Raw genomic sequence first — 221,746 nt, 5'->3', positions numbered from 1 at the left:
TCTGGCGCTTGGAATAACCCAGCAGGTCGCGAACCGCCGTGAGGCGGTCGTGCATCCCGGGCTGCATGGTGGCCTGTTCGCTCAATTCCCTCAACTCTACGGAACCACACGGCACTTCCGCGCAACGCACGGTACAACGTCTAAGCTTTTGAATCCATTAACAAATCAAAAAATCAAAAGCTCAGCGTCATCAATGACTTAGCTAGTTGCGGAACCTCAATAGGTTGTCCCTCTCCAGCCCCAGGCGACTGATGGGCGGTTTTAATCCTAAGGTGTAACTGCCCAGGGGGGCGTCTCCGGCCTTGAGGTGCTGACTTGAATGGGGTCCTATTCAACCCGCGCAGCCGGTGTACGGTCGAGTTCCAGCGCACGTTCAGGACAGGATCGCGCGCCCCGCGATGCAGGCAGTTCCTCCCCTTTCGCAACTTCAATGTCACCAGGCAGGATGTAGCCCTCGTCATCAAGCTTGAAGATGTCCGGCGCTTGCGCCGCGCATCGCGCGTGACCCTGGCATTTGGCCTTTTGGACGATGATGCGCATGGCGCTGCCTCCATTGTCTGTGCCCCGGCTCGGGGCGGGCCTAAGACCAGTCCAGGATCAAATTTTCGATCCCGAACACATGGCCGCCAGAGGTTATCGGTGCCGTACCCTGCTTGATCCTGAAAGCCGGGATGCGCGCCAGCCACTCCTCCAGGCCAATGACAATCTCCCGCCGGGCAAGGTGTGAGCCAAGGCAACGGTGGGGACCATAGCCAAACGCTGCGTGGCGGTTGTTCTCCCGCTCCAAATCGATCGTGTTGGGGCATTCGAATTCCGCCGGGTCACGATTGGCAATCATCGTGGCGCAGGAAACATAGTCCCCCTTCCGGATCGGCGCGCCTTCGAAGTCGATATCTTTCGTAGCCACGCGGATCAACTGAATGGGCGGATAGGCCCGCAGCAATTCTTCGGTTGCGAGCGGGATGCGGTCCGGTTCGCTCCGCAGCAATTGCTGATCTTTGAGGTTGCGCGCGAGGTACGCCAAGTCAAAGCCTATAGCTGCTGCGACCGTGTCGAGCCCAGCGACGAAGACAAGCACGCCGATGCCGCGGACTTGGGTGTCCGTCAGCCGGCGGCCCTCGACCTGTGCCTGCACGATAAAGGTCATGAAATCGTCAACCGCCTCCTGGCGGCGCATGGCTGCAAGTTCGTCGATGAATGCCACGATCGTCCGGGCAGCCACAGGTCGTTCCTTATCGTCGCCGTGGAGCAGATCTTTCCCCCAGCCGACGAATGTATCGAGTCGGTCATCGGGCAACCCCAGAAAGCGAAGAAAGGTGCTCACCGCGAAAGGAAAGGCAAAATCCTTCATCGCGTCGCAGCTTGTGCCCGATGCGACAATTCTATCGATCAGCATGATTACTTGCTCGCGGACAGCCGGCTCCAACACCCTCACCCGCTTTGGCGAAAGCAGCGGACTGAGCAGTGAGCGAAAGACGCCATGGGCCGGTGGATCGAGCTCAAGCGGGATCGTCGGCCAGTTTTCACCCAGTATGGAGGAGAAGATGCTGCGATGGCTGGAAAAAGTCTCTGCGTCCTGCAGCACCTTCCGCTGGTCCGCGGCACGGGTGATGACCCAGGTACCCCGGCCATCTTGCGTGTTGTAGCGGGAGTAAAAGATCGGAGGCCCGTCATGTACGCAAGCGACAGCTGCGTGTGGATCCCCGTTGAGTGTTGGTGGCATCCCTGGCGATGTAAACAGGCTGAAGTCCCTCACCATTTCGGGCGGGACATGATCTGGAACGGGGTTGGTCGCCATTTTGTTTTCTCTACATTGGCGTTCATGGCTCGATTGAGATTGCACCGCTGTTCATAAAGTCGATTTCCAGCATGGGCACGTCTCTTGTCGGGCGCCTTCTAGATTCTGTCGCCTGATACAGCCCACCTGCACCAGCGCGGATGAGATCGGTTGCGAAGTCGATCAGAAGGGGCATCTCCGCCGCGCTGCGGTCATGAAGCAAAGCCGCCGCTTATCCCCGTTAGGGTTGAGAGGCTGGTCAATCACCTCTGAGCACCGTGACGCACTGCTGATGCCCTGCTGATCAAATTGTCGAAGCAAGTCGCGTGCCGGATAGGCGTACCCATGGCGCTGCACCAATCAATGCCAGCCTGCACTGGGCCCGCCGCTGATGATCACCTGTCCATCATTCTTAGGACAACGTCCGACAACCGACATCCGTGGTCGGTTTTGTCGAGTCCGCGACATAGGGCTGTTCGGCTTGGCTGCTGCTGCACAGCCTTCCGGTCGACGAGCGAGGAGATCGCTCGCACGGCCCGGATTGAGCTACGACGCGATCCAGCGCAAGGATCGGGTGCGGTCCGACAATACCCGACGGCGCTTGCGCGCGATGATCGGAAATATCAACAAGGTCGAGCCGCGCTTCGGTTCGGCGCTGATGGCGTATGCGTTTTATCGCTCGCAGGCGCTGCAAGGATTTTCGGTCAGACGGCGATGCACTCGTGCGCAGCAGTCCGGCCGGCGACGAGCTTGACTGTATCGATGCGGTCAATTCCGGCGTGCACACCTAACCGTCCGTATGCGCTACGACCTCGCAGCCGCTGTCGCAACGTGGTGCCGAGTCCTATGGCGGCCGGTTCAATCCGAGGGCCTGTCAGCACTCTACACATCCCTGTAGGTCGGACCGGGAACACGTGGTAGACTCTCGGCCAGAAACCGCCAGTCGCTGCGCTCGCGTTCGCCTTCCTTGCGCGTGCCGAAGAACTGGATGATCATCTTGCCGTCGGCGCCATAGGCTTCAATGGACGTGACGTGACCGTCCCTCGTCGGCTTGCGCACGGCCCAGACCTCGCGGATGTGATGGGTCCTAAGATGCAGATGGAAGGTCTCGTCGAGCACATTGATCCGCGGCCCGATCTGCTTGACCGACTTGATCGGGCCGGAATGGATCTGGATGCAACCATGATTGCCGACAAAGCACATGATCGGCATCTCGTCTTCGGCCGCCTGTTGGAACAGGGCGCCAACGGCATCATTGTCGAGCAGCCAGGCGTAATCCTCGTCGGCCATACGCATCGCCTGGCAGCGGCTGAGCTTCAGTGCCTTCAACATATGGTAGAACTGATGCACGTCGCTCAGCCGGCTCCAGTGCTCGCGTAGGTCGTCGACCGTGGCGGCTTGGTCTGGACTCACTGCGTTATCGCGCGCCCCGCTCGCCTCGACCGATATGATCGGCTCCTGGTCGGAGGATGCGAGCTCTGCCGCCAGATTCTGATAGGCCTGCAGGTTCGAGGCGGGCCTGAGATGTACTTTGTGCATCGCCTCGCCGGTGGCATCAAAGAATTGCAGGCTGCGGCGGATCTCGGCTCCCTCGCGCTTCTCGACGGCGAAGCCATACGCCCACGCTTTCGGGAAGATGCGCAGGTCGATCTCGTCGCCGAGCACCATGGCATGCGGGTTGCCGGTGACCACTTTGTCGTAGACGCCGATCTTTTGGTGCACGGCACTTTGGTTGCGGGTGACCGCCATCACCTCGCCGACCGCTTCGAGGCCGGTCAGCAGATCATCGACGCGCGGCTCGATGCGCAGCGCGCCGTGACCACAATGCGCCGCGACCAATTCGGCTTCCGAAATGCCCAATCGAGCGGCGAGATCATGCTCCCGGATTTTCGGATTGTCTTCGCACGCCCGCCGGATTTCGTCCGGCGACGGTTTCTCGCGCTGGTCCATGTCTTACCCCTGCTTCCACCTACGTGTAAGGATCAGCTGCCCTGCCGGGGAATCTTCAGCCGATAAGGCGTGCCGTAATGCTCGACCCTGATCTGCTGCTGGCCCGTGAACAAAGTGTCGCTGGACAGCGTGCGCACGTCGTCGCACCCGCGCGAAAGCCGGGGGTGCTGTCGGAGCGGCGAGACCCGAGTGACTCGAGCAGGCACATGCCGATGGAATTTCATCGAGCCGGTCGGCGGCCACTGGGCGGTGGTGAGCGATTGTCGGTGCTGTCGCAATCGGCCAAGCGGGCATTCGGACGCCACGGGCGGCGCTGCTTTGCCAAACGAAGCGCATCTGACCCAGTCCTGACATGTTGCTCCCTTGCTTCGCCGCATCGATCGCGAGGGCACCCACGACACGATTGTGGATCGGCAGTCTATTGCCGCCTCGCCAGTGGAGCTTCAAAAACTGTGCCAATTGCGCCGAAGCAAGCTCAGAAGGAGTCTTCTGTAATGGTCATTGGTTTAATGTGAGTTCAGCCAACAACTCAGGCCCAACATCCCGCGTGGCGGACCCGACAAACCCGACAGTACGTGTCGGTTGGCCGACACCTTCGCAGCAATGGACTCACAAGAACCACCGCAGGGTCAGAGATGCCGCGCTGTGTTGAAATATTTTTTCGCTTTGGCACGGTGCATGCAACGTGGTGCGCAAGCAGGTCCCGGACTGAGGAGAATGGAGCCATGATTACGCTCACCGACAACGCTGTTGCCGCCATCAAGACTGCTCTTTCCCGCGCCAGCGAGCCGGCGGAAGGCTTTCGCATCATGGTCCAGGCCGGCGGCTGCGCCGGCTTCAAATACTTAATGGGCCTGGAGAGCGTGTCGCGCGAGGGCGACGCGATCACCGAGACAGATGGGATCAAGCTGTTCGTGGACGCGGGCTCCCAACCGCATGTCGCCGGCATGACCGTCGACTTCCTCACCGGGCTCGAATCTTCCGGCTTTGTCTTCGATAACCCCAACGCGCGCGAGAAGTGCGGCTGCGGCAAGTCCTTCAGTTGATCGCCCGAAGCGCCTGTGCGGGTCCATGAAGCGATTGCCGTTGACGGACTCATTTGCGGCAGAGGAGGCTTATATGGCCGGCACAACAGATGTCCCTGTCCTCAAGAACAAGGCAAGGTCGAAGCCGATCTTGGGACCGGCAATCGCTTCAGGTAGGATGCAAAGAACGTCGCCTCCCGAAACAGTTCGGTTCCTGGTGGCACCCAAGCTGCTGGCGGCCAAATCGCGCCGCTGCGCCAAATTCGGCTTATCGATAACGTTGTCGTGTTCGGGTGTCCTTACCTGCGGGCTGACGGCGGCCACTGCGGGCATGTCGACGCCGATCCGGTCTACGTCAAACTCTCGGGCGTCCGCGCCGGCTGCCAGTTCGGGCCCATCATCATCAACGGCATACGCCAGAGGCTCAATGAGGCGGTCGCGCGCTCGCGTCATTCCGGTCAACTGAGGATCGCACATGAAACCTGTCTACCTCGACAACAACGCAACCACACGGGTCGATCCTGAGGTCGTGCAAGCGATGTTGCCGTTCTTTAGGGATCAATTCGGCAACCCTTCGTCGGCGCATGCTCTCGGCGCCTCAGTCAGTGCGGCGGTGAGAAAGGCGCGGAGGCAGTTGCAAGCTCTGATCGGCGCGGAGTTCGACGATGAGATCACCTTCACCTCGGGTGGGACAGAAAGCGACAATGCAGCGCTTCTTTCGGCGCTCGAGGCGGCGCCCAACCGAACCGAGATCGTGACGTCCGCGGTCGAGCATCCCGCCGTGCTGACGCTCTGCGCGCATCTTGAGAAGACCCGCCGCGTCAAGGTGCACAGGATCCCGGTGGATTGCCGTGGCCGGCTCGACCTCGACGCCTATATGGCCGCCCTCACCCCACAGGTGGCAATCGTCTCGATAATGTGGGCGAACAATGAGACTGGTGTGATCTTCCCCGTGGCCAGGCTTGCCGAGTTGGCCAAGGAAGTGGGCGCCCTTTTCCATACCGATGCTGTGCAGGCGGTCGGCAAGCTTCCGATGGACCTGAAGTCGACCGCAATCGACATGCTGTCGCTCTCCGGCCACAAGCTGCACGGGCCGAAAGGGATCGGCGCGCTTTTCGTAAAACGTGGCGTCAATTTCCACTCGCTGATCAAGGGGGGCCACCAAGAACACAACCGGCGTGCTGGCACCGAGAATACGCCCGGCATAGTCGGGCTCGGCATGGCGGCCGAACTCGCCTTGAAATTCATGGACGACGAGACCACACGGGTAAAGTCGCTCCGCGACCGTTTAGAGGACGGGATTCTCCAGCGCATCCCAAGCACCTGTGTCACTGGAGATCCCCTGGAACGGTTGCCCAACACCGCAAACATCTCCTTCGAACATGTCGAAAGTGATGGAATTCCACTCCTCCTCAGCCGCGTGGGCATCGCGTGTTCCTCCGGCTCTGCCTGCACCTCCGGCTCTCTGGAACCGAGCCATGTCCTGAGCGCGATGAAAACGCCACACGCGGCAGTCCGCTTCTCCTTGGCGCGGGACAACGGCGAAGCGGATGTCGACCGGGTGCTCGAGGTCATGCCGGCAATCGTGGAGAAGCTGCGTGGCTTTCCCAGTTCTGGGCCGGGTAAGCGAAGCTCCGAAGACGTTCAATCCGGTCTATGCCTGAGCGGCAGCAGAACAGGCTACCGTTCATGACCCGTCATGTCTTTCTCAACGATACGACCTTGCGCGATGGCGAGCAGGCGCCCGGCGTCGCCTTTACCACGACGGAAAAGCTGGAGATCGCCGAGTCTCTTGCGGCGGCCGGCGTCACAGAGATCGAGATCGGCACGCCGGTCATGGGCGCCGACGAGATCGAAACAATTCGCGCCGTGGTCGCGCGGTGTCTCCCGGTTCGGCTCATGGCCTGGTGCCGGATGACGTCGCTGGATCTCGATGCAGCGATCGAGAGCGGCGTCCACGCCATCAATCTATCGCTGCCTGCGTCGGACATCCAACTTGCCGCCAAGCTCGGCCTCGATAAGGCGGGAGCGCTCCAGGTCATCGAACGTATGGTCAGGCGCGCAGCCGCCGCCGGCTTCTTCGTCGCGGTGGGCTGCGAGGACGCCTCGCGGGCCAATCGGGATCATCTCGCCCGCGTCATCGAGACGGCTGCACGCGCCGGCGCAAGCCGCGTCAGGCTAGCCGACACAGTCGGCGTTCTCGACCCGTTTTCGACCTTCGAACTTGTCGCCCAGCTCGTGCCGCAGTCTCCAATCGAGCTTGAATTTCATGCGCACAACGATCTCGGACTTGCTGCCGCCAACACGCTGGCCGCGATCCGCGCAGGCGCGCGCCATGCGTCCGTCACCGTCCTGGGGCTCGGTGAGCGTGCGGGCAATGCCGCGCTGGAAGAGGTGGCCGCCGCGATGGCGGTCTTCGACGGCGCGGATACCGGCATCGAGCTGACCGCATTGCCCGACCTCGCCGCCCAGGTGGCTTGGGCTGCCCGCCGGCAGACCGCGGCCATTAAGCCGGTCGTCGGCGCCGATGTTTTCACCCACGAATCCGGCATTCACGTCGCAGGGCTGCTGAAGGACTCGCGTACTTATCAGGGGCTCGATCCGGCTCTCGTGGGCCGCTGCCGGCGTATCGTCATCGGCAAGCATTCCGGCGCCACTGCGATTGCCCATGTGCTGAGCGAAAGCGGTCGCGATCTCGACCCGGATCTGGCAGCCGCGATGGTGGCCCGCGTCCGGCGCGAGGCGGCCGAGACCAAATCGACCGTCACTGCAACTCAACTGGTCGAGCTCTACGATGGAATGTGCAGCGAGGCATCCCTCGCGGAGCTGTGCGGGTCCAGGTCAGCCGTGCGCGAGCGCACCGACACCACAGTTTTCCGACCAGGGAGAATGCAATGAATTGTTCCGCTGACAGCCGCCCCATCAATGTCACCGACATCCTCGCACGACTGAAGCGCCTGTCGGCTGCGGAGGAGTTCTTCGCAGTCCTTGGCGTCTCCTATGATCCGAAGGTGCTGAATGTCTCGCGGCTCCATATCATGAAGCGCGTGGGCCAATACCTTGCCGAAGAAGATTTCTCCGGTCTGCCCGACCAGGTGATTGCCGCGCGGGTGCGCGCGACGCTCGAACGCGCTTACGAGGACTTCGCGATTTCTTCGCCGCTCACGCATCGGGTCTTCAAGGTGCTCAAAGACCACGATCCGAACAAACCTGCCACGCCGGGCCGCACCTTTGTCCCGTTCGACTCCGTACTGAAGCGGTTCGGACAGGAATGACCGCGACACGGGTTGCGACGCGACAATGTCGAGAAGCCGACAAATCCGGTCATCACCACGGCGCCCTCAGAAGCAACCAAGCTAAGTTCTAGGAATAGGGGGCAGCGCAAAACAGTTGGCACGAATGATGCGCACCAAAGAGATAACCGCCAAGCCCCCATCCGGACAGGAGCCTAGAGAAACCGCCAATGCACATCGTAATCTGCATCAAGCAGGTGCCGGACTCGGCACAGATAAGGGTCCATCCGGTGACGAACACGATCATGCGCCAGGGTGTTCCGACCATCATCAACCCTTACGACCTGTTCGCCCTCGAAGAAGCCCTCAGACTGCGCGACGCCTATGGTGGCGAAGTCACCGTGCTCACTATGGGTCCGCCCATGGCAGAGGACGCGCTGCGCAAGGCGCTCGGTTACGGCGCCGACCGAGCGGTGCTCTTGACCGACCGCTATTTTGCCGGCTCCGACACGCTGGCGACCTCGTTCGCCCTTTCCCAGGCAATCGCGAAGGTTGGCGAGACGTTCGGCACGCCAGACCTCGTCTTCACCGGCAAGCAGACGATCGATGGCGACACCGCCCAGGTCGGGCCCGGCATCGCCAAGCGCCTCGGACTCCTGCAACTGACCTATGTCGCGAAGATCGCCTCTATTGACCTTGCTGCACGCGAGATCAGGGTCGAGCGCCGCTCCGAAGGCGGCACACAGATGCTGAAGAGCAGGCTCCCTTGCCTCATCACCATGCTGGAAGGCACAAACGAGATCCGCCGGGGCTCGATCCAGGACGCCCTGTGCGCCGCGCGCAGCCAGGTCTTGAAATGGAGTGCGGCCGACGCCGGCATTGAGGATCTCACCAAATGCGGCCTGCGCGGTTCACCGACGGTGGTCAAGCGCGTTTTCGCGCCTCCTGCGCGAGCGGAAAAGGCGACAAAAATCGACACCGCCGAGATGGCCTTGCGCGATGTCGCTGACGAACTCATCACGGCAATCTTCACCCGCCAGCCGGCATTGGAACATGAGCTCGCCTTCAACGGCGGCGCGTGAGAGGGCAAGGAGCAGACGATGTCGACCGCGAACCGAGAAACCCCTCGCCCTGCCGCCGGCCGTGCCGGCATAAAGAAGGAGCTGCCCGCGCATTTCAAGGACTACCGGCACATTTGGGTTTTCATCGAGCTCGAACGCGGCCAGGTCCATCCCGTATCATTCGAACTGCTCGGCGAAGGCCGCAAGTTAGCAGACAAGCTTCAGGTCCAGCTTGCAGGCGTCGTGCTTGGACCGCCGGGAGAGGCCATCGGGAACGCCGTTGCCGAAGCGTTCGCTTATGGCGCCGACCTTGTCTACATCGTCGAGGCGCCGTTGCTCGCCGACTATCGGAACGAGCCATTCACCAAGGCGATGACGGATCTGGTCAATACCCACAAACCCGAGATCCTTCTTCTCGGTGCCACCACACTCGGCAGGGATCTTGCCGGCTCCGTGGCGACGACCTTGCAGACAGGGCTCACGGCCGACTGCACCGAACTTGATGTGGATACCGACGGTTCGCTCGCCGCCACCCGTCCGACTTTCGGCGGTTCCTTGCTGTGCACGATCTATACGCTCAATTTCCGCCCCCAGATGGCGACAGTGCGACCGAGGGTCATGCCCATGCCGCCGCGGGCGGATAAACCGGTCGGGCGTGTCATCCGGCACAAGCTCTCGGTAGCCGAGGACGAGATCGTTACCAAAGTCCTGGGCTTCCTGCCGGATAGTCAGTCGGCAAAGGCAAATCTTGCCTATGCCGACGTCGTGGTTGCGGGAGGCCTCGGTCTAGGCGCGGCGGAGAACCTGCAGCTTGTGAAGAATCTCGCGCGGGCAATCGGCGCCGAGCATGGCTGTTCGCGCCCGTTGGTCCAGAAGAGCTGGATGCCGGCTGATCGGCAGATCGGCCAAACTGGCAAGACCATCCGGCCGAAGCTTTACATAGCGGCCGGGATTTCCGGCGCCATCCAGCACCGGGTTGGCGTAGAGGGGGCGGATCTCATCGTGGCCATCAACACCGACCCGAACGCGCCGATTTTCGATTTCGCTCACCTCGGGATCGTCACCGACGCGATCCGCTTCCTGCCCGCACTGACGGAAGCCTTCACCCGGCGGCTGTCGCCCCACAGTCGCGATAAGCTTGCGAGCTAAGGATGGACATGATTGAGGAACAATTCGACGCCATTGTTATTGGGGCCGGCATGTCCGGAAACGCAGCTGCTTACACCATGGCCAGCCACGGCCTGAAGGTGCTGCAGTTGGAGCGGGGTGAATATCCGGGGTCCAAGAATGTCCAGGGTGCCATCATGTACGCGAACATGCTGGAGAAGATCATCCCGGATTTCCGGGACGATGCGCCTCTCGAGCGGCATTTGGTTGAACAGCGGCTTTGGGTGATGGACGACACATCCCATACCGGGATTCACTATCGGTCGGACGACTTCAATGAGGCGAAGCCCAACCGCTACACGATCATCCGTGCCCAGTTCGACAAATGGTTTTCGCGTAAGGTGCGCGAGGCCGGCGCGACGGTTCTGTGCGAGACGACCGTGACGGAACTCATCCGTGACGCCAAGGACAGGGTGATCGGCGTCCGCACAGACCGGGCCGGCGGAGCCATTTACGCGGACGTGGTCGTCCTCGCAGAAGGTGTCTGCGGACTCCTTGGCACGCGGGCCGGCCTGCGCGAGATGCCGAAGCCGCAAACCGTGGCGCTCGCCGTGAAGGAAATGCATTTCCTGCCCGAAGAGGTCATTGAGCAGCGGTTCGGCCTCAAAGGCGATGAAGGCTGCGTGATCGAGGCGGTGGGCACGAGCTCCCGCAGCATGGCCGGGCTCGGCTTCCTCTACACCAACAAAGAGTCGATCTCACTGGGCATTGGCTGCCTCGTCTCCGATTTCGCCGCGATGGCCGAGAGCCCTTACGTCCTCCTCGACGCCTTAAAAAGCCATCCTTCGATCCGGCCGCTGATCGCCGGCTCGGAAGTGAAAGAATATTCCGCGCATCTCATTCCCGAAGGCGGCTACAAGGCTATTCCGCAGCTCTTTGGCGACGGTTGGGTCGTGGTCGGCGATGCCGCGCAACTGAACAACGCCATTCACCGCGAGGGTTCGAACCTCGCCATGACCTCCGGCCGCATCGCGGCTGAGGCAATCATCGAGGTCAAGAGCCGCAACGGTCCTATGACCAAACGGAATCTCGCCCTTTACAAAGCCATGCTGGACAAGTCCTTCGTGGTCAAGGACCTAAGGAAATACAAAGACATGCCGGCCTTGCTCCACACCAATTCCTGCAATTACTTCACGACTTATCCGCGGTTGATGTCGCAAGCCGCGCAGAATTTCATGCGTGTCGACGGCACGCCGAAGATCGAGAAGGAAAAGGCGACCACGGCGGCCTTCATCAAGGCGCGCTCGCGCTGGGGGCTGGTCAGCGACGCGGTCCGCCTTGCATTGGCGTGGCGCTGAGGGGAGACGAAATGACGATCGCAGTGACGAAGTCACGTGTCGAGGACAAGCTTTACCAGAACCGCTACTTGGTGGATTCCGGCCGTCCGCATATCAAAGTGCTACCGCACGAGAGGCCAAGCGCGAACTTGCTCGCGCTGACCCACGTCTGCCCGGCGAAATGTTATGAGTTGAACGACAAAGGTCAAGTGGAGATCACCGCCGACGGCTGCATGGAGTGCGGCACCTGCCGGATTTTGTGCGAGACCAGTGGCGAGATCGAGTGGAACTATCCACGCGGCGGCTTCGGAGTCCTCTTCAAATTCGGATGACCGAGGCACGCACCATATCAACAGGGTCAATCTTACACCTGAGGTCGGGACCAAGGCCAAGTCTATCTTTGCTGGAATCGCCTCGCAACGAAGAGAAGCTCGTGAATACTGTGCTTTCACAATTCAGACTCAGACACGAAAGGAGGAGCACTCTGGACGACAACCGCTGAGGTGTTTCCATGGCTCACGTACCGCAAGATCGGGTCGACGAGGTAGCACCTCGGGATACCCGCCCTGAACCGCCCATCAAAAGCATGCCCCAAGCAGATATCGCGCTCAGGGGACTCTACGAGATATCGAAGGTGCTGACCGCCCCCAGCGAGCTGGAGATTACGCTCGCCAATGTCGTGAACATCCTGCCTTCGTTTCTGCAGATGCGTCACGGAGCAATCGTCGTCCTGGACGCTGAAGGAGAGCCGGAGATTGCCGCAACTGCCGGCAATACCCACGCACCTCAATCAGGCACTCGCCGCGTCATACCACAGGCCATAACAGATCAAATCGTCGCTACGGGGACGCCGCTCTTCATACCGGACGTCCGCAAGTCCCAACTATTTCAGGCTGACCTTCAAACATCTTCGAGCAGCGGCACCATCCCAATTGCCTTTATCGGTATCCCGCTAAAGGCTGATCATAAAATCCTTGGGACATTGTCGATCGACCGCGCCGGAGACGGCGCCACCGACTTTCGCGACGACGAGGACACATACTTCCTGACGATGGTCGCCAACCTTGTCGGCCGGACGATCCGTCTCCATCGCATCCTGAGTACAGATCGTCAGCGGTCTGTCCATGAGCAATGGAGACCGGAGAAATCGCCCAACGAGGGGAGGACCTACGACCCTGCCCGGCATGCGGATGTCAAAATCGACGGGATCATCGGGGAAAGCCCCGCACTCAAGCAGGTGCTCGAAACCGTCTCGGTCGTAGCAGGGACCAATTCCACCGTGCTACTGCGGGGTGAAAGCGGCACCGGCAAGGAATTCTTTGCGCAAGCCATCCATAAGCTCTCACGTCGGAGGAAGAAGTCTTTCGTCAAATTGAACTGCGCCGCACTGTCTGAAAGCGTTCTGGAGTCAGAGCTGTTTGGGCATGAAAAGGGCGCTTTCACGGGTGCTATCTCCCAGCGCGCCGGTCGTTTTGAATTGGCAAATGAGGGAACGCTGCTACTTGATGAAATCGGCGAGATTTCGCCGGCCTTTCAAGCCAAGCTGTTGCGTGTCTTGCAGGAAGGCGAGTTGGAGCGAGTCGGCGGCACCAAAACGCTACAGGTCGACGTGCGCCTCATATGCGCCACCAACAAGGACCTCGAGACGGCCGTCATAAAAGGGGAGTTCAGGGCCGACCTTTATTACCGCATCAATGTGGTGCCAATTATCCTGCCTCCGCTCAGAGAGCGACCCGGCGATATTCCACGCCTTGCGAACGCCTTCCTCAATCGATTCAACAAGGAGAACGATCGCGCACTCGCCTTCGCGCCGTCGGCGCTTGACCTGATCTCGCAATGCTACTTCCCTGGTAACGTCCGCGAGCTGGAGAACTGCGTCCAAAGGACGGCGACACTTGCGCGTTCAAGGACGATCACGCCATCCGATTTCGCCTGTAAGAAGAGCCAGTGCCTTTCCTGGCTCCTCTGGAAGCGAGCCGACCGCTCGAATGGCGGCAATACCATCGACGATCTCGCACGGGTCAACGCAGTGCCGGTCGGATTGCGGCTGCCGGCCAGTCGCATCGGTGCCTCCGCAGGCAACGTATCTCCCCTTGCGGCCGGCGATCCGAACGATCCCGCTTGTCCCTCGCGTCTGACGGAACGCGACCGGCTGATCGACGCGATGGACAAGGCCGGTTGGGTTCAGGCCAGGGCGGCTCGTATCCTCGGCCTCACGCCGCGGCAAATCGGCTACGCGCTGCGCCGGTATGGTATCGAGGTGAAGAAATTCTAGACGTCGTGATGACGTCAAACGTAAGCCCGGAGTAGTCTCCCTCACACTCTGCGCGCCCAAGGCTGGTAACCTTCGCGCCCGATTTGCTTGTCCACTGTCGGAAGCCCGACAAAGGTGTGTCGGAGCAATCCGACGGAATCCGACACGAAAGCCAATTCGTGAACCAAAACCGCTCTTTGACATGGCATAGCTCTTGCGGTTCGAACTGCGACATTACCCAGCAACGGAGCCGTTCGATGTCCGCACCGGCAATTTCGCTTGAGAGCCTCAGCACGACATTCGATCACCAGTTGCTTGCCACCGTGAAAGCCGGTGGCTGCGCGTCTTCGTCCTGCGGCTCGTCGATAAAGCCGGACGACACGGATCCGGCTGTCTGGGAGAAGATCAAGGATCACCCCTGCTTTTCAGAAGAGGCGCATCACTATTTCGCGCGCATGCACGTCGCGGTCGCGCCCGGCTGCAATATCCAGTGCAACTACTGCAATCGCAAATATAACTGCGCCAACGAAAGCCGGCCTGGGGTGGTCTCCGAAAAGCTGACGCCCGACCAGGCGCTACGCAAGGTGATCGCGGTCGCCAACGGGGTGCCGCAGCTTTCCGTGCTCGGCATCGCCGGACCTGGCGATGCCTGTTACGACTGGAAGAAGACGAAGGCAACGTTCGAACGAGTCGCCAGGGAAATCCCAGACATCAAATTTTGCATCTCCACGAATGGGCTCGCGCTGCCGGACCATGTCGATGAGCTTGCCGACATGAATGTCGATCACGTGACGATCACCATCAACATGGTCGACCCTGAGGTCGGTGCAAAGATCTATCCTTGGATCTTTTACGACCATCGCCGCTACGTCGGCATCGAAGCCGCCCGGATCCTGCACGAGCGGCAGATGTTGGGTCTGGAGATGCTGACCGCGCGCGGCATCCTCACCAAAATCAATTCAGTGATGATCCCCGGCGTGAACGATGAGCATCTGATCAAGGTGAATAGATGGGTCAAGGAGCGAGGCGCGTTCCTGCACAACCTCATGCCGCTGATTTCGGACCCGGCGCACGGCACGCACTACGGACTGAGCGGGCAACGCGGCCCAAACGCAATGGAGATGAAGGCTCTTCAGGATCGTGTCGAAGGCGGCGCCCAGTTGATGCGCCACTGCCGGCAGTGCCGGGCAGATGCCGTCGGCCTGCTCGGAGAGGATCGTGGCCAGGAATTCACAGTCGACCGGATTCCCGGCGAGGTCACCTACGATGCCAGCAATCGCAAGGCCTATCGGGAGCTGGTCGCGGAGGAGCGCCGTGATCACGTGGCGGCTAGGAGAGAAGCGATCGGATTGGTCAAGGCAGCGAGCCCCGGCAAGTCCCTTCTCTTCGCGGTGGCGACCAAGGGCGGCGGCCGCGTCAATGAACATTTCGGCCATTCGAAGGAATTCCAGGTTTATCAAGCCTCGCCGAGAGGGATCAGTTTTGTCGGGCATCGGAAGGTGGAGCAGTATTGCCTCGGCGGCTGGGGCGGAGAAGCCGCCCTCGATGGCGTCATCGCAGCGCTTGAAGGCATAGATATCGTGCTGTGCGCCAAGATCGGAAACTGCCCGCAGGATCAGCTCGCCGACGCTGGAATCCAAGCCACCGACGCATATGCCCACGACTACATCGAGACCGCAATCAGCGCGATTTACGCGGCCGCGTCTGGGACCCCCGCACTCGCGGCGACGGCCTGAGCGCGTCTCATCCATTCGGACCAGGAGTTAAAATGGCTTTCAAGATCATCGCATCCCAATGCACCCAATGCGGCGCCTGCGAATTCGAGTGTCCCTCCGGCGCGATCAAATTCAAAGGCGAGAGCTATGTGATCGAGCCGCAAAAGTGCACCGAATGCGAGGGAGTCTTCGATGCGCAGCAATGTGCCTCGGTATGCCCGGTGCCGAAGACCTGCGTTCCTGCGTGACGGACATTGGGCCGCCGACATGGTCGGGGATGCCTTCGCAGGACGCCTAGAACGCCTTTGTTCACAATCTGCAGCCTCAAGAGAAATCAGGGAACGGACATGTCGCTCGGACGCGAAGAGGAGGTCGAAATCCGCAGGCCTCCACGATTCATGCCGGGAGAGCGGGTACGTGCCACTCGCCACATAAAGAATGACGGCACCTATCCTGGCAGGGAGATCGGCGAAAATCTCGTGCGGAAGGGCGACGAGGGGTATGTGCGCGACATTGGCACCTTTCTCCAGCAGTTCTTCATCTATGCGGTCGAATGGATCGACCGTGGCACAGTCGTCGGCATGCGAGCGCGTGAACTGATGAGCCTCGACAAAGCCGAGGTGCCCTGCAGTGCTGATAGCAATACCAATGAAGGGACGGCCAGATGAAAGTCATGATCCGCAGGACCGATGCTGGCTTGTCGGCGTATGTCCCGAAGAAGGACCTCGAAGAGCCGATCATCAAGCTCGAGAAGGAAGAGTTGTGGGGCGGAACTGTGACGCTCAGGAACGGGTGGCGGCTCCTCCTACCCGATCTTCCACGGGATACGCGTCTGCCGATCACCGTCGAGGCAAAGAAGGTTTCCGAAGAGGACTGATGCTGCCCCTTGATAGGTGCGTCGCGAGGAACGAGCATGAACACGATCCTGACATCGGGCCACCTGGTCATCGTACGGGACAGTTTTGCCGAAAAGCTGCTTGACCTGGCGAAGGAAGCGCTCGCCGCCGATCAGGTGATCCCCTATCTCGGTCCGGGTCTTCTTGGGTTCAACTGTGCGGAACCGCCTGTGCCACATACGCCGGAGGTCGTTGCCGCGGCACTCAATGCACGGGCGCCAGCCCCTTCCAGGATCCGCACCAATATGTGGTCGGTTGCGCAGTTCATCGAACAGCGCCGGCATCGCCGGACGCTTCAAGCTTGGATGACCGACATATTCGCAGCGCCGGTGGCGCCGACCCTCCTCCACGCCTGGCTCGCAAGGCTGCCGCTCTCCCTCATCATCGACAGCTGGTACGACGGCGCGATGCGCACGGCTCTCGTAGAGACCGGCCGAACGGACGTTGTTGAGATACAAGGCGTCACGCGGGCGAACGAAATCGGTAACATTTGGACGAAAACCTACGATTTGTCCGGGAGGGAACTCGACCCCCGATCGGGGGCAAAGACGGTTCTCTATACACCTCACGGGAGTATTAGGCCGGCGCAAAACTTTCTCGTCGCAGATTCCGACTATGTCGAAGTCCTGACCGAAATCGATATCCAGACACCGATCCCAGACGTGGTGAAGGAACGGCGCATCACCCGTGGATTTTTTTTCGTTGGCTGCCGCTTCAACGATCAGATGCTGCGCACCTACGCCAGGCAGATCATGAAGCGCTCCCGAGGTCCACATTGCGCGGTAATGGACGCGGAAACGCTGACCAGAAACGAAGCGCGTTTCCTTGCGGCAAGCGGAATCACGGTGATCGACATGCCAGTAAGTGAAACCGCGGCTCGGCTTATAGGAACGGGCACTGCTGCAGGTGGTGGACAGGATTAACAATGGCGGGCCCCTTTGATGATTGGTCCTTCGGCTTGCCTCGAAGGCGCAAAATGCAGTCGGGAATACACCCGTGAGCAGTGATGCTATCGGCAGCGCAACGAACGCTCTGAATTCGTTGACCCATGTGGAAGCGGCGCGCTGGGGCCGGGATTTGAGTACGCTGTTGCGCATCACGCGTATGAATTTGCGGCACCCCTGGCAGGTCGCCTTCGCTATGGGCTCGACGGTCCTGGCGGCAATCCTCCAGTTGCTCATTCCCCAGCTTCTCGGCCGGGCCGTCGACCTGACCCAGACAGCCATCGGGGGCGGTGTCGCGGGGACCGCGGCAGGACAAGCGCTCTGGACCCCTGCTCTCCTGCTGCTCGCCGTCAGCGCGCTACGCGGCCTTTTCACGATGGCGCAGAACTATTTTGCCGAAGCCGTCGGGCATCATGTCGCGTACGAACTGCGGCTCGCCTACTACGACAAGATCCAGCGTCTCAGCTTTTCCTTTCACGACCGGGTCCATTCAGGCGATCTGATCACCATCGGAATGCTCGATCTCCAAGGCGTGCGGATGTATTTTTCCACCGCGCTCGTTCGCGTGCTCCTGCTCACCATGCTGATCGGGATCGGCGCCTACATGATGATCTCGACCGATCCCATGCTCGGCCTGGTCGCGCTGAGCTTCGTGCCTTTTGTCGCCTGGCGCTCATCGGCCACACAGCTTAGGCTGCGCGCCACCTGGCTCGACCTGCATGAGCGGCTTTCAGTACTAAGCCGCGTGATGGAGGAAAATCTCGCAGGCATCCGCGTGGTCCGCGCTTTTGCGGCTCAAGCCTACGAGATGCTGAAGTTCGACGGCGCTTCCAAGAACGCGCTCGACCTCGCCCACGACCGCGTTGACATCTACGTGCCCAGCACGTCGGCGATGACCTTGTCCTTCTTTTTCGCAATGGGATTGGTGCTCTGGATTGGTGGCAGCAAGCTCGTCGCTGGCGAGATCAGCGTCGGAACGGTGGCGACCTTCCTGACCTTCATGACAATCCTGCAAATGCCAGTCCGCCAGATCGGCCTCATGGTCAATGCCTTTGCCCGCGCTTCTAGCTGCGGTTCGCGGCTTTTCGGTCTGCTCGACCAGGAGATCACAATCAGGGATGCTCTCGAGGCCAGACCGCTCGAGATAAGCGACGGCACTCTGCGCTTCCACAATGTCTCGTTTGCGTACCCCAGCGCCGAAAACCGCGCCATTCTGAAGAACGTCAGCTTTGAGGCCCGTAGAGGCGAGACGATCGCGATCGTCGGTCCGCCGGGTTCGGGCAAATCGACGATAGCTCATCTGGTCCCCCGCTTTTATGACGTGACCGGTGGCGCCATCACGCTGGACGGCCAGGACATACGCAATGTCACCCTCGCGACGCTTCGCAAGGCGGTCGCCGTCGTACAGCAGGATGCATTCCTATTCACCACTACGATCGAGAACAACATCGCTTATGGCGATCCCTGGGCGAAGAGACAGCGAATCGAACGCGCTGGCGAATTCGCCCAGCTCCACAACTACATCCTCGGGCTCCCAGCGGGCTACGAGACGGTCGTGGGCGAACGCGGCGTCTCTCTCTCTGGCGGCCAGCGCCAGCGTCTCACGATTGCTCGCACCATGATGCTGCGCCCCTCCGTCGTCGTTTTCGACGACTCAACGGCCGCGATCGATGCCGGCACCGAGCAGCGCATCCGCGCGGCGATGGGGCGCTTCGCCAAGGATCGGGTGACGATCATCATCGCGCACCGGCTGAGTGCGCTTGTGCATGCCGATCAGATCCTTTTTGTCGATAACGGCGAAATCGTAGAACGCGGCACGCATCAAGAGCTTTTGGCGAAGCGGGGACGCTACAGGGCCCTTTACGTTCTCCAGACGCGCCCGGGTGATGACAATATGACCCAGTATGGGGGCGCCCGCTGATGGCGCAGGGCCGCGCCGGCGAAGTCGAAGCCGAACGTGACGACGGTAGACGCCCTCCGCGCGCGGTTGTCGGCTCGCACCGCATCGAGGAGGAGATGTTCGGCCGGGCTTTCGACAAGAGCATCCTCCGGCGCATCTGGGCTTTCGTCCGTCCCTATCGGGCCAGGGTAGTCATCACGATTGCAGCAATGCTGATCTTCACCGGGACGCAGCTTCTCATCCCGTTGATCATCCGCTACGCGCTCGACCAGGGCATGAACCCGGCAAGGACCGATCGCTCAGCCCAGCTCGCGGCCGTCGGCGCGTTCGTTTTGGCGATTTTGGTCAATTTCGCTGCCGGCTACATGCAGGAAACCGTGGTTGGGAAAGTGGCCGAAACTGTCCTGTTCGACATCCGCCGCGCCATGTTTGGCCATCTGCAGAAGGTTTCGCTCTCCTTCATGGACAAGACCGAGGTCGGACGCCTCATGTCGCGCCTGCAAGGCGACGTCAACTCCATACAGGAATTCCTCGAAACCTCGGTATATTCCGTAGGCGATGTTGCGCTTCTCTTCGGCATCGTTTTCGTAATGCTGTGGCTCGACTTCCGCCTCGGCCTCCTGACGCTCTCGGTTCTGCCGGTCCTGGTGATCGTCCGCATTGTCTGGCTGCCGCGTGCCCGCGACGCCTTCATGGCCGCACACGAGACTAATTCCGTCGTCAACGGCGCGCTGGCCGAAGCCATTCACGGCGTGCGCACCGTCCAGTCAATGGACCGCCAGCAGGTGAATTTCATCCTTTTTGACGACAAGGCCCATGCCAACCTCAGGACCCACCTGATCGCTGCCAAATATGCACTGGTCATGGTGCCTATCGTCGATGGCCTCACCGGCCTCGCCATGGCCGCCGTTATTGTGGTCGGCGGCTCGATGGTCATGAATGGCCGCATAGATGTGGGCGTATTGGTTGCCTACCTATTTTACATCCAGCGCTTCTTTGACCCGATCCGCTCACTCACCCTGCAATATTCGGTCATGCAGCGCGCCATGGCCTCAGGCAAGCGCCTGACCGATGTGCTCGACGTCAAGATCGATGTTCAGGACAAACCCAATGCCGAGGTGCTTTCGCCCGAAATGGACGGCTCGGTCGAGTTCAGGGACGTCACCTTCGGCTACAATCCGAACCGTTCGGTGCTGAAAAATGTCTCCTTCCGGGTCAATCCCGGCGAGACGGTCGCACTGGTCGGGCCGAGCGGTTCTGGCAAATCGAGCGCGATGGCCCTGGTCCACCGCTTCTATGATGTTCAGCAGGGCCAAGTGCTGGTCGGCGGACATGATGTGCGCGATCTCACCCAGGAATCGCTCGGCCGCCAGGTCGCCATGGTGCTGCAGGAGCCGTTCCTGTTCACCGGGACGGTCTTCGAGAACATTCGATACCACAAGACGGAAGCCACGCGCGACAAGGTGATCGAGGCCGCCAAGGCGGTCGGCGCCCACGACTTCATAATGAGCCTCGCCGACGGGTATGAGACCCAACTTGGCGAACGCGGCGACAACTTATCTCTCGGCCAGCGCCAGCTTATCAGTTTCGCCCGCGCGCTCGTCGCCGACGCCAAGATCCTCGTGCTCGACGAAGCTACCGCCAACATCGACAGCTACACGGAAATGCAGATTCAGAAGGCTCTGATAAAGCTGCTTGAAGGGCGCACTGGCCTCGTCATCGCCCACCGTCTTGCCACGATCCGGGGTGCCGACCGCATCATCGTGCTTCAGAATGGCCAAGTTATTGCGACTGGCAACCACGATCAGCTAATGGCCATGGGGGGCCTGTATTCCAAACTCTACAATCTCAACTACGCCTCCTTTGACGATATTCCAGAACACGATACGACCGTACAAGCCGGCTCCCAGACCTGACGTCTTGGCGGCCTTGTGGTACTGACATTGACTTCGGGCGTGCCGGCGGACACTCAGGCCGCCGCAGACGAGGAAGCAGGCAGCATTCATGCAAAGCACTCGCGCGGATCGTGAAGACCGGCTGCGAACGATTTCCTCCAGCGTCGTTATCCGACCGCGGTGCACGCCGCGACATCGGGCGAACTCGCTCCAGGTGGTGTCGCTCGGCGTAGCAAAGCCGCTCGCGAGCGCGCCCTCAACTGCGCCGTAGCGAGTGACGGCTTTGCTACCGCCGAGCCGCTGATGAAGCTGGATGCGGGAGCCGCCACCGGCGCCGCCCCGGTCGAGAAGAACCTCTTGCGGCGGGCTATGGGCAACGGCTAGCGCGAGCGCGACGAGAAGATGCGTGCCGGCATCGTGACGCGCTCGGCCATCATCTCCTTAGGATCGTGCAGTCTCACACCGTGCCCAGATGCCGGCCAACGCACAAACCTGGTAATCTGTGCCGCCGGCTCGTCGTCAGTTTGGCCTCCCTCACGATTTCCCAATCCCCACCACGTGCACGCTCGAGCAATGTGAGGGAGCGCTGTTACAACGATTTACCTTCGGATCAGACCGCGAATTTCATGGTCAGCCAAGTCGAGCCATGATTTCGGATTGAATGGTCGTCGCGGTGTATAGGGAAGCATCTAGCGGCAGATTCCCAAATGCCAGTTGACAAAGAAGGTAGTTAGCACCTGCCTCTTCCAACTGACTGAGCAGAGCTTCTCGCACAGACGCTGCTGATCCTACCACGCACAATTCACTCTCGACTGCCGCATCGAAGGTCAGCGGCAGGTTGGGTGGAGTGGGGATAGCGTTAAGCTCGTAAAGGAATTGGAAGCTCTTGAGCCATCGTTCGTAAGCAGGTGCCGCGAGCGAATAGGCATGTGTGTCACAACGCCCAACCACGACCATGCGGAGCAATCCAATAAATGGCGCTCGATCGCCCGCGCCAGTGTTGTCCTCTTGATAGGCGCGGAACGCATCAGTAGTTTTGCGAACAGAAGAGGAAGGTCCTACACACGCGATATTTGCTCCATTCGCAGCGGCCCAGGCTGCGGACTCGGGTCGATTGGCGGCGACCCATGTCGGCGGATGTGGACGCTGATGAGGTCTTAGCGTCAAAGGAACGTCATTGAGCTCAAAATGGCGGCCTTGATAGCACAGCGTGCCAACCTTCATGGCATTAACAAGTATTTCAACAAGAATTTCGCTGGCTTCCGCATAGCGGCCCAGCACCGCGTCCGCACCAATCCCGAAGTAACCCAATTCGATCGGGAGAGCACCGCGCCCTATGCCCAGTTCGAGCCTGCCACCGCTCAACTGGTCCAGCATACAGATCTCTTCGAACGCACGCAGCGGATGATAAAGCGCAAGCAGCATCACCAAGGGTCCGAGACGCAGGCGCCGGGTGCGCTGGGCGACGCTCGATAAGAACAGATTCGGCGATGGACCTCTCCCATGGGGGGTACAGTGGTGCTCTGCGAGATGATAGGCATAGAACCCTAGCTGATCGCACGCCTCTGCTAATATCAGGCGATCTTCGTACTGCCGGGCGATATCGAGGCCGTCCTCGTCCAGATGATCGAAGATGCCGAAGGCTAGGTTTGAAGGAAAGACGTTTGTCACTCGATATTGTCCCCGATTTTAAAGAAAAATGTTGTCGTGCTTGGGTGACCAAGCAAGCCTAAAGATAGCAATGTGTGATATCGGATTAGCGTCAGCGTACCGAACGAGCAGAGCCTGACGCTCCCCTGCCCGTGGTGCTTGGTATGTTTAAGCTTCCAACTATATCGCGAGCGGCAGCAAGAAATGCATCCAATTGCTCTTTTGTGCCGATGCTGACGCGGATGCAATGTTCCAAACCATTGTCCGGAAAGTAGGCAACGAGTATCTTTTGCCTTTCCAAGGCTGCTTGCCACCATGAGCCGTCCTGTCCCGCTGGCACACGGGCTAGCAAGAAATTTGCGTGGGAGGGCGTTACGGAAAATCCAAGTTGCGACAGTGCGGCTGTCACTCGCTGTCGTTCATGTCTGATGTGCTTGTGGTTCTCTGCGTAGGCGCCGCGATGCGCAAGCACGCTGATACCAACCGCATGCCCGATCACGTTCATGTTGAAGACGTTCTGGATGTTGCGCAGCCTGCCAATAATCTCAGGGTGACCGAAACCGAAACCGACGCGAATGCCGGCGGCGGCATAGCTCTTCGAAAATGTTCTCAAGATCAGAAGGTTCGAATAACGGTTGATGAGGCGCAGCCCGTGATCGGGTGCAAAGTCGACGTAGGCCTCATCAAGGACGACCAGGCGATCCGATTGTGCCACGAGGCGTTCGATATTGCTTATCGAGAGGAATGTTCCGGTCGGATTGTTTGGATTGGCCACCAGAATGAACTTGGCGTCTTTTGCCGGACCGGAAAGCAATTGCTCCATTGGCAGCGAATGAGTTTGACATCCGATCTCGAGAAACTCAGCACCATGCAACATGGCAAGTTTGCGGTTGAACGAAAACCCTGGCGATATCATCGCCACCTTGTCGCCAGGGGCGAGGAAAGCTCTGTAGATGAGTCCGAGCAGTTCAGACGACCCGTTGCCTGCGATGACCTGATCCGTGGATACGCCATAGGTATTGGACGCTGCTTCCCTCAAGCTGATGTTATCGTCGTCCGGATACAGATACTGGCGATTGAGGGCCGCCACTGCACTTTGCATTATGATTGGCGGCAACGGAAACGGGTTCTCATTCGTATTCAGCTTGACAAAACTTCTGTCCGGCGCTGGTCCGTTGGACGGCAGAGCATCTAACTGTCGCGTACCTTGCGGAAGAGACGAAAGCACAGCTTGCAGTTTTGCATCGGACATATTTTATCTCCGTTTCAGTCGCACAGGGCATCCGTATGAGCTCGCAACGAGAGCAACATGGCGGACGGATTGACGATGGCAGCGTCGCCTTTCACAAGATGGTCGCAACGCCGGCTGCCACGGGATTTCGGCCAGGCTGTCCTCGGTCGGATCGACTTGACGCGGACGCGGATCTGCATCCCTGCGCGGGCCAAGCCGCTAAGCGGTCTCAGCTAATCCGCCTGAGTCATGCTTTCACAGACGCTTGACCTCGATGCCGTATTTCCTCAGCACGTAGCCAATCTGGCGCGGGGTCAGTCCAAGCAGGCGCGCCGCCTTTGCCTGCACCCAACCACATCTTTCCATGGCAGCAATGACGCGCTCGGCGTCGGTGGTCCTCGCGCCCAATGAGTGGGTTGCTCCGGCAGGCGGGACTGTGGTGGCGGCCGAACGAGCGGCCGCATCCGGCGGCGTGGCCGGATTCACTGCCTCTGGGAGGATTGGCGCTGGTTGCAGCGCGGCCTTGCCCGATCTGCTCTTCCGCAGCGCCTCGGCAAAGCATTGGTCGTGGGAGCACGCAAAGTCGTTTCTCCCGATTGATCGTCCCTCCGCCAGGATCGCTGTCCGGTGCACGCAATTTTCAAGCTCGCGAATGTTGCCGGGAAATTCACATTTCATCAGTACTTCAATCGCACGCGGATCGAAGGTCAGCGTACGGCCGTTCTCATCGTTGAAATTCTTGAGAAACTCAGCTGCGAGGAGCGGAATATCGCTGCGCCTTTGGCGTAACGCCGGCACCAGCAAGGGAACCACGTTGATGCGATAATATAGGTCGGCGCGGAACTCATTCCTTGCAACCGCCTCTTCAAGGTTCCTGTTCGTGGCGGCAATCACGCGAACGTCGACCTTGATGGTCTGGTTGCTGCCGACGCGCTCAAACTCCTGCTCCTGCAGCACGCGCAGTAGCTTTGCCTGGAAGGAGGCCGAGATCTCGCCGATCTCATCCAGAAACAACGTCCCCTTGTCGGCGAGCTCAAAGCGACCCTTGCGGGAATTGAACGCGCTTGTGAAGGCACCCTTCTCATGACCGAACAATTCGGATTCCAGGACTGTCTCTGGCAGCGCTGCACAATTGAGTTTGATGAAGGGCCGCTTGGCGCGCGGCGACAACTCGTGAATTGCCTTGGCGACCAGCTCCTTCCCGGTACCGGATTCGCCTCGCAACAGAACCGTGGTCTTTGCCTTAGCTACCACTGCGATCTTCTCGAGCAGCGCGCTTAGCGCCGGACTATCGCCAATCATCCCCTTGACGTGAACCTTCTTGCGCTGCGGTGCAGGGTGCTTGACATCAGAGAATTGCGTTTGCAGCCGATCTTCCACCTCTGTCGGTCGTTCGCGGTCGCCCGCGGAGAAGCGGTGCAACTTGACTGTCTGTCCCACCATGTTGGCGATCATGGTGAGCAGCCGGACATCATAATCGAGCCGATACGTTGACCTGCTGTCCAAGGCGCGGTCGATAGTCAGCGTGCCTACGGCGTTCCCATCAACACGAATGGGAACGCCGATGAAGGACACGGTGTCGGAGGCCCCAAGCACCTCTATGTCAGCGGCAGTGAAGGCCGAATGCACCGCTATGTTCTCGGCGACGAGCGGCGTGTCCGTCGTCACAATCAGATCGATTGCCTTGCGCGGCAGGCGCATCCGGGAGCGCTCATCGCTGTTCTCGTCGCAGCCGGTGACTACGGTGATGTCCAGTACGCCCTCAGCGTCGAAGAGAGCGATGATGCCGTGCCGCATCTGCACAAACGAGGGCAGGAGATCGACGACCTTGGCCAACGTGACTTCGAGCCGGGCGGGGTCGGTGAGTACTTTCGATATTTCGAAGATGCCGGTAAGCGCGTGCTCGTGCGATGGCACAAAAGGGACCGCGGTGTTCATCTCGGACTTTGGGTAAGCCCTTTTCGCATCCGGAAGCGAAATGCGGCACTCGCTGGCATTTTGTTCTGATTTGGGAATGTTGTGGTGCATATGATCCTCGATCTCGCGCCATGAAATGCATGCCGGCGGCATGTGCGCCCGCGACGTCGCGGGCAAGCGCGAAAATGCTCTGACGTGAACTCGTGCCACCGCCGTGTGGTCGAGTGCAAAGCGGGTCGACCCCTGACGCATCGCTTGGCTCTCCCTCCACGAAGCTTGGCCACGTTCTCGGCTTGCACGGGGGCAACCACACGTTGATTTTCAAAAGACTGGAGCGAAGCGGGATAGTCAATCGAGCTTTCTTTCATTCGTGAAAGAAAATCTCGCGGCCTATGATAGAATTCATCAGTTCTAATTTTTGTCGGCGATGTTGAACGACAGAAATACGGCGCCGGCGATGCGGTGCCCGAGCGGCTGACCGCGCCGAGTTGCCGGGCCGTGCCAGTCACCAGCGCCTGCGAACCAGGGGCGGGAGCGATAATCACTGCCGACGACACTGGTCGGTCGCGGCAACCGCCATTTCCTCGATATTGATGACGCAGATAAGGCGGCGGCGTCGCGTGTGAAGGCGCGAAGGTGGCGGTCGAGCGCGGCTTTCTCGGCGGTGCTCGGAACTTCTGAACCGCATCGTCGCGGTCAGCACCAGCGGCGTCAATCCCTACGTCTCGACGTCGCTTTCAAGCTGTCGCTGCAGCGGCAGCGCGGCAAAGAACACGGCAATTCTCCGCTCTGGTGCCAGCGATGCGGCCCTTCCCAAAGTCGGCAAACCGAGGAGCCCACCACGATGTGCAGCAAAACCGCAAGCCAGAGAGATCGACCGGCAATCTGCCGGAGAACATCAAGCGCGTGCTGGACGGCGGCCTTGTCATTCCCGTCTTGTGCCACCGCATTCATCCCATCATTGGCGAGCCCAACGTCAGTTCAGGTCATGCGGATCCATTTGGCATGGGTATTGCGGCGGCGTTGGTGCAGCGTTCGACCGGAGCGCCGCGATAGGGAGAAGCCCGGGAGAAGTCACGCCACCTCGATCCGGTCAGGGAGAGAGAAACAGTGTCAGCTGCACAAGTCCGCGGCGCGAGTCCCGCGCCCCGCAAACCCTTCTATGCCAAGCTTTACGCGCAGGTGCTTGCCGCCATCGCCCTCGGCGTCGCAATTGGCTATTTCTATCCGGGAACCGGCGAGAGCCTGAAGCCGCTGGGTGATGCCTTCATCAAGCTGGTCAAGATGATCATCGCGCCTGTCATCTTCCTGACAATTGCGACCGGCATTGCCGGCATGAACGATCTTCACAAGGTCGGCCGGGTCGCCGGCAAGGCAATGGTCTATTTCCTCACCTTCTCGACGCTCGCGCTGATCGTCGGCCTGATCGTCGCCAATGTCGTCCAGCCTGGCGCCGGCCTCAACATCGATCCGGCCTCGCTCGATGTCCAGGCCGTGAATACCTATGCCGCAAAGGCCCACGAGCAGTCGGTCACCGGCTTCCTGATGAACATCATCCCGCCAACGATAGTCGGCGCCTTCGCGGAAGGCGACATCCTGCAGGTGCTGTTCTTCTCGGTTCTGTTCGGCATGGCGCTCGCGATGGCCGGAGAGACGGGCAAGCCTGTCGTTTCCTTGCTTCAGGCGCTCATCGCGCCTGTCTTCAAGCTCGTCGGCATTCTGATGAAAGCCGCGCCGATCGGCGCTTTCGGCGCAATGGCCTTCACCATCGGCAGATATGGCATCGGTTCGGTCGTCAACCTCGCGATGCTGGTCGCGACGTTCTATTTCACCGCCTTCCTGTTCGTGTTCGGGGTTCTCGGCGCGGTCTGCCGCTACAACGGCTTTTCGATCTGTTCTCTCATTCGCTACATCAAGGAAGAGCTGCTGCTTGTCCTCGCAACGTCCTCCTCGGAGGCCGCGCTCCCCTCGCTCATGCAGAAGATGGAGAAGGCGGGCGCCAGGCGTTCGGTTGTGGGTCTCGTCATCCCGGCCGGATATTCGTTCAATCTGGACGGCACGAATATCTATATGACCCTGGCGGCCCTCTTCATCGCGCAGGCGACGAACACGGATCTGTCAATCGGCGATCAGGTGCTGCTGCTGCTCGTTGCGATGCTTTCCTCCAAGGGCGCTGCAGGTGTAACAGGTGCGGGCTTCATCACCCTGGCTGCTACGCTCGCCGTAGTTCCGAGTGTTCCCGTTGCTGGGATGGCACTGATACTCGGCATCGACCGCTTCATGTCCGAATGCCGGGCGCTGACGAATTGCGTCGGCAACGCAGTGGCATCCCTCGTCGTTGCCCGCTGGGAAGGAGAATTGGACCGAGCGCAGATGAAAGCCGCCTTCTGCGGTCATCAGCTTGCCGAGGCATCAAACCGGCTATCCTCCGCCGAGTAAGGGCGACGCACCGCGACCGGTTTCGCCAAGCTGGTCACATGACCTGAACGATCGACTCGCAGGCTCTAAACGGCGCCTCACGGACCATGTATCAGAAGCGCTAAATGTGTGAGTGCAAACCGTCGCCGCCCTAAGCGAATGAACCTTCCGTTATACCCGGCCGGTCTACGTCTGGAGTAGTCCAATACGCTGTCGATCATTCAGTATGCGGGCGTCTTCACTTTGCCCACCCGAAACCATTGTCGAATCGCGCTAGGTGACAGAGAGCCAGCCTGCGTCAAAAACCAATCAGAATAGGACCCATGACCAAGCGCCCCACAATTGCCGATCTCGCCCGCGAAGCCCGAGTCAGCGTAGCAACGGTCGATCGGGTTCTGAACGCCCGCCATCCGGTGCGCGAGGAGACCGCGCGGCGGGTCCACGACGCCGCCCACGCGATCGGCTATCATGCTGCCGGGCTCATCAAGCAGCGCTTGCGGCGAGACCTACCGTGCTACCGTCTGGGCTTCATCTTGAGAAAACCGGCCCAGCATTTCTACCAAGACTTTGCGCGCGAGGTCGAAGCGTCGGTCAATTTGGCCCAGTCCTTCCACGGCATTCCGCTCATCCAATTCGCCCCGTCACATATGCCGAGCGACCTAATCGCACCGCTCAAGGATTTGGGCGCACGCTGCCATGCGATCGCGATGGTGGCACCGGACCACCCAAAAATTACAGCAGCGGTTGAGGACCTCAAGGCCAAAGGCATTCCGGTTTTCTCACTGCTTTCCGACTTCGCCGCCGGCGTGCGACAGGGCTATATCGGCCTCAACAACCGCAAGGTGGGGCGCACGGCCGCTTGGATGGTGTCCAAGGTCGCAAAACGGCCCGGCAAGGTGGCGGTGTTTGTCGGTAGCCATCGTTTCCAGGGGCACGAGCTCCGTGACGTCGGCTTTCGCTCCTATTGCCGTGAGAACGCGCCGACGTTCGAGGTGCTCGATCCGCTTGTGAACCTGGAGAAACGGCAGGTCACCTACGAGGCAACGCTTGATCTCATGCAGCGGGAACCCGAGCTCGTCGGCTTCTATGTCGCCGGGGGCGGCATGGAGGGCGCCATCTCCGCGGTCCGGGAAGAGGGTAAAAGTCGCGATCTCGTCGCGATCGTGAATGAAATCACGCCGGAATCTCGGGCGGCACTCGCTGATAACATCATCACGATGGCGGTCGCCACGCCAATGCGCCGGCTTTCCCAGGAGCTGATAACGCTGATGACGCGGGCTATCGAGACCGGCACTGCTGAAACACCAGGACAGACATTTCTGCCGTTCGACATTCATCTGCCGGAAAATATATGAAACTGATGGCTTCTATCGTAAGCGGGGAAGTTTCCTTTCATAAATGAGAGAAAGTTGATTGATGATCCCATCCACGCGGGGTAGCCGCACCCCACAGGCCTCAGCCGCGGCCCAGGATGAAGCCATTGGGTGAACGGATCGGCCGCGCGTTCAGGCGGAAGCGCGAGGTAGATTGCCTACATCCGCAGCGTCAATCGCGACCGGCTTCATTGCCAACATCTCGACGTTGTCGGTGCAGGGCGGTGTCGTCAAGGATGCCTCACGCCAGTAGCCGAGCGAGGCCGGCACAGTCCGTTGGGATTGACCTCGTCGACCGGCATCTCCTCGCCTGGCCGCGCGTGAAAAGCCGCGGCAAGGCCGGCAAAGTTGGCATTTGAGTGGGGCTAGACATCTTCTGGGACTTCGCACGCGAAATCGGAGGCGGCAGTCAACTCAGCACCAACCCGGGCATGTGTTCTGCTCGTTCCTGGCCCTCGTACTCAGCAAGGAACTGCGCCGCTCTGCCGAGCCAAAGGCCGCCCGAATGGCAACCGCTCCTACGCGATCGCGACCGCCTCCAGGAAGCCCGAGACGCTCAATAGCTTTCAAGCAAAGGCGCCAGGCGAGATGCCTCCTGCAACATCATTTCCCGCATCCACAGGCTTGCCGGATCAGTATTGTGAAGCGCGGGCCATTGGACGGCCTCCGTGAATGCGGGATGAGGAAGTGGCGGCGGAAGTCCGACAATCCGCAGGGGTGTTGTTTTTGCGAAATGCTGCGCCAGCCGTAAGGGCATGGTCCCGATGCGGTTGGTGCCTGATATGACGGGCGCGATCAGGCTAAAGCCCTGTACGACGACCTCGATACGTCTCTCGAAACCGTGCTCGAGCAAATACCACTCCTCCATGGTGGGCTGCCGGGTGTGCCTGAATTTGAGCACGACATGCCCCATCGACAAGTATCGGTCGAATGTAAGTGGCTCTGATAGCTGCTTGTTCGTGCCGCAGCCTACGCATACGAGCATATCTTCGAACAGGGCTGCGCGAGGATGTTTCGACATGAACACTTCCGGCATAATCAGAAAATCAACGTCGCCGCGCCGGAGAAGCTCCTCGGGGTCGTCGCAAATAGGCAGACATTCGAAGCGGACGGCGGGAGCTTCCCGCGCAGTACGCTCTACGATCCTCTTAAAAAGCACGAGCGTGAGGTAATCGGAAAGCATGATTCGGAAGAGACGATCCGATTGGGCTGGGTTAAAGGCGTCGGAGGAAATAATCGATAGCTGGATGTGCAGCAATGCGTCCCGGACTGCTGGGGCAAGCCCCTCCGCGCGCGGTGTCAAAATGAGCTCGCGGCCGTTCATCGTAAATAGCTCATTGCTGAAGTAGGCGCGTAACCGAGCGACGGCGGCGCTCATGGCCGGCTGGCTCAGATTAATACTGTTGGCCGCGGCAGTGACTTTACGCTCCCTGATCAGAGCGTCCAGCACAACGAGGAGATTCAGATCCAGCCCCTTAAACCGCATATCCTGATCTATCCAGCGTGTGGATGGGCATCATCTAAACAATCAATTTTACGAATTTACGAACCATGCATTAGAGGAACGTAAATGACCGACGTCAAGCTCAAATCGACGGCGCCGCCACACGGGCGGGAACATCGAGAGAGCTCATTGGCGAGCCCCACCGGCTGGCTCACCGTCGCTAACGACAACGGTTGAGTGCAGCCAACAACGCCGCCGCTTTGGCCGGGTAATGCGGCCCGCAAGAAACCATTTTGAAGAGAGGTCCTGAATGCGCCCTCAGGTGCAGTGGAAATTGTGCTGGGAAAACGAGTTGCAGCTCTCGGACCACGTCGAGCTCGCCCAGTTCTTTCGTAATACCTACGGGCCGACTGGGGCGTCCAACGCAGAACCGTTCGAAGGTAGTCGAAGCTGGGCCGGAGCCAGGCCTGAACTCCGCGCAATCGCCTATGATTCGAGCGGTGTAGCGGCTCACATGGGCATACTGCGCCGTTTCATCAAGGTTGACGCGGTCGATCTGTTGGTGGCTGAGCTGGGCCTGTACGGGGTACGTCCGGATCTTGAGGGTCTCGGAATCGCCCATTCAATCCATGTCATGCTTCCAATACTGCAGGAGCTTGGCGTTCCATTCGCTTTCGGAACCGTCCGGGACGCGCTGCGGAATCATGTTGAGAGGTTCGCGCGGCGATACAGCCCTTTGGCCGTTTTGTCGGGAATTCGCGTGCGCTCCACCCGACCAGAGGCGCGCCTCGACCTGCCGCCCACACGTATCGATGACGCACTCACCATTGTTCTGCCAGTTGGACGGCCGATCAGCGAATGGCCCACGGGCACGATGATCGATCGGAACGGACCAGAGCTATGAGCCGTCCCGATTGCTTGTACGAAGTGCGCCGTGAGTGCTCTGACGGCACCGGCCGTCGCAGCGTTTATCTGACGTTTGACGACGGTCCCAATCCACTTTTCACACCGGAGATTCTCGATGTGTTGGCAGAGCAGCGGGTGCCGGCGACTTTCTTCGTCATCGGCGCCTACGCCTTAGAGCACCCGGATCTAATCCAACGAATGTTTGCAGAAGGGCACGAGCTAGGCAACCACACGATGACTCATCCGGATCTGTACAAATGCGGCTTCGGCGAAGTGCAACGTGAGATTTTTGAAGCGAACGGCGCCATCATGAGGGCGTGCCCTCAGGCCTCGGTGCGCTATATTCGCGCGCCCTACGGCGCCTGGAGCGAAGAAATCTTCACAGCGTCACAGATCGCCGGGCTGACGGCCCTCCATTGGTCCGTCGACCCTCGAGATTGGTCTCGCCCTGGGGTCGACGCGATTATCGATACCGTGCTCGCCTCTGTCCGGCCGGGCGCAATCGTACTCTTGCACGACGGATGCCCTCCCGGCGAGTTGAGCCAGGGCGCTCACGCCGGTCTGCGCGACCAGACGGTCACGGCGCTGTCCCGTCTGATTCCAGCACTTCATGAGCGCGGATTTGTAATCCGCTCACTTCCTCAACATCACTGAACAAACGAGATCCCATGACTCTTCTTGGTACAACCAGCACTGTGGCCATTTCGCTTTATGCACTGCTCTCGACTGCTTATAAGAGCATGCAGGGGATTTATGCTCTGCCGACAATCGACTCATCGGCGTTGGAGGATCTCGTCGGCTCCGATCAACTGCCCAGCGTGGATGTCATCGTCCCCTGCTTCAACGAGGATCCGCGCACGCTTTCAGAGTGCCTGGCGTCCATTGCAGACCAAGAATACGCCGGAAGACTTCGGGTCTATGTGGTTGATGACGGTTCTGGAAATCGCGAAGCCGTAGGAACTGTCCACGAAACCTACGCGCGCGACCCTAGGTTCGACATCATTTTGCTTCCCGAGAATGTTGGAAAGCGCAAGGCGCAGATCGCCGCGATACGCCGCTCATCCGGGGATTTGGTGCTTAACGTTGATTCAGACACGATACTCGCGTCCGACGTCATCACCAAGCTTGTACCGAAGATGCGAGATCCAGCGGTCGGCGCAGTCATGGGTCAGTTGATTGCCAGTAACCGGAGCGAGAGCTGGCTGACAAGGCTGATAGACATGGAGTACTGGCTGGCTTGCAACGAGGAGCGCGCGGCACAGGCTCGCTTCGGTGCCGTTATGTGCTGTTGCGGCCCATGTGCCATGTACCGCCGGTCTGCGCTCCTTTTGTTACTGGACCAGTACGAGTCGCAATTTTTTCGGGGCAAGCCAAGCGACTTCGGGGAGGATCGCCATCTCACTATCCTCATGCTGAAAGCAGGCTTTCGAACCGAGTACGTTCCGGGCGCCATCGCGGCCACAGTCGTTCCGAACAGACTCGGACCGTATCTGCGCCAACAACTCCGTTGGGCACGAAGCACATTCCGGGACACGCTGCTTGGGCTGCGCTTGCTGCCCGGCCTCAATAGCTATCTCACGTTGGACGTGGTCGGACAGAATCTCGGGCCGCTACTCCTCGCCCTATCGGTACTAACGGGCCTCGCACATTTCGCACTGACAGGCACTGTGCCTTGGTGGACAGGACTGATGATTGTGTCCATGACCATGCTCCGATGCAGCGTGGTAGCATTTCGTGCTCGACAGTTTCGATTTCTGGGCTTTTCCCTGCACACGTTCATCAACATCTTTCTCCTACTTCCCTTGAAGGCCTACGCGCTGTGTACATTGAGCAATAGCGATTGGCTGTCGCGAAGCTCTGCTGTCGCTACATCGAACACTGGGGGAAAACAGGCCCCCACCCAAACTCCGATCACTGGATCAAGCAGGGCAGAATTCTCACCGCATGCGGCTCCGCTTCGCAGGCTCAATCTTGCGCGGATTCTTCGGGATTAGCGCTGTCGAGCAACATCTGCGGCGACGAGTGATCGCTAATTACCTAGGTAGACGAGAGGTGGACGAGTTTGACCCAGAACATGAATCATCAGTTGCTCGATCGGGAATTGGCCGCAGACGATCCGTGGCGCCTCGACGGCAATCCGTTCGAGCGGGAGCGCCACACGGAAATGCTCCAGCTGGCGCTTGCCCAAGGCTCCATTACAAATGCCCTCGAAGTCGGGTGCGCTGCCGGCGCATTCACGGAAAAACTAGCCCCCTACTGCCAAGGGCTCACCGTCATCGATGTCGTGGCGCAAGCGATTGCTCGAGCACGTCAACGGATAAAGGAGCCGTCGCGCATCAACTGGATAGTCTCCGATGTTCAACAGTTTTCGACCGACGAGTTGTTTGACCTGATCGTTGTGGCGGAGGTCCTATACTACCTCGAAGACATAGCCGAGATGCGCGCGGCCGTCAAAAACCTGGTGCGGGTGCTTGCGCCAGGCGGGCATCTGATCTTCGGATCGGCAAGGGATGCTAATTGCCGTCGCTGGGGTCACGCCGCTGGTGCTGAGCCGGTCATCGCCATGCTGAACGAAACGTTGATCGAGGTAGAGCGTCTTGAGTGTCGGGGCGAGTCGGTCAACGAAGACTGCTTGCTCGTCCGTTTCCGGAACCCGCTTTCCGCTTCCTGATGAATCGAATCTATCGCCGTTAACGTGGAGACACTATGCGCATCTGTGGTACCAAGCTGACCCATGATGGGGCGATCGCCCTTGTCGAGGATGGACGGCTCGTCTTCTGCGTTGAGCAGGAAAAGCGGCACAACAATCCGCGTTATCAAACCATCGATAATCTCGACGTAATTGTCGCCGCTTTGGCGGAACAGGGGCTAAATCCTTGTGATGTCGATCAGTTCGTTATCGACGGCTGGGATGGCGAAGACGAGTCACAGTTTCAGGTCCGGCAGGCAACCAAGCAACCGCCAGTCTTGGCGTCCCTCTCGGTAAAATGAACCCATGTCCATGGTAGCGATCGATCTTACTGACGTAAGCAAAACTTATGACAAGCTCGTTGTCGACAGACTGTCGTTCCGCGTTGCGGCGGGGGAATGCTTCGGGCTCTTGGGACCGAACGGTGCGGGCAAAAGCACGATTGCGCGTATGGTCCTCGGCATGACATCGCCTGATGCGGGGAAGATTACTGTGCTCGGCGCTCCAGTGCCGGCGCGCGCGCGTTTGGCACGTATGCGCATCGGCGTGGTCCCGCAGTTCGACAATCTTGATACCGCGTTCACTGTACGCGAGAACCTGTTGGTGTTCGGGCGCTACTTCCGGATGAGCAGACGCCAGATCGAAGCGGTCATACCGTCGCTGCTTGAGTTCGCCCGCCTCGAGAACAAAGCGGATGCGCGCGTCGCCGAACTGTCCGGCGGCATGAAGCGGCGCCTGACGCTCGCGCGTGCGCTGATCAATGACCCGCACTTGCTGGTGATGGACGAGCCGACCACCGGCCTCGATCCGCAGGCCCGCCACCTGATCTGGGAACGGCTGCGATCGCTGCTGGCGCGGGGCAAGACTATTCTTTTGACTACCCATTTCATGGAAGAGGCCGAGCGGCTGTGCGATCGGCTGTGCGTTATGGAGGAGGGGCGCAAGATCGCCGAAGGCCGCCCGTCCGCACTCATTGACGAGCAGATCGGCTGTGACGTGGTCGAGGTCTACGGCGGTAATCCGCATGAACTGGGTGCGCTGATCCGGCCGTACGCACACCGCATCGAGGTGAGCGGTGAGACGCTTTTTTGCTATGCACCCGATCCGGAGCAGGTGCTGGTGCAGCTACGCGGGCGCGCGGGTCTGCGCCTTCTGCAGCGTCCCCCCAATCTCGAGGATGTGTTCTTGCGGCTAACCGGGCGCGAGATGGAGGACTGAACAATGGGCGAACGTTATGCGGCGGCCATGCCCGCCAATGCGTGGAATTGGGTCGCGGTTTGGCGCCGCAACTATCTTGGATGGAAGAAAATCGGGCTTGCATCGGTTCTCGGCAACCTCGCCGATCCGATGATCTATCTGTTCGGTCTCGGCTTTGGCATCGGAACAATGATAGGTCCTGTTGAGGGCACTTCGTACATTGCGTTTCTCGCGGCTGGCATGGTTGCCACAAGCGCGATGGCATCGGCGACTGCTGAAACGGTTTACGGGAGTTTCGGCCGCATGGACAACCAGCGCACCTGGGAAGGAATGCTATGCACTCAGCTGACGCTCGGCGATATCTTACTCGGCGAATTGGCGTGGGCAGCCACCAAGGCCCTGATGGCGGGCACAGCAATCACTATTGTTGCCACCACGCTCGGCTACACATCGTGGCCATCCATCCTCTGCTTGCTGCCAGTCATCGCTCTCAGTGGCCTCGCCTTCGCGAGTCTAGCGATGGTCGTCACGGCGCTTGCGCCCAGTTATGAATATTTCATATTTTATAATACGCTTGTTATAACACCCATGCTGTTCCTTTGCGGCGCGATGTTTCCGGTCAACCAATTGCCCGGCGCTTTTCAGGACGTCGCCTCCTTGTTGCCGCTCGCACATGCAATTGACCTCATTCGTCCGGCGATGCTTGGCCGTCCGGCCGGCAGCATGGGCCTGCATATCGGCGCGCTTTGCATATACACGGTTTTGCCGTTCTTCCTATCGGTTGCTCTATTTCGTCGTCGGCTGATGCGTTGACGCTACTCACCATTCGTAAAATTGATTCTTTGGGCGATACCCATCCACGCGTCGGATAGGTCAATACATGCGTTTTAAGGGACTCGATCTAAATCTCCTGGTTGTGCTGGACGCTTTGATCAGGGAGCGTAAAGTCACCGCCGCGGCCCGCAGTATTAACCTGAGTCAGCCGGCCATGAGCGCCGCCGTCGGTCGGTTACGCGCCTATTTCAGCGATGAGCTATTTACGATGAACGGCCGCGAACTCATTTTGACACCGCGCGCGGAGGGGCTCGCCACAGCAGTCCGGGAGGCATTGCTGCACATCCAGCTGTCGATTATTTCCTGGGACGCCTTTAACCCGGCCCGATCGGATCGTCGCTTCCGCATCATCCTTTCCGATTACCTCACGCTCGTATTTTTTAAGAAGATCGTAAAGCGTGCTGCGCGGGAAGCTCCCGCCGTCCGCTTCGAATGTCTGCTTATTTCCGACGACCCCGAGGAGCTTCTCCGGCGCGGCGACGTTGATTTTCTGATTATGCCGGAAGTATTCATGTCGAAACATCCTCGCGCAGCCCTGTTCGAAGATATGCTCGTATGCGTAGGCTGCGGCACGAACAAGCAGCTGTCAGAGCCACTTACATTCGACCGATACTTGTCGATGGGGCAGGTTGTGCTTAAATTCGGGGACACCCGGCAGCCCTCCATCGAGGAATGGTATTTGCTCGAGAACGGTTTCGAGAGACGTATCGAGGTCGTCGTACAGGGCTTTAGCATGATCCCGCCCCTTCTATCAGGCACCAACCGCATTGGGACAATGCCCTTACGGCTGGCGCAGCATTTCGCAAAATTAACACCCCTGCGGATTGTCGAACTTCCGCCGCCACTTCCTGCCGCATTCACGGAGGCCGTCCAATGGCCTGCGCTTCACAATAATGATCCGGCAAGCCTATGGATGCGGGAAATGATGTTGCAGGAGGCATCTCGTATGATTACCCCGCCTAAGAGCACCGGACGTCTCAGTTGTCGGCCGACGACCCCTCGGTTATGAGAGGAGGCATGGATGGCGATTGGGATTGGGCGATTCCTGCATTGTCGAGAACGATGCAGGGAGAGCAGATCCTTCAGCTTGAAGAGGTGGCAGCGATGCTGCCGCTGCATGAGCTTGGCTGGGGAACCGACGGGCGAACGAATTCGGGTGCGCTCGCAACACGGTGCCTCGGTATCTAAGCGAGGGCGGGACTGTTCCGTTTCGCAAGCCTGTGCGGCCGACCGCGTTTGACGGACTGGACGATTGGCTGCGGGAGCGCTTCTTCCCCCATGGCTCGGGCTGGATGACGATCTCGACCCGCTCCAGATGCGCCGGGAACGCCTTGCGCGGTCGCGCAGCACGTCGCGGCTCGCCTGTCGGTCTTGCGGCCTCGAGCTCGGACTCAATCGCGCCGAGCCCGGTCTGATTTCGAAGGCGAAGGCCTGCTGGGCACGTTCGAGCTTCTCGGAGCTGCGACCGAAGCGGCGCGCTCCAGCTGCTTGACGATCCCATGAAGGTCGGCGATCCTCTCCTGGGCACGCTCGTTGAGTGTCGCCATCCGGACGATCTCGGCCTTGAGTGTTTCGCTCCGGAGTTGTTGCAGTTCGGCCTTCTCCGCCGCCATGGCGACGAACATCGCCTTGAGCGGATCGATTTCGTGGGGACGGGCCGAGCGCTTCTCGTCACTGACGCCGACAGGAGCTTATTTTGCACGGCCTGAGGCCCGCCTTTTGCGCCTGAGTTACTTCGCCACGGCCTATCCGGCCGACGTCGGACGCCGTCTCCGTTCGGCTCAAACGCGCCAGTCCATGCCTTCGACGAGCGCCATCAGTTCGGCGCGGCAAGCCGGATCACGCCGTTCTCCACCCGCGGCCAGCGGAACTTGTCCTCGTCCAGCGCTTACGGTGCGGGTATGCCGGCGTCGAGCAAACAGAGAGAAGTTTGGGGCCGAACTAGGACGGCCCCGTTACGAAGTGTTGTCCTGGTGGTTTGAGTGTCGAATCTTCAGATCGATTGCTTGGGCGACCAGCGTCCCCGCCGCTAACGAGCCCGCAACTGCTCAGCAGAACGGCGAAGTGAACGTGAGTGCATCCATTTCGTAAATGCGTGTCTATCCAAGCAATCGATTTTTCTAATTATCCGATCAGGAATATGAACGCGTCAGGCAGGGTGCATCATTAGGAGTATTTTCGATGGCAAAGATTATCGAGGGTGGCCCGGGTTCCGAAACACTCCTCGGCACCGAGCTTGAAGATTGGATGGAGGGTTTCCAGGGCAATGACTGGATTGACGGTCGTGCCGGCAACGACGAGATCTCGGCTGGCCAGGGCAGTGACCGAGCCATTGGCGGCGAGGGTAACGACCGCATCTTCGGCGGAGATGGCTGGGACGATCTCTCCGGCGACAACGGCCGCTTCAACGCGCGCATCTCCGGTGAGGACAATGACAGGCTCAGCGGCGGTCCCGGCCAGGATGTCCTCTACGTGGGTGACGGCCAGGATACGTTGACCGGGGGCACCGACAATGACACGTTCGTGTTCCAGTTCCACAATCCGGTGCCTGGGGTTGTCGGGTCGGAGTCGGACATTACCACTATCACCGATTTCAACCCGGCGGAGGACAAGTTCGCCTTCGATGCGGTGGGCCTCTACAACGACGGTTTTGGCGCGAACTTCGTCAACAACGCCAGCATACAGTCCGGCTACCCGGTGAGCAGCTTCTACAGTGGTGCGGCCTCGGGTGCGAACGGCGAACACGTCGTGGTGATCACTGGCGAATCTTTCAACTCTGCTTCTGAAGCCGCGAGTGCGATCTCCGGCGAGCACGCCGGCGACATCATTGTCTACCAAAGCAGCTACAGCGACAGAGTCGCAACTCTGGCCTATGTCACCGCCGAGAACAACGGGCATGAGTTCGCCCACCTGGGCGGTGTGGTCACCGTGGCCGACCTAGGCCTGACCGGGTCGGACTTCACCTTCGTTTGATCCAGAAAACCCATACGGAACAGCGCCCCGCCCCCCTGGGCGGGCGCTTTCCGTCTCCGCTACTTGCGATGGGCCGGGGCGCCCGGGAGCAGTCGCAGCGTGTACAGCTTGACGAAGCCCTGCACGTCGCGCTGGTCGTACACCGAAATCTCCCTGAACGCGTGGAGGCGGAAGCCTGTTCGGGCCCTTGCGGCCGGCCACGATGACGTTGCCCTTCCAAACCTTCAGCCGGACGGTGTTGTTGTTGACCCGCTCCATTAGATGCCAAACCAAACATATCCGGCGGGAGCACTGATCCTGAATCAGCGAGTCGGTTGCCGCTCGGGGAGCAATATAGGGACTGGGTCGCCAGATCCTCACGGAGACCTACGTGAGTAACCATTCCTTGAAGGATTCAGCTTTGAGACCTTTCCCTCTGACTTCAGCTATTTGGGGAATTCTGTTGATCAGCGGCGTGGTCAACGTGCTTGCGCTGATCTCGCCGCTGTTCATGCTTCAGGTCTACGACCGCGTTCTGGCAAGTGGCAGCGTATCGACGCTAGTGGGGCTCGTCGTGCTTGCTGCAGGGCTTTATGCGTTCCAATGCCTGCTCGACGTTTTGCGCGCCCGCGTGCTGCTGCGGATTGGCGAGCGTTTCGATGAACAGTTTTCCGGACGCGTTCACGATGCGATCGTTCGCCTTCCGCTTTTAACGCGCATGCCGGGCGACGGCTTGCAGCCGCTTCGCGACCTCGACAATATTCGCGGATTCTTAGGTGGAAACGGTCCGACAGCGTTCTTCGATCTGCCATGGATGCTGCTTTATCTTGCCATTTGCTTCCTCCTTCATTTCTGGATCGGCATGACGGCACTTATCGGGGCGATCGGTCTCACATCTCTGACACTTCTTACCAACACTCTCTCGCAACGGCCGATACGCGAGACCATTGCCCACGACATGGTGCGCAATGGCCTACTGCAAGCAGCGCGTTGCAATGCCGAGGTCGTGCAAGCTCTCGGTCTCGGAAAGCGGATCGCTGCCCGATGGCACAAGGCCAATGCCGAGTATCTGGCCGCCAACCGGAAAGCTGGGGACGTGGCAGGTGGGCTGGGTGGCATTGCAAAGTCGTTGCGCGTGCTGCTGCAATCGGCCATTCTTGCCGTCGGCGCGTACCTTGTCATCAGGCAGGAGGCTACGGCCGGGGTCATGATTGCCAGTTCGATCATGATGGGGCGCGCGCTGGCTCCGGTCGATCTGGCCATTTCAAGCTGGAAACCCTTCCTCATGGCGCGCCAGGGTTGGGCGCGGCTGGAGGACCTCCTGGGAAAGGTTCCTGAAACCGCTCCTGTTATGCCAATGCCTGCACCTGAACGCGAACTCCGCCTCGAAGGCGTGACAATCGTTCCGCCCGGCGAAAGGAAGCCGACCGTGACCGGCCTTGCGTTTGCCGTTCAGGCGGGAAGCGCACTCGGGATCATCGGTGCATCGGGTTCGGGCAAGTCGACACTCTCGCGCGCCATCGTCGGCGCATGGACGCCGGTCGCCGGAAAGGTTCGCATCGACAGCGCAAGCCTCGATCAATGGGACCGGGAAGCGCTAGGCCGTCATATCGGCTATTTGCCGCAAGGTGTTGAACTGTTCGACGGCACCATTGCCGAAAACATCGCTCGTTTTGAAGATAATCCTGACCCTGAGGCTATTGTCACCGCGGCGAAAGCAGCGGGCACGCACGAACTGATCCTCCGATTTGAGCACGGCTACGAAACTCCGATTGGTGAGGCCGGATCGGCACTTTCCGCCGGGCAGCGCCAGCGTATCGGTCTTGCCCGTGCTCTTTATCGAGACCCTTTCCTTGTTGTGCTGGATGAACCCAATGCCAATCTCGATGCGGAAGGCGAGGCTGCGGTCGTCAAGGCGATCGCCTCCGTGCGCGGGCGCAAGGGCATTGCGGTTGTCGTCGCCCATCGGCCGAGCGCCATCCGCGCCGTGGATTTTGTGTTGGTCATGGAAGGTGGACGGCAGCGAGCATTCGGTGCGCGTGATGAAGCGCTTTCCAAAGTCTTGAAGAGGGCAGCGATGGCACCAGGCGCTGGCGTCAAGGCCATCGAGTCTACACAGGATAACGTGGGAGAGCGCGCTGACATGGAGGATCCCGGTGGCCGGCATTCATCAGAATAATGACGTTTCCAGCTCCATTCGCCGGCACCTGGTGGCGGGCCTTCTGGCGAGCGTGATCTTTGTTGGAGGAGCCGGAGCCTGGGCGGCCTTCACGAATCTCTCCGGTGCGGTTGTCGCGTCCGGACACTTTGTCGTCGATTCCTATGTGAAGAAGGTGCAGCACCCGACCGGCGGGGTGGTGGGAGAAATCCTGGTGAGCGAAGGTGATAAAGTAAAAGCCGGCGACATCCTCATGCGGCTCGACGCCACCCAGACGCGCGCCACTCTCGCTGTAGTCACCAAGCGGCTCGATGAGCTGGCCGCCAACCTGGCACGACTCGAAGCTGAGCGTGACGATCTGGCGGAGATCGCCTTCCCGGACTGGCTGCTCGCCCGCAGAGATGTTCCGGACGTAGCTTCGGCAGTACATGGCGAGACGCGGCTGTTCGAATTCCGCAGACAATCCCGCGACGGAAGGCAGGCGCAGCTAGCGGAACGCATCACTCAATATGAGCACGAGATCGAGGGGCTCAAGGCGCAGGAAATCGCTTCTGAGAAAAGCACCGAGATTCTCCAAAAGGAAATTGCTGCCCTGAGTGGGCTGCGCGACCAAGGCATTGTCTCGGACCAACGCTTGAACAGCCTGAAGACGCAGGTTGCCACTTTCGGCGGCGAACGCGGTGAGAAGATTGCACATCAGGCACAGACGGCAGCCCGCATAGCCGAAACGCGCCTCCAGATCCTGCAGATCGATCCGGATTTCAAGATGGAAGTCGGCCAGGAGCTCAGAGAGGTTCAGGCGCAGGTTGGGGAGTATGTTGAGCGCAAGGTGGCGGCTGAACAGGAACTGCGACGGATCGATATTGTCGCGCCGCAGTCAGGCGCCATTCAACAACTCGCAGTTCATACGGTCGGAGGAGTGATCACGCCCGCCGATCCGATTATGCTAATCGTGCCGGAAGGCGACGATCTTGCGCTTGAAGCACGAATCACCCCGAAGGACATCGACCAAATCCAGCTTGGTCACAAGGCCGTGCTGCGGATGTCAGCCTTCAATCTGAGGACCACGCCGGTATTGAACGGATATGTCAGCCGGATCGCAGCCGATCTGGCGACGGACGAAAAAAACGGCGTTTCGTATTACCTGGTGCGTCTGTCGGTTCCGCATGCGGAACTGACGAAGCTCAAGGACCTGACGCTCGTGCCCGGCATGCCGGCCGAAGCGATGATCCAGACGGGCGAGCGTACGGCGCTTTCTTATTTTGTGAAGCCGCTGTCGGACCAAATCAGTCGCGCATTCCATGAGGAATGAAAGTAATCCACAGAAATATTTTGTTTGTATTCTTGTTGGTTGTTACGCATGCATGAGAGTCATAACCGTTTGAAAACACAGCCATGCTTTCCTCAGTTGGATTCCGCCTCTGACTCAGATTCGTGGTTCCGCGGTCATTTTGCCCTTCCAAGTCGCCGACCATTCAGTTCTTGGCCTCGAGCGCATTAAGATACCCATCATCGTACACAAAGGCTGGAAAAGAGTCCGGTGTCTTGAGCGATCCTAGGTCTGGAGACCTAGGGTGAGCCTGCAAGCACAGGGCCAGGAAATGATTGAGCGTCTGCGATATTCGGACAGGTGCATAGAAAGACAGGCAGGCGCCAAAGACGCGCTTTCAACGCACTAAACCGATGCTGCGCACCCCGAGCGTCTTGCCGCCCTCGCTCCCGCCGGTAGGAATCAATCGCGAGCAGGCTGCGACGTTCATCGGCGTAAGCTCAACGACCTTTGATGAAATGGTCCAGGACGGCCGGATGCCGCAGCCACGAATGCCGAGCAAGGGGCGCATTGTTTGGGACGTCGAGGAACTTGTATTGGCGTTTCGAAAGCTCCCTCACCGCCAAATCGGAGGAGCACCAAAGCTTGACGAAGATTCGCCGCCACTAGACAATCCTTGGGATCGAAAACCACGAACATGACGGATGAGCCCGTGAAGGTCGATCTTAAGGGCGTAGTGAAGGACACTGATCGCCACGGCAATGATCGGTACTATTTTCGCGCACCGGGTCGGAAGAAGGTCCGGCTCCGTGAACCGACCGGCAGCGACGAGTTCCTCGAGGAACTGCGGTGCGCTCGCGCCGAGGTCACTTATGTTCGGCCCGGCACTCTTCCCGAGATTTGCCGGCGCCTCCCCAAGCCTTCCGAGCCAGCGAAGAAAGGCACGTTGCTGTGGCTTTGCCAGGAGTATTACCGTCGGGGCGGCACGGAAATCACCCAAGACACTATGGCGCGCCGACGAGCAATTCTGGAGCGCGTATGCGAATTACCTCACCCGCTCGAAGGTGACCCGGATCCTCAGTATCCCACCAAGGGATCTCTGCCATTCGCCGGTATGAAACGGTCTCATGTTAAGGAGATCAGGGACACCAGGCTCGACGCCCTTGGCGCGGCAAACAATATCGTAAAAGCCATCAGCGCGATGTTTGAGTGGGCAAAGGACACAGAGATTCCGGGCGTCGACTCCAATCCCGCCCGCGGCATCAGACGGCTAAAGAGCGGCGACGGCTGGCACCCATGGGACGTGTCGGAGATCGTTCAATATGAGAAGCGGCATCCGCTGGGTACCGCAGCCAGACGTGCGCTCTCGATCTTCATGTTTACTGGCCTGCGGTTGTCCGACGTCGCGATCTTCGGTCGACAGCACATCACGCTCGTCTACAACGAGGAGACCGAGCAGTGGGAGAAGTGGATCAGAATTAAGCCTGGGAAGACCAGTCGTAACAAGGATGCGGTGTTGGTGGAGCTCCCGCTTCTGCCCGAACTAGAGGCGGAACTTGAGCACACGCCCTCCGACCAGATGACCTTCCTGGTCAATGAGTATGGTCGCCCGTTCTCGGAGAACGGTCTGGGCAACAAGATGCGCCAGTGGTGTGATCAAGCTGAGCTGCCGCACTGCAGTGCTCATGGAATTCGCAAGGCCGGCGCGACGATCGCCGCTGAGAACGGCGCGACGCACGAGCAGCTGAAGGCGATATATGGGTGGACTACGTACCAGCAGCCCGACCACTACATCAAGAAAGCGCGTCGCCGGAAGGTAGCGAGAGCGGCGAAATACCTGCTGGTTATCGATCGAAAAGAGAACAAAATTGTCCCACTTTCTGAGGGGGTTGAAAGAGGTGGGACAAAAATCGCCAAAAAATCCAATTAAGTCAACGGCCACAAAAGCCAATGGTGGGCCCGGAGGGACTCGAACCCCCAACCAAGCGGTTATGAGCCGCCGGCTCTAACCATTGAGCTACAGGCCCCACGGCGCTGGATTAGTGTTTTTCCCTGAACCGCACAAGGCTTTCCAACGGCTTTCCGAGCAGGCGTTCCAAGGGGCTGGCAGAGATCGCCCAAATCAGCCCATATTGATAACCTATTGCACGTCGCCCATTGGACGCGGCCTACTCGGCGGCCTTGGGATCCCAGATCGAGGAGATTTTATGACCAGACGTATTTTGCCCCTGGCGATCGCCGCCGCAGTCGCATTTCCGGCGATCGCGGCCGCCGCCGATTCACCACCGCCGCCGCGTATCGTCGTCACCGGTGAAGGCGAGGCGGCGATAGCACCCGATCTGGCTCTGCTGACGCTCAGCGTCATGCGCGAAGCCAAGACGGCACGTGCAGCGCTCGATGCCAATAACGACGCCATGGCCGCGGTGATCGCTGCAATGAAATCATCCGGCATCAAGGAGCGCGACCTGCAGACCGCGGGCATCCAGATCAACCCGCGCTATAACTACACCAACAAGCCCGACGGCAGCCAGGAGGCCGAGCTTGTCGCCTATCAGGTGACCAACACGCTGTCGGTGCGCATCCGCGACATCGACAAGACCGGCGACATTCTCGACAAGGCGGTGTCGCTCGGCGTCAACCAGGGCGGCGGCATCTCCTTCTCCAACGACGATCCGGCGGCAGCCGTCACCGAGGCACGCAAGAAGGCGGTCGCCAATGCCATGGCCAAGGCCAAGACGCTGGCCGAAGCAGCCGGCGCCGGCATCGGCCGGGTCCTGGAAATCACCGACCAGAATTTCGCACCACCGCCGATGCCGATCAACGCCAAGGCATTCGATGCCGCTGGCGCGTCGGTCCCGGTGCAAGCCGGCGAGAATTCCTATACCGCACAGGTGACGGTGACTTTCGAATTGAAATGATCATCGCTTGCAGCGTGAAAACCCCGGAGGATCGATCCTCCGGGGTTTTTGAGCCGCGCTTTCCGTCCTGGCGGAAAGGGCTCCGCTACGCTACCGGCTGCAAGTCAACCGGCCGCAGGCCCGAAGACCTTAGCGATAGATAATCGGACAGCCGCGCTCGTTGGCGAATACGATCACGACACGGTCGCCATACTGGCGGCCGGCGACCTTGACCGTGCGGCGGTTGATGTCGATGATGCGGGCGCGGTGCAGGCCCATGCGTTCGGCCTTGTCGATGGCACGCTCCGGCGAACAGGACCGGCGCCAGCCGCCATGACGGCGGTGTTCGCGATAGTAATAACCATCATCTTCGTCGCCGGTATAGACGCCGACGCGCGGATCCTGGTTGTTGCCGAAGCCGAGATAGATGCTGTCTGCATGAGCGGGGATGGCAGCAAGCGTGCCAAGGCCGACAAGAGCCGAAAGAGCAACCGTCTTGATGGTATTGAACATTGTCTTCTCTCCTTGTTGAGGGTTTCAACTCGTTTTCGTCGAACCGATGGGAGGAGAATGCACCCGTCTGTCTGAATTTTTTGCGAACCGGCCGTTCATCTCCAGTTCATGAGGCAGAACCGGAATAGTCTCTCGCTTCTGAAGGCGGTGCTATAGACGGCGGTGCTACATAGGGTGGATAGCATGGTGGATGGACAACGTCCATTTTGCCGTCGGTTCCGGATTCTCGATTTTGCGATAAAATCCTATGGCTCCTTTGCGAGAATATGGTCGAAATAGTCGTCCGGCTCGGCAAGGTCGGTCTCGCTGGCGCTGACTCGGCCGCGCATCGAGATGCCCGCCTCGTGCACGGTCTCGTCGCTTCCAGACACCAGCCTGTGCCACCAATAGAGATCGCGGCCCTCGGCGACCAGCCGGTAAGCGCAAGTCTTGGGCAGCCAGCTGATGGTGCGCACATTCTGCGGCGTCAGCCCGACACAATCCGGAACACGCGCCAGCCGGTTGGCATAGTCGGAACAGCGGCAGCTTCCAGCGTCGAACAGCCGGCAGCCGACGCTGGTCCAGTAGATTTCTCCGGTGTCCTCGTCTTCGAGTTTGGACAGGCAGCATTTGCCGCAGCCGTCGCAGAGTGATTCCCACTCGGCCGGGGTCATCGCCTCGAGCGTCTTGGTCTTCCAGAACGGCTTGTCCATTGTCGGCATGTGGCCCTCGGACGCCTCAAGGTCAAGCACGGCAACCCTTGCGCCTCGTCCGAACGATACGCCAGGAACATACGAATGACACGAAGTCGCCTTCAAAACGCCGGTCAATCGCCCTGTACCACCGCTAAGACCTACAAACAGGAACCAAACATGATTGCTGAAAGTTTGGGCACGGATGGGACGCCACAAGGAGTGTTTATGATGAAACGCCAACCACGGATTCTGGCAGGCACGGCGCTTGGCCTGTTGATGGCGTCCGCGCCGTTAGGCGCGTTCCCGCTGCAAGGCAATGCTGCATTCGGCCCCGCCCGGAACAGCGCAATGTTTATCCCGGCGCAGTCGAATTGTGCCGAGGGCGAATCGGCCGAAGCTTGCGCTCAAGGCGGAAAGTCGGAGCCGGAACAGAAGCCCGGCAAGAGGCGCGACCGGCAAAAACAATCCGAAGCGGCGCCCGCCGAACAATCGGGCGAGCCCGAGCAGAAGCCGCGCAGGAACAAGCGCGAGCAGCAAAAACAGAGTGAATCCGCGCCTGCCGAACAGCTCGCGCCTTCCGGCGAAGAGCAGCAAGGAAATCAACGAAGGAAGAAGAGGCAGCAGCAGATCGAAGCCGCTCCGGCTGACCAGCAGGCCGCACCTGCGAACGACGATCAGCAGCAACTCAAACCGCGCAGGAAGAAGCGCGACCAGCAGCAGATCGAAGCCGCTCCGGCTGACCAGCAGGCCGCGCCTGCGAACGACGATCAGCAGCAACTCAAACCGCGCAGGAAGAAGCGCGACCAGCAGCAGGAAGCTGCACCTGCTGAACAACCCGCCAGGCAGGTTGCGCCCGCGAACGACGATCAGCAGCAGCTCAAGCCGCGGGGAAAGAAGCGCGACCAGCAACAGCAGGAGGCCGCGCCTGCCGAACAGCCGGCCGAGCAGGCTGCACCCGCGAACGACAACAACGAGCAAGTCAATCCGCGCAAGAGGAAGAACAAGCAAGACCAGCAGATCGAGGCGGCACCGGCCGAACAGGCGCCGCGCAAGAAGGAACGCCCCGCCGGTGAGCCTCTCCCACAGGCCGAGCCACTTCCAACCGAGAAGCAAGCGGCTCCTGCTCAAGGCGAACAGCCCGAGAACCAGGCGAAAAAGCGTGGCAAGAAGCCCGTTGTGGAAGAGCCGGTGACCGGCGAACAGCAGCCCGCAACCGGTGAGCAGCCCACGACGACGGGCGAACAGGCAGCACCCGCCGAGGGTGGGCTCCCTGCTCAGGGCGAAGCCGCCGCCAACCCGAACGAGGCGCCCATACTGGACAGCCAGAAGGATGTCTTGCGCAAGCGCAAGGCCGGCAAGGAGCGCGGCCAAAATGCCGGTAAGCAGCAGGGCAACCAGCCAGCCCAGCAGGGCGAGAACCAGGTGGAAGCCCCGAAGCCTGCTCCGATCGAGGAGGGACCGCCACCTACCGACGACAAGGCAGCCCAGCAGGAGATCAAGCCTGAAAAGATCGTTCCGGTGACCGAGGAAAAAGGCAAGCGCGTCGAGCGTGCGCCCGACATCGAGGATGTTCGCCGCCGTCCGCGCCCGCAGGGCGCCAACGTCGTCAGGGAATTCGGCGACCGCGTCATCCTGCAGTTCAACAACCAGACCTTCGTGGAAAGCAGCGATGCCCCGCGCATGCACCGCGGCGCCAGGAATGTCTATTATGAGGACCTGTCGGGCGATCGCACCCGGGAAATCGTCGAGCGTGACAATGGTGTCCGGATCGTCACTATCCGCAACCGCTACGGCGACGTCATCCAGCGTTCACGCATCGCGCCTGACGGGCGCGAATATGTGCTGAGCTATGTCGACGAGCGCTACTATGACGATGATGCAGACTGGCGCGACCCGGGCGACGACCTGCCGCCGATGCGCCTTGCCATTCCGCAAGAGGAGTACATTCTGGATTCCGAAGAGGTCGAGGATCCGGACGACTATTACACCTTCCTCGAACGGCCGCCGGTGGAGAGGGTCCAGCGCCTCTATTCGGTCGACGAGGTCAAGCGCTCGGCCCGCGTGCGTGACATCGCCCGCCGGATCGACCTCGATACGCTCAACTTCGAGTTCGGTTCGGCTTCGATTTCCGACACCGAGGTCCAGAAGCTGGAGGGTGTTGCCAACGCCATGGAGAAGCTGCTGAAGAAAAACCCGGCCGAGACCTTCCTGATCGAAGGCCATACCGATGCAGTCGGCACGCCGGAAGCGAACCTCGCTCTGTCCGACCGCCGCGCCGAGGCGGTCGCCGAAGCCTTGACCAACGCCTTTGGCATCCCGCCGGAGAACCTGACGACGCAGGGTTATGGCGAGGAGTATCTCAAGGTAAACACGTCGGGACCCAATCGCGAGAACCGGCGCGTCGCCATCCGCCGGATTACCCCCCTAGTGGCGCCGGTGGCCAGCGCCCAATAAACCGCAATGTGAACCGCGCGATTTGATCAACCATTGAGTCGCGCGGTCATCAATCTTGAAACGCGCGGCTACCAATCCCAAATTCTGGACAGGGCGTTCCCTGCCCTGTCCCGACTCCAGCGGGACACGCGAGCCCCGCCGGTCCCCTCCCGGCGGGGTTTCGTTTTTTTAGGACCTTGCAAACCGCCGCAGCCTGCCCGAAATACGGCGCTCCGCAAAGAAGCCCGGAACCGTCACATGAAGCGCATCGAACTTGCCATCGAATCGATCATTCTCGCCTCGCGCTGGCTGCTGGTCGCCTTCTATCTCGGACTGGGCGCGGCACTTGCCATCTATGCCGTGTCCTTCGGCAAGAAGCTGTTCGAGTTCGTTCCCGTCGCCTTCACGCTCGATGACACCGACACCATCCTGAAAATGCTCGGCCTCATCGATGCCGCGCTGGTCGCCTCACTGGTGGTGATGGTGATCATCTCGGGCTACGAAAACTTCGTCAGCCGCTTCGATGAAAATGACGGCAAGGTGCATTGGCTGGGCACGATCGATGTCGGCTCGCTGAAGGTCAAGGTCGCCTCGACAATCGTAGCGATCTCCTCGATCCACCTCTTGCAGGTGTTCCTGAACTCGGTCTCCTACACGACCGACCAGCTGATGTGGCTGACCATCATTCATCTGGCCTTCGTCGCCTCGGCATTCATGCTTGCTTATATCGACCGGCTGATGGGCCTGGGCAAAGCCAAGAAAGCCGGGGAGTGAGCACGCGTCTGTGCCGGTCTTTTGAGGGATACTTCTGTAGGTAGATGCTTCCGTCAGTAGATAGCTTTGATTTTGGTATCAGTCCGGCCGAACACCTCGTCCGGCACAAAAAAGTCGCCGGCGAGCGGGCCTGTCGCGCCCGGCGCATAGGCCGAGAAATCGCTGACGCCCTCGGCGCGCAGCACTTCTTCGTCGATGTAGAAATTGCCGGTCGCCTCACGCGACGGCCTGACCAGGATGGCGTATGCCGCATCGGCCATGATGTCGGGCGAACGGCTCATCGCTGCCACCGTCGCTCCGCCCAGCAGGTTGCGCACCGCCGCCGTGTCGATGGTAGAGATCGGCCATAGCGAATTGACCGCGATGCCGTCCCTGGCGAACTCGGCGCTCATGCCCAGCGTGCACATCGACATGCCGAACTTCGCCATCGTATAGGCGACATGGTTCTTGAACCATTTGGCCTTCATGTCGAGCGGCGGTGCCAGGTTCAAAATGTGAGGATTTTCCGCCAACCTTAAGTATGGAATGCACATTTTGGAGACGAGAAAAGTGCCGCGCGTATTGATCTGGTGCATCAGGTCGTAACGTTTCATGTCGGTCTCCAGCGTGCCGGTGAGTTGGATGGCGCTGGCGTTGTTGATACAAATATCGATGCCGCCGAACCTCTCCACGGTTTTGGCGACGGCTTCGGCGACCTGCGCTTCCTCACGGATGTCGCACAGCGCTGGCAGCCCCTTGCCGCCGGCCCGCTCGATCTCTCGCGCCGCCGTGTAGATCGTCCCCGGCAGCTTCGGATGCGGCTCGGCGGTCTTGGCCGCGATCGTCACGTTGGCGCCGTCGCGCGCCGCGCGCAACGCAATCGCCAGCCCGATGCCGCGCGACCCGCCGGAGATAAATAGTGTCTTTCCCTTGAGCGACATCGTTGCGTCTCCTTGCAACATGAAAGACACGATCCTTGCGCGGCTGAGAACCGCCGCGCAAGGCCCAAGCCACCGCATGCGGGTTACGCTGCGTAGGCCTTGAGACAATTCGAGCTAGACCAGCACTAAGCCCTGCCGCATGGCGATGGCGATCGCATCGGTGCGGTTGGCGGCACCGAGCTTGGTCAGGATAGCCGCGACGTGGAACTTCGCCGTGTGCACGGAGATGTCCAGCCGTCGCGCGATAACCTTGTTGGGCGCGCCCTCGGCCAGCAGCGCCAGCACCTCGCTTTCGCGCGGCGAAAGTGTTGGCCGGGCGATGTGCCCATCAGTCGGTTCCTCATCGAACCGGTCGCTGTCATGGAAGGTAAAATCGTGCCGATCGGATAGAGCATGGCTGTCGCGCGAAATCCGGTAGCCCGCCGCCGCCAGCCGCGCGGCGGCGGCGATCAGCAGCTCGTCCGCTTGCACCGGCAGCACGGCAAACACTGTATCGGCCGGCCGTTCACGGGCCGCTCGCGATAATAGCAGCACGCGAGGCATAGCCGCGTCGAAGAGACCGCCTTGTACTCCATGGTCATCGACGATGGCGACATCCGCCGCCCCGCGCCCGTCGACGTCGCCCGCCAGAACCGGCCGCAGATCATCGGTCGCGGCGAGAGCCGCGGACAGACTTCGTGCGCGCTCGGCGTCAGCGAGCGCGATCAGCACCGTCAGCCGTCTGCCAGCGACCTCACCGCTTACCATCTATCCCTCAGCTCAGTGGCTTTTCACCGATGGTCAGGGAAACCTCACGATTCTCGCCGCCGCGCACCACGCCGAGTGTCACCAAGGCACCGGCACTGTCTGGCCCGAGCTTGTGGATCAGCTCGCGCGGGCCATGCACCGCCTCTGCGTTCCACGACACGATAATGTCGCCGAGGCTGAGACCGGCTGCTTTCGCCGGGCCGTTATCGTCCAGGCTCATCACCATGGCGCCCTGCGTATCACCATTGCGGACCGGATGCAGGCCGGCGCCAAGATAGCCGCGCGCCACATGACCCTTCTCGCGCAGCGTCGTGACTGCCCGTTCGATCGTTTCGTAAGGCATGACCAGTGCCCGCCGGCGTGGCCCGAACAGCAGCATGCCGATCAGTCCGCCCTTGGCGTCGAGCACAGGGCCGCCCTCGAAACGGCCGCCGGCATTGACGGCAAGGTTGATGCGCCGGTCGATCGTGCCGCCCCGCATCGAGCGCCAGGCCGGACCGACCTCGCCGACCGTGCCGAAGGTGGCGAGTGACGTACCGTCACTATTGCCCGCGATGATTGCCAGATTGCCCGGCCGCACCGCCTCCGCCTTTACCAGTGACGGGGCGCTCGGCGCGCCGGCCGGTTTCAAAACGGCCGTGCCGGTGGACGGGTCGCGGCCGACCAGTTCGGCCTTGACGGCTTGGCCCGAAGAAAACGTCAGCTCGATCTCCTCGCCGGCCTCGACCGCCTCCTCGGCAGTGACGAAATAGCCGTCCCGCCAGTGGAAAGCAGTTGACGTCCGGTGGTGCGTCGCGAAGCTGGCCGTCGCGGGTGCCGCAGCTGCCGCGATGTCGGCAATGGCGTCGGATAACGTGCTCAGATTGAAATCGCTCATGATTTGTCTCCTGGGTTCTTCGTGACCCAGATATCGCCCGGCAGGGTGTTGGCGGATACTCGCCTGACGGCTAGTTGAGCATTTGACTGGCCATCTGGTCAGGTCGCGGCCGGTCCGGCCGCTCCGCACATATAGGCATTGTTCATCTTGTTCCAAACGGAGTTCTCAGGTGGCCCTGCCTGCTCAGCAATTGCAATATGACGATGCCCTTCTCGATGCTTATTCGGCGACGGTCGCCGATGCCGTCGACCGCATCGGGCCCGCCGTCTGCCGCATCGAACGCATCGGTGGCCCGGGCGGCCATGGCTCCGGCTTCGTCATCGCGCCGGACGGGCTGGTCGTCACCAACTTCCACGTCGTCGGCGATGCGCGCAGCGTGCGCGTATCTATGCCGGACGGCGCCTCCAGGGAAGGCCGCGTGCTCGGCCGCGATCCCGACACTGACATTGCGCTGGTGCGCGCCGACGGTGACTTTGCCGACGTTGCGCCGCTTGGCGATTCCAAGCGTTTGAGGCGCGGCCAGATTGCAATTGCCATCGGCAACCCGCTCGGCTTCGAATGGACCGTCACCACTGGCGTCGTCTCGGCACTCGGCCGTTCGATGCGTGCCTCCACCGGCCGGCTGATCGACGACGTCATCCAGACCGACGCCGCGCTCAATCCCGGCAATTCCGGCGGACCACTGGTGTCGTCGGCCGGCGAGGTGATCGGCGTTAACACCGCGATGATCCATGGTGCGCAAGGCATCGCCTTCGCGGTTGCCTCCAACACGGCCAATTTCGTCATCTCGGAAATCATCCGCTTCGGCCGCGTGCGCCGTGCCTTCATTGGCGTTTCAGCCGACACCACCAACCTGCCGCGCCGCGCAGCTCTTTTGTCGCAAGTATCGAGCCGCACGGCGGTGCGCCTGCGCACCGTCGAAAAGAACAGCCCGGCGGACAAGGCCGGCCTCAGGGAAGGCGACATCATTGCCGCCATCGACGGCCGCCCGGTCACCGGTGTCGACGATCTGGTGCGCATGCTCGACGCCGAGCGCATCGGCCACGAGACGCTGTGCACGGTGGTGCGCCGCTCCGGCATTACTCAGGTCACGGTAATGCCAGTGGCGCGAAGCTGAGTGCTCGACCTTGATCCCGAACCGAAGGTCAGCGCAGCAAAGTGGGAACCGGTTTTTCGGACAACATCATGGTCAAACAAGATAGAGCCCATCCCGAACCTATCGGGATGGGCAGGCTCTATCGCGGCGCATAGATCCGGCCAAGCAGCGAAACCAGCAGCGCGGCCAGTTCGCCGGTCGGATCGAGATCCGGATCGAAAATGGTCATATCCATTCCGGTGCAGCGCGGATCCGCCACCAGCGCCGTGAGAATGTCGACGAGATCGTCAGGATCGATGCCGGGGCTGCCCGGTGAATCCACTGCCGGCATTACTGTCTGATCGAGCGCATCGACGTCAAAATGCACCCAGTGGGGCCAGCCGGTTCGCGCCAACGTGCTCCAGGTCTTGTCCAGGACCTTCGCCGCGCCAAGCTCGCGCACGGCAAAGACGTCGATCAACGTCATCGCGGTCGAATGGATGTCCGGCCAGGCGAAGTTGGCGTTGCGGTTCTCGCGTTCGCCGATCTGTATCACCTGTTCGTCCGCGACAAGCGGTCTTGCGATGCCGGGCCAGTCGGTCAGCAACGGCTCACCACGTCCGGTTGCGAGCGCAAGGTCCATGCCGGCGGCCGAGCCGAGTGAGGCGTTGACGTCGTAATTGCCCGGATGGCGGAAATCGCTGTGGCCATCAACATGGACCAGCGCAACCGGACCAGATCGCCGTGCTGCGGCCAGCGCGCCAAGCAGGACAGCGCAGTCGCCGCCCACGACCAGCGGGAACTCGCCTCGTCCCAGCGCGCCGGCAACGATTTCGGCGAGTGCGAGATTGAAGCTGCGTATGGCGTTGCCGTTGCGCAGCCGGGTGCCCGGCTGTGGCTCGGTGCTATAGGCGGGCCGATCAAGATCAACCACTTTGGCGGGCGAAAGCATCTCGACCAAGCCGGCTTCGGTAAGCGCCTGCGGCGCGCGCCAGGTCCCCGGAATATGCCCCGGCCGGAGCGGGCGGAGGCCAAGGTTGGAGGGTGCGCGGACAAGGCAGATTTCACGCATGGAGAAGGCCCAGGGTTGATTAACCCCTAAGCATAAACCGCAAAGGCGTGACCGGCCACGCGGCTAAAGCCCTCACCTCGCGTCTGCGGACAGTTCCTGCCAGCGGCCGCTGTCTCGCTCAGCCCGCCGCGCCATCGGCATATTGCGCTAGGAATTCCGGGCTCGGCGGGATCGGCTTGATGACGTCGATCAGCACGCCGTTGGGATCCCTGGTGATAAAGTGGCGCTGGCCGAAGGGTTCGTCGCACAGCGTTCGCAGGATCGGTAGCCCGGCGGCGGTGATCCGCTCATAGACGGCATCCGGATCCCTGACCTCGAAGTTGATCAGCAGGCCAGACGTGCGGCCCCGCCCTTCCTCCGGGATCGTCTCATGATCGCCCTGGACGATGCCGAGGTTGACGCGGCGGTCTTCGGCTGAGCGCAGATGCACGTACCAGTCGGCCTCAAACAGCGGCTTGAAGCCGAAATGCGCAACATAGAAGGCTGCCGTGCCGGCAACGTCGCTCGTCATCAGCACCGGATAATAGCTCGTCGTCCTCATCTTTCCTTCTCCCGGCGAATAACATACAGTCTGCATCTAAATTGAACTAACATACAGGCTGCATGTATGCAACAGGGATCCGCTCGCCGCTCCAACCGCGATCGCACCGAGGCGACACGCGCCGAGCTCATCGCCGCGGCGCGAAAACTGTTCACCGAAAAATCGTATGCCGAGACCAGCACACCCGAGATCGTCGCCGCTGCCGGGGTCACGCGCGGCGCGCTCTATCATCACTTTACCGACAAGCAGGCGCTGTTTGCCGCTGTGGTCGAACAGGAGGCGCAAGCCGTCTCGGAAGAGATCGAACGGGCGTCGCCGCCTTCGCTATTTGCCCGCGATGCACTGATTGCCGGCTCGGATGCCTATCTGGCTGCCATGCGTGCCCCCGGCCGAACTCGACTCTTGCTGCTTGATGGCCCGGCCGTGCTCGGCCGCGCCGCCATGGATGCGATCGACAATCGCCATGGCAACCGTTCGCTGCGCGAGGGCCTTATCGCCGCGATGCGGTCGCACTCCATGAAGAGATTGCCTGTGGAAGCACTGACCGCTTTGCTCGCCGCTGCCTTCGACCGCGCAGCGCTCGCCATTGAAGCTGGAGCCTCGATCGAGGACTATCGCGCCGTTCTCATGGCGCTGATCGACGGCCTGTCTCCGGCTCCTTCGCAGGCATCTCACCCGGCTCGAACTCGTTGAAACAGCCGAGCTGGCGCTTGAACTGGTCGATCAGCCAGGCGGCCGCCGGTTTCGGGCTGCGATCGGCGCGATGCATGGCATAGAGCGGCGAGCGGACTTCGCTGTAAGGCTCGAGATCGAGTTCGACGAGCCGGCCGTTCGCCAGATCATCGGCAATCAGCCATCGCGGCAGCCCGCCCCAGCCCAGCCCCTCGCGCATCAGCACGTGCTTGGTGCGCACATCCGTCAGCCGCCACGTGCGGTAGGCGAAGACGCCATAGTCACGCCCGCGCGTACGCTCGGATTGGTCCGAGACGACCACTTGGATGTGTTCGCGGACATCCTCTAGCGCCACTGGTCTCGGCAGCAGCGCCAGCGGGTGTTCAGGCGCTGCAGCTGGCACCAGGGAGATGAAGCCGATGCGAAGCAGATTCACGTCCGTCTCACCCAGAAGCCCCCCGATGCCGAGATCGGCCTGTCCGCCGACAACATGATCGAGGATCAGGCCAAGCGAGCCGATATGCAGACGCAGCGTCACTGCCGGGAACTGCGCCTCGAATGCCTTTAGCACCCGAACCAGCACCGGCGACGGTAGTGTCACGTCGACCGACAGCGTAACTTCAGCCTCCAATCCCTGCCGGTATCCGTCGACACGCGAGCGGATGCGTTGCAGCACGCCGACCATGCGTCGCGCATCTTCCAGCGTCGCCTTGCCGACATCGGTCAGTTGCGGTTCACGCGTGCCCTCGCGCTCGAACAGCTTCAGCCCGAGCTGCGCTTCGAGGTTGGCGATAGCGTAGCTGATCACCGATTGCGCGCGATTCAATTTGCGCCCGGCGGCCGAGAAGCTGCCGGTCTCGGCCACCGCAACCAGTATCTGCAGTTGGTCAAGCGTCGGGTTCGGTTGCATCGTTCAATCCACAATTTAGATGGATCATATACAAAATATACCAGTTTTTCAAATGGGTCTGCGCACACATATTTGCCGGGAGATTTTAAGTCCAACCCCGGAGACCCATCATGTCGATCCTTCTTGTCACATCCAGCCCACGCGGCGCCGCCTCGCACTCGACCCGCATCGCCACCGAACTCGCCGAGAAGCTGCTTGCCGCCAATCCCTCGGCCAGGCTTGTCGCCCGCGACCTCGTAGCCAACCCGCTGCCGCATATCGACCCCGACTATTCGACCGGCATATATATGCCGGTCGAAGCACGCAGCCAGCGCCAGGCTGAGGTCGTCGGCGTTTCCGACACGGTGCTGGACGAGCTGTTTGCGGCCGACACCGTCATTCTCGCCACCGGCTTCATCAACTTCAACATCTCCTCGACGCTGAAGTCCTGGGTCGATCACATTGCCCGTTCCGGCAAGAGCTTTGCCTATGGCGAGAACGGCCCCAAGGGCCTCGTCACCGGCAAGAAGGTCTATATCGTGCTGGCTTCGGGCGGCATCTATTCCGAAGGTGCGGCCGTGCAGTTCGATCACGCCATTCCCTACCTGCGCAGCGTACTCGGCTTTCTCGGCATGAACGATGTCGAGGTCATCCGCATCGAAGGAGTCGGGATGGGCGCCGATGCGGTGGCAGCAGCGCTGGCCAAGGCCTCGGCCAAGGTCGACGCCATTGTGGCCGCGACCGGTAATGCCGAGCGCGTCGCCACCGCGGCGTAAAGCGTCAGCATCGTCTGAATTGTACAAGAGCAGGCGCCCGGCGCCTGCCCTTGTTGTCGTTGGCGACAACCTATTGTGGTGGGCCACACAACTGCCATTGGTTATTCGTCAGCCGTGGCAAGAAGGGGCTCATCCAGCCGGCGCTGAAGGTCCGCGGCCCGGAATATTTGCGCATCATCTATGGTCCCGAATATGACGCGCCCAACAATCTCGTGCGCCTCCGAGAACGCGGCCTGGCCGGCAAGCGCAGCCTTGGCGCTCAGAGAGTTCGCGCTTGGCCACGAAGCGCTAACGCGATTTGTCGCCAAGCAGCCGCTACGGGTTCACGAGTGTGTCTTCGCCGTGCTGGCGTTGGAAAGCGGGCCAATCGACCCAAGGCTGTCGTAGCCGATCTACCCGAAGATCTTTTCGCCTTGCTCGTCGACCAGTTGGATGCCCTTTTTGATCGAGATGTCGACAGCGTCGTCAAGCCCGGCAAAGCGGTCGGCGCGGATGAATTTGTGCTCCTTCATCACGCCGTCGATCTCCTTCGAAACCACGCCGCAGGTCTGGTACTGGCCCTCCGCCTTGTAGGGCGTGGCGCTGATCAAAAAGCCCTTGTGCTCGATCTGCTTTGCCGGCGCCGCTGTCTTTGGCTCGGCGGCTTCGTTGCCTCCGCCGAAAAGACGCTTCAGAAAAGACATGGGGGTATCCTCCAACGGCAATCATCCTGCACCACATAGCGCGGTGCAGGATGATTTTCAGTACCGGTCCTTGGCCGAGCGGGCAAGGGCCGCAACTGGCTTGGCACTCAGAGGTCAGTCGCGCGACAACGCTTCCAAGGCCTCTGCGGCAGCTTCCAATATGCTGATTGCCTCGGCCTGCTTTGCTTCAGGCGCATCGACGATTTCGCCGAGCGCGGCGCGCAGCCGGTGGCGCACGGCGCGAAACTTGTCGCGCTTTTCCGAGCGGCCGCGGCCGCGCCGGCCACCGTCGCCGTCATCGTTCCAGCCGAACCAGTCGCGCGCCTTTGCCATCTTGCGGCCGAAGCGCTCGAGATGTTCGAGCACGTGGTCGATCATCTCGCGATTTTCGTTGAGGTGCGCCTGCCCAGCCTCGGTGATTGAAAACACCTTCTTGTTGCCGTCCGCCGCAGAAACGGCGTAGCCGGCCTCTTCCAGGAAGGTCAGCGTCGGGTAGACCACGCCGGGGCTCGGGCTGTAGAAGCCGCTGGTGCGCTCCTCCAGCGCCTTGATGATGTCGTAGCCGTGCCGCGGCGCCTCGGCCAGAAGCGACAGCGTGATCAGCTTGAGGTCGCCGTCGGCCAGCATGCGCCCGGCGCGGAACATGTCGCCCGGCCCGCCGCGTCCGCCTCTCGTGCCATGCCCGAACGGGCCGAAGCCGCCGCCGCGTCCGCCGAACTTGCCGGCCATATGCATGAAAACGCGCTCGGCGTGTTCGCCAAAACGATCACCCCCGAAATGACTGTCTTTGTGCATTGTTTGCTCCTTGAGTTATGTCTTAAGATATATCTCAACTACGTATTCACAGCGGCGGAGTCAAGATATATCTTACGATGTATCTGAAGATAAGCGCCAGCAGGATTGGTTTTCGCCGGCAAGGGCGGTTAGGAAGCGCGCGAGGGGCCGAAGGCCACTCCCCAGGCGTCTAACGTGAAGCAACGCATCCACCCCCGTTCCGGGCAGTTACGCCGAAGACCGGCGAATGGATGCAAAGGTGACGAACCGGATGCTTCGGCGAAATCCCAGACGAATGTGAAAACCTCGCGCAGAAAGCTGCCTCCGACGCTGCTGCTGGTGCTGCCTGCGGTGCGCCGCATCGTCGGCTGGCTTCGCGACCCCGCGGCTTGATAGCGGGGCATGCGAAACGCTCGGTGCGGGAGGAATGGATACCTGTTACCAGCGGCCTTTGCGCCGGTTCCAGGCATAGAGCAGATCGGCGAAACGATCATAGGCATAGCGCGTCAACGGCAGTGCGGCGGGATTGCCGAACAGCGTCGCCAACCAGCCCTCGCCCGGCGTTATCAGCCACACCGCAACTGCAACATCGGCGCCGACCAGCAATTTGCCACCGGCGTCGGTCGCATGCAGCCGACGCCGGATATCCTCCAGCCCTATGCCGTAGCGGGCCAACGCCGTCGGTTCGGTATTGATGTCGCGAAATTCGATCCGACCGGCCTTGACCGCCTCGATCAGCCGCCGTTTCTGCCGGCTGATGCCGGCATCACAGACCGGACAGCGCGTATTATACCAGACGGTCAGCAGAGGCTTGCTCATGTTTCGAAACGGCACCAGAGGGGCGCGCACCGACTATCCGGCAAACGCCATTGCGCCGCAACGCAACACGACAGCCGCGAAATGGCCGGCTAGGCCTGGAGCGCAACTTACCCGAGCGAGGTGATGATCTCGCGATAGGCATCCTCCGGGAAAGCCTTGAGTGTCCGCGTCCTGACGTTTCCGGCCGTCGCCAGCATCAGCGAGAAACGAGCCAGGACGGCATCGTCGGGCGCTTCGAGCACGGCCACCATGTCGCAATCCCCCATGGTGAGATAAAATGCCTTGAAGGACCCGCCCATGTCGCCCAGCAGCTTCTTGGCGGCATCGAGCCGCTTCGGCGATTCGCGCACGTTTTTGGCGCCTTGCTCCGTCCAGTTGATCAGCACGATGTAAGTTGTCATGGCACACCTCCCTCCGGTGCCACGGAGCGCGGCGTCCAACCGCCGGGGCGGGCATCCGGGTTTGTCGCCCAGAGAATGCGTCCGTCGCGGAATTATCCTCTCGTAGTGCACGACCCGCAAGAGCGGCGCGTTCAATCGTGATCGCCTGTGCCCAAACGGAAAAGGGCGCCACCGGCGCCCTTGAAACTGCTTCTCCGTCACCCGGCCTCAGCTGTCGAGGAAGCTCCGCAGCTTGCGCGACCGGCTCGGGTGTTTGAGCTTGCGCAGCGCCTTGGCTTCGATCTGGCGGATGCGCTCGCGGGTGACCGAGAATTGCTGGCCGACCTCTTCAAGCGTGTGGTCGGTGTTCATGCCGATGCCGAAGCGCATTCTGAGCACGCGCTCTTCGCGCGGCGTCAGCGAGGCCAATACACGCGTCGTCGTCTCGCGCAAATTGGCCTGGATCGCCGCGTCAATCGGCAGGATCGCCATCTTGTCCTCGATGAAGTCGCCGAGATGCGAATCCTCCTCGTCGCCGACCGGCGTTTCGAGCGAGATCGGCTCCTTGGCGATCTTCAGCACCTTGCGCACTTTTTCCAGCGGCATGGCGAGCTTTTCCGCCAACTCTTCCGGCGTCGGCTCACGGCCGATCTCATGCAGCATCTGGCGCGAGGTGCGCACGATTTTGTTGATCGTTTCGATCATGTGCACCGGAATGCGGATGGTGCGCGCCTGGTCGGCGATAGAACGGGTGATCGCCTGCCGGATCCACCACGTCGCGTAGGTCGAGAACTTGTAGCCGCGGCGGTATTCGAATTTGTCGACCGCCTTCATCAGGCCGATATTGCCCTCCTGGATCAGATCGAGGAACTGCAGGCCGCGATTGGTGTATTTCTTGGCGATGGAAATGACGAGGCGCAGATTGGCCTCGACCATTTCCTTCTTGGCGATCGCGGCTTCGCGCTCGCCCTTCTGCACCTGGTTGACGATCTTGCGGAATTCCTGGATCGAAATCGCCGTCTCGGTGGCGAGGTTCTGGATCTCGGCGCGCAGGTCGCGGATGGCGTCCTTCTCGTTCTTGGTGAATTCCTTCCAGCCGCGTGAAGTCAAATTGCCGATCGAGCGAGTCCAGTTGGGATCGAGCTCCGAGCCCTGATATTCTTTGAGGAATTCCTCGCGGCGCACACCATAGCTTTCGGCCAGCCTGAGCAGCTTGCCTTCGTTCTGCACCAAGCGCTTGTTGATGTCGTAGAGCTGCTCGACCAGCGCCTCGATGCGCGCCGTGTTCAAGGACAGCGACTTCACCGCCTTGATCAGTTGGTCCTTCAATTCCTTCAGCCGGCGGTCCTGACTGGGCGACAGCGTGCCGGCGGCAGCCAGCCGGTTCTCGACCTGCTGGTCCTGCAGCTTGCGCAGTTTCTTGTAGGTGTCGGCAATGACGTCGAGCGTCTCCATCACCTGCGGGCGCAGTTCGGCTTCCATCGCCGCAAGCGACAGGCTCGCCTCGTCATCGTCTTCCTCGTCATCGTCCACCAGGCCACGGGTGTCGCCGCCGACGTTGGTGATGTCGTCCTCGTCCTCGCGCGAACGGCGCGACTTTTCCTCGGTCTTGGCTTCCTCGATACGCTCGACAACCGGCGCCTGCTTGGCCTCCGGCCCGGCATAGGTCGCCTCGAGGTCGATGATCTCGCGCAGCAGGATCTTCGATTCGTTGAGCTCGTCACGCCAGATGATGATGGCCTGGAAGGTCAGCGGGCTTTCGCACAGGCCCGCGATCATCGTCTCGCGGCCGGCCTCGATGCGCTTGGCGATCGCGATTTCGCCCTCGCGCGACAGAAGCTCGACTGAGCCCATCTCGCGCAGATACATGCGGACCGGATCGTCGGTGCGGTCGGTCGGCTCTTTCTTGGTCGTGGTGGCGGCGACGGCGGTGCCGGTCTGCTCGGCGAGTTCGTTCGCGTCTTCCTCGGCGTCAGCGGCAGTATCGGCGGCTTCGGGCTCCTCGCCCTGCTCGTCGTCCTCGACCACGTTGATGCCCATGTCGGAAAGCATGGCCATCGTGTCCTCGATCTGCTCGGAGGTCACTTCCTCCGAGGGCAGCACCGAATTCAGCTCGTCCATGGTGACATAGCCGCGCTTCTTGGCGGCCTTGATCATCTTCTTGACAGCATCGTCGGAAAGGTCGAGCAGAGGGCCATCGGTCGCGGCCTCGCGTTCGGTCTCGACTTCTTCCTTTTCCTTTGTCGCCATAGTCTTTATTTTCTCCAAGCGGCTGAGTATCAAAGCCGCGTAAGCTGCCGGTCCGGTCAAAATGGATGCGCTCTTTCCAGAACGCGCTTTACCGGGCCAGTAACTGCATCTCTCGTTAAGTCCAGATTAACCCTGATATCTGTGGCAAGCAGACTGCCTGTCCAGTGATCAGTACCTTACATCGCTGCATTCCCGTCGATGCCGGGGCGGGTTAACGTTTCGAATCGACCTGATTCCGCCATTCTGCCGGAAGGTCAAGCGCCTCTCGCATGATTCGCATGAAAAAAGCGAATCAATTACCCGACTTAGAGCACCGCACGCTTGATTCCAACGCGCAAGCACGTCCTTACATTTCAGTCTTCTGGAGGCTTCGATCTAAACGCGCCCAGCTCTGCCCGACGATACGCCAAACCCTTCGATCAGCGCTTCCGTTGCCTGCACATCACGAAATTGCGCCTGGATTTCGACCAGGTGCCGGTAATTTTCGTCCGTGGGATCGCTGGCGAGCGCTGCTTCCGCCTGCTTCAGCTCCTTATGTAAGGTGCGCGCGCTGCGCTGCAAGTGGAGAGCTTGGCTGAACGCATCACGAGCATCGTCGAGTGCTGCCGTTTCCAGCGCCGGCCATTGCCGCGCACGTTTGATCAGCGCCACCGCGCGCTGCCAGATCTCACCACAGCCGGCCCGCTCGATCGTCGCGATTACAGCCTCGCGGTTGTTGGCCATATCGTGCGCCATGGCGTCGAGGATGGCCGCGTGCAGCCGCTTCAGATCGGAATTGGCGAGATCGAGGAACTCGACATGGGCGAAATTCTCGTCGATCAGCACGGGATGGTTGACGAGGGCCGTAATGATCGTCGCCTCGCGCACCGACATGCCCTCGCCGCCGCGTTTGACCAGCGCCGAGCGGCCGAGGCTTTCGGTGATCGCGGTGCGCCCACCGGCACCGCCGCCACGTGCAAACTGTCCGCCGGGTGCTGAGACCCTGCCCGGGAAGCGCTCACCGGGCCGTCCGTCCTGACGTCCCCGGCGTCCGCGCTGGGCACCGAAGAAGCTCTGCACGCGCTCGCGCATTTCCTGTTGGTAGTGATAGCGAAGGCTCTCGTCGCGGATGCGGCTGGTCAGTTCGCGCAGCGTCTTTTCGAGCTCCGCCCGCCGTTCCGGCGTATCGAAGATGCCGCCGGCGGTCTCGCGCATCCACAAGAGGTCGGCCAGCGGCCGCGCCTCGGAAAGCACGGCGCGGAACGCATCCGGTCCGTCACCCTTGACCAGATCGTCGGGATCCTTGCCCTCCGGCAGCAGGGCGAAGCGCACGGAGCGGCCCGCCTGGACCGCCGGCAGCGCCATGTCGGCGGCGCGCCATGCTGCCTTCAGCCCGGCCTGGTCGCCGTCGAAGCACAGCACCGGCTCGCCGGCCATGCGCCACAGAAGTTCGAGCTGGTTTTCAGTCAATGCGGTGCCGAGCGGCGCCACCACGTTCTCGAAGCCGGCCTGCGCCAGCGCGATCACATCCATGTAGCCCTCTACGGCAATGACCGTGCCGCCCTTGGCCAGCGCTCCCTTTCCGAGCGCTTGGCGCGCACGGGCGAAATTGTAGAGCACGTTGCCCTTGTGGAAGAGCTCCGTATCGGGCGAGTTCATGTATTTGGCCAGCGCATCCGGCGCCAGTGCCCGCCCGCCGAAGGCGATGATCTTGCCCCTGGAATCCGGGATCGGGAACATGATGCGGTCGCGAAACCAATCATAGGAAACCGGCACGTCGTCGCCATGTCGCACCAGCCCGCACGCCTCGATGTCGGCCTTGGGGACACCCTTGGCGGCAAGGTGCTCCTTCAGCGCGTTGCGGCTGTCGGGGGCATAGCCGAGGCGGAAAGACTGCTGCGTCGCCGGTGTCAGCCCCCGGTCGCGCAGGTAGGCGCGGGCCTTTGCCCCTTCCGGTCCCTGCAGCCGTTCCTGGAAGAACACCGTCGCCATCTCCATGACATCGGTCAGGCTGGCGCGTTCCTTTTCGCGCCGTTCCTCATCGGCATCGCGAACCGGCATCGGCACGCCGGCCATGTCGGCGATCTTCTCGACGGCCTCGGGAAAGCTTATCCCATCGAGTTCGGTCAAAAACTTGAAATGGTCGCCCGAAACCGAGCAGCCGAAACAGTGATAACGGCCCTTCTTGTCCTCGCAATGGAAGGACGGGCTCTTCTCGCCATGGAACGGACAGCACGCCCAATAATCGCCACGCGGCGCGTTGGTCTTCTTCCTGTCCCACGCGACGCGCTGGCCGATCACCGAAGAAATCGGTACGCGGTCGCGTATCTCGTCGAGGAAAGCAGGCGGAAAGCGCATGGGGACAGCTCGTTTGGCCTTCATATAATCACACGGGCGAAGCCCGACGACTCGTAATGGCGACCATACCCGGTTTTCACAGGTCAAAAAGAGAAGGCGGCCCGCGGACCGCCTTCTTGATCTAAACCGGCGCAGCGCCGGTCAGCCGTTCCGCGCTCACTGCGCGGCGATGGCACCGACGATCAGGCCGGAGAGAACGCTGACCAGCAGATAGTCGTTACCGACCCGGATCCATTCCTGACCGGGACCCGGACGGCGCAGGCCATAGTGGCGATAGTGGCGGATCGGCTGGTGACGCTTCCAGCTCGAATATCTCTGGCCGTTGCGCCGATGGCTGCGTCTCACGACGATCTTCTTCTTCACTATGACGCGCTTGGTCACGTCGACATGCTTGTTCACATGCCTGCCGGGCTTCTGCCAGTCGACCTGGTTGTAGTTCGACTGCGGCGCGTTTGGTGTGTTCAGTGGTGCAGCCTGGCCCTGCAAGGCGGTTGCAGCCAGCATCGAGAAGGCAATGGCGGAAAGAACGATACGTTTCATGGCGGGTAGTCCTTGGTTGTCGATGCCTCCGGAATAGAGCCGGAAGGATGAACCGAGACTGAATGCATAGATTACGTTTTCGTAATGATTTCTTATATTTAGCACAACTAATTCAGCGATACCTTTAAAGCGACCGCCCGAGAATGGACGCATGACCCTCCGCAACCTCGCAGGCTATGCAACCATTTTCTCAGCCATCCATTTCCGACACGCCCCGTCGCGTGCCAACACGCGTCCGAACCGGGCAAAATTTATTATTCGGCTAAAATAAATCGGAGTAGTATCAACCTCTGCAATGTCCACGATTCGCGCCCGCGTTTGCCCCTTCGACTTCACCGCGCCCGCGTCGCCGGCGCCTGTGGCGTTGCGGGGCCTGGCATGAGTGGCTCCGTCGTTTTGCTGCACCTTGCCGGTGCGGTGGCACTGATGCTGTTTGCCACCCGTTTGGTGAAGACCGGCGTCGAGCGCGCCTATGGCGACGTGCTGCGCCACAAACTGCGCGCTACCATGCGCAATCCCTTCATGGCGGTTCTGGCCGGCTGCGGCCTGGCTGTCGCACTGCAAAGCTCGACCGCCGTCACCTTGCTGGTCGGCTCATTCGCCGGCTCCGGTATTGTCAGCGGCATGTCGGGCCAGCTTGCGGTGCGCGGTGCCGAGATCGGCTCGGCGCTGGTGGTCAAGCTGCTTACCTTTGATCTGTCGCTGCTGGTGCCGGTCTGCCTGGTCGCCGGCACCGTCATGTTCATGGCCACCGAGCGGCGCGACTGGCGCCAGTTCGGCCGCATCCTGGTCGGCATCGGCCTGCTGCTTTTGTCGCTGGAGATGATCGGCCAGGCGTCGGAGCCGCTGCGCCAGAGCACGCTGATGCCCCTCATCGTCAATTACTTCTCCGGCGATCCGGTCACCGCCTATCTTCTGGCAGCGTTGGTCACCTGGCTGTTCCATTCCTCGATTGCCGCGGTGCTGCTGATGGTGACGCTCGCCGGCCGCGGTTTCATCCCGCCCGAACTCGGCATCGTGCTGGTGCTCGGCGTCAATCTCGGCTCTTCGATCATCGCGCCGCTTCTAACCCGCAACGCAGAGCCCGGCGTTCGCATCGTGCCGATCGGGAATCTCCTGATGCGCGGCATGGGTTCGCTGATCATGCTGATCCTGTTCCTGACGTTCAAGCCGCCAGTCGCTTTCTTGGGCAGCACCGTGCCCGAGCAGATCGTCAATGCCCACATCGCCTTCAACATCTTGATCCTGATCGCCGGCGTGCCGCTGGCGCGCCTGGTCTATCGCGCCTCGGAAAAGATCGTGGCGCTGGGCACCAAGCCGCAGCCCGCCAACGCGCTCGACGTCGTTGAGCTTTCCGCGCTCAACGAAAGTGCGCTCGACGTGCCGAGCCAGGCATTAGCCAACGCCACCCGCGAGGTGGTGCGGGTCTGCGAAACGGTCGAGATCATGCTGAAACGGATCATCGAGCTCTATGAGAGCGCCGATGCCGACAAGATTGGCGCGCTGGCCGCACTCGACGACCGTGTCGACAGAAAGCACGCGGCAATCAAGCTCTATCTGGCCAGGGTCACCAAGAACCCGCTGAGCGAGGACGAGGCCCTGCGTTGCCAGGAGCTGATCGGCGCCTGCGTCAAGCTGGAGCAGGTCGGCGACATCATTGTGCGCAACATGCTGGTCCACGTGAAGAAGAAATTCGAGCGCGGGCTGGAGTTTACGCCGGAAGGATGGCGTGAGCTTTGCGCCTTCCATGCCTTGGTGCTTGCCAATGCCAGGCTTGCCTTCAACGTGCTGGTATCTCGCGATCCGGAGACCGCTCGCCAGTTGGTGCTGGAAAAGGACCGGCTGCGCGACCGCGAGAAGGAAACCAGCCAGAGCCATTTCGTGCGGCTGCGCGACGGCACCGCCAAGAGTGTCGAGACCAGTTCCATCCATCTCGACACCATTCGGGACCTCAAGCAGATCAACTCGCTGCTCGCCTCGATGGCCTATCCCGTGCTTGAGGAGCGCGGTCTGCTCACCGGTTCGCGGCTGAAGGCTGGATAGATTGCGTCCACAGGCCAGGTAGCTTAAGAACATCGCCTATGAAAATTGCTGTGGGCTAATGCGCAAAAATTATCTTTGCGCGTTTTCCCGTCTGTCGGCTAAAGGATCGTCCCATATCTACCGGGAGGAAAGTCGATGGACACCCATTCTCGCAGTTTCGCCAAGGCGCTTTCCTGGCGCGTCACCGGCACCATCGACACGATGATCATCTCGCTCGTCGTGACCGGAAGCATCAAGCTCGCCGCGGCCATCGGCCTGACCGAGGTCGTCACCAAGTCGCTGCTCTATTATCTTCACGAACGGGCGTGGCTGAAAATTCCTTACGGGAGGAAGGCAGCCGCCTAGCTCTTGCCTCCGCGGCGGGCGCCAGACCGGCGATCAAGAAAAGCTAAAGCGGCGTCGACAATTTCTGGATTGCCCGCTGCCCTCATCCGTGGTTTGAGGCCAGCTTGTCCGAGGATCTCCTTCGCGCCATGCTGCCCCTCGTTGCCCTGTTCATAGCTGCCTTCGCCTTCGGCACCACCGAATTCGTCATCGCCGGCGTGCTGCCGCAGGTGGCGGATGGCCTTGGCGTCGCGATTCCGACCGCCGGCTATCTCGTTTCCGGCTATGCCGGCGGCATTGCAGTCGGCGGCCCGCTGCTGGCGCTCGCCACCAAAAGGTTCTCCCGCAAGGCCCTGCTGCTTGGACTGACTGCAGCCTTCACCATCGGCCAGGCCGCCTGCGCGCTGGCGCCCGACTTCGCCTCGATGCTGCTGTTGCGGATAGCGGTGGCCGTGGCGCATGGCGCCTATTTCGGCGTTGCCATGGTGGTGGCCGTCGGCCTCGTGCGCGAAGATCAGCGCGGCATGGCGGTGGCGCTGATCCTGTCCGGCCTCACCGTATCGAACGTCATCGGCGTTCCGGCCGGCACGGCAATCGGCAACATCTGGGGATGGCGTGCGACATTCTGGGTGATGTGCGCGCTCGGTGTGGTGGCCTTCGCGGCAATCGGCGCCCTGCTGCCGCGCAAGACGGGATCGTCGAGCCCGTCAGTGAGCCTTGGAAGCGAGGTCCGCGTGCTCGCACGCCAGCAGGTCTGGACCTCGCTCATTATCATGCTGATGCTGATGATCGGCCAGTTCGGCCTGTTCACCTACATCACGCCTACGCTGCTTGAGGTCACAGGCCTCGACGAGAAATGGATACCATGGGTGCTCTTGCTCAACGGGGTCGGCGCAACGATCGGCGTCTTCGTCGGCGGGCGGCTCGCCGACTGGAAGCTGATGCCGTCGCTCATCGCCATGCTTTTCCTGCAGGCGGTGATGCTCGCCTTGATCCATGCCGTCAGTTCTTACCCACTGCCGATGGTGATAGCGATCTTCGTCTGGGGCGGCCTCAACTTCGCTATCGGCACGCCGATCCAGACCCGCATACTGACCTGGACCGCGGACGCCTCCAATCTTGCCTCGTCGCTCATTCCGTCGGGCTTCAATGTCGGCATCGCGCTCGCCGCATCGCTCGGCGCGGCCATGCTCAATGCCGGCTATGGCTATCGCAGCCTGCCGGTGGTTGGCGCGGTCGCCATGCTGATCGCGGTCGCGGTTGCGCTTGCCTCGCATGTCTGGGAATGGCGAAGCCGGGCTGCGCCGCCGCTGCCGGCTGCCGCCGAATAGGGCTACAGATCGATCCGGTAGCGCAGGCTTTCCGCGCCGCCATAGGCGGCGTCCTCGAAGAAACGCCCGACGAGCCGGCCGCCATTGGCCAGAGCGACCTTCTGCGAGGGCACATTGTGAGGCTTGCAGGTGATTTCGACGAAGGGCAGGCCAACAGCCCTCGCCTCCACCAGCATCAGCCGCAGCGCCTCGGTCGCATAGCCGCGTCCCCGTTTCCACGGCACCACCGCATAGCCGACGTGGCCGAGCACATGCGACGGCAGCGCCGCGGTGCCGTGCTGCCAGCGCAAGCCGATTGAGCCTGCGACTTCCCCGTCCCAGATCCAGCGCCGGAATCCGGGCAGCCGCGGCACCGTCGAACCGTCGGGCAAGGTGATCGGCGGTCCCTTGCCATCGGAATCGTCGAGATCGCCAAGGAAAGTCGCTGGATCCTTTTCGATAGCCGCAAGCTGCTCGCGCGTCGCGTCGAGCAGCCGCACGTTGTCCGGCGACCAGCCGCGCTCGAGAGCCGCCTTGTAGGACGGCAGGTGTTCAAGCGCCGGTTTGACGAGTTCGATCACGGGCGCGAGCTTTTGGCTGCCGGATTGCGGGCGCGACGGCAAGGGCCTTCGGCAGCTTACTGAAGCAGACTCTTGACGATGCCGCTCGCCTTGGAGAAATCCATCTGACCGGCGTATCTCTCCTTGAGCGCCGCCATCACCTTGCCCATGTCCTTGACGCCGCTGGCGCCGGTCTCGGCAATCGCGGAACGGACGGCGCTTTCCGTCTCAACCTGGCCCAGTTGCGTCGGCAGGAAGTCGCGGATGATGGCCATCTCGTCGCGCTCCTGCGCCGCAAGCTCCGGCCGCTTGCCGTCATCGAACGCCTTGGCCGATTCCTCGCGCTGCTTCACCATCTTGGCCAGGATCTGCAGGATCTCGTCGTCGCTGGCCGGCTCCTTGCCGGCGCCGCGATTGGCGATGTCGCGGTCGTGAATGGCCGCCTGGATCAGCCGCAATGTCGGCAGCCGGCGCTTGTCCTGCGCCTTCATCGCGCTCTTCAGGGATTCGGCGATTTTGCCTCGCATAGTGCTTTCTCCTTCGAATGCGGCGGACAATAGCCGTGCCGAAAGCCCAACGCAAATGCGACACTACCGGCAAATCCCTGATATTGTCCGACGAAATAAATCCGGGCTCGCACTTCCTGGCATCATTGACCGCCTTGGCGCCTTCCCCTATGTACTGGGCCTTGCATGAACTGAATTCTAGTGCACGTCGCCCAAAAGTGCGTAGCTGTTTTGGGGCAACGACATGCACAAGTGAAAACTTAGCGCGCCGAGGCTGTGAGATCGCCGCTTCGCGCTTTTTGTTGCGCCGACTGAGGGCGCACCTTTAGGAGTGCCGCCGTGGCAACGATGACCGCCGCATCGCCCCCCCCTTGGGCCACCGACAAGCCGACTGCTCTGCTGGTGCTGGCCGACGGCACCGTCATCGAGGGTCGCGGTCTGGGCGCCGCCGGCTCCGCCGTCGCCGAAGTCTGCTTCAACACTGCGCTGACCGGCTATCAGGAGATCCTCACCGACCCATCCTATGCCGGCCAGATCGTCACTTTCACCTTTCCGCATATCGGCAATATCGGCACAAACGACGAAGATATCGAGGACCTCAACCCGCTGGCCCGCGCCGGTGCCGTCGGCGCCGTGTTCAAGGCCGACGTCACCAACCCGTCGAATTATCGCGCCGGAACCGGTCTCGACCAGTGGCTGAAGAAGCGCGGCATCGTCGCACTTTCAGGCATCGACACGCGGGCGCTGACCGCGTTGATCCGCGAAAAGGGCATGCCAAATGCCGTCATCGCGCACGCGCCCGACGGTATCTTCGACGTCGATGATCTCAAGCGCCGCGCCGCCGCATGGTCGGGGCTTATCGGGCTTGATCTGGCCAAGGAAGTCACCTCCGGTCAATCCTCGGTCTGGCGCGAGACGCCCTGGGTCTGGAACGAGGGCTTTGGCGAACAGGCTGATCCGTCGATGCACGTCGTTGCCATCGACTACGGGGTCAAGCGCAACATATTGCGCCTGCTGGCCGGCCTCGGCGCCAAGGTCACCGTGGTGCCGGCAAAAACCGGCGCCGAGGAGATCCTGGCGATGCGGCCCGACGGCATTTTTCTATCCAACGGCCCTGGCGATCCGGAAGCAACCGGCGACTACGCCGTGCCGGTCATTCAGGATCTTTTGAAGACCGATATCCCACTCTTCGGCATCTGCCTCGGCCACCAGATGCTGGCGCTGGCGCTGGGCGGCAAGACTGCAAAAATGCATCAGGGCCACCACGGCGCAAATCATCCGGTCAAGGACCACACCACCGGCAAGGTCGAGATCGTCTCGATGAACCATGGCTTTGCCGTCGACGCCGACTCGTTGCCGAGCGGCGTCGAGGAAACCCATGTCTCGCTGTTCGACGGTTCGAATTGCGGCATTGCGCTCACCGGCAGACCGGTCTTCTCGGTCCAGCATCATCCCGAAGCCTCGCCCGGGCCGCAGGATTCGCACTATCTGTTTCGCCGCTTCGTCAACCTGATCCGCGAAAAGCGCGGCGAGCCGGCACTGGCCGAGCGTGTTTAGCGCATTGCGTAAAAACGGATTTGACTGACGGCGCCGGCCGGGCTCCCGGCGCCGATCAAGCCCCGTCCGTCACCGCTTCCTGCGCGTGCATGCGTTTGACTTCCTTCGGCGTCGGCTTGGCCACCCTGGTGACGAAGACGACGAGCGCCAGCGTGAGGAAAATCGCGCCGAGCAGATACGGGGCACCGCCGAAAGCTACGGGCGCGTTCGGCCCCGTGAACCAGGAAAAGATCGCCGTATAAAGCAGCGGTGTGATGATCGAGGTGATCGAGAAGATCGAGGTCATTGCGCCCTGGAGTTCGCCCTGGGCGGAAGGTGGCACCTTGGCGGCCGCAAGGCTTCTGAGCGGCGGGTCGGCCAACGCCTCGAGACACCCGACGACGATCACTGCATAGATCATCCAGCCTTGTGACGCGAAGGCGTAGCCGAAGGCGCTGAGTGCGGTAAATGCCAGACCGATTACCGCCGTCTTCCACTCGCCAAGCTTGGGGATCACGCGCGGCAGGACAGTCGCCATGACGATCGCCCCGCACAGGCCGAAAGCGCCGAGCGAGAAGCCGATCTGTTGTTCGCTCCAGCCATAGCGATAACTGGAGACGAACGACCAGACCGCAGGATACATCATGTGCCCCAGCGTCATCAGAAAGAAGACAAGTCCGATCCAGCCGATACCTTCGTAGTTGCGCATCTGGACGAGCGTGCCGACCGGGTTGGCGCGTTTCCACTCGAAGCGGCGACGGTGCTTGTTATCAAGTGTTTCCGGCAACAGAAACAGCGCGATCAGAAAGTTTGCGAAGGCAAGCCCGGCAGCGAAATAGAACGGCACACGCGGCCCGAACGTGCCGAGCAACCCGCCCAGAACCGGCCCGATGACGAAGCCGACACCGAAAGCAATGCCGAGCAGCCCAAAATTCTTCGCACGATTTTCGTCGGTCGAGATATCGGCGATGAATGCCGATGTCGTGGAATAACTGGCGCCGGAAATGCCGGCCAGCACGCGGCCGATGAACAGCATCGGATAGGACCAGGCGATTGCGCAGATCAGATTGTCGATAGCGAACGTCAGCACCGAGGCGAGCAGGATAGGCCGCCGCCCGAACCGGTCGCTCAACCCACCCATCACCGGTGCGAAAACGAACTGCATCGCCGCATAGACGAAGAACAGCCAGCCGCCCTCGATAGCCGCCTCGCTGATGCCGACGCCGGTCAATTCCCTGAGATAGGCCGGCAGCACCGGCATAATGATGCCGAAGCCGATGACGTCGAGCAGCAGGGTGGTGAAAACAAGCGCAAGGCCCCGCCTGGCGGTTTTTCGGTCTATCATGATGGTATCTCCTCGGGCCGCCCGAGCGAACGGGAACACACCTTATAGGCGAGCACATCGCTGGGAACAATGAGGGAACGGGCAGAGTGCTTTCATCCTGACATCCCCTGACTGCGGTCCAGTCTCTCGGATTACGAGAAAACCGTCGGCTCAGATCGGGTTGTTGAACGTGTCGCAGTCCGAAAGCTTGCCGTTCTGGAAACCTCGCGCCAGCCAGGTCTGCCGCTGCTGCGACGTGCCGTGGTTGAAGCTTTCCGGCACGACGTAGCCCTGCATCTTCTTCTGCAGCGTGTCGTCGCCGATCTGTTTGGCGGCGTTCAGTGCCTCCGCCATGTCGCCCTGTTCCAAGATGCCCTTCTGACCGGTGAAATGCGCCCAGATGCCGGCAAAGCAGTCGGCCTGCAGCTCGACCTGCACCGACATGTGGTTGGCGTCGGCTTCGCTCATATTCTGCCGCATCTGGTTGAATTTGGGCAGGATGCCGACGAGGTTCTGCACGTGGTGCCCGACCTCATGCGCGATCACATAGGCCTGTGCGAAATCGCCGGAGGCACCGAACTGCTGATCGAGCTGCTGGAAGAAGGTGGTGTCGAGATAGACCTTGCGATCATTGGGACAGTAGAATGGTCCGGCCGCCGATGAGGCAGAACCGCAAGCAGAGCCGATCCGGCCGCTGAACAGGACCAGCTTTGGATCCTGATAGGTCAGGCCCTCGGACTGGAAAATACCGGTCCAGGTATCCTCGGTCTCGGCCAGCACGGTCGACACGAACTGCTTCATTTCGTCGGACGCGGGCGCACCGGTGCCGCCGCCCTGGCCGCCGCTATTGTCGGTGATCTGGCCGCCGCCACCGGGCTGCAAGCCGCTGTCATCGAGGATCTGGCTCGGGTCGAAGCCGAAATACCACCCTGCCAGGAAAATCAACCCTACGATAATGATGCCCGACATGCCGCCGCCGCCGGCGCGACCGCCGATCGGGATGCGAAACTGCCCCGGCCCACCGCCAAACCCGCCGCTCTGGCCGCGCTCGTCCTCGACATTGTCACTCTGACGACGGCCCTTCCAGAGCATGGCAACCCCCATGACGCAATTTCTTCCGGCCGATCGGGCCGTGTCCCGGTTCGATCGGACACGACCACAATTATCTCAACGGTTACGCCAAGTCACAGTATTTTTCGTGCGAACAAGCAATGCTTGCTGACGCTTGTTTGCTCTGGCCGAAACATCGCAGGGTCTGTGGCGTTCGCCCTGCTCGTGGGAAGCGAGTCGCGCCACGTGCTTTTCAGCGGGCGGCGATTATTGCCTTGCGAAAGGCTTCGAGCGTCTCGGCGCTGACATGATGCTCGATGCCTTCGGCGTCGATGCGCGCCGTCTCGGCACTGACGCCGAGCGAGCGCAGGAAGGCCTCGACCGTCTGGTGGCGAATGCGGCTCTCTTCCGCAACCTTGCGGCCGGCCTCGGTCAGGAACACGCCGCGATAAGGCTTCCGGGAGACCAGCCCGTCGGCGCACAGCCGCGTCAGCATTTTCGCCACCGTCGGCTGAGCGACGCCGAGCCGTGCCGCGATATCGACCTGGCGCGCCTCGTTGCCATCCTCGATCAGGTCGGCGATGAGCTCGACATAATCCTCGACCAGCGCGCTGCGGCGCGCTTCACGCGTCTGCCTGAAGCCTTCCGAGTGGATTTCTGCATCAGGCAGCGGCTTTTCGCGAGGAACCGGTCTTTTCTTCAGCGCCAATACGCGCTCCTCCCGGCAGTTTGAATCGACATTGCAGTCATAACACGGAACCCTATTTGTTCTGGCCGTTTATTTCCATTCGGTGGCCGGCGCAACCGGCGGTCACTGCGGTCCGGCCGCACGGCCAAGCGGCTACACGAAAAAGCTCCGACAATGAAATATAGCATATTGCATAATGTTCAGCCGTGGCATAGATAAGGAGAGAACATCGATCGTTCCAGTGGAAAGCCATTTCATGTCGGAAGCCGAAGCCACCTCAGCCCCCCGGTCCATGTGGCGATTTGCCCGCCCGGAGGACGACGAGCAGCTCAGCCTGCGCGAAGTCAACGCAACGATCGCGGTGCCGCACTCGGGGATCTGGCTTCGCCGGCTGTTCGCCTTCATGGGGCCGGGCTACATGGTTTCGGTCGGCTATATGGATCCGGGCAATTGGGCGACCGACCTCGCCGGCGGAGCCCAATTCGGCTACACGCTGCTTTTCATCATCATGTTGTCGAACCTGATGGCGATCCTGCTGCAGGCGCTCGCCGCCCGGCTCGGCATCGCCACCGGCCGCGACCTTGCGCAGGCGTGCCGCGCCTATTATCCGCGACCGGTCAATTTCATGCTGTGGGTCGCTTGCGAACTGGCCATCATCGCCTGCGACCTGGCCGAGGTCATTGGCACGGCAATCGCCTTGCAACTGCTGTTCGGGATTCCGCTGATCGGCGGCGCCATTATCACCGCGCTCGATGCCTTCCTGCTGCTGCTGCTGATGAACAAGGGCTTCCGTTTCCTCGAGGCCTTCATCATAGCACTTTTGATTGTCATCTTCGGCTGCTTCGCCATTCAGATCTTTGCCGCCGCGCCGCCGGTCGGCTCCATCCTGCACGCCATGTTCGTACCGTCGTCCGAGATCGTCACCAATCCGGCGATGCTTTACATTGCCATCGGCATCATCGGCGCCACGGTGATGCCGCACAATCTCTATCTGCACTCCTCGATCGTGCAGACCCGCGCCTACGAGCGCACCGATCGCGGCAAGCGCGACGCCATCAAATGGGCGACGACCGACTCGACCATCGCGCTGATACTGGCGCTGTTCGTCAATGCTTCCATCCTGATCGTGTCGGCGGTGGCGTTCCACGGCACCGGTCATCACGACGTTGCCGAGATCGGCCAGGCCTTCGAGCTTCTGTCGCCGCTGCTTGGCCTCGGCATCGCTTCCATCCTGTTTGCGGTGGCGCTGCTTGCCTCCGGCCTGAACTCGACGGTCACCGCGACGCTGGCCGGCCAGATCGTGATGGAAGGCTTCTTGCGGCTGCGCATCCCGCAATGGGCGCGCCGCCTGCTGACGCGCGGCATCGCCATCATCCCGGTGGTGGTCGTCACCGCGCTCTATGGCGAGAAGGGCACCGGCCAGTTGCTGGTCTTCAGCCAGGTGATCCTGTCGATGCAGCTTCCCTTCGCGGTCGTCCCGCTGGTGCAGTTCGTCTCGGACAAGCGCAAAATGGGCAATTTCGCCATTTCCCGCGCCGTCGCCGTGCTGGCCTGGGTGGTTGCCGCCCTCATCCTGGTGCTCAACTTCAAGCTGCTCTACGATACGGTCGTCGGTTTAGGCTGAGCGTCTGCTCCAAACTGACCCAACAACGTCGGCAATCATCCGTCCTTCCAGCCCTGGAAATTTGCCGGCCGCTGTCGGACAAATGTCTGTCTGCCCGTCCTTGGCTCGAAGTCCGGCCATCACGGCACGGATCAGGGAAAGGGAGCTCCAATGAGGAAGATCATCGCCGCAACATTCGTCAGCCTCGACGGCGTCATGCAGGCGCCCGGCGGCCCGCAAGAGGACCCTGTCGGCGGCTTCAAATTCGGCGGCTGGACGTTCCACTACTGGGACGATGTGATGGGCGCCGCCATGGGCGAGACGTTTTCAAAACCGTTCGCGCTGCTTCTCGGCCGCAAGACCTACGACATCTTCGCCGCCCATTGGCCCTACCAGAAGAATGACCCGATCGCCGACAGCTTCAACGCCGTCACCAAATATGTGGCGACGCACAGGCCAGATACGCTGTCCTGGCAAAACAGCCAGCCGCTCGGCAGCGATGTCGTGGCGACGTTGCGCCGGATGAAGCAGGAGGACGGCCCCGACCTGCTCATTCAGGGATCGAGCGAGCTGATCCAGACCTTGCTCGCCAATGACCTGATCGACGAGATCAGCCTGCTGATTTTCCCGCTGGTGCTGGGCAAGGGCAAAAAACTGTTCGGCAGCGGCGCGATGCCTGCCGCCTTCAAGCTAACCCGTTCGCAGGCATCGACCACCGGCGTCCTCATGGCGAGCTATGAGCGCTCCGGCGAGATCAAGACCGGGTCCTTTGCCCCGGAACAGCCTTCCGAAGCCGAGATCGAGCGGCGCAAGAACTGGAAGTAGATGCCGCAGGGCGATCAAGGACGGCTGAACACTGGCCGTCCTTTTTGCTGTTTTAAGCCGCCTCTCGTCGCCGTGCCAATCCATCGCGGAGGTGGCCCGCGAATGCCAGTACGGCAGGCGCAACGCTGTGCTTCGGCAAATGCAGATTGATTGCAAAATTCGGCAATGACGGCAAATCCGGATCGTTGGCCAAAATATCGAGGTCCGCAGGTACGGTCGACGCCAACCAGGTGGTGACGGCCAAGTCCGAACGCACTGTCGCCGTCGTCGCGTCGATGCTGCCGTTTTCGAATACGGTGCGCCATGCCAGCCCGTGCTCGTTAAGCGCCTCCAGTACAACCGGACGGAACGCGCAGGTCTCGGCGACCATCGAAACCGGCAAGGGGCGTTTGCTGCGGGCGCCGCCGCCTTTGGCGCCGACCCAGACCAGCCGGTCGACAACAAGGCATTCGCCGGCCGACCGACCGACCGGCTCCTCGATCACCGCGAGCTCTATCGTGCCGGCCGCCAAGGCCGCAGCCAGCTCCGGCGACGAGGCGCAGACAAGCGAGATCTCGACCTGCGGATACGCCTCGGCATAGGCCTTGAGCACCGGTGCAAGCAAGGTGCCGACAAGGTCGTACGGCACGCCAAGCCGCACCTGACCGGCAACTGCATCGCCCGCCATCTCCGCCAGGATCTCGTCATTGAGCGAAAGCAGGCGCTTGCCCTTGCCGAACAGCCGCTCGCCGGAGCGGGTCAGCCGCAATCCGCTCCGATCGCGCTCGAACAGCCTGCAGCCGAGAACCTCTTCCAAACGCTTGACCTGCTGGCTGACGGCACCTTGCGTCAAATGCAGCGCGTTGGCGGCCGCCGTCATGCTGGCCCTGTCGGCAACGGTGACAAAGGTTCGGATCAGGGCGGTGTCGAGGTTGCGGAGCATCAAGCCATTATATTTGCTAATGCATGTCATAGCAAACATTGCATTTACTGATGAGCCAAACCGCCTACCGTGCAGGCTTCAAAGGAAGCAGCATGTTTGAAACCGTCCTTCCCCTCGTCCTGTTCGCGCTAGTCTCCACCTCAACGCCCGGCATGGCCACGACCTTGTCGACGGCGTCCGGCGCGCAGTTCGGGTTTCGCCGCTCTATCCCGCTGATGGCCGGAAGTGCGGCCGGCCTGGCCACAGTGGCTGCGGCAGGTGCTGCCGGGCTCGCTGGTCTGCTGGCCGCCGCTCCTTCGCTGCAACTGGCAATGAAAATGGCCGGTACCCTCTATCTGGTATGGCTTGCCCTCAAGATCGGCCGCAGCGGTCCGCCCAATCTGGACGTGGCCATGGCAAAGCCGAACAGCTTTTTGGGCGGCGCCGGCCTGCAATGGCTGAACCCAAAGGGCTGGGCCATGGGGCTGGGAGCGGCGGCATCTTTTGCCGCGCTCGCCAAAGGGCCGCTGCAGCTCGCCTTGCTGCTCGGCGCCGTCTTCGGCCTTGCAGCGGCTCTATCCTTGGCAGCATGGTGCGTGGCGGGCACGCTGCTCGCCCGGTTGCTGCGAACCGAGCGGCAGTGGCGCATGCTCAACGCCGTGCTTGGCCTGCTGCTGGCCGCCTCGATCATTCCGATGTGGCGGACAGCGTAAGGTTAGTCTTTAGCTATGTCAGGCAGCGTAACGCGCCGCCGGCTTGCCGGCCAGAAGACTGCCGAAAAAGCCTTGCCGAACGCCAAGAAAGGCATCCACCCCGGCAACGTCGGCAAGACCCGGTGCCGTGAACGCTTCACCTTTTGCCAGGCCAACCAGCGCTGCATCGACCAGATCGTCGGCCGTCATCACGATCTCTTGCGGCACATTGGCAATATCGCTTCCCGCAACTTCCCAGAATTCTGTCCGCGTGGCCCCCGGCAAGACCACCTGCACGGCGACCTTCGTGCCCGCGACTTCCCGCTGCAAGGCCTCGGTGAAGTTGACGACGTAGGCTTTGGTGCCGCTGTAGATGCCGCCGAACGAGGTATCGAAGGCAAGCACCGAGGCGATGTTGACGATGGCGCCGCGGTTGCGCGACAGCAGCCCCGGCAGCACCGCGCGCGTCAGCCGAGTCAGCGCCACGACATTGACCTTGATCATGCGCTCGGCGACATCGGCTTCAGCCGTTGCCACCACCTGCGCGCCGCCAAGGCCGGCATTGTTGACCAGCAGCGTCACGCTGTCGTCGGTTGATATCGCCTGCTCGACCCGTCGCAGATCGCCGTCGTCGGCCAAGTCGGCGCCGATGACGCTGACCTTTTTGCCATACGCGTAGCGGAGCCTCTCCGCCAATTCCTCCAACCGATCGGCGCGCCGCGCCACCAGCACCAGATCATAACCCTGGCCGGCGAGCCGGTCGGCATAGATCGCACCGATGCCGGACGAGGCGCCGGTGACGACCGCAGTACCTTTGTCCTGATTGCTCATTGTCTTGTTCCTTCTGGTTCGATTCCAAATGCCGGTGCCGCAGGGCAACACCCCTGCTTCGACTGGCACACGAATTAGTGGCATATGCCACCATTGGAACGTAGGCATATGCCACCATCTTGTCAATCCGGGGAGCAAGGACTATTTCTGGTTGGCATCGAGGGCCCTTCCGGTCCCTCATCGGAAATCCGCCAATGTCCCAAACCACCCTGCCCGGCCTGGCGCTTTGCAACAACGCCATGCTGCGCCGCGCGACGCGGAAACTGGGCCAGTTTTATGACGATGTGCTGGCCCCATCGGGTCTGAAGGCCACGCAGCAGGGCCTGCTCTACCAGATCCACATCGGCGACGAACCGACGATGGGTGCCATTGCCGCGGCCCTCGTCATGGACCTGTCGGCCCTCGGTCATACGCTGAAGCCGCTGATCAGGGACGGTTATATCGAGACCTTCGCCGACCCTGCCGACCGCCGCATCAGGCGCGTCAGGCTGACATCGCAGGGCCGGATCAAGCTCGAAGAAGCTCTGAAGCTGTGGCAAGTCGCTCAGCAGCGCTTCGAGGAGATGTTTGGAAAAAAACAGGCCGCAAGCCTGCGAGCGGCGCTGGACGAAATCGCCGCACTTGATTTCGACGTACCGCCGGCCGCGAGTTGAATTATCGGCAGCCGGCAGACAAGCTCCGCTAACAGCCCTATTCGGCCGGCATCGCCACCGGTCGCGCCGCCAGGTGGCCCGCCAGCACTACGCCCAGACCGATGATCGGGAATACCGCCGCGACCACGCCGAGGTCGGCCGGTGCGCCATAGCGCAGCACAGCGGCGCCGACCACGGCACCCAGTGCAACGCCGAGATAGAGTGCCGAAGCGTTCAGCGACAGCACGATGGGCGCGGCATCGGGCGCCAGCTTGATGATACGGCTGGCCTGCGCCGGCGGGAATGCCCAGCCGACGATGCCCCACGGCACCATCATGGCCATCAATGCCGGCCCGGCGATCTCGCGCGGCAGGAACATCGGGATCAGCGAAAACGTGACCAGCATGGCGGCACTCAGCGCCAGCGACCAGCAGACGGTGCGCGTCGCGCCGAAACGGTCGGCGGCCTGACCGCCGCCGATATTGCCGATGACCGCGCCAACGCCGAAAGCGAGCAGCATTCCGGGAAGCGCGATCGGGTTCAGTCCGCCGCCTTCGATCGCGAGCGGCGCGACAAAGGCAAAGACGGTGAAGGCGCCGATCAGAGCCAGGATGGTCGTCACCAGGATAGGCATGACGCCGGGGCGAAGTGCCGCTGCCAGCCGCATGCGGAGCGGCAGCCTTGTGCCGACGATGCCGCGCGGCAGCCGGTACCACAGGATCGCGCCGGCGAGCGCACCAAGGCCGGCAATGGCAAAGAAGGTGCCGCGCCAGCCGGCAACCGTCGCAACGAGCGCGCCGAGCGGTGCGCCGACCGCGACCGCAACCGTAGTGCCGCCGACGACCACGGCAATGGCGCGGGCGCGGTGATGATCGTCGACAAGCGCAACGGCCGTTCCCTGTGCGGTCGCTGCGAACAGGCCTGACGACAGCGCCATGACGATGCGCGCGATCAACAGCAATTCGAAGGAGGAGCTCAGCGCCGCGGCGACGTTGCCCAACGCGAAGAACACCAGCGTCCACAGGATGACGCGGCGACGGTCCCATTCGCCGGTCAGCGTTGCCAGGATCGGCGTGCCGATCGCATAGGCGAGCGCAAACGCGGTGATCAGCGTGCCGGCGAGCGGAACGGAGATGGCGGCATCCTTTGCAATATCGGGCAAAAGGCTGGAGATGACGAAACCTTCGGTCGAAATCGTGAACGATCCGAGCGCAAGCCAGATGAGGCGCTTATCCATGGCAATTTCCTTAGTTCAAAGGTTATTGAACAATTGGACATAACAGGGCATGATGTCAATAAAGCCGCTGCAAAATAGCCGAACCATCCTGACAGCCCGGTGTCAGGACGGGGCGACGGGACGAAACTATGTGTCCATTGGCCACGAGAGGAGATGCGTTGAAATCGGCTCCAAATGTGCTTAATTCCTGGGCATGACCTTGCCCCATCCCACCGCCGACCAGATCAGCCTGGCGAACGTGCTTGCTGTGCTCGGCGACCCGACGCGGTTGGCCATCGTGCGCTATCTCGCCAGCAAAGAGGGCGTGCCGCTGAATTGCAGCCGGTTCCTCGACTTCGCCTCGAAGACCAATCTGAGTTACCATTTGGCCAAGCTGCGTGAGGCCGGCGTCACCCGCACCGAGGCGGTTGGCACCAGCCGATTGATCACGCTGCGCCGTGACGATCTCGACCGCCGCTTTCCGGGCTTGCTCGACAGCGTTATTGCCGCGGCCGGCGACGACGCATCGTTACCGGCGGTCGGCGGCCACGAGATCGAAGTCCGCGCCTGACCGGCGCGAAGCTGGGTTCCGCTCTCGCCCGCGTCGCGAGACGAGCAAAGTAGCTTCACCTGCCCTCCAGCCATTCCAATTAACGGGGCCTGCCATGCGCATTGCCGTCCTCGCCGACATCCACGGCAATGTCCTGGCGCTCGACGCCGTGCTCGACGATCTGCGGCAGCGCGGCGGCGCCGACCTCATCGTCAATCTCGGCGATTGCGTTTCCGGCCCGCTGTGGCCGCGCGAGACCATGAAGCGGCTCGAGGCGCTCGACCTGCCGACGGTACGCGGCAATCACGACCGCCGCGTTGCCCGCGACACTGCCGACGAGACCATGTGGCCGTCCGACCGCTACGCGCAGGAACGGATGACGGCAGCCCAGCGCGAGGCGCTGTTCGCGCTGCCCGTCACGCTGGAGGTGGCGCCCGGCGTGATCGCCTTCCATGCCCGGCCCGACCACGACGAAAAATACCTGACTGACGCGATCGTCGAGGGCCGGCTGGTGCGCGCGCCGCTGGCCGCCATCGAGCGGCGCCTCGGCGCGGTCGATCCCGCCTGCCGCATCATGCTTTGCGGCCACAGCCACCGGAGCGAGCTGATCCGCATTCCCGGCGGTCCGGTCATTTTCAATCCGGGCAGCATCGGTTGCCCAGCCTATGACGATTCGACCCCGCCGGCGCATGTCTCCGAGCAAGGCTCGCCGCACGCCCGCTATGGCATCGTCGACTTGCACCGCGATCGTTTCGAATCCATCGCCGTCGACTATGACCATGAGGCGGCGGCGTGTCAGGCCGAGCAGGCGGGACGGCCCGAATGGGCTCACGCGCTGCGCACCGGATTTATGTCCGGCTGAACGCGGAACGCGTTCATGCCGCCGGGCTGAGCTTGCTCATCCCAGGCTGAGCTTGCTCATGCCAGGCTGAGCTTGGTCATGCCGGGCTGAACGGATGACCGCCTTCGAGCGGCAGAAGCCGCAATCTTCAGTTGTCGGACGCGGATCGCTTCGATCGCCTGGCAGGACGTCTGGCGCCGGCCGCCGAAGCCTTGGCCGCCGAAGCCTTGGGCGTCGAAGTCTTGGGCGTCGAACTCTTGGGCGGTGAAGCCTTTGGCCGTGACGTACTGGGCGTTAGATGCCTTGGGTTGAAAGTCTGTGCTGGAGCCGATTCGGAACCGGCCCGAATGTCGGCGTCGCGCACCTGCTGGCCAAAGTTCAGGCCGGTCAGCTGTTCGATCTCGGCCACCGTCGAAAGAAATTCCGATACCCTGGCAATTTCAAGCGGGTCGTCGAATGCTTCGGCACGCTCGCCGAACGCTTCGGGCATCACTTCCAAAACCGGCTTCTGGTCCGCCAGCAGCGCGATGGCGCGCAGGCCAGCTTGATCGGACCACAGCGCGATCTTCCAGAACTTCAGCGGAACATGGCTGTCGAAGCGGTAGGGAGGATCGTCCTCGCGGAACACTGGCCCGGCAAACACCGTGACCCGGCCTCGCGTCGTATAGGCGTTGCGCAGCACATAGGTTTCCACCGCGCGCCATCTCAGCTTCCCCTTGGAGCCGGGATGGTCAAGCGAGCTTCCCTGATTGAAGAAGCCGACTTGCGGCGCAGCATTGGTATAAAAGAACGTATCGCGTTCTGCCGCGACCGCCTCCTGATCGACGCCCCATGCGGGGTCGCCGCGAAGCGTAATATGGCCCTTCTGGAACATTCGAGCTATTCGTTCCTTGGATTTTGCGACGGGAAATCCGGGCACATTCTGGCTCGAATAGAATTCCTGGGTCATCTGCTCGCCAAGGTCGATGCGGCGATCGGGCCGGAAAGCATCGCTGGCTTCCGACCCAGAAATCGACTCCACCCCCAATTCGACAAGCGACGGGTTGTCGATGACCGTCTTGTCCTCACGATTGACCGCCTTGGTGCGGGATCCATCGATATTGCAGGCGGTGACGAAGGCAAGCCTGCGATCGGCGTTCATCAAGATCGAAAAATGATGGTAGCGCAATTCGTGTGGGTCCTCGCCGGGTTTGGCAAGAAGGTTCTTGGCCAACCGGAAGGGTGAATTGGCAACCGTCGGCATTGGCAGGACAAAGCCCGGTATGAAGCCGGGCTCATACCCTCCACGATCGTCGAAATCCTCTGTTTTCCAACCCGCGGCCTCGGCGATGGCCATGACCTTGGCGGGTTCGCTTGCTGGACCTTTGCCGTCGTTTCGTCTTGCATCGCCTCCGTCGCGGTCGATCAACGGCGCCCGGACATTTATCTCGACGGGAAAAGTCCACGTGACCGAGCCATCGGCATTATGTCTCGTCGCCGGCGGGCCGCGATCTGGTTCAGGCCGCTGCACCGGCTTGTCCGGCACGTCTCCGCGAATGTCGGCGTTCAGCCGAACTGTCTCATCCATCATGCGCGGCGTGCCGGACCAAATCGCCAGAGCTTCCGAAACCGCCGATGCCGATGAGCCCGGCAGCCTGGACTTTCTAGCGCCCAGATCGTCAACGATGGCGCTGATCCGTATGCCTTCGTTGATCTCGCGCGCAAGCGCATAGCCAGCTATGCCCGTCACCTCGTGGAACGGGCCGGCCCAATGGTGCAGGGCAATGGGCTCCCATTCGTTGTTGAAGACCGGTGAACCGGACGAACCCTGTCCGGTATCGGCAACATAGTGCAGCACTTGAACCGTTTCGTCGCGGGCCACCAGCCGGTTTTCACGCAGCACCAGTTCCTTGAAGCGGCCATCGGGATGCTGGACGATGTTGGCGATTTCGCCGAGCATATGCTTGTCGCGCGCGTCCGACAGCGAGATAAAACCAAACTCCCCCAGTTCCTTTGGGCCGGAACGCCGCTCGCCGACCCCGATCAGCGTATAGTCCAGGCCTTCTATGCTATCGGTCACGAAACAGGATTCAGGATCGAACAGGAACGTCGTCGGCGTGCGCACGGCATTTGCACCGTCCTGCTCATAATCGAACTGGACCTGGAAGCGCCGGGAATCCGCCGGCGACGAAATCACATGGTTGTTTGTGAGGAACAGCCTTGGCCCGACCAGAAAACCCGATCCTTGCGGATTGCCGTTTAGAAAGGCAACGCGGCCGACCGCATCGGCGGCACGGCGCCCACGCTCCAGAAATGCGACCCCGATGAAATCGAGCGTTGGGCCGAGAATTGCCTCCGGTCCTGGCTGTTTGGCGGCCACCTTTCTTTCCCCGGCAGATCTCATGTCGATTGCTGCCGATATCATCTCCGCCTCGGTGCGGCTGAGCGACGCCTTTACCTGCAACCTGTCGAGGCGCCTGGAGAGGGTCTGTTCGGCGGCCAGCGGATTGCCGTTGGCGATGTGACCAAGTGAAGCCTCAATTTCGGCGCGCGTTTTCTTGATACGCTGGCGAACTATGTTTTCCACTTGCGCGAATATTTCAAGGTCGACCATATTGCCCTCCTCAACCTTACTTGAGAGAGTGCATATTTACATGAAACGTGCAATATTTTGCCGGCTGTTAGTTCACGGAAGTGGCCTGGTCCGATTCATCGCGCGGCCCCTTTTCGGGCTTACACAGCGCCGTCTCGTCGCCTATAAAAACCGGCTGGCGTGCGATGGCGCTTTCGTGCCTGGCCGCGCCTTCGGCAATTGAACCTACCGCCCATGGCAGATGATTAGGCGCACAGTAACACTCCCGACGACGCTGCTTGCGATGGTTGCCGCTCCGCTGATGCTGGCGGAGCTGCCGGCCAACGGCCAGGAGCCGGAGCTCATCATCTCGATTGTGACGGGTCTCGCTCCCGATGACCTCCTGAACGTGCGCGCCACGGCATCGGCCATGGGCAAGATCGAGGCACGGCTGCCGAGTGGTTCGAGCGTGAAAAATCTCGGCTGCGGCGAGGTCAGCGGCTACAAGTGGTGCAAGGTCGAAGACATTGACGACCCGAAGCTGAGCGGATGGGCACCCGCACGCTACCTCGACCCTATCAATCCCCGGCAACTGACACCCCAGGCAGCGGCCGATACGGAGAGCCCTGCCTCTCAACCGCTGCCCGATCTGACAACGCGCCTTGGCGCAACTGCTCCCGAAACGTCGCTGAACACCGCTGACGCAATCGGCAGGGTGGCTATCGAGGACGCTTACCGCCTGGCCCTGGCCGCTGGCAATCCCTCGACTGGACAGGTTGATGGATCGGCGCCCGCGGCAGTAGATCCCGTCCAGAATTTCGGCGCGACCAACGCGGCGCCTCCGGCCGACGCACAGACCGTTGCACGGCTGCAGCCGCCGGGGACACCATTCCCGGGTGCCGGCAACGTCATTCCTTGCGCGCGCTATCTCGGCCAGCCGATGACCAGCTGCAAGGCAGGCGTCGCGCGCACCGGCGACAAAACCGACGTGACCGTGACCTGGCCCGATGGCGGCACGCGCATCATCAGCTTCCAGGCCGGCAAGCCGGCCGGTTCGAATGGGCCGGGCGAATTCCGCTTCACGCGCGAAGGCAGCCTCAACATGATCCGCGTCGGCGTTGCCGAGCGCTTCGAGATTACGGATCAGTTCGCGCTGGGGGATAGTGGTAAGGGGAATAAGGCAGTAGGGCAGTAGGGCAATATGTTTAAAGGATGTTTAAAGGCCGCTCGAACCTCTGCCCTACTGCCTCATTTTCGGGGTTACATCCGGCAAAACTCTTCCCTATAAGGCCCTCCTAGCCTGATACCAGAATCGCGAGCACAACCGGCCGGGTCTTCCCGTCCGGTTTTTCGTGCAAGCCGCCTGCCGAACGGACCTTCGATATGCCAAGACGCACCGACATCAAGTCGATCCTGATCATCGGGGCCGGCCCCATCGTCATCGGCCAGGCCTGCGAGTTCGACTATTCCGGCACCCAGGCCTGCAAGGCGCTGAAGGAAGAGGGTTTTCGCGTCATCCTGGTCAATTCCAACCCGGCCACCATCATGACCGACCCGGAGCTGGCCGATGCCACCTATATCGAGCCGATCACGCCGGAAGTGGTTGCCAAGATCATTGCCAAGGAGCGGCCCGACGCGCTGCTGCCGACCATGGGCGGCCAGACCGCCCTCAACACCGCTTTGTCGCTGCGCCGCATGGGCGTGCTCGACCGTTACAATGTCGAGATGATCGGCGCGGACGCCACGGCAATCGACAAGGCCGAGGACCGTGCACTGTTTCGCGAGGCGATGAGCAAGATCGGCCTGGAAACGCCGAAGTCGATGCTGGCCAACGCCACCGACGTCAAGAATGCCGACCGCAAGACGCACGAGGCCGAACGCGCCGCGCTGAAAGCCGAGAAGCCCGAGAACCTCGACGCCGCGCTCGATGCGTTGGAAACCCGCTGGAACCTAGGCGAGGGCGACCGCAAGCAGCGCTACATCAGCCATGCCATGGCGATTGCAGCACAAGCGCTCGACCATGTCGGCCTGCCCGCCATCATCCGCCCGTCCTTCACCATGGGCGGCACCGGCGGCGGCATTGCCTACAACCGGGCTGAATTCTTCGAGATCGTCCAGTCCGGTCTCGATGCCTCGCCGACCACCGAAGTGCTGATCGAGGAGAGCGTGCTCGGCTGGAAGGAATATGAGATGGAGGTCGTCCGCGACAGGGCGGACAATTGCATCATCGTCTGCTCGATCGAGAACATCGACCCGATGGGTGTGCACACCGGCGATTCGATCACCGTCGCCCCTGCCCTGACCTTGACCGACAAAGAATACCAGATGATGCGCAACGCCTCGATCGCGGTGCTGCGCGAAATCGGCGTCGAGACCGGCGGTTCCAATGTGCAGTTCGCCGTCAACCCGGCCGATGGCCGTCTGGTGGTCATTGAGATGAACCCGCGCGTCTCGCGTTCGTCTGCGCTGGCCTCCAAGGCGACCGGTTTTCCGATCGCCAAGATCGCCGCCAAGCTCGCCGTCGGCTACACGCTGGACGAGCTCGAGAACGACATCACCGGCGGGGCGACGCCGGCGTCGTTCGAGCCGAGCATCGATTATGTCGTCACCAAGATCCCGCGCTTTGCTTTCGAGAAATTCCCCGGCGCCGAGCCGGTGCTGACCACCTCGATGAAGTCGGTTGGCGAGGTCATGGCCATCGGCCGCAGCTTCCAGGAATCGCTGCAGAAGGCGCTGCGCGGGCTGGAAACCGGACTGACGGGTCTGGACGAGATCGAGATTCCGGGCATCGGCCACGGCAGCGCGCCCGCCAGCCATGTCGACGACCGCAACGCCATTCGCGCCGCCTTGGGCACGCCGACACCGGACCGGCTGCGCATGGTGGCGCAGGCAATCCGCATGGGCACCTCGCTGGAAGACGTGCACGCAATGTGCAAGATCGACCCGTGGTTCCTCGAACAGATCGCCGGCATCCTCGCCATGGAGGACCGCATCCGCGAGCACGGCATTCCTGATGACGCCGCCAATCTGCGCATGCTGAAGGCGATGGGTTTCTCCGATGCCCGCCTCGCCTCCCTGGTCAGGAAAGACGTCGAAGAAATCCAGAAGATTCGCGACAAGCTCGACGTTCATCCGGTCTACAAGCGGATCGACACCTGTGCCGCCGAGTTCGCCTCGCCCACCGCCTACATGTATTCGACCTATGAGGTGCCGTTCGCCGGCGTGCTCGCCAACGAGGCGCAGGTCTCGTCGCGCAAAAAGGTCGTCATTCTCGGCGGCGGCCCCAACCGCATCGGCCAGGGCATCGAGTTCGACTATTGCTGCTGCCATGCGGCGTTTGCGCTGCGCGACGCCGGCTTCGAGGCGATCATGATCAACTGCAACCCGGAGACCGTCTCGACCGACTACGACACCTCCGACCGGCTCTATTTCGAGCCGCTGACGCCGGAGGATGTGCTGGAGATCCTGCGCACCGAACAGGCCTCGGGCGAGCTGGTCGGCGTCATCGTCCAGTTCGGCGGCCAGACGCCGCTGAAGCTCGCCGATGCGCTGGAGAAGGCCGGCATCCCGATCCTCGGCACTTCGCCCGACATGATCGATCTGGCCGAGGACCGCGACCGCTTCCAGAAGCTCTTGCACAAGCTCGGCCTCAGCCAGCCGAAGAACGGCATCGCCTATTCGGTCGAGCAGGCCCGCCTCGTCGCCGGCGAGCTCGGCTTCCCGCTGGTGGTGCGCCCGTCCTATGTGCTGGGTGGCCGCGCCATGCAGATCATCCACGATGAGAGCATGCTGCAATCCTACCTGCTCGACACCGTGCCCGGCCTGGTGCCGGAGGACATCAAGCAGAAATACCCCAACGACAAGACCGGCCAGATCAACACGCTGCTCGGCAAGAACCCGCTTCTGTTCGATACCTATCTGTCGGGCGCCATCGAGGTCGACGTCGACTGCCTCTGCGACGGCAAGTCGACCTACGTCTCCGGCATATTGGAGCACATCGAGGAGGCCGGCATCCATTCCGGCGACAGTGCCTGCTCGCTGCCGGTGCACTCGCTGCCCTCGGAGCTTGTCGACGAGCTGGAGCGCCAAACGGCAGCACTTGCCCGCGCGCTCAATGTCGGCGGCCTGATGAACGTGCAGTACGCGATCAAGGACGGCACCGTCTATGTGCTCGAGGTCAACCCGCGCGCGTCGCGCACCGTGCCCTTCGTAGCCAAGACCATCGGGCGGCCTATCGCAAAGATTGCTGCCCGCATCATGGCCGGCGAAAGCCTGGAAGACGCCTTCGCCCATTACGGCGCCATGCCCGACCCCAGGAATCCCGGTCACATCGCCGTCAAGGAAGCCGTCTTCCCCTTCGCCCGCTTCCCCGGCGTCGACATATTGCTCGGTCCGGAAATGCGCTCAACCGGCGAGGTCATGGGCCTCGACCGCGATTTTGCCCTGGCCTTCGCCAAGAGCCAGCTGGGCGCGGGTGTCGACCTCCCCCGCGCGGGCACGCTGTTCGTCTCGGTGCGCGACGAGGACAAGAAGGGCATCTTGCCGGCGGTAAAGCGCCTCGCCGGCCAGGGCTTTAAAGTGCTGGCCACGTCAGGCACCGCCCGCTTCCTCGCCGAGAACGGCGTCGCCGCGGAGAAGATAAACAAGGTGCTGGAAGGCCGCCCGCATATCGAGGACGCCATCCGCAACCGCCAGGTGCAGATCGTCTTCAACACCACGGACGGCCAGAAGGCGGTATCGGACTCGAAGTCGCTGCGCAGAGCGACGCTGATGCAGAAAGTGCCGTATTACACGACGCTGTCGGGTGCGGCCGCGGTGGCGGAAGCAATTGCGGCGCTGCGGGCGGGGAGTTTGGAAGTGCGGCCGCTGCAGGAGTATTTTGCGTAGGCGAATCAATTTCGGTGGGAGGTCTGCTTTGAAAAGGAAGACAGTCGATACTCTTATTATCGATTTGGATAATACCATCTATGACTGGTTCGCCATCTGGCACGCGTCGTTTAATCCTATATACGAAGAGATAATTAAGGTAAGCGGCAAGAGCGTCGATGAAGTTCAAAAGTCAATTAGAGAGATACATCAGAAAAGACGAACTTCAGAATATACGTTCCTTATAGAAGAAGTCTCTGTCTTAGAGAATAAAAGAGAAGACGGTGACATTCGAGAGATTTTTGAAAATTCAACGCGCGCCTCCCATCAAGCCAGAGATAAGAAGCTGGCATTGTATCCAGGTGTATTTAGGAGCCTTTGGGAAATAAAAAATAGTGGAACAAAGATAATCGCATATACTGAATCTATGGCTTTCTATTCGGCTTACAGACTTAAGAGGGTTGGATTGGACGGTGTAATCGATGTGCTGTTTAGCCCTGAAGATCACGATATTCCCGCGGGAGTTTCAATCGAGAAACTTCGTAGCCTGCCAGACGATTTCTATGAATTGCAGGTAACTGAGGCGAGACACACGCCCATCGGTGAGTTGAAGCCAAACCCACGTGTTTTGCTCGATATCATTCGATCCGTTGGCTCACGGCCAGAAAGATGCGCTTACGTCGGCGACAGTATCTACAAAGACGTTGCGATGGCTAGAGACGCGATAATATTTGATATCCATGCAAAATACGGAGAAAGCCAGAGACTGCCTGAATACGATCTTTTGAGGAAAGTCTCGCACTGGACTCAGGAAGATGTCGAGAGAGAGCGCTCGATTGCGCAACAGGGTGCAGATTTCAAACCAACCGCAGTTTTGAATGAAAGTTTCTCTGAGGTTTTTTCGTATTGTGATTTCGTGCCCTTTGAAGTCTCTGAACCAACGGCCGAGGTATCTGACAATGACAAACTTAGCTTGGCGTTAGATGCGTGGAAAAAGACTGTAGACGTCCAGCAGCATTTTAATGACCTCGAAATGAGGGTTCGAAATTTTGCTATTACGGTTGTGGGCGCGCTTATCGCCTCAATGAGTTTTACTTATCAACTTGGCCTAACTAGCCAGATATGGGGAATCGATTTTCCTGCCGGGACAGTGCTGGTGGCTGCAGCTATTTGCGCCTGGGCCGGATTCTATTTCATGGATCGATATTGGTATCATGTACTTTTGAAAGGAGCCGTAGATCACGCCGCTCTAATAGAGCGACTTTATGGAGATCAAATGCCTTACATAAAGCTTGGTTCAACGGTCTCAGAGGTCAGCCAGAAGGTTACATTGTTTGGATTTAAGGTTAACTCGACAAAGCGCCTTCAGATATTCTACTATGGTGGGTTTATTATTTTGATCTTTATCCTGATCGCACTACTATTTGCGAAAGCTGACAAGAAAGATCTACAGACCCAACGGATCGAAATACAGAACCCATTGGCAATTGAGATTTTGCCCCCCACCAAAAATGGACCCTAGGGTGCCCAGCGCGACGGCGACCACCACGGTCAGAAGATTATCAGAAATCTCCGATCCGTTCGAAAAGAGCCCCCACGTCATCTGGCAGGCGGATGGCGACCAGGTCCTCGCTGATGCGCCACCTGCCTGATCGATCGCAAATCCGCTAATCTACGACGCTCGCCTCAATCAGAGAAAACCGATAAACCGTCCGGCGAACAGCACGGACGTCCACAGCACCAGCGAGAGCACAGCCAGGATGGTGACGGCCCCGCCGGCCGGCTCGTCACCGCCTTTTGCGCGGCGCATAAAGGCGAGGAAGTTGGCGCCGGCGAGCAGGATCAGCGTCATCTTGGTGAGGAAAATCGGCATCGCCGCATACTCCCTCGCCCTCACTGAAAACAGCAGCGACCCCGTGACAAGCGCACCGGCGAACGCGGCCAATGCGGTGCGGCGCAGCAGCGCCACGAACGGTGCCTGCGGCAGCGAGCGGAAGGCGCCCAGGATTCTGAGGTCCATCAGCCAGACGCTGGTCAGCAGCGCGCCGATCGACATGATGTGCAGCGCATTGACGATGGGGTAGGCGAAAAAAGAGGCCTTCAGTCCCCGCACCAAGGCGAGTTGCTCGATGCCGGCGAAAAACCCGTCCATTCAGGCCGGCGGCACGCGGTCGGGATAGACATCATAGGTCTTGCCGCCGACGATGATGCGGACTGCCTTCATGCGCTTTTCGCTCTCTTCGCGCGAGCGGTGGCCGATCGCGGTCACCTCGTCGCCGACCTTGGCAACCTCCTCGGTGAAGCCGGCGGCGATCGTGCGCGACGGCGGCGCCATCTCCACCCGCCAGGCCTCTCCCTCGGCATCGACGTCCAGCGTGGCGTGCGGATTGCCGATATAGATGGCTGTGATCTTGCCCCGGAGTTCAAAGAACCCGTCCTCGGTCCACGACCAGCCGTGATGGGCATAGGCTGCGGTGGCGGTGGCAAGGATCACCGCCGCCGCCAGCGTGACGCTCCGGTTGAAAGGTGACCGCATCGCTCGTCTCCTCGGTTCCGGCATTAGAGGGTAGGTCAGCGCGCCGCAGCGTCAAATCACATAAGGTCTGCGCCGCCCCTCATTGCCCTGCCGGGCATTTCTCCCCGTATGGTGACGGGGAGAAAGGTTGCCTTCGCCAAGGATTTCGCCAATCTCCAGAGTTGAAGAAAGGGAGCTGAGTTTGCCGCCAGCCCCCTTCTCCCGTCGCTCTACGAGGAGAAGATGCCGGCAGGCCGATGAGGGCGGCGCCGAGCTACGCTAGTGGCAGCAAGCCTCTCTGTACTGCAGCTGCTCCTGCCAGCTCCGCGCCCTGCCCTCCGGGGTAAAATCCATGAGGTTCCACAGGATCTCGCAGGTGCCTATGGCGCGCGGGTCCTGGCCGGGTTCGGGCGGCGCGAAGCCGAGCTCGGAGCTCCAGAAGTGGCGGATGCCGTCGCCGTCGCGGTGGAACACCGACAGCACGGGGAGCTGCGCGCCATCCTCGGCCTCGGCGTGATAGTCGCGCTTGAAGCTGTTGCCGGCCGACGAGACCAGCCGCATATTTTTCCAGCCGCGGTCGCGGCCGAGCGTCAACAGGTTTTCCAGCGCGGTCTTGGCCACGACAGCGAAATTGTAGCCGGCGGCCTCGAGGTGGCCAATGGCGCCGTCGAACTGGTCGAGCAGCGCCGTGCAGGACGGGCAAGGCTGGTCCGGTCTGGGCAGCTTCGCCGTGCCGCCGCTCGTCGCCACGTCGCGCGTCTCCTGCGGGTGGCGCGGAAACATCATCGAATAGACGATCAGCGTGTCCTTGCCCGGCGCAAACAGTTCCGAAAGCTTGATCCTGGCGGGCTTGCCGTCCGGCCCCAGCCCGTCGAAGACATAGTCCTGTGGCACCAGCCCGCCCGGCGGCAGCGCGCGCCGCGCGACGGCGACATCCTCCATGGCACGGCGCAGCTCGATTTCCTTCCGCAGCAGCTTTTCGCGGGCGGTGCGGTATTCCTGGGACTCGTTGGGAAAGGTGATCATCGTCATCTCCATCTGCCGTGCTTTTTGGCGGCACGCCGTTCGTGGCAACGCGCCTTGCCTCCCAAGGACGCATCGCGCGAAACGGTTCCGACATTTTTGCGCAGGCGCCGTGGCGACGAGAACCCGGGCTGCCGCCTTCAAAAAGGACGAACGGCGCTCCTCACCCCGCCCAATCCACCTCGATCATCCCCAGCCGCTGATAGAGCCTGACCGCGGCCGCGTTCTCGACGGTATTGGTCTTGAGATCAACATGCGCCGCACCCCTTGCCTGAAACACCGCAAACGCGTAGCGCATCAGCGCCTCGGCTATGCCCTTGCCGCGCGCCTCGGGATGAACGGCAAGATCCTTGACGAACCCCGTCGCCCAGCAGAGCGCCGCGCCCGCCAACCGCCCCTTGCCGTCGATGACCAGGAAACACAAAGCGGGATCGAATTCCGCGTCGCCCGAAATGCGTGGCCACCATTCGTCGAACGGCCCATCGGCGCCGTCGTGGAACACCGCGGTCAACAGTGCATGCAAAGCGAGCGCATCGGCGGCTTCGAAGCCGCGCATGAAAAAACCTTCCGGCCAGCGCGGCGCCAGAAGCGTGTCGTCGAGGATCTTGCGCAGTCTTATGTCGTTCGGCGCCGGTGGGCGCGGCTCAGGCATCGGGCTGCATGCGGCGGCGCACGCTGTCGCTGCCGAGGCCGGTTTCGCCCAGCATCCCCTTGCGCTTGGCGTCGTAATAATAGCCGCTCTGGTAGAGCCGGTCGGCGCGCTTGGGGTTGCCGCCTGAGACCAGCCAGGCGCCGCGCAGATATTTCACTGCATATTTCAGGTTGGTCTCGGCGTCGAACAGGCCGCTCGCCGGCCCGTCATAGCCCATGCCGCGCGCCGTCGCGTGCTTGATCTGCATCAGCCCCCAATGCCCGTGATTATAGGCTTTCGGGTTGAAAGTGCTCTCACGGTTGACAACATGGCGCACCAGATCGACCGGCACCTGGTAAAGCGCGGAATATTTCTCGATCAGCCGCTCGATCTCGCTGCGGGCGCCGGCGTTCGACTGGCCCTCTGCCGGGTCGATCGCGGCCAGAACGGCCGGGTTTTGCGGCACCGTGTAGGAAACCGGCTGGACGCCGGGCATGGCTGCAGTCTGTTCGGTGACCGGCATGGCGACAGCGGCCGTTGCGATGGCTGGCTGGGCATTGGTGGTCATGACGGCGGGAGCAGTTGCCGCCAGCGGTGTCGGCCCGGCAAAGGCGGCCGCCGGCGCGACCGTCAGTGCTGCTGTCTGGGCGAGGCCGGACGGTTCCGGCAGCACCGAAACAGTGTCGGGCAGCGCCAGCGTGAAGCCGGCATCGGTATTGGCAGAGTTTTCCGTGAAGGCGGGCGCCGGGGTCGCCGGCGAAGTCGAGGTGCAGCCACTGAGAGCGGCCACGGCCAACACCGCCGCTAGGACGGGAAAGAGGAATTTTGCTGGCAAGCGGCGCTCGGGTCCGGTTCGTCGGGTGTTAAGAAGTCCTTACACCAGCATCTTTCCCCGGGCAATCCGCGGTAGCCGGTGGTTTTCGGGTGGCGAGCCGGGCCGGGAAATGCGATATTGTTCTGGATTTGTACTTCGAAGGATTCCGGAAAGGAGCACGCCATGGACGCCTCTCATGCCACCGCCGGCCACGCGGTCTTCGAAACCGTGCTCGGCTACATGGGTATCGCCTGGAGCGAAGCCGGGCTGACCCGGCTATGCCTGCCGCAGCGCAACCGCGACGCGGTCGAGCGCCGGCTGCTGCGCCATGCCTCCGACGTCGAACAAGCCGTGAAGCCCGAGCCGCAATGGGTTGCCGAGCTGATCGCGTCGATCAAGGCCTATGCCGCTGGCGAGGATATCGATTTCTCCGGCGTGCCGGTCGATCTCAGCGGCGTCGACGAGTTCCGCCTGGCGATCTATGACGCGGCGCGAAAACTCGCCTTCGGCGAAACCACCACCTATGGCGAACTGGCCAAACGCGCCGGCCATGCCGGGCTGGCGCGTGAGACGGGCGCGGCGCTCGGCGCCAACCCGGTGCCTCTGGTCATTCCCTGTCACCGCATCCTTGCCGCCGGCGGCAAGATCGGCGGCTTTTCCGCCCCCGGCGGCTCGGCTACCAAGGAAAAGATGCTGGCAATGGAAGGCGTACGCGTCGGTCCGCCGCCGCCCGCGCAGGTGTCGTTCGGGTTTTAGGTGTGCTGATATTCAGGTGAGGCCGGCACCCCCGCGCACCATCTCGACCAGCCTAATCCGGAAGCAGGCGCCGGCGGAAGCGCCGGTCGATCTCCACCCGCTTGCATTTGTAGACGGTGCAGGAATTCGTATCGGCGCTCGGCACCGAGGCCCGCGCCCTGACCTCGCCGATGTCGCAGAATTGCTGGCTCCGCACATAGCGGTCGTAGAGCGCCAGGCCTGGCACGCGCGCCGATCTGTAGCGCAGGATGACCGCGCCCTCGCGCGCGATCGTCGCCTGCACCTTGTCGCAGCTCATGCGGGTAGGGTCATAGCGCGAGACCGCCTGCGCCTCGGCGGCCACTAGCGTCAGGCAAGCGGCAAGCAGAACGATTTTCATATCCCTCCCCCCAAAACCCGGTCGCGCCCGAAGCCGGCGCGATCCTCCCGCGTCAGGCGCGCAACGACGACGCTCTCACGCGATTGGGGCGGCCGTTGGGCAGCATTGCCGCCGAGCCATTTTCCGCCCCGTCTTGTTTTTTGCGCGAAGGCATACTATATCCGGTCCATTGATATTTCGGCCGATCGATCCGGGCCTCGCGATATTCGCGTTTGCTGACGTTCTATCTCCAAAATCTCGATACAAACCGGCTGGGTTTCGGTCCAGTCAAACTAAAGCAAACGTAAAGGACTATCGAAATGGCAACAGGTACGGTCAAGTGGTTTAATTCCACCAAGGGTTTCGGCTTCATTCAGCCTGACAGCGGCGGCGCGGACGTTTTCGTCCACATCTCCGCAGTCGAGCGTGCTGGACTGTCGACCTTGGTCGAAGGCCAGAAGATCAACTTCGAGATCGAGCAGGACCGCCGCACTGGCAAGTCGTCCGCTGGATCTCTGAGCAAGGCAGCCTGATTTTGCGAATGGCGTGCGCCGGGCGATAGCCCGGGGCGCGCGGCAAGTCACGGATGTACTGGCGGTCGCGCGAGAAGCGCGCCGGAGCGAAAGACCCCGACAAGCCGAAGCAGCAGATTGCTGCCGGCCCGGCCAAAACGCTCCCGATCAGGCTACCAAGCATGGGAAGGCGGGATTTTGTCCCGCCTTTTTGCTGTCTGGATTCCAGTGAACCGCCGCCGCCCTGGTCCTACGGGACCACTTTGTGGTTGTTTTTACCCCGGTCATTGTACCATCGACCCATGAGCAAGCTTGAACAGATGAGAAATCCGTCGCCGAACTAAGTCCCGAAGAGCTCAAGGCGTTTGCCGCATGGTTCGAGGCGCTGCAGGCCGACATGTGGGACCGTCAGTTCGAAGCCGACGCCAAGGGCGGCAGACTGGACAAGCTTGCCGAGCAGGCATTGGCTGATCATCGCGCCGGCCGGACCCGGCCTCTGTGAATCATTTTGCCACTCCCTCGTTTTGGGAGGCCTACCAAAACTGCCCTCGTTGAGCAAAGGCGTGCGAGCATTCACGCCACTGGCCGAAGGCCACAAGCCCAACGCCCGGAGCGAGCCGCGAAGCGGCGACAAGCGTGAGGACAGAACTAAGGCAACCACTCCAGCGGCACGTGCCCCGGATCGGCCTCGACCCTTTTCAGCCAGGCGGCCACCGCCGGATAGGCGTCGAGCTGAAACCCACCCGTCTCGGCCGTATGCGTATAGGCATAGAGCGCAATGTCGGCGACGCTGAGCGCATTGCCGGCGAAGAAGCTGCTCCCGGCCAGGTGCTTGTCCATGACGCCGAGCGCCTTGTTGCCGCGCTCCAGCGTCAGCGCCAGCCGCTCGGGCGTCGCGTCCTTGGCTCTTTCAGGGAAGGTCAGCAGCGCCCTGCGCACGGCGATGTAAGGCTCGTGGCTGTATTGCTCGAAGAACAGCCACTGATAGGCCAGCGCGCGTTCGTATCTGTCCGCCGGCAGAAACCGCGTGCCTTCGGCGAGGTAGAGCAGGATGGCGTTGGATTCGGCCAGCCGCCGGCCGTCGTCGAGTTCGAGCAGCGGCACCATGGCGTTCGGGTTCTTGGCGACATAGTCGGGCTTGCGCGTCTCGCCGGTATGCGAGCTGACCTCGACATTGGTGAAAGGGATGCCGAGCTTGGCCATCAACAGGCGCGGCTTGTAGCAATTGCCGCTGTCGATCATTCCATAGAGTATCATCGATGCTCCCCTTGCTCGCAACCACCCGTCTCAAGGCTTGATCCAGCCTCTATCGCGGCAGCGGCGGCTTCATCCAGTGATTTGTTTTGGCGTAACCATCAGCGCCGCTGATGCATTACAGGATATGTCGAGATTCAAGTCAGGCCGAGCCGAGAAGGGCGGGTTCCGAGAACCGGAGCGTACTTTTTGGGTACGTGAGCACCGGAAGCGCAGGACCCCCCGTTCGCAGGCCGGCATCACTTGAATATCGGCATATCCTAGCCGAACAAGGGGATGACGTTGCTGTCCCTGCCAAGCAGCCTGTCGATCGACAGCGGCTCCTCGTCGAAGAGCGTTCCGGCCAGCGCCGGCCGGGCAAGGTAAAAGCCCTGCAGCAGGTCGACGCCGCCATCCAGCGCGACGCGCAGATGCGTGGCGTTCTCGATGCCTTCGACCAGCACCTTGGCGCCGCGATCGTGCAGCGTCGAAACCAATGGCCGGAAAAACCGCTCGGCGGCGGCATGGCGGCAGAATTCGGCGAACCAGGTGCCGTCGATCTTGACGATGTCGGGCTGCACGAGGACGACCCTTTCTTCCGTCGAATGCCCGGTGCCAAAATCGTCGATGGCGATGCGAACGCCGTCGCGCCGCATCTCGCGAGCCAGGCTGACAAGCACCTTGTCGCCGGCAGCCTGCTCGGTGATCTCGCAGACCAGCATGCCGCGATGCAGGCCGAAATCCGCCAGATGCCTGGTCATCAGCCTGATTTCGGCCAGCGCCCGTGCGGGGTCATCGTTGATCAGCGGATTGTAGTTGAAGAACAGGTCGAGCCCGTCGACGCCGATGTTGCGGAAGTTGCGCAAATGCAGCACCCGGCACATGGTTTCGACAAACAGCCGATCCGCTGCCGGCACGCCTTCGAAGAAGATTTGCGGCGCCACCGGCCTGCCTGCACGATGCGGCTCGATCAGTCCCTCGACCGCGACGGCGGCGAGAAACCTGCCGCGCGGCGCGAAGACCGGCTGGTAGGCGCTCCTCAGCCGGAATGCGCCGTAGACGCCATATTCGATGCCGACCTCGTCGGCAAAGATCGCCTCGCCGATCTTGCGCCGCATGTCGGCCCGCCCGGTCACGATGTCACCCTGCGGCCAAAGGCCCGCATCGGCCGCCGCGATGGCGAAACGGCCGCAGAAACCTTCTCAGCATCGGTCGACACCGCGGCCGCCTGCCCGCTCTTGTCGAAGACGTGGAAGCTGGTCGGCGCAAGCTCGGGGCGCGCCAGCACATAGCCCTGCACCATCGAGGCGCCCGACTTTTCGGCAAGCTCGAGCTGCCAGCCCGTCTCGATGCCCTCGAATACCGTTCGGATGCCTTGCTCTTCGAAGCTTGTCACCATGGCGGTCAGCAAGGCGAAGCCGGCACCGGACTCCATCAGCGTCATGATCCAGTCGGCGTCGAACTTGACGATGTCTGGCCTGAGTTCCTTGATGCGATTGATGTCGGATTCGTCGGCGCCGTAATCGTCGACCGCAATGCGCAAACCATTACCCCTGAGCGCCTCGACGAAATTGTAGAGCGTTTCCTGCGACGCCGATTTCTGCTCGGTGACCTCGCAGACGACGCGGCGCGGATCGATGTCGGCCTCGTGCAGCACCAGCCGCATGTCGCGCAGCGCCTTGTCGGCGATGCCGCGATCGGTGAACACCGATGGATCGAAGTTGATGAAGATGGAGGCGTCTCGCGGCAGGCAGGCGCCGGCGTTCAGCAGGTGCAGCGTCCGTGTCAGCGCCTCGATATGCAGGCGATCGACCGCCGGACAGCTGTTGAAGAAACTCATTGGCGGCTGCGGCTCGCCTTCGCGGAACGGCCGGATCAGCCCCTCGAACGCGACGACGGACAGCTTGCCCTTGTTGAAGGCGAAGATCGGCTGGAACGCGCTTTGCAGCGTATAGACCCCCCAGACACCGCTGGCGGTGCCGTCATCATGGCGGATGATATGGGCAAGCTCGATGCTGCGCGTCACGGTTCCTCGCTATGCGAGACTGGCGGACCGGCTACGGTCCCTGCCGTTCAAGCTTTTACCGATCGTTGATGAATTTATTGTTGCCAGCATTGCGCGCTGGCTCATTCGACAATGCCTGCGCTGGGCTTGCGCTTGACCAGATGATGCGACATGAGAGGCGCCGCGGCGCCTTCGCCGCGCCGGTCCTCCTGGAGATATCTGTCATGGCCTTTCTTGCCGACGCCCTTTCCCGCGTAAAGCCTTCCGCGACCATCGCGGTGACGCAGAAGGCGCGCGAGCTGAAAAACGCCGGCCGCGACGTGATCGGGCTGGGCGCCGGCGAGCCGGACTTCGACACCCCCGACAACATCAAGAACGCCGCGATCGAGGCCATCCGCCGCGGCGAGACGAAATATCCGCCGGTCTCCGGCATCGTGCCGCTGCGCGAGGCGATCGCGAAAAAATTCAAGCGCGAGAACAATCTCGACTATCGACCGGAGCAGACCATCGTCGGCACCGGCGGCAAGCAGATCCTGTTCAACGCCTTCATGGCGACGCTGAATCCCGGCGACGAGGTGATCATCCCGCGGCCATATTGGGTGAGTTATCCCGAAATGGTGGCGATCTGCGGCGGCACCTCGACCTTTGCCGACACCTCGATCGACAACGGCTTCAAACTGACGGCGGCCGTGCTGGAAAAGGCGATCACGCCGCGCACCAAATGGCTGTTGATGAACTCGCCGTCAAACCCCTCGGGCGCCGCCTATACCGAAGCGGAGCTCAAGAGCCTGGCCGACGTACTGTTGAAGCATCCCCACGTCTGGGTGCTGACCGACGACATGTACGAGCACCTGACCTATGGCGACTTCGTCTTCAAGACCATCGCCGAGGTCGAGCCTAAGCTCTATGAGCGCACGCTGACCATGAACGGCGTGTCGAAAGCCTATGCCATGACCGGCTGGCGCATCGGCTATGCGGCAGGCCCGGTGCCGCTGATCAAGGCGATGGACATGATCCAGGGCCAGCAGACCTCCGGCGCCTGCACCATCGCCCAATGGGCGGCGGTCGAAGCGCTGAACGGGCCGCAGGATTTCATCCCGAGGAACAAGGCGATCTTCCAGGGCCGGCGCGATCTCGTCGTCTCGATGCTCAACCAGGCGCGCGGCATCACCTGCCCATCGCCGGAGGGTGCGTTCTACGTCTATCCCTCCTGTGCCCAGCTGATCGGCAAGACGACCAAGAGCGGCAAGGTGATCGACAGTGACGAAACCTTTTGCTCGGAACTGCTCGAGGCCGAGGGCGTGGCGGTTGTTTTCGGCTCGGCCTTTGGCCTCGGCCCGAACTTCCGCATCTCCTACGCCACGTCGGAGGCTCTGCTCGAAGAAGCCTGCACGCGCATCCAGCGCTTCACCGCCGCGCTGGTCTGAGACGTTTCAGCCGCCATACTGCTCGTCGCTGACCTTCTCCAGCCAGTCGGCATGCACGCCCTCCAGCGCCTCCTGCATGGCGATGTGCGTCATCGCCGATTTCGGCGCGGCGCCGTGCCAGTGCTTTTCGCCGGGCGCAAAGGAGACGACGTCGCCGGCCCTGATCTCCTGGATCGGCCCGCCCCAGCTTTGCGCGAGACCGGCACCGGACGTGACGTAGAGCGTCTGGCCGAGCGGATGCGTATGCCAGTGGGTCCGGGCGCCGGGCTCGAAACTGACCAGTGTGGCGCGTAGCCGCGCCGGTGCCTCCTTCTCGATGATCGGCGTCTGCAAAACCCGGCCAGTGAAGTATTTTTCCGGCGCAACAATCGTCGGCACGCTGCCACAGCCAATAATCTTCATCGTCGCAAATCCTCGATCCAATCCAGTGTCTTAGAGACTACCACTTTCGTCCGATGCCGGCTGCATCTCCTGCCGGCTGCGGGCAAAACGCGGCCAGAACAGGCCGGCACGTCCGCTATAGGCCTGGTAGGCACCGGCCAACCTTGTACGTGAAAATTTTCGCTCTTCGTCCAAGGCCGCGATCACATAGATCGCAACGATGCCGGCGACCGGCACGACCGCCCACACCGACCAGGTCGCGATACCCCATCCGATCCAGAAGATGATGTAGGATGTGTAGAACGGATGACGGACATGGCTATAAGGGCCTTCGGTCACCAGGCTGTCGGGATTGTCCGGATCAAACGCGAAACGCAGCCGCGCCTTGCGCGAAACCGAGATCGCCCACCAGAACAGCGCCGAGCTTGCCAGTTCGACGGCAAACCCGCCGATCTTCGCTGCAACCGGTTGCCGCTCGATCCACAGCAGCGCCAGAAAGAACAGCGCCGTGCCGACCACGACGGCCGAAATGATCATGGCGCCTTGAGACATGCTCGGCGACTGGAAATGCCCGCGCATCGACCAGGCATATTGGCCGAGCGTCGCGATGCTGCTGATCGAGAGGAGAAGGTCGAGCGTGGATTCCATCATCAGGCTCCGGGGGTTAGCTGTGGTGGATTCGGCCATCATAGCCGGCAGAAACCGAGAAATCATTTCTTAACCACCGTTCTAAACAACATGGTGACCTCAGCATGCGATGTTGACCTCGAGACAATTCGAAGGTCCAACCGGATATGGCCGTTTCCCACCGCACGATCCGCACGCCGCAAGCGGATTTGCGCCTCAGCCAGTCGTCGGGACCCGGCATCCCGGTTGTCCTGATCCACGGCTCGGGCAGTTCGCGCACCGTATTCGCCCGCCAGTTCGACAGCCCGTTGGCCGCCGCCCATCGGCTGATTGCTTTCGACCTGCCCGGCCATGGCGAATCGTCGGACGCCCGCGATCCGGCGACGGACTACACCATCGCCGGCCTTGCCCAATCGGCGGCTCAGCTCCTCGATGCCTTGGGCATCGGTCGCGCCGTTGTCTTCGGCTGGTCTCTTGGCGGGCACGTGGCAATCGAGCTCGCGAGTTTTCACCGCGCCGTCGGCGGGCTGATGCTGACCGGCGCGCCGCCGGTATCGAAGGGTCCTTTCGGCATGCTGCGCGGCTTCCATGCGCATTGGGACATGCTGCTGGCGTCCAAAAAGACGTATTCCGAACGCGATGCCGAGCGCTTCGAAACGCTCTGCTTCGGAGACACCGCCGACCCGTCCTTTCGCAAAACCATCCTGCGTACCGACGGCCGGCTGCGCGCCGCGGTGACGCGCGGCATGCTCACCGGCAAGGGCGCCGACCAGAGACAGGTGGTCGAGCAAGCCGCGTTTCCGGTCGCTATCGTCAATGGCGAGAACGATCCGTTCGTCCGGCTCGGTTATTTTGAAACGCTCGCCTACGGCTCGCTGTGGGAGCATTGCCACATCATTCCCGGTGCCGGGCATGCGCCTTTCTGGGAGCGTGCGGACCTGTTCAATCCGTTGCTCGCGCGCTTTGCCGAGACGGTGTCAGTGCAGCGCATTGAGGCAACGCCACTGGCGTCGCGCCGAACCGGCACCGGCTGAACCGGCCCCAACTTCAAATCCCTTCAACCTCAAATCCCTTGCCCTCCCGGCCTGCCCGTGGGACGATGCCCTTTGGGTAGGTGGCAAATTGAAAAAAGCCTCGCCCGCGACGGCCGACAGGCCGGCCGCCGCTCACAGGGAAACGCCTGAGTGGAGGTCAGCCATGGGTGCTCGCGCCGGAGGACGACGCACGGGACCGAAATGCATTGCCATAGTCGGTCCCTTTGCAAGCGGTAAGACGACACTTCTCGAAGCCATACTCGCCCGTACAGGCGCCATTCCCCGCCAGAATCCCGTTTCGTCCGGAAATACCGTTTCCGATCATTCGCCGGAAGCGCGCGCTCACGGCATGAGCGTCGAGGCGACCTTCGCCACAACCGATTTCATGGGCGAGCCGTTCACCTTCGTCGATTGTCCCGGCTCCATCGAATTCTCCTTCGAAGCCGAGCCGGTGCTGGCTGCCTGCGACGTCGCCGTGGTCGTCGCCGAGGCTGACGAGAAGAAGATCCCTGCCCTGCAGCTGATCATGCGCAAGCTCGACGATCTCGGCGTGCCGCGTATGCTGTTCCTGAACAAGGTCGACAAGGCGATATCAGGCGTGCGCGACACGCTGAAGATGCTGCAGCCGGCAAGCACGGTGCCATTGCTGCTGCGCCAGATCCCGCTGCGCAAAGACGGCGTCGTCATCGGCTCGATCGACCTCGCTCTGGAGCGTGCCTACATCTATCGCGAATATGCCGAGAGCGAGGTCGCCCAGATCCCGAGCGACGACAAGGCGCGCGAGCTCGAGGCGCGCTTTTCCATGCTGGAGACGCTCGCCGACCATGACGACCGCCTGATGGAGCAATTGCTGGACGAGATCGAACCGCCAAAGGACGCGATCTTCGATGACCTCGCCGCGGATCTGCGCGACGGCACGGTGACGCCGGTGCTGATCGGCACCGCCGAGAAGGGCAACGGTGTGCTGCGCCTGTTGAAGGCGATCCGTCACGACGCACCCGATATCGCGGCGACGCGCCAGCGTCTCGGCGCTCCCGACGGCAATGCCACCGTGGTCCAGGTGATGAAGACCATCCACACCGCGCATGGCGGCAAGCTGTCGGTCTCGCGCATCCTGTCCGGTCAGGTCGCCGACGCCGCCGAGCTGTTCCTTCCCAGCGGCGAGACGGCAAAGGTCTCCGGCATCTACAAGATGCTCGGCAAGGACCAGGTCAAGCTGACTCCGGCCAAGGCCGGCGACACGGTGGCGCTCGGCAAGCTGGACGCCGTCAGGACCGGCCAGACGCTGAGCTCGACCAAGGGCGGCATCAAGCCTCTGGTTACGCTGGCGCCGCCGCAACCGGTCTTCGCCTTCGCGCTGCGGCCGAAAGAGCGCAAGGACGAGGTCAAGATGTCGGCGGCCATCCAGCGCCTGGCCGAGGAAGATCCCTCGCTCAGTCTGCATCACAACCAGGATTCAGCCGAAACCGTACTGTCCGGTCATGGCGAGATGCATCTGCGCGTCGTGCGCGAGCGGCTGGAAGGCAAGAACCAGATCCCGGTCGAAGGCCATGTGCCGGCCGTGCCGTATCGGGAGACTATCCGAAAAGCGACGCAGCAGCGCGGCCGCCACAAGAAACAGTCGGGCGGCCACGGCCAGTTCGGCGACGTCGTGCTGGAGATCAAGCCGCTGCCGCGCGGGTCCGGTTTCCAGTTCACCGATACGATCACCGGCGGTGTCGTGCCGAAGACGTACATCCAGTCGGTCGAGACCGGCGTGCGCGATTACCTGAAATCCGGCCCGCTCGGCTTTCCGGTCGTCGATGTTGCCGTCAACCTTTCCGACGGCTCCTACCATGCGGTGGATTCCTCCGACATGGCCTTCCAGATGGCGGCGAAGCTGGCGATGAAGGAAGGCATGGCCGCCTGCTCGCCGGTGCTGCTCGAACCGGTGATGAAGGTCGAGATCGTCACGCCGTCGGATGCGACGTCGAAGATCATCGCGCTGATCCCGCAGCGGCGCGGCCAGATCCTCGGCTACGACGCGCGGCCCGACTGGCCGGGATGGGACGTGGTTGAGGCGACCATGCCGCAGGCCGAGATCGGCGACCTCATCATCGAGCTGCGCTCGGCCACGGCTGGTGTCGCCAGCTATCGGGCCGTCTTCGACCACATGGCCGAACTCACCGGGCGGTTGGCCGACGAAGCGCTGAACGCCAACGGCAAGGCCGCCTGAAACAGCTTGCGGCGGCCAGAGCACAAGGATGCACACAAGGAAACGGCGCCCGGATCATTCGGGCGCCGTTTCGTTGCGGACCGTCTTCGTGGGAGGCGAAACGGCAGGTCCGCCGCATGCTTGCCGCCGGTGTCTGGCGGCGGAGGATGGTTCGGACGCGGTAGCTGCCTGAGCCCGGGTCGTCCGAGTGATGCCCCCATCCCCCGGACGAGCCACACCGCGTCCTATGCTCTGCTTACCCGATTTGGCGTGCCAACGCATGTTACCCGAGGTTACATGTCACTGTTACGCGCCAGTTCCGGCCGATTTTCCGGCGAAGTGTTGGTTTCGGGCAACAAAAAAGCCGGATCAATGAAGACCCGGCTGAGTTTGATTGGAAGTGCCTGTTAAGGCTAACCTCCAGAGGGGAACACTCGAGAGCGCTAATGGGAGGAGAACGCGCTCAGGAGATGATCTATATATGTGCTCTTCATGCCCAAGAAACAAGCATCTATTTTGCAACACTCACATGCAAAAAGGCGCCGGCTGTGGTCTAATCCGTCCCGAAGCGCAATAGGACCAGTTGAATCGCTGAAATACAGCGTGCGGCAAGGCAAAAATCGATCCGCAGCCGCGAATCAGCAGCGATTCCTGCTCGGAAAGTCGAAAAACGCAGAATGACGTGGAATCGTGCAGCACGCGTTTGTTTTTTCGGCAGCCAGACCTTGCTGGTGCATGCCGCCCAAAAAGCCCGCCATCGAGCTTGACCTGAGGGTGTAGCGGTTTGGGTTACATGCCGGACAAGACCTGAAGCGCTTTGCAGGAGACCGTTCAAGGCCGCACCCGTAAGGAGAGCTATATGCGAGCCACTTCGGCGATCGCCGGCAGCGTCATCTTCCTTGCGGCAGCGCCCGGCGTGGTCGCCGGACTGCTGCCTTGGCTGCTGACCGATCGCTATCGCCTGCCCTGGTCGAGACTGCCCGGTTTCGTTCCTGTGGGCTGGCTGCTGATTGTCGCCGGCACAATCGTGCTGCTGCACGCCTTTGCCCGTTTTGCCCTGGAGGGCCTGGGTACGCCAGCCCCGGTCGCGCCGACCGAGAGGCTGGTCGTCGGCGGCATTTATCGCCATGTCCGCAACCCGATGTACGTCGCCGTGCTGTCGATCGTCCTCGGCCAGGCACTGCTGTTTTCGAGCGGGACGGTCGCCGCCTATCTAGTCATCGCCGCGGCCGCCATGATCTCCTTCGTGAAACTATACGAGGAACCGACGCTTGCCCGCCGCTACGGCGCCGAATACGAAGCCTACCGCCGGGCCGTACCAGGCTGGCTGCCCCGGCTGACGCCTTGGCGCGGCTAATTTCTGGACGCCGACAATTGGCGAAACCGGTGAGACAGCTCCTTCTCCCCGTCACCATACTGGGAGAAGTGCCCGGCAGGGCGATGAGGGGGCATCAGGACTGCCCATCGAAGGGCAAGTGCGACAAAGGCTGGCGCTGCCGCTTATCTGGCTGCCGCCATCTTCTCCACGTATAGTGACGGGAAGAAGGACGAATTCGCCGAAGCCTTCGCCATCGCCCGACGTTGCTCAGAAGTCGACGAGCGGCACTGGTAACTAAAACGACCAGCTGCGCGCCTTGGCGATGATGAAATCGCGGAAGACATGCAGCTTCGCCTGGTTCTTCATCGCGTCGGGATAGGCGAAATAGGTATCGAAGGACGGCACTTCGGTTTCGGGCAACAACTGCACCAGCCCGGAATCCTTGCTGACCACATAATCCGGCAGCATGGCGATGCCGGCGCCGCCCTGCACCGCCCGCTTGATCGACAGGATGTCGTTGATCTGCAGCGTCGGCACCCTTTGCCCGCCTTCGAAATCGCCGACCGTCTCCAGCCAGTTCAGTTCCGACAGATGCGCCGGCACCGGCACGCCGAAGGTGACGATGCGATGGGCCTTCAGCTCGGCGATCGAATTCGGCTTGCCGTATTTATTCACATAGGAGGGCGCCGCGTAGAGATGGAAATGCACGGTGAACAGGCGGCGCTGGATGAGGTCAGGCTGCTGCGGCTGGCGCAGCCTGATGGCGCAGTCGGCCTGGCGCATGGTGAGATCGAGCTCCTCATTGGCCAGGATGAGCTGCAGGCTGACCTCGGGATAGAGCTCGATGAATTCCTGCACGCGCTCGGTCAGCCAGCCGGCGCCGAGGCCGACCGTGGTCGTCACCCTGAGCACGCCGGAGGGCCGGTCCTTGGTTTCGGTCAATCGTGATTTGATGGTTTCGAGCTTCATCAGCACGTCGTGTGCCGTGCGGAACAGCATCTCGCCCTGCTCGGTCAGCACCAGGCCGCGGGCATGGCGATTGAACAGCGGCACGCCGACGTCATGCTCGAGCGCGCTGACCTGCCGCGAGATCGCCGATTGCGACAAATGCAGTGTTTCCGCGGCATGGGTGAACGACCCCGCTTCCGCTGCGGCGTGAAACACGCGTAGCTTGTCCCAATCCAACGCCATGATTTCCCCTCGTCCTGTTTTCTGGCGTCCGCCTGTTTTGGCGTCTGAATGAAAAATCAGGCTTTTGCGCGGCTTGTCTCAGCCGCTTGTTCAACAATCACTCCGCCGCTTCGCGGTGAACCTCGATCCCCGCCAGATATTTTTCCGCCTCGAGCGCGGCCATGCAGCCGAGACCGGCCGCCGTCACCGCCTGGCGGTAGATGTCGTCGGTCACGTCGCCGGCGGCAAACACACCCGGCATATCGGTGCGGGTCGAATCCGGCGCCGTCCACAGATAGCCGTTCGGCTTCTGCTTCAGCTTGCCGGCAAACAGCTCGACCGCCGGCGCGTGGCCGATCGCCACGAACACGCCGTCGACCACCAGATGCATCTCCTGCCCGGTCACCACGTTGCGCAGCTTCAGCCCTTCGACCGACGGCGGCAGCGGCGCCTTGCCGGGCCTGCCGGTGATCTCGTCGACCACCGTGTCCCAGATGATGCGGACATTGTCTTTCTGCAGCAGCCGCTCGCGCAGGATGCGCTCGGCGCGGAAATCGCTGCGCCTGTGGATAACGGTGACGCTCTTGGCCAGGTTGGAGAGATAGAGCGCTTCCTCCACAGCCGAATTGCCGCCGCCGATCACCGCGACATCCTTGCCGCGATAGAAGAAGCCGTCGCAGGTGGCGCAGGCGGAGACGCCAAAACCCATGAAGGTCTGTTCGCTCGGAATGCCCAGCCATTTCGCCTGCGCGCCGGTGGCGATGATCAGCGCGTCGGCGGTATAGATCGTGCCGGAATCGCCCTTGGCGCGGAACGGCCGCACGTTGAGGTCGACCTCGGTGATGATGTCGTTGACGATGTCGGTGCCGACATGCTCGGCCTGCCTGAGCATTTCGCTCATCAGCCATGGACCCTGGATCGGTTCCGCGAAGCCCGGATAGTTTTCGACGTCGGTGGTGATCATCAGTTGCCCGCCCTGCTGCAGGCCGGCGACCAGCATTGGCTTGAGCATGGCGCGGGCGGCATAGATTGCCGCCGTATAGCCGGCGGGGCCGGAGCCGATGATGAGAACAGGCGCGTGCTTGGTGATCATGAAAGCCTCTGCGGGGAGCAGCCATGGATTGTGGCATGAACTCTCGTCGATTGTTGCGGGTAATGTAAGTGTTGCCCGCGACGCCAGCAAGGCAAGTTGCCGTTCGTCCCCGGAAAGCTTCGGCGCCGGCGACGGCGACAAGCAACCGCAGCAAGATGCTGCGAAAATCCTCGATCCAGCGGATGGAATAGACAGCAAAGTCGTTTAACTACAAAGTCGCGAAAGATTCTTTCGCGTCACCACGGAAGCCGCCATGCCGATCAAGGCCGATCTCGAGGCCATCGACTGGAAGATCCTGCGCGAGCTTCAGCAGGACGGACGCATGACCAATGTCGAACTGTCGAGCCGGGTCGGCATTTCGGCGCCGCCGTGCCTGCGCCGCGTCCGGCGGCTGGAAGAGGCCGGCATCATCCGCGGCTACCGTGCCCTGCTCAACGCTCCGGCACTCGGCCTCGACGTCGTCGCCTTCTGCCTGATCGGCCTGCATCACCAGGCCGACGCCGAGCTCAAGACCTTCGCCGAGCGCACCCGCGGCTGGCCGATCGTGCGCGATGCCTGGATGGTGTCGGGCGAATCCGATTTCCTGCTGCATTGCGTGGCGAGCGATCTCGGCACCTTCCAGACCTTCGTCATCGAGGAACTGGCCTCGGCCCCCAATGTCGATACGGTGAGAACCGCGCTGACCATCCGCCGGGTCAAGGACGAAGGGCTGGTGGCGTTTTCGGCTTGAGACCAGGCAAAGCCCCGGAGAAACAAAACCCGGAAACAAAAAACCCGCCTCGGCGGGCGGATCGTCGGTGGGAATCATCACCGTAGTTGAATTAGTAGCATAGCTGCCGGCACAAAGCAAGAACAAAATGTGGCTATGCGTCAAATAATAATCGCTACAGACTGGCGCTGCCCTCACCCTTACCCTCCCCGTGAAGGACGGGACAGGGGTCGCCAGCGTTGCGGCTACCTCTCCCCGTTGACAGACGGCCTCTACCCGGCCTGGCGCAATCACCCTGCGTCGCAGAGGCGCATTTCGATCATTTCGCAGAGATGGTGGTAAAGGCACAAATGTCCCTGCTGGATGATCGGCGTCGAGGTCGAGGGTACGTTGAGCAGGATGTCGGAGAGCGGCTTCAGCTTGCCGCCGGTGTCGCCGGTCAGGCTGACCACCGTCATGCCCATCATGCGCGCTTGCTGGGCGGCGGCGAGGATGCTTGGCGAATTGCCGCTGGTCGAGATGGCGAGCAGCACGGCGCCTGCCGAACCATGCGCCTCGACCTGGCGCGCAAACACCGTGTCGAAGCCGTAATCATTGCCCCAGGCGGTCAGCACCGCCGCGTTGGCCGGCAGCGCGATGACGTTGTAGGCCTTGCGCTCCCTGAGGAAGCGGCCGACCAGCTCGCCGGCGATATGGATGGCGTCGCTGGCCGAGCCGCCATTGCCTGCTATCAGCAGCGCCTTGCCCTGCGAAAGCGCGGCGACGACGGCGCTGACCGCCCGCTCCATCTCGCTGGTCAGGTCGCGCTCGACCATCGCCGAAATCGCGGCCGCCGAGCGGGCCAGGTAATCGTTCAGTTCGGACATGAAACCCTCAGTTCCCGGCGCGTAGTTTGCCGATGGTGCCGGTCGTGCTCTTGCCGGCGACGAGATCGACCAGCACGACGCGCCCGCCGGCCTTCTGCACCACATCGGCGCCAACCACCTGATCGACCGTATAGTCGGCGCCCTTGACCAGAATGTCGGGGCTCAGCGCCTCGATCAGTGAAAGCGGCGTATCCTCCTCGAAGATGACGACGGCGTCGACCGAGGCAAGTGCTGCAAGCACGCAGGCCCGGTCATGCTGGTCGTTGACCGGGCGTCCCGGCCCTTTCAGCCGGCGCACCGAGGCATCGCTGTTGAGGCCGAGCACCAGCCGGTCGCACTGGCTGCGCGCCGCATGCAACAGGCTGACATGGCCGGCATGCAGGATATCGAAACAGCCATTGGTGAAGCCGACGCTCAAGCCCTCGTCCTTCCACGCAGCCGCCAGCCGCGCCGCGGCCGCGGCATCGAGGATCGCGTCCTTGTGGGCGACCGGACCATGCGAGCGAGACAGCGCACCGGTGAGTTCCTCGATCGTCAGCCGCGCGGTGCCGCGCTTGCCGACGACGACGCCGCCGGCGGCGTTGGCGATCGATCCGGCCATGACACGATCAGCCCCTGCTGCAAGAGCCAGCGCGAAGGTCGCGATTACCGTGTCGCCGGCGCCCGAAACGTCGAACACTTCGCGCGCCTGCGTGGCGATATGGCGGGCGTCGTCCGCACCGACGACGCTCATGCCCTTTTCGCTGCGCGTCGCGACGACGAAATCGAAACCGTGCGCCGAAATCAGCTGGCGCGCCGCCGCCTCGATCTCGTCATCGGCAAACACTGCGCGGCCGACCGCCTCGCCGAGTTCCTTGCGGTTGGGCGTGATTGCCGTCGCGCCGGCATAACGCGCATAATCGCTACCCTTCGGATCGACCAGCACCGGCTTGCCCGCTTCCCGGCAGATCGAGATCAGCTCGCCGGCGACGCCGCCGAGCAGCACGCCCTTGCCATAGTCGGACAGGATGACGATGTCGGCGCGCGCCAGTGCTTCGCGAAAATGCCCGACCAATGTCGCGCGCTCGGCATCGCCCAGCGGCTTGATTTCCTCTTCGTCGAAACGCAGCACCTGCTGGTTGAGCGCGCTGAAGCGGCTTTTGGACGACGTCATGCGATCGGCATCCTGCGCCAGCCCGCCGGTGTCGACGCCAAATTCGCCGAGCATGCGCATGAGGTTCTTGCCGGCCTCGTCAGCGCCGATCACCGAGACCGGTATGACGGAAGCGCCAAGCGAAACGATATTGGCGACGACATTGCCGGCGCCGCCCATCGCCAGCGTTTCGCCGCGCCCGTGCAGCACGGGGATCGGCGCTTCCGGCGAAATGCGCTCGATCACGCCGTTGACGAAACGGTCGAGGATGAAATCGCCGACCACCAGCACGGTGGCGCTGCCGAAGCGCGAAATGGCGCGGTGAAGAGGTTCGGGAGAAGGCAGCTTGATCATGTCAACGCGTGGGAGAGCCGATTTTCGGTGACGGGGAATTCGATTGGCAGGGCCGGCCGTTCATGGCGATGCCGATATACCGCAATTTCAGCCGACGCAACGGCAGGCCTTCGACCGATCGCGGCGGCGAGGCAATGCGTCAGCTTTTCTGCAACGCGACATGCACACCCAGTCCGACAAGCACCGCACCGCCGGCCCGCCGCATCAGGCGCTGCGCCCGGCTCGACTGCCGCAGCCTGGCGATCACTGCGCCGGCCAGCACCACGCAAACAATATCGGCCGACGAGAACATCAAATTGACGATCGTTCCAAGCACGACGAACTGCAGCCAGACCGGAAACGCCGCCGAGGCATCGATGAATTGCGGCAGGAACGCCATGAAGAAAATCGCCGTCTTGGGGTTGAGCACCTCGACGGCAACGCTCTCGAAAAAGGCGCGGCGGGCGGATTTCGGCTGAATTCCCGGCAAGACAACGTCGCTTTGCGCCTTGGCGCGAAACAGCGAAACACCGAGCCAGATCAGATACAGCGCACCGACCAGCTTGACCGCCATGTAAAGCACCGGCACGGCATGGAACAGCACCGACAGGCCGACAGCGGCGGCGAAGACATGAACGTAGCCGCCAAGATGGATGCCGAGCGCCGCCATCAGGCCGGACCAGCGGCCGCGCGCCATGGTTTGCGCAGCGGCATAGAGCATGGCGGGGCCGGGGATATAGGCGAAGATCGCCGTGGTGGCGAAAAAGGCGACAAGCAGTTCGGTTGACGGCATTACCTTGCTCCTGTCGCCATTGGCCGGCAGGCCGACTGAAACGTGACGTTTGCGGCGGCACTGTGGCGCTCATCCGGCCGCCTCGCCACCTGGTTTGTCGACAGCCCGGCCCGCCTCCCCTATAAGGGCCGGAATCGGCAAGCAACGGCAAGTCAGGGCGTACTAATATGATCATCGTCACGGGCGGCGCCGGCATGATCGGTTCCAACATCGTCGCTGCGCTCAACGCCGACGGTTTCAGCGACATCCTCGTCGTCGACGACCTCACCGACGGCCACAAGATCGCCAATCTCGCCGATCTCGAGATCGCCGACTATCTCGACAAGGACGACTTGTTGGCGCGGATGGAGGCCGGTGACCTCGGCCGCATCGAGGCGGTTTTCCACCAGGGTGCCTGCTCGACCACCACCGAATGGAACGGCAAGTTCATGATGGAGGTCAACTACACCTATTCGAAGCACCTGCTGCACGCCTGCCTGGCCTTGCGCGTACCCTTCCTCTATGCCTCGTCCGCTTCGGTCTATGGCGGCGGCGCCGAGTTTCGCGAGGAGCCGGAATGCGAGCGGCCGCTGAACGTCTATGCCTATTCGAAAAAGCTGTTCGACGACTATGTCCGCCGCACCGTTTTCGATACCGATCACTCGCCGGTCGCGGGCCTGCGTTATTTCAACGTCTACGGTCCGCGCGAGGCGCATAAGGGCGCCATGGCCTCTGTCGCCTTCCATTTGTTCAACCAGGTCGAACGCGGCGAAAACCCCAAGCTGTTCGGCGCCTATGGCGGTTTCGGGCCCGGCGAGCAGAGCCGCGACTTTATCCATGTAGGCGATGTCGCCGACGTCAATCTGTGGCTGTGGAAACGCGGTTCCAGCGGCATCTTCAACTGCGGCACCGGCAAGGCCCAGCCGTTTCGCGCCATTGCCGAAACGGTGATCGATACGCTCGGCAAGGGCCAGATCGAATTCATCGAGTTTCCCGACCACCTCAAGGGCAGCTACCAGAGCTTTACGCAAGCTGATATGTCCCGCTTGCGCGCAGCCGGTTACAATGGCCAGTTCCGCACAGTGGAAACCGGCGTCAGAGACTATGTCGAATGGCTGAAAGCCCAACGATCCTCGTGATCGGCCCACGCTGGGTGGGCGACATGGTGATGGCGCAGTGCCTGTTCCAGGCACTGTGGGAGCTTCATCCGAACGCCGCCATCGACGTGCTGGCACCGGCGTGGGCAGCACCGCTGGTCAAGCGCATGCCCGAAATCCGCCAGCAGATCGACCTGCCGCTGCCATCCGGCGCGTTCGAATTCCGCGTCCGAAGGCGCTTCGGCCGCCTGCTGCGCGGCCGCTACGACATGGCCTTTGTCCTACCGGGAAGCTGGAAGTCGGCGCTGATCCCGTTCTTTGCCGGCATTCCGCGCCGTGTCGGCCATCTCAAGGAAATGCGCTACGGGCTGCTGACCGACATCGTGCCGTTGCCCGATCGCCTGAAACGGCGCACCGCGCAGGCCTATTTCAGCCTTGCCCGCGGCGGCGCCTTCCAGGCGCCGAAGCTCGCTGTCGATCAAGCCAGCCAGGCGGCACTGCTCAGCCGTTTCGGGCTGACGGCGGGGAAATTCGTGGCGCTGATGCCCGGCGCAGAATTCGGCCCGGCCAAGCGCTGGCCGAGCGAACACTATGCCGGCCTTGCCCGCGAGATGATGGCCAAAGGGTTTGGCGTCGCGCTGTTCGGATCGAAGAACGACGCTGAGGTGACGGCTGAAATCGCGGCGCTGGCGCCGGGCGCCTCCGACCTTGCCGGCCAGACGCGGCTGGAGGATGCCATCGACCTGATCGCCGCGGCGAGGCTCGCCGTCTCCAACGACAGCGGGCTGATGCATGTCGCCGCCGCCGTCGGCACGCCGGTCGTCGCCGTCTACGGCTCGACCTCGCCCGACAACACGCCGCCGCTCGCCGAACGCCGCGAACTGGTCTGGCTCGGCCTGTCCTGTTCGCCCTGCCACAAAAAAATCTGCCCACTCGGTCATCTCAACTGCCTGAAGACGTTGGAGGTCGAACGCGTCGTGGCGGCGGCGGAGCGGCTGCTGGAAATGCCGGCCGCCGCATGAAGGTGCTGATCGTCAAGACGTCGTCGATGGGCGACGTCATCCACACCTTTCCGGCGGTCGAGGACGCGCGCCGCGCCCGCCCGGATATTTCCTTCGACTGGTGCGTGGAAGAGGCCTTTGCCGGCATCGTGGCGCTGCATCCAGCCATCCAAACCATCCACAGCGTGGCGATCCGGCGCTGGCGCGGGAAGCTGCTCGAGCCCGTCACATGGCGGGAAGTGGTCGGCCTGCGCAGCGCCTTGCGCGCGTCCCGCTACGACCTCGTCCTCGATGCACAAGGCTTGCTGAAATCGGCGCTGGTGGCGCGGCTGGCGGCAGCACCAATTGCCGGCTTCGACCGCTCGAGCGCACGCGAACCGTCGGCGACAATGTTCTACGACCGGCGATACTCGGTGCCGCGCGACCTGCACGCCATCGAACGGACGCGGCGGTTGTTCGGGCTGGCGCTAGGTTACCAGCCCGATCTCTCCAACCTCGATTCCGGCATAGTGCCGCCAGCCGACGGCTCGGCCTCGATCGCCGGCCAAACTGCCTTCCTGCTGCACGGCACCAGCCGCGAGGACAAGAAATGGCCGGTTGCGGACTGGATCGAAATCGCCAGGCTTCTCGTGGCACGAGAGATGACCCCGGTCACCACCTGGTCGAACGACCGGGAACAGGCGGTTGCCGAAGCGATCACCCGCGCCGTTTCGCAAACCGTGGTGGTTCCCAGGTCGCCGCTTGCCGAGATCGCCGCCGTCATCGGCGGCTCGGCGCTGGTCATCGGCGCCGACACCGGCCTGACCCATCTCGCCAGCGCCTTCGGCGTACCGACGGTGGCGGTATTCCTGGCGACGGAGCCCGGCCTGACCGGCCCGCGCGGCCCATTCTCATCGACGCTGCTGGCCAAGCCCGGCCGCAGCGTCACGCCGCCGGCGGTGATGGCGGAAGCTGAGAGATTGCTGGCGCTTAAATTACAAGGCGCTGCATAGGACCTTTTCAGAATTCGCTCTGGCGAGTCGAACAGCGTGGTTTTCGAGAACCGGAGCGGAGCGTACTTAAAGTACGTGAGCACCGGAAGCGCAGAAAACCGCGCTAGTCGGCCGCCAGAGTAGAATTATCAAAGGTCCTAAATGAACTGCACCTGGACGATCTCGTAGCCCCTGGCGCCGCCCGGTGCGTTGACCTCGATGGCATCGCCCACTTCCTTACCGATCAGGGCGCGGGCGATCGGCGAGGAGATCGAGATGCGGCCGGACTTCACGTCCGCTTCCTGGTCGCCGACGATCTGGTAGGTCTTTTTCTCCTCGGTATCCTCGTCGACCAGCACCACGGTGGCACCGAACTTGACCTTGTCGCCGCTGAGCTTGGTGACGTCGATCACCTCGGCCCGCGCGATCAGGTCCTCGAGTTCGTTGACCCGGCCCTCATTGAGGCTCTGTGCCTCTTTTGCCGCGTGATATTCGGCATTTTCGGAGAGGTCGCCATGCGAGCGCGCTTCGGAAATCGCCTCGATGATACGCGGCCGCTCCTGTTGCTGGCGCCAGCGCAGTTCTTCCTTCAATGACGCGAACCCCTCGCCTGTCATCGGGACCTTGTTCATAATGCCTGACCTTTCCTGCCGCCGCCCCCGTAATCGGGAGCGACCTTGTCGATGGTACAAAAAGAAAACGGTCCGGCAGCCTCGCTAACGGAACCGTCTCATCACAATCTTTGCAAGATATAGCAATCTTCGCGGGTTTTTCACGTCCAAAAAGTCGGATTTTGAAAAATCATCCACCGATTGCGCGGCTGACCTAACGTCAAGGAGCGCATCACGTGTACCGTGATGCCAAATTCCAGTTCGGAGCAGCATGCGAGCACAGCAAAAAACCGGCTGCGATCGCCGCAGCCGGTTTGAGCAGCGTCCGGAGGTCGGATCAGCTCCTCATGAAGTGATCGATCTGCTCCGACAGCATGCCGTATTCGCGCGATCCCTTGCCCGTGCGCTTCTCGATTTCGCGGAGCTGTTCCTGGGCGCCGGCAAGATCGCCGATCTGCAGGTGCGCCTCGCCGAGATATTCGCGTACCAGCGTGTAGTTCGGGTCGATGCGCAGCGCTTCTTCGTAATAGCCGAGGCCGACGGTGACGCGGCCGGAATGGCGGTGCGAATAGCCGAGATAGTTGAGGATGCGCGGGTCCTGCTTGTTGGCGGCGAGGCTGAGCACGGCGATCGCCTCGTCATAGCGTCCATCCATCGCCAGCGCGCGACCGGCATCATAGATGCTGTCGTCATCCAGCATACCTTGCTTCGGCGAGACACATTTCTTCTGCTTCTTGTCCCAGGCCTCCCCCTTCTTGCACTGGCTCTGGCCGCCGCCGCCATTGCCGCCGCCGCCTTCACCAGCCGAAAACGCCGGAGCCGCAATCAGCGGCAGGGCGGCAATGGCCATGGCGTAAATCAGCAATCGTCTGCGCATTACACTCTCCTTTGAACCTGACAATGCAACACTAACGCCGGGTCAAAGCCGTTTCGTCCCGGAAAATGTCATCCTATCTCAAAACCGCGATCTCTCCCAGCAAGGCCATCTTATTCCGGGAAGAGAGGGCATCATAAATCATGGTTCGCGATTAACGCCCACGCGCAAGAGAACGTGACGAGCGCTGCAAATCCGCTATCATCGGGCCGACCGAGCACGAAGCAGGGAGACGGCCGGTGCAGCAACGCGTTGAACGAGACTGGGAGCTTTCGATCGGTCCCGACACCGTGCGCCTGTTCATCCTGAAGGCGAAGGCGCTCAGCGCCGCCGTCAACGAAGACTATGCCGACGGCGCCGAGCACGAGGTAGAGCTCGACGGCAACGCGCACGACAACCACCATCATGACGGCCTTGCCGAGGAAAGCTCCGAAGATCTCACCGAGGAAGAACTGCGCGAGCTGATCGACGATCTCAATGTCGACGAAGCGGCCGAACTGATTGCGTTGGCCTGGGTTGGCCGCGGCGACTATGACGCGACGGAATGGACGGACGCGCTGACCGCCGCCCGCGAGCGCGCCAACAAGCGCACGGCAAAATATCTGCTCGGCATGCCGCTGCTGGCGGATTGGCTCGAGGAGGGGCTGGAAGCGATCGGCGCGTAACAGCGCGGTTACCGATTGTGATCGCCAGCCCCCTTCGCCCAAGGCAACTTCCCTGCATTCTGGCCGTTGCGATACAATGGCGGCGTTTGGCTTTTTCAGATTGGGCAGATTGCTGCTGGCCGTTGCGGCTACGCCGCTGGCGGGACCTGTTTCAGCCAAGGCGCCCGAGCTGCCGCAAACTGCGCCGGTACCGCAGTTCAACCGGGAAGCCACCTCGCCATCGCCAACCGAGATCCCGGTCCCCGAACCACGCCCCGCTCCGGAGGCTGAGCGGCCCAAAAACGGTCAGCCTCAAAACGATCAGCCCCAAAATGGCCAGTCCAGGACCGAGCAGCCGAAGCCGCCGGCGATCGCACCACAGCCGCCTGAAAAGCCGGCGCAGGCCGAGCCGCCGGCAAACCCATCGGTCGCGCCACCAAACCCGGCCGAGGCAGACAAAAAGGCGGAGCAAGAAATCCTTCCCGATCCTCGATCGGTCGCAATTGCCGAGAAAGAAATGCCGGCCGAGGAATTGGCCTGCCGCAGGCGGCTGAAATCGATGGGCGTCGATTTCGAGGAGCGCAAGCCCGAGCATGATACGGCGGTCGGTTGCTCGATCCCCTACCCGATCGTGCTGAGGACGCTCGGCAAATCCATCGCCATCGGCCCGGAGCCCGAGCTCAATTGCCAGATGGCTGAAGCGGCCGCACGCTTTGCTGCTTCGGTCATCCAGCCTGCTGCAAAGGCCGAGTTCGGCATGGATATCAAATCGATCGGCCAGGCCTCCGCCTTCGTCTGCCGGTCGCGCAATGGCGGCGGCAAATTGTCGGAGCACGCCTTCGGCAATGCGCTCGATATCGCCAGCTTCACGCTTTCGGACGGGAAGGAGATCGATGTCGGCCCGGCGCCGCCGGAAAAGGACGCGAAATTCCTGGACACAGTGCGCAAGGCAGCCTGCGGACCGTTCAAGACCGTGCTTGGCCCCGGCAGCGACGCCGATCATTCGCAGCATCTCCACTTCGACCTCGAACCGCGCCGCAATGGCGGCACGTTTTGCCAATAACGCCGGCCGCCGATAGCGGGCGCCGCAATTTTGCCGCAGGCGTGAACGGCGCCGCTGATTTTTCCTTTACTCTTCAGGTTTAGAGTCTGTGCCATCTGGGGACAGGAACCCTTCCGATGGCCGGGCTACTTCGCGCTGCGCTTGTCGCTGCGCGGCACACAGGACGCGCGCGCATGGCCGGCAGGCTTGCCGTCGTGCTTGCCATTGCGGCGGTCTCCGCCTGCAACACCGGCAGCGTGCTGTCGCTGCAGCCGGCCGTCGACGTCGGCAGCCAGACCGCTGCCGTTCCGCCCTATTCCGACCCACAATATTCCGGCCAGCAAGATTCCGGCCCAGAATATTCCGGCATGCAGCGCCTCGTCCCATCCAACCCCTATATGACGGCCGCCTATCCGCGCATGGAAAATCCGATGTCGCCGGCCGAACAGATGCCGGCCGCAGAGCTCGATTGCCGCAAGGAGCTGAAACGCCTCGGCGTCGTCTACACCGACGTCGCGCCGATCCATGAAGGCCAATGCGGCATCGATTATCCGGTCAGGGTCTCGGCCATCGGCAGCGTCGCGATGAAGCCGGCCGCGACGCTGACTTGCGACATGGCCGCCAGCTTTGCCGGCTGGACCAGGAATGAACTCGTCCCGTCGGCCCGCTGGCGCTATTTTTCAGGCGTCAAGACCATCCACCAGGGCTCGAGCTATTCCTGCCGCAGGATCGCCGGCGAAGGTGTTTTGTCGGAACACGGCAAGGGCAATGCGCTCGACGTGATGAGCATCGAGCTTAATAATGGCGACGACATCGACGTCCGCAAGCCCGGCCTGTTCGCCTTCCGCACGCGCGGTTTCCTCAACAATGTCCGGGCCGACGGCTGCCAGTATTTCACCACCGTGCTCGGCCCCGGCTACAACTACGACCACCGCAACCATTTCCATTTCGACATCAAGAACCGCAAGAACGGCTATCGCGCCTGTCGCTGATTGCAGCCCCTGCCCAAGACCTGCTGCGCCGATTAAGATGGTGCGCAGACGCTTGGGTGGTGCCTCTTGAGCCAACGAAGCCTTCGACGACGTGCAACGACCTGGCTGGTGGCATGCTGTGCCGCCTATCTTTCGCTCGCCTATTTCGCCGCGCCTGAGTTCTGGACGTTGCGGGACCGCAATTTTCGCAATCAGCAATTCGAGATGGTGACGCACACGCCGCAAGGCATTCCAGGCGATCCGATCAATGTCGGCCTGGTCGGCACCAAGAAGGAGCTTGTCCATGCCTTTGCCGTCGCCAGCTGGGATACGGCAGACGCGGTCACGCTGAAGACGGCGATCGAGATCGGCGAAAGCGTGCTGTTTAACCGCCCCTATCCCGACGCGCCGGTCAGCCGGCTTTTGTTCGAAGGACGCGCCCAGGACCTAGCCTTCGAAAAGCCGGTCGGCGACAGCGCCGACCGGCGCCACCACGTCCGCTTCTGGCAGACCGCTGCGACCGGAGACGACGGCCGGCCGCTTTGGCTTGGCTCGGCGAGCTTTGACCGCGGCGTCGGCCTCAGCCATGACACCGGCGCGATCACTCATCACATCGGCCCCGACATCGACGCCGAGCGCGATGGGCTGATGCACGACCTCTCCGCCGCCGGCATGCTGATCTCGACCAGCGAGATACCAGGCGTCGGCGCCACAAAGACCGGGCGCAACGGCGAAGGCGATCCCTATTTCACCGACGGCAAGGCCATCATCGGCGTCCTGCTGCAACTGCCGTAGGCGCGCAATCGGCCCGTCTGACAGCCATTTCGTCCCGACGGGCTCAGGGGACGGTGATCACGATCTTGCCGAACGGTCCCGTCTCCAGACGCTCGAATGCCTGCGGCACCTCGTCGAAGCCAAACACCCTGTCGATCACCGGCTTGATCGCGAGCGTCTCGATCGCCTGGTTCATTCGTTCGAAGGCGCGGCGGTGGCCGATCGATATGCCCTGCACGACGATCCGGTTGCGCAGGAACGGAATGATCGGGAAACTGAGCTCCATGCTGCCGAGAAGGCCGATGAGCGACAGCCTGCCGTCGGCGCCCAGCGCATTGAGCGAGCGCCGCGCATTGTCGCCGCCGACCATTTCCAGCACGTGCCTGACGCCGGCGCCGTCTGTCAGCTCGCGGGCGACCTCGTCCCATGCCGGATGGCTGCGATAATTGATCCCCTTCCAGGCGCCGAGCGCTTCTGCCCGCTCGAGCTTCTCGTCGCTGCTCGAGGCGACGATGGCGCGCAGGCCGAAAGCGGCGGCGAACTGCAGCGCAAACAGCGACACGCCGCCGGTGCCCTGGATGAGAACGGTCTCACCCGGGATAGGTTTGGCCGCCTCGACCAGCGCGAACCACGCCGTCAGCGCCGCGATCGGCAACGTCGACGCCTCGACATCGCTGAGCGACGGCGGCGCCGCCACGGCGGCATCCTCGTGAAAGAGCACATGCTCGGACAGCATGCCGGGCAGTGACGAACCAAGCGTATGCTTGTGCAGCACCGGCGGGGCGTTGCCGTCCGGCCAGTCGGCGATCACCTGGCCGAGCACCCGCTGCCCGATGCCGAAGCGGCTGACTTCGCTGCCGGTGGCGACCACTTCGCCAACCGCGTCCGATGTCGGCACGAACGGCAAGCTGAGGTCCGGTATCAGCACGCCATCGACGATCATCCTGTCCTTGTAATTCAGCGATACCGCTGTGACGCGTACCAGAAGATCATGCGGCCCGGGTCGGGGCAGCTTTCCCTCGGCCGGATTCAAACTGGACAGGCCGAAACCGGTCATCTGCCAGGATCTGTTTTCAGTGCTCATTTGGTTCGCGCTCCGTGGTTGATGGTGCGCGAGACATTTATGCCGTTTCACTATGGAGAAAAGTGCTTCCACGTGGCATGTTCCGCAACAGATTAAGGAGCAAAACTCTACAATAGGAGCGCTTCATTGGAATCGGCCAATTTGCAAGGCATCGTCGCATTCGTTCACGCGGTGGAGGCCGGCAGCTTCACCGGCGCCGGCGCGCGGCTGCATGTCACGAAATCGGCGGTCGGCAAGTCGATCGCGCAGCTGGAACAGCGATTGGGCGTTCGCCTGCTCAACCGCACCACCCGCAGCCTGAGCCCGACCAGTGAGGGCCTGAGCTACTACGAAGCCTGCGTCAGGGCACTGGCCGAGATCGAAGCCGCGCAGTCACTGCTGGCTTCGCGCAAGCAAGTGCCTTCCGGGCGGCTGCGTGTCGACCTGCCTTTGGCCTTCGGCCGGCGGTGCGTCGCCCCGGTTCTGTTCGACATTTCCAAAAAATTCCCGGATCTGACGATGGAAATCTCGTTCAACGACCGGCGCGTCGACCTGATCGAGGAAGGCATCGACCTGGCGGTGCGCATGGGCGACCTCGACGACAGCTTGTCGCTCGCCGCGCGCCGCATCTATGCCCAGCGTTCGGCCATCGTCGCCGCCCCCGCCTATCTCGACGCCCATGGCAGGCCGCACTCGATCGAGGACCTGGCCAGGCACAGCCTCATCGGCTACGGCCGCGACGGCACGGTCCATCCCTGGAGCGTCAGGCATGCCGACGGCCGTCTCGAAAAATTCGCGCCCAAGGCGCGGCTGGTGCTCGGCCACGGCGAACCGATGCTCGATGCGGTACTGGCCGGCTGTGGCATTGTCTATCTGCCGACATGGCTGACGGCCGGCAGCATCAGGCGCGGCGAGCTCGAAATGGTTCTGTCGGACTGTCTTGTCGAAAACACCGTGGTGCATGCCATCTGGCCGGTAACACGCAATCTCGCGCCAAAGGTGCGCGTCGTCGTCGACGCCCTGATCGAGCATTTTTCGGCGCCGCCCTGGGATGCGGCATGGGGTGCCGCCTGATTGCCCGGCTCGCTAAATTTAAAAAGCGCGACCGTCCTATTTTCGAAAACCGCGCGGCAATGCTATGGACCCGGCATGCTTTATGCTGAAATTGCCATCGTGGTCGTCCTCATCTGCGTGAACGGCCTTCTGTCGATGTCCGAACTCGCCATCGTCTCGTCGCGGCCGGCGCGCCTCAAGACGATGATCGACCGCAACGTCAAGGGCGCCGGCCGGGCTCTGGCGCTCGGCGCCAATCCGGGAAAATTCCTGTCCTCGGTGCAGATCGGCATCACGTTGGTCGGCGTCTTGTCCGGCGCCTTTTCCGGCGCCACGCTCGGCGAGCGGCTGGCCACCTCCCTGGCGTCGGCCGGCATCCGCGAAAACCTCGCCGATCCGCTCGGCGTCGGCATCGTCGTCGCCCTCATCACCTATGGCTCGCTGATCATCGGCGAACTGGTGCCCAAGCAGATCGCATTGCGCGACCCCGAACGGGTCGCCGTCAGGGTCGCCCCGGCAATGACCATCCTCGCCAGCGTCTCGGCGCCGCTGGTCTTCCTGCTCGATTTTTCCGGCCGCGCCCTCCTGTGGCTGCTTGGCCAGCGCGGCCAGAGCGAGGACAAGGTCACCGACGAGGAGATCAAGATGCTAGTCGCCGAGGCCGAACACCATGGCACCATCGAATCCGACGAACGGCGCATGATCGCCGGCGTCATGCGGCTCGGCGACCGTGCCGTGCGCGCGGTGATGACGCCGCGCACCGAGGTCGACTGGATCAATCTGCAAGCCGACGAGGCGGCCATCAGGAAGCTGTTGATGGAGACCCAGCATTCGCGCCTGCCGGCCGGCGACGGCGGCGTCGACGCCATGATCGGCGTCGTCCAGACCCGCGACGTGCTGGCCGCAATGCTCGGCGGCCGCGCCCTCGACCCGCGCCGGCACGTGCGGGTCGCGCCAATCGTGCATGACCAGGCCGACGCGCTGGACGTGCTTGCGACGCTGAAGGAATCCGACGTGCCGATGGCGCTGGTGCATGACGAATACGGCCATTTCGAAGGCATCGTCACCCCGGCCGACATTCTGGAAGCGATTACCGGCGTCTTCCGTTCCGATCTCGATGCCGGCGAAGAGGAAAACGCCGTCAAGCGCGAGGACGGCTCATGGCTGCTCGCCGGCTACATGCAGGCCGACGAGATGGCGGACATTCTCGGCATCGACCTGCCCGAGAACCGCGACTACGAAACCGTCGCCGGCTATGTGCTGTCGCATTTGCACCATCTGCCGGCGACCGGCGAATGCGTCGACGCGCAAGGCTGGCGCTTCGAGGTCGTCGACCTCGACGGCCGCCGCATCGACAAGCTCATCGCCACCCGCCTGCCCGGCGGCCACCGCGAGGTCGTGCGGTAAGAAGCGGCGCGGTCGGTCTGACCTATTGTGGACGTTGAACCGTATTTCGCGGCGACTGCCACCGACCGTAGGTCAGAGCCAGGCCCGGCAATTGCAGGACGTATGCCTATTTAGCGATCAATCGATCGCCTCGATGCCTTGCGCCTTCAGCCGTTCGATATGGTCCTTCATCTCTTTCAGCCGCTCGGGCGCGTGGCCCCTGCCACTCGGTGACCTCGCTCGTGATCCTGAGCGGCTGGCGGGAGCGATAGGACTGCGTCGGATTTGCCGGGAAATTTCTTGTCCGTAAGGTTGGGGTCGTCCGTGATCGGGCCGGTTGGTTCCACAATGTAGATCCTTTCGCGTCCGTCACCGGCGGCCAGTTCTGCACCCCAGATAGCCGCATCCAGAGTGCCGGTCAGATAGACCCAGGCTGCCTGCTTTCGTGCGCCGTAATTGGAGCTGTAACCGACTTCGATCAGGTCTCCCGGTTTAAGGTCGGCCCGGGTGCCGTGGTAGAATTGGCGCGGCTTGTCGGAGGCTGTCATCGGCTCGCTACTTATCCTCGCTGTCTCAGGCATCATGGTTTCGTGGCGCGCACTATTTCATGCACGTCATCGAATCAAGCGTCTGGCAGTGCGGTTATCGGACCTCCGCTCTCGGCAGTCCTGATATCTATGTCAGTCATCCCGCCCGATGCACGCTATCGGTCGGCCGCCGGCGTGGTTATTATAGACGCCCTGTACCGTCGCTATGGTGAACAAAATGGATCTGCAAGCCTTCAGGGATTCGATTGCCGAACCACAGCCGCCAGCCGGCTTGAGTCCTGCCCTGCAGGCGCTGTGGTGGGATGCAAAGGGCGATTGGGCTAAGGCGCACGAATGCGCGCAGCAGCGCGACGATACGGCCGGCATGCACGTACATGCCTATCTCCACCGCAAGGAAGGCGACCAGTCGAATGCGGAATATTGGTATCGCCGCAGCAATGCCGCGCCGTCGACCTCAACGCTTGACGAGGAATGGGAGGAGTTGGCGCGTACATTTTTGCAGCAAAGCTGACATGCTCGGTCACGGCAAAATAGCCGGTCCTGCAAGCACTCGCCGGGGTGTCAGCTGGCGCCCTGTGGCTTGTCCCTGCCGTTCCATTCCGCGTTGCGCGCCCGCGCCTCTTCGGCGATCAGCTTGAACTCCCGCATCTTCGCAGCCTCGATGGCGAATGCGCGGCTTGGCAGGACGCCGGGGTCCTCCTGACTGTTCTGAAACTGAAAACGGTCCTCCAGTTCGGCCCATGTTCGCTCGGGCGCCGTATCCTTGCTGGCAAGCAGCGCGACGACCAGCGCCAAAGTCTCGCGCTGGGCGTTCAGCCGCCCTTCGATCTCCTCAATCGGCAATTCGGACATGCGGGTCGCTTCCAGTTTCTCGCTCAACGGCAAAATCGCACCCTTGTTCCGACGCCGATGCACTGCTGACTTTATCAAGCTCGGACGGGCCCGACACCATTCACTTTCCGCTGGTGCCGAAACACAACAGAACACATCTCCATCTTGTGGGTTCGGTTAGCTGTCCCGCACCAGATCACAGGCCGTCATTTTCGAGAACGACCATAGGGTGTTACGAGCACTGGAACACTGGAGAAGCCCTGGTGCTGTTTGCAGCCGGCGTCTCGAGCGGACGCTGTGAAACCTTCTGATTTTTAAGCCGTTATCGCCGGATGCCCCAAGCTAAATTCAAGCTGAAATCGGTTGATGGCGCCCAATCGCGCGATGCCGAGAAGTCGCGCCAGACGACTGTTGATGTCGCGTCCGAGGTCGTCGGCAAGCCCGCGCCGCCGCCGGATGTCACCGAACCCGATCCTAAGCTGACACCTGAAGAGGCCGAGCGGGCGCGCAAGAGATATCTGCTTAAGCGCTTCTGGATCAGCGCCCGCGGTTACTGGAGCGGCAGTGGCGACAGGGTCGCCTGGCCGTTGACGATCGGGCTGTTGGTCCTGATCGTCGCCAATGTCGGCTTCCAGTATGGGATCAATGTCTGGAATCGCGCAATTTTCGACGCCATTGAGCAACGCAATGCCCACACCGTATATTGGCTGAGCGCCGTATTCCTGCCACTCGTGCTCGGAAGCGCCAGCCTTGTGGTGGCACAAGTCTTCTTTCGCATGAAGATACAGCGCCGCTGGCGTTCCTGGCTCACCACCGCGGTCATCGCGCGTTGGCTGGCAAGCGGCCGCTACTATCAGCTGAACCTCGTCGGCGGCGACCACAGCAACCCCGAAGCCCGCATCGCCGAGGATTTGCGGATTGCCACCGAATCGCCGGTCGATTTCATTGCCGGTGTCATCGTCGCATTTCTGTCGGCCTCGACCTTCATCGTGGTGCTGTGGACGATCGGCGGCGCCCTGACCCTGACGATTGCAGGTTCGACCGTCACCATTCCCGGCTTCCTGGTCATCACCGCAGTGCTCTATGCCGCGATCACGTCCACCTCGATGGCGGTCATCGGCCGCCATTTCGTCCACCTCTCCGGGGAAAAAAATCAGGCGGAAGCCGAGTTCCGCTACTCGCTAACGCGCGTGCGGGAAAACGGCGAGAGTATCGCATTGCTCGGCGGCGAGGAGGAGGAGCGCAGCGGCATGGACAAGACATTCGCCCATGTGCTCAGGCAATGGGCGCTCCTTGCAGGCCAGCACATGCGCACGGCATTGGTGTCCCAAGGGTCGAGCCTGTTTGCGCCTGTCGTGCCGGTCTTGCTTTGCGCTCCAAAGTTCCTCGAAGGCAGCATGACACTTGGGCAGGTCATGCAGGCTGCCTCGGCCTTTGCCATCGTGCAGGGCGCGTTCGGGTGGCTGGTCGACAACTATCCCCGTCTCGCCGATTGGAATGCCTCTGCACGGCGCATCGCCTCGCTGATGATGTCACTCGACGGGCTCGAGCGGGCGGAACAGAGCAACACGCTGGGGCGCATAAAGCGCGGCGAGACCGGCAGCGATGCGATGCTCAGCCTGAACAATCTCTCCGTGTCGCTCGACGACGGCACCGCCGTGGTCAAGGAAACCGAGGTCGTGATCGAACCAGGCGAACGGGTGCTTGTCGCCGGCGAATCCGGCTCGGGCAAGAGTACACTGGTGCGGGCCATCGCGGGTCTGTGGCCATGGGGTAGCGGCAGCGTCAACATCCGCGCCGACAGACGGTTGTTCATGTTGCCGCAACGGCCTTACATCCCCACCGGGACCCTTCGCCGCGCTGTCGCCTATCCAGGCGCCGCCGACAGCTGGACGCTGGATAAGATCAAGGCTGCGCTCGACAAGGTGGGACTCGACTACCTCAACGACAGGATTGAGGAGGACGCCCCATGGGACCAGACCTTGTCGGGTGGCGAAAAGCAGCGCCTCGCCTTCGCGCGTCTTCTGCTGCACCGCCCCGATATCATCGTGCTGGACGAGGCAACGTCGGCACTCGATGAGAAGAGCCAGGACAACATGATGCAGATGATCATTCGCGAATTGCCGAAGGTGACCATCATAAGCGTAGCGCATCGCGCCGAGTTGGAAGCTTTCCATAGCCGCAAGATCACATTGGAGCGGCACAAGGGCGGCGCAAAACTCGTCAGCGATATCGAACTCGTCCCGCGCAAGGACAGACGGAACTTGCTCATGCGCCTTCTGAGGCAACGGCGCGCCAACGGAAAGCCAGCGCGACCTTGAGCAAAGCGGCGCTGCCCTACGCAAAGAGTGAGGCCGCCGGTCGGACCAGGCGGATCTCCGGTTCGAGTCACTGCCCGCATCTGGTCCTGAAAGCACCAGCCGTGGTACCTTGGTTCCGGGCAGCTGCTGTCGGAACGTCGATGGCACGAGCGCATTTCCATGTCCGGTGCAACGCCGAGGCCAGCTGTGAAAAACCCGGGTTGATTTCAAAAGCCCAGATTGATTTCGAAAGCAAAGGGACCAGCAATGACAATCGCCAAGAACACGATCTGCCTTTGGTACGACAAGGACGCCGAGGCTGCGGCCCGTTTCTATTCCGAGACTTTTCCTGACAGCTCGGTGAAATCCGTCCACCGCGCTCCCAGCGACTACCCGTCCGGCAAGGCCGGCGACGTGCTGACGGTCGAGTTCACGGTCGCCGGCATCCCCTGTCTCGGCCTCAATGGCGGGCCCGCGTTCAAACACAACGAAGCCTTCTCCTTCCAGATCGCCACCGACGATCAGCAGGAGACCGACCGCTATTGGAACGCCATAGTCGGCAATGGCGGCCAGGAAAGTGCGTGCGGCTGGTGCAAGGACAAATGGGGCATCTCCTGGCAAATCACGCCGCGCGTGCTGACCGAAGCGATGGCCGCCGGCGGCGATGAAGCAAAGCGCGCATTCGAAGCGATGATGGAGATGAAAAAGATCGACGTTGCAGCGATCGAGGCGGCGCGGCGCGGCTGACAGTTCGGGGTCAGCCCGACGCGAAAAGATCAGGGCAGAGCGGCCGGAAATGCTGCCGGCCCACCTCCAGACAGGCGTGCGATGGTGTTGAACTGCGCTGAGTTTTACGACGCCGAACTGCGACGGCACAACGAGGTCTTCAGGGCTGCGGTCAAGGCGGGAACGCGCGATCGCGTGCTCGATATCGGATGCGGTTCGGGACAATCCTCTCGTGATGCCGCCCGTGTCGCGGTGGAAGGCAGCGTGCTCGGCGTGGACGTATCGGCGCGGATGCTCGAGATCGCCCGGAGCCGTAGCGCCGAAGAAGGATTGCGAAACGTCGCCTTCGAGCGCAGCGATGCGCAATTGCAGGTATTTCCGCCTGCCGGCTTCGATCTGTGCATCAGTCGCTTTGGTGTGATGTTCTTTGCCGATCCGGCGGCGGCGTTCGCCAATATCGGCCGGGCGATGCGACCGGGGGCGCGTCTTGTATGGATGGTATGGCAGGGCCCGGACCGCAACGAGTGGGCGACTGCCATTCAGCGGGCGATTGCGCCGGGGACCGCCATATCGGCGGGCGCCGCCACCCCATTTTCGCTTGGCGACCCCGCCATCACCGCGGAGATCTTGCGTGCATCCGGTTTTGTTTCGGTCGACTTCGCCGAAGTGCGTGAGCCGGTCTTCTACGGCCAGGACGTCGATGCGGCCTATGACGCTTTGCTTGGCCTGCAACTGGTCAAGGATCCGCTCGCCCGCGCGGATGTGGATGTCGACGCGGCGCTACGGCGGTTGCGCGATCTGCTCGACGCGCACTTGACCGCGGACGGTGTGCTTTTCGACTCGCGCGCCTGGATCATCACCGCAGTTCGGGCGAGCCGACAGTCACCGGGCGATTGACCCGTAGACGATCCTGTTCTCTCGGCCTTCCTGTCAGTCCATTTGCGGCGTGACTTCTGAAAGCAGCCAATCCCTGAAAGCCTTGACCTTGCGCTGACGGATCGCCTCCGGCGGGTAGACGAGATAGAAACTGGAAGGAGATTTCAGGGCGTGCCCGAAGGGGCGGACAAGCCGCCCGGCGGCAAGGTCCGCCGCAACCAGCATGGTCCGACCCAGCACCACCCCCTCGCCTTGTGCGGCCGACTCCATGGCAAAGGTGGCAGAGTCGAAGGTAATCCCGCTCTGCGGGTCCACGCCCTCGACCCCGGCGCTTGCTAGCCAGGTCGCCCAGTCGATCGGAAAGCTGTCACGGATCAGCGTGTGGTGTCTGAGGTCCTGAGGCGTGCGGAGCGGTTGCGCCCCCTCAAGAAGCTTTGGGCTGCACACTGGAAACACTTCCTCGCCGGTGAGGAACTCCGCCGTGAGCCCCGGATAGTTTCCGCTGCCATAACGGACGGCGAGGTCGATGCCGTCGCCGAGGAAGTTGGTCAGCTTCCCGCTCGTCGAAACCCGCACATCGATGTCGCCATGCGCACGGTGAAAGCGGTAGAGGCGTGGCACCAGCCATCTCCCCGCGAAGCCATCGGAGGTGCTGACGTTCAGTGTCGAGCTCGAATAGCGGGCCGTTGCCGCAGCAGTGGCGGCGGCCAACTGGTCGAGCACCTCGCGCACCGCCCGCGCATAGGGCTCGCCGACGGCGGTCAGGCTCACCGAACGCGTACCGCGCTCGAACAACTGCACACCGAGCTGATCCTCAAGGTTCTTGATCGCCCGGCTGATCGCACCGTGGGTGACATGAAGTTCCTCTGCCGCCTTGGAGAAACTCAACAGGCGCGCCGCCGCTTCGAAGCTCGGCAAGGTGGTGAGGGGAGGCAGCTTCCGGGGCATGGATCGATACCTATGTGTGAGCGATGCTCACACATTGTCGCCGATAAGTCGTTTGTCGTCCAGGCCGGAAGACGGCATGTTTGCTCGCGTATTCAGTCATTCACCGCCGCTGCAAAAGGCGACTTGATGTGACTGATACTCTCGCTGACGAAAGTCGCGGGGCAACTGCTGAAACCAAAACTGCCGCCACTCTGGGAGAGCACCATGACTGCCAAACGAGTTGAACCCATCGTCGACGTCCTGACCGGCATGGCCGGCCGCATCCTCGCATCGAGCAGCCGGCGCCGGACCGAGCGGCAGATTGCACGCTTCTCGACCCGCCGGCTCGAAGACCTCGGGTTTGCCCGCGACTGGGACGGCTCGGTCTATCGGCCGTCGGATCACCGCTAGCCCTGAACAGCGGACAGGCCCTTCGCCAAAGATCGCTGCCGCAAGGAATTAACGGAGAACGGACATGGCCACCATCCACCCATTCCTCTGGTTCAATACCGACGCCAAGGAGGCCCGCGATTTCTATCTCTCGGTCTTCAAGAACAGCAAAGCGCTCCAGACGCTCGAATACACCGACTGGGTGTCCGGAACCAACAAGACGGTCCCGCATGCCACCTTCGATTTCGAGCTCGAGGGTCTGCACCTTACAGCGCTCAATGCTGGGCCGCAGCCGCCTTTCAACGAGCGGCTCTCACTCTACATCGAGACCAGGGACCAGGCCGAGACCGACTACTACTATGAGGCGCTCACCGCCGGCGGCGGCAGGGAACAACCCTGCGGCTGGCTCACCGACAAGTTCGGCGTCTACTGGCAGGTCATCCCGGAAATCCTGCCGCGGCTCAGTGCCGACCCGGACCGCGAAAAGGCCAACCGCGTCCGGCAGGCGATGTATGGGATGCGCAAGATCATCATCGCCGACCTCGAAGCCGCCTACGACGGCAAAGCTTGACCCTCACCGAAATCGCAAACGAATGGAGACCTCCCATGACATCGCTCGTGGACAGGAAAGTCATCGTCATCGGCGGCAGCTCCGGCATCGGTCTCGGCGTCGCGGAAGCTGGTCTCAATTGCGAGCGAAGGTCGTGATCGTCAGCCGGTCGCCCGCGAAACTGCAGGCGGCCGGACGGACGCTCAATGCGGGGCACGTGACCAGCGTGGTTGCCGATATGACCGACGAAGCGGACGTCGCTCGCCTGTTCGAGGAGATCGGTCCCTTCGACCACCTGGTATCGACCGCCGGAACACTGCCGCCCGGCGATCCGATCGGCCGTACCGACATGGAGGCTGTGCGAGGCTTCGTCGATAACAAGCTGATTGGGGCCGTCATGCTCTCCAAGCACGCTGTGCGCACCCTGAAGGCCGGTGGCTCCATGACCTTCACCTCGGGCATCAACAAGGACAAGCCGCCAGTGCCGGGAGGCTCGGTCGTCTCAGCGATTGCCGGCTCATTCAGCTACTTCGCGCGCGCCCTGGCGCTCGAACTGGCCCCGACGCGCGTCAATGTCGTGTCTCCCGGATGGGTCGACACACCGATGTAGGACATTGTTGGAGAAGCCAAATCCAGCTTCTTTGCCGACATGGCTGCCCGGTTGCCGTCGAGAAAAATTCCGACCGCTGCGGACGTCGCCGCCGCCTATGTCTACCTCATGGAAAGCGAGTTCACGACCGGCGAGACAATCCGCATCGATGGCGGCCATAACCTGATCTAGCCGCCATTTGCACGCTGCCTGAATGGCTAGAGCCGGTATGACTGCTAGACCGGCGCACTCCTGCCGAAGGCGACGAACGCCGGCGGATCATGCCGGCGTAGCCCAATCGGGGTTTACATCGGCAGCCAGGTCCCTAGTTTTAGCGTTTCGCGCCGCGCACCCGAGTGTGTGGATGATCGAGGACGGGACCGTGAGCTCTGGCCGGCCCCTCGAAACTTTCAAAGGATGGCTATCATGACACAGGCCAAGAATGGCGACACCGTGCGCATCAATTACAACGGCCGCCTGGCTGACGGCACTCAGTTCGATTCTTCCGGCAACGAACCGCTGCAATTCACGTTGGGTGAAGGACAAGTGATCGCCGGTCTCGAAACCCATGTCGAGGGTATGGAGGTGGGCGCGAAAAGCACCGTCACCATTCCCGCCGACGCCGCCTATGGCCCCCACCGCCCCGAAGCGGTCATGACCGTCGACCGCGCCCGCGTACCAGACAACATCAACGTCGATCTCGGCACTCGATTGCAGGTCAGAACCTCAGAGGGGCGCCCGATGCCGGTAACAGTCGTCGGCGTGGACGACACCAGCGTCAAGCTCGACGGCAATCATCCTTTGGCGGGACGGGATCTGGTGTTCGACGTTGAACTGGTCGAGATCGTTCAGGCGGCGTAGGGCACGGCAAAGCGCGTAACGGCCATGATTTTCGGGTGACGCATTTCGACCGGCGGTTCCGGCGGTGCGTCGCCTGTCGGAGGCAAAGACCGCGGCGGCGGAAAATCGTGTAGCGTGCAGCCACCCATAGAGACATTCGGCATCTGGAATGTCCAATTCAGCGTCGCAGTCTCGAGGACCTGTGGACGACCTCGCTTGACAGCCGACTTCTCGTGACCGCAAAGTCTCGTGATGCGGGCGATTGGTTGGAATAGAATTGCGCGTGTCGGGGCAATCGTGCTGATGATCGGCACAAATGTTCCTGGGCCGGCGCGTTCCGACTCGCTCCTTCTCACAAGCCCGTCCCAGCCAGCCAATGTCGGCGATGCGATGCTGGCGGCTGCCAATTATCATGATTCCGGCGACTATGATCGCGACCTTGCCGCTGTGGCGAAGCAGGCAGGCGACTGGGTCGTCAAGCGCGCAATGGAGGTGCCTCGCCCCGCACTGGTGCTCGACATCGACGAGACGGCTTTGGCCAACTGGGAAGTGATCACACGTGACAATTTCGGCCGCCCGATCGGCGGCGCCTGCGACATCGCAATCGACGGTCCCTGTGGCTGGGCCGCCTGGGATCAGCTTGCGAAGGATCCGGCTATCGACCCTGTGCTGGAGGTTTTCCGGCAGGCGCGAACGGCGAAAGTCGCGGTGTTCTTCATCACCGGACGTCCGGAGGACCAGCGTCAGGCAACCGAACAGAACCTGCAGTCGGCCGGCTATGCCGGTTATGAGCACCTTTACATGGTCCAGCCCGGGGCCAAATACGGTTCCGCCGCAGATTTCAAGGCACCCATAAGGGCCGAAATCGAAAAGGCCGGCTACACGATAATTGCCAATGTCGGTGACCAGCCATCCGACCTGTTCGGTGGGTATGCCGAGAAGCTGTTCCTGCTGCCAAATCCATTCTACCGGGTTCGCTGACGGCCTGTACGGCACAAGCCCGGATCCTCGGCTCCTTGCCGACCACCTGCTAAGGTATCAAGACAACCTTGCCGGTCGCGCCGCGCTCCTCCAGCAGGCGATGTGCGTGGCTGGCCTGGTCGAGCGGGAAGCGGCCACCTTTGGTCACCACAAGCTGACCACCAGCGGCCAGATCGAAAAGTTCCAAAAGGCCGTCACGGAGCCCGTCCGTAGACAGCAACGGTAGCAGGGCAAAACCCCTCAGCGACTGGTTGCGGCCGATCATCGCCTCCATCTGCGGGGCGCCGAGCGCGTACCTGCCAAGTGCGGCAAACACCAGCTCTCCGCAAGGCGCAAGGGCCTCGAGCGCGGCCGCCGTCAGCGGGCCGCCGACGATGTCGTAGATGATGTCGACGCCAGCGCCACCTGTCGCTGCCCGGGCGTGCTCGGGCCAATCCGCGTTGCTGTAGTCGACGGCGGCATCGGCTCCCAGCGACAAAGCAAGATCGAGCTTGGCCTTGCTGCCGGCTGCCGCGATGACACGGCTCGCGCCGGCGCGCTTGGCAAGCTGGACGAGCAACGAACCGACGCCACCCGCGGCAGCGGCGACCAGCACCGATTTGCCGGCCGGCCGGCTTTGCCGCGATAGATGCAGCGCCGTCAGCCCTTGCACCATCAATGCCGTCGCGTCTTCGAACGAGAGCGCATCCGGCAGCGGCACGGCCAAGCTTGCGTCGATCGTCACATACTCGGCATAGCCGCCAAACGGCTGGCTTGAGGCGAACAACGGCGCAGCGACGCGCATGCCGAGCAAGGAAGCCTCCACCCCATGCCCAAGGGCCTCCACGATCCCGGCGGCCTCGACACCAGGGATCATCGGCAGCTGCGGCGTCACCGCATAGCGATCCGCGCGCATCAGCACTTCGAAGAAATTCACCCCGGCGGCCTGAACGCTGACCAGGACCTCGCCGGCTTGCGGCTCGGGCTTCGGCACCGCGACTATCTCGAGAACGTCGGGCCCGCCGAAACGGTTCAGTTGAATGGCTCTCATCGCAGGCACCGATCGCTGTTGGCATCGGCCGCTGTTTGCCACTATCTGCCTGGCTTCGACTACACACCGATTTGTCCGCTGCTGACCGGGAGGTGACCATGACCAAGCTGATCAAGAGGCTGCCGATGCTGCCGGCGGAGCGCGCGCTGAAAGTAATTTCGGGCCGCTGGAAGGCCGTCATCCTGTACCATCTCTTCGACAGGCCCCGGCGGCTGTCGGCGCTGCAGGCGCTGATGCCCGGCATTACCCAGAAAGTGCTGATCCAGCAGCTTCGCGAAATGGAAGAGCACGGCCTCGTCCGCCGCGAGATCTTTGCCGAGATCCCCTCGCGCGTCGAGTATTCGGCGACGCGGCTCGGCCTCAGCCTCGAGCCGATCCTGCTGGCACTTTGCCAGTGGGGCCAGCATCACGCCGACGAGCTGAATGAGATGGACCGCCTTGCCGATTGCATCATCAGGCCACGGCAAGCGCGGGACGCCCATGCGGTGTGAACAGAAAGGGCGGCGCATGCGCCGCCCCAATGCTTGGGAGAATTAATCCTTGGGAGGACTGTTCGAACCTGCTCAGGCCGCCTTGACTTCCTCGGCGACGGCATCGGCCTGACGCGCCGTCTTCAGCACCCTGGCCCACCATGCAATGTCGTTGACCAGCGCGGTTGCCGCCTGGTTCAGGTGCTCGAACTCGTCGAGCTTCTTGTCACCTTGCTTGACCGCAAGGAAATCAGCCCAGGAGATGTGTACCGCAGACTTCACCGGCGCCATCTGCAACTCGACCGCATGCAGCCTCAGCTGCTCGACGGCGCGCGCGCCACCGACGCTGCCATACCCGACGAAGCCGGCCGGCTTCTTGTTCCACTCGTTGGCGGCGTAGTCGATGGCGTTCTTCAGCACGGCCGTCGGGCCATGATTGTATTCGGCGGCGGTGAAGATGAAACCGTCGAATCCGGCGACCTTCTTTTGCCAGCGCTGCGCCACTTCGTTCTGCGACGGCGCCCAGGCGGAGGATGCGACCTCATCGAAGAACGGCAGCTGGAAATCGCGCAGGTCGACGACTTCGACGTCGATATCGGCATGCGACTTGGCGATCCTGGCAATCCATTGGGCCGGCACGTCGGCAAAGCGCGCGGCGCGGGTCGAACCAATGACGATGGCGATTTTGGGTTTTGACATAGAGGGGCTCTCCTTACAGCAATACTGGTATCGTTTAGATACCTGAGCTATATGAGTAACCGGCCGCTCAATGTGCAAGGAGGCACTTTTTTGTTACCAAGGCACCCGTACCGCACCGAGGACTGCCGCGCCGTCTCGGAAATCCTGCAGCGCGTCGGTGACAAATGGACTGTGCTCGTCGTTGGCAAACTCGGCAACGGGCCGCTGCGTTTCAACGAGCTGCGCAGCGCGGTCGGCGGCATTTCGCAAAAGATGCTGACCACCACCTTGCGCGGGCTCGAGCGCGACGGCTTCGTCACCCGCACCGTGTTCCCGACCATCCCGCCGCGGGTCGACTACGAATTGACTGACCTTGGCTACGAGCTGCTGGTGCCGGTCGATGCGCTCGGCGAATGGGCACGCAAGAACACCGAGCGCGTCAAGGCCGCGCGAGAAAAATTCGACGCCATGCACAGCTGAACCCTTGCGCTGTAAGGGTTTGAACCTGTCGGGGATGCTCCGGACGAGCCCTACTGCTGTAGTTGCATCTTGCTCTTCGGCAGCTTCTCGATCCGGTTCCATTTCGGGTTGGGACTGACCACCTTGCCGCCAATCGTGCAGGTCGTGGTCGTCTCCTTGCGGCAATTGCTCACCGTCGTGCCGCTGGTGTCGCATTTCGTCGCCGAGCAGATCTCGCACTTGGCCGCCTGCCCGTTGATGGTGCGGTTTTCCGATGTGCAGGTAGCGCCTGGATCGCCTTTCTTGACCTCGGCAAAAGCGCTTGCGGACGACAGGCAGAGCAAGGCTGCAAAGGCACCTGCCAGGGCAGCGTTCAGCATGTGTTGACGCATTGTCTTTCCTCCCAAGATCCCGCCGGTCGCGCTGCAGGCGCATGCGGGAACCCGTCGGTCAAAAACCACGCGGGACCACTGTCCGCATCCCCCGCGCGGGAGAGACTGCTGTTTAAATCCGTCTTCTGGAATCAGGCCGGGTCAGCCTTCGGCCGGAACCGCCTTCGGCTTGCCTTCGCCGTCCAGCGCCACCATAACGAAGTCGGCATGGGTGACCTTCTCCATCAGGTCGGAGAGATAGCGCTGCGCCCAGGCCTCGACCTTGAGCGTCATCGAGGTGCGGCCGACGCGTTCGACATGCGTATAGATGCACAGCGTGTCGCCGATCTTCATCGGTTTGGCGAAGGACATTTCCTTCACGGCCGCCGTCACCACGCGGCCCTTGGCACGCTCGGCGGCGCGGATGCCGCAGGCGAGATCCATCTGCGCCATCACCCAGCCGCCAAAAATGTCGCCTGCCGCATTGGCGTCCGAAGGCATAGCCAGCGTCCTGAGCGTAAGATCGCCGATCGGCCGCCCGTCCGCATAATGCACCATTGGCCAATCCTCTCGAACCGATCGCCCAGACCCCGTACCGTCGCGGCACGGACAGGTCAACGCCATTGAATGGTGTCGCGGCCTGCAGTTCGGGTATCGGTCGACGGTGTTGAAAGGATGCTGTGCGCAGCTAGACGAGCCCACCCAGTAGGATTGCATTCTATGGCCGAGGTGAGGAGGCTGGCGCGCCCGATGGCGTGACAGAACCAAGCCCTCGCCGATAGGCGTGCTTCACAAAGCGGGCCAGGGTGTCGGGACATAGGCGTAGGCGTTGCCGTCGCGGATGACATGACCGATGCCTGGAAAGGGCAGGTGCATACCCGCGACGAGCAGGCCATCCGCCGACACCATGTCGAGCACCTTCCTGCGTGTGGCGATTGCGGCCTCCTGGTCCACGTCGAAGGCGATTGCCCATTCCGGATGCGCAAATTGCAGCGCGGAGGCGTGGATGACGTCAGTCAGGAGCAGCAGGTTGGCATCGCCAGAGCCAATTCGAAGCGCGAGATGCCCCGGCGTGTGTCCAGGCGCAGGCAACGCCCTGATCCCGGGCGCGATCTCGACTTCGCCTTCGAGCTTCCGGACCTTGCCATGGTAAGGCACCAGCGATTTGCGCGCTATTTCGAAGTACGGCTTCATCTGGTCGGGCGCCTTGGACCGGATCCCGTCATCGTGCCAGAAAGCGAATTCCGGCGCGGCAACCACGACCTCTGCTGCCGGGAAAGCGGCCGTGCCGCCAATACCGACAAGGCCGTTGGCATGGTCGGGATGGAGGTGGGTGATGATTACCGTGTCGATTTCTTCCGGCCTGACGCCGGCGGCGGCGAGCGCCTCTGGTATATGTCCCAGTATGGGCCCCATCGCCAATGCCGTGCCGGTATCGATCAGCACCCGTCTGTCGCCTTTGGTGACAAGGTAAGCATTGACCGAGGTCGGAAGGAGTGTTTTTGGCAGGAATGCCTTTGCCAGCAGCGCTTCAGCGGCAGCGGTATCTGCGGAAGGGAAGAGTTCGAGGCCGAGATTGAGATAGCCGTCGCTCAGTGCTGTGATCTCAAGGTCGCCGAGCATGAACCTGTGGGCGCTCGCAAGCGAAGCCGGAGACGGGGCGGCGATAGCCGCAGCGTTGCTCCCAAAGAAGCTGATCGGGGGAAGTAGCAGGGCGCCGGCACTAAAGGTGCCGATGCCGAACGTTCGACGGTTGATATTCATCGTCTTGTCTTTCGAATTGCAGCTGAAAGCTGGGCGCAGGCTACGGGATCGCCGCCAGGGCGGATGCCGACCGCTCGGACCACTCCATGGAAGTGGAAGAGCGGGTCGGCGCGGTTCAACGGCGAACTCCTTGCGGCATCAATAATGCGCCTCATAAACAGCGGGAATAGCGATGGGATGCAGTTAACTGCTGCAGATTAGGCAGCAATCAATTTTCTGCGCCGAGCCGGAGAACGGCGGGGATGCTGAGCGAAATCCCCTTTTCGAACATCACCCGCATGGACTGCAAGCTATGATGCGCTAGCGCGCAGTGCAGGCTAGACTGGGCAAGATAGGTAGCGGATGACGGCTGACATGAAGCTTACCTTTCACCCACTAACGCCCGATCTGTGGCCCGCGCTCGAGGACCTGTTCGGTGACAGCGCCGTCTGCAGTCGTTGTTGGTGTATGTACGGGCGGATCGGTCGTTCTTATCGAAAGCGATCCGGTGAGGAAAACAAGGCAGCGTTCCGGCAAGCCGTCCAGCATGGTCCGCCTCCGGGTTTGCTTGCTTTCGACGGCGATGTGGCTGTCGGCTGGTGCCAGGTGACGCCGCGAGATGCCCTGCCCTGGCTCGATCGGCTATGGCAGCTCAAGCGTGTGGATGACAGGCCGGTCTGGTCCCTGTCCTGCCTCTACGTGCGAAGACAATACCGCCGGCGGGGCGTAACATCCCAGCTGATTGCACAGGCCCTGGAAGTCGCAAGGCGCGCAAACGCTCCTGCCCTCGAAGCCTATCCTTTCGACGCCGACGTATCGCCGAGCGCTTCCGGGAGCGGATATGCCTCCACCTTCGCGCGCGCCGGGTTCAGGGTCGTCGCCCGCAGGACACCGGCCCGCCCGATCATGCGCTATGATTTCAGGCAGATTGCCGATCATCGCCTGTGATGCTCGGTCGGCTTGCCTACAAAGCGTAGGCGAAGGCATGGCCAGCGTCCTGAGCGTCAGATCGCCGATCGTCCGCGCAGTGCACCCATGCGCGAAATCCCCACCAGATCGATCGTTGCGATCTCGTATCGTCATGTGGAGGATGCGTCAACGCGCCGGCGTCCGTTTTGGCTAAACCAGCAGCCCCTTCTCATCCAATTCGGCTATATCGGCAGGAAACAGTTTATCTTTGTTCTTTTCAATTACTGCCTGTAACTTATCAGATAACTCATCTAGATTTGAAAAAAACTGAACGTTCATATGAATATCGAAGTGTATCTTAGTGGGAGTTCCAGGCTTCATGACTCTGTTCTTGCTAGCAACATATACGACAGGCTTGGCTAAGGCTTCCGCGTAGCCGACCTCGAAATAGCATGACTGACGTTCATCCGTTAAGTCGGCTATCACAAACAAAGACGTTTTTATTTCGCGCTTTATCCTCGATACCAAATCGTCAAGGGCCTGCTCCCGATCTATCCGTATTGCAACTCCTCCAAACGCGGATATTACTTTTTCTACGACTTCGAATCGATCATCGAATTCCTTAAGAATGCGTTGCTGCTCTTGATCCCCGTGCTTAGCTCCTTGAATCGGAGTTACCATGAAGACGCGAGGTTTGTCAGTTGCGAGCAATTTCTGTGCTTGCTGCTGAAACCGACCAAACACATTCCTTTTTCCTTTTACAACATCGCTAAATGCCCCAGCCTTTTTGTCCCAAGCATCTTGTGTTTGGTAAACTCTCATCTCCAAAACCTGATAGCTCTGCGTCTTATTTCCCCATTTTGCAGTGACGACGCCGCTCGCAACAAATGGCATCACGATCTGGGATAACAATTGCTCCTCGGTCTTGTTCGGAAGCGTTTTTTGTCTACCCCCTGAAAGCATCGCTACCGCGTGATATCGCATCATTCCCCCGAAATTATTTTAAAGCCATTTTGTATATTTCTGTATGAACATCATTGAGCCAACCAGATGTAAATAGGCTAAACGCTGTTCCCGCCCTATTTGTGATATGCGAAGCGGCAGACGCCGGTCGCTTTTTTCACAGGCGATGCCGGAAGCTCCGGTGATGGCGGCGGTCCGCGGCGTCTAGGCTGGGCGAAATTCAGGGCCATCTTTATCCACCATGCAGACCTATGACTTCATCATTGTCGGTTCCGGCTCGGCCGGCTCGGTTCTGGCCGAAAGGCTGTCGGCTTCCGGGCGCTTCTCTGTGCTGGTGCTTGAGGCCGGCGGCAGCGACCGTCGCTTCTACGTGCAGATGCCGCTTGGCTACGGCAAGACCTTCTTCGACCCGGCAGTCAACTGGAACTACAAGGCCGAGCCGGACCCGGGTCTCGCCGGCAATGTCGACCACTGGCCGCGCGGCAAGCTGCTCGGCGGCTCGAGTTCGATCAACGCCATGGTCTGGATCAGGGGCGCGCGTGAGGATTTCGACGCTTGGGCAGCGGCCGGCAACCCGGGCTGGGGCTTCGACGACCTGCTTCCCGCCTTCAAGGCGCTGGAGGATAACCAGGCCGGCGCCGACCAATGGCGCGGCGTCGGCGGGCCGCTGCATGTCACCGACTGCTCGACCTCCGTCCATCCGCTCACCAAGCGCTATCTCGCCGCCGCCAATCAGGCCGGCCTGCCGCTCAACCCGGATTTCAACGGCGCCTCGCAGGAAGGTGTCGGCGTCTACCAGATCACCACCAGGAACGGCCGCCGCATGTCGGCGGCGCGCGCCTTCCTGCGCCCGGCGATGAAGCGCAAAAACGTCCGCGTCGAGATCAACGCGCTGGCGACCAAAATCCTTTTTGAGGGCAAGCGCGCCATCGGTGTCGAGTATCTCCAGAATGGCGCCACGAAAACCGCCGGCGCCGGGCGCGAGATCATCCTGTCGGGGGGTTCGGTCAATTCGCCCCAACTTCTCCAGCTCTCCGGCATCGGCCCGTCGGCGCTACTTGGCGCGCTCGGCATTCCTGTCGTTCACGCCAACGAGAATGTCGGGGCAAACCTGCAGGACCATGTCGGCGTCAACTACACCTTCAAGGGCAGGCAGCCGACGCTCAACCAGATCTTGCGTCCGTGGTGGGGCAAGCTGCTGGTCGGCATGCAATACGTATTTTTGCGCTCAGGCCCGCTGTCGCTGTCGATGAACAATGCCGGCGGCTTCTTCCGCACCGATCCGGCCACGGCACGGCCCAACATGCAGCTCTATTTCCAGGCGTTTTCGACGGTCATTCCGAAGAGCGGCGAACGGCCGATCCTGACGCCCGATCCGTGGCCCGGCTTTTCCATCGGGCTGTCCAACTGCCGTCCGTCGAGCCGCGGTGAAATCATGATCCGTTCCGCCAATCCGCGCGATTATCCCAAAATCGTCGCCAACGCGTTTTCGACCGAGGCGGATGTCGCTGAAATGCTGGCGGCGGTGAAATTCGTCCGGAAGATCGCCTCGATGCCGGCAATGGCCGAGATCATAGAGGAAGAGGTTTTGCCCGGTCCCTCGATCACCTCCGATGCGGATCTCATTCAGGATTTCAGGAAGCGATCGGGCACCGTCTATCATCCGGTCTCGACCTGCCGCATGGGGCCGGACGCGGCGCGCGCCGTCGTCGATCCGCGCCTCAAGGTACACGGCATCCAGGCGTTGCGCGTCATCGACGCCTCGATCTTTCCGGACAACATAACCGGCAACACCAGCGCCGCCGCGATCATGACCGGATGGAAGGGCGCCGAACTGGTTCTGGAGGATCAGAAATGAAAATCACCGACGTCAAGACCTGGGTGGTCGGCAATCCGCCGCCCGGCATCGGCGGCAAGTATTTCATCTTCGTCAAGCTCACCACCGATGGCGGCGTCGTCGGCTATGGCGAAGCTTACAACGCCACTTTTTCGGCCCATGTCACCGCAAAAATGGTCGAGGACATGGCAGAGCGCTATCTCGTCGGCCGCGATCCGCACGACGTCGAAAACTTCTTCCGCCGCGCCTATTCGTCAGGCTTCACCCAGCGCCCCGACGTGTCGGGCATGGGCTGTTTCTCGGCGCTCGAAATCGCCTGCTGGGACATCATCGGCAAGGAGGCCGGCAAGCCGGTCTACAAGCTGCTTGGTGGCCAGGTGCACGAAACGCTGCGTTCCTATACCTACCTCTACCCGCACAGCGGCAGCGTCCACTCCGAGGACGCACGCGGCAAGAACGTCTACAACGACCCCGATCTGGCCGCCGCCTGCGCGCTCGAATATGTCGAGCAGGGTTTTAACGCGGTCAAGCTCGACCCGGCCGGCCCCTACACCGCCTTCGACGGCCACCAGCCGCGCCTCGTCGACATCGACCTCTCCGCCCGGATGGTCAAGGCGATCCGCGAGGCGGTCGGCACGCGCGCCGATATCCTGTTCGGCACGCACGGCCAGTTCACAGCTTCGGGGGCGCTGCGCATGGCCCGCGCCATCGAGCCTTATGACCCGCTGTGGTTCGAGGAGCCGGTGCCGCCCGACATGCCCGAGGTGATGGCGCAGGTCGCCCGTGCGACCTCGATCCCGATAGCCACCGGCGAGCGGCTGACGACCAAGTTCGAATTCGCGCGTGTGATCGAGAACCGCGCGGCGACCATTCTGCAGCCGGACCTTGGCCGCTCCGGCGGCATTCTCGAAACCAAGAAGATCGCCGCCATGGCCGAAGCCTATCACATCCAGATCGCGCCGCACTGCTATTGCGGGCCGATCGTCGGCGCCGCCAACATCCAGCTCGCGGTGACGCTGCCCAACTTCCTCATTCTGGAATCGCTGAAGCAGTGGGGCGGATTTCACGAGAAGCTGCTCAAGAAGAAGATCGAATGGCAGGACGGCAATGTCATCCCGTCGAAGGAGCCCGGCCTCGGCGTCGAACTCGATGAAGCCGTTTGCGAAGCGCATCCCTGGACCGGCAAGGACCTGCATTTGCAGATGATGCAGACACCGCTGATGCCGTGAGCGCCAGCCTGATCCGCAACGGCTTTTGCCGTCGCCGTCTACGACCGCGGCCCGGCGCCTGGTTCCTCGGCACAGAGGATTTGACGGGTCGCTTGCGTTGACGGACCGCATGCCTTGGTGATTAGCGCAAACGCCCATCGCTTCGTCATCCTGGGGCGGAGCAAGGAGCGAAGCGACGCGGCGCAGACCCCGGGATCCATGCCGCGACTTCAGAGCGCTGCTGCGGTGCAAAATTCTGCTCCGCTGCACTCTTTGATCAAGGTTACGGCATGGATCCCAGGGTCTCCGCGACGGAGCTTCGCTCCTGCTTCGCCCTGGGATGACGAAGTTGGGAGGGATTCGGCCAATCTCCAAGGTTTGCGATTTACCACCGACAGGAACGACCGACGTTCGCTGCCGATGGGCCGCCACCTGCCAAAATCACTGTTTCAAGGAATTGGTCGACCATGATCGTCAGGCTTCTGGAAGATGCGGTCGGAACCGATCTTCGCGCGCCTGGTTTCCCGGCCAAGTTCGAGGCCTGACATCAGGCAATTGTCACGCGATTTCAGCACATTGGCCGGATCGCTGGAATCACCGCCGAAAGAACTTGAATCAACCCCTCAATGCCTTGATTCAATATCTCAGCGTCAAGGCGCCGGGCAGGATCTCGAAGGCCGCCGGTATGCGACCCGGCGATTCGCCGTCTATGTCGATCAGGGCGGCGTTCTTTTGCACATCGCCGAGCGGCTCGACAACCACTTTCTTGCCGCGCAGGATGGTGATCGCCGGATGGTTGCGGTGCCGCCCGCCATAGAGCAGGCGGATGTCCCAGATCAGCTTCAGCTTGCCGGCGGCGCGCAGAATGACGATGTCAAACTCGCCGTCGTTAACCTCGGCATCGGGCGCGATCATCATGCCGCCGCCGAAGAATTTGCCGTTGGCCACCGCCACCAGTGCCATGCGCGCCTCGACCGGGGCACCGTCGTCGATGGTGATCGCAACGTCCTGGAAGCGGTAGCGGAGGAACTCCCAGACCGTGCGCCAATAGAACAACGCCTTGGCCGAAACCTTGCCCTTGCGCTTGTCGGCGTTGACGGCACGGTCGGTGACGCCGGAGAGCCCGAGGCTGGCGATGTTGATGAAATGGCGGCTGGCCAGCGCGCCGTGGTCGTCGACATAGCTGATGCACCCGGCATCGACCTTGCGCCCTTTGGCCTCGGCAATCCGCTTCAGTGTCAGGTCGACATTGTTCGACAGGCCGAGCCCGCGCGCGAAGTCGATGCCGGCGCCGCACGGCAGCAGCCCAAGCTCGGCCGTCCGGCCGCTTTCTCGGAAAGCTTTCAGCAGCCCGTCGGCGACCTCGCTGGCGGTGCCGTCGCCGCCGGCCGCGATCACCAGCTCGAAGCCGATGGCGGCAAGGTCGAGCGCCAGCCGTTCGGCATCGCCCTCGGCCTGCGTTTCACGCAGCTCGAAATCGCCGAAATGTCTTTTCAGCGACGCCGCAACCTCGGGCCAATGCCGCTTGAGCCTGCCGCCGCCGGCGATCGGATTGAGAACCACCGCGACCTTCAAGCCCGCCTCCCCAAGGCCATCGAACACGCCTTCCAATCATTTGCCGGCATTGAAGCCCGCGCCGGCCCGCGGGGCAAGATCGAATGTCCGACAATGCGGTTTCGGCTTCGAGGCGGCAAAATCCCGACCGGCGGCGGCAGAGATCGGAAAGTCGCTGTTTTGGCAGGGTCAGTCCCCGATAATCCCGCTATCCACAGGCATGCGGCAGTTCCGCCAAACACTTATCCGACATACATTAAACCTATCTCAGGCGGCTACGGATCGCCACGCCGAAAGGCAAAGCGGAACGGCGGATTTCCTGAGGCCCGTACGGCCCTGAACGAGAACAGGCTTGCCTGTTGGAGGGATGGAAGCCGAGACCTACGGGGCCGCGGAAAGCGTGCGAACGCCGACGGCGGACCGATGCTGCCATGAAGGACGGCAAAAACCTTCGATGGCGCGCCGGGCAAAGCTCGCAAGAGTGGAGACCGGCGTGGTCCGGAACGGACGCTACCCTCGGGTGGCGACTGGCAGGACCGTCAAAATCAAGGCCGGCATGGCGCGACACCTTTCGGGAGTTGCTGCCGCGACCGTGTCCTGATCTGACAGGGAGGCGCTGGGAGAAATCCCGGCGCCGACTGTCCTTGTGGCCCCGCCGGACGATTTTGCCGGCGACGCTTCACCCTGCGCCAAAATCAGCTACTATCCATTTGCCGTGGGAGGCCGGTTAAAAGGGCTGACGGCAGGGGGACATTTCATGACGCTCATCCAGAAGCTTGCTGTTGCCTATGCTTTCCTGTTCTTCGGCGTTGTTGCCATCGGCTATGTGCCGGCCTTCAACGATGCCGGCGGCAATCTGTTCGGCCTGTTCTCGCTGCAATGGTATGATGATTTGCTGCACGCCTTCTCCGGCGTCTGGGCGCTGGCGGCCGCCTTCATCTCGCACCGTCAGGCGGTGTTCTATTTCAAGCTGTTCGGCTCGGTCTATCTGTTCGACGGCGTGCTCGGCCTGGTCACCGGTTCCGGTTGCCTCGATGGCGGCATTTTCATCAACGGCTTCCGCTCCTTGAACGACATCGAATTCCCGGCCCGCTTCTTCGCCAACCTGCCGCACATCGTCATCGGCGGCTTCGCCGTCTATGTCGGGTTCTGGCTGTCGAAACGTGTGTACGACCATTTCGCAACGGCCTGACCGGCCATGTTCCTGTTCCGCTGGCTGAAGCGCATCATCAAGGCGATCCTCTGGCTCGTCGTCATTGTCGTGTTGATCCCGATCGCCGGGCTGGCCTACGGCTTTCTCACGACGCCGTCGCTGGACACAACGCAATTGCCGGGCGTCGCTGAGGGTGCCCCGCCGAAGGCGCTGGCCGACAAGGTCCGTGCCGAGATCCCCGGCTACCAGCGGCCGGAGGAATCGACCTTTCTTACTTATCCGGAATGGGCCATCGTCTACGCTGCCCGCGAATATGCCGGCTTCGTCGACAAGAACCAGCCGAGCGGTTTTCCCTATCTCTCCTATATCGGCCGTTTCTGGCAGGACTATGCGACGGTCATCCGCGCCAGCTCCGCCTACAAGTTCAACCTCGACAACCACCAGATGCTGGTGATCATCGGCACCAGCCACACGATCGAGCACGCCATCCAGTGGGCCTATGAAAATACGGTCGGCCGCGTCACCGAAGCGACAGCCGGCAAGCGCACCGCCGTCGACATCTACCAGGCCAAGGTGGCGGCGGAGTATGCCGGTTTTCTCGACCAGGTGCCGTGGTACCAGTTTCCCTATGCCGAAAAGCGTGCCGGCCTGTTCGCCGTCCAGCCGGCAGCGGACGACAGCGCTGTCCGTACCAGCGAACGCAAGCTCGCCTTCGGCCTCGCCGACACCATCAAGCAAGGCTACGCCGATCTGATCAAGTCGGCGCTCGCCGCCACCACCGATCCGGCCTTGCTCGACATTCACGTCTGGGCCAAGGGTCCGGTCAGCGAGGTGACGCGCAACGAGCCCGACACCTTGCTGGAGCGCGATCTCGGCGCCGACGGCACGGTCTTCGTCACCAGGCGCTATCAGGTGTTCACCGACATGATTCCGCGCCTGATCGGCAAGGGCGTCTCCTTCGTCGAGATCGGCGGCAATGACGAGATCATGGTCACCATGCTTTCCAACGACGAAATCAAGGTTCCCGAAGGTGCACGCACCTTGTTCAGCTACCCGCTTCCGGCGGAACCTTCGACGCGACGCACCGGCCTGACCGTCGCCGTGCGCAAGCTGCACATCGTGCTGCCGGCGTTGATGACGGCGGGCGCCAGGCTCGAGCACGTCTACGATTACTGAGGCCTTTCGGCCACAGCCGGCCCCGGCAAGACGTTGCGTGATGCTCCGCCACGCTCATTCCACAATCGCGGCCAAATCCCGCCTTGTTCCGCAACGATTGATGACGCCGCAGCAATTTGTCCTGCGCACATGGGCCAGGCAACTCGGAGGGACAAGACCGTGATCAAGACCGCCCTTGTCGCCATGACCATCGTCGGCTGCGATTGCGACGCCAGGCTTTGCGAGTATATCGGCGAGACGCCCGCCAAATGGTCGACCATCGCCGAATGCGAAGCGGCGATGAAAAGCCAGATGCTGCACGAGCGCAATTTTGACTATCCGCTGGTCTCCGGCATCTGCCGGACACAGGACTCGTCTTCGTCATCGCAGCTCGCGGCGACCGCTTCGGAGCCCGAATTGACGACGGCCAGCACGGCCGCGACAAACCCGTTGCCACCGGAGCTGAGACATCGGCCCAGTGCTTCCGTCGGAACGCAGGCAACGGCGACGGAAACGAAAGCCGTCCGGCCGGTCGCCTACGAAGCGGCGGTCGATGGCGGCCGCGCCGTGCTCTACCGCACGAAGGCGGGTTACGCCGTTGTCAAGACCGATCTCGGCCGCGCCGCAGCGGCAACGATCGGCATCGCCAAGCGCTCGGCGAACTGGCTGGCGGCAAAACTGCCTGACGGTCTGTAACCGACGCTCAGGCCGTGCCGATCAATGCCTTGATGGCGCGATAAAAAGTCGACGAAAACAGCTCACCCGGATCGTATTGCCGCTTCTTCGCCAGGAAGGACGGCAGTTCCGGATAGGACGCAAGCAGCTCCTTGCCCGTGTAATGGAGCTGGTAGGGCAGGAAGAAACGCCCGCCATGCTTGATCGTCACATCGATCAGCGCCCTTGTCAGCGCCCGCATCCTGGCATTGCCGTCGGCGTCGGTCGTCTGATTGATGTAGAGCACCAGCGAATAGGCCGGCTCCGGCGCATAATTCAGCGCCACATCCTCCCTGTGGACGATGCGCACCGACGCGTTGAGCACCGGCAGGCTCTGGTTGCGCAGGATCTCGCGCGCTTCGGCGATAAACGGGTTATAGGCGGCGCGCGGGATGAAATACTCGTGCAGGATGTCGGTTTCATCGAGCAGATCGTTGAACAGATAGGGCACTGAATCGTGCATCGGATTGTTGCGGGTGACGAGGCAGGCCTCGCCTTCGGCCATTGCCGTCGTGCGCGCCACCGTGCAGCTCTCGAATTGCGGCTCCAGCGTCTTTTCGGTGAACCATTTCAGTTCCTGGAACAGGCTTCCCCATTTCGCCAGGTTGATGATCACCCGTTTGAGCCCGACTGAACCCGGTTCGCCGATTGCCGGCTGGTCGGCCGGCGGCTGGTTGGCCACCTTGTCATAGCGGTAGACGATCATATCCTCGAGGAAATTACCCGGCGCTGTCGACAGGTGCCCATAAAATAGACCGATCGCCCTGTTTGGCTCCAGCACCTCGGCGAAAAACCTTGGAAAGTCGTCCGATTTGATGATCTCGCGCGAGGTCCGGTAGACGGCGTTGTCGACAATGTCGAGCGTCGCCTCCAGCACCACGCCGAACAGGCCGTAGCCGCCGACGACGTGGCGGAACAGCTCGGTGTTTTCGGTCGGTGAACAGGTTGTCACCGAACCGTCCGCCAGCATCACCCGCATCGATTGGATCGAGCCGGCGACAGAGCCGACCTGGTGGTCCATGCCATGCGCGTTGACCGACAGCGAGCCGCCGACCGAAAAGATGTCGGTCGACTGCATCGCCTTCACCGCAAAGCGCGGGTGCAAAAGGTTCTGGATGTCGTGCCAGCGCGCGCCCGGCTGCAAGGTCATCGTCTTCGCAGCCGGGTCGACGCTGACCTTGTTGAATTTGCGCATGTCGAGGACCAGTGCGTTGTCGTCGAAAGCGTGTCCGCCCATTGAATGGCGCATCGCCGCGACCGAGACCTTCAGGCCATTGGTGCGGGCAAAGGCCAGCGCGCTCGCAATGTGGTCTTCCTCGCTGACTTCGACAACGCCGTAGACCGGCGTCATCGACAGGCCGCTGGCATCGTTGATGTCGCCGCCCTTGGTCAGCCATGGCAGCGACGGATCGTAGGCTGGCGGGCCCTCCGGCGGCTTCTGCGCCAGATCGATGCCGTCAATGTCGGCGATGCGCCCGGAATTCTTCTGCCCCGAAGGACCGCGCGCCAGCCGCGCCACGGTCGTTCCGCCCCAGACCATCGCGCCGCCGACCACCGTCGCACCAAGCAGCAGCCGCCGCGACAGGCGAAACCCCTTGCGTTCTTCGACCATGACACCCCTCGCTGCCTCAGGGATAGCGCGGGTTTCCGGCAAAAACCAGAGCCGGAGTGCGTAGCAGAACTAGCGGCAGTTGCGGCATCAGCATCAGGGAGCATTTTCTTATGGTTGCAATTGAGGTATTATTCGCGCTATGATTGAAAATCCGAACGGATCCATGATGATGCTGACCATTGTATGGGCGCCCATTCCATGAAGCTCGTGTCCCGCGCGATACTGTCCCTGATGCTAGAGCTTGCTCCGATATGCGCCGAGGCTCACGACTCCAGTCAGGGCGACGACAGCGTCGTCGCAGTCGCGCCTGACGATCCAGATATGGCGGCGGCGACTGCACAGGCACGTGCCACCCTGGATGCATTCCTGGCATTATCCCAGACACCGCCACCTGGAACGGACACATTCAAACTGAAGGTGATGATCAAGGACGGACATGTGACCGAACACTTCTGGGTCATCCCGTTCCAGCGGAACGAAACCGGATTCGTGGGGATATTGGCGAATGAGCCACATAGCGTCCACAACGTCGTGGCTGGCCAGTATGTAGAATTCAACCGAGACGATATTTCCGACTGGGGATATACCAAAAACGGTCACCAGGTTGGCAGTTTCACCGTCTGTGTGATGTTCAAGTCGATGCCGAAGGAAGAAGTCGACTACATGCGTAGCCAACGCGGCTTCGATTGCTGACCGCCCAGCCGGACTACCTCGCCTCCTCGTCCTTCGCCCCGATCTTGCGCACCAAAGCCGCCGTCGCCAGCATCGCGCCCATGTCGGCGATCATCGGCGCGACATGCTTGGTGTAGTCGAGGCGCGTGGAGCTATCCGGGAGCTCGAAGAAATTCCTTTCCTGCGGCAGCAGGAGGAAGCCGTCGCTGCCGTTGAGCGCGACGCGTGCCGGATCGTTCGGCCGGGTCTCGCCGAGCCATTGCAGCGCCTGCGCCAGCCGGCCCGTCACCAGCGGCCGCGCCGCCTCGATATTGTCGGTGCGGAACTTATAGGCGGCGTCGAGTTCGGGTACGCCGCTGGATAGTTCCTGCATCTTGCCGCCGAAGATGCCGCGGAGGAAGCCGACGACCTTGTTGGTCCGGCGCGCGGCCACCAATGTGCCGGGGAACGGCACGATCGTCTCGAAAGCGACGATCACGCCCTTGAACACTGCCGTCGTGCTCTTGCCCGTCCCTTCCCGTAGATCTGCTTCGTACAGCTCGAATGGAAACCCTTCGTAGCGGCCGGAGAAAACATCGTCGAAAGACTGTCGGTTGAACGAACCAACCGTCTCACGCGGCAGCCGGTCGAACGAATTCGGCTTGACGTTGTTCCGATACCGCATGTCCTCGATGAAACCGAAGATGATCGGCAACAGCGTGCTGCGAAACGACTGCTGCAATTTGCTCGCTGGCTTGATCGCCCGGAAATAGAGCAAGATCGCTGCCAGGAGTCCGCCGACATAGAGGAACACATGCGGGGTCGAGACCCACTGCTCGTTCGGGTCGGCAACCCCGTTGAAGAGCCAGGCCACAAACACCACGAACGCCAGCACCAGCCCGATGAACAGTGGGACCCGCCAGCGCGTCCGGCGATGGGCCGAAGCTCTTTCGGCCTCATAGGCCTCGATATTCTTCCTGAGGCCGGCGATCACCGCTTCGCTCGGCATGAAATCCGCAGTTTCCATCACCCACCGCCGCCACAAGCCTGCCCGCGCTGGGCATGATAGCCGGTTTGGTGGACCGCGTCAGCGCAGCCGTCAGCGCCCGGCACTGAAGATCGCATCGAGGCGGGCCAGAACCCTTTGCCTTGGATTTCCCTTCAACATTTCAACCGGCACCAGCCGCTCGTGATCGCCGGCGCGCAGCCGCATGAAGGCATGCAGCCGGTAGGCGGCAATGGCGCCGCGCGTGCCGGGATCGGCGCTGATGTCGACGACGAGAATGGCACCGATGCGGCCAGGCCAAGGCTGGCGCGCGAAGGCGGTGCCGAAGAAATCGCCGAGTCCATAGGCGACGAGCGTCTTGCCGATCCGCTCGATCGGCTGCACGACATGGGCATGATGTCCGACGACCAGGCCGACGCCGTGTTCGGCCAGAAGCCGCGCCAGTGCCCGCGTCTTCGCACGTGGAAAATGCCGGAATTCCCAATCCCAATGCGGCACCGCGCAGAGGAGGTCGACACCCGAAGCGGCATCGCGCGGCCATTGCGCCGGATTGCTTTCCATCGAGACACGGCCCGCGAACTGAGCCGCGTCGGCATTGCGCCACAAGGTAAAGGCGGCAAGGCCTATTGTCAGCGGTCCCACCGCAAACCGCTCGACTGGAGCCCCAGCGCCGAGTGTGCGGATGCCCAATTGCTCCAGCGCGGCGACCGTCTCGTCGAAGCCGGCGATGCCCTGGTCGAGCACGTGGTTGTTGGCCAGCGACAGCACCAGTTTCTCACGCGAAATGCCGGCGGCGGCCAGCGCCTCGGCAAGGAACCGCTCGCTCATCGCGTGATGCGTGCCAAACCTCGTACCCAAAACAGCGCTCGGCCGTTCCACCACCGGGCTTTCGCAATTGCCGACCACGAGATCGGCCGAGGCGAACAGCGCCGCGATCGCGGGGTCGCAGTCCGGCGCGCCGCGATTGGCCACCGCCGAGATATCGCCGACGAAAGCCAACCGCACCGTGCGCGCCGGCGGCGGGTCGAGCAGGGCTGCGTCCGCCGGAGCAAAGCCGCGCGCGTCGCCATTGAGCGAAGGCCGGAGGAAGCGTGGCAGCCAGGACAGTTTGTAGGAAAGCGGATAATTCGACACGCGACGGCCCAATGGTTTGCCTTGTGTAGACCGCCAGCCGGATTGATTGAAGCGCTGACTGTTATCGTTGATCCACAGGGCTACAGGCGCGCGAACCAAATGCGTGTATGATCCGCTGCGGAGCGATAAAAGGGGCGATCACGATGATGCGTTATTCCAGGCTGATGGCATGCGCCATCGTTCTTCTCCTGCCGCTGTCTTCGGCCGGCGCCGCAGTGCCGGGTGCCGCGGCACTGTTCGAGGCAAAAACCGTGACTGAGCGCGACAGCGCTCTTGCCACGCTGGAAGCCGCCGCGCCAGGCGATCCGGCAGCCGCCTACGCCGCCGGCGCCGGCGAATTCTTCACCGCGCTGGAGATCCTGGCCGGCGGCCTGCACCGCCACGGTTTCGAAAGCCCGCGATCGTTCACGCTGCCGCTGATGCGGCTGCCGGTGCCGGACAACCCTGATCCCGAGCCACTGACCTACGGACAATTCCGCGCCATTCTGGTCGCCTTCCGCGACCGGTTGGAGAAATCCGCAGCCACGCTGGGTTCGGTGCCCGCCGACGCGGACATCGGCATGGTCATCGACCTCGCCCGCCTCGGCATCGATCTCAACGAGGATGGCCAGATCGCGCCGGACGAAAGTGCGGCCGCGATCATGGCGTCTCTGTCACGCGGCGGCGGTGCACCAGACGCGGCCGCACCCGCCCTCACCTTCCGCTTCGACCGCGCCGACGGCTATTGGCTGCAGGGCTATGCCGAGTTCCTGATGGCGCAGGCCGACTTCTGGCTGGCGCATGATTTCAAAAACACCTTCGACGGCTCCTTCCACATGCTGTTCCCGCGCGCAAAACTGCCGCTGCAGGATACGCTCGTGCCGCTGGACGGTGGCATGAATGGCGGCATCCTGTCGTCCGAATGGCGCCTCGCCGACTTCATCTCCCTGGTGCATCTCATCAACTGGCAAGTGGTCGAGCCTGAGCGCCGGCAAGCGGCGCGCCGCCATCTGATGGAGATGATCCGACTGTCGCGCGAGGACTGGAAAGCCATCCGCGCCGAAACCGACAATGACCGCGAATGGCTGCCCGGGCCGCAGCAGAAAGGCGCCAGCCCGCTGACTGGTCTCGAAGTCGGCCAGCAGCAGGTACAGGCCTGGCTCGCCGCCCTGGCCATGGCCGAGGATCTGCTGGAGGGACGCAGCTTGCTGCCGCATTTCCGCATCGCCGACAAAGGCATCAACATGAAGCGCTTCTTTGATGAGCCAAAGCCCTTCGACCTGGTGCTGTCGATCACCGGGCCGGCCATCGCGCCCTATCTCGAACACGGCAAGATTCTCACCAGCGAGGAGTTCAACCAGATCCAGCGCCAGTTCGGCGGCGCCGGGTTTCTGACGTTCGCGCTTTGGTTTAACTAAGAAGGAACCCTGGAGGGTGCTCCTGACAGCCTGCTGTCAGCAGCCAAATTGCGCCTCGCACCACCCGCCACTCCGCTCTTTCCATTTTGGCCAATACCTCCCATATTCGGGCCATGGCCAGACTCTCCGACAAGAAAACGCCGCCGCCGGCGAATGACGAGCGCGCTTCGCCGCCCAAGCGGCGCAGTCCGCTGACCGATTTCCTCGATGCCTCGGAGCCTCTGTACAAGGGCGGCTTTGCCGAGGCGCCGCAGGCCGAGTTTACCGGCGCGCCGCTGACCGGCTCGATCGCCGACTGGGCCGAGCAGATCGAGCAGGAAGCCGAGAAGGAAGGGCGCGTTTCCGGCAAAGTCGGCGGCAAATCGCCGAAACCGGCGAAGAAAATCCCCGAGCGCTCCTCTTCCCCCGGCCGGACGGCACGCGGCACCTCGATGGGCGGCGCGGCTTCGGCGCGGGAGCGCACTGCGGCCGGTCTCAACCCTGTCGCCGGCCTCGACATTTCGCTGGAGGACGCCGAGACCATGGCCTCGGGCGGCGTCACCGCCACCGTGGCAGCGCTGTCGGCGCTGATCGAATCCGGCAATCCGCTGCACAAGGACGGCGTGCTGTGGACGCCGCATCGCCCTGCCCGGCCTGAGAAATCCGAAGGCGGCATCGCCATCAAGATGGTCTCGGATTTCGAGCCGGCCGGCGACCAGCCTACCGCGATCAAGGATCTCGTCGAGGGCGTCAACGGCAACGACCGCACCCAGGTGCTGCTCGGCGTCACCGGCTCGGGCAAGACCTTCACCATGGCCAAGGTGATCGAGGAGACGCAACGCCCTGCTCTGATCCTGGCGCCCAACAAGACGCTGGCCGCGCAGCTCTATTCCGAGTTCAAGAAATTCTTCCCGGAAAACGCCGTCGAGTATTTCGTCTCCTACTACGACTATTACCAGCCCGAGGCCTATGTCCCCCGGACCGACACCTACATCGAGAAGGAATCCTCGATCAACGAGCAGATCGACCGCATGCGCCATTCGGCAACGCGCTCGCTGCTCGAGCGCGACGACGTCATCATCGTCGCCTCGGTGTCCTGCATCTACGGTATCGGCTCGGTCGAGACCTATACGGCGATGACCTTCCAGATGCAGATCGGCGACCGGCTCGACCAGCGCGCGCTGCTCGCCGACCTCGTCGCCCAGCAATACAAGCGCCAGGACATCAACTTCGTCCGCGGCTCGTTCCGGGTGCGCGGCGATACGATCGAGATCTTCCCGGCCCACCTTGAGGACCGCGCCTGGCGCATCTCGCTTTTCGGCGACGATATCGAGGCGATCACCGAATTCGATCCGCTAACCGGGCAGAAAACCGGCGAACTGAAGAGCGTCAAGATCTACGCCAATTCGCACTACGTCACGCCGCGCCCGACCTTGAATCAAGCCATCAAGTCTATCAAGGAAGAACTTAAATATCGGCTGCAAGAGCTTGAAAAGGCTGGCCGCCTGCTTGAAGCGCAGCGGCTTGAGCAGCGCACCCGCTTCGACCTGGAGATGCTGGAGGCGACCGGTTCCTGCGCCGGCATCGAGAATTACTCGCGTTATCTGACCGGCCGCAAGCCGGGCGATCCGCCGCCGACCTTGTTCGAATACATTCCCGACAATGCGCTGGTCTTCATCGACGAAAGCCATGTCACCATACCGCAGATCGGCGGCATGTATCGCGGCGACTTTCGCCGTAAGGCGACGCTGGCCGAGTATGGTTTCCGCCTGCCGTCCTGCATGGACAACCGGCCGCTGCGCTTCGAGGAGTGGGACGCCATGCGGCCGCTTTCCGTCGCGGTTTCGGCGACGCCCGGCGCCTGGGAGATGGAGCAGTCCGGCGGCGTCTTCGCCGAGCAGGTCATCCGCCCGACCGGCCTGATCGACCCGCCGGTCGAGGTGCGCCCGGCCAAGACACAGGTCGACGACGTCGTCGGCGAAATCCGCGACACCACGAGGGCCGGCTACCGCACGCTGGTCACTGTGCTCACCAAGCGCATGGCCGAGGATTTGACCGAATATCTGCATGAGCAAGGCATTCGCGTCCGCTACATGCACTCCGACATCGACACGCTGGAGCGCATCGAGATCCTGCGTGACCTGCGCCTTGGCGCCTTCGACGTGCTGGTCGGCATCAACCTGTTGCGCGAGGGCCTCGACATTCCCGAATGCGGCTTCGTCGCTATTCTTGACGCCGACAAGGAAGGCTTCCTGCGCTCCGAGACATCGCTGATCCAGACCATCGGCCGCGCCGCCAGAAACGTCGACGGCAAGGTTATCCTCTATGCCGACCAGATCACCGGCTCGATGGAGCGGGCGATGGCCGAGACCAACCGCCGTCGCGAAAAGCAGATGGAGTGGAACGCGGCCAACGGCATCACCCCGGAATCGGTCAAGTCGCGCATCTCCGACATTCTCGATTCGGTCTACGAGAAGGATCATGTCCGCGCCGACATTTCGCAGTTCACCGACAGCGCCGGCGCCATGATGGGCAACAATCTGAAGGCGCATCTCGACGCCCTGGAAAAGCAGATGCGCGACGCCGCCGCCAACCTCGATTTCGAAAAAGCGGCCCGCATCCGCGACGAGATCAAGCGGCTGCGCGAGATGGAACTGTCCATCTCGGACGACCCGCTGGCCAAATATGCCGACATGGAAAGCCCGGTTTCGGGCCGCGAAAAGGGCAAGCACAACAAGGGCGTGGCCAAACATCGTACAGCAGAGGAACAGGAGCGTTTCCGGAAGCTCGACGAGGCACATGCCGCCGAAGTGGCGGCCAAGGCTGCCCGGCCCAACCTCTTCCGCAAGCCGGAGCTCGACGAAATGGGCGCCGACGGCGCCGTGCCGGTCAAGAAGCCGCTGTTCGCGAAACCTTCGCTGGACGATATGGGACCTGGGACCGACATGCCGACGCCGTCAGGCGCGGTCTCCCGTTCGCTGTTCAAGAAACAGTCGGCGCAGGAAGCGCACGGTTCGGATTTCGGTATACCGGGTGAACCGACCAAGCCGCTGTTCAGGAAGAACTCACTGGACGAGATGACGGTGCGGCGGACCGAGAAGCCGGTCGAGGGAAAAGCGCCGGCGAAACCACAGCCAATCTCCCCCCTCGTGGGGGAGATGCCAAGTGGTGGCAAAGAGGGCAGGGTAAAGGGGGGCGCGAAGGAACGCGACGTTTCAGCCAAACCCATCGTCCGCCAGCGCGCTGGCATCGGCTCCTACGAAGACCCCGCCGACGCCCGCCGTGAAAAGCGCCGGCCGGGCAAGACGGGTCGGCCGGGACGGTAGCGAGCTTCCCTTCCCCCCTTGTGAAGAAGGTGGATCGGCGCGCAGCGCCGAGACGGTTGAGGGTGCTGGACGGATCGCCGTCGGTGCCAAGCTGGAGCGCCCCTCATCCGACCGCTTCGCGGCCATCTTCTCCCACCAAGCAAGGGGAGAAGGGGGAGCCTAGCCACTTGCCATCGGCCCTACCCTTGGTGTAGCCAGTTTCTACAACTTGAACGTCTTGAAAGGAGGGCTGCGTGTTATTTTCTCACCATCGTCAGCGCGGCCCTGTCCCTGCCCTGCGAGCTTGCTTGCAGGGCTGACCAGAGACGGTCCGGGTTCTCCCGCTTCGATTTTCTTGGTCTGCCCTTCGTGGTGCTGCAACGCCGAGCCTGATGGCCAGCCTGCGCACCGTCAAAGTGCATCAACCGGAATCACTCCGGACAGACCAGAGAAATCGACATGGCCCTGATCAGCCTCAAGTCCCTCGGCGTCACTATGAGTGCGCCGCTCTTCTCCAATCTCGACCTCACCATCGGCACCGGCGATCGGCTCGGCATCGTCGCCGCCAATGGTCGCGGCAAATCCACTTTGTTGAGGTGCCTGACGGGCGAGTTCGAAGCCACCACAGGCGACATCACCCGCACGCGTGGCCTGCGCGTCGGCTATGTCGAGCAACTCATCCCTGCAGCGCTCGCCGGGCGCAGCTTTCATGAAGTGGTGGCCGACGTCTTGCCGGCCGAGCAGGCCGAAAGCGAACAATGGCGCGTCGATGTGGTCCTCGATTCACTCGATGTGCCGCAGCCGATGCGCGAGCGGCCGATGCGAGCCTTGAGCGGTGGTTGGCAAAGGCTGGCGCTGATCGCCCGCGTCTGGGTCACCGACCCCGACGTCCTGCTTCTCGACGAGCCGACCAACCATCTCGACCTCGGCAAGATCAGCCAGCTCGAAACCTGGTTGAACGCGCTGCCGCGCGAGGTGCCGGTGGTGATCGTCAGCCATGATAGGGCGTTCCTCGACGCCACGACCAACCGCACGCTGTTCCTGCGTCCCGAACAATCGCCGGTGTTTTCGCTGCCCTATTCGCGGGCGAGGCTTGCGCTGGACGAGGTCGACGCCTCGACCGACCGCAAGTTCCAGCGCGACATGAAAGTGGCGCAGCAGCTGCGCCGGCAAGCGGCCAAGCTCAACAATATCGGCATCAATTCCGGCAGCGACCTTTTGACGGTCAAGACCAAGCAGCTCAACCAGCGGGCAGAGCGCCTGGAAGAAGCGGCAGCGCCGGCGCACCGCGAAAGATCGGCGGGCACGATCAAGCTCGCCAATCGCGGCAGCCATGCCAAGGTGCTGATCACGCTCGACGATCTGGTGGTCGGAATGCCTGACGGCACGGTTCTGTTCGGCACCGGCAAGCGCCATATCTGCCAAGGCGACCGCATTGTCCTGCTCGGCCGTAACGGCGTCGGCAAATCACGGCTGATCGGCCTGATCCGGAATGCCATCGTCGAGCCGCAAACGGCGGCGCAAGGCGTGAAGGTGACGCCGTCGACCGTGCTCGGCTATAGCGACCAGACGCTGTCGGGCATCGGCGGCGACGACACGCCGCTGGCGATGCTCTCGCGCAGATTCGATGTCGGCGAGCAGCGCGCCCGCTCGTTGCTCGCGGGCGTCGGCGTTAGCATCGACATGCAGGAGCGCCGGATCGCCGTGCTGTCGGGCGGACAGAAGGCGCGGCTGATGATGCTGGCGCTCAGGCTCGCCAATCCCAATTTCTATTTGCTCGACGAGCCGACCAATCATCTCGATATCGATGGCCAGGAAGCGCTGGAAGCGGAATTGCTGGAACGTCAGGCGAGCTGCCTGCTTGCCTCGCACGACCGCTCCTTCATCCGCGCGGTTGGCAACCGCTTCTGGCTGATCGAGAAACGGCGGCTGACCGAGATCGATAGCCCGGAAGCTTTCTTCCAGGAGGTAGCCGAAGCGGGCGGTTAAAAAATTGCGGAAAAAAATCCGGCGCTCTGTCGGATGATGATCGCATGCCACGTCCTTGGGACGCCGACACGGTGATGCCGGCGCCAATCGAGGAGAAAGCATCATGTCTATTCTGTCATCCATAGGTCACGCCGTGACGCGTTACTCGGCGGCTCGCGCCCGTTATCGCAGCGAACGCGCCATCCTTTCATTGCCGATCGAGTTGCGCAAAGATATCGGCTGGCCGGAAATCGTCGTCGACGCGCAAAACAGCCCGCGGATTCGCATCGAAGGTTGAAAGGTGGCAGTTGGCCGTCGCGGCAGGCGCCATTTCGAATCCAAAAGCCATCGGCCGTGTAGGATCTTCGCCGTTCCGTTCGTCCTGTGGTTCGCAAAGGCCAACCAGACGCAAAGAGGAGCATGACATGAATGATCAGCCGCAGACCCAGTCCGCCGCCAAAGTGCTTGGCGGATTGACGCCCTACCTTCAGCTGGACGGCGCTTTCAAAGCCGCAGAATTTTACCAAAAGGCCTTCGGTGCCGAGCAGGTCTTTGCCTATCCGCCGGATGAACGGGGCCGCACCATGCATATCCATCTGCACATCAACGGTTCGACCCTGATGCTTTCCGACTTCTATCCCGAGCATGGAATGGCCGCTGTGAAGCCGCAGGGCTACACCATGCAGCTCCATCTCGGCAGCGACGACATCGACGCCTGGTGGAAGCGGGCCATTGAGGCGGGTTGCGAGGAAGTCGTGCCGTTGCAGGTGATGTTCTGGGGCGACCGCTGGGGCAATATGCGTGATCCGTTCGGCGTCGAATGGGCAATGAACGCACCGGTGAAAGCAGCTTAACATCCAACACAGGCTGTGTCTGAAATCACCTCTCCCCGCTCTAAAGGGAGAGGAAAACGATCACATGGAGGAAGTCAGATGTCCTATGTCGACGGTTTCGTACTGGCCGTGCCCAAGGCAAATCTCGATGCCTACAAGAAAATGGCGCAGACGGCCGGCGCCGTCTGGAAGGAGCATGGCGCGTTGGCCTATGTCGAATGCATTGGCGACGACGTACCCTATGGCGAGCTCACCTCGTTCCCGCGCGCCGTGCAGGCCAAGGAAGACGAGGTCGTCGTCTTCTCCTGGGTCGTCTATGAATCCAGGCAGCATTGTGATGCGGTGATGGCCAAGGTGATGGCCGATCCGCGCCTCAAGCCGGACTGGGAGACCATGCCGTTCGACGGAAAGCGCATGATCTTTGGCGGTTTTCAGCCCTTCATCGAGCTGTAGGCGCCCCTCGATCAAGTTTATTGAGCAGCGGCTTCAGCCGGTCGCCATAGCGCTTCCACAGATCGACCGAGCCCTGATACATCGGCTGGCGCACTTGCGCGGCCGACGCCGTGCGCACCGGCCGGTCGGTCTGGTGAAACGACAGCACGGCGTCGTCCCATGGGAGGCCGAGATGGGCGATCAGCGCCCGCGACTGGCCTTCCTGGTCGGCGACGAAATCCTCGTAGCGAACGTCGTGCACGACATCAGGCAGCACGGCGTGCCAGTGCGCCATGATATCGGTGTAGAGGTTGTGGAAATCGGCGAGCTCGTCGAGATCGTAGCCGTAGCGGTGGCTGTCGCCGCGGAAATGCACTTTGTAGATCGACAGGCAGGTCGCCGCCGCATCGCGCGCGCAATGGATGATCTTGGCCTTCGGCAGCATCATATGGATAAAGCCGACCAAGAGGAAATTGCCGGGCATCTTGTCGGTGACGTGCCGAAAACCTGGATAGCGGGCGTGCAGCATATCGAGATAGGCCTGGCCGGCCTCGGCATAGGCCTTGTCGGACATGTCGGCGATGCCCCAGGGAAAGCCGCCCTTCATGCCGAGCGGAAACTGCTTACCGACCGCCGTCTTCAATATGCTGAGCTCGCCGGCGCCATAGACCTGCGGATGGCTGGCGATGATCTGCTCGACCAGCGTGGTGCCGGATCGCGGCATGCCGACAACGAAGATCGGCGTGTCGTCGGCGATCCCGCCCGGCCTGTGTTTTTCAAAAAAGGTCTTGTCGAATACGGCCTTCATCGCCTCGAACTCGCCGCGCGTCTTGCCGGCATCGTAGTCGATGCCCTGGCGGCGGATCGCGTTGCCTTCGGCGAAATAGTCGAAAGCGCGGCCATAATCCCTGAGGTCGTCGTTGGCCTTGCCAAGGCCGAAGGAAAGCTGCATGCGCGCCAGGCTGCCTTGCGGCGCCTTGGCGTGCTCCGCCTCCATGCGGGCAAGCTCGGCGTCGCGCTCCTTCTGGCGCTTGACCTGCGTGAGCATCAGCCAGGCCCTGGCCATGCCGGGGTCCACCGCCAGCGCCTGCCTGAAAAGATCCGCAGCCTCGTCGAGATTGCCCTTTTCCATTAGCCCGACGCCCAGGCCGTGCAAAAGATCGGCATCCTTCGGCCGGATCGTCAGCGCCTCGCGAAAAACAGCCAGTGCTTCATCCAGCCGGCCCGCTTCCTGCAGCGTTTCGGCAAGCCCGACGCGGGCGCGGACATGGAACGGGTTGCGGCCGATCGTGCCGCGATAAATATCTTCGGCGCTTTCGAATTGGCCGAGCTGCTTCAGCGACGAGCCGAGATTGTCGCGCGCCGCCAACTGGTCCGGCCGAATCGCCACCACCTTGCGGAAGAGATCGGCGGCGGCCGCTACCCGGCCGAGGTCGCGCAGCACGGTGCCGAGATTGTTGAGGAAATCCGGATTGTTCGGCTGCAGACGCACCGATTGTTCGATCAGCGCCAGCCCCTCGGCGCTGCGCCCGGTCTGGTGCAGCAGAAGCCCGAGGAAATGCGCAGCAGCCGGGTGGTTGGCCTTTTGCGCCAGCACCTGACGGTAAAGCGCCTCGGCTTCCTGCAGGCGCCCCGCCTGGTGCAGCTGCAGCGCCCGCTGCACGTACTGGTCGAACCCCAGCGGCGGCTGTCCGCCTGTGCCGTAACGTGCGCCTGCCGGTTGTCTCGGATCTCTGTTGATGGGAAACCTGCCGTGTTGTCCGCCTGCCGCGATCTAGGCCATCGCTGCGGCACGTGCAAGAGCAGACGGCGGTCGCTACGAAGCAAACCTCCGAACCCGGGGAACTTACCGAAAGTCGGCCGGCGTCAGCACATACATGTTCTTGCGGCCGTGCGAGTAGGCTTCGCGCGCAATATCGTGGATCGACGAACGCTTGGCGTCGAAGGCACTGAGGAATTCGGCTTCGGCTCCGCTTGCAGCCGGGTTTACCGTCGAAAGTGCCGTAACCTCGATAAAGAACGGGACTTCGAACATGCCGTCATGCCCGACGAAACGAACGCGCTTGGCTGCAGCGTCGTAGGAGCGGCTGGGATTGGGAAAATTGAGTGTCATGGCTTGCGCGTCAAATCAGGCGGTTGCTTTCGGCAAGCTGGCGCGCCCGCCGCACCGTGCCGTCGGTGTCGGCAATCCTTCGCCTTGCCGCCTCGTCGCTTCTTATCGTGAGGCGCGGCGATATGACCTTTGTCGGCTTGACGACAGGATCGACTGCAACTGTCGTGACATTCGCTGTTCTTACGGAACTCATGACTCTATTCCCTTCATACCTAAATTAACACAAATGCCGGAGGAACTCTTCCGGAACTTCTTCAAACAATTTTTGAGATGCCCGGCACCGTATCATCGTTTCGCAAATAACCATAGAAAAGTAATTTTACGTTGGTAGCGGCAAAAAGCCGGAATCTTCTTGAATAAGCCGCATTTTCAGAATATTGGTATGGAACCGTTTTTGGGCCGTGCTTGGTCCCCTCGCGGCGTCAGGGGTTCTCGGCCCGCCAAAACTCATTCAAATCGCCGATACCCGATACCGCAATGCAGGCCCCGTTTTCAGGGCCAGGCCGGAAAGAAACTTCAAGGCACAAGAATGTCTGCCCGCACCACTCATTCCATCGCGCATTTCGCGGCACCTTTCGTGCTTGGCGGGCTAGATGGCGTGCAGCCGGCCGGCGACTATGACATCGACCACGACGAGGAACTGATCGACGGCATGTCGTGGCTTGCCTGGCGCCGCGTCGCCACTTTCATCCATCTGCCGTCAAGGACGGTGAAAAGCCCGACCAGCCAGCTTGTCGCCGTCGACCACGCCGAACTCGAAGCAGCGCTTCGGCACGATCAGGAGAACGTTACATGATCCGCTTCCAGCAGAGTGCGCGGCGCACGGATACGCCGTCGCATATCTTCACCGTCGGCCAGACCGTCCGCATGAAGAGCCGCATCGGCCTTGTCCAAAAGACCGCGGAGCTGTTCCAGATCAAGAGCCGGCTGCCGGTCAAGGACGGCTCGCCGCAATACCGCATCCGCAGCGAGCAGGAGACCTACGAGCGGGTCACGACGGAAGATAATCTCGAACCGGTCGACAACCCGGCCGGCTGAGCGATAGCACTCTCGACATTACCACCCACGCACGAGGGATCAGAAATGGCCAAGGGTCAACAGCGAAGCAACCGCGAGACACGCAAGCCCAAGAAGGACAAGGTGGCTGCAAAGCCGGCCTCGCCGTTCGGCTCGGCGGTCAAGCAGGCGGAGACCGGTACGAAACCCAAGTCCAAAGGCTAGGGTCGATCGCAGACAATCTGCTGGAGGCGTGCTTGAACTTCGTCATCGAGTTCTACCGCTCGCGCGACGCCGACGAAGCGACACTCGACCGGGTGTCGTTGGAGGCGCCGAACCTGCGCGCCGCCCTGCAAGGCGCCGCCACGCTGCTTCACACGCTGATGATGCCGCAGATCCCCGATCGCCTGCGCATCTCCAACGAGGACGGCGCCGAGCTCTACGTCGGCCCCGCCGATGGTGCCTATCCGGACGAACAGTGAGGCCGGTGCGCTAGCACGGCCCATCATCGACGACCCGATAATCAGCCGCGCGGGCCTCGCATTCATTGGGGAACGTGCGCAGTTCGCCATGGCGACGGGCACAGACCGGGCGGTATTCGCGGGTACAGAATGTCTGCTCCCCGCCGCCACCACCGCGACGGCACTCGCCTTCACGGATGATGCGGTATCCGGCGCGTTCGGCAAGGCAGGCGTTGGCGAAGGTCTGGCGGTCGCCGCCGCGCCTGGCGCAGACCGGGTCATATTGCCTGGTGCAGAATTGCGGTCCCGGCCGTGGCGGGCGCGGCCCCGGCCCCTCATCGACCACGACGGTGCAGGCCGCGAGAATTGCCGACAGGAACAGGATGGAAAAACCCTGCCGCGAGAAGATTGCCGCAAGAAACCGCATGAATGTTCCCTCCCTCGAAGCTCGTGCCTGCACAAATGGTGCCTGCGTCCGGCCGATCCTCGTCATTCCGCCGCCAAATGCAAACCCTGTTTGCAACGGGCGGCATGGCCAACCAAGGCGATATGCCGGCGCAAAGGCAAAACAGCACCGGCCCCGCTTGCTGGACCATGCCTGGGCTGCGTCTGGCCGATGACCGCGCGGAGAACCGGGACTATCGCTGCGATGCGTCGGGATGCGCCTGTTGGGCCGCCCGCGGCTCTATCTTGCAAGCATCACGTTTCCGTGCGATAAATTTTGTGTTCGGGCATTTGCGACCCGGAGAGCGGAACGTTTTGGACGACCTTTCCCCGATACTGTGAATCTCTGACAGCCCCGTTTTCGGCGGGGGGTTTTACCATGCGCCAGTGCATGACTGCCGAAGCAACCACCGGGACTTGCCCACGGCGCCAGGCGGCGGGCGGAACCACCAAGACTGACACGGGTGAAGGAGTTTCCCCAATGGCCCAGACCGGCACCGTTAAATTCTTCAACGCTACCAAAGGCTTCGGCTTTATCACGCCCGATGGCGGCGCCAAGGATGTGTTCGTCCACATCTCGGCGATTGAGGCTTCCGGGCTGCGCACGCTCGTCGACGGTCAGAAGGTCACCTTCGATGTCGAGCCCGACCGTATGGGCAAGGGTCCGAAAGCGGTCAATCTCCGCGCCGCCTGAACGGCGGCGTGCCGCGCGTCCTTTCGGGTGTGAGGATGCTGCAAGGCTTGGTGTGACGTGAATTTTATAAAGGCGCGGCGGTTTTCGTCGCGCCTTTTGTGTTCTGGGATGCTTGCCGGCACCCGCAAAACTTTCTCTTGCCGATGGCACTAAAATAAAGGACAAATTTCCGTCCGGGCATTTGCCGGCCCGAGACTGGACTTGTGGGATCAAAGGAGCTTCCCATGCCGCAGACCGGCACCGTCAAATTCTTCAATCACGCCAAGGGCTTCGGCTTCATCACGCCGGACGACGGGGCAAAGGATGTCTTCGTCCATATTTCGGCCGTGCAGGCGTCGGGTCTTCCCGGTCTTGAGGATGGGCAGAAAGTGACATTCGACACCGAGCCGGACAAGCGCGGCAAGGGTCCGAAAGCCGTCAACCTGTCGATCGGCTGAACCGGCCCTGGACAGAATGGACGCGGGCCGGTCTGGCCTGCGGTGTTTGCCGCACGCTTGAATCGCCCGGTTGGATGAACCCGCCTGGCCAAATTTCGTTCAGCCCCCGTTCAGCCACGGTCCCATATTAATCTTCGTTAAAGCCGGACCGCATCCCCCGAAAACGACCCGGGCCGGCACGAAGGAGACCGACATGAACCGAATTTTCAAGACTGCCATCCTGTCCGCCGCGGTCGTTGCGACCACGCTTGCGACCTTGCCCGCGGCCAGTGCCGATGAATGGCGCCATCACCGCCGGCACCACGGCAACGGCGACGCCGTTGCGGCAGGCGTGCTCGGCCTTGCGGCCGGTGCCCTGATCGGCGGTGCGCTCGCCAGCCCGCAGCCCCGCTATTACGACCCGGCCTATGATGATGAATACTACCGGCCTGCCCCGGTGCGCCGTTATTACGTGCAGCCGCGGGTGGCCTATGCCGAAAGCTATGCGGAGCCCTGGACCCGCGGCTGGTACGAATACTGCTCGGACCGCTACCGGAGCTTCAACGCGCGTACCGGCACGTTCACAGGCTATGACGGCGAACAGCATTTCTGCACCGCCAATTAACGGAGGCAGTTTCCTGCCGGAAAAAAGCGCGGTCGCACAGGCCGCGCTTTTTTGTTTCCGGCAAGCGGTTTCAGATCAGGAACGGATTGCTCCGCCGCTCCTCACCAAAACGGCCGCCGGGACCGTGGCCGCAGATGAAGCCGATGTCGTCGCCCAACGGCAAAAGCTTCTCCTTGATCGAGGCGATCAGCGCGGCGTGGTCGCCGCCCGGCAGGTCGGTGCGGCCGACCGAACCGCGGAACAGCACGTCGCCGACATGCGCGAACTTCGCCGCCCGGTTATAGTAGACGACGTGGCCGGGTGCGTGGCCCGGACAATGGAGCACCTCGAACACGTGTGAGCCGAACGAAACGGTCTCGCCTTCGGCAAGGAACCGGTCGGGGACACAGTTGCGCACGGGATCGGTGATGCCGTAGCGCTTCGCCTGGTTCTCGAGATTGGCGAGCAGCGGCCGGTCGGCGGCATGCGGGCCGATGATCTCGATACTGAGCGCCTCCTTCAGCTCCATGGCCCCGCCGGCATGGTCGATATGGCCATGCGTGATCCAGATCGCGCCGGCAGTGATCGCATTGTCCTCGAGCGCCGCCAGCACCTTGTCGATGTCGCCGCCCGGATCGACGACAACGCCTTGCCTGTCGTCTATGTCGAAGAGAATGGTGCAGTTCTGCTGGAACGGCGTGACCGGCACAATGCCGGCGTTGAGCTGACCCATATTCGTCCTTTCACGCTGTCGGAGCGCTGCGCGCCCCCCCTCGAACGCGTCAGGAAAGCCCTAACCTTTACCCTGATGTAGAGACACACGCGAACGGCGTCCACCGCTCCACAAACGGAAAACGGAATGGGCGGCCGAAGCCGCCCATTTGAAAACCTGAAACGTCAAAGCTTATTTCTTCATCGCGTTCATGACCGCACCGATGATGCCGGTCAGGATGGCGCCGCCGCCGGCACCGCCAACGATATTTGAAATGTTCAACGCGCTGCCTGCCCCTGCCGCCGTGGCCGCGGCTGTCGGGTCGACCGCGCCACCCAGCAGACTGTTGAGGATGGCCGCACCGCCGACGCCGCCAACAGCGCCGCCCAGGATTTTGGTAAGCTGCCCCATCGCCGCCGTCTTGATAGCCGCGCCAACCGCCTGACCACCGATGATACCCGTAATCACCTGAATAATGATCGGAAGAAGCGTGTTCATATCCATATTTCCAGTCCCTCCATGGCTGCCAGCCTCCCGGGCCGACCCCATCATGAGACGCCGAATTGTGTGAAAGTCAAATGCAGAAGCGCTTAAATAAAAAGGGCGGCCCGAAAACCGCCCTTACTAGTTAAAAAAGCTGTGACTTTCGTTATTCTGCAGCGATTGCGTGCTTCGGCTGAACGGCCGCAGAATAGTCATTCATCAGCGTCTTGGCGATTTCGCCGACCTCGAATCGGTATGGACCGATCTCCGAAACCGGCGTCACCTCGGCTGCCGTCCCGGTGAGGAAGCACTGCTGGAAGCCTTCAAGCTCTTCCGGCATGATGGCGCGCTCGATCACCTCCAAACCGCGGCCCTTGGCAAGGCCGATGACCGTGCGGCGGGTGATGCCGTCGAGGAAGCAATCGGGCTTGGGCGTATGGATCTTGCCGTCCTTGACGAAGAAGATGTTGGCGCCTGTCGCTTCCGCCACCTGGCCCCGCCAGTCGAGCATCATGGCGTCGGCATAGCCCTTGGCCTCGGCGGCATGCTTGGACATGGTGCAGATCATATAGAGGCCGGCCGCCTTCGATTTCGACGGTGCGGTGCGCGGGTCGGGGCGGCGCCATTCGGCCATGTCGAGGCGGATGCCCTTGAGCTTCTGCGCCGGGTCGAAATAGCTCGGCCACTGCCAGATGGCGATGGCGCAGTTGATCCGACTGTTCTGTGCGGAAACGCCCATCTGTTCGCTGCCGCGCCACGCGATCGGCCGGACATAGGCGTCCTGGAAACCTTGCTTCTTCAACAGCGTGCGGCAGGCGTCGTCGATCTCGGCGACCGAGTAGGGTATCTTGAAGCCAAGCAGGCGCGCCGATTCATGCAGGCGTTCGGTGTGGTCGGTCAGCTTGAAAATTTCGCCCCCATAAGCGCGCTCGCCCTCGAATACCGCGCTGGCGTAGTGCAGCCCGTGGGTCAAGACGTGGATCTTGGCGTCGGCCCATTTGACGAATTCGCCGTTCATCCAGATAAAGCCGTCCAGTTGGTCGAAGGGAACGGATGCCATGGTAACCTCCCGCGGGCGGCAGCCCGCACAGTGTCGTTGCGTGTTTCGCCTCGGCCGCTGCGGACGGCCATTGTCTCAAAGCGTAGGCGGATATTTAAGGTCTGGCAAACTCAGGAAGTTCCGGAAAAAACGGCTTCGCTTGCCTTTTCGTTCGCAATCCGCCGAAAAGCTTGCCAAAAATTACCATCGCGCGGAAAATACGTCAATAGTGCTGACATAATTTCTGCTTCACACGGAGAAAAGATGACGAGCCACGCAGCCGCAGAGCCGATCAGGACGGCGATCACCGACGAGGACGGCATCGATTTCGCCATCATCGAGTTGTTCTTCTTCGCCTATCGCGACTTTACCTCCGATCCGGACCAGATCCTGGCCGATTACGGTTTTGGCCGCGCCCATCATCGGGTGTTGCATTTCGTCAATCGCCGGCCCGGCCTGACGGTCGCCGAGCTCCTCGACGTGCTCAAGATCACCAAGCAGAGCCTGGCGCGCGTGCTCAAGCAACTGATTGACACCGACCATATCGTGCAATTGCAGGGCCCCCGCGACCGCCGCCAGCGCGAGCTTTATCCGACGGCCAAGGGCCGTGCGCTGGCGCTGGCGCTGGCGCGGCCACAGTCGCGCCGCATCCATGCTGCATTGGAAGATTCCGGAGCCACCGAACGCGCCGTTATCGAACGGTTCCTTGAAGCGATGGTCAATCCGGAACTAAGGGCGCAGATCGACATTGTGCCCGCAAAGATGTCAGGGAAAAGCCATGGAGACCATTGAGAGGGTTGATCATCCGACAGCACCGGAAGACGACGCGCCGCATCTGCTGGTGGTCGACGACGACACCCGAATCCGCAATCTTCTGAAACAGTATCTCACCGAAAACGGTTTTCGCGTCACCGTCGCCGGAAATTCCGGCGAGGCGCGGCGCAAGCTCGCCGGCCTCGACTTCGATCTGATCGTGCTCGACGTCATGATGCCGGGTGAAAGCGGCGTCGATCTCACCAAGGCGCTGCGGGCGGAGAAAAACGTACCGATCCTGATGCTCACCGCACTGTCCGAAACCGACAGCCGGATCACCGGGCTCGAGGCCGGCGCCGACGACTATCTGCCTAAACCGTTCGACCCGCGTGAGCTGATCCTGCGTATCAACAATATCCTGCGCCGCGGCGGCCCCGCGACGACGCCCAAGGTCGAACAGCTGGTCTTCGGTCCCTATACGTTCCAGATCGCCAGGCGTGAGCTGAAGCGCGGCGGAGAGGCGCTCAAGCTGACCGACCGCGAGCAGGAAATCCTGGCGATCTTCGCTGCCCGTGCCGGCGAGACGATACCGCGGCATGAGCTTGTCGGCGACGAATCCGAGGTCGGCGAGCGCACGATCGACGTCCAGATCAACCGGCTGCGCCGCAAGATCGAACGCGATCCGTCCAATCCGGTCTGGCTGCAGACCGTGCGTGGTATTGGGTATCGGCTCAGCGTGGAATAGAATGCCGCCGACAGCGGACCTTGCCGGGTCCCGGTGAGCGAAAAGACGAATGGCGACCACGCAACTCGAACGGCCGGGAGATGGCGGCTTCAGCGCCCGCGCGACGCGGGCGCTGAAGGCCGTGCCGCGTGCCTGGAACCGTTTCTGGCGCCTGGTGTCGCTTTACATGCCGAAGCGGCTCTATGCCCGCTCGCTGATCATCGTCATAGCGCCAATGATCATGCTGCAGTCGGTCGTCGCCTTTGTCTTCATGGAGCGCCATTGGCAGACCGTGACGCAACGCCTGTCACAGGCCACGGTGCGCGACATCGCCGCCATCATCGACCTGATAGAGACCTATCCGCATGACGCCGACTACGCGAACGTCATCCGCATCGCCCAGGATCGCATGCAGCTGAAGGTCGACCTCCTCCCCCCCGACCCGTTGCCGCCACCCGGGCCAAAGCCGTTCTTCTCGATCCTCGACGAGATCCTTTCGTCCGAGATCACCCGCCAGATCAACCGTCCGTTCTGGATCGATACGGTCGGCAATTCCAATATCGTCGAGGTCCGCGTCCAGCTTGAGAACAAGGTGCTGCGCGTCTTCGTGCGCCGCAGCCAGGCCTATGCGTCGAACACCCATATTTTCCTGATCTGGATGGTCGGCACCTCGCTGGTGCTGCTGATGATCGCCATTCCTTTCCTGCGCAACCAGATCCGGCCGATTCTGACGCTGGCCGAGGCAGCCGAGAGCTTTGGCAAAGGCCGGCCGATGCCGCGCGATTTTCGCCCGCGCGGCGCCGAGGAAGTCCGCCGCGCCGGCTTTGCCTTCATCCAGATGCGCGAACGCATCGAACGCCAGCTCGAGCAGCGCACCGCCATGCTGAGCGGCGTCAGCCACGATCTGAGGACCATCCTCACCCGCTTCAAGCTGCAATTGGCACTGGCCGGGACCAAGGCGGCCGACACCCAGGCACTCGACCAGGACATCGACGACATGCAGTCGATGCTGGAAGGTTACCTTGCCTTTGCACGCGGCGAAGCATCGGAAGATGCCGGCCGGTTCGACCTCGAAGCCTTCTTCGACAAGCTTCGCGAGGAAGCCGCGCTGCGCAAGCGCAAGCTGTCGACCGTACTTACCGGCGATCCGCACGTCCACGTGCGCCCCAATGCCTTTGCCCGGCTGCTCTCCAATGTCGTCGGCAATGCATTCCGCTATGCCAAGACGGTGGAGATCAACGCCAATCATGGACGCGGTTCGCTGCTCGTCACCATCGACGATGACGGTCCGGGCATTCCGCCCGAAAAGCGGGAGGATGTATTCAAGCCGTTCGTGCGGCTCGACGAGGCCCGCAACCTCGACGCCAGCGGCACCGGCCTTGGCCTCTCCATCGCACGCGACATTGCCCGCAGCCATGGCGGCGACATCGTCCTCGAACGCAGCCCGCTCGGCGGCTTGCGGGCGGTGATCAAGGTTCCGGCTTGACGGCAGCGAGACCCGGCCTTCATTCGCCCGTCATGAAACCATGGTGAAGAGCGCCAATGAAGCGCGCGATCCTGATTGATTCGGCCCTGCGGCCTCATTTCGACCCCGCGCCTGCCCGGGTGCGCCGGTGCGACACCAGAGCTGCGGCGTGGTCGCCGCTCAGGCATCGCGGCAAGGCAATCAAGCTTGCCGCCAAGGGACCGCCATGCGCATCCTGATGGTCACCGACGCCTGGCGCCCGCAAGTCAACGGTGTCGTCCACACGCTGGAGCGCCTCTCGGAGACCCTGAAATCCTTCGACGTCGAGACGGATTTCCTGACGCCCAACATCTTTCGCACCCTGCCTCTGCCGACCTATCCCGATATCAGGCTGGCGCTGACGACGCCGCACCGCGTGGCGCGGCTGATCGAGGCACGCAAGGTGGACCACGTTCATATCGTCACCGAAGGACCGCTCGGCATTATGGCCCGGCGCTACTGCCGCAACGCCGGCCGCCCGTTCACGACCAGCTATCACACGCGTTTTCCGGAATATCTGAGCGCACGCCTGCCGGTGCCTGAAGCATGGGCCTATCGCTGGCTGCGCGATTTCCATAATTCAGGACAGGGAACGCTGGTCGCCACCCAGTCGCTTGCCGACGATCTTGCGGCGCGCGGCTTCACCAAGCTCCGGCCGTGGACGCGCGGCGTCGACACCGATCATTTTCGGCCGGATAAAAGAAAGGACCTGGGATTTCCCGGACCGATCTTCCTCTGCGTCGGCCGCGTCGCGATCGAAAAGAACCTGCCGGCCTTTCTCGACCTCGACCTGCCGGGCAGCAAGGTGGTCGTAGGCGAAGGGCCGGAATTGGCGAAGCTGAAGGCCAGATATCCCGATGCCCATTTCCTCGGCCATCGCCCGAATGACGAACTGGCCGAGATCTACGCCTCGGCCGATGCCTTCGTCTTCCCCAGCCGCACCGACACATTCGGCAACGTCATCATCGAGGCGCTGGCCAGCGGCACGCCGGTCGCAGCCTATCCCGTCACCGGCCCGATCGACATCGTCGGTGACGGCATCGGCGGCGCGGTATCGGACGATCTGCGGCAAGCAGCGCTCGCCGCCCTTCACGTCGACCGCGCCGAGGCGCGGCAACGCGCGATGCGCTACAACTGGAAGGCCTGCGCGGAAATGTTCATGGAAACGGTTGAAGAGGCGCTGGGCACCACGCGTAAACTGGCTGCGTGAGCAACAGCGCAGCTAGAACAACCTGCCTCCGTCCGGCACCTTGCGCTCGATCGCGCCAAGCACGACGGCGCCCTCTTCATCGGGAAAGCCTAGCGTCAGCACTTCCGACATGAATGGCCCGATCTGGCGCGGCGGGAAATTGACTACAGCGAACACCTGCCGGCCGATCAGGGTTTCAGGCGTATAGTATTTTGTGATCTGGGCCGAGGATTTCTTCACCCCGATCTCGGGACCAAAATCGATTTTCAACTTGATCGCCGGCTTGCGCGCCTCGGGAAAAGGCTCGGCCTCTACGATCGTGCCGGCGCGGATGTCGATACGGTCGAAATCGGCAAAGCTGATCTCGGGTTTTCGCGTGTTGCTCTCACTCATCGACGGTCAGGCGTTTCCGTAGGTTTCGAACAGCACGCCGGCCAACGCATCCTTGGCCGAAGTCCCCGACCAGACGACGAACTGGAACGCCTGGAAATAGCATTCGCAGGCTTCCAGCGCCGACGACAGCAGCACCTCGACCTGCTGGCTTGACGGCTCGACCCCACCGGCCAGCAGCAGCGACTGGCGGAACATGATGGCGCCTTCCTGCTCCCAGAGATCGAAATGGCCAAACAGCATCTGCTCGTTGATCAGCGAAAGCAGCCGCATCACCTCGAGCGCGCGCGCCTCCGGGACTTTGATGTCAAAGGCGCAGGCCAGGTGCAGCGCCTCGTAGTCCTCCATCCAGGAGAATGAAACGTGGTAGTCGGTCCAGCTCCCGGCAACCGAAATCGAGATCTCGTCGTCGCCGGCCCGTTCGAAGGACCAGTCGTTATTGTGCGCCACCTGCTCGATAACATCCACCGGATGGATTTCGCGGGAGAATTCGAGTTCGAGAAGTTCCATGAAATGCTTCCTGTCGTTCTGGGAGCGCCACCACACGCTCCGCGGGAGAGGCACACTCGAACAATTCTGCCTAGAACTCGGACGGCCAGGACTTCGTCAACGCAAAGACCCCGGACCGGACCCCACCGCCCGGCGCACGACCCTGCTCCGAATCATGCAACAAATTCAGTCTATTGATCGGGAGTCGCGTGACCAGCCAAATTTTTCGCACTGCGTCATTCGCATGTGGAAAGGCGCTGTCACAAAGATTCACGCAGTCCCGGTAAGCGATTCACGACAAAGCGCTTTTTGCGATCCGGCTTTGTGGAAAAGTTTAACGATTTATTTCTGATTATTTTTTTGCACGCGGCTTTGCCGCAGCCGCAGGCGCTGCTTGACCGGTCAATTCGGCAAGCCTGGCCTCGAGCGCCTCGATGCGAGCGGCGAGGCGGATGTTTTCTTCCCTGGCCTTCGCCGCCATGTCGCGAGCGGCGTCGAATTCCTCGCGCTGCACCACGTCCATGGAGTTGAGTATGCGCTCGGCCTGGCCCCTGAAGGCGGTCTCCACCTCGCGCCGCACGCCTTGCGCGGCACCGGCTGCGTCGGTCATCAGCTTGGCGAATTCATCGAGAATGCGGTTCGGTCCGGTCGCCATGGCAAATCCTCGCTTGGTTGAATTGACGTAGTGGCGCACGATTCGGAATGCAAGCATATGCTTGCCTTGACCGCGCCAAAAGCCTGCCGCATGGTCCGCGCCCGAACCTGATTGGGAACCTGGAGACCCTGTTGAGCGAATATTTGCTGCCACTGGCCGCCCTGCCCTTTCCCAATATCGACCCGGTCATCATCCGGATCGGACCACTGGCGGTGCATTGGTACGGCGTCGGCTATATCGTCGGCATTCTGTTCGCCTGGTGGTATGCCAAGCGCCTCGTCACCAACCCAAAACTGTGGCCCGACGGCACCCTGCCGATGAAGCCCGTCGACCTCGACGACTTCATCGTCTGGGCAGCCATCGGTGTGGTGCTCGGCGGACGCACCGGCTACGTGCTGTTCTACGACCTGCCGCGCTACATTGCCAATCCGCTCGATATCGTCGCCGTCTGGCAGGGCGGCATGTCGTTTCATGGCGGCCTGCTCGGCGTCATTCTCGCCATGGCGCTGTTTTCCTGGTCTCGCGGCATCCGCACATGGTCGCTGTTCGACGTGGTTGCCGCCGGCGTGCCGGTAGGGCTTGGCCTCGTTCGCCTGGCAAACTTCATCAATTCCGAACTATGGGGCCGGCCGACCGACGTGCCATGGGCATTCGAATTCCCCAATGGCGGCCCATTTGCACGCCATCCGAGCCAGATCTATGAGGCGCTGCTCGAAGGCTTGGTGCTGTTCCTGGTCCTGCGCTTCCTCACCCATTCCAGACTCAAGCTGAAGACGCCGCGCTTCGTCGGCGGCGCCTTCATCGCCGGCTATGGCGCCTCGCGCATCTTCGTCGAATTCTTTCGCGAGCCCGACCAGCAGCTTGGCTACCTCCTTGGCACGAGTTGGCTGACCATGGGAATGGTGCTGTCACTGCCGATGGTGCTGGCCGGCATCTGGGCGATGGCTACAGCCAAGCCGGTGACAAAACCGCAGCCGGCATGACGCGGCTGAAGACCCGCATCGCCGAGCTGATCGGTGCGGTGGGACCGATCCCCATCAGCGAATACATGGCGCTCTGCCTGTTCGACCCGCAGCACGGCTATTATACGACACGCGAGCCGTTTGGCGCCGCCGGCGACTTCGTCACCGCGCCGGAGATCAGCCAGATGTTTGGCGAGCTGGTCACTGTCTGGCTCTACCAGGCATGGCTGGCGATCGGCCGGCCGACGCCGGTCGCCATCGCCGAAATCGGCCCCGGCCGCGGCACGCTGATGAGAGATATGCTGCGCACGCTTTCGCGGCTCGATCCGACGCTTACCGCCAGCGCATCGTTCGCCTTGATCGAGACCAGTCCGCGGTTGACCGAGGTCCAGAAACGGACGCTTGCCGGGACGTCGGCCACCATCGCCTGGCATGAGGCCGTCGAGACGCTGCCGCAGGGGCCGCTTCTGATTGTTGGTAACGAGCTGTTTGACGCGGTGCCCATCCGGCAGTTCGTCCGCGCTGGAGCCGGCTGGCGCGAACGGATGATCGGTCTCGACGATGCGAACCGGCTGCGCTTTTTCGTCGGCGCCGGCTCGCTCGACCCGATGCTGCTGCCGGAGGGTGCCGAGAATGCGCCGCAAGGTGCCATCGTCGAGGTGGCGCCAGCCCGCGCTGCCCTTATGGCGGCAATCGCCGGGCGACTTGCCGGATTTGGCGGCGCCGGCCTTTTTCTCGACTACGGTCACCTCCAGCCCGGGATCGGCGACACCTTGCAGGCCTTGCGCAAGCACGGTCATGAGGACGTGCTGGCCAATCCGGGGCAGGCCGATCTCACCGCCCATGTCGATTTCGCCGCCCTCGCGGCCACCGTTCGGGCACACGGCCTCGATGCCCACCTCTTCATGCAAGGTGAATTCCTGCTCAAGATGGGGCTTCTCGAACGGGCTGGCCGGCTTGGCGCCAATGCCGATGAGGCAGCTCGCGAAAAGATCGCGGCCGACGTCGAGCGCCTCGCCGGCCCCCAGGCCATGGGCGAACTCTTCAAGGTGCTTGCTGTCCTCCCCGCCGGCATTGCGGTTCCGCCGTTTCCAAGCACGGATTGACTTTTCGCTGCCGCCTCTCTCACTCTCCCGTCTCCGACTAGCGCCCGACATCAACTGCGCCGGCCTTCAACCGACCAGCCTTCAACTGCGCCCCTTCAACTCGCTTGACGAAATCGCTCATACGGACAACAAAGCCGCCATGCTGAATCAGACCAAACCGGATCCCGTTCGGTCGCCCTTGCTGGAAACGGCGCAAGGCATCCGCCACGGCTACTTCACGCGAGTCGGCGGCATTTCCAGCGGCATCTACCGGGGCCTCAACATCGGCACCGGCTCGAACGACGACCAGACGCTGGTGCGCGAAAATCGCCGCCGGGTCGCCGAATGGATGGGCGTGCCTGCAAACCATCTGCTGACCGCTCACCAGGTTCATTCGCCGGACGTCGTCATTGCCAGGGAGCCTTTTGCCGGCGAGCGGCCCAAGGCCGACGCCATTGTCACCGACCGGCCGGGCATTGCCGTCGGTGCCTCGACCGCCGACTGCGGACCGGTCCTCTTCGCCGACGCCGGGGCGCGCATTATCGGCGCCGCCCATGCCGGCTGGAAAGGCGCTTTTACCGGAGTGCTGGAAAACACCATCGCGGCAATGGAAAGCCTCGGCGCCCGGCGCGACCGCATCGTCGCAGTGCTCGGTCCTTCGATCGGCCCACGGAATTACGAAGTCGGACCGGAATTCGTCGCCCGTTTCGTCGACGCCGATGCCGGCAATGCTCGCTATTTCGCGCCCTCCGCAAATGCCGGACACGCGATGTTCGATCTCAACCGCTACACGGTCGACCGGCTGACCAAGGCTGGCGTCAACGCCGAAGGACTTGGCCGCTGCACCTATGCCGAGGAAGAGCTTTTCTACTCCTATCGGCGCAGCACGCATCGCAACGAGCCCGACTACGGGCGGCAGGTTTCGGCAATCGTTTTGGAGGCTGACTGATGGCGCTGCATTTCGAACGCTCGGAATTCGACGCGCGGCGCGATCGACTGATGATAGAGATCGCCGAAAAGAAGCTCGACGCCGTCCTGCTGTTCGCCCAGGAAAGCATGTATTGGCTAACCGGCTACGACACCTTCGGCTTCTGCTTTTTCCAGTGCCTGGTGGTCAAGGCCGACGGCTCGATGGTGCTGCTGACGCGTTCAGCCGACTTGCGCCAGGCGCGCCACACCTCGATCATCGACAACATCGTTTTGTGGACGGACCGCAACGGCGCCAATCCGGCGGTCGACCTGCGCAATCTGCTCAACGAACTCGACCTGCTCGGCGCCCGCATTGGCGTCGAATACGACACCCACGGCCTGACGGCCTACAATGGCCGGCGCCTCGACGAGCAGTTGCAGACCTTCGGGCAGATCGCGGATGCCTCCGGCATTGTCAGTCGGCTGCGGCTGTTCAAGAGCCCGGCAGAAATCGCCAAAGCGGAAAAAGCCGCAAATCTGGCCGACGACGCGCTGGACGCAGCACTGCCGCTGATCAAGCAGGGCGGGGATGAGGCGCTGATCCTCGCCGCCATGCAAGGTGCGATCTTTGCCGGCGGCGGCGATTATCCGGCCAACGAGTTTATCATCGGCTCCGGCGTCGACGCCCTGCTTTGCCGCTACAAGGCCGGTCGCCGCAAGCTCACCAAGAACGACCAGCTGACGCTCGAATGGGCCGGTGTCTTCCACCACTACCATGCGGCAATGATGCGCACGGTGTTGACTGGCAAGGTATCGAAACGCCACCAGGAATTGTTCGATGCCGCCCGCGCCGCGCTACTTGCAGTCGAGAAGGCGATGACGCCCGGTAATACGTTCGGCGACGTGTTCGACGCCCATGCCCGCACCCTCGAAGCCCACAATTTGACCAAGCACCGGCTCAATGCCTGCGGCTATTCGCTCGGCGCCCGCTTCACCCCGTCCTGGATGGACATGCCGATGTTCTATCAGGGTAATCCCGAACCGATTGCGCCGAACATGACGCTGTTCGCCCATATGATCATCATGGACTCCGAAACCGAAACCGCGATGACGCTTGGCCGCACCTATCTGACCACCGAATCCCAGCCGAAGCCGCTGTCCCGCCATGATCTCGACTTGATCGTGCAGTGAATCCATAATGGAAAGAGTGTGAGGGGCGTTCGTCGCCAAGGAGTTTTCAGACCAATGAGACGATCGCATGTGACGACCGTGTCATTGCTCGTGGCGCTGGCGCTGGCGGCCTGCACCAATGCGAAGGACGTTCTCGAACCGTCGGCCATTGCCCCGCAATCGACACAATCGCTCTCCGGAGCCGGAAGTGCCGCAACGCCCCCCGCAACTCCGGCTCGGCCTGCCGGCACCGCGCAAACTGCAGATACAGCGCAGCCTTCGGCTGCAGTAGCCGTGCCGCCCGCCAAAAGCGCGGCTGCCATTGCGCGGACCCGGCTGCAGGTGGCGCCGATCGTCGGCGCCTCGGTAGAAGCCGCGACACCGCTGACCGCCGAGCTTCAGACACGCGCCAGGCAGCGCGGCATCACCTTGGCCGGCAGCACCGACCAGACCCCAACGCATGTGCTCAAGGGCTATTTCTCGACCATGACGGAAGGCAAGGACACCACCGTCATCTACGTCTGGGACATCTATGACCCGGCCGGCAACCGGCTGCATCGCATCAACGGCCAGCAGAAGGCGCCCTCTGTCGGCGGCGGCGAAGGCTGGGCGGCGGTCGCCCCGGCGACCATGCAGGCAATTGCCGACCAGACAATCGACCAGTTCGCCACCTGGCTTGGCGGCGGCGCCGGCTGATCTGGAGCATGATTTCCGAAAAGTGAATCCGGTTTTCGGAAAAGACCATGCTCAGACTGAAAGATAGAGCTATCCCCGAATTCGGTCGGCATCGAAGTGGACCTATCGCCGCATCGTCAAGCCGTAAGCGTTTATTGAGATTAGCCGGCGGATTCCCATTCACGACGCTTGCAATACCGGCGCGGGCCGCTAAAAGCCCGACTAAGAGGCTGGAGTGCTATCGGAGTCTCTCAATCCTTCGCCAGGAACGGTGCATGAAGCTCTTCGCGGGCAATTCCAACAGGGTGCTGGCCGAATCAGTCGCCCGCTACCTCAACATTCCGCTGGGCAAGGCCAGCGTCAGGCGCTTCGCCGACCAGGAAATCTTCGTCGAGATCCAGGAGAATGTGCGCGGCGAGGACGTCTTCATCCTGCAGTCCACCTCGTTCCCGACCAACGATCATCTGATGGAACTGCTCATCATGATCGACGCCTTCATGCGCTCTTCGGCCAAGCGCATCACTGCGGTTATTCCTTATTTCGGCTATGCCAGGCAGGATCGCCGCGCCTCGGGCCGCACACCGATCTCGGCCAAACTGGTCGCCAACATGATCACGAGGGCGGGCGTCGACCGGGTGCTGACCCTGGATCTCCACGCCGGCCAGATTCAAGGCTTCTTCGACATCCCGACCGACAATCTGTTTTCCGTGCCGGTCATGGCCCGCGACGTAAAGGCGAAATACAAGCAGCTTGCCAATGTCATGGTGGTTTCGCCGGATGTCGGCGGCGTGGTCCGCGCCCGCGCCCTCGCCAAGCGCATCGATGCCCAGCTCGCCATCGTCGACAAGCGCCGCGAGCGCCCCGGCGAATCGGAAGTCATGAACGTCATCGGTGACGTGCGCGGCAAGGATTGCCTGTTGATCGACGACATCATCGATTCGGGCGGCACGCTGTGCAATGCAGCCGATGCGCTGCTTGCCGACGGCGCCACCAGTGTCACCGCCTACACTACCCATGGCGTTTTGTCCGGCGGCGCCATCGCCCGCATCGGCGCCTCGAAACTGCAGGAACTGGTCATCACCGATTCCATCCAGCCGACGCAGGCAGTGCTCGACGCCGCCAATATCCGCGTCATCTCTATCGCCGAATTGATGGGCGAGGCAATCTCACGCACGGCGACCGAGGAATCGGTGTCGAGCCTGTTCGATTAATGCATGTCCGCGCAAAACTGTGCAGCGGTTTTGCGATAACGACATGCATAAAAACAAGAATCCAAAGCGCGTCGCATGAGGCCGGTCGAACGCTACGCGCTTCAGGGCTGCGACTCAGGCCGAGCCGGACCGTTTATTCGCCGCACCTTCGCCAGCATCACGGGCGCCCCGCATGTAACCGCGTGGCGAGGCTCCCAGCATGCGCTTGAACATGGTGATGAACGCCGGCACGCTGTCATAGCCGAGATCGAGCGCCACCCTTGTGATCGGCTCGCCGTCGGCCAGCCGTGGCAGCGCCGCGAACAGACAGGCCTGCTGACGCCAGGTCGACAGCGACAATCCCGTCTGGCGGTGGAACGCGCGGGTGAAAGAGCGGCGGCTCATGCCAACGAGAGCGGCCCATTGGTCGATCGTCGCATGCGGTGACGGTGCCGAGACGAAGCGCCGGCACAGCGCTGCCAGTCTTGCGTCGGACGGGAACGGCAGTCCGAGCGGCCGTTCCGGCAGGTTCGGGATTTCGTGCAGCAGGAGCTTCATGATCAGCCCGCCCCGCCCCTCCAACTCGGCGCCCTGTGGCAGCTTTTCCGATTCCACGATCAGGCTGTGCATCAGATCGGTGATACCGACGACGCGCAACCCGTCCGGCAGGCCGGGAATGGCCTCCGGCATCACATAGACGGACCGCATGCTGACGTCGCCCAGCATCTCGACGGAATGTTCGGTGCCGGCGGGGATCCACATCGCGTGGTCGGGAGGCACCATCCAGCGCCCATGCCGCGTCGTTACCAGCACGACCCCGACCAGCGCGTGCAGCAACTGGCTGCGGCTGTGATGGTGCCGTGGCACATGGTAGCCGTCCGGATATTCGGTCGGCAGCGCCACTGCCGGCCCAACGGCCTGCTCCAGCCATTGCCAGCGACGCTCATGCAACAACCCGAGATCACCGTCGCCCGCTTTGAACATTTCCCTGCCATGCGGCATCAGCTATGGCCCACTTGCGAAACTATTGGACCAAACCACGAAAGAAGTCGCGTGACAAGCAACGTATAAGGCAGCCAGCCCATAAGACCGCGTGCGGAAGTGCCCGCCAAAAAAAACCACGGAGCATGCCTTGACAGATACCACAGCAACCGCCGAGGGCGAGCCGGCAGCGGCCGGCCACATCTCAGCTCAGGCGACGGCCTTCACCGTCATCCTGGCGGTGAGCTTCTGCCATTGCATCAACGACATCATGCAGTCGCTGCTGTCGGCGATCTATCCGCTGCTGAAGGACAATTACGGTCTCGATTTCTGGCAGATCGGCCTCCTGACTTTCACTTTCCAGGTGACGGCATCCTTGCTGCAGCCGGTGATCGGCATGATCACCGACAAGCGGCCGATGCCTTATTCGCTGCCCTACGGCATGGCCTCCTCGTTGATCGGACTGGTCGTGCTGGCCTACGCCGGACACTATTTCCTGCTCCTCATCGGCGCCTCGCTGATCGGTATCGGCTCGGCGATCTTCCATCCGGAATCCTCGCGCATCGCCCGCTTCGCCTCCGGCGGCCGGTTCGGTCTTGCGCAGTCGCTGTTCCAGGTCGGCGGCAATTTCGGCCAGGCTATGGGGCCGCTGCTGGCAGCCTTCATCGTCGTGCCCTTCGGCCAGACCAGCATCGCCTGGTTCGCCGGCGGCTCGCTGATCGGCATCATCGTGCTGTGGCAGGTCGGCGGCTGGTACAGCCGCCTGCGTGCCGCACAGGGCACCCGCAAGGCGGCAGGTTTCGTCTCGCCCTTCCCGCGCCGCAAGGTGATGGGAGCGCTGCTGGTGCTGACGCTGCTGGTACTGACCAAGAACGCCTATATTTCCAGCCTTGCCAGCTACTACACCTTCTATTCCATTCATAAGTTCGGTGTTTCGGTGCAGATGTCGCAAGTCATGCTGTTCCTGTTCCTCGGCGCCTCGGCCCTGGGCATCCTGCTCGGCGGCCCGTTTGGCGACCGCTACGGGCAGAAGGCGATGATCTGGTTCTCGATCGTCGGCGTGCTGCCCTTCACGCTGGCCCTGCCCTACGCCAATTTCGAGTGGACGATGGTTCTCACCGTGCTGATCGGCCTGATCCTGTCCTCGGCCTTCTCGAACATCGTCGTCTTCGCCCAGGAACTGGTGCCCGGCCGCGTCGGCATGATCGCCGGCATCTTCTTCGGCTTCGCCTTCGGCATGGGCGGCATCGCCGCCGCCGTGCTTGGCGTCGTCGCCGACATGAAAGGCATCGACTTCGTCTTCCAGGTCTGCTCGTATTTGCCGCTGCTCGGGCTACTGACGGTGTTCTTACCGAACATGCGGAAAGCCAGGAAAGTGGAGCATTGACCACGAGCAGGTGACACGTCGGGTTGAACCTCGGCTTTTAACCCTCCGCGGCCATTCATCTTGAATGGCTCAAATCTCGCGAGAGGAGAGAGCCGCCGACCGGATGAGATTCGTCTGCGGTCGGGATCACTGAATCGGGAGGTCGGAGGCGATCCTTACCAAACGACGCTCGATATCGTCGGCCACCAGGGCTGCTTCCTCGGCAATTGCCAATATTGTGCCCGACCGCCGGGTGATTGCAAAAGGCAGGCCGGCAAAATACACACCCGGGACGCTCGCAAACCCGTTCTCGTGCAGTGGTTGGCCGTGTGGATCGAGCACATCGGGAACGCGCACCCATCCGAAATCCCCAGTGAAACCGGTGCACCAGATCACCGTCGTGATCCCCCGCGCCGCGAGATCAATTGATCGGATCGGTGGATTGGGCAGACGCGCTTCAATCGTCTCCGCCGGGTCCGGCTCAGCCTCGGGGGCATCGATTCGGTTGCGCGCGATATAATCGTCGATCTGGCTTCGAACTCTGGCGGAGCCCTCGTCCGCATGGCGAACATGCGCTTCCGCCTCGTCGCTGAACGAGAGGCGGCCGTCGTCGACGCCCGTGAGCCGACCCAGTACGACGACGCCTTGCGCACTGAGGGACTGCAGGCTGATCGTATGGAGCGCTCCTTGCAGCGGCCTTCCTGGGATTGGGCCCTGTTCAAGTATTTCCTTGCGCGTCACGTCTAGCAGTCCGCTAAGAACCAGCCAGACACTGATGTGACGACCTCGATACGTTCGGGGCAGCCGGCCGACTCGGCTCGTTGCGAGAAACACAGTTCGCCCCGCTTGGGCCAAGTCCTCGGCGATTTGGCCTCCCGACTGGGCACTACCGACCACCAGCACCGCTCCACTGTCGAGACCGGATGCGTTGCGGTAGGCTGATGCGTCGATCTGCCGGACTTCGGGCGGCAACAAAGCGGAGAAGGACGGGCGCACCGGGCAGTTCTGGTTACTGCTGGCGATCACCACATTTCTCGCACACAGGGAACCGCGCGGAATGGTAAGCCGGTACAGGCCGTCGCTCGCAACAAGGTCGGTCACCGGCGTACCGGTTTCCACCGGGAGGGCATGACGGCGGGCATAGTCCTCCAACATCGCGACAAACTCGCCGCTTGTCATTGCGCCGTCGGGATCGGAGCCGACATAGCTATCCCCGGGCATGACCGTTTGGATGTTCGCGGTATTTATCCGAAATGAGTCCCAACGCTGGGTCCGCCAGGTCTCACCGATGCGATGTCGCTCCAGCACTCTGTGACGTAAGCCGCGCTGCATCAGCGCATGACTGACACCTAGCCCCGCCCAGCCGGCACCGATGACGACGGCATCAAGAATGTCCGTTGCGCTCGTCATTGCGTTCCCCTCTGACTGTCACCCCATTGTACTTCGTGAAATCAGTAAACGGTTCGCTTTCCAGTACGGCTTGCTCTCAGGCTTGACAAATCGAACATGACAACACTTGGCGTGGCGATGACTAAGATGTCGTGTCTCGTGTAAGTCGCGCCTGTGCGGAAGTTTGTCAACTGAACGTCCGCCAAGGGCGCAAAGCCGAAATTCAGTGAGATGCTGCCCATACCTGCCTTTTGCTTGCACCGCCGCTCGCCTTCCGCTATAGAGCCGCCACCCGCGTAGACACCCTTGGAGGCAACGCGGCGGAAGGCCGCCTCACCCGGCGGCTTTCGACGTTTACGGCCCAGCCACGCTGGCCGCGAACGCTCCAGAACAACGCGAAAGGAAATGCCATGAGCCACGATACTTACGAGCTCAAGGCCGAAGCGCGCGAACAGGTCGGTAAGGGGTCCGCCCGTGCAGTTCGCCGCAACGGTAAAGTGCCTGCAGTGATTTACGGCGACAAGCAGCCTCCCCTGGCGATTGCGCTGACCTATAAGGACATCTACTACAAGATCCATGGCGGCGGGTTTCTGACCACGGTCGCCACGATCGATGTCGACGGCAACAAGATCCAGGTTCTGCCCAAGGATTTTCAGCTCGACCCGGTCAAGGATTTCCCGGTCCACGTCGATTTCCTGCGCATCGGCAAGGATACCGAAGTCAATGTCGACGTGCCCGTGCACTTCATCAATGAAGACAAGTCGCCCGGCATCAAGCGCGGCGGCGTGCTCAACATCGTGCGCCACGAGGTCGAGTTCCACTGCCCTGCCAATGCGATCCCGGATTTCATCACCGTCGATCTCACCGGCACCGATATCGGCGATTCCATCCACATTTCGGCCGTCACCTTGCCGGCCGGCGTCAAGCCGGTGATCTTCGACCGCGACTTCACCATCGCGACCATTGCCGGCTCCTCGGCGATGAAGCCGGAGGCGGTAGAAGAGACGACTGAAGCGGCTGCGCCCGAAGCGGCTCCTGCCGCCGAAGAGAAGTAACTCCTTCCCGCCCGGAGGCGACGATGCTTGTCTTTGCAGGCCTCGGCAATCCGGGCGCGAAATACGCCAGCAACCGGCACAATGTCGGCTTCATGGCGGCGGACGCGATCGCCCGCCGCCATTCCTTTTCGCCCTGGTCGAAGAAATTCCAGGGTCTGATCGCCGAAGGCACGCTTGCCGGCGAAAAGGTGATCCTGATCAAGCCGCAGACCTTCATGAACCTGTCCGGCCAGTCGGTCGGCGAAGCCTTGCGCTTCTATAAGCTCGGCCCTTCGGCGCTGACTGTCTTTTATGACGAGATCGACCTTGCTGCCGGCAAGGTGCGCGTCAAGGTCGGTGGCGGTTCCGGCGGCCACAACGGCATCCGCTCGCTCGACCAGCACGTCGGCAAGGATTTTCGCCGTGTGCGCATCGGCGTCGGCCACCCCGGCGTCAAGGAAATGGTGCATGGCCATGTGCTCGGCGATTTCGCCAAGGCCGACCGCGAATGGCTGGACGTGCTGCTCGACGCAATCGCCGACGGTGCCGGATTGCTTGCCGAGGGCGACGACAATTCCTTCATGAACCGCGTGACGCTGGCCTTGCGCGACAAGCTCACGCCGACGGGCGACGACGACCGCCCGCCGCCCAAGGCGCCAAAGGCACAAAGCCACGTCCGCCAGGCGCGGCCGCAGCAGCCGGCGGCCAAGCTGCCCGAAACCGGCCCGATGGCGGCCATGCTGAAGAAGCTTTTTGGCGGCAAGGACTGAGCCATGGCGCCGTCAGCGCCGCGGGCATAAGTGCTCAGGGCTTGACGATCATCGGCGCTTTCGCCCATAGCCCTGATCAAATTCGATTTCCCGATAGGACCAGACAAAAATGGGTTTCAAATGCGGCATCGTTGGCTTGCCCAACGTCGGCAAGTCGACGCTCTTCAATGCGTTGACCAGGACGGCGGCGGCACAGGCCGCCAATTATCCGTTCTGCACCATCGAACCGAACACCGGCGAGGTGGCGGTGCCCGACCCGCGCCTGCAGAAGATCGCCGCGATCGGCAAGTCGAAGGAGATCATCCCGACCCGCATCTCGTTCGTCGACATTGCTGGCCTGGTGCGTGGCGCCTCGAAAGGCGAAGGGCTTGGCAACCAATTCCTCGCCAACATCCGTGAGGTCGACGCCATCGTCCATGTGCTGCGCTGCTTCGAGGATGACGACATTACCCATGTGGAGGGCCGCATCGATCCTGTCGCCGATGCCGAGACCGTCGAGACCGAATTGATGCTTGCCGACCTCGACAGCCTCGAGCGCCGCATCGTGCAGATCCGCAAGCGTGCCGCCGGCAAGGACAAGGAAGCAGCGACCGTACTTCCGATGATGGAAGCGGCGCTTGAGCTGCTGCAGGCCGGCAAGCCCGCCCGCATCCTGCTCAACGGCATCTCGGCTGAGGATCTGCGCATCCTGCAGGGGCTGAATCTCTTGACCTCACACCCGGTGCTTTACGTCTGCAACGTGGCGGAAGCCGACGCCGCCACCGGCAACACGCATACCAGGGCGGTCGAGAAGATGGCCGCCGCGCAAGGTGCCCGCACCGTTGTGATTTCAGCGGCGATCGAGGCCGAAGTCGCCCAGCTCTCGGACGAAGAGGAAATGGAATTCCTGGCAACGCTCGGCCTGGACGAACCCGGCCTGAACAAGGTGATCCGCGCCGGCTACGAGCTTTTGCAGCTCATCACCTATTTCACCGTCGGCCCCAAGGAGACGCGCGCCTGGACCGTGCACAAGGGTGCCAAGGCGCCGCAAGCGGCAGGCGTCATCCACACCGATTTCGAGCGCGGCTTCATCCGCGCCCAGACCATCGCCTATGACGACTTCGTCAGGCTGGGCGGCGAAGTGGCGGCCAAGGAGGCCGGCAAGGCGCGCGACGAAGGCAAGGAGTATGTCGTCCAGGACGGCGATATCATGCTGTTCAAGTTCAACACCTGACCCGGCGAGACCCGCCCGGCCTCCCCAATGGCTGTTGCTCGGCCACAACTTCATAACAGGCATCGCGGCGGCGTCTTGCCGCTGCTTGACGGCACGTCACGCCCGGTCTAAGGGGCCTCTGCGCTGGTCTCGAGCCTCACATGGCCATGTCAGTGCGATCTGAGTGACGCGCCCCTTCCGAACGAAACCCTCTTTAGCAACAGCAAGGGAGACCGGCGATGATCAAGGCCTTCGTCGTCGACAATGATCGCCTGCGCGTTGTCGACGATCTCCTGCAAAACAGCGATGCTGTCGTCTGGGTCGACCTTCTCAGTCCGACAAAGGAAGAAGAGACCACGATCGAGACCTGGCTCGGCATTGCCGTTCCGACCCGGGAAGAGATGGAGGAGATCGAGATCTCGAGCCGTCTCTACGTCGAGGACGGCGCCTACTTCATGACCGCCATTCTGCCGGCTCAGACCGAACTGGATGATCCCTTGATGTCGCCGGTCACCTTCGTGCTCGCCGGCAGCAGGCTGATCACCGTGCGTTACCACGAGCCGAAGGCGTTCAAGACCTTTCCGCTGCGCGCCGAGAAGGTGGCGACCGGCTGCACCAGCGGCGACACCATCCTGATTGGCCTGCTGGAGGCGATCGTCGACCGCCTCGCCGACATTCTGGAGCGCGCCGGCCGCGACGTCGAGGCGATCTCGCGCGACATCTTCGAGGCACGATCGACCAAGGTTTCCAAGCGCAACCGTGACTTCCAGGAACTGTTGAAAGGCATTGGCCGCAAGGAGGACCTCGCCTCCTCGGTCCGCGACAGCCTGATCTCGCTGCAGCGCCTTGCCGGCTTTCTCGCCCATGCCTCCACTCAGACCAAGATGAGCAAGGATACTCGCGCCCGCATCAAGACCTTGTCGCGCGACGTGCTGTCGCTTGCCGACCACGCCACCTTCCTGTCGCAGAAGATCAGCTTCCTGCTCGACGCGACGCTGGGCATGATCTCGATCGAGCAGAACGCCATCATCAAGATCTTCTCCGTCGCCGCTGTCATCTTCCTGCCGCCGACGCTTGTCGCTTCAATCTACGGCATGAATTTCGACATCATCCCTGAGCTCAAATGGCACTTTGGCTATCCCTTCGCCATCGGCATGATGGTGCTTTCGGCAATCCTGCCCTTCTGGTATTTCCGCCGTCGCGGCTGGCTATAGGGTCGTCAATGCGCGCTACGGCTTGGGCACAGCAGGCTGGCGCACCAGAAATTGCTTGACCAAATGCCGCCCTGCCTGCATCCGGGACCCGACGCGCAGCGATTGTACAATCCTGAACAGGATTTCCAGACCATGACCACAAAGACCTGGGCTTATGAGGATTTTGTCGAGGGCGCTTCGCTCGACCTCGGCACCAAGCTGGTAAGCGCCGCTGAAATCATAGAATTCGCCGACGAGTTCGATGCCCAGCCGATGCATCTCGACGAGGCCGCGGGCAAGGCCAGCATCCTCGGCGGGCTGGCGGCTTCGGGCTGGCACACCTGCGCCATGTTCATGCGCATGCTGTGCGATGCCTTCCTGCTCGACTCGACCTCCCAGGGCGCGCCAGGCGTCGACCAGGTCAAATGGAAACGGCCGGTCCTGGCCGGTGACCTGTTGAGCGGCAGCACCACCGTCCTTGCCAAGCGACTGTCCAGATCGAAGCCCCGCCTTGGCCTGGTGACCATGCGCAGCGAGTTGTTCAACCAGCGCGGCGAAGGTGTTTTCGAGCTCGAAAACACCGTCATGTTCCTCACCCGCGAGGGCAGTGCGTGAGCCTCGACGAATTCTTCTGCATCGGTATCACCGTCACGCTCGGTTCACATCGATTCGAACCGGAGGCGATCAAGGCGTTCGCCCGCAAATACGACCCGCAGATATTCCATATCGACGAAGAGGCGGCGAGGAACAGTATATTCGGCGGGCTCTGCGCCTCGGGCTGGCACACCGCCGCCACCTGGATGAAATTGAACCTCCAGGCTGGCATGGAGGCAGAGGTCGCCCGCTGGCCCGGCCCCGGGCCGGTGCCGGAATTCGGTCCCTCGCCCGGCTTCAAGAACCTCAAATGGCCCAAACCTGTCTATGCCGGGGAAACCGTGACTTTCAGCCGCACCGCGCTGGCCCATCGCCCCATCGCCTCGCGACCGGGCTGGCGGCTGCTGACGCTCCGCTCAGAGGCCTTCGATTCGACCGGCGACAAGGTCATCGAATTCGAAAGTGCCGTGCTGGTGAAGGTGGAGTGAGCGGAGTTCTTCCCCTCTCCCACAGGAAAGAAGGAAGAAACGCTCAATGCCCCTCAAACCCGATCAGCGTCCTCACCGGTACGCCGAGCGCCTCTAACCTCTCTCGGCCGCCAAGGTCCGGCAGGTCGATGACGAAGCAGGCGGCGAGGATATCGGCGCCGATCTGCCGCAATAGCTTGACGGCCGCCTCGGCCGTGCCGCCGGTGGCGATCAAATCGTCGACGAGGATTACCTTCTCGCCTGGAGAAACACCGTCTTTATGCATCTCCATCTCGTCCAGCCCGTATTCCAGGCTGTAGGCGACGCGCACCGTCTCGTAAGGCAGCTTGCCTTTTTTACGGATCGGCACGAAGCCGGCCGAGAGCTGGTGGGCGATGGCGCCGCCGAGGATGAAGCCGCGCGCCTCGATGCCGGCGATCTTGTCGATCTTCAGGCCGGCATAGGGATGCACCAGTTCGTCGATGGCGCGGCGGAAGGCCCGCGCATTGCCGAGCAGCGTGGTGATGTCGCGAAACAGGATGCCCGGCTTGGGATAATCCGGAATGGTGCGGATCGCGGCAAGCAGCGTCTCTTCGAGCGAGGATTTCATCGAGCGGCTCTCCGGGCTATTCAGATTCGGCTGAAGGCGTGAAAGGAATGGGCCAATCGTAACCCGGCGCCGCCAAGTCCGGCTACCGCCATGTGATGCCTGACGGAAAATTGTCCGGCAAAGGGCCTTGCTCAGCGTCGGCTGCGATCAATCGACATGCCTGCAACGAAAAGGGCGCCTTTCGACGCCCTCGCATTCTCGTATATCGCAGGGCTCAGTGCGCCACGCCGGCCCACACCTTGCGCTTGGTCAGGTAGACCAGCGCACCGAACAGCAGCAGGAAGACCAGCACGCGAAAGCCGGTCTTCTTGCGGTCCTCGAGGTGCGGCTCGGCCGCCCACATCAGGAAGGCCGACACGTCGCGCGAGTACTGGTCGACCGTCTGCGGCGCGCCGTCATCATAGGTAACCTGGCCGTCGGAGAGCGGCTTCGGCATCTTCAGCGACACGCCGGACAGGAAGTACGGATTGTAGTGCGTGCCTTCCGGTATGACCATGCCCGCCGGCGGCTGCTGGTCGTAGCCGGTCAGCAGTGAGTGGATGTAGTCGGGGCCGCCCTGCGCATATTGCGTAAAGATGTCGAACACGAAGCGCGGGAAGCCGCGCTCGACCCCGCGCGCCTTGGCCAGCAGCGACATGTCGGGCGGTGCTGCGCCGCCATTTGCCGCCGCTGCCGCTTCGACATTGGGGAATGGCGCCGGGAAATGGTCGGACGGCTTGCCGGGACGGTCGAACATGTCGCCGGCATCGTTCGGGCCGTCATGGATCGTATATTCGGCCGCCAGCGTCTTGATCTGCGCATCCGAATAGCCAAGGCCTTCCAGCGTACGGAACGCCACCAAATTCATCGAATGGCAGGCCGAGCAGACTTCCTTGTAGACCTTCAGTCCGCGCTGCAGCTGGGCCTTGTCGTAGGTGCCGAATGGCCCGGCGAAGCTCCAGTCCATTTCCTTCGGTTCGTGTATCGGGAAATGCGTCGGCGCCGCCTCATTGTGCGCCTCTTCCTGGGCGCTGGCTCCAGTGCTTGCGGCACCCATGCCCGCGGCCACAAGGCCAAGCAGCGCCAGCGAGGAGAGAATCTTTTTCATGCCAATTCCCCTTGAGATTCTCTGACGCGCTGTCATCGTCTCGAGCATGACCTTGTCCGAGTACCGGTTTCCACTTTTCGGGATCATGCTCAGCCCTTGGTTTCCGGCGCGGTCGTGGCACCGGCCGGATGTCCGCCGCCGCCCTTGTTCTTCTCGAGCACCGCCTCGGTAATCGAATTCGGCAGCCGCCGCGGCTTTTCGATCAGCCCGAGCACCGGCAGCGCTACCAGGAAGAAGGCGAAGTAGAACAGCGTCGCCATCTGCGCCATGAATACATAGCTGCCCTCGGCCGGCTGCGAGCCCAGCCAGCCGAGCAGGATGGCGTCTGCCACGAACAGCCAGAAGAACAGCTTGTACCAGGGCCGGTAGACTGCCGAGCGCACCTTCGAGGTGTCGAGCCACGGCACCAGGAACAGCATGACAATCGCGCCGAACATGCAGAGCACGCCCCCGAGCTTGGAGTTGATGGGCCCGATATTGAAGGTGATGGCGCGCAGGATCGCGTAGAACGGCAGGAAATACCATTCCGGCACGATGTGGGCCGGCGTCTTCAGCGGGTTGGCCACGGTGTAATTGTCGGGATGGCCGAGATAATTCGGCAGGTAGAACACGAAATAGGCGAAGACGAACAGGAACACGATCATGCCGAACCCGTCCTTTATGGTCGCGTAAGGCGTGAAGGCGAGCGTGTCGGTTTTCGATTTGACCTCGATGCCGGTCGGATTGTTCTGGCCGACGACGTGAAGCGCCCAGATGTGCAGCACGACGACGCCGGCAATCATGAACGGCAAAAGGTAGTGCAGCGCAAAGAAGCGGTTCAGCGTCGGATTGTCGACCGCGAAGCCACCGAGGAGAAGCTGCTGGATCCAGTCGCCGACCAGCGGAATGGCGGTGAAGAAGCCGGTGATGACGGTGGCGCCCCAGAAGCTCATCTGGCCCCAGGGCAGCACATAGCCCATGAACCCGGTCGCCATCATCAGCAGGTAGATGATGCAGCCGAGGATCCACAGCAGCTCACGCGGCGCCTTGTAGGAGCCGTAGTAGAGGCCACGGAAGATATGGATGTAGACGGCGACGAAGAAGAACGACGCGCCGTTGGAATGGAGATAGCGCAGCAGCCAGCCCGAATTCACGTCGCGCATGATCTTTTCGACCGAATCGAAGGCGAGCGTGCTGTCGGCCGCATAGTGCATGGCCAGCACGATACCGGTCAGGATCTGCGCCGCCAGCATAAGCGCAAGGATGCCGCCGAAGGTCCAAGCATAGTTCAGGTTGCGCGGCACCGGATAGGCGATGAAGCTGTCATAGACCAGCCGGGGCAGCGGCATGCGCGAATCGAACCAGCGTCCGATACCGGTCTTGGGCGTATAGGTCGAGTGTCCCTCGCTCATGGAAATATCCCCTGCCTCAGCCGATACGGATCTTGGTGTCGGAAACGAATTGGAACACCGGTACTGCCATGTTCTCCGGCGCCGGCCCCTTCCGGATGCGGCCGGCGGTATCGTATACGGAACCGTGGCATGGGCAGAACCAGCCGCCGAAATCGCCTTCCTGGCCGAGCGGGATGCAGCCGAGATGGGTACAGACCTGGACCATCACCATCCAGGCTTCCTTGCCCGGCGTGGTTCGATTGGCGTCGGTCGCCGGCGCATCGGCCGGCAGGTTGGCATTGCGGGCGATTGGATCCTTGAGCTCGGCGAGATTGACCGCCTCGGCGTCCTTCATCTCTTTTTCGGTGCGGTTGCGCACGACCACCGGCTTGCCGCGCCACTTCACGACGAGCGACATTCCTGGCGTCAACGACGAGACGTCGACCTCGACCGAGGCAAGCGCCAGCGTCGAGGCATCCGGACGCATCTGGTCGATGAACGGCCAAGCAACGGCGCCCGCGCCGACCACCGCGGCCATGCCGGTGGCGACGTAGAGAAAATCACGACGGTTGGGATCCTGGGTGTCGGTTGCGCTCACGGGTGCCTGATCCTTTCGCCTCTTCCGTGCCGGCGGCCGAGCTTGTTCCCCGCTCAATCGCGCCGGCCCGACAGCGCATGGCGAACAGGCTAGCGAATTCCTCCGGCATTTGGGACTTGGGTTTATGCGTGAAGCCTGTTTTTGTCCAGACGGGCGAAGGCACAAGGGCAGATTGTCGCGGGGGCGTAATTTGCCCAGCGGAACGATTGGAAAACAGCAGCAAAACCAAACGGCTGCGTTCACCTCGACAGCGGACGCTCGCCCGGTTTATCCTCGCCCCATGGCGCATGTCATCGACCGCGACAAATGGGCCAAAGCGCCCGACCAGTTGCCCGACCACTGGCAAGGCGAGTTGCAATGCGGGCCTTACGGCTCCAACAGTTGCCTGATCTTTAACTACCTGCCGGAGACCGGCGGCGGCCCGAGGCTGCACAGCCATCCCTATTGCGAGATTTTCATCATCCGAACCGGGACCGGTCTGTTCACCGTCGGCGACCGGCAGATCGAGGCCACAGCCGGCCAGATCCTGGTCGTACCGCCGAACACGCCGCACAAATTCACCAATCTCGGGCCAGGCCCGCTGGAAACCACCGACATACACGAGAACGGCAGCTTCATCACCGAGTGGCTGGAATAACACTTTCCAAACCAGTTCCGGTTCGGATCATGCGCTGGCGCCGAGCCTGGCCAGCACGGCCTTGGGAATGTTGTATTCCCGGATCACCGCGTCGTGCTTGCGCAGGCCGCAGAGTTCACGCTGTATGAAATACCCGTGCACCGCTTCGGCTGCATCCCTGAGCAGCCGGGCACGGTCGACACTGTCGCAATTCTCGCGCAGCCTCGTCAATGTTTCCTCGACGCGCCGGCCGGCGCGGCCGAGCGCGGCCGCCTTCTCGCCGAGGATTTCATGGCCAAGCAGGTCCAACGCGCTCTCCTGCGCGCCGGACCGTCCGAAATTCGATGGCATTCTCACCGCCATGGTCTACTCCGGTTTTTAGAAACTACTCCGCCGGCCGGGTCTCGGCCAGCGCGCTCTCCTCGTTGAACAGGAAGCCGCCGGACTGCCGCTTCCACAGCCTGGCATAGAGCCCGTCGAGCCCGACCAGCTCGTCATGCGTGCCTTGCTCGACGATGCGGCCCTCGTCGAGCACCACAAGCCGGTCGAGTGCCGCAATGGTCGACAGCCGATGCGCGATGGCGATGACCGTCTTGCCTTCCATCAGCCTTGCCAGATTTTCCTGGATCGCCGCCTCGATGTCGGAATCGAGCGCCGAGGTCGCTTCGTCGAGCACCAGGATCGGTGCATCCTTGAGGAAGACGCGGGCGATCGCCACGCGCTGGCGCTGGCCGCCGGAGAGCTTGACGCCGCGCTCGCCGACATAGGCCTCGTAGCCGATACGATCGCGATTGTCGCGCAGACCGAGGATGAACTCGTGCGCCTCGGCTTTCTTCGCTGCCGCGACCACCTCGGCGTCGGTCGCTTCCGGCATGCCGAGCTTGATGTTGTCGCGCAGCGAGCGGTGGAAAAGTGCCGTATCCTGGCTGACGACGCCGATATTGGCGCGCAGCGAATTCTGCGTGACCGTGGAGACGTCCTGCCCGTCAATGGTGATCTTGCCGCTCTCGAGGTCGTAGAGGCGCAGGATCAGATTGACCAAGGTCGTCTTGCCGGCGCCGGACGGGCCGACCAGGCCGACCTTTTCGCCCGGCCGCACGACGAGGTCGATGCCGTTGAGCACGCCGGACCCCTTGCCGTAGTGGAACTCGACATTGCTGACGTCGATGCGCCCGCCGCCGACGACAAGCTCTTTCGCGTCCGGCGCATCGGTCAGGCCGAGCGGCTGTGAGATCAGCGCCTTGGAGTTCTCCAGCACGCCGAGATTCCGCAACATGCCGTTGAGCTGCATCATCAGCCGGCCGAGCAGCATGTTCAGCCGCAGCACCAAAGACAGCGTGAAAGCCACGGCGCCGACTGTGATCGAACCCTCGACGCAGAGATAAACGGCGAAGCAGGCGATCGCCGTGATCATGATGCCCGACAGCATCGTCAGCGCCATGCGCACGCCTGTCAGCCGGCGGGTGAACGGGCGCAGCGCGTCGAGATAGATGTCGAAGCCGTTCCTGATGTAGTGGTCGTCGCCATCGGCCGAGAACAGTTTCAGCGTCTGCACGTTCGAATAGGAATCGACAAGGCGGCCGGTGATCATCGAGCCGGCTTCGGCGGTCGCTTCGGCATGTTTGCGGATTGCCGGCAAATAGCGCCTGGCCAGCAAGCCGAAGGCCGTAATCCAGATCACCACCAGCACCGCCAGCCGGAGATCGAGCCCGGCGACCAGCGCCAGCGTCGTCACCGTATAGACGACCATGAACCAGACGACCTCAATGAAGCTTTCCATCAGATCGCCGGTCGCCTGTCCCGCCTGCCAGACCTTGGTCGCGATACGCCCGGCAAAGTCGTTCTGGAAGAAGGCGTAGGATTGGCGCGAGACATGGCGATGCGCCTGCCAGCGCACCAGATTATAGAAACCCGGCGTGATCGTCTGCTCGTCGACCAGCGCCGACAGACCGACGACAATGGTGCGGATGACCAGCACCACCGCGATCATGAAGACAAGTTCCGGGCCGGCGGCAGTCCACAGCGCGTGCCAGCCGCGTTCGCCGGGAAGCTGGTCGAGGATGTCGACCAGCCGCCCGACGAAATAGAACAGTCCGGCTTCGACCAGCGGCGCGATGCCGCCGATCACCAGCATGGCGAAGAAGGCGATCTTCGCCTGCCCGACATAATGCCAGAGGAAACCCCTGACGCCGGCAGGTGGCCGAAGGTCCGCGGGCTCCCGGAATGGAAAAACCCAGTTCTCGAACCAGCGGTAGATGGCAGTCATCATTCGGCGGCTTCACCCTTGGCGATTGCATCGTTGGCGGCTGCATCGTTGGCAGAAGGGCCGTCGTCGAGCAGGAATCCGCCCGACTGACGTTGCCAGAGCTGGGCGTAGAGCCCGCCTTTGGCAACGAGTTCCTCATGCGAACCTTCCTCGATGACTCGGCCCTTGTCCATGACCACGAGCCGGTCCATGGCCGCGATCGTCGACAGCCGGTGCGCAATGGCGATGACGGTCTTGCCTTGCATCAGTTTGTAGAGATTCTCCTGGATGGCCGCCTCGGCCTCGGAATCGAGGGCGGAGGTCGCCTCGTCGAGAATGAGGATCGGCGCGTCCTTCAGCATGACACGGGCTATGGCGATGCGTTGCCGCTGGCCGCCGGACAATTTGACGCCGCGATCGCCGACATGCGCGTCGAAACCCTTGCGGCCGTTCGAATCCGACAAGCCGGCAATGAAATCCAGCGCCTCGGCGCGCCGCGCCGCCTCGATCAGCATCTCGTTGCTGGCGTCCGGCCTGCCATAGAGGATGTTCTCGCGTACCGAGCGATGCAGCAGCGAGGTGTCCTGCGTGACCATGCCGATCTGGGCCCGCAGCGAGTCCTGCGTCACTGCCGCAATGTCCTGGCCGTCGATCAGGACCTTGCCGCTTTCGAGGTCGTAGAAGCGCAACAGAAGATTGACCAGCGTCGACTTGCCGGCACCCGATCGACCGACGATGCCGACCTTCTCGCCCGGCTTCACCGTCAGCGACAAGCTTTCGATCACACCCTTCTGCTTGCCGTAGTGGAAGCGGATGTCCTCAAAACGGATCTCGCCCTTGGTCACGGCAATATCCTTGGCGCTAGGCCGGTCTTCGACGAGGCGCGGCAGCGAGATCGAGGCGATGCCGTCCTGCACCGTGCCGATATTCTCGAACAGCGTGGACATCTCCCACATGATCCATTGCGACATGCCCCAGAGCCGCAGCACGAGGCCGATGACCAGGGCGACAGCGCCGATCGTCACGGCTTGGCCGAGCCACAGCCATAGCGAGATCGAGGCGACCGAAAACAACAGCAGCGAATTCAGGACATAGAGCAGGCCGTAGAGTTGCGTCACCAACCGCATCGATCGGTAAACGGTGTCGAGAAAGCCGGCCATACCGTCCTTGGCGAAGGATGCTTCGCGCCGCGCATGCGAGAACAGCTTGACCGTCTGAATATTGGAGTAGCTGTCGACGACACGGCCAGTCATGGTCGAGCGCGCATTGGCCTGCTCCTCGCCGACCTTGCCCAGTCGCGGGATGAAATAGCGCAACAGCAGGACATAGCCGGCAAGCCAGACGGCAAGCGGCGCAGCCAGCCGCCAGTCTGCCGAGCCGACAATGAACAGCATGCCGAGAAAATAGACGACGATATAATTGAGCACATCGATGAGCTTGATCACGCACTCGCGCACGGCGAGCGCTGTCTGCATCAGCTTGGTCGCGATGCGCCCGGCAAACTCGTCCTGATAGAAGCTCATCGACTGCTTGAGCAGGTACCGATGCACCTGCCAGCGGATACGCATCGGATAATTACCCATCAGCGTCTGCTGGTTGAGCAGCGAATGGAACCAGACCGTTGCCGGCAGCGCGAAAACCACGATGAAGGCCATGCCGGCCAGCTTCAAGCCTTCGGTCTGCAGGAACGTCTCGCGATTCTGTCCGGACAGCCAGTCGACGATCCGGCCCATGAAGCCGAACATCCACACCTCGGCAAGGGCGATGGCCGTCACCAGTACCGCATCGAGAGCGATGTAGGGCCATGCGCCGCGCGTGTAATGCACGCAGAAGGCGATCAGTGTCCGCGGCGGCTCGACCGGCTCCTTGGCAGGGAACGGATCGAGCCTTTTTTCAAACCAGCTAAACATAGTGATGCTCACAATTTCCCGCTCACGCGGCACGCGAACGGACGAGGTGCCCAGACCGCAGGGCGTCAAGGACCGGCGATACGGTATCGTCCGCCTCGCCGGCCCTGCTTCGCGCTATATAGGTTGTCGCGGGCCTTTCGCCGACAGTCTCGGTTGACGATGCTGATGACGTTTTGACGATCCGGATTTTCGCGCCGGTTTTTGCACCAGGTCGGATCAGCCTGATGATCCGGCGCACCAGCGACGGCCGGCTATGGTCCGGAACGGCGCGCGAGAAATCGACGTCCGGCAGCATGCCGCGATGCGGACGCCGGCGGGTCTCGGCGTGAACCGCCGACGAGTGGGTCTCGCCGATCAAAAGCGCCCAGGTCGCGGTCTTGCGCTCGTGCAGGCTTCTTGAGCCGGGTATTTTACAGGGATCGAACATCGGTCCGTCCTCCAGTTGAAGATGCAGGTAGAAGGGTGAACCAACCCAGGCGGCGGGCATGCGCGGCGCGGCAAAGGTGGCGTCGGTCGAAGCGCGTTCAGGTGGGGCGTTCAGCCCCTTCCACAGCTTGAAAAACATCGCAGGATTCCTTCAAGGGCCGAAAAAGGTTTCGGCGGGAATCGGTGCGATGAAGTCTAGAAGGTCAGGAGAATCGTCGTACCGAAACCGCCGTCGGGCTGGTAAGCCCACGAGAGAGGTGGTGGATGTGCATGGCCATCATGAATTACCCCTCCATCGGTTCGGGTTGACAATGCTGGCCGTATAACCGACTTCGCAGAAAATGACGACCCGCCAGTCCAGGAATTTCCAAAACCGCGAGAGCTCTGTGGCTGATCTGCCACTTATTAGAAAGACGCGGAAATGAACGACCGTCTCCGCATCGCGCTCTACCAGCCTGATATCGCCGGCAACACCGGGACAATCCTGCGCTTCGCCGCTTGCCTCGGTCTCGGCGTCGACATCATCGAACCGGCAGGCTTCCCGCTCGGTGACCGGGCGCTGAAACGGGCCGGCATGGACTACCTCGAAATGGCGGCGCTCACCCGGCATGTCGACTGGCACGCCTTCGAGGACTGGCGCAAGCTTGCCAAGCGGCGGCTGGTGCTGCTGTCGACCAAAGCAGCTGCCGCCTACACGGATTTCGCCTTTGCCGGCGACGACATTCTCCTGTTCGGCCGCGAATCCGCAGGCGTGCCGGATGCCGTCCACGAGGCGGCGGATGCGCGCCTGACCATCCCGATGCAGCCCGGAGCGCGCAGCATCAACGTCGCGCTTTCCGTTGCGATGGTGGCGGGCGAGGCGATCCGGCAGCTTCGCTAGGACGTGTACGCGATCGCCGGCCGCAGCGACCAAGGCATCGTCCTCACGCAACACTGCGTCCTCTCCGGTCATTCTCATCCAGACGCCCATCGCCATCTCCTGCCGTTTGCATCTTCGAGGCTTCTTCGCTACAAGCTCAACTTAACTTGAGGTCAAGCGGAAAATCGGAGATGGCTGCGGCAACGGAATTGACGGTCGGCCAGGTGGCGACGCGCAGTGGCGTGGCGGTGTCGGCGCTGCATTTCTATGAAGCGCGCGGGCTGATCCGCAGCCACCGCACATCAGGCAACCAACGGCGTTACGGCCGCGACGTGCTGCGACGTGTGGCGATCATCAAGGTAGCGCAGGAGGTCGGCATTTCGCTGGCCGAGATCGGCACAGCCCTTCGATCGCTGCCCGAAGGACGAACGCCGACCCGCGAGGATTGGAACCTGCTTTCGACGGCTTGGCGCGACGAGCTCGACCAGAAGATTAGTCAGCTCAAGAAGCTGCGCGACGGGTTGACCGACTGTATCGGCTGCGGCTGCATGTCGATCGACAAATGTCCGCTGCGGAATAAGGGCGACCGGCTGAGCATCCGAGGGCCGGGCGCGAGACGCTTGCTGATCGAGCGTTAATCCGCCGCCGGCAGCCGCCTGATCGTGAATTCGATGACGTCGCCCGGCCGCTCGAACCAGCTCTCGATCTCGGTCCAATAGGCCTGCTTGGGAAAGCGCTCGAACCATTCCTTCGCCTTGAGACGAGCGTCGGAGCGCGGCAGCACGAAGGTCTCGCGCAGGAAGCCGTCGCGCGGCATGCGCGCGTTCTCGGCGCGTGAACGGTCGAGCCTCTTCTTCAGGCCATCCAGCGGCGGTCTTGCCGGGGTGCGCACGAAAGAACTCCATTCACACTTGACCCTTGCACCTAAGAGATTAGGGATCGCGGCCGGAAAAGACGAGTCATTTGTCGGGGTACGCCCCGCAACCGGAGACAGGATTTGCAACGACCCGAGATACCGGCGGGGCTGCCAGCCGACATCGAACAGAAGAAGACGAAGGCACGGCTGTGGTTCGAGACGTTGCGCGAGCGTATCTGCGCCAGCTTCGAGCAGATCGAGCAGGACCTGCGGGGGCCGCAGGCCAGCTGGTCGCCCGGTCGCTTCGAAAAGACGCCGTGGCAACGCGATGCCGGCAAGGGCGGCGGCGGCATCATGTCGATGATGCATGGCCGCGTCTTCGAGAAGGTCGGCGTCCACACCTCGACCGTTCATGGCGAGTTCTCCCCCGAATTCAGGAAGCAGATGCCGGGCGCCGAAGAGGACCCGTCCTTCTGGGCGAGCGGCATTTCGCTGATCGCCCATCCGTGGAACCCCAACGTGCCGGCCGTGCATATGAACACGCGCATGGTCGTCACCTCACGCCAGTGGTTCGGCGGCGGCGCCGACCTGACACCGGTGCTCGACCGCCGCCGCAGCCAGGACGACCCCGACACGGTCGCCTTCCACAGGGCTATGCAATTTGCCTGCGAGAAGAACGCGGCGATCGCCGACCACGTGAAATTCAAAGCCTGGTGCGACGAGTACTTCTATCTGCCGCACCGCAACGAGCCGCGCGGTACCGGCGGTATCTTCTTCGACTGGCTGCATTCGGATGAGGACAAAGGCGGCTGGGACGCCGATTTCAACTTCGTCCAGGACGTCGGGCGATCTTTTCTCGTCGTCTACGGGCATCTGGTGCGCGCCAACTTCAATGACAACTGGACCGATGGCGACCGTGACGAGCAGCTCATCCGCCGCGGCCGTTATGTCGAATTCAACTTGCTTCACGATCGCGGCACCATCTTTGGGCTGAAGACCGGCGGCAATGTCGCCTCGATCCTGTCCAGCCTGCCGCCAGAAGCGAAATGGCCGTAAAATCTCGGTGAGCACGACGTGAGCCGCAATCGGGTCCAAATCCCCGGAATTTGACAGCGAATGTGGCGCAAGGCGCGCCAAAAAATATCTTTTTCGTCTAATATACCATTGTAAAGATTGGGCTATTTGTCGCGTCGGGCCGGGAAACGCCGGCGGTTCTTTACTCCCGAGAGCCGCGACCCGACGTGACCGGACGGCCCATGATTGAATGGGGCACCTTTCCCAAGCAGTGCCCGCATTTTCCAGGAGAGCATGCCATGCGCAAGCTTATTATGACCGCAGCCGCCGCTGCCGTTCTCGCCTCTGGTACTGCCGCATTCGCTGCGGTCAAGCACACCACCGGCACGATCAAAAGCTTTGATGGAACGGCGATGAGCCTGGTTCTGGATAACGGAGCCACCTTTACGTTGCCCCAGACCTTCAAGGATCCTGGCCTGAAGGTCGGCGAAAAGGTCCGCGTCACGTGGGATATGAGCGGCAAGGATAAAATTGCCGAGGCAGTCAAGATCGTGAAGTGATGTCCTGCCCGCTGGAGCAAGACGAGGTCTTACTCCTAGGTAGCGTAAGAGGGCGGAGCAGCGATGCTCCGCCTTTTCGCAATCCGATCACCGCGTGTCGGCTTGGACGCACGGCACTCTAAGGCAACCAAAACCATTCGATCGTGTTATGCTAACCTGGCCAGCGTGTAGCCCGGATACCGGACGCGGTTTCCGGATCGCGCAATCAAAGGTGTGGAGCTTCCGTGTCAGTGCGCGGTGCTCCAAGGAGGAGATGAGGAGAAGCCGATGAAGGAATTCCATTGCGGGTCGCTCGTACCCGGCTGCGAGTGGCACACACGCGCGGAGGAGGAGGCTGAGGTCATGCGCCGTGCCGTCGAGCATCTGCGCGAGACGCATGGCGAGACGGTGATTCGCGAGACGATGATCGAGGCGATCCGCTCGCGCATCGAAAAGGTCCGCGACGCAGCGTGACGGTCAGGATTCGAGTGCCTCTGCGGCGCGCTTGAGCAGCGCGCCGCGATCGAGCGCAAAACCGGACTCGACCCATTCCTTTTCAAGGTTCTTCAACGTTGCACCAAGCTTTGGCCCCGGTGACGCGCCAAGTGTCGTCAGATCGGCGCCCTTGAGCGGAAAAACAGGGTTTTGCCATTTTTCGGCGAAGGCAAGCAGGCGCGAGAAGCCACCGGCTTCGAGTAGTGCGTCATTGTCTTCGACCGCGCGGGCTCGAGCGGAAGCAAGCAACAGCCGCAACCGATCGACAAAGCCTTGGCGGTCGCCAAAATAAAGCCTTTTCGCCAACTCTCCTTCGGTCGTTTTCGGATCGACGGCAGCCGTGATCGCCCAATTCCGCAGGCGGCTTGCCTCGCTCACGGAAAGCCTCAATCTCTCGGCAAGCGTTTTCATGCGCGCGGCATCCGGCGGCACGACGGCTTCCAGCCTGAGCAGCGGGTCCGGCGCCCAGGCCAGGTCCTTCTCGGCCTTGATCAGCCCGTGAATGGCATCGATGCCCCATTTCTCGCTTTCCGGCAAAACGGCGGTCAGAACGCCGGCTTGGCGCATCCACAGCAGCGCCCGCGACGGATCCGGCGCCGACAGCAATTTCTTCAATTCCCACCAGACGCGCTCGACCGAGAGCTGGTCGAGCCCCTGCTTCAGCCGGGCGCAAGCCTTTAACCCTTCGGCATCCGGCCTGCCGTCGCCATACCAGGCGAAGAAACGGAAGAAACGCAGGATGCGCAGATAATCCTCGCGGATACGCGCTTCCGGATCGCCGATGAAGCGCAGCCGCCGCGCCTCGATATCGGCGATACCGCCGACCAGATCGACGACCGTTCCATCGGCTTCGGCATAGAGTGCATTGATGGTGAAATCGCGCCGCTCAGCGTCGGCTTTCCAGTCGCGGCCGAACGACACTTTGGCGCGCCGGCCGTCCGTTTCGATATCGGCACGCAGCGTGGTGACCTCATAGGCCTTGCCCTGGGCGACCGCGGTGACGGTGCCATGCTCGATGCCGGTCGGCACCGTCTTGAAGCCCGCCGCCTCGGCACGCCGGATGGTTTCCTCGGGCACCGTCGTGGTGGCGATGTCGATGTCGGCGACCGGCTGGCCGATGAGCGCGTTGCGCACCGCACCGCCGGCGACACGCGCCTCCTCGCCGCCGTGGGTGAGCGCGGCGAGCAGGCGCTGCAAGTGGCTTTCGCCGAGCCAGCCGGCCTTGCCGGCAATCGACACAGGATTGCTCACGAATAGAGCCTTTCATAGAGCGTTCGGATGATGCCCGCAGTGACGCCCCAGATGCGCTGGCCGCCATAGGGCATCTCGTAAAAGAACCATTCGAGGTCGTTCCACATGCGACTGTCTCTGGTGTGGTTGGCGGGGTCCATCAGAAAACCCAGCGGCACCTCGAAGACAGCATCGACTTCGTCGGAATTCAGCGTCAGGCTGAAACCGGGCCGCACAATCCCGAGCACCGGGGCGATGCGATAGCCGCTGCCGGAAACGTAGTCCGGCAGACGGCCGATGATCTCGATGTAATCCCTATCGAGACCGATCTCCTCGAATGTCTCGCGCAACGCCGCCGCTTCCGGGCTCGCATCGGTTGGATCGACGGTGCCACCGGGGAAAGCAACCTGCCCCGAATGGTTGCGCAGCTTTTCCGCCCGCCTGGTCAAAAGGACCGTGGCTTCATGGCCATGATCGACCACCGGGATCAGAACGGCGGCGTCGCGCAGCGCGTTGGCCAGCTTCAGTCTGGGATGGCCCGGATTGAAGCGGTGGTCGCCAAAATCGTCGCCGGCATGCGCCAGCGGCTGCGCCGCGACGCGCTGGCGAAACTCGGCAGCGGAAAACGCCAACGGCGTCACCTGATCCATCATAGGCGGTCCATCATGCGCTCAGCCGTTTCAGTTTCTCAGCCGGCATGATTGGATAGACCTCGCCTTTGGAACGGACGGCAAACATCGTCTTGCCACCGATGTCGATCTCTTCGCCGTGCTCGACCAGCTCGTACATCACCGGCCGTGCCACCAGCGCCTCCAGCCGCCCGCGCACCAGCACATAGGGCTTCAGGCCACCTGTCTCGTCCTCATCGACGAAGCGCAGCGGGTGTCCCGCCCCAGCCTCGACCACGTCGCCGACATTGGTGCGAAAGGTGATGATTTGTCCGTCGCCCGCGCCAGACACGTCCATCTCGACGGCAATGAAGGGCGCGTCGGCGACGCGGATGCCAACCTTTTCCACCGGCGTCACCAGGTAGGTCCTGCCGTCCTCGTCCTTACGCAGCACCGAGGAAAAAAGCTGCACCAGCGGCATCCGGCCGATCGGCGTTCCCAGATAGAACCAGGTGCCGTCCTGCTTGATTTCCATGTCGAGATCGCCGCAAAACGCCGGATTCCAGCGTTCCACCGGCGCCGGCCCCTTGCCGGCGCGCGTCGCGCGCGAGACCAGCGCTTGCAGCCCGCGCGCCTCGGTCGCGGCCGTCAGGCTCTCTTCACGATTGTCTGCGGCTTCCGTCATGGTCACGAAATAGTCACTGTTGTTCCGCTTGTCAGCCTAAGTCTGTGATTTAAATTCAAAGACAGGCGCCCTGCGAGGCCGAATCGCGGCATTCTGCGGCACCCACTGTGCCAAGCGGTATTTCCAACCAGAAGGATCGATGCTGCATGAGCGTGATGATCAAGGAAAGCCCGATCAGCGAAAAGGACATGGTGGCGCAGGCCGAGAAAGCGCTGGCCGACATTTCGAGGGTTCGCAACGGCGTCGGCCGGGTCATCTTCGGCCAGGAAAGCGTCGTCGAGCGCACGCTCGTCGCATTGCTGGCCGGCGGCCATGCACTGCTGGTCGGCGTGCCCGGCCTAGCCAAGACCAAGCTGGTCGAAACGCTGGGCATCGTGCTCGGCCTCGATTCGCGCCGTATCCAGTTCACGCCCGACCTGATGCCGTCCGACATTCTCGGCTCAGAGGTGATGGAGCAGGATGAATTCGGCAAGCGTTCGTTCCGCTTCATTTCCGGGCCGATCTTCGCGCAACTGCTGATGGCCGACGAGATCAACCGCGCCTCGCCGCGTACCCAGTCGGCGCTGCTGCAGTCGATGCAGGAATACCACGTCACCATTGCCGGCGTGCGCCACGACTTGCCGTCACCGTTCCATGTTCTGGCGACGCAGAACCCGCTGGAGCAGGAAGGCACCTATCCGCTGCCCGAGGCACAGCTCGACCGCTTCCTGATGCAGGTCGACATCCTCTACCCCGAGATCGAGGCGGAGCGCCGCATCCTGCTGGAAACCACCGGTATCGAGGATGCCAAGGCTGAAAACGTGCTGCAGCCGGCGCGGCTGAAGGACATCCAGACGCTCATCCGCCGCATGCCGGTGCCGGAAAGCGTCGTCGAGGCGATCCTCAAGCTGGTGCGCTCTGCGCGTCCCGGCCAGGGCAACGCCGATACCGACAAGCACGTCGCCTGGGGCCCAGGCCCGCGCGCCAGTCAGGCGCTGACGCTGTGCACCCGCGCCCGCGCCCTCTATGACGGCCGGCTGGCGCCGTCGGTCGACGACGTCCGCGCACTGGCCGAGCCGGTGCTGCAGCACCGCATGGCGCTGACCTTCGCCGCCCGCGCCGAGGGCACCACGGTTCGCGACGTCGTGGCGAAGCTCGCGAAAGGGATTTGATGGCGCGCATCGGTGAAGCGCAGGCACCGGCAGCGACGCGCGATGCGCTCGCCAGAGGCCGGTTGCGGGCTTCGTTGGTGCCGGACCTGCTGGTCGAGGCGCGCCGCATCGTCAACACGGTAATTGCCGGCTGGCACGGCCGCCGCAAGCGCGGCATCGGCGAGAATTTCTGGCAGTTCCGGCCCTATGTCGAAGGCGATTCCTCGCGCATTGACTGGCGCCGTTCCGCCCGCGACGACCACACCTATGTCCGCGACCGTGAATGGGAGGCCGCCCACACGGTGTGGCTGTGGGCCGACCCCTCGCCTTCCATGCTCTACAAATCGACCGGAGCCGGCGTTTCCAAGGAATCGCGCGCCCTTGTGCTGACGCTGGCCATGGCCGAGCTTTTGTCGCGCAGCGGCGAGCGCATTGCCTGGCCCGGCCTGACCGACCCGTTCACCGCCCGCAATGGCGCCGAGCGCATCGCGGCGCAACTGATGCACGCCGGCGACCTGCCGGCAAAGCCCGACCTGTCCGGCATTCGCCGCTTCTGCGACATCGTCCTCGTCAGCGATTTCCTCGACCCGGTCGAGGACACCATGGCCTGGCTGGACGTGCTCGCCCGCCACGGCGTGCGCGCACATCTGATCGAGGTCGCCGATCCGGCCGAGGAAAGCTTCCCCTATGCCGGGCGCACCGAATTCACCGATCCTGAGACCGGCGACAAGCTGACCGCCGGCCGCGCCGAAATGCTGGGCGAGGAATATCGCCTGCTTTATGCCGCCCGCCGCCAGGAACTGGCCGCCTGGTGCGAACGGCTTGGCTGGAGCTTTACCGTCAACCATACCGATCGCCTTGCCTCCGAGGCGCTGGTGCGCATCCATATGGCGATGACCGCCGAGGGCAGCTTTGCCGGGAGGGCCCGCGCATGAGTTGGCTGCCGCTCTCCTTCGGGGCGCCGATGGTGCTGTGGGGCCTGCTGGCGCTGCCGGTGATCTGGTGGCTTCTGCGGCTGACCCCGCCCAGGCCGCAAACCGAGGTGTTTCCGCCGCTCAGGATTCTCGCCCGCGTGTTGAGGCGCGAAGAAACGCCGCAGCAGAGCCCTTGGTGGCTGACGCTGCTCAGGCTGCTGATGGCCGCGCTTGTCGTGGCGGCACTTGCCGAACCTGTCTTCAACCCGCGCGAAAAGCTGCCCGCCGAGGGCGCCGCCCTGGCGCTGGTGATCGACAATGACTGGGCAAGTGCCGCCGACTGGGGCAAGCGGGTCGCTACCGCCGAGCGGCTGATCGCCGATGCCAATTCGAATGGCGTGCCGGTGCTCATCGCTTTCACCGCCGAGAAGCCGAATGCCGAGATCGGTCCCTTCGATGCCGCTGCCGCGCTCGACCGGCTGCGCGCGGCAAAGCCGCGGCCGATCCCGACCGACCGCCCCGCCGTCTACGCCCGCGTCGCGTCAGCCCTGGAGTCGCTGCCGGGCGCCAGCGTCGCAGTGCTCGCCGATGGCTTGGCGGCGCAAGGCGACGAAACCGCCTTCAACACGTTGTTGTCAAAGAACGCGGCACGTATTGTCTGGGCCGTCTCCGACCGGCTGTCGCTGACTGGCCTGACCGGCGCCGACAACCAGGTCGACGGCTTCGCCTTGACCGCCATCCGCGCACCGGGCGACCCGGCACCTGCACAGGTGACGGCCGGCGCGTTCGACGACAAGGGCCGCCGCATTGCCGACGCGATGCTTACCTTTGCCCCGGGCGGAACCACCGCGACCGGCACGATGGCGGTGCCGTTCGAACTGCGCAACGACTTCGCCTATATCGCGCTCGATGGCGAGCGCCAGGCCGGTGCCGTCCGCGTGCTCGATGAGAGCTCAAAACGCCGCCGCGTCGGGTTGCTGTCGCAGTCCGAGGCCGATCAGGCGCAACCGCTGCTGTCGCCGCTCTACTACATCCGCCGCGCCCTGCAGCCCTTCGCCGATCTCGTCGAGCCGTCGAGCGTCGATCTCGCCGACGCCATTCCGCAACTGCTCGACCAGAAACCGGCGATGATCGTCATGGCGGATGTCGGCACCATTCCGGAACAGGCGCGGCAGAGGCTGGTCGACTGGGTCGACAAGGGCGGCACACTGGTGCGTTTTGCCGGTTCGCGGCTGGCCGCTGCCGGCAATGACGACGATCTGCTGCCGGTCCGGCTGCGCACCGGCGAGCGATCGCTTGGCGGCGCGCTGTCATGGACGGCGCCGCAGCCGGTCACCGAATTCCCGAAAACCGGTCCCTTCGCCGACCTCGCGCCGCCAACCGAGGTCACCGTTACCAGGCAGGTGCTGGCCGAGCCGACGCCCGACATTGTCGAGCGCACCTGGGCCACGCTTGCCGACGGTACGCCGCTGGTGACCGGGATGAAGAAGGACAAGGGCACCCTCGTACTGTTCCACGTCACCCCCGAGGCGACGTGGTCCAACCTCCCGATCTCCGGCAGCTTCGTCGAGATGCTGCGGCGCATCGTGCAATTGTCGCGCAACCAGGGCTCGGCAGTCGCCAATGCCGAGGCAGCCGCCACGTCGCTGGCACCCTATCGCATGATCGCCGCCGACGGCACGCTGGTGCCGCCGACGCCGGATGCCAGGCCCCTAGTGCCCGGCGCCGGCCCGCTGCCGGTGACGCTGGAAAACCCGCCCGGCCTCTACGGCTCGGAAACGGGAGTGTTCGCTCACAATCTGCTCGGTGGCGACAGCGCATTCACGCCGCTGGCCCGGCCTGAAATCACGGTGCCGGTCACCACCATCCAGTATGCCTTCGACGAGCAGCGCAACCTCAAAGGTCCGCTTGTCACGGCCGCCCTGGTGCTGATGGTGCTCGACACGCTTGCCGTATTCTGGATGGGCGGCCTGTTGTCGCGCCGGCCGCGCCGTGCCGGCGCTGCGGCGACGGCAGCCGTCCTGCTGATGGCGCTCGGCGCCTTGATTGGCCAAGCGGACGTCGCGCGTGCCGACGACGCCAAACCGGGAGATACGGAGGCGATCGGGGACATTTCAAAGACCCGGATCGCCTACGTGCTGACCGGCGAGCCGGGTGTCGATTCGATCAGCCGCGCCGGGCTCGAAGGGCTGACCCGCTTTCTTATCGAAAAAACCGCGCTCGAACCCGGAGCACCCGCCGGCGTCGACATCTCGAAGGACGAACTGTCCTTCTACCCGCTGATCTACTGGCCGATCGATCCCTCGGCCCCGATGCCGAGCGAGGCCGCCATCGCGCGCATCGACGCCTATATGCAGCAGGGCGGAACGGTCTTGTTCGACACCCGCGACCAGTTCGCCAATGGCATTGGTGCGGATTGGACCAGCCCGGCTACGGAGCGGCTGCGCGACATCCTCGGCAACCTCAACGTGCCACCGCTGGAACCGGTGCCGTCGGACCACGTGCTGACCAAATCCTTCTACATTCTTCCGGAGTTTCCTGGCCGTTTTGCCGGCAGCCCGCTTTGGGTCGAGGCATCGCTCGAAGCCAGCAACACCGAGAACCGCCCGGTGCGCACCGGCGACGGCGTTTCGCCAATCATGATCACCGCCAATGATTTCGCCGGCGCCTGGGCGGTCGACGAGAATGGCGACCCGCTATTGCCGACGGTGCCTTCGGATCCGATGCAGCGCATCTATGCGCTGCGCGCCGGCGTCAACATCATGATGTACATGCTGACCGGCAACTACAAATCCGATCAGGTGCACGTCCCGGTGCTGCTCGAACGGCTGGGACAGTAGACCATGAACTGGTCGCTCTCCTTCGAACCGCTCATCACCTGGCCGCTGCTCGCAGTGGTCCTGGTGCCGCTGCTGCTGCTGGCGCTGGCCGGCCTTTGGTTTCGCCAGCGCGGTGCGATTTTCCGCCTGGCAGCCCTGATTGCCCTGGCTGCGGCGCTGCTCAATCCGGTGTTCCTCGACGAAGAGCGCGAGCCGCTGAAAAGCATCGTCGCCGTCGTCGTCGACCGCAGCCAGAGCCAGGATATCGGCGACCGCACCAAGCAGACCGACGCGGCGTTAGCCGGGCTTCAGCAACGTCTCGGCCGCTTCAAGCAGTTCGACGTCCGTGTCGTCGAAGCCGGCAAGTCCGAAGCCGCCGACGAGCGCACCGAGACGCGGTTGTTTTCCTCGCTCGAAAATGCTTTCCGCGACGTGCCGCCATCGCGCATCGGCGGCGCCATCATGATCACCGATGGCGAGGTGCATGACGCACCGTCCGGCACACCCGACTTCAATGCCCCGCTGCATGCGCTGATTACCGGCAACGAGCATGAAAAGGACCGTCGCATTCGCTTCGAGAATGCGCCGCGCTTCGGCCTCGTCGGCAAGCCGCTCGACATGACCTATCGAGTCATCGCCACCAACAACGACACCGGCCCGGTCGATGTCCGCGTATCGGTCAATGGCGAGCAGGTATCGGTCGAGCACGCCAACATCGGCCAGGCGATGCCGCTGCAGGTGACTATTCCCAGCGCCGGGCGCAACATTGTCGAACTCGCCATCAACCACGAGCCGGGCGAACTCACCGACACCAACAACCGCGCCATCGCGCTGATCGACGGTATTCGCGAAAATCTGCGGGTACTGCTCGTTTCCGGTGAACCGCATGCGGGCGAGCGCACCTGGCGCAATTTGCTGAAATCCGACGCTTCGGTGGACCTCGTGCACTTCACCATCCTGCGCCCGCCGGAAAAGCAGGACGGCACGCCGATCAACGAATTGTCGCTGATCGCCTTCCCGACGCGCGAGCTGTTCGTCGAGAAGATCAAGGATTTCGACCTGATCATCTTCGACCGCTATCAGCACCGCGACGTACTGCCGATCCTCTATTACGACTATATCTCCGAATATGTCGAAAAGGGCGGCGCGCTGCTGATCGCGGCAGGCCCCGAATATGCCGGCGAAAGCTCGATCGCCCGCACGCCGCTGATGTCGGCGCTGCCGGCAATGCCGACCGGCGAGGTCATCGACAAGGCCTTCTATCCGCGCCTCACCGATACCGGCCAGCGTCATCCGGTAACGCGTGGGCTCGACGGCTCCGCGACCGAGCCGCCGCACTGGAGCCGCTGGTTCCGCACCATCGGGGTCGAGAACCCCGAGGGCGAGGTGGTGATGAAGGGCGCCGACAACCGGCCGCTGCTGCTGCTCGATCGCAAGGGCGAAGGCCGCGTCGGCATGCTTCTGTCCGACCAGGGCTGGCTGTGGGCGCGCGGCTTCGAGGGCGGTGGGCCCCACGTCCAGCTCTACCGGCGCATCGCCCACTGGCTGATGAAGGAGCCCGAACTCGAGGAAGAGCGGCTGACCGCCGACGGCCGCGGCATGGTGCTGGAAATCCGCCGCCAGACGATGAGCGACGACCCCGGCCCGGCGCAAGTCATCACGCCATCCGGCAAGGCACTGATCGTCAGGCTCGAGAAATCCGAACCAGGTGTCTTCCTCGGCAGCGTCGAGACCAGCGAAATCGGTCTCTACCAGGTCGGCAATGGCGACCTGACGGCATTGGCCCATGTCGGGCCGGTCAACGCCCCGGAATTCACCGATGTCGTCTCCACCGAGAACCGGCTGAAACCACCGGCTGAGGCAACCGGCGGCAGCGTTCGCCGGCTGGCTCCGGCCTCGCCACTTGGCAATCTCACCAGCACGGTCACGCTGCCATCAATCGTCCCGGTCCGTTCGTCCGGCGCGGCCTCCGGCAATGACTGGATCGGCCTGCGCACTACCGACGACAGCGTGCTCAAGGCCGTCTCGCGCGTGCCGCTGTTCGGTGGCTTCCTCGGACTCGGCCTGCTTCTTCTGGCGATGGGCTCTATGTGGTACCGCGAAGGGCGGTAGCGGCACCGTCCTTCCTTCTCCCCTTGTGGGAGAAGGTGGATTGGCGCGAAGCGCCAAGACGGATGAGGGGTGCCGGAAGAAATGAGGCGTCGGCGTTCCCTGGAACACCCCTCATCCGACCGAGCTTCGCTCGCCCACCTTCTCCCGCAAGGGGAGAAGGGAAAAGGAGCCCTACTCCTCCGGCTCCGTCGTGAACATCAGCGGGTAGCCCTTGGCCTTGCCGGCATCGGTCGCCCGCGCTGCCTTGGTCTCGGCGACATCCCTGGTGAAGACGGCGACGACGCAGACGCCGCGCCGGTGCGCAGTGATCATTATCCTATGCGCCTGGTCTTCGCTGAGCTTGAACTCGGCCTTCAGCACAGTCACGACGAACTCGCGCGGCGTGAAATCGTCATTGACCAGGATAACCTTGTAGAGCTTCGGCCGTTCGACTTTCGGCTTCGTGCTGGTACGGGGTTTTGTCGCGATTTCAGGCATTGGACCGGCAATTGAGTACGACGGCTTTGCGGTCATTTTGACATGGGCAAAAGCGGTCGTCCATTCAACCGCGCGCGAGCGGCTTCCCGGCGGACGCAGCTCAAAAATCCGTGCCTATGTGGGAACTGCCGTCTGGCGTTCAACGGGGGTGTGGGCCGGGACTGCCCCCTATTGTCTGCACGCTAAAAAAAGACGACCGCTCCAGGCAAATCGCAACTGGAGCGGTCTTCTCATAGGGTAGAAAGATGTCGCTTGATCAGGCCTTCGGAGCTGCCTTGACCGCGTGCTTCTTGTGCTTCTTGACGGTCTTCTTGGCAGCGACCTTCTTCACGGCCTTGGCCGGCGCAGCGGTCGTCGTTGTCGTCGCAGCCGGGGTGGTGGTCGCGGCATTGGCGCTGCTGGCGCCGAGAACCGGCATCGAGACGGCCAGCGCGATGGCGAGACCGAGGGCGGAGAGGAGAGACTTTTTCATGGCTTCACTTCCTTTTTGTGCAGATCGGATTGAGTGTCACTGAACGGGATCGATCGGTGTCACTCCAAGCAGCTTCAAGGCGTTCGCGAGCATCCGGATTCCCTGTGCCTGTTTCTTGTTGGCGCAGAACCGGTTTCCCTTTCTTTGAAGTGCTTTCGCCGCGGTGACCTGCGTTGCCGCGGCATGGGTTTCGAGGGCTTCGTCAAACTGGCGGTTCAGATCGATGCAACGCTCGCTGCGGGTGGTCGCCACCTTTGCATCGGCCGCCTTTGCATTGGCCACCTTTGCATCGGCCAGTTTTGCATCGGCTTGTTCAACCGCAGCCGTGACGAGCGAAATGGAAAGCAACGCACCCATCAGACTGATCGAGAACCTTTGCATTGGTCTATCCGTAATCCCGTAACGCGTGTCGCAGCCGATGACCTGACCGCCACGGCACCACTTATGACCTTGATTTTTTTCGGCAGTTTTTCCGGATTGTAGAATTTTGTTTCTGGATTGTTTCTGGGCAGCCCGGATCGGGCCGCCGATCTTCACTGGCCAACTTATGGCCTGAATTCTATCGTCTGGCTGACGGCCGAAGCACCGCTTGGGCGATCCACAAATGACAGGTTTCCTGTGAAATCCGACCCCCACATACTGATCGTCGACGACGACAAGGGCATTCGTGACCTGCTTCAGGAATTCTTCCAGAAGCGAGGGCTGCATACATCGGTCGCCGCCGACGGCACCGAGATGGAGACCGTCCTGCGCCGCGCCCAGGTCGACCTGATCGTCCTGGACGTCATGCTGCCCGGCAAGAGCGGGCTGGAGCTCTGCCGCGACTTGCGCGCCAATTATTCGACGCCGATCATCATGCTGACCGCGGTTACCGAGACAACCGACCGCGTGGTTGGGCTGGAGATGGGCGCGGACGACTACGTGCCGAAACCCTTCGATCCGCGCGAGCTGCTCGCACGCATTCGTGCCGTCTTGAGACGCAATGGCGCCGCCGAGCCGCGACGCGCCGCCTCGCGGCAGATCTACCATTTCGCCGGCTGGACGATGGACTGTTCGCGCCGCCGGCTAATGGCGCCCGGCGACGTCAGGATCGAGCTGACGATGGCCGAATTCAATCTCCTGCAGACCTTCGTCAAGAGCGCGCAGCGCGTACTGAGCCGCGAGCAGCTGATCGAGCTGTCCGGCGGCGACAGCGGCTACAGCTTCGACCGCAGCGTCGACATTCTGGTCAGCCGGCTGCGGCGCAAGATGGAGGACGACCCGAAAACGCCGAAGCTGATCCTGACCGTGCGCAGCGGCGGCTACCAGTTCCTGCCTGAGACGACCTCCGAATGAGACGCATCCTGCCGCAAACGCTGCCGGTCTGGGTGCTGCTCATCGTCATCGCCGGCCTGCTGATCAGCCAGATCGCGACCCTTTACATCGTTTCGCGCGACCGTGCGGCCGCCAATGACGTCGTCGATCTCTATCGGCTGAACGACCGCGCCTTCTCGCTGGTGCAGCTGATGCATGATGCCACCCCAGAACAGCGCAAGGCGACGGCCTCCGGGCTGTTCAATGCCACCTATGCGCTCACCGTCTCCGACACGCCCGCCGTCACCTCGTCGATAGCGGGCGACGACGAGCTGGCCGAACTGGAAGACATATTGGTCGGCCGGCTGTCGAAGTTCGGGATCACCGATGCACGGGTCCGCCGCGACCTGGCAACGCACGAAGCGGACGCTCCCGGTGGGACGGTCGCCGGTCCCGATATCGGCCAGGTCGAGCGCGACCTGCTGGTGCTGGCGGCCGATTTCGCCCAGAGCGACAAGCTGACGGCTTCGCTTCGCTTTGCCGACGGCCAGTGGCTGAACTTCACCGAACCGAACACGCCGGCCGGGCCGATACTGAGCTTCGATAGCCTGCCGCTCTATGCCTTAATCGCCGGGCTGGTGGTGGCTTCCTCGATCTGGTCGCTGCGCCGGCTGACGGCGCCCTACAGGATGATGGAGACCGCGGTGAAGCGGATCGGCGAGGACCTGAAGAGCCCGCCGATCGCCGAGAGCGGCAGCCGCGAGGTGCGTACCGCGGCAAAGGCGGTCAATGCCATGCAGGCGAGGCTGCGCGCCTACGTCGAGGACCGAGAGCATCTTGCGGCCGCACTGGCGCACGACCTGCGCACGCCGCTGACCAGGATGCGGCTGCGCCTCGAACTGCTGAGGAATTCGTCCGTGCGCGCCGCACTGGCGCACGACCTCGCCGACATCGAAGGCATTGCCAGCTCGGTCATCGACTTCGCCACTTTCGAGGTGACCGAGGAGAAGAGCGAGAGGATCGATTTCTGGTCGCTGGTAGAATCGATCGCCGACGGCTTCGACGAGGTCTCCTTCGAGAATGAAGACGGGCGCTCGCGCGGCCTGATCTGCATGGCGCGGCCGGTCGCGCTCCGGCGCTGCGTCACCAACCTCGTCCAGAACGCGGTGACCTATGGCAAGAGGGCGCATCTCAGCCTGCGTCAATCAGGCAAGACAATCACGCTGGCGATCCATGACGAAGGGCCGGGCATACCGCAAGCCGAGCTCGACGCCGTGTTCGGCTCGTTCGTGCGCCTGGAACAGTCGCGCAACCGTCAGACCGGCGGCCTCGGCCTCGGCCTGACCATCGCCCGCAACATCGCCCGCGGCGCCGGCGGCGAGGTCATCCTGTCCAATCACCCCGATGGCGGCCTGTTGACGGAACTGAGATTGCCGCTGGCGGTTTAGCTTGCGGTATCGGGCTAAGCCGGCGTTCCTTCGCGCGGCGTTTGGTCTCGGTTCTCACCAAGGAGAAAAATTATCTTCGCAGCACCGCGCTCAGCACATCCCTGACGCCGATGGCGCCGACGAAGCGCGACTGGTCGTCGAACAGCGCCACCGGTGCGGTCTGCGAGCGATGCATGGCCAGCATCACGGTCTTCAGCGAGGTGCCGGGATTGGCCCAGAACACCTGCGCCGTCTCCTCCGGCTGGGCTTCGACATCGGCGCAGGACACCCATACCGCCGGCTTGCCGTCGCGCTCGGCCGCCGCCACGAGCCCATGCTCGTCGATCTTGAAGCGCGTCGTCTTGCGCCGGTCGAGCCACACCCAGCCGTTCTCGCCATGTTCGAGGTCGCGGCGGTCGCGCATGACGTTCCACGCGGTCAACACCGAGAGCGGGTTCACATTGGCGATGAAGTCGCGGACATAGTCGTTGGCGGGCCGCAGCACGATGTCTTCCGGCGCACCGGTCTGCACGATGCGCCCGCCCTCCATGATGGTGATGTGGGTGCCGATCTTCAGCGCCTCCTCGAGGTCGTGGCTGACGAAGATGATGGTCTTCTTCAGCTCGGCCTGAAGCTGCAGCAGCTCGTCCTGCAGCTTGGTCCGGATCAGTGGGTCGAGTGCCGAGAACGGCTCGTCCATCAGCAGGATCGGCGCCTCGGTGGCAAAGGCGCGCGCCAGGCCGACGCGCTGCTGCATGCCGCCGGAAAGCTCATGCGCGTATTTCTTCGACCACTGGTCGAGATGAACCAGCTTCAGTTGCTTATTCACCCGCTCCTTGCGCTCGGCTTCAGGCACGCCGGCGAGCTCGAGGCCGAGGCCAACATTTTCCTCCACTGTGCGCCACGGCAGCAGGCCGAACTGCTGAAACACCATCGCCACCTGTTTCTGCCGCAACCGCCGAAGCGTCGCCTCGTCGCAGGTGACGACGTCGACCGTGCCGTCGCCGTCCTTGACCAGCACCTGGCCGCGCGAGACGACGTTCAGCCGGTTGACGGCCCTGAGCAGCGTCGATTTGCCGGAGCCGGAAAGCCCCATCAGCACCGAGATCTCGCCCTCGTTCACGGTGAGGCTGGCGCCGGCGCAGCCCAGTACGTTGCCGGTCTGTTCGAGGATCTCGGCGCGGGTGGCGCCGCTGTCGATCAGCGCCAGCGAGCCTGCCTGGTCGGCGCCGAAGACGATGTCGACATTTCTGAAATCGACGGCGACGGTCATTTCTTGCCTCCCACGCCGATGCGCGTCATTCGGTCGAGCACGATGGCAAGCACGACGATGGCCAGCCCTGCCTCAAGCCCTAGGTCGATCCGGCGCGAACCGAGCGCGCGGTTGATCTCCGTGCCGAGGCCGCCGGCGCCGATAAGGGCGGCGAACACCACCATCGACAGCGACAGCATAATCGACTGGGTCAGCCCCGCCATGATGGTCGGCAGCGCCGAAGGCAGCTCGACCTTCCACAGCAGCTGGCGTTTGGTGGCGCCGAACGCCTCGCCCGCCTCGACGATCGATTTCGGCACCGAGGTGACGCCGAGATGGGTGAGCCGAACCGAGGTCGGAATGACGAAGATGATGGTGACGATGAGGCCGGGCGCATTGCCGAGGCCGAACAGGGTCAGCACCGGGATCAGGTAGACGAAGGTCGGTAGCGTCTGCATCAGGTCGAGCACCGGCAGCATGACGCGATACACCTTCGGCTTGTGCGCGGCCCAGATGCCGAGCGGCACGCCGATGGCCATCGACACGGCGGCGGCGGCGACCACCAGCACCAGCGTCTCCACCGTCTGCTTCCACAGGTTCTGGTTGAGGATGAACAGCAATCCAATGAATACCGCCAAAGCCAGGCCTTTCGAGCGCTGCAGGAAATAGGCGAGCAGAGCGATCAGCGCGATCAGCAGAACCGGCGGCAGCAACAGCAGCCCGTCGACGATGCCGTCGAGCAGGAAGTTGAGGCTGTTGGAAAAAGCCCTGAAGATGGTGTCGAAATTGTCGGTGAGAAAGCCGAAAAACGCCTTCCCCCATGCCCCGATGGGAATCTTGTAACTGACCAGGAATTTGGAGATCGGATCCATCTAGCCCCTCTTCTGCCGGCGCCGTCCTTCGCCGCACGGTCATCTTGTCACAGGATATGAAAAAGGGCAGCCATTTCTACCGTGGCTGCCCCTTGTCTCGTCATGCCAGATGGTCGGGTCAGCTTCCGAGCGCCGTTTTCACCGCAGCCGCCGCATCGCCGCCGTCGAAGGTGGTGACGCCGGCGATCCAGGGGGTGATCGCGTCAGGGTGTTTCTTCAGCCAGTCGCTGGCGGCGGTATTGGCGTCGGCGCCCTTCAGGATCGCGTCCATCATCTCGCCTTCCATGTCCAGGTTGAACTTCAGATTGGCGATGAACTTGCCGGCGTTCGGGCATTCGCTCATGTAGCCCTTGCGTACATTGGTATGCACGGTGGCAGCACCAAAGCCGCTATCTCCCATCCCCTCGAGATAGGTGATCTTCATGGCGCCCATCACCGGATGCGGCGTCCAGCCGAGGAAGGCGATCCATTCATTGTTCTTCATCGACTGCTCGGCCTGGGTGAGCATGCCGGCCTCGGAAGACTCGACCAATTCGAAGCCTTCGAGATTGGTCTTCGGGTCCTTGATCATATCGAGGATGATGCGGTTGCCGTCATTGCCGGCCTCAATACCATAGATCTTGCCGTCGAACTTGTCCTTGAACTTGCCGAGGTCGGTCAGCGTCTTGACACCGGCATCGGCGACATAAGTCGGAACGACGATGCCATAGCCGGCACCGCTGAGATTTTCGCTGACGGTCTCGACCGAGCCTTCGGCGGTATAGTCCTTGATGTCGTTGGTCATCGACGGCATCCAGTTTCCAAGGAACACGTCGAGGTCTTTGTTCTTCAGCGACGCATAGGTCACCGGCACCGAAAGCTGGATCACCTGCGGCTCGTAACCGAGCGCCGTGAGCAGTACCGAGGCGACGCCGGTAGTCGCCTGGATGTCGGTCCAGCCGACATCGGACAGCCGCACCGTCTTGCAGCTTTCCGCATCACCGGCGAAGGCCCCAGTCGTGGATAGAAAAGCCGCCAGGCCGAGGCCGGCGACGAATGAACTCATGCGCGACATAGAAATTCTCCCATTTCAGTTCTCGGTGAAGCGAAGTGGCGGTTTTATCTCCACCTTTGTTCCGTCAGCCAAACACCATTCTGCTGCGGTTTCAAGCACTAAGGCAATCACGAACAACGGCGCAGACTGGCCGATCGGCGACACGCCCGCCGCTTTACGGATGGAAGTCGTCTTTTCCCGGTGGAATGTAGGCGCTCCCCCTCCCCGCTTTGTTGCAACTCGGCTTAAAAGGACGGCATGGCCAAGCTGTACTTCCATTATGCGACGATGAATGCCGGCAAGACGACGATGCTGTTGCAGGCCTCTTACAATTACCGCGAGCGCGGCATGACGACGATGCTGTTCATCGCCGGCCACTACCGCAAGGGCGATACCGGGCTGATCTCGTCGCGCATCGGCCTGGAGACGGAGGCCGAGATGTTCCGCGACGGCGACGATCTGTTTGCCCGGGTCGCCGAGCATCATGACCACGCCACGGTGCATTGCGTCTTCGTCGACGAGGCGCAGTTCCTCGAAGAGGATCAGGTCTGGCAACTCGCCCGCATCGCCGACCGGCTGAACATTCCGGTCATGTGCTATGGCCTGCGCACCGATTTCCAGGGCAAGCTGTTTTCCGGCTCGCGCGCCCTGCTGGCGATATCAGACGAGCTGCGCGAGGTGCGCACAATCTGCCGTTGCGGCCGCAAGGCGACGATGGTGGTACGCCTAGGGGCCGACGGCAAGGTGGCGAAACAGGGTGAACAGGTGGCGATCGGCAAGGACGTCTATGTCTCACTCTGCCGCCGCCATTGGGAAGAGGAAATGGGCCGCGCCATGCCCGACGATTTCATCGGCTTCATCAAAACCTGACCAGCGCGTTGCGTCCATCCGACCGCCCAGCCGACATTCGTTCGGCAATCGCGTCATCGTGCGGCGCTTGTTAAGGCCTGCTTCCTATTTTCAAAACCTCTCAGCCAGAGCCGTCGGGGAGTTCCCATGTTTCGAGCCATCTCATCTGCAACTGCTTCCCTCTTCGTCGGCGCTCTTGCCGCGCATGCCGACGGCGATGCCGCTCTCGGCAAGAAGGTCTTCAACAGATGCATGGCCTGTCACGAGGCAACGAGCGAACGCGACAAGGTCGGCCCGCATCTGCTGGGTGTCGTCGGCCGCACCGCCGGCACCGCGGACAGTTATCTCAGCCGCTACTCGCAGGGGATGAAGGACGCCGGCGCCGCCGGCCTGGTCTGGGACGAAATAAACCTTGCCGAATACCTGCGCGCGCCGCGGCAGAAGGTCCCCGGCAATAAAATGGCCTTCTCCGGCCTGACCAGCGACGAGGACATCGCCAATGTCATCGCCTACCTCAAGGCCGATCCCAAGCCCTGAGCGTGACCCCAGTTGCCTCGTTTCCTGGTGTCGCCCGTCTTCCGTCTTTCATTCGCCAAACCCGGCACATATAGTCACGGCGGTTTGCGACACGAAAACCGATGCCGAAGCGGGAGGCCCCAATGGCGACATTGCAGAATTTCGATGCCGAGATTGCCAAGACCAAGCAGGTCGTAGAGGACATGCGCACCAAGATCGAGCAGTCCGGTAGCGTGCTCGACACGCTCGCCACCGCCGACAAGAAGATCGGCGACGCCAATTTCGACATCGAGAATGCCCGCATCGAGGACGTGCTGAAGCAGCAGAAGGTGATGGAAGGCAATATCGCCGACCTGATCATCGGCCTGGAGGACGCCACCAACGTCTTCGGCGCCGAATTCGAGAGCATGAAGAACTACACCGGCTGGGAGAATTTCGTCGGCGTCTTCTCCAGCCAGCGCAAACAGCGCATGCGCACCGACCGCGTCCGCAACATGTCGCTGGCCGGCAATTTGCAGGAGCTGTTGGCGAAATCCGACACCATCGTCGGCATCCTCAAGGCGCAGAAGCAGGTTCTCGACACGCGCTACAAGACCTCCGAGGCCAGCCTGTCGCAGGTGATCGAGCGCCGCAAGACAACCATGTCCAATCTCGAGACCGTGCAGAAGCGCATCGAGGAACTCAACCCGATGCTGCTCGACATCGAGAACAAGATCGCCGCCTCGACCAGCCAGAAGGAGCGCACGCAGCTTGAAGGCGAACGCTCGAAACTGGCCACGGAATACAACGAAAAGCAGGCCAAGGAGCAGGAATTGCTGGCCGAGAGCCAGACGCTGGAGCGCTACACCTCGATGTTCCAGACCTTCGTCGATTCGCTCAACAATCAGATCGCGGCGCAATCGACGCTGATCAACAAGCTGACCATCGATACCGAGCAGCGCATCGTGCTGTACAAGGCCCTGGAAGATTCGCTGAAGACCGCCGCCCAGCAGGATGTCGCCCATAAGATCAACACGCTGGGCAGCCAGGTCGACAACACCGCCGAGGAGACCATGGCCGGCATTGGTGCCGCCTCGCAAAAGCACATCGGCGATCTGCTTGAAATGCACGAGAAGAACATGGTCGCCACCGCCGACATCCAGCGCCGCAAGAAGCTCGCCGACGACGCCTTCGCCCGCCGCTTCGACGATGTGATGAAGAAGCACAATTCGGCAAATTACGTGCAGTCGTAATTGCTGCACGTGCACTGCTCCCAAGGGCTGGCAGCATGACCCCCGAAAACGAAGCCGCGGCGCGCTATTTCTCGGCGATCGCGGCTGCACTTGGCGGCCTCGAAGTGTTCATGCGCGACGATCGCTCGCCGCTCTATCGGCACGGCATCGTCGCCAAGGTCGTCGCCGAATATATTGCGCGGCTCGAAAAGTCGTTCTCGTGCTGGCGCAACCGGCTGGGTTTCACCGAGACGTTCCGCATCTCGCGCGCCGAAAGCGGTTTTCCGGTTTTCCAGAACCTGCTCGAACTGGAAAACGACCGCCTCCAGGCCGACAGCCGTCTCGCCGTCATCCCTTCGGCCAGCGAGCTGCGCGAGGAAATGGCCGACTTCATTCTGCGCCACAAGGAATTTCCCGAAGCGTTGCAGAAGTCGATGGCCGAGC

The 221,746-nt window shown here is 62.2% G+C and carries 229 protein-coding genes, 1 tRNA gene and 4 pseudogenes (2 of these 234 only partly in view); 136 read left to right on the top strand and 98 right to left on the bottom strand.

Going from position 1 to position 221,746, the window contains the following annotated elements:
• The 3 genes from NKH17_RS14855 to NKH17_RS14845 all read right to left on the bottom strand — a co-directional run.
• Positions 1-85: the 5' portion of an N-6 DNA methylase gene (locus tag NKH17_RS14855; protein WP_352971250.1), read on the bottom strand. 2,915 nt of this gene lie to the left of the window's left edge; only the first 85 of its 3,000 coding nucleotides appear in the window; its start codon is at positions 83-85; its stop codon lies beyond the left edge, outside the window.
• A 242-nt stretch (positions 86-327) separates the two neighbouring features.
• On the bottom strand, positions 328-540 hold the full coding sequence (locus tag NKH17_RS14850) for a ferredoxin (RefSeq protein WP_352971247.1): 213 nt from the start codon (positions 538-540) through the stop codon (positions 328-330).
• A 40-nt stretch (positions 541-580) separates the two neighbouring features.
• Entirely contained in the window at positions 581-1,798 is a 1,218-nt protein-coding gene (locus NKH17_RS14845; protein WP_352971245.1) for a cytochrome P450, read from the bottom strand.
• A gap of 520 nt (positions 1,799-2,318) precedes the next feature.
• Here NKH17_RS14845 and NKH17_RS14840 point away from each other — a divergent pair.
• The gene (locus NKH17_RS14840; protein ID WP_352971243.1) at positions 2,319-2,531 is read left to right on the top strand and encodes a hypothetical protein; all 213 of its coding nucleotides are present in this window, start codon (positions 2,319-2,321) and stop codon (positions 2,529-2,531) included.
• A gap of 128 nt (positions 2,532-2,659) precedes the next feature.
• On the opposite strand, the gene NKH17_RS14835 is transcribed toward NKH17_RS14840, so the two are convergent.
• Both NKH17_RS14835 and hemP read right to left on the bottom strand, forming a co-directional pair.
• Complete coding sequence (locus tag NKH17_RS14835) at positions 2,660-3,727, bottom strand: hemin-degrading factor (protein ID WP_352971240.1); 1,068 nt, start codon at positions 3,725-3,727, stop codon at positions 2,660-2,662.
• Positions 3,728-3,759: 32 nt separating this feature from the next.
• Positions 3,760-3,864 (bottom strand): hemin uptake protein HemP, encoded by a 105-nt coding sequence (hemP, locus tag NKH17_RS14830; protein WP_352692227.1) that lies wholly within the window; start codon positions 3,862-3,864, stop codon positions 3,760-3,762.
• Between the two features lie 588 nt (positions 3,865-4,452).
• Between hemP and NKH17_RS14825 the strand changes: the two genes are divergently transcribed.
• On the top strand, positions 4,453-4,773 hold the full coding sequence (locus NKH17_RS14825; RefSeq protein ID WP_023678237.1) for a HesB/IscA family protein: 321 nt from the start codon (positions 4,453-4,455) through the stop codon (positions 4,771-4,773).
• 69 nt (positions 4,774-4,842) lie between these two features.
• Here NKH17_RS14825 and NKH17_RS14820 read toward each other — a convergent pair whose 3' ends face one another.
• Positions 4,843-5,229, bottom strand: coding sequence for a hypothetical protein (locus NKH17_RS14820; RefSeq protein ID WP_352971238.1), 387 nt, complete (start codon positions 5,227-5,229; stop codon positions 4,843-4,845).
• Here NKH17_RS14820 and nifS point away from each other — a divergent pair.
• The 15 genes from nifS (at position 5,228) to NKH17_RS14745 (ending at position 21,115) form a co-directional block, all read left to right on the top strand.
• Positions 5,228-6,445, top strand: coding sequence for a cysteine desulfurase NifS (gene nifS / locus NKH17_RS14815; protein WP_352687733.1), 1,218 nt, complete (start codon positions 5,228-5,230; stop codon positions 6,443-6,445). The two genes, NKH17_RS14820 and nifS, sit on opposite strands and share 2 nt — an antisense overlap.
• Positions 6,442-7,650 (top strand): homocitrate synthase, encoded by a 1,209-nt coding sequence (gene nifV / locus NKH17_RS14810; protein ID WP_352971235.1) that lies wholly within the window; start codon positions 6,442-6,444, stop codon positions 7,648-7,650. Before nifS ends, nifV begins: the two co-directional genes overlap by 4 nt.
• Positions 7,647-8,027, top strand: coding sequence for a nitrogenase stabilizing/protective protein NifW (gene nifW / locus NKH17_RS14805; RefSeq protein WP_352687734.1), 381 nt, complete (start codon positions 7,647-7,649; stop codon positions 8,025-8,027). Before nifV ends, nifW begins: the two co-directional genes overlap by 4 nt.
• Positions 8,028-8,215: 188 nt before the next feature.
• Positions 8,216-9,067 (top strand): electron transfer flavoprotein subunit beta/FixA family protein, encoded by an 852-nt coding sequence (locus NKH17_RS14800; RefSeq protein WP_352506801.1) that lies wholly within the window; start codon positions 8,216-8,218, stop codon positions 9,065-9,067.
• 18 nt (positions 9,068-9,085) lie between these two features.
• Positions 9,086-10,195 (top strand): electron transfer flavoprotein subunit alpha/FixB family protein, encoded by a 1,110-nt coding sequence (locus NKH17_RS14795; protein WP_352720363.1) that lies wholly within the window; start codon positions 9,086-9,088, stop codon positions 10,193-10,195.
• Between the two features lie 8 nt (positions 10,196-10,203).
• Positions 10,204-11,511, top strand: a complete 1,308-nt coding sequence (locus tag NKH17_RS14790) for an FAD-binding protein (RefSeq protein WP_352971232.1) — start codon at positions 10,204-10,206, stop codon at positions 11,509-11,511.
• 11 nt (positions 11,512-11,522) lie between these two features.
• Positions 11,523-11,822 (top strand): ferredoxin family protein, encoded by a 300-nt coding sequence (locus tag NKH17_RS14785; protein ID WP_352480510.1) that lies wholly within the window; start codon positions 11,523-11,525, stop codon positions 11,820-11,822.
• Between the two features lie 179 nt (positions 11,823-12,001).
• Positions 12,002-13,765, top strand: a complete 1,764-nt coding sequence (gene nifA, locus NKH17_RS14780; RefSeq protein ID WP_352971229.1) for a nif-specific transcriptional activator NifA — start codon at positions 12,002-12,004, stop codon at positions 13,763-13,765.
• A gap of 236 nt (positions 13,766-14,001) precedes the next feature.
• Positions 14,002-15,480, top strand: a complete 1,479-nt coding sequence (gene nifB, locus NKH17_RS14775) for a nitrogenase cofactor biosynthesis protein NifB (RefSeq protein ID WP_352971279.1) — start codon at positions 14,002-14,004, stop codon at positions 15,478-15,480.
• Positions 15,481-15,512: 32 nt separating this feature from the next.
• Positions 15,513-15,707, top strand: coding sequence for a 4Fe-4S dicluster domain-containing protein (locus NKH17_RS14770; protein ID WP_023678248.1), 195 nt, complete (start codon positions 15,513-15,515; stop codon positions 15,705-15,707).
• 99 nt (positions 15,708-15,806) lie between these two features.
• Positions 15,807-16,127 carry a nitrogen fixation protein NifZ gene (locus NKH17_RS14765; protein WP_352450751.1) on the top strand — a complete coding sequence of 107 codons (321 nt, stop codon included), beginning with the start codon at positions 15,807-15,809 and terminating at the stop codon, positions 16,125-16,127.
• The gene (gene nifT / locus NKH17_RS14760) at positions 16,124-16,336 is read left to right on the top strand and encodes a putative nitrogen fixation protein NifT (protein WP_352457024.1); all 213 of its coding nucleotides are present in this window, start codon (positions 16,124-16,126) and stop codon (positions 16,334-16,336) included. The genes NKH17_RS14765 and nifT overlap by 4 nt, the downstream gene beginning before the upstream one ends.
• A gap of 36 nt (positions 16,337-16,372) precedes the next feature.
• The gene (locus NKH17_RS14755; RefSeq protein ID WP_352971226.1) at positions 16,373-17,278 is read left to right on the top strand and encodes an SIR2 family NAD-dependent protein deacylase; all 906 of its coding nucleotides are present in this window, start codon (positions 16,373-16,375) and stop codon (positions 17,276-17,278) included.
• Positions 17,279-17,351: 73 nt separating this feature from the next.
• Positions 17,352-19,220, top strand: a complete 1,869-nt coding sequence (locus tag NKH17_RS14750; RefSeq protein WP_352971224.1) for an ABC transporter ATP-binding protein — start codon at positions 17,352-17,354, stop codon at positions 19,218-19,220.
• Positions 19,220-21,115, top strand: coding sequence for an ABC transporter ATP-binding protein (locus NKH17_RS14745; protein WP_352971221.1), 1,896 nt, complete (start codon positions 19,220-19,222; stop codon positions 21,113-21,115). Before NKH17_RS14750 ends, NKH17_RS14745 begins: the two co-directional genes overlap by 1 nt.
• 609 nt (positions 21,116-21,724) lie before the next feature.
• Here the strand turns inward: NKH17_RS14745 and NKH17_RS14740 are convergent.
• The 3 genes from NKH17_RS14740 to nifA (NKH17_RS14730) form a co-directional block, all read right to left on the bottom strand.
• The gene (locus tag NKH17_RS14740) at positions 21,725-22,765 is read right to left on the bottom strand and encodes an LLM class flavin-dependent oxidoreductase (protein ID WP_352971219.1); all 1,041 of its coding nucleotides are present in this window, start codon (positions 22,763-22,765) and stop codon (positions 21,725-21,727) included.
• A gap of 91 nt (positions 22,766-22,856) precedes the next feature.
• Positions 22,857-23,996, bottom strand: a complete 1,140-nt coding sequence (gene hisC / locus NKH17_RS14735; RefSeq protein WP_352542067.1) for a histidinol-phosphate transaminase — start codon at positions 23,994-23,996, stop codon at positions 22,857-22,859.
• A 234-nt stretch (positions 23,997-24,230) separates the two neighbouring features.
• The gene (nifA, locus tag NKH17_RS14730; protein WP_502898584.1) at positions 24,231-26,003 is read right to left on the bottom strand and encodes a nif-specific transcriptional activator NifA; all 1,773 of its coding nucleotides are present in this window, start codon (positions 26,001-26,003) and stop codon (positions 24,231-24,233) included.
• Between the two features lie 735 nt (positions 26,004-26,738).
• Between nifA (NKH17_RS14730) and NKH17_RS14725 the strand changes: the two genes are divergently transcribed.
• The 3 genes from NKH17_RS14725 (at position 26,739) to NKH17_RS14715 (ending at position 29,665) form a co-directional block, all read left to right on the top strand.
• Positions 26,739-26,948 carry a hypothetical protein gene (locus NKH17_RS14725; RefSeq protein ID WP_156937379.1) on the top strand — a complete coding sequence of 70 codons (210 nt, stop codon included), beginning with the start codon at positions 26,739-26,741 and terminating at the stop codon, positions 26,946-26,948.
• 54 nt (positions 26,949-27,002) lie between these two features.
• On the top strand, positions 27,003-28,331 hold the full coding sequence (locus NKH17_RS14720) for a dicarboxylate/amino acid:cation symporter (protein WP_352971216.1): 1,329 nt from the start codon (positions 27,003-27,005) through the stop codon (positions 28,329-28,331).
• 302 nt (positions 28,332-28,633) lie between these two features.
• Positions 28,634-29,665 (top strand): LacI family DNA-binding transcriptional regulator, encoded by a 1,032-nt coding sequence (locus tag NKH17_RS14715; protein ID WP_023678260.1) that lies wholly within the window; start codon positions 28,634-28,636, stop codon positions 29,663-29,665.
• Positions 29,666-30,239: 574 nt separating this feature from the next.
• Here the strand turns inward: NKH17_RS14715 and NKH17_RS14710 are convergent.
• Positions 30,240-31,169 carry a LysR family transcriptional regulator gene (locus tag NKH17_RS14710; RefSeq protein ID WP_352848119.1) on the bottom strand — a complete coding sequence of 310 codons (930 nt, stop codon included), beginning with the start codon at positions 31,167-31,169 and terminating at the stop codon, positions 30,240-30,242.
• Between the two features lie 268 nt (positions 31,170-31,437).
• Here NKH17_RS14710 and NKH17_RS14705 point away from each other — a divergent pair, with 268 nt between their 5' ends.
• From NKH17_RS14705 to NKH17_RS14665, 9 genes and pseudogenes are all read left to right on the top strand, one after another.
• Positions 31,438-32,031 (top strand): NodA family N-acyltransferase, encoded by a 594-nt coding sequence (locus NKH17_RS14705; protein WP_352457034.1) that lies wholly within the window; start codon positions 31,438-31,440, stop codon positions 32,029-32,031.
• Entirely contained in the window at positions 32,028-32,687 is a 660-nt protein-coding gene (nodB, locus tag NKH17_RS14700) for a chitooligosaccharide deacetylase NodB (RefSeq protein WP_352466666.1), read from the top strand. The genes NKH17_RS14705 and nodB overlap by 4 nt, the downstream gene beginning before the upstream one ends.
• 14 nt (positions 32,688-32,701) lie before the next feature.
• Positions 32,702-34,027 (top strand): chitooligosaccharide synthase NodC, encoded by a 1,326-nt coding sequence (nodC, locus tag NKH17_RS14695; protein WP_352971212.1) that lies wholly within the window; start codon positions 32,702-32,704, stop codon positions 34,025-34,027.
• 80 nt (positions 34,028-34,107) lie between these two features.
• On the top strand, positions 34,108-34,704 hold the full coding sequence (gene nodS, locus NKH17_RS14690) for a nodulation methyltransferase NodS (RefSeq protein WP_352466712.1): 597 nt from the start codon (positions 34,108-34,110) through the stop codon (positions 34,702-34,704).
• Positions 34,705-34,739: 35 nt separating this feature from the next.
• Positions 34,740-34,985 (top strand): annotated as a pseudogene (locus NKH17_RS14685) (carbamoyltransferase N-terminal domain-containing protein); the annotation flags it as partial.
• A 43-nt stretch (positions 34,986-35,028) separates the two neighbouring features.
• Complete coding sequence (gene nodI / locus NKH17_RS14680) at positions 35,029-35,940, top strand: nodulation factor ABC transporter ATP-binding protein NodI (RefSeq protein ID WP_352710397.1); 912 nt, start codon at positions 35,029-35,031, stop codon at positions 35,938-35,940.
• Between the two features lie 3 nt (positions 35,941-35,943).
• Positions 35,944-36,732, top strand: coding sequence for an ABC transporter permease (locus NKH17_RS14675; protein WP_352450738.1), 789 nt, complete (start codon positions 35,944-35,946; stop codon positions 36,730-36,732).
• A gap of 67 nt (positions 36,733-36,799) precedes the next feature.
• Positions 36,800-37,762 (top strand): LysR family transcriptional regulator, encoded by a 963-nt coding sequence (locus tag NKH17_RS14670; RefSeq protein WP_352516375.1) that lies wholly within the window; start codon positions 36,800-36,802, stop codon positions 37,760-37,762.
• A gap of 8 nt (positions 37,763-37,770) precedes the next feature.
• A pseudogene (locus NKH17_RS14665) lies at positions 37,771-38,033 on the top strand (hypothetical protein); the annotation flags it as partial.
• A gap of 111 nt (positions 38,034-38,144) precedes the next feature.
• On the opposite strand, the gene NKH17_RS14660 reads toward NKH17_RS14665, so the two are convergent.
• Positions 38,145-38,378 carry a hypothetical protein gene (locus NKH17_RS14660; protein ID WP_352491482.1) on the bottom strand — a complete coding sequence of 78 codons (234 nt, stop codon included), beginning with the start codon at positions 38,376-38,378 and terminating at the stop codon, positions 38,145-38,147.
• 556 nt (positions 38,379-38,934) lie between these two features.
• Between NKH17_RS14660 and NKH17_RS14655 the strand changes: the two genes are divergently transcribed.
• The 4 genes from NKH17_RS14655 to NKH17_RS14640 all read left to right on the top strand — a co-directional run bounded on the left by NKH17_RS14655 (position 38,935) and on the right by NKH17_RS14640 (position 45,063).
• Positions 38,935-39,726, top strand: a complete 792-nt coding sequence (locus NKH17_RS14655) for a M10 family metallopeptidase C-terminal domain-containing protein (RefSeq protein WP_352971209.1) — start codon at positions 38,935-38,937, stop codon at positions 39,724-39,726.
• A 385-nt stretch (positions 39,727-40,111) separates the two neighbouring features.
• Positions 40,112-41,884, top strand: a complete 1,773-nt coding sequence (locus tag NKH17_RS14650; RefSeq protein WP_352491525.1) for a type I secretion system permease/ATPase — start codon at positions 40,112-40,114, stop codon at positions 41,882-41,884.
• The gene (locus tag NKH17_RS14645; protein ID WP_352491484.1) at positions 41,862-43,175 is read left to right on the top strand and encodes an HlyD family type I secretion periplasmic adaptor subunit; all 1,314 of its coding nucleotides are present in this window, start codon (positions 41,862-41,864) and stop codon (positions 43,173-43,175) included. The genes NKH17_RS14650 and NKH17_RS14645 overlap by 23 nt, the downstream gene beginning before the upstream one ends.
• 670 nt (positions 43,176-43,845) lie before the next feature.
• Entirely contained in the window at positions 43,846-45,063 is a 1,218-nt protein-coding gene (locus NKH17_RS14640) for a tyrosine-type recombinase/integrase (RefSeq protein ID WP_352523364.1), read from the top strand.
• Positions 45,064-45,084: 21 nt separating this feature from the next.
• Here NKH17_RS14640 and NKH17_RS14635 read toward each other — a convergent pair.
• Positions 45,085-45,160 (bottom strand) — tRNA-Ile (locus NKH17_RS14635).
• A 180-nt stretch (positions 45,161-45,340) separates the two neighbouring features.
• On the opposite strand from NKH17_RS14635, the gene NKH17_RS14630 reads away from it, so the two are divergent.
• The gene (locus NKH17_RS14630; RefSeq protein WP_352477767.1) at positions 45,341-46,051 is read left to right on the top strand and encodes an SIMPL domain-containing protein; all 711 of its coding nucleotides are present in this window, start codon (positions 45,341-45,343) and stop codon (positions 46,049-46,051) included.
• A 129-nt stretch (positions 46,052-46,180) separates the two neighbouring features.
• On the opposite strand, the gene NKH17_RS14625 is transcribed toward NKH17_RS14630, so the two are convergent.
• Complete coding sequence (locus NKH17_RS14625; protein WP_352477768.1) at positions 46,181-46,543, bottom strand: hypothetical protein; 363 nt, start codon at positions 46,541-46,543, stop codon at positions 46,181-46,183.
• A 245-nt stretch (positions 46,544-46,788) separates the two neighbouring features.
• A complete protein-coding gene (locus NKH17_RS14620; RefSeq protein ID WP_352478088.1) occupies positions 46,789-47,235 on the bottom strand; it encodes a YcgN family cysteine cluster protein in 447 nt (148 codons plus the stop codon).
• A gap of 210 nt (positions 47,236-47,445) precedes the next feature.
• On the opposite strand from NKH17_RS14620, the gene NKH17_RS33410 reads away from it, so the two are divergent.
• On the top strand, positions 47,446-49,671 hold the full coding sequence (locus NKH17_RS33410; RefSeq protein WP_502895578.1) for an OmpA family protein: 2,226 nt from the start codon (positions 47,446-47,448) through the stop codon (positions 49,669-49,671).
• Positions 49,672-49,908: 237 nt separating this feature from the next.
• Positions 49,909-50,424: a TIGR00645 family protein gene (locus NKH17_RS14605; protein WP_254820365.1), complete on the top strand. Its 516-nt coding sequence runs from the start codon at positions 49,909-49,911 to the stop codon at positions 50,422-50,424.
• 53 nt (positions 50,425-50,477) lie between these two features.
• Here the strand turns inward: NKH17_RS14605 and NKH17_RS14600 are convergent, their stop codons facing one another.
• The 3 genes from NKH17_RS14600 to NKH17_RS14590 form a co-directional block, all read right to left on the bottom strand.
• Positions 50,478-51,344 carry an SDR family oxidoreductase gene (locus NKH17_RS14600; protein ID WP_352477773.1) on the bottom strand — a complete coding sequence of 289 codons (867 nt, stop codon included), beginning with the start codon at positions 51,342-51,344 and terminating at the stop codon, positions 50,478-50,480.
• A 114-nt stretch (positions 51,345-51,458) separates the two neighbouring features.
• A complete protein-coding gene (locus NKH17_RS14595; protein WP_254820363.1) occupies positions 51,459-52,091 on the bottom strand; it encodes a helix-turn-helix transcriptional regulator in 633 nt (210 codons plus the stop codon).
• A 7-nt stretch (positions 52,092-52,098) separates the two neighbouring features.
• On the bottom strand, positions 52,099-52,968 hold the full coding sequence (locus NKH17_RS14590; protein WP_352477775.1) for a S1C family serine protease: 870 nt from the start codon (positions 52,966-52,968) through the stop codon (positions 52,099-52,101).
• Positions 52,969-53,137: 169 nt separating this feature from the next.
• Here NKH17_RS14590 and NKH17_RS14585 point away from each other — a divergent pair, with 169 nt between their 5' ends.
• On the top strand, positions 53,138-54,085 hold the full coding sequence (locus NKH17_RS14585; RefSeq protein ID WP_254820361.1) for a S1C family serine protease: 948 nt from the start codon (positions 53,138-53,140) through the stop codon (positions 54,083-54,085).
• 118 nt (positions 54,086-54,203) lie between these two features.
• Here the strand turns inward: NKH17_RS14585 and NKH17_RS14580 are convergent, their stop codons facing one another.
• Together NKH17_RS14580 and NKH17_RS14575 are read right to left on the bottom strand one after the other, a co-directional pair.
• Positions 54,204-55,115, bottom strand: coding sequence for an arginase family protein (locus NKH17_RS14580; RefSeq protein WP_352477778.1), 912 nt, complete (start codon positions 55,113-55,115; stop codon positions 54,204-54,206).
• Positions 55,116-55,233: 118 nt separating this feature from the next.
• Positions 55,234-55,656, bottom strand: a complete 423-nt coding sequence (locus tag NKH17_RS14575; protein WP_352477780.1) for a VOC family protein — start codon at positions 55,654-55,656, stop codon at positions 55,234-55,236.
• A 66-nt stretch (positions 55,657-55,722) separates the two neighbouring features.
• Here NKH17_RS14575 and NKH17_RS14570 point away from each other — a divergent pair, with 66 nt between their 5' ends.
• A complete protein-coding gene (locus NKH17_RS14570; protein ID WP_352477782.1) occupies positions 55,723-56,349 on the top strand; it encodes a TetR/AcrR family transcriptional regulator in 627 nt (208 codons plus the stop codon).
• Here the strand turns inward: NKH17_RS14570 and NKH17_RS14565 are convergent.
• Positions 56,282-57,238: a LysR family transcriptional regulator gene (locus tag NKH17_RS14565; protein ID WP_352896331.1), complete on the bottom strand. Its 957-nt coding sequence runs from the start codon at positions 57,236-57,238 to the stop codon at positions 56,282-56,284. The genes NKH17_RS14570 and NKH17_RS14565 overlap by 68 nt on opposite strands.
• A 110-nt stretch (positions 57,239-57,348) precedes the next feature.
• Between NKH17_RS14565 and NKH17_RS14560 the strand changes: the two genes are divergently transcribed.
• From NKH17_RS14560 to NKH17_RS14550, 3 genes and pseudogenes are all read left to right on the top strand, one after another.
• Complete coding sequence (locus NKH17_RS14560) at positions 57,349-57,993, top strand: FMN-dependent NADH-azoreductase (protein ID WP_254820355.1); 645 nt, start codon at positions 57,349-57,351, stop codon at positions 57,991-57,993.
• A 50-nt stretch (positions 57,994-58,043) separates the two neighbouring features.
• Positions 58,044-58,193 (top strand): annotated as a pseudogene (locus NKH17_RS14555) (hypothetical protein); the annotation flags it as partial.
• Entirely contained in the window at positions 58,174-58,380 is a 207-nt protein-coding gene (locus NKH17_RS14550) for a hypothetical protein (protein ID WP_352802822.1), read from the top strand. The pseudogene NKH17_RS14555 and the gene NKH17_RS14550, both read left to right, overlap by 20 nt.
• A 5-nt stretch (positions 58,381-58,385) precedes the next feature.
• Here the strand turns inward: NKH17_RS14550 and NKH17_RS14545 are convergent, their stop codons facing one another.
• Both NKH17_RS14545 and NKH17_RS14540 read right to left on the bottom strand, forming a co-directional pair.
• A complete protein-coding gene (locus NKH17_RS14545; protein WP_023678291.1) occupies positions 58,386-58,676 on the bottom strand; it encodes an HlyU family transcriptional regulator in 291 nt (96 codons plus the stop codon).
• Between the two features lie 114 nt (positions 58,677-58,790).
• On the bottom strand, positions 58,791-59,471 hold the full coding sequence (locus NKH17_RS14540; RefSeq protein WP_352477788.1) for a PadR family transcriptional regulator: 681 nt from the start codon (positions 59,469-59,471) through the stop codon (positions 58,791-58,793).
• Between the two features lie 174 nt (positions 59,472-59,645).
• Between NKH17_RS14540 and NKH17_RS14535 the strand changes: the two genes are divergently transcribed.
• The gene (locus NKH17_RS14535) at positions 59,646-59,843 is read left to right on the top strand and encodes a hypothetical protein (protein ID WP_352477790.1); all 198 of its coding nucleotides are present in this window, start codon (positions 59,646-59,648) and stop codon (positions 59,841-59,843) included.
• Between the two features lie 45 nt (positions 59,844-59,888).
• Here the strand turns inward: NKH17_RS14535 and NKH17_RS14530 are convergent, their stop codons facing one another.
• The 5 genes from NKH17_RS14530 to NKH17_RS14510 all read right to left on the bottom strand — a co-directional run bounded on the left by NKH17_RS14530 (position 59,889) and on the right by NKH17_RS14510 (position 65,776).
• A complete protein-coding gene (locus tag NKH17_RS14530; RefSeq protein ID WP_352477792.1) occupies positions 59,889-60,269 on the bottom strand; it encodes a thiol-disulfide oxidoreductase DCC family protein in 381 nt (126 codons plus the stop codon).
• A gap of 107 nt (positions 60,270-60,376) precedes the next feature.
• Positions 60,377-60,670, bottom strand: coding sequence for a GYD domain-containing protein (locus NKH17_RS14525; RefSeq protein WP_352450720.1), 294 nt, complete (start codon positions 60,668-60,670; stop codon positions 60,377-60,379).
• A 207-nt stretch (positions 60,671-60,877) separates the two neighbouring features.
• The gene (gene rpoD / locus NKH17_RS14520) at positions 60,878-62,899 is read right to left on the bottom strand and encodes an RNA polymerase sigma factor RpoD (RefSeq protein WP_023678297.1); all 2,022 of its coding nucleotides are present in this window, start codon (positions 62,897-62,899) and stop codon (positions 60,878-60,880) included.
• A gap of 375 nt (positions 62,900-63,274) precedes the next feature.
• Positions 63,275-65,236, bottom strand: coding sequence for a DNA primase (gene dnaG / locus NKH17_RS14515; RefSeq protein WP_352477796.1), 1,962 nt, complete (start codon positions 65,234-65,236; stop codon positions 63,275-63,277).
• A 156-nt stretch (positions 65,237-65,392) separates the two neighbouring features.
• Positions 65,393-65,776, bottom strand: coding sequence for an RcnB family protein (locus NKH17_RS14510; protein WP_352896326.1), 384 nt, complete (start codon positions 65,774-65,776; stop codon positions 65,393-65,395).
• 378 nt (positions 65,777-66,154) lie between these two features.
• On the opposite strand from NKH17_RS14510, the gene NKH17_RS14505 reads away from it, so the two are divergent.
• The 3 genes from NKH17_RS14505 (at position 66,155) to NKH17_RS14495 (ending at position 69,474) form a co-directional block, all read left to right on the top strand.
• Entirely contained in the window at positions 66,155-67,819 is a 1,665-nt protein-coding gene (locus tag NKH17_RS14505; protein ID WP_352896323.1) for a Na/Pi cotransporter family protein, read from the top strand.
• Positions 67,820-67,954: 135 nt separating this feature from the next.
• Positions 67,955-68,164 carry a DUF2061 domain-containing protein gene (locus tag NKH17_RS14500; protein ID WP_023678301.1) on the top strand — a complete coding sequence of 70 codons (210 nt, stop codon included), beginning with the start codon at positions 67,955-67,957 and terminating at the stop codon, positions 68,162-68,164.
• 128 nt (positions 68,165-68,292) lie between these two features.
• The gene (locus NKH17_RS14495; RefSeq protein ID WP_352478090.1) at positions 68,293-69,474 is read left to right on the top strand and encodes an MFS transporter; all 1,182 of its coding nucleotides are present in this window, start codon (positions 68,293-68,295) and stop codon (positions 69,472-69,474) included.
• 2 nt (positions 69,475-69,476) lie between these two features.
• Here NKH17_RS14495 and NKH17_RS14490 read toward each other — a convergent pair whose 3' ends face one another.
• Positions 69,477-70,034 carry a GNAT family N-acetyltransferase gene (locus tag NKH17_RS14490; protein WP_352477802.1) on the bottom strand — a complete coding sequence of 186 codons (558 nt, stop codon included), beginning with the start codon at positions 70,032-70,034 and terminating at the stop codon, positions 69,477-69,479.
• 56 nt (positions 70,035-70,090) lie between these two features.
• A complete protein-coding gene (locus NKH17_RS14485; RefSeq protein ID WP_352477804.1) occupies positions 70,091-70,540 on the bottom strand; it encodes a GatB/YqeY domain-containing protein in 450 nt (149 codons plus the stop codon).
• Positions 70,541-70,867: 327 nt separating this feature from the next.
• Between NKH17_RS14485 and carA the strand changes: the two genes are divergently transcribed.
• Positions 70,868-72,076 carry a glutamine-hydrolyzing carbamoyl-phosphate synthase small subunit gene (gene carA / locus NKH17_RS14480; protein ID WP_352506809.1) on the top strand — a complete coding sequence of 403 codons (1,209 nt, stop codon included), beginning with the start codon at positions 70,868-70,870 and terminating at the stop codon, positions 72,074-72,076.
• Positions 72,077-72,131: 55 nt separating this feature from the next.
• On the opposite strand, the gene NKH17_RS14475 is transcribed toward carA, so the two are convergent.
• From NKH17_RS14475 to mntR, 3 genes are all read right to left on the bottom strand, one after another.
• Positions 72,132-73,400 carry a TCR/Tet family MFS transporter gene (locus NKH17_RS14475; protein WP_352477806.1) on the bottom strand — a complete coding sequence of 423 codons (1,269 nt, stop codon included), beginning with the start codon at positions 73,398-73,400 and terminating at the stop codon, positions 72,132-72,134.
• 150 nt (positions 73,401-73,550) lie between these two features.
• Positions 73,551-74,471 carry a KPN_02809 family neutral zinc metallopeptidase gene (gene ypfJ / locus NKH17_RS14470; protein ID WP_352478094.1) on the bottom strand — a complete coding sequence of 307 codons (921 nt, stop codon included), beginning with the start codon at positions 74,469-74,471 and terminating at the stop codon, positions 73,551-73,553.
• 211 nt (positions 74,472-74,682) lie between these two features.
• The gene (gene mntR, locus NKH17_RS14465) at positions 74,683-75,138 is read right to left on the bottom strand and encodes a manganese-binding transcriptional regulator MntR (RefSeq protein ID WP_254820344.1); all 456 of its coding nucleotides are present in this window, start codon (positions 75,136-75,138) and stop codon (positions 74,683-74,685) included.
• A 235-nt stretch (positions 75,139-75,373) separates the two neighbouring features.
• Between mntR and NKH17_RS14460 the strand changes: the two genes are divergently transcribed.
• A complete protein-coding gene (locus NKH17_RS14460) occupies positions 75,374-76,741 on the top strand; it encodes an Nramp family divalent metal transporter (protein WP_352477808.1) in 1,368 nt (455 codons plus the stop codon).
• Positions 76,742-76,891: 150 nt separating this feature from the next.
• Positions 76,892-77,545 (top strand): dihydrofolate reductase family protein, encoded by a 654-nt coding sequence (locus NKH17_RS14455; RefSeq protein WP_352477810.1) that lies wholly within the window; start codon positions 76,892-76,894, stop codon positions 77,543-77,545.
• Positions 77,546-77,597: 52 nt separating this feature from the next.
• On the opposite strand, the gene NKH17_RS14450 is transcribed toward NKH17_RS14455, so the two are convergent.
• Positions 77,598-78,467, bottom strand: a complete 870-nt coding sequence (locus NKH17_RS14450) for a LysR family transcriptional regulator (protein WP_352478095.1) — start codon at positions 78,465-78,467, stop codon at positions 77,598-77,600.
• Between the two features lie 92 nt (positions 78,468-78,559).
• Between NKH17_RS14450 and NKH17_RS14445 the strand changes: the two genes are divergently transcribed.
• The gene (locus tag NKH17_RS14445) at positions 78,560-79,159 is read left to right on the top strand and encodes a LysE family translocator (protein WP_352896315.1); all 600 of its coding nucleotides are present in this window, start codon (positions 78,560-78,562) and stop codon (positions 79,157-79,159) included.
• A gap of 18 nt (positions 79,160-79,177) precedes the next feature.
• On the opposite strand, the gene NKH17_RS14440 is transcribed toward NKH17_RS14445, so the two are convergent.
• Positions 79,178-79,969 carry an SDR family NAD(P)-dependent oxidoreductase gene (locus NKH17_RS14440; RefSeq protein WP_352896312.1) on the bottom strand — a complete coding sequence of 264 codons (792 nt, stop codon included), beginning with the start codon at positions 79,967-79,969 and terminating at the stop codon, positions 79,178-79,180.
• A 194-nt stretch (positions 79,970-80,163) separates the two neighbouring features.
• Here NKH17_RS14440 and NKH17_RS14435 point away from each other — a divergent pair, with 194 nt between their 5' ends.
• Positions 80,164-80,622: a MarR family winged helix-turn-helix transcriptional regulator gene (locus NKH17_RS14435; RefSeq protein WP_352740204.1), complete on the top strand. Its 459-nt coding sequence runs from the start codon at positions 80,164-80,166 to the stop codon at positions 80,620-80,622.
• A gap of 37 nt (positions 80,623-80,659) precedes the next feature.
• On the opposite strand, the gene NKH17_RS14430 is transcribed toward NKH17_RS14435, so the two are convergent.
• A complete protein-coding gene (locus NKH17_RS14430; protein ID WP_352896308.1) occupies positions 80,660-81,838 on the bottom strand; it encodes an MFS transporter in 1,179 nt (392 codons plus the stop codon).
• Between the two features lie 193 nt (positions 81,839-82,031).
• Here NKH17_RS14430 and NKH17_RS14425 point away from each other — a divergent pair, with 193 nt between their 5' ends.
• Positions 82,032-82,388: an ArsR/SmtB family transcription factor gene (locus tag NKH17_RS14425; RefSeq protein ID WP_254820338.1), complete on the top strand. Its 357-nt coding sequence runs from the start codon at positions 82,032-82,034 to the stop codon at positions 82,386-82,388.
• Positions 82,389-82,482: 94 nt separating this feature from the next.
• Positions 82,483-83,229: a metallophosphoesterase family protein gene (locus NKH17_RS14420; protein ID WP_352896305.1), complete on the top strand. Its 747-nt coding sequence runs from the start codon at positions 82,483-82,485 to the stop codon at positions 83,227-83,229.
• Between the two features lie 127 nt (positions 83,230-83,356).
• On the opposite strand, the gene NKH17_RS14415 is transcribed toward NKH17_RS14420, so the two are convergent.
• Positions 83,357-85,801, bottom strand: a complete 2,445-nt coding sequence (locus NKH17_RS14415; protein WP_352896302.1) for a DNA/RNA non-specific endonuclease — start codon at positions 85,799-85,801, stop codon at positions 83,357-83,359.
• Between the two features lie 220 nt (positions 85,802-86,021).
• Between NKH17_RS14415 and NKH17_RS14410 the strand changes: the two genes are divergently transcribed.
• The 3 genes from NKH17_RS14410 to NKH17_RS14400 all read left to right on the top strand — a co-directional run bounded on the left by NKH17_RS14410 (position 86,022) and on the right by NKH17_RS14400 (position 92,147).
• Positions 86,022-86,954: an SH3 domain-containing protein gene (locus tag NKH17_RS14410; RefSeq protein WP_352971193.1), complete on the top strand. Its 933-nt coding sequence runs from the start codon at positions 86,022-86,024 to the stop codon at positions 86,952-86,954.
• A gap of 188 nt (positions 86,955-87,142) precedes the next feature.
• Positions 87,143-90,646, top strand: a complete 3,504-nt coding sequence (gene carB, locus NKH17_RS14405) for a carbamoyl-phosphate synthase large subunit (protein ID WP_352896296.1) — start codon at positions 87,143-87,145, stop codon at positions 90,644-90,646.
• A gap of 28 nt (positions 90,647-90,674) precedes the next feature.
• A complete protein-coding gene (locus tag NKH17_RS14400) occupies positions 90,675-92,147 on the top strand; it encodes an HAD family hydrolase (RefSeq protein WP_352896293.1) in 1,473 nt (490 codons plus the stop codon).
• A gap of 168 nt (positions 92,148-92,315) precedes the next feature.
• Here the strand turns inward: NKH17_RS14400 and NKH17_RS14395 are convergent, their stop codons facing one another.
• The 5 genes from NKH17_RS14395 to NKH17_RS14375 all read right to left on the bottom strand — a co-directional run bounded on the left by NKH17_RS14395 (position 92,316) and on the right by NKH17_RS14375 (position 95,584).
• Entirely contained in the window at positions 92,316-92,777 is a 462-nt protein-coding gene (locus NKH17_RS14395; RefSeq protein WP_352896290.1) for a DUF6644 family protein, read from the bottom strand.
• Complete coding sequence (locus NKH17_RS14390) at positions 92,778-93,161, bottom strand: DUF6152 family protein (protein WP_352896287.1); 384 nt, start codon at positions 93,159-93,161, stop codon at positions 92,778-92,780.
• A 258-nt stretch (positions 93,162-93,419) separates the two neighbouring features.
• Entirely contained in the window at positions 93,420-94,166 is a 747-nt protein-coding gene (locus tag NKH17_RS14385; protein ID WP_352896284.1) for a DUF899 family protein, read from the bottom strand.
• A gap of 160 nt (positions 94,167-94,326) precedes the next feature.
• Complete coding sequence (locus tag NKH17_RS14380) at positions 94,327-94,815, bottom strand: GNAT family N-acetyltransferase (protein WP_352896281.1); 489 nt, start codon at positions 94,813-94,815, stop codon at positions 94,327-94,329.
• A complete protein-coding gene (locus tag NKH17_RS14375; RefSeq protein WP_352805669.1) occupies positions 94,808-95,584 on the bottom strand; it encodes a transglycosylase SLT domain-containing protein in 777 nt (258 codons plus the stop codon). Before NKH17_RS14375 ends, NKH17_RS14380 begins: the two co-directional genes overlap by 8 nt.
• Before the next feature lie 207 nt (positions 95,585-95,791).
• Here NKH17_RS14375 and NKH17_RS14370 point away from each other — a divergent pair, with 207 nt between their 5' ends.
• The gene (locus NKH17_RS14370) at positions 95,792-96,364 is read left to right on the top strand and encodes a methylated-DNA--[protein]-cysteine S-methyltransferase (RefSeq protein WP_254820326.1); all 573 of its coding nucleotides are present in this window, start codon (positions 95,792-95,794) and stop codon (positions 96,362-96,364) included.
• A gap of 52 nt (positions 96,365-96,416) precedes the next feature.
• On the opposite strand, the gene NKH17_RS14365 is transcribed toward NKH17_RS14370, so the two are convergent.
• Complete coding sequence (locus NKH17_RS14365; RefSeq protein WP_352646484.1) at positions 96,417-96,743, bottom strand: hypothetical protein; 327 nt, start codon at positions 96,741-96,743, stop codon at positions 96,417-96,419.
• 299 nt (positions 96,744-97,042) lie between these two features.
• Here NKH17_RS14365 and NKH17_RS14360 point away from each other — a divergent pair, with 299 nt between their 5' ends.
• Positions 97,043-97,255 carry a cold-shock protein gene (locus tag NKH17_RS14360; protein WP_023678332.1) on the top strand — a complete coding sequence of 71 codons (213 nt, stop codon included), beginning with the start codon at positions 97,043-97,045 and terminating at the stop codon, positions 97,253-97,255.
• Between the two features lie 627 nt (positions 97,256-97,882).
• On the opposite strand, the gene NKH17_RS14350 is transcribed toward NKH17_RS14360, so the two are convergent.
• The 3 genes from NKH17_RS14350 to NKH17_RS14340 form a co-directional block, all read right to left on the bottom strand.
• On the bottom strand, positions 97,883-98,491 hold the full coding sequence (locus tag NKH17_RS14350) for a glutathione S-transferase family protein (protein WP_352896275.1): 609 nt from the start codon (positions 98,489-98,491) through the stop codon (positions 97,883-97,885).
• 257 nt (positions 98,492-98,748) lie between these two features.
• Entirely contained in the window at positions 98,749-99,603 is an 855-nt protein-coding gene (locus tag NKH17_RS14345; RefSeq protein ID WP_352896273.1) for an EAL domain-containing protein, read from the bottom strand.
• Positions 99,600-100,493 carry an EAL domain-containing protein gene (locus tag NKH17_RS14340; protein ID WP_352896271.1) on the bottom strand — a complete coding sequence of 298 codons (894 nt, stop codon included), beginning with the start codon at positions 100,491-100,493 and terminating at the stop codon, positions 99,600-99,602. Before NKH17_RS14340 ends, NKH17_RS14345 begins: the two co-directional genes overlap by 4 nt.
• 203 nt (positions 100,494-100,696) lie before the next feature.
• On the opposite strand from NKH17_RS14340, the gene NKH17_RS14335 reads away from it, so the two are divergent.
• Positions 100,697-101,899 carry a pyridoxal phosphate-dependent aminotransferase gene (locus tag NKH17_RS14335; protein WP_352896269.1) on the top strand — a complete coding sequence of 401 codons (1,203 nt, stop codon included), beginning with the start codon at positions 100,697-100,699 and terminating at the stop codon, positions 101,897-101,899.
• A gap of 6 nt (positions 101,900-101,905) precedes the next feature.
• Here the strand turns inward: NKH17_RS14335 and NKH17_RS14330 are convergent, their stop codons facing one another.
• On the bottom strand, positions 101,906-102,301 hold the full coding sequence (locus tag NKH17_RS14330) for a (R)-mandelonitrile lyase (protein ID WP_352506734.1): 396 nt from the start codon (positions 102,299-102,301) through the stop codon (positions 101,906-101,908).
• Positions 102,302-102,331: 30 nt separating this feature from the next.
• A complete protein-coding gene (locus tag NKH17_RS14325; RefSeq protein WP_352506733.1) occupies positions 102,332-102,931 on the bottom strand; it encodes a methyltransferase family protein in 600 nt (199 codons plus the stop codon).
• A 143-nt stretch (positions 102,932-103,074) separates the two neighbouring features.
• Between NKH17_RS14325 and NKH17_RS14320 the strand changes: the two genes are divergently transcribed.
• The 3 genes from NKH17_RS14320 (at position 103,075) to NKH17_RS14310 (ending at position 107,492) form a co-directional block, all read left to right on the top strand.
• Positions 103,075-103,941, top strand: coding sequence for an alpha/beta fold hydrolase (locus NKH17_RS14320; protein ID WP_352896264.1), 867 nt, complete (start codon positions 103,075-103,077; stop codon positions 103,939-103,941).
• 163 nt (positions 103,942-104,104) lie between these two features.
• The gene (locus tag NKH17_RS14315) at positions 104,105-106,156 is read left to right on the top strand and encodes an elongation factor G (protein ID WP_352896261.1); all 2,052 of its coding nucleotides are present in this window, start codon (positions 104,105-104,107) and stop codon (positions 106,154-106,156) included.
• Between the two features lie 838 nt (positions 106,157-106,994).
• Positions 106,995-107,492 carry a methyltransferase family protein gene (locus tag NKH17_RS14310; protein WP_352740171.1) on the top strand — a complete coding sequence of 166 codons (498 nt, stop codon included), beginning with the start codon at positions 106,995-106,997 and terminating at the stop codon, positions 107,490-107,492.
• 255 nt (positions 107,493-107,747) lie between these two features.
• Here the strand turns inward: NKH17_RS14310 and NKH17_RS14305 are convergent, their stop codons facing one another.
• Positions 107,748-108,644 (bottom strand): LysR family transcriptional regulator, encoded by an 897-nt coding sequence (locus tag NKH17_RS14305; RefSeq protein WP_023719100.1) that lies wholly within the window; start codon positions 108,642-108,644, stop codon positions 107,748-107,750.
• Positions 108,645-108,741: 97 nt separating this feature from the next.
• Positions 108,742-109,716: a thioredoxin-disulfide reductase gene (trxB, locus tag NKH17_RS14300; RefSeq protein ID WP_254819256.1), complete on the bottom strand. Its 975-nt coding sequence runs from the start codon at positions 109,714-109,716 to the stop codon at positions 108,742-108,744.
• Between trxB and NKH17_RS14295 the strand changes: the two genes are divergently transcribed.
• Together NKH17_RS14295 and NKH17_RS14290 are read left to right on the top strand one after the other, a co-directional pair.
• On the top strand, positions 109,709-109,924 hold the full coding sequence (locus tag NKH17_RS14295) for a hypothetical protein (protein ID WP_352896257.1): 216 nt from the start codon (positions 109,709-109,711) through the stop codon (positions 109,922-109,924). The genes trxB and NKH17_RS14295 overlap by 8 nt on opposite strands.
• A 45-nt stretch (positions 109,925-109,969) precedes the next feature.
• Positions 109,970-110,446, top strand: coding sequence for an Lrp/AsnC family transcriptional regulator (locus NKH17_RS14290; protein ID WP_352896254.1), 477 nt, complete (start codon positions 109,970-109,972; stop codon positions 110,444-110,446).
• A gap of 269 nt (positions 110,447-110,715) precedes the next feature.
• On the opposite strand, the gene NKH17_RS14285 is transcribed toward NKH17_RS14290, so the two are convergent.
• The 3 genes from NKH17_RS14285 to NKH17_RS14275 form a co-directional block, all read right to left on the bottom strand.
• Entirely contained in the window at positions 110,716-111,291 is a 576-nt protein-coding gene (locus NKH17_RS14285) for a D-sedoheptulose-7-phosphate isomerase (RefSeq protein WP_352896251.1), read from the bottom strand.
• A gap of 7 nt (positions 111,292-111,298) precedes the next feature.
• A complete protein-coding gene (rfaE1, locus tag NKH17_RS14280; RefSeq protein WP_352896248.1) occupies positions 111,299-112,777 on the bottom strand; it encodes a D-glycero-beta-D-manno-heptose-7-phosphate kinase in 1,479 nt (492 codons plus the stop codon).
• 139 nt (positions 112,778-112,916) lie between these two features.
• The gene (locus tag NKH17_RS14275; protein WP_352687813.1) at positions 112,917-113,549 is read right to left on the bottom strand and encodes a LysE family translocator; all 633 of its coding nucleotides are present in this window, start codon (positions 113,547-113,549) and stop codon (positions 112,917-112,919) included.
• 167 nt (positions 113,550-113,716) lie between these two features.
• On the opposite strand from NKH17_RS14275, the gene rfaD reads away from it, so the two are divergent.
• From rfaD to waaC, 3 genes are read left to right on the top strand one after another with little or no spacing between them, the layout of a single operon-like run.
• Positions 113,717-114,667, top strand: a complete 951-nt coding sequence (rfaD, locus tag NKH17_RS14270; protein WP_352896245.1) for an ADP-glyceromanno-heptose 6-epimerase — start codon at positions 113,717-113,719, stop codon at positions 114,665-114,667.
• Positions 114,640-115,647: a lipopolysaccharide heptosyltransferase II gene (gene waaF / locus NKH17_RS14265; protein WP_352896242.1), complete on the top strand. Its 1,008-nt coding sequence runs from the start codon at positions 114,640-114,642 to the stop codon at positions 115,645-115,647. The genes rfaD and waaF overlap by 28 nt, the downstream gene beginning before the upstream one ends.
• On the top strand, positions 115,644-116,618 hold the full coding sequence (gene waaC, locus NKH17_RS14260; protein WP_352896239.1) for a lipopolysaccharide heptosyltransferase I: 975 nt from the start codon (positions 115,644-115,646) through the stop codon (positions 116,616-116,618). Before waaF ends, waaC begins: the two co-directional genes overlap by 4 nt.
• 137 nt (positions 116,619-116,755) lie before the next feature.
• Here waaC and greA read toward each other — a convergent pair whose 3' ends face one another.
• Complete coding sequence (gene greA / locus NKH17_RS14255; RefSeq protein ID WP_023719113.1) at positions 116,756-117,229, bottom strand: transcription elongation factor GreA; 474 nt, start codon at positions 117,227-117,229, stop codon at positions 116,756-116,758.
• A gap of 316 nt (positions 117,230-117,545) precedes the next feature.
• Positions 117,546-118,085: a tetratricopeptide repeat protein gene (locus NKH17_RS14250; RefSeq protein WP_352802733.1), complete on the bottom strand. Its 540-nt coding sequence runs from the start codon at positions 118,083-118,085 to the stop codon at positions 117,546-117,548.
• 236 nt (positions 118,086-118,321) lie between these two features.
• Here NKH17_RS14250 and NKH17_RS14245 point away from each other — a divergent pair, with 236 nt between their 5' ends.
• The 4 genes from NKH17_RS14245 (at position 118,322) to NKH17_RS14230 (ending at position 121,534) form a co-directional block, all read left to right on the top strand.
• Complete coding sequence (locus NKH17_RS14245; RefSeq protein WP_254819248.1) at positions 118,322-118,747, top strand: DUF3775 domain-containing protein; 426 nt, start codon at positions 118,322-118,324, stop codon at positions 118,745-118,747.
• Positions 118,748-118,823: 76 nt separating this feature from the next.
• A complete protein-coding gene (locus NKH17_RS14240) occupies positions 118,824-119,789 on the top strand; it encodes an extensin-like domain-containing protein (RefSeq protein ID WP_352896234.1) in 966 nt (321 codons plus the stop codon).
• A 116-nt stretch (positions 119,790-119,905) separates the two neighbouring features.
• Entirely contained in the window at positions 119,906-120,760 is an 855-nt protein-coding gene (locus NKH17_RS14235) for an extensin-like domain-containing protein (RefSeq protein WP_352896231.1), read from the top strand.
• A gap of 66 nt (positions 120,761-120,826) precedes the next feature.
• Positions 120,827-121,534 (top strand): LssY C-terminal domain-containing protein, encoded by a 708-nt coding sequence (locus NKH17_RS14230; protein ID WP_352896229.1) that lies wholly within the window; start codon positions 120,827-120,829, stop codon positions 121,532-121,534.
• Positions 121,535-121,577: 43 nt separating this feature from the next.
• Here the strand turns inward: NKH17_RS14230 and NKH17_RS14225 are convergent, their stop codons facing one another.
• Positions 121,578-122,597: a zinc-dependent alcohol dehydrogenase family protein gene (locus NKH17_RS14225; protein WP_352896227.1), complete on the bottom strand. Its 1,020-nt coding sequence runs from the start codon at positions 122,595-122,597 to the stop codon at positions 121,578-121,580.
• Positions 122,598-122,723: 126 nt separating this feature from the next.
• Here NKH17_RS14225 and NKH17_RS14220 point away from each other — a divergent pair, with 126 nt between their 5' ends.
• Both NKH17_RS14220 and NKH17_RS14215 read left to right on the top strand, forming a co-directional pair.
• A complete protein-coding gene (locus tag NKH17_RS14220; protein WP_352896224.1) occupies positions 122,724-123,650 on the top strand; it encodes a LysR family transcriptional regulator in 927 nt (308 codons plus the stop codon).
• 75 nt (positions 123,651-123,725) lie between these two features.
• On the top strand, positions 123,726-125,036 hold the full coding sequence (locus NKH17_RS14215; RefSeq protein ID WP_352805720.1) for a hemolysin family protein: 1,311 nt from the start codon (positions 123,726-123,728) through the stop codon (positions 125,034-125,036).
• 117 nt (positions 125,037-125,153) lie between these two features.
• Here NKH17_RS14215 and arr read toward each other — a convergent pair.
• Positions 125,154-125,563, bottom strand: a pseudogene (gene arr, locus NKH17_RS14210) (NAD(+)--rifampin ADP-ribosyltransferase).
• A gap of 217 nt (positions 125,564-125,780) precedes the next feature.
• Between arr and NKH17_RS14205 the strand changes: the two are divergent.
• Positions 125,781-126,074 carry a hypothetical protein gene (locus NKH17_RS14205; protein WP_352477886.1) on the top strand — a complete coding sequence of 98 codons (294 nt, stop codon included), beginning with the start codon at positions 125,781-125,783 and terminating at the stop codon, positions 126,072-126,074.
• 50 nt (positions 126,075-126,124) lie between these two features.
• On the opposite strand, the gene NKH17_RS14200 is transcribed toward NKH17_RS14205, so the two are convergent.
• On the bottom strand, positions 126,125-126,415 hold the full coding sequence (locus NKH17_RS14200; RefSeq protein WP_352896220.1) for a hypothetical protein: 291 nt from the start codon (positions 126,413-126,415) through the stop codon (positions 126,125-126,127).
• Between the two features lie 311 nt (positions 126,416-126,726).
• Here NKH17_RS14200 and NKH17_RS14195 point away from each other — a divergent pair, with 311 nt between their 5' ends.
• The 3 genes from NKH17_RS14195 (at position 126,727) to NKH17_RS14185 (ending at position 130,317) form a co-directional block, all read left to right on the top strand.
• Positions 126,727-128,715, top strand: coding sequence for an ABC transporter ATP-binding protein/permease (locus NKH17_RS14195; RefSeq protein WP_352805728.1), 1,989 nt, complete (start codon positions 126,727-126,729; stop codon positions 128,713-128,715).
• Between the two features lie 252 nt (positions 128,716-128,967).
• Positions 128,968-129,441, top strand: a complete 474-nt coding sequence (locus tag NKH17_RS14190) for a VOC family protein (protein WP_352687928.1) — start codon at positions 128,968-128,970, stop codon at positions 129,439-129,441.
• Positions 129,442-129,522: 81 nt separating this feature from the next.
• Positions 129,523-130,317 (top strand): class I SAM-dependent methyltransferase, encoded by a 795-nt coding sequence (locus NKH17_RS14185; protein WP_352896217.1) that lies wholly within the window; start codon positions 129,523-129,525, stop codon positions 130,315-130,317.
• A 33-nt stretch (positions 130,318-130,350) separates the two neighbouring features.
• Here NKH17_RS14185 and NKH17_RS14180 read toward each other — a convergent pair whose 3' ends face one another.
• On the bottom strand, positions 130,351-131,244 hold the full coding sequence (locus tag NKH17_RS14180) for a transcriptional regulator GcvA (protein WP_352896214.1): 894 nt from the start codon (positions 131,242-131,244) through the stop codon (positions 130,351-130,353).
• Positions 131,245-131,448: 204 nt separating this feature from the next.
• Here NKH17_RS14180 and NKH17_RS14175 point away from each other — a divergent pair, with 204 nt between their 5' ends.
• The 5 genes from NKH17_RS14175 (at position 131,449) to NKH17_RS14155 (ending at position 134,573) form a co-directional block, all read left to right on the top strand.
• Positions 131,449-131,634 (top strand): DUF1127 domain-containing protein, encoded by a 186-nt coding sequence (locus NKH17_RS14175; protein ID WP_352896211.1) that lies wholly within the window; start codon positions 131,449-131,451, stop codon positions 131,632-131,634.
• Positions 131,635-131,698: 64 nt separating this feature from the next.
• Positions 131,699-132,184, top strand: coding sequence for a VOC family protein (locus tag NKH17_RS14170; protein WP_254819234.1), 486 nt, complete (start codon positions 131,699-131,701; stop codon positions 132,182-132,184).
• A 133-nt stretch (positions 132,185-132,317) separates the two neighbouring features.
• Positions 132,318-132,773 (top strand): SDR family oxidoreductase, encoded by a 456-nt coding sequence (locus NKH17_RS14165; RefSeq protein WP_352896208.1) that lies wholly within the window; start codon positions 132,318-132,320, stop codon positions 132,771-132,773.
• A 405-nt stretch (positions 132,774-133,178) separates the two neighbouring features.
• Positions 133,179-133,613, top strand: a complete 435-nt coding sequence (locus NKH17_RS14160; protein WP_352477894.1) for an FKBP-type peptidyl-prolyl cis-trans isomerase — start codon at positions 133,179-133,181, stop codon at positions 133,611-133,613.
• 282 nt (positions 133,614-133,895) lie between these two features.
• The gene (locus NKH17_RS14155) at positions 133,896-134,573 is read left to right on the top strand and encodes an HAD family acid phosphatase (protein ID WP_352477896.1); all 678 of its coding nucleotides are present in this window, start codon (positions 133,896-133,898) and stop codon (positions 134,571-134,573) included.
• A gap of 49 nt (positions 134,574-134,622) precedes the next feature.
• Here NKH17_RS14155 and NKH17_RS14150 read toward each other — a convergent pair whose 3' ends face one another.
• On the bottom strand, positions 134,623-135,603 hold the full coding sequence (locus NKH17_RS14150) for a quinone oxidoreductase family protein (RefSeq protein ID WP_352477898.1): 981 nt from the start codon (positions 135,601-135,603) through the stop codon (positions 134,623-134,625).
• A gap of 98 nt (positions 135,604-135,701) precedes the next feature.
• Between NKH17_RS14150 and NKH17_RS14145 the strand changes: the two genes are divergently transcribed.
• A complete protein-coding gene (locus tag NKH17_RS14145; RefSeq protein WP_352477900.1) occupies positions 135,702-136,094 on the top strand; it encodes a winged helix-turn-helix transcriptional regulator in 393 nt (130 codons plus the stop codon).
• A 72-nt stretch (positions 136,095-136,166) separates the two neighbouring features.
• Here NKH17_RS14145 and NKH17_RS14140 read toward each other — a convergent pair whose 3' ends face one another.
• Entirely contained in the window at positions 136,167-136,772 is a 606-nt protein-coding gene (locus NKH17_RS14140; protein ID WP_352896204.1) for an NADPH-dependent FMN reductase, read from the bottom strand.
• Between the two features lie 90 nt (positions 136,773-136,862).
• Here NKH17_RS14140 and NKH17_RS14135 point away from each other — a divergent pair, with 90 nt between their 5' ends.
• Entirely contained in the window at positions 136,863-137,231 is a 369-nt protein-coding gene (locus NKH17_RS14135) for a winged helix-turn-helix transcriptional regulator (protein WP_352506704.1), read from the top strand.
• Positions 137,232-137,281: 50 nt separating this feature from the next.
• Here NKH17_RS14135 and NKH17_RS14130 read toward each other — a convergent pair whose 3' ends face one another.
• The 3 genes from NKH17_RS14130 to NKH17_RS14120 all read right to left on the bottom strand — a co-directional run bounded on the left by NKH17_RS14130 (position 137,282) and on the right by NKH17_RS14120 (position 139,204).
• Positions 137,282-137,602 carry a hypothetical protein gene (locus NKH17_RS14130; RefSeq protein ID WP_023719143.1) on the bottom strand — a complete coding sequence of 107 codons (321 nt, stop codon included), beginning with the start codon at positions 137,600-137,602 and terminating at the stop codon, positions 137,282-137,284.
• Positions 137,603-137,743: 141 nt separating this feature from the next.
• Entirely contained in the window at positions 137,744-138,139 is a 396-nt protein-coding gene (locus NKH17_RS14125; RefSeq protein ID WP_023678380.1) for an acyl-CoA thioesterase, read from the bottom strand.
• Positions 138,140-138,370: 231 nt separating this feature from the next.
• A complete protein-coding gene (locus tag NKH17_RS14120) occupies positions 138,371-139,204 on the bottom strand; it encodes an MBL fold metallo-hydrolase (protein ID WP_352896201.1) in 834 nt (277 codons plus the stop codon).
• Positions 139,205-139,687: 483 nt separating this feature from the next.
• Here NKH17_RS14120 and NKH17_RS14115 point away from each other — a divergent pair, with 483 nt between their 5' ends.
• Positions 139,688-140,272, top strand: coding sequence for a GNAT family N-acetyltransferase (locus tag NKH17_RS14115; protein WP_352896198.1), 585 nt, complete (start codon positions 139,688-139,690; stop codon positions 140,270-140,272).
• A gap of 171 nt (positions 140,273-140,443) precedes the next feature.
• Here NKH17_RS14115 and NKH17_RS14110 read toward each other — a convergent pair whose 3' ends face one another.
• On the bottom strand, positions 140,444-141,145 hold the full coding sequence (locus tag NKH17_RS14110; protein ID WP_352971170.1) for a hypothetical protein: 702 nt from the start codon (positions 141,143-141,145) through the stop codon (positions 140,444-140,446).
• A gap of 292 nt (positions 141,146-141,437) precedes the next feature.
• Here NKH17_RS14110 and NKH17_RS14105 point away from each other — a divergent pair, with 292 nt between their 5' ends.
• Together NKH17_RS14105 and NKH17_RS14100 are read left to right on the top strand one after the other, a co-directional pair.
• Positions 141,438-143,054 carry a GMC family oxidoreductase gene (locus tag NKH17_RS14105; RefSeq protein WP_352896192.1) on the top strand — a complete coding sequence of 539 codons (1,617 nt, stop codon included), beginning with the start codon at positions 141,438-141,440 and terminating at the stop codon, positions 143,052-143,054.
• Positions 143,051-144,262 (top strand): mandelate racemase/muconate lactonizing enzyme family protein, encoded by a 1,212-nt coding sequence (locus NKH17_RS14100; protein WP_352896189.1) that lies wholly within the window; start codon positions 143,051-143,053, stop codon positions 144,260-144,262. Before NKH17_RS14105 ends, NKH17_RS14100 begins: the two co-directional genes overlap by 4 nt.
• A gap of 615 nt (positions 144,263-144,877) precedes the next feature.
• Here NKH17_RS14100 and NKH17_RS14095 read toward each other — a convergent pair.
• The gene (locus NKH17_RS14095) at positions 144,878-145,816 is read right to left on the bottom strand and encodes a diacylglycerol/lipid kinase family protein (protein ID WP_352971168.1); all 939 of its coding nucleotides are present in this window, start codon (positions 145,814-145,816) and stop codon (positions 144,878-144,880) included.
• A gap of 736 nt (positions 145,817-146,552) precedes the next feature.
• Between NKH17_RS14095 and NKH17_RS14090 the strand changes: the two genes are divergently transcribed.
• The 3 genes from NKH17_RS14090 (at position 146,553) to NKH17_RS14080 (ending at position 148,799) form a co-directional block, all read left to right on the top strand.
• A complete protein-coding gene (locus NKH17_RS14090) occupies positions 146,553-146,987 on the top strand; it encodes a DUF4383 domain-containing protein (protein WP_023719157.1) in 435 nt (144 codons plus the stop codon).
• Between the two features lie 6 nt (positions 146,988-146,993).
• A complete protein-coding gene (locus tag NKH17_RS14085) occupies positions 146,994-148,124 on the top strand; it encodes a hypothetical protein (RefSeq protein ID WP_352896183.1) in 1,131 nt (376 codons plus the stop codon).
• 159 nt (positions 148,125-148,283) lie between these two features.
• Positions 148,284-148,799, top strand: coding sequence for a hypothetical protein (locus NKH17_RS14080; RefSeq protein ID WP_352896180.1), 516 nt, complete (start codon positions 148,284-148,286; stop codon positions 148,797-148,799).
• A gap of 7 nt (positions 148,800-148,806) precedes the next feature.
• On the opposite strand, the gene NKH17_RS14075 is transcribed toward NKH17_RS14080, so the two are convergent.
• Positions 148,807-150,429 (bottom strand): FAD-binding oxidoreductase, encoded by a 1,623-nt coding sequence (locus NKH17_RS14075; protein ID WP_352896177.1) that lies wholly within the window; start codon positions 150,427-150,429, stop codon positions 148,807-148,809.
• Between the two features lie 198 nt (positions 150,430-150,627).
• Between NKH17_RS14075 and NKH17_RS14070 the strand changes: the two genes are divergently transcribed.
• The gene (locus tag NKH17_RS14070) at positions 150,628-151,122 is read left to right on the top strand and encodes a YegJ family protein (protein ID WP_254819220.1); all 495 of its coding nucleotides are present in this window, start codon (positions 150,628-150,630) and stop codon (positions 151,120-151,122) included.
• A 13-nt stretch (positions 151,123-151,135) separates the two neighbouring features.
• Here NKH17_RS14070 and NKH17_RS14065 read toward each other — a convergent pair whose 3' ends face one another.
• Both NKH17_RS14065 and NKH17_RS14060 read right to left on the bottom strand, forming a co-directional pair.
• Positions 151,136-152,107 (bottom strand): hypothetical protein, encoded by a 972-nt coding sequence (locus tag NKH17_RS14065; protein WP_352896174.1) that lies wholly within the window; start codon positions 152,105-152,107, stop codon positions 151,136-151,138.
• Positions 152,108-152,179: 72 nt separating this feature from the next.
• Positions 152,180-153,220: a CapA family protein gene (locus tag NKH17_RS14060; RefSeq protein WP_352896171.1), complete on the bottom strand. Its 1,041-nt coding sequence runs from the start codon at positions 153,218-153,220 to the stop codon at positions 152,180-152,182.
• Positions 153,221-153,363: 143 nt separating this feature from the next.
• Between NKH17_RS14060 and NKH17_RS14055 the strand changes: the two genes are divergently transcribed.
• The 6 genes from NKH17_RS14055 (at position 153,364) to NKH17_RS14030 (ending at position 161,155) form a co-directional block, all read left to right on the top strand.
• Complete coding sequence (locus tag NKH17_RS14055) at positions 153,364-154,617, top strand: hypothetical protein (protein WP_352896168.1); 1,254 nt, start codon at positions 153,364-153,366, stop codon at positions 154,615-154,617.
• 113 nt (positions 154,618-154,730) lie between these two features.
• Positions 154,731-157,922: an excinuclease ABC subunit UvrB gene (uvrB, locus tag NKH17_RS14050; RefSeq protein ID WP_352896165.1), complete on the top strand. Its 3,192-nt coding sequence runs from the start codon at positions 154,731-154,733 to the stop codon at positions 157,920-157,922.
• 438 nt (positions 157,923-158,360) lie between these two features.
• Positions 158,361-159,890: an ABC-F family ATP-binding cassette domain-containing protein gene (locus NKH17_RS14045; RefSeq protein ID WP_352971163.1), complete on the top strand. Its 1,530-nt coding sequence runs from the start codon at positions 158,361-158,363 to the stop codon at positions 159,888-159,890.
• Between the two features lie 103 nt (positions 159,891-159,993).
• Positions 159,994-160,167 (top strand): hypothetical protein, encoded by a 174-nt coding sequence (locus NKH17_RS14040; RefSeq protein ID WP_023719167.1) that lies wholly within the window; start codon positions 159,994-159,996, stop codon positions 160,165-160,167.
• 127 nt (positions 160,168-160,294) lie between these two features.
• Positions 160,295-160,723, top strand: a complete 429-nt coding sequence (locus NKH17_RS14035; protein WP_352896162.1) for a VOC family protein — start codon at positions 160,295-160,297, stop codon at positions 160,721-160,723.
• 78 nt (positions 160,724-160,801) lie between these two features.
• Positions 160,802-161,155, top strand: coding sequence for a DUF1428 domain-containing protein (locus tag NKH17_RS14030; protein WP_352896159.1), 354 nt, complete (start codon positions 160,802-160,804; stop codon positions 161,153-161,155).
• Here NKH17_RS14030 and NKH17_RS14025 read toward each other — a convergent pair.
• From NKH17_RS14025 to NKH17_RS14015, 3 genes are all read right to left on the bottom strand, one after another.
• Complete coding sequence (locus NKH17_RS14025) at positions 161,142-162,797, bottom strand: tetratricopeptide repeat-containing sulfotransferase family protein (protein ID WP_352896156.1); 1,656 nt, start codon at positions 162,795-162,797, stop codon at positions 161,142-161,144. The two genes, NKH17_RS14030 and NKH17_RS14025, sit on opposite strands and share 14 nt — an antisense overlap.
• Before the next feature lie 183 nt (positions 162,798-162,980).
• Complete coding sequence (locus tag NKH17_RS14020; RefSeq protein ID WP_254819211.1) at positions 162,981-163,247, bottom strand: DUF1488 family protein; 267 nt, start codon at positions 163,245-163,247, stop codon at positions 162,981-162,983.
• A 10-nt stretch (positions 163,248-163,257) separates the two neighbouring features.
• Positions 163,258-163,440, bottom strand: coding sequence for a hypothetical protein (locus NKH17_RS14015; RefSeq protein ID WP_352896153.1), 183 nt, complete (start codon positions 163,438-163,440; stop codon positions 163,258-163,260).
• Positions 163,441-163,776: 336 nt separating this feature from the next.
• Here NKH17_RS14015 and NKH17_RS14010 point away from each other — a divergent pair, with 336 nt between their 5' ends.
• The 4 genes from NKH17_RS14010 to NKH17_RS13995 are packed head-to-tail and all read left to right on the top strand — an operon-like array spanning position 163,777 to position 164,725.
• A complete protein-coding gene (locus NKH17_RS14010; protein ID WP_352477936.1) occupies positions 163,777-164,043 on the top strand; it encodes a hypothetical protein in 267 nt (88 codons plus the stop codon).
• Positions 164,040-164,285 (top strand): hypothetical protein, encoded by a 246-nt coding sequence (locus tag NKH17_RS14005; RefSeq protein ID WP_254819208.1) that lies wholly within the window; start codon positions 164,040-164,042, stop codon positions 164,283-164,285. Before NKH17_RS14010 ends, NKH17_RS14005 begins: the two co-directional genes overlap by 4 nt.
• 45 nt (positions 164,286-164,330) lie before the next feature.
• Positions 164,331-164,468 carry a hypothetical protein gene (locus tag NKH17_RS14000; RefSeq protein ID WP_254819207.1) on the top strand — a complete coding sequence of 46 codons (138 nt, stop codon included), beginning with the start codon at positions 164,331-164,333 and terminating at the stop codon, positions 164,466-164,468.
• A gap of 32 nt (positions 164,469-164,500) precedes the next feature.
• Positions 164,501-164,725, top strand: coding sequence for a hypothetical protein (locus NKH17_RS13995; protein WP_254819206.1), 225 nt, complete (start codon positions 164,501-164,503; stop codon positions 164,723-164,725).
• Positions 164,726-164,735: 10 nt separating this feature from the next.
• Here the strand turns inward: NKH17_RS13995 and NKH17_RS13990 are convergent, their stop codons facing one another.
• Positions 164,736-165,131 (bottom strand): Kazal-type serine protease inhibitor family protein, encoded by a 396-nt coding sequence (locus NKH17_RS13990; protein ID WP_352879031.1) that lies wholly within the window; start codon positions 165,129-165,131, stop codon positions 164,736-164,738.
• Positions 165,132-165,629: 498 nt separating this feature from the next.
• Between NKH17_RS13990 and NKH17_RS13985 the strand changes: the two genes are divergently transcribed.
• From NKH17_RS13985 to NKH17_RS13975, 3 genes are all read left to right on the top strand, one after another.
• Positions 165,630-165,842 (top strand): cold-shock protein, encoded by a 213-nt coding sequence (locus NKH17_RS13985; RefSeq protein ID WP_006202520.1) that lies wholly within the window; start codon positions 165,630-165,632, stop codon positions 165,840-165,842.
• Positions 165,843-166,066: 224 nt separating this feature from the next.
• On the top strand, positions 166,067-166,279 hold the full coding sequence (locus NKH17_RS13980) for a cold-shock protein (protein WP_006202521.1): 213 nt from the start codon (positions 166,067-166,069) through the stop codon (positions 166,277-166,279).
• Between the two features lie 193 nt (positions 166,280-166,472).
• Positions 166,473-166,883, top strand: coding sequence for a BA14K family protein (locus tag NKH17_RS13975; protein ID WP_254819204.1), 411 nt, complete (start codon positions 166,473-166,475; stop codon positions 166,881-166,883).
• Positions 166,884-166,953: 70 nt separating this feature from the next.
• Here the strand turns inward: NKH17_RS13975 and NKH17_RS13970 are convergent, their stop codons facing one another.
• The 3 genes from NKH17_RS13970 to NKH17_RS13960 all read right to left on the bottom strand — a co-directional run bounded on the left by NKH17_RS13970 (position 166,954) and on the right by NKH17_RS13960 (position 169,117).
• Entirely contained in the window at positions 166,954-167,595 is a 642-nt protein-coding gene (locus NKH17_RS13970; protein ID WP_352896146.1) for an MBL fold metallo-hydrolase, read from the bottom strand.
• Between the two features lie 171 nt (positions 167,596-167,766).
• Positions 167,767-168,078, bottom strand: a complete 312-nt coding sequence (locus NKH17_RS13965) for a hypothetical protein (protein WP_254819202.1) — start codon at positions 168,076-168,078, stop codon at positions 167,767-167,769.
• A gap of 145 nt (positions 168,079-168,223) precedes the next feature.
• Positions 168,224-169,117 (bottom strand): branched-chain amino acid aminotransferase, encoded by an 894-nt coding sequence (locus NKH17_RS13960; RefSeq protein ID WP_352896143.1) that lies wholly within the window; start codon positions 169,115-169,117, stop codon positions 168,224-168,226.
• 243 nt (positions 169,118-169,360) lie between these two features.
• Here NKH17_RS13960 and NKH17_RS13955 point away from each other — a divergent pair, with 243 nt between their 5' ends.
• The 4 genes from NKH17_RS13955 to NKH17_RS13940 all read left to right on the top strand — a co-directional run bounded on the left by NKH17_RS13955 (position 169,361) and on the right by NKH17_RS13940 (position 173,287).
• On the top strand, positions 169,361-169,888 hold the full coding sequence (locus tag NKH17_RS13955; RefSeq protein ID WP_023719182.1) for a MarR family winged helix-turn-helix transcriptional regulator: 528 nt from the start codon (positions 169,361-169,363) through the stop codon (positions 169,886-169,888).
• Positions 169,875-170,594, top strand: a complete 720-nt coding sequence (locus NKH17_RS13950) for a response regulator (protein ID WP_023678415.1) — start codon at positions 169,875-169,877, stop codon at positions 170,592-170,594. The genes NKH17_RS13955 and NKH17_RS13950 overlap by 14 nt, the downstream gene beginning before the upstream one ends.
• Positions 170,595-170,643: 49 nt before the next feature.
• Positions 170,644-172,059, top strand: coding sequence for an ATP-binding protein (locus NKH17_RS13945; protein ID WP_352806541.1), 1,416 nt, complete (start codon positions 170,644-170,646; stop codon positions 172,057-172,059).
• Positions 172,060-172,264: 205 nt separating this feature from the next.
• Positions 172,265-173,287: a glycosyltransferase family 4 protein gene (locus tag NKH17_RS13940; protein WP_352896136.1), complete on the top strand. Its 1,023-nt coding sequence runs from the start codon at positions 172,265-172,267 to the stop codon at positions 173,285-173,287.
• A 12-nt stretch (positions 173,288-173,299) separates the two neighbouring features.
• On the opposite strand, the gene NKH17_RS13935 is transcribed toward NKH17_RS13940, so the two are convergent.
• The 3 genes from NKH17_RS13935 to NKH17_RS13925 all read right to left on the bottom strand — a co-directional run bounded on the left by NKH17_RS13935 (position 173,300) and on the right by NKH17_RS13925 (position 174,800).
• On the bottom strand, positions 173,300-173,659 hold the full coding sequence (locus NKH17_RS13935) for a tRNA-binding protein (RefSeq protein ID WP_352896133.1): 360 nt from the start codon (positions 173,657-173,659) through the stop codon (positions 173,300-173,302).
• 6 nt (positions 173,660-173,665) lie between these two features.
• A complete protein-coding gene (locus NKH17_RS13930) occupies positions 173,666-174,166 on the bottom strand; it encodes a type III secretion system chaperone family protein (protein ID WP_023678420.1) in 501 nt (166 codons plus the stop codon).
• Positions 174,167-174,497: 331 nt separating this feature from the next.
• Positions 174,498-174,800, bottom strand: a complete 303-nt coding sequence (locus NKH17_RS13925; RefSeq protein ID WP_254819274.1) for an accessory factor UbiK family protein — start codon at positions 174,798-174,800, stop codon at positions 174,498-174,500.
• A 131-nt stretch (positions 174,801-174,931) separates the two neighbouring features.
• Between NKH17_RS13925 and lgt the strand changes: the two genes are divergently transcribed.
• The 6 genes from lgt to NKH17_RS13895 all read left to right on the top strand — a co-directional run bounded on the left by lgt (position 174,932) and on the right by NKH17_RS13895 (position 180,812).
• On the top strand, positions 174,932-175,783 hold the full coding sequence (lgt, locus tag NKH17_RS13920; RefSeq protein ID WP_352896129.1) for a prolipoprotein diacylglyceryl transferase: 852 nt from the start codon (positions 174,932-174,934) through the stop codon (positions 175,781-175,783).
• Complete coding sequence (locus NKH17_RS13915; RefSeq protein ID WP_352646581.1) at positions 175,780-176,868, top strand: class I SAM-dependent methyltransferase; 1,089 nt, start codon at positions 175,780-175,782, stop codon at positions 176,866-176,868. Before lgt ends, NKH17_RS13915 begins: the two co-directional genes overlap by 4 nt.
• Positions 176,869-177,007: 139 nt before the next feature.
• Entirely contained in the window at positions 177,008-177,796 is a 789-nt protein-coding gene (gene pgeF / locus NKH17_RS13910; RefSeq protein ID WP_352646582.1) for a peptidoglycan editing factor PgeF, read from the top strand.
• Positions 177,796-178,947, top strand: coding sequence for a M24 family metallopeptidase (locus tag NKH17_RS13905; RefSeq protein WP_023678425.1), 1,152 nt, complete (start codon positions 177,796-177,798; stop codon positions 178,945-178,947). The genes pgeF and NKH17_RS13905 overlap by 1 nt, the downstream gene beginning before the upstream one ends.
• Positions 178,948-179,001: 54 nt before the next feature.
• Positions 179,002-179,622 (top strand): hypothetical protein, encoded by a 621-nt coding sequence (locus tag NKH17_RS13900; protein ID WP_352508129.1) that lies wholly within the window; start codon positions 179,002-179,004, stop codon positions 179,620-179,622.
• 254 nt (positions 179,623-179,876) lie between these two features.
• Entirely contained in the window at positions 179,877-180,812 is a 936-nt protein-coding gene (locus tag NKH17_RS13895; protein ID WP_254819191.1) for a ribose-phosphate pyrophosphokinase, read from the top strand.
• A 114-nt stretch (positions 180,813-180,926) separates the two neighbouring features.
• Here the strand turns inward: NKH17_RS13895 and NKH17_RS13890 are convergent, their stop codons facing one another.
• Entirely contained in the window at positions 180,927-181,793 is an 867-nt protein-coding gene (locus tag NKH17_RS13890) for an AraC family transcriptional regulator (protein ID WP_352896124.1), read from the bottom strand.
• 130 nt (positions 181,794-181,923) lie between these two features.
• On the opposite strand from NKH17_RS13890, the gene NKH17_RS13885 reads away from it, so the two are divergent.
• Positions 181,924-183,159 carry an MFS transporter gene (locus NKH17_RS13885; protein ID WP_254819189.1) on the top strand — a complete coding sequence of 412 codons (1,236 nt, stop codon included), beginning with the start codon at positions 181,924-181,926 and terminating at the stop codon, positions 183,157-183,159.
• A 126-nt stretch (positions 183,160-183,285) separates the two neighbouring features.
• Here NKH17_RS13885 and NKH17_RS13880 read toward each other — a convergent pair whose 3' ends face one another.
• On the bottom strand, positions 183,286-184,548 hold the full coding sequence (locus NKH17_RS13880; RefSeq protein WP_352896121.1) for a flavin-containing monooxygenase: 1,263 nt from the start codon (positions 184,546-184,548) through the stop codon (positions 183,286-183,288).
• Positions 184,549-184,937: 389 nt separating this feature from the next.
• Between NKH17_RS13880 and NKH17_RS13875 the strand changes: the two genes are divergently transcribed.
• The 6 genes from NKH17_RS13875 (at position 184,938) to NKH17_RS13850 (ending at position 189,798) form a co-directional block, all read left to right on the top strand.
• On the top strand, positions 184,938-185,582 hold the full coding sequence (locus NKH17_RS13875) for a 50S ribosomal protein L25/general stress protein Ctc (RefSeq protein WP_254819187.1): 645 nt from the start codon (positions 184,938-184,940) through the stop codon (positions 185,580-185,582).
• A 23-nt stretch (positions 185,583-185,605) separates the two neighbouring features.
• Entirely contained in the window at positions 185,606-186,331 is a 726-nt protein-coding gene (pth, locus tag NKH17_RS13870; protein ID WP_254819186.1) for an aminoacyl-tRNA hydrolase, read from the top strand.
• A 109-nt stretch (positions 186,332-186,440) separates the two neighbouring features.
• A complete protein-coding gene (ychF, locus tag NKH17_RS13865; protein ID WP_352896118.1) occupies positions 186,441-187,544 on the top strand; it encodes a redox-regulated ATPase YchF in 1,104 nt (367 codons plus the stop codon).
• A gap of 218 nt (positions 187,545-187,762) precedes the next feature.
• Positions 187,763-188,737 carry a magnesium/cobalt transporter CorA gene (corA, locus tag NKH17_RS13860; protein ID WP_352896116.1) on the top strand — a complete coding sequence of 325 codons (975 nt, stop codon included), beginning with the start codon at positions 187,763-187,765 and terminating at the stop codon, positions 188,735-188,737.
• A 132-nt stretch (positions 188,738-188,869) separates the two neighbouring features.
• Positions 188,870-189,331 (top strand): MaoC family dehydratase, encoded by a 462-nt coding sequence (locus NKH17_RS13855; protein WP_352477973.1) that lies wholly within the window; start codon positions 188,870-188,872, stop codon positions 189,329-189,331.
• Complete coding sequence (locus NKH17_RS13850; RefSeq protein WP_352896113.1) at positions 189,328-189,798, top strand: MaoC family dehydratase; 471 nt, start codon at positions 189,328-189,330, stop codon at positions 189,796-189,798. Before NKH17_RS13855 ends, NKH17_RS13850 begins: the two co-directional genes overlap by 4 nt.
• A 43-nt stretch (positions 189,799-189,841) precedes the next feature.
• Here the strand turns inward: NKH17_RS13850 and NKH17_RS13845 are convergent, their stop codons facing one another.
• From NKH17_RS13845 to petA, 4 genes are all read right to left on the bottom strand, one after another.
• Entirely contained in the window at positions 189,842-190,387 is a 546-nt protein-coding gene (locus tag NKH17_RS13845; protein ID WP_254819181.1) for an adenine phosphoribosyltransferase, read from the bottom strand.
• A 214-nt stretch (positions 190,388-190,601) separates the two neighbouring features.
• Entirely contained in the window at positions 190,602-191,474 is an 873-nt protein-coding gene (locus NKH17_RS13840) for a cytochrome c1 (RefSeq protein ID WP_352477976.1), read from the bottom strand.
• Between the two features lie 89 nt (positions 191,475-191,563).
• Positions 191,564-192,865, bottom strand: a complete 1,302-nt coding sequence (locus NKH17_RS13835) for a cytochrome b (protein WP_352541008.1) — start codon at positions 192,863-192,865, stop codon at positions 191,564-191,566.
• Positions 192,866-192,881: 16 nt separating this feature from the next.
• Entirely contained in the window at positions 192,882-193,442 is a 561-nt protein-coding gene (gene petA / locus NKH17_RS13830) for a ubiquinol-cytochrome c reductase iron-sulfur subunit (RefSeq protein WP_352477980.1), read from the bottom strand.
• 280 nt (positions 193,443-193,722) lie between these two features.
• Here petA and NKH17_RS13825 point away from each other — a divergent pair, with 280 nt between their 5' ends.
• Positions 193,723-194,079 carry a cupin domain-containing protein gene (locus tag NKH17_RS13825; RefSeq protein ID WP_352822056.1) on the top strand — a complete coding sequence of 119 codons (357 nt, stop codon included), beginning with the start codon at positions 193,723-193,725 and terminating at the stop codon, positions 194,077-194,079.
• 27 nt (positions 194,080-194,106) lie between these two features.
• Here the strand turns inward: NKH17_RS13825 and NKH17_RS13820 are convergent, their stop codons facing one another.
• Genes NKH17_RS13820 through NKH17_RS13805 form a run of 4 tightly spaced genes read right to left on the bottom strand, consistent with a single transcriptional unit; the run spans position 194,107 to position 198,778 of the window.
• The gene (locus NKH17_RS13820) at positions 194,107-194,421 is read right to left on the bottom strand and encodes a DUF6665 family protein (RefSeq protein ID WP_023679480.1); all 315 of its coding nucleotides are present in this window, start codon (positions 194,419-194,421) and stop codon (positions 194,107-194,109) included.
• Between the two features lie 22 nt (positions 194,422-194,443).
• On the bottom strand, positions 194,444-196,327 hold the full coding sequence (locus tag NKH17_RS13815; RefSeq protein ID WP_352896107.1) for an ABC transporter ATP-binding protein: 1,884 nt from the start codon (positions 196,325-196,327) through the stop codon (positions 194,444-194,446).
• On the bottom strand, positions 196,324-198,213 hold the full coding sequence (locus NKH17_RS13810) for an ABC transporter ATP-binding protein (protein WP_352896104.1): 1,890 nt from the start codon (positions 198,211-198,213) through the stop codon (positions 196,324-196,326). The genes NKH17_RS13815 and NKH17_RS13810 overlap by 4 nt, the downstream gene beginning before the upstream one ends.
• Positions 198,214-198,235: 22 nt before the next feature.
• The gene (locus NKH17_RS13805) at positions 198,236-198,778 is read right to left on the bottom strand and encodes a hypothetical protein (protein ID WP_352477986.1); all 543 of its coding nucleotides are present in this window, start codon (positions 198,776-198,778) and stop codon (positions 198,236-198,238) included.
• Positions 198,779-199,060: 282 nt separating this feature from the next.
• Here NKH17_RS13805 and NKH17_RS13800 point away from each other — a divergent pair, with 282 nt between their 5' ends.
• Positions 199,061-199,519: a tRNA (cytidine(34)-2'-O)-methyltransferase gene (locus NKH17_RS13800; RefSeq protein ID WP_352477988.1), complete on the top strand. Its 459-nt coding sequence runs from the start codon at positions 199,061-199,063 to the stop codon at positions 199,517-199,519.
• A 170-nt stretch (positions 199,520-199,689) separates the two neighbouring features.
• A complete protein-coding gene (soxR, locus tag NKH17_RS13795; protein ID WP_352477990.1) occupies positions 199,690-200,136 on the top strand; it encodes a redox-sensitive transcriptional activator SoxR in 447 nt (148 codons plus the stop codon).
• On the opposite strand, the gene NKH17_RS13790 is transcribed toward soxR, so the two are convergent.
• Positions 200,133-200,390, bottom strand: coding sequence for a hypothetical protein (locus NKH17_RS13790; protein ID WP_023679487.1), 258 nt, complete (start codon positions 200,388-200,390; stop codon positions 200,133-200,135). The genes soxR and NKH17_RS13790 overlap by 4 nt on opposite strands.
• Positions 200,391-200,495: 105 nt before the next feature.
• On the opposite strand from NKH17_RS13790, the gene hemF reads away from it, so the two are divergent.
• The 3 genes from hemF to NKH17_RS13775 all read left to right on the top strand — a co-directional run bounded on the left by hemF (position 200,496) and on the right by NKH17_RS13775 (position 202,381).
• Positions 200,496-201,410, top strand: coding sequence for an oxygen-dependent coproporphyrinogen oxidase (gene hemF, locus NKH17_RS13785; RefSeq protein ID WP_352477992.1), 915 nt, complete (start codon positions 200,496-200,498; stop codon positions 201,408-201,410).
• 257 nt (positions 201,411-201,667) lie between these two features.
• On the top strand, positions 201,668-201,928 hold the full coding sequence (locus NKH17_RS13780) for a DUF1344 domain-containing protein (RefSeq protein WP_023679489.1): 261 nt from the start codon (positions 201,668-201,670) through the stop codon (positions 201,926-201,928).
• A 267-nt stretch (positions 201,929-202,195) separates the two neighbouring features.
• The gene (locus NKH17_RS13775) at positions 202,196-202,381 is read left to right on the top strand and encodes a DUF1059 domain-containing protein (protein WP_023679490.1); all 186 of its coding nucleotides are present in this window, start codon (positions 202,196-202,198) and stop codon (positions 202,379-202,381) included.
• Positions 202,382-202,384: 3 nt separating this feature from the next.
• Here NKH17_RS13775 and NKH17_RS13770 read toward each other — a convergent pair whose 3' ends face one another.
• From NKH17_RS13770 to NKH17_RS13760, 3 genes are read right to left on the bottom strand one after another with little or no spacing between them, the layout of a single operon-like run.
• Positions 202,385-203,653, bottom strand: a complete 1,269-nt coding sequence (locus NKH17_RS13770) for a CCA tRNA nucleotidyltransferase (RefSeq protein WP_352477993.1) — start codon at positions 203,651-203,653, stop codon at positions 202,385-202,387.
• Positions 203,650-204,282, bottom strand: coding sequence for a CoA pyrophosphatase (locus tag NKH17_RS13765; protein WP_352478099.1), 633 nt, complete (start codon positions 204,280-204,282; stop codon positions 203,650-203,652). The genes NKH17_RS13770 and NKH17_RS13765 overlap by 4 nt, the downstream gene beginning before the upstream one ends.
• A gap of 13 nt (positions 204,283-204,295) precedes the next feature.
• Entirely contained in the window at positions 204,296-204,925 is a 630-nt protein-coding gene (locus NKH17_RS13760) for a DUF1285 domain-containing protein (RefSeq protein ID WP_352477995.1), read from the bottom strand.
• Positions 204,926-205,071: 146 nt separating this feature from the next.
• On the opposite strand from NKH17_RS13760, the gene NKH17_RS13755 reads away from it, so the two are divergent.
• From NKH17_RS13755 to NKH17_RS13740, 4 genes are read left to right on the top strand one after another with little or no spacing between them, the layout of a single operon-like run.
• A complete protein-coding gene (locus NKH17_RS13755) occupies positions 205,072-206,076 on the top strand; it encodes an AAA family ATPase (RefSeq protein WP_254819166.1) in 1,005 nt (334 codons plus the stop codon).
• A complete protein-coding gene (locus NKH17_RS13750) occupies positions 206,076-206,990 on the top strand; it encodes a DUF58 domain-containing protein (protein ID WP_352896095.1) in 915 nt (304 codons plus the stop codon). Before NKH17_RS13755 ends, NKH17_RS13750 begins: the two co-directional genes overlap by 1 nt.
• Positions 206,987-209,809 (top strand): DUF4159 domain-containing protein, encoded by a 2,823-nt coding sequence (locus tag NKH17_RS13745; protein WP_352896092.1) that lies wholly within the window; start codon positions 206,987-206,989, stop codon positions 209,807-209,809. Before NKH17_RS13750 ends, NKH17_RS13745 begins: the two co-directional genes overlap by 4 nt.
• 3 nt (positions 209,810-209,812) lie before the next feature.
• Entirely contained in the window at positions 209,813-211,900 is a 2,088-nt protein-coding gene (locus tag NKH17_RS13740) for a hypothetical protein (RefSeq protein ID WP_352805817.1), read from the top strand.
• A 171-nt stretch (positions 211,901-212,071) separates the two neighbouring features.
• Here the strand turns inward: NKH17_RS13740 and clpS are convergent, their stop codons facing one another.
• The 3 genes from clpS to NKH17_RS13725 all read right to left on the bottom strand — a co-directional run bounded on the left by clpS (position 212,072) and on the right by NKH17_RS13725 (position 213,230).
• Positions 212,072-212,377 (bottom strand): ATP-dependent Clp protease adapter ClpS, encoded by a 306-nt coding sequence (clpS, locus tag NKH17_RS13735; protein ID WP_352805820.1) that lies wholly within the window; start codon positions 212,375-212,377, stop codon positions 212,072-212,074.
• Between the two features lie 256 nt (positions 212,378-212,633).
• A complete protein-coding gene (locus NKH17_RS13730) occupies positions 212,634-212,849 on the bottom strand; it encodes a hypothetical protein (RefSeq protein ID WP_352450529.1) in 216 nt (71 codons plus the stop codon).
• 36 nt (positions 212,850-212,885) lie between these two features.
• Complete coding sequence (locus NKH17_RS13725; protein WP_292665026.1) at positions 212,886-213,230, bottom strand: hypothetical protein; 345 nt, start codon at positions 213,228-213,230, stop codon at positions 212,886-212,888.
• Between the two features lie 237 nt (positions 213,231-213,467).
• Between NKH17_RS13725 and NKH17_RS13720 the strand changes: the two genes are divergently transcribed.
• Both NKH17_RS13720 and NKH17_RS13715 read left to right on the top strand, forming a co-directional pair.
• On the top strand, positions 213,468-214,184 hold the full coding sequence (locus tag NKH17_RS13720) for a response regulator (RefSeq protein ID WP_352646619.1): 717 nt from the start codon (positions 213,468-213,470) through the stop codon (positions 214,182-214,184).
• Positions 214,181-215,590, top strand: a complete 1,410-nt coding sequence (locus tag NKH17_RS13715) for an ATP-binding protein (RefSeq protein WP_352646621.1) — start codon at positions 214,181-214,183, stop codon at positions 215,588-215,590. The genes NKH17_RS13720 and NKH17_RS13715 overlap by 4 nt, the downstream gene beginning before the upstream one ends.
• Before the next feature lie 70 nt (positions 215,591-215,660).
• On the opposite strand, the gene choV is transcribed toward NKH17_RS13715, so the two are convergent.
• From choV to NKH17_RS13700, 3 genes are all read right to left on the bottom strand, one after another.
• Positions 215,661-216,842, bottom strand: coding sequence for a choline ABC transporter ATP-binding protein (gene choV / locus NKH17_RS13710; RefSeq protein WP_254819159.1), 1,182 nt, complete (start codon positions 216,840-216,842; stop codon positions 215,661-215,663).
• Positions 216,839-217,693 (bottom strand): choline ABC transporter permease subunit, encoded by an 855-nt coding sequence (gene choW / locus NKH17_RS13705; RefSeq protein ID WP_254819158.1) that lies wholly within the window; start codon positions 217,691-217,693, stop codon positions 216,839-216,841. The genes choV and choW overlap by 4 nt, the downstream gene beginning before the upstream one ends.
• 118 nt (positions 217,694-217,811) lie before the next feature.
• A complete protein-coding gene (locus NKH17_RS13700) occupies positions 217,812-218,747 on the bottom strand; it encodes a choline ABC transporter substrate-binding protein (RefSeq protein WP_352478010.1) in 936 nt (311 codons plus the stop codon).
• 237 nt (positions 218,748-218,984) lie between these two features.
• On the opposite strand from NKH17_RS13700, the gene NKH17_RS13695 reads away from it, so the two are divergent.
• The 4 genes from NKH17_RS13695 to NKH17_RS13680 form a co-directional block, all read left to right on the top strand.
• Complete coding sequence (locus NKH17_RS13695) at positions 218,985-219,596, top strand: thymidine kinase (protein ID WP_254819156.1); 612 nt, start codon at positions 218,985-218,987, stop codon at positions 219,594-219,596.
• A 126-nt stretch (positions 219,597-219,722) separates the two neighbouring features.
• Positions 219,723-220,112: a c-type cytochrome gene (locus NKH17_RS13690; protein ID WP_352896085.1), complete on the top strand. Its 390-nt coding sequence runs from the start codon at positions 219,723-219,725 to the stop codon at positions 220,110-220,112.
• Positions 220,113-220,234: 122 nt separating this feature from the next.
• Positions 220,235-221,323: a hypothetical protein gene (locus NKH17_RS13685; RefSeq protein ID WP_352478015.1), complete on the top strand. Its 1,089-nt coding sequence runs from the start codon at positions 220,235-220,237 to the stop codon at positions 221,321-221,323.
• A 35-nt stretch (positions 221,324-221,358) separates the two neighbouring features.
• On the top strand, positions 221,359-221,746 hold the 5' portion of the coding sequence (locus NKH17_RS13680) for a hypothetical protein (protein WP_352509802.1). Its footprint extends 758 nt past the window's final position; 388 of the gene's 1,146 nt are visible here — the first part of the coding sequence; its start codon is at positions 221,359-221,361; the stop codon falls past the right edge of the window.

Origin of the sequence: Mesorhizobium sp. M1334, from assembly GCF_040317995.1 — a bacterium.
GTDB lineage: Bacteria > Pseudomonadota > Alphaproteobacteria > Rhizobiales > Rhizobiaceae > Mesorhizobium.
Note: the sequence above shows the minus strand (reverse complement) of the source record. Positions and strands in the feature narration are given on the sequence as shown.

Excerpts from the sequence above, each read along its gene's own strand:
- NKH17_RS14850 (WP_352971247.1), bottom strand. The coding sequence starts at position 540 with ATGCGCATCATCGTCCAAAAGGCCAAATGCCAGGGTCACGCGCGATGC.
- NKH17_RS14845 (WP_352971245.1), bottom strand. The coding sequence starts at position 1,798 with ATGGCGACCAACCCCGTTCCAGATCATGTCCCGCCCGAAATGGTGAGG.
- NKH17_RS14835 (WP_352971240.1), bottom strand. The coding sequence starts at position 3,727 with ATGGACCAGCGCGAGAAACCGTCGCCGGACGAAATCCGGCGGGCGTGC.
- NKH17_RS14825 (WP_023678237.1), top strand. The coding sequence starts at position 4,453 with ATGATTACGCTCACCGACAACGCTGTTGCCGCCATCAAGACTGCTCTT.
- nifS (WP_352687733.1), top strand. The coding sequence starts at position 5,228 with ATGAAACCTGTCTACCTCGACAACAACGCAACCACACGGGTCGATCCT.
- NKH17_RS14820 (WP_352971238.1), bottom strand. The coding sequence starts at position 5,229 with ATGTGCGATCCTCAGTTGACCGGAATGACGCGAGCGCGCGACCGCCTC.
- nifV (WP_352971235.1), top strand. The coding sequence starts at position 6,442 with ATGACCCGTCATGTCTTTCTCAACGATACGACCTTGCGCGATGGCGAG.
- nifW (WP_352687734.1), top strand. The coding sequence starts at position 7,647 with ATGAATTGTTCCGCTGACAGCCGCCCCATCAATGTCACCGACATCCTC.
- NKH17_RS14800 (WP_352506801.1), top strand. The coding sequence starts at position 8,216 with ATGCACATCGTAATCTGCATCAAGCAGGTGCCGGACTCGGCACAGATA.
- NKH17_RS14795 (WP_352720363.1), top strand. The coding sequence starts at position 9,086 with ATGTCGACCGCGAACCGAGAAACCCCTCGCCCTGCCGCCGGCCGTGCC.
- NKH17_RS14790 (WP_352971232.1), top strand. The coding sequence starts at position 10,204 with ATGATTGAGGAACAATTCGACGCCATTGTTATTGGGGCCGGCATGTCC.
- NKH17_RS14785 (WP_352480510.1), top strand. The coding sequence starts at position 11,523 with ATGACGATCGCAGTGACGAAGTCACGTGTCGAGGACAAGCTTTACCAG.
- nifA (WP_352971229.1), top strand. The coding sequence starts at position 12,002 with ATGGCTCACGTACCGCAAGATCGGGTCGACGAGGTAGCACCTCGGGAT.
- nifB (WP_352971279.1), top strand. The coding sequence starts at position 14,002 with ATGTCCGCACCGGCAATTTCGCTTGAGAGCCTCAGCACGACATTCGAT.
- NKH17_RS14770 (WP_023678248.1), top strand. The coding sequence starts at position 15,513 with ATGGCTTTCAAGATCATCGCATCCCAATGCACCCAATGCGGCGCCTGC.
- NKH17_RS14765 (WP_352450751.1), top strand. The coding sequence starts at position 15,807 with ATGTCGCTCGGACGCGAAGAGGAGGTCGAAATCCGCAGGCCTCCACGA.
- nifT (WP_352457024.1), top strand. The coding sequence starts at position 16,124 with ATGAAAGTCATGATCCGCAGGACCGATGCTGGCTTGTCGGCGTATGTC.
- NKH17_RS14755 (WP_352971226.1), top strand. The coding sequence starts at position 16,373 with ATGAACACGATCCTGACATCGGGCCACCTGGTCATCGTACGGGACAGT.
- NKH17_RS14745 (WP_352971221.1), top strand. The coding sequence starts at position 19,220 with ATGGCGCAGGGCCGCGCCGGCGAAGTCGAAGCCGAACGTGACGACGGT.
- hisC (WP_352542067.1), bottom strand. The coding sequence starts at position 23,996 with ATGTCCGATGCAAAACTGCAAGCTGTGCTTTCGTCTCTTCCGCAAGGT.
- nifA (WP_502898584.1), bottom strand. The coding sequence starts at position 26,003 with ATGCACCACAACATTCCCAAATCAGAACAAAATGCCAGCGAGTGCCGC.
- NKH17_RS14715 (WP_023678260.1), top strand. The coding sequence starts at position 28,634 with ATGACCAAGCGCCCCACAATTGCCGATCTCGCCCGCGAAGCCCGAGTC.
- NKH17_RS14710 (WP_352848119.1), bottom strand. The coding sequence starts at position 31,169 with ATGCGGTTTAAGGGGCTGGATCTGAATCTCCTCGTTGTGCTGGACGCT.
- NKH17_RS14705 (WP_352457034.1), top strand. The coding sequence starts at position 31,438 with ATGCGCCCTCAGGTGCAGTGGAAATTGTGCTGGGAAAACGAGTTGCAG.
- nodB (WP_352466666.1), top strand. The coding sequence starts at position 32,028 with ATGAGCCGTCCCGATTGCTTGTACGAAGTGCGCCGTGAGTGCTCTGAC.
- nodC (WP_352971212.1), top strand. The coding sequence starts at position 32,702 with ATGACTCTTCTTGGTACAACCAGCACTGTGGCCATTTCGCTTTATGCA.
- nodS (WP_352466712.1), top strand. The coding sequence starts at position 34,108 with ATGAATCATCAGTTGCTCGATCGGGAATTGGCCGCAGACGATCCGTGG.
- nodI (WP_352710397.1), top strand. The coding sequence starts at position 35,029 with ATGTCCATGGTAGCGATCGATCTTACTGACGTAAGCAAAACTTATGAC.
- NKH17_RS14675 (WP_352450738.1), top strand. The coding sequence starts at position 35,944 with ATGGGCGAACGTTATGCGGCGGCCATGCCCGCCAATGCGTGGAATTGG.
- NKH17_RS14670 (WP_352516375.1), top strand. The coding sequence starts at position 36,800 with ATGCGTTTTAAGGGACTCGATCTAAATCTCCTGGTTGTGCTGGACGCT.
- NKH17_RS14660 (WP_352491482.1), bottom strand. The coding sequence starts at position 38,378 with ATGTTCGTCGCCATGGCGGCGGAGAAGGCCGAACTGCAACAACTCCGG.
- NKH17_RS14655 (WP_352971209.1), top strand. The coding sequence starts at position 38,935 with ATGGCAAAGATTATCGAGGGTGGCCCGGGTTCCGAAACACTCCTCGGC.
- NKH17_RS14630 (WP_352477767.1), top strand. The coding sequence starts at position 45,341 with ATGACCAGACGTATTTTGCCCCTGGCGATCGCCGCCGCAGTCGCATTT.
- NKH17_RS14625 (WP_352477768.1), bottom strand. The coding sequence starts at position 46,543 with ATGTTCAATACCATCAAGACGGTTGCTCTTTCGGCTCTTGTCGGCCTT.
- NKH17_RS14620 (WP_352478088.1), bottom strand. The coding sequence starts at position 47,235 with ATGGACAAGCCGTTCTGGAAGACCAAGACGCTCGAGGCGATGACCCCG.
- NKH17_RS33410 (WP_502895578.1), top strand. The coding sequence starts at position 47,446 with ATGAAACGCCAACCACGGATTCTGGCAGGCACGGCGCTTGGCCTGTTG.
- NKH17_RS14605 (WP_254820365.1), top strand. The coding sequence starts at position 49,909 with ATGAAGCGCATCGAACTTGCCATCGAATCGATCATTCTCGCCTCGCGC.
- NKH17_RS14600 (WP_352477773.1), bottom strand. The coding sequence starts at position 51,344 with ATGTCGCTCAAGGGAAAGACACTATTTATCTCCGGCGGGTCGCGCGGC.
- NKH17_RS14595 (WP_254820363.1), bottom strand. The coding sequence starts at position 52,091 with ATGGTAAGCGGTGAGGTCGCTGGCAGACGGCTGACGGTGCTGATCGCG.
- NKH17_RS14590 (WP_352477775.1), bottom strand. The coding sequence starts at position 52,968 with ATGAGCGATTTCAATCTGAGCACGTTATCCGACGCCATTGCCGACATC.
- NKH17_RS14580 (WP_352477778.1), bottom strand. The coding sequence starts at position 55,115 with ATGCGTGAAATCTGCCTTGTCCGCGCACCCTCCAACCTTGGCCTCCGC.
- NKH17_RS14575 (WP_352477780.1), bottom strand. The coding sequence starts at position 55,656 with ATGAGGACGACGAGCTATTATCCGGTGCTGATGACGAGCGACGTTGCC.
- NKH17_RS14570 (WP_352477782.1), top strand. The coding sequence starts at position 55,723 with ATGCAACAGGGATCCGCTCGCCGCTCCAACCGCGATCGCACCGAGGCG.
- NKH17_RS14565 (WP_352896331.1), bottom strand. The coding sequence starts at position 57,238 with ATGCAACCGAACCCGACGCTTGACCAACTGCAGATACTGGTTGCGGTG.
- NKH17_RS14560 (WP_254820355.1), top strand. The coding sequence starts at position 57,349 with ATGTCGATCCTTCTTGTCACATCCAGCCCACGCGGCGCCGCCTCGCAC.
- NKH17_RS14550 (WP_352802822.1), top strand. The coding sequence starts at position 58,174 with ATGGTCCCGAATATGACGCGCCCAACAATCTCGTGCGCCTCCGAGAAC.
- NKH17_RS14545 (WP_023678291.1), bottom strand. The coding sequence starts at position 58,676 with ATGTCTTTTCTGAAGCGTCTTTTCGGCGGAGGCAACGAAGCCGCCGAG.
- NKH17_RS14540 (WP_352477788.1), bottom strand. The coding sequence starts at position 59,471 with ATGCACAAAGACAGTCATTTCGGGGGTGATCGTTTTGGCGAACACGCC.
- NKH17_RS14530 (WP_352477792.1), bottom strand. The coding sequence starts at position 60,269 with ATGAGCAAGCCTCTGCTGACCGTCTGGTATAATACGCGCTGTCCGGTC.
- NKH17_RS14525 (WP_352450720.1), bottom strand. The coding sequence starts at position 60,670 with ATGACAACTTACATCGTGCTGATCAACTGGACGGAGCAAGGCGCCAAA.
- rpoD (WP_023678297.1), bottom strand. The coding sequence starts at position 62,899 with ATGGCGACAAAGGAAAAGGAAGAAGTCGAGACCGAACGCGAGGCCGCG.
- dnaG (WP_352477796.1), bottom strand. The coding sequence starts at position 65,236 with ATGCGCTTTCCGCCTGCTTTCCTCGACGAGATACGCGACCGCGTACCG.
- NKH17_RS14510 (WP_352896326.1), bottom strand. The coding sequence starts at position 65,776 with ATGAAACGTATCGTTCTTTCCGCCATTGCCTTCTCGATGCTGGCTGCA.
- NKH17_RS14505 (WP_352896323.1), top strand. The coding sequence starts at position 66,155 with ATGAGTGGCTCCGTCGTTTTGCTGCACCTTGCCGGTGCGGTGGCACTG.
- NKH17_RS14500 (WP_023678301.1), top strand. The coding sequence starts at position 67,955 with ATGGACACCCATTCTCGCAGTTTCGCCAAGGCGCTTTCCTGGCGCGTC.
- NKH17_RS14495 (WP_352478090.1), top strand. The coding sequence starts at position 68,293 with ATGCTGCCCCTCGTTGCCCTGTTCATAGCTGCCTTCGCCTTCGGCACC.
- NKH17_RS14485 (WP_352477804.1), bottom strand. The coding sequence starts at position 70,540 with ATGCGAGGCAAAATCGCCGAATCCCTGAAGAGCGCGATGAAGGCGCAG.
- carA (WP_352506809.1), top strand. The coding sequence starts at position 70,868 with ATGACCGCCGCATCGCCCCCCCCTTGGGCCACCGACAAGCCGACTGCT.
- NKH17_RS14475 (WP_352477806.1), bottom strand. The coding sequence starts at position 73,400 with ATGATAGACCGAAAAACCGCCAGGCGGGGCCTTGCGCTTGTTTTCACC.
- ypfJ (WP_352478094.1), bottom strand. The coding sequence starts at position 74,471 with ATGCTCTGGAAGGGCCGTCGTCAGAGTGACAATGTCGAGGACGAGCGC.
- NKH17_RS14460 (WP_352477808.1), top strand. The coding sequence starts at position 75,374 with ATGTCGGAAGCCGAAGCCACCTCAGCCCCCCGGTCCATGTGGCGATTT.
- NKH17_RS14455 (WP_352477810.1), top strand. The coding sequence starts at position 76,892 with ATGAGGAAGATCATCGCCGCAACATTCGTCAGCCTCGACGGCGTCATG.
- NKH17_RS14450 (WP_352478095.1), bottom strand. The coding sequence starts at position 78,467 with ATGCTCCGCAACCTCGACACCGCCCTGATCCGAACCTTTGTCACCGTT.
- NKH17_RS14445 (WP_352896315.1), top strand. The coding sequence starts at position 78,560 with ATGTTTGAAACCGTCCTTCCCCTCGTCCTGTTCGCGCTAGTCTCCACC.
- NKH17_RS14440 (WP_352896312.1), bottom strand. The coding sequence starts at position 79,969 with ATGAGCAATCAGGACAAAGGTACTGCGGTCGTCACCGGCGCCTCGTCC.
- NKH17_RS14435 (WP_352740204.1), top strand. The coding sequence starts at position 80,164 with ATGTCCCAAACCACCCTGCCCGGCCTGGCGCTTTGCAACAACGCCATG.
- NKH17_RS14430 (WP_352896308.1), bottom strand. The coding sequence starts at position 81,838 with ATGGATAAGCGCCTCATCTGGCTTGCGCTCGGATCGTTCACGATTTCG.
- NKH17_RS14425 (WP_254820338.1), top strand. The coding sequence starts at position 82,032 with ATGACCTTGCCCCATCCCACCGCCGACCAGATCAGCCTGGCGAACGTG.
- NKH17_RS14420 (WP_352896305.1), top strand. The coding sequence starts at position 82,483 with ATGCGCATTGCCGTCCTCGCCGACATCCACGGCAATGTCCTGGCGCTC.
- NKH17_RS14415 (WP_352896302.1), bottom strand. The coding sequence starts at position 85,801 with ATGGTCGACCTTGAAATATTCGCGCAAGTGGAAAACATAGTTCGCCAG.
- NKH17_RS14410 (WP_352971193.1), top strand. The coding sequence starts at position 86,022 with ATGATTAGGCGCACAGTAACACTCCCGACGACGCTGCTTGCGATGGTT.
- carB (WP_352896296.1), top strand. The coding sequence starts at position 87,143 with ATGCCAAGACGCACCGACATCAAGTCGATCCTGATCATCGGGGCCGGC.
- NKH17_RS14395 (WP_352896290.1), bottom strand. The coding sequence starts at position 92,777 with ATGGACGGGTTTTTCGCCGGCATCGAGCAACTCGCCTTGGTGCGGGGA.
- NKH17_RS14390 (WP_352896287.1), bottom strand. The coding sequence starts at position 93,161 with ATGCGGTCACCTTTCAACCGGAGCGTCACGCTGGCGGCGGCGGTGATC.
- NKH17_RS14385 (WP_352896284.1), bottom strand. The coding sequence starts at position 94,166 with ATGATCACCTTTCCCAACGAGTCCCAGGAATACCGCACCGCCCGCGAA.
- NKH17_RS14380 (WP_352896281.1), bottom strand. The coding sequence starts at position 94,815 with ATGCCTGAGCCGCGCCCACCGGCGCCGAACGACATAAGACTGCGCAAG.
- NKH17_RS14370 (WP_254820326.1), top strand. The coding sequence starts at position 95,792 with ATGGACGCCTCTCATGCCACCGCCGGCCACGCGGTCTTCGAAACCGTG.
- NKH17_RS14365 (WP_352646484.1), bottom strand. The coding sequence starts at position 96,743 with ATGAAAATCGTTCTGCTTGCCGCTTGCCTGACGCTAGTGGCCGCCGAG.
- NKH17_RS14360 (WP_023678332.1), top strand. The coding sequence starts at position 97,043 with ATGGCAACAGGTACGGTCAAGTGGTTTAATTCCACCAAGGGTTTCGGC.
- NKH17_RS14350 (WP_352896275.1), bottom strand. The coding sequence starts at position 98,491 with ATGATACTCTATGGAATGATCGACAGCGGCAATTGCTACAAGCCGCGC.
- NKH17_RS14335 (WP_352896269.1), top strand. The coding sequence starts at position 100,697 with ATGGCCTTTCTTGCCGACGCCCTTTCCCGCGTAAAGCCTTCCGCGACC.
- NKH17_RS14330 (WP_352506734.1), bottom strand. The coding sequence starts at position 102,301 with ATGAAGATTATTGGCTGTGGCAGCGTGCCGACGATTGTTGCGCCGGAA.
- NKH17_RS14325 (WP_352506733.1), bottom strand. The coding sequence starts at position 102,931 with ATGATGGAATCCACGCTCGACCTTCTCCTCTCGATCAGCAGCATCGCG.
- NKH17_RS14320 (WP_352896264.1), top strand. The coding sequence starts at position 103,075 with ATGGCCGTTTCCCACCGCACGATCCGCACGCCGCAAGCGGATTTGCGC.
- NKH17_RS14315 (WP_352896261.1), top strand. The coding sequence starts at position 104,105 with ATGGGTGCTCGCGCCGGAGGACGACGCACGGGACCGAAATGCATTGCC.
- NKH17_RS14310 (WP_352740171.1), top strand. The coding sequence starts at position 106,995 with ATGCGAGCCACTTCGGCGATCGCCGGCAGCGTCATCTTCCTTGCGGCA.
- NKH17_RS14305 (WP_023719100.1), bottom strand. The coding sequence starts at position 108,644 with ATGGCGTTGGATTGGGACAAGCTACGCGTGTTTCACGCCGCAGCGGAA.
- trxB (WP_254819256.1), bottom strand. The coding sequence starts at position 109,716 with ATGATCACCAAGCACGCGCCTGTTCTCATCATCGGCTCCGGCCCCGCC.
- NKH17_RS14290 (WP_352896254.1), top strand. The coding sequence starts at position 109,970 with ATGCCGATCAAGGCCGATCTCGAGGCCATCGACTGGAAGATCCTGCGC.
- NKH17_RS14285 (WP_352896251.1), bottom strand. The coding sequence starts at position 111,291 with ATGTCCGAACTGAACGATTACCTGGCCCGCTCGGCGGCCGCGATTTCG.
- rfaE1 (WP_352896248.1), bottom strand. The coding sequence starts at position 112,777 with ATGATCAAGCTGCCTTCTCCCGAACCTCTTCACCGCGCCATTTCGCGC.
- NKH17_RS14275 (WP_352687813.1), bottom strand. The coding sequence starts at position 113,549 with ATGCCGTCAACCGAACTGCTTGTCGCCTTTTTCGCCACCACGGCGATC.
- rfaD (WP_352896245.1), top strand. The coding sequence starts at position 113,717 with ATGATCATCGTCACGGGCGGCGCCGGCATGATCGGTTCCAACATCGTC.
- waaF (WP_352896242.1), top strand. The coding sequence starts at position 114,640 with ATGGCTGAAAGCCCAACGATCCTCGTGATCGGCCCACGCTGGGTGGGC.
- waaC (WP_352896239.1), top strand. The coding sequence starts at position 115,644 with ATGAAGGTGCTGATCGTCAAGACGTCGTCGATGGGCGACGTCATCCAC.
- greA (WP_023719113.1), bottom strand. The coding sequence starts at position 117,229 with ATGAACAAGGTCCCGATGACAGGCGAGGGGTTCGCGTCATTGAAGGAA.
- NKH17_RS14250 (WP_352802733.1), bottom strand. The coding sequence starts at position 118,085 with ATGCGCAGACGATTGCTGATTTACGCCATGGCCATTGCCGCCCTGCCG.
- NKH17_RS14240 (WP_352896234.1), top strand. The coding sequence starts at position 118,824 with ATGGCGGCGTTTGGCTTTTTCAGATTGGGCAGATTGCTGCTGGCCGTT.
- NKH17_RS14235 (WP_352896231.1), top strand. The coding sequence starts at position 119,906 with ATGGCCGGGCTACTTCGCGCTGCGCTTGTCGCTGCGCGGCACACAGGA.
- NKH17_RS14225 (WP_352896227.1), bottom strand. The coding sequence starts at position 122,597 with ATGAGCACTGAAAACAGATCCTGGCAGATGACCGGTTTCGGCCTGTCC.
- NKH17_RS14215 (WP_352805720.1), top strand. The coding sequence starts at position 123,726 with ATGCTTTATGCTGAAATTGCCATCGTGGTCGTCCTCATCTGCGTGAAC.
- NKH17_RS14205 (WP_352477886.1), top strand. The coding sequence starts at position 125,781 with ATGGATCTGCAAGCCTTCAGGGATTCGATTGCCGAACCACAGCCGCCA.
- NKH17_RS14200 (WP_352896220.1), bottom strand. The coding sequence starts at position 126,415 with ATGTCCGAATTGCCGATTGAGGAGATCGAAGGGCGGCTGAACGCCCAG.
- NKH17_RS14195 (WP_352805728.1), top strand. The coding sequence starts at position 126,727 with ATGCCCCAAGCTAAATTCAAGCTGAAATCGGTTGATGGCGCCCAATCG.
- NKH17_RS14185 (WP_352896217.1), top strand. The coding sequence starts at position 129,523 with ATGGTGTTGAACTGCGCTGAGTTTTACGACGCCGAACTGCGACGGCAC.
- NKH17_RS14180 (WP_352896214.1), bottom strand. The coding sequence starts at position 131,244 with ATGCCCCGGAAGCTGCCTCCCCTCACCACCTTGCCGAGCTTCGAAGCG.
- NKH17_RS14175 (WP_352896211.1), top strand. The coding sequence starts at position 131,449 with ATGACTGCCAAACGAGTTGAACCCATCGTCGACGTCCTGACCGGCATG.
- NKH17_RS14170 (WP_254819234.1), top strand. The coding sequence starts at position 131,699 with ATGGCCACCATCCACCCATTCCTCTGGTTCAATACCGACGCCAAGGAG.
- NKH17_RS14160 (WP_352477894.1), top strand. The coding sequence starts at position 133,179 with ATGACACAGGCCAAGAATGGCGACACCGTGCGCATCAATTACAACGGC.
- NKH17_RS14155 (WP_352477896.1), top strand. The coding sequence starts at position 133,896 with ATGATCGGCACAAATGTTCCTGGGCCGGCGCGTTCCGACTCGCTCCTT.
- NKH17_RS14150 (WP_352477898.1), bottom strand. The coding sequence starts at position 135,603 with ATGAGAGCCATTCAACTGAACCGTTTCGGCGGGCCCGACGTTCTCGAG.
- NKH17_RS14145 (WP_352477900.1), top strand. The coding sequence starts at position 135,702 with ATGACCAAGCTGATCAAGAGGCTGCCGATGCTGCCGGCGGAGCGCGCG.
- NKH17_RS14140 (WP_352896204.1), bottom strand. The coding sequence starts at position 136,772 with ATGTCAAAACCCAAAATCGCCATCGTCATTGGTTCGACCCGCGCCGCG.
- NKH17_RS14130 (WP_023719143.1), bottom strand. The coding sequence starts at position 137,602 with ATGCGTCAACACATGCTGAACGCTGCCCTGGCAGGTGCCTTTGCAGCC.
- NKH17_RS14125 (WP_023678380.1), bottom strand. The coding sequence starts at position 138,139 with ATGGTGCATTATGCGGACGGGCGGCCGATCGGCGATCTTACGCTCAGG.
- NKH17_RS14120 (WP_352896201.1), bottom strand. The coding sequence starts at position 139,204 with ATGCTCGGCGACCTTGAGATCACAGCACTGAGCGACGGCTATCTCAAT.
- NKH17_RS14115 (WP_352896198.1), top strand. The coding sequence starts at position 139,688 with ATGACGGCTGACATGAAGCTTACCTTTCACCCACTAACGCCCGATCTG.
- NKH17_RS14105 (WP_352896192.1), top strand. The coding sequence starts at position 141,438 with ATGCAGACCTATGACTTCATCATTGTCGGTTCCGGCTCGGCCGGCTCG.
- NKH17_RS14100 (WP_352896189.1), top strand. The coding sequence starts at position 143,051 with ATGAAAATCACCGACGTCAAGACCTGGGTGGTCGGCAATCCGCCGCCC.
- NKH17_RS14090 (WP_023719157.1), top strand. The coding sequence starts at position 146,553 with ATGACGCTCATCCAGAAGCTTGCTGTTGCCTATGCTTTCCTGTTCTTC.
- NKH17_RS14085 (WP_352896183.1), top strand. The coding sequence starts at position 146,994 with ATGTTCCTGTTCCGCTGGCTGAAGCGCATCATCAAGGCGATCCTCTGG.
- NKH17_RS14075 (WP_352896177.1), bottom strand. The coding sequence starts at position 150,429 with ATGGTCGAAGAACGCAAGGGGTTTCGCCTGTCGCGGCGGCTGCTGCTT.
- NKH17_RS14070 (WP_254819220.1), top strand. The coding sequence starts at position 150,628 with ATGAAGCTCGTGTCCCGCGCGATACTGTCCCTGATGCTAGAGCTTGCT.
- NKH17_RS14065 (WP_352896174.1), bottom strand. The coding sequence starts at position 152,107 with ATGGAAACTGCGGATTTCATGCCGAGCGAAGCGGTGATCGCCGGCCTC.
- NKH17_RS14055 (WP_352896168.1), top strand. The coding sequence starts at position 153,364 with ATGATGCGTTATTCCAGGCTGATGGCATGCGCCATCGTTCTTCTCCTG.
- uvrB (WP_352896165.1), top strand. The coding sequence starts at position 154,731 with ATGGCCAGACTCTCCGACAAGAAAACGCCGCCGCCGGCGAATGACGAG.
- NKH17_RS14045 (WP_352971163.1), top strand. The coding sequence starts at position 158,361 with ATGGCCCTGATCAGCCTCAAGTCCCTCGGCGTCACTATGAGTGCGCCG.
- NKH17_RS14040 (WP_023719167.1), top strand. The coding sequence starts at position 159,994 with ATGTCTATTCTGTCATCCATAGGTCACGCCGTGACGCGTTACTCGGCG.
- NKH17_RS14035 (WP_352896162.1), top strand. The coding sequence starts at position 160,295 with ATGAATGATCAGCCGCAGACCCAGTCCGCCGCCAAAGTGCTTGGCGGA.
- NKH17_RS14030 (WP_352896159.1), top strand. The coding sequence starts at position 160,802 with ATGTCCTATGTCGACGGTTTCGTACTGGCCGTGCCCAAGGCAAATCTC.
- NKH17_RS14020 (WP_254819211.1), bottom strand. The coding sequence starts at position 163,247 with ATGACACTCAATTTTCCCAATCCCAGCCGCTCCTACGACGCTGCAGCC.
- NKH17_RS14015 (WP_352896153.1), bottom strand. The coding sequence starts at position 163,440 with ATGAGTTCCGTAAGAACAGCGAATGTCACGACAGTTGCAGTCGATCCT.
- NKH17_RS14010 (WP_352477936.1), top strand. The coding sequence starts at position 163,777 with ATGTCTGCCCGCACCACTCATTCCATCGCGCATTTCGCGGCACCTTTC.
- NKH17_RS14005 (WP_254819208.1), top strand. The coding sequence starts at position 164,040 with ATGATCCGCTTCCAGCAGAGTGCGCGGCGCACGGATACGCCGTCGCAT.
- NKH17_RS14000 (WP_254819207.1), top strand. The coding sequence starts at position 164,331 with ATGGCCAAGGGTCAACAGCGAAGCAACCGCGAGACACGCAAGCCCAAG.
- NKH17_RS13990 (WP_352879031.1), bottom strand. The coding sequence starts at position 165,131 with ATGCGGTTTCTTGCGGCAATCTTCTCGCGGCAGGGTTTTTCCATCCTG.
- NKH17_RS13985 (WP_006202520.1), top strand. The coding sequence starts at position 165,630 with ATGGCCCAGACCGGCACCGTTAAATTCTTCAACGCTACCAAAGGCTTC.
- NKH17_RS13980 (WP_006202521.1), top strand. The coding sequence starts at position 166,067 with ATGCCGCAGACCGGCACCGTCAAATTCTTCAATCACGCCAAGGGCTTC.
- NKH17_RS13975 (WP_254819204.1), top strand. The coding sequence starts at position 166,473 with ATGAACCGAATTTTCAAGACTGCCATCCTGTCCGCCGCGGTCGTTGCG.
- NKH17_RS13970 (WP_352896146.1), bottom strand. The coding sequence starts at position 167,595 with ATGGGTCAGCTCAACGCCGGCATTGTGCCGGTCACGCCGTTCCAGCAG.
- NKH17_RS13965 (WP_254819202.1), bottom strand. The coding sequence starts at position 168,078 with ATGGATATGAACACGCTTCTTCCGATCATTATTCAGGTGATTACGGGT.
- NKH17_RS13960 (WP_352896143.1), bottom strand. The coding sequence starts at position 169,117 with ATGGCATCCGTTCCCTTCGACCAACTGGACGGCTTTATCTGGATGAAC.
- NKH17_RS13955 (WP_023719182.1), top strand. The coding sequence starts at position 169,361 with ATGACGAGCCACGCAGCCGCAGAGCCGATCAGGACGGCGATCACCGAC.
- NKH17_RS13950 (WP_023678415.1), top strand. The coding sequence starts at position 169,875 with ATGGAGACCATTGAGAGGGTTGATCATCCGACAGCACCGGAAGACGAC.
- NKH17_RS13945 (WP_352806541.1), top strand. The coding sequence starts at position 170,644 with ATGGCGACCACGCAACTCGAACGGCCGGGAGATGGCGGCTTCAGCGCC.
- NKH17_RS13940 (WP_352896136.1), top strand. The coding sequence starts at position 172,265 with ATGCGCATCCTGATGGTCACCGACGCCTGGCGCCCGCAAGTCAACGGT.
- NKH17_RS13935 (WP_352896133.1), bottom strand. The coding sequence starts at position 173,659 with ATGAGTGAGAGCAACACGCGAAAACCCGAGATCAGCTTTGCCGATTTC.
- NKH17_RS13930 (WP_023678420.1), bottom strand. The coding sequence starts at position 174,166 with ATGGAACTTCTCGAACTCGAATTCTCCCGCGAAATCCATCCGGTGGAT.
- NKH17_RS13925 (WP_254819274.1), bottom strand. The coding sequence starts at position 174,800 with ATGGCGACCGGACCGAACCGCATTCTCGATGAATTCGCCAAGCTGATG.
- NKH17_RS13915 (WP_352646581.1), top strand. The coding sequence starts at position 175,780 with ATGACGCGGCTGAAGACCCGCATCGCCGAGCTGATCGGTGCGGTGGGA.
- pgeF (WP_352646582.1), top strand. The coding sequence starts at position 177,008 with ATGCTGAATCAGACCAAACCGGATCCCGTTCGGTCGCCCTTGCTGGAA.
- NKH17_RS13905 (WP_023678425.1), top strand. The coding sequence starts at position 177,796 with ATGGCGCTGCATTTCGAACGCTCGGAATTCGACGCGCGGCGCGATCGA.
- NKH17_RS13900 (WP_352508129.1), top strand. The coding sequence starts at position 179,002 with ATGAGACGATCGCATGTGACGACCGTGTCATTGCTCGTGGCGCTGGCG.
- NKH17_RS13895 (WP_254819191.1), top strand. The coding sequence starts at position 179,877 with ATGAAGCTCTTCGCGGGCAATTCCAACAGGGTGCTGGCCGAATCAGTC.
- NKH17_RS13890 (WP_352896124.1), bottom strand. The coding sequence starts at position 181,793 with ATGCCGCATGGCAGGGAAATGTTCAAAGCGGGCGACGGTGATCTCGGG.
- NKH17_RS13880 (WP_352896121.1), bottom strand. The coding sequence starts at position 184,548 with ATGACGAGCGCAACGGACATTCTTGATGCCGTCGTCATCGGTGCCGGC.
- NKH17_RS13875 (WP_254819187.1), top strand. The coding sequence starts at position 184,938 with ATGAGCCACGATACTTACGAGCTCAAGGCCGAAGCGCGCGAACAGGTC.
- pth (WP_254819186.1), top strand. The coding sequence starts at position 185,606 with ATGCTTGTCTTTGCAGGCCTCGGCAATCCGGGCGCGAAATACGCCAGC.
- ychF (WP_352896118.1), top strand. The coding sequence starts at position 186,441 with ATGGGTTTCAAATGCGGCATCGTTGGCTTGCCCAACGTCGGCAAGTCG.
- corA (WP_352896116.1), top strand. The coding sequence starts at position 187,763 with ATGATCAAGGCCTTCGTCGTCGACAATGATCGCCTGCGCGTTGTCGAC.
- NKH17_RS13855 (WP_352477973.1), top strand. The coding sequence starts at position 188,870 with ATGACCACAAAGACCTGGGCTTATGAGGATTTTGTCGAGGGCGCTTCG.
- NKH17_RS13845 (WP_254819181.1), bottom strand. The coding sequence starts at position 190,387 with ATGAAATCCTCGCTCGAAGAGACGCTGCTTGCCGCGATCCGCACCATT.
- NKH17_RS13840 (WP_352477976.1), bottom strand. The coding sequence starts at position 191,474 with ATGAAAAAGATTCTCTCCTCGCTGGCGCTGCTTGGCCTTGTGGCCGCG.
- NKH17_RS13835 (WP_352541008.1), bottom strand. The coding sequence starts at position 192,865 with ATGAGCGAGGGACACTCGACCTATACGCCCAAGACCGGTATCGGACGC.
- NKH17_RS13825 (WP_352822056.1), top strand. The coding sequence starts at position 193,723 with ATGGCGCATGTCATCGACCGCGACAAATGGGCCAAAGCGCCCGACCAG.
- NKH17_RS13820 (WP_023679480.1), bottom strand. The coding sequence starts at position 194,421 with ATGGCGGTGAGAATGCCATCGAATTTCGGACGGTCCGGCGCGCAGGAG.
- NKH17_RS13815 (WP_352896107.1), bottom strand. The coding sequence starts at position 196,327 with ATGATGACTGCCATCTACCGCTGGTTCGAGAACTGGGTTTTTCCATTC.
- NKH17_RS13810 (WP_352896104.1), bottom strand. The coding sequence starts at position 198,213 with ATGTTTAGCTGGTTTGAAAAAAGGCTCGATCCGTTCCCTGCCAAGGAG.
- NKH17_RS13805 (WP_352477986.1), bottom strand. The coding sequence starts at position 198,778 with ATGTTTTTCAAGCTGTGGAAGGGGCTGAACGCCCCACCTGAACGCGCT.
- NKH17_RS13800 (WP_352477988.1), top strand. The coding sequence starts at position 199,061 with ATGAACGACCGTCTCCGCATCGCGCTCTACCAGCCTGATATCGCCGGC.
- soxR (WP_352477990.1), top strand. The coding sequence starts at position 199,690 with ATGGCTGCGGCAACGGAATTGACGGTCGGCCAGGTGGCGACGCGCAGT.
- NKH17_RS13780 (WP_023679489.1), top strand. The coding sequence starts at position 201,668 with ATGCGCAAGCTTATTATGACCGCAGCCGCCGCTGCCGTTCTCGCCTCT.
- NKH17_RS13775 (WP_023679490.1), top strand. The coding sequence starts at position 202,196 with ATGAAGGAATTCCATTGCGGGTCGCTCGTACCCGGCTGCGAGTGGCAC.
- NKH17_RS13765 (WP_352478099.1), bottom strand. The coding sequence starts at position 204,282 with ATGGATCAGGTGACGCCGTTGGCGTTTTCCGCTGCCGAGTTTCGCCAG.
- NKH17_RS13760 (WP_352477995.1), bottom strand. The coding sequence starts at position 204,925 with ATGACGGAAGCCGCAGACAATCGTGAAGAGAGCCTGACGGCCGCGACC.
- NKH17_RS13755 (WP_254819166.1), top strand. The coding sequence starts at position 205,072 with ATGAGCGTGATGATCAAGGAAAGCCCGATCAGCGAAAAGGACATGGTG.
- NKH17_RS13750 (WP_352896095.1), top strand. The coding sequence starts at position 206,076 with ATGGCGCGCATCGGTGAAGCGCAGGCACCGGCAGCGACGCGCGATGCG.
- NKH17_RS13745 (WP_352896092.1), top strand. The coding sequence starts at position 206,987 with ATGAGTTGGCTGCCGCTCTCCTTCGGGGCGCCGATGGTGCTGTGGGGC.
- NKH17_RS13740 (WP_352805817.1), top strand. The coding sequence starts at position 209,813 with ATGAACTGGTCGCTCTCCTTCGAACCGCTCATCACCTGGCCGCTGCTC.
- clpS (WP_352805820.1), bottom strand. The coding sequence starts at position 212,377 with ATGCCTGAAATCGCGACAAAACCCCGTACCAGCACGAAGCCGAAAGTC.
- NKH17_RS13730 (WP_352450529.1), bottom strand. The coding sequence starts at position 212,849 with ATGAAAAAGTCTCTCCTCTCCGCCCTCGGTCTCGCCATCGCGCTGGCC.
- NKH17_RS13725 (WP_292665026.1), bottom strand. The coding sequence starts at position 213,230 with ATGCAAAGGTTCTCGATCAGTCTGATGGGTGCGTTGCTTTCCATTTCG.
- NKH17_RS13715 (WP_352646621.1), top strand. The coding sequence starts at position 214,181 with ATGAGACGCATCCTGCCGCAAACGCTGCCGGTCTGGGTGCTGCTCATC.
- choV (WP_254819159.1), bottom strand. The coding sequence starts at position 216,842 with ATGACCGTCGCCGTCGATTTCAGAAATGTCGACATCGTCTTCGGCGCC.
- choW (WP_254819158.1), bottom strand. The coding sequence starts at position 217,693 with ATGGATCCGATCTCCAAATTCCTGGTCAGTTACAAGATTCCCATCGGG.
- NKH17_RS13700 (WP_352478010.1), bottom strand. The coding sequence starts at position 218,747 with ATGTCGCGCATGAGTTCATTCGTCGCCGGCCTCGGCCTGGCGGCTTTT.
- NKH17_RS13695 (WP_254819156.1), top strand. The coding sequence starts at position 218,985 with ATGGCCAAGCTGTACTTCCATTATGCGACGATGAATGCCGGCAAGACG.
- NKH17_RS13690 (WP_352896085.1), top strand. The coding sequence starts at position 219,723 with ATGTTTCGAGCCATCTCATCTGCAACTGCTTCCCTCTTCGTCGGCGCT.
- NKH17_RS13685 (WP_352478015.1), top strand. The coding sequence starts at position 220,235 with ATGGCGACATTGCAGAATTTCGATGCCGAGATTGCCAAGACCAAGCAG.